Below are 225,998 nucleotides of genomic sequence, written 5' to 3' on the forward strand. Positions count from 1 at the left end.
CCGAGAGCTGAACCACCCCCACCCCGAACGCCTAGTTCGTTTTTTCTGAGAGGAAGCCATCATGGCGAAGCTGAGCACCGCCGAGCTGATCGACGCCTTCAAGGAGCTGACCCTCCTCGAGCTGTCCGAGTTCGTGAAGGAGTTCGAGGAGACCTTCGACGTCACCGCCGCCGCGCCGGTCGCCGTCGCCGCTGCCGCTCCGGGTGCCGCCCCGGCCGCCGCCGCCGAGGAGCAGGACGAGTTCGACGTCATCCTCGAGGGCGCCGGCGACAAGAAGATCCAGGTCATCAAGGTCGTCCGCGAGGTCGTCTCGGGCCTGGGCCTGAAGGAGGCCAAGGAGCTGGTCGAGGCCGCTCCCAAGGCCCTCCTGGAGAAGGTCGACAAGGAGGCCGCCGAGGCCGCCAAGGAGAAGCTCGAGGCCGCGGGCGCCAAGATCTCCATCAAGTGATTTCCGGCGCGCAAGCGCCTACGCTCCACCTCGCGAAAGGGCGGGCATCCACTGCGGATGCCCGCCCTTTCCGCGTCTACGACTTCCTGAGCTGGGGGCCTCCGGGAACCCCTAGGAGCGGTGTCCGGATCTCCCCGGGGTCCCTTAATCGTGGTTCCGGGGCCGCTCGGACCTGCGCAGTTGCCCCGAATGGGCTACCGTGCTGCCCGTTGGCGATCACGGCGGGGTGACGATGGGTCCGGGGCTGGCCAGAAAAGAAAACTGGTGAGTAACCTGTTCGCACTCAGCTCGTTGCACCTGGTTGACGCGGGTTCGTGGGCGCCACAGGCCCACACCCGCCGCCGGCGTGGGTGGCAGGGTGTGGCAGCGGGCGCAATGACGCGGAACAGCTCCTGGAGGTGCGATGGGTGCCGAGGTGGTCATCGAAGGTCTGACAAAGTCCTTCGGTAGGCAGACCATCTGGCGGGACGTCACGTTGACGCTCCCCCCGGGCGAAGTGTCGGCCATGCTCGGCCCGTCAGGGACCGGCAAGTCGGTTTTCCTCAAGTCGATGATCGGGCTGCTCAAGCCCGACCGCGGCCGCTGCGTGATCAACGGTGTCGACATCGTCACCTGCTCCGAGCACAAGCTCTACGAGATCCGGAAGCTCTTCGGCGTCCTCTTCCAGGACGGCGCCCTGTTCGGCTCGATGAACCTCTACGACAACGTCGCCTTCCCGTTGCGCGAGCACACGAAGAAATCCGAGACGGAAATCCGCCGGATCGTCCTCGAAAAGCTCGACATGACCGGTCTGAACGGCGCCGACAAGAAGCTGCCCGGTGAGATCTCCGGCGGTATGCGCAAGCGCGCCGGCCTGGCCCGCGCCCTGGTGCTCGACCCCGAGATCATCCTGGTCGACGAGCCGGACTCGGGCCTCGACCCGGTCCGCACCACCTACATCTCGCAGCTGTTCCTCGACGTCAACGCGCAGATCGACGCGACCTTCCTGATCGTCACGCACAACATCAACCTGGCCCGCACGGTGCCGGACAACCTGGGCATGCTCTTCCGCAAGGAACTGGTCATGTTCGGCCCGCGCGAGGTGCTGCTGACCAGCGAAGAGCCGGTCGTCAAGCAGTTCCTCAACGGCAAGATGCAGGGCCCGATCGGCATGTCCGAGGAGAAGGACTCCGCCCAGATGGCCGCCGAGCAGGCGATGTTCGACGCCGGCCACCACGCGGGCGGGGTCGAGGACATCAGCGGGGTGCCGCCGCAGATGCAGACCACGCCGGGCGTGGCCACCCGGATGGGTGCCATCCGCCGCAAGGACCGGGTCATGGAGATCATGCACCGGCTGCCGCCGGCCGCGCAGGAAAGCATCATCGAGTCGCTGAGCCCCGAGGAGCAGCGCCGCTACGGCGTGCGGCCGCACCGCGGGCAGCCGCAGCAGGTGGGCGCCCGCCCGCAGGGTGACGGCGTCCCGAACCAGCACCACGGGCAGCTGCCCGCCGACCAGGTGGCCCGGATCCCGGGCGGCGGCCAGCCGCCGAGAACCGGCACGCACCGGATGCCACCGACGAACAACGGGCCAGGTGGCCGGTGAGCTCTCCCGCAACACAGGCGAAGATCCCCGGGATCGGCATGCTCCGCGAGACCGGGAACCTGTTCGCTCTCGGCCTGGACATCGTCCGCGGCCTGTTCCAGCGCCCGTTCCAGCTGCGGGAGTTCATCCAGCAGTCGTGGTTCATCGCGAGCGTGACGATCCTGCCGACGGCCCTGGTGGCCATCCCCTTCGGCGCCGTCATCTCGCTGCAGTTCGGCTCGCTCGCCCGCCAGCTGGGCGCGCAGTCCTACACCGGCGCGGGCTCCGTGCTCGCCACCGTGCAGCAGGCCAGTCCGCTGGTCACCGCGCTGCTGGTGGCGGGCGCGGGCGGCTCGGCCGTCTGCGCCGACATCGGCGCCCGGACCATCCGCGAAGAGATCGCCGCGATGGAGGTGCTCGGCGTCTCCGCGGTCCAGCGGCTGATCGTGCCGCGCACCCTCGCGATGATGCTGGTCGCGCTCCTGCTCAACGGCATGGTCAGCGTCATCGGCGTGCTCGGCGGCTACTTCTTCAACGTCGTGCTCCAGGGCGGGACGCCGGGTGCCTACCTGGCGAGCTTCTCCGCCCTCGCGCAGCTTCCCGACCTGTGGGTCGGTGAGATCAAGGCGCTGATCTTCGGGTTCATCGCCGCCGTCGTCGCGTCCTACCGGGGCCTCAACCCCTCCGGCGGCCCGAAGGGCGTCGGGGACGCGGTGAACCAGTCGGTGGTCATCACGTTCCTGCTGCTGTTCGTCGTGAACTTCGTGATCACCCTGATCTACCTGCAGATCGTGCCCGGAAAGCTGGACTAGCGCCATGACGTTCCTCCAGGGCGCGAAACGCGTCGTCAATCGTCCGTTGCAGACGCTGGACACCCTCGGTGACCAGATGTCGTTCTACGGCCGCGCGCTGCTGTGGACCCCGCGGACCATCCGCCGCTACACCAAAGAGGTCCTCCGGCTGCTGGCCGAGGTGAGCTTCGGCTCCGGCTCCCTCGCCGTCATCGGCGGCACGGTCGGCGTGATGGTCGGCCTGACGCTGTTCACCGGTGTGCTCGTCGGCCTCCAGGGCTACTCGGCGCTGAACTCGATCGGGACGTCGGCCTTCACCGGCTTCCTGACCGCGTTCTTCAACACCCGCGAGATCGCCCCGCTGGTCGCCGGCCTCGCCCTGAGCGCCACCGTCGGGGCCGGCTTCACCGCGCAGCTGGGCGCGATGCGGATCTCCGAGGAGATCGACGCACTGGAAGTCATGGGCGTACCGAGCCTGCCGTACCTGGTGACGACGCGGATCATCGCCGGGTTCGTCGCGGTCATCCCGCTCTACATCATCGGCCTGCTCAGCTCCTACCTCGCGTCGAGACTGGTCGTCATCTACATCTACGGCCAGTCCGCGGGCACGTACGACCATTACTTCGACCTGTTCCTGCCACCGCAGGACGTGCTCTATTCGTTCATCAAGGTGCTGCTGTTCAGCGTCCTGATCATCCTGTCGCACTGCTACTTCGGGTACCGGGCGACCGGTGGCCCGGCCGGCGTCGGCGTCGCGGTCGGCAAGGCCGTCCGGCTGTCCATCGTCACGGTGTCGATCATGAACTTCTTCATCGGGTTCGCCATCTGGGGAACCGACGTCACGGTAAGGATCGCGGGATGAGGACGCTCCGACGCAGGCTGCTCGGCCTGCTGCTCATCGCCGTGATGGTCGGCGGGGTGGCGCTGTCCATCGCGCTCTACGACAAGGCGTTCACGCCGGTCGTCACGGTCAAGCTGCAGGCCGACAAGATCGGCAACCAGCTGATCAAGCAGTCCGACGTCAAGGTGCGCGGCCTGATCGTCGGGTCCGTCCAGGACATCGTCGCCACCGACAAGGGCGCCGAGCTCACGCTCGCGCTCAAGCCCGAGTCGGCGAAGCTGATCCCGGAGAACGTCTCGGCGCGGTTCCTGCCCAAGACGCTCTTCGGCGAGCGGTTCGTGTCGCTGGAGATCCCGAAGGACCCCTCGGCGAAGACCCTTTCCACCGGTGACGTCATCCCGCAGGACCGCACGTCGAACGCGGTCGAGCTGGAGCAGGCGTTCTCCCACCTGATGCCGGTGCTGCAGGCGGTCCAGCCGCAGAAGCTCTCGGCGACGCTCACCGCGATCTCGACGGCCCTGCAGGGCCGCGGCGACCAGCTCGGCGACACACTCTCGCAGCTGGGCACCTACATCGGCGAGCTGAACCCGCACGAGCCGGAACTGCAGCACAACCTCAAGGCGCTCGCGGAGTTCTCCGACCACCTGAAGGACGCCGCGCCGGACCTGGTGCAGAGCCTGGACAACCTGAGCACGACGACCCGGACCGTGGTCGACGAGCGGCAGCACCTGTCGGACCTCTACGGCAGCCTGACCCAGGCTTCGGTGGACCTGCAGACGTTCCTGCAGAACAACAAGGACAACATCATCTCCCTCGTCGACACCGCCCGGCCGACGGCCGAACTGCTGGCGAAGTACGCGCCGGAGTACCCCTGCGTGATCTCCCAGATGGCGCAGAACGTGCCGCTGATCGACCAGGCGCTGGGCAAGGGCACCAACCAGCCCGGCCTGCACGCGACGATCGAGATCATCGTGCCGCGCGCGCCCTACCAGGCCGGCAAGGAAGAGCCGCGGTTCGACGACAAGCGTGGTCCGCGCTGCTACGACATCAAGGACATCCCCAAGCCGTTCCCGTCCGAGCCGCCGGACGGCGCGTTCAAGGACGGCACGCTGCACCAGGCCGCGCCGAAGAGCGTCGGCGAGGGCCTCAACCCGGCCAAGTTCAAGGCCGACGCGGCCGGCAACGGCGGCAGCGGGGGTGACCTGGCGTACTCGACGGCGGAGCAGGGCTTCCTGGCCGATCTGCTCGGCCCGCAGTTGGGCATGACCGCCGCCGACGTCCCGGGCTGGAGCTCGCTGCTCGTCGGCCCGCTCTACCGGGGTGCGGAGGTGACGGTCAAGTGAGGGGCCTGCTCGCGCCGCTGATCAAGCTCGGCGTCTTCGTGGTCGTCACCGTGCTGTTCACGACGATCCTCGGGATCAGCATCGCCAACATCAACACCACCAGCACCAACGCCTACAAGGCGCGCTTCACCGACGCGACGCTGCTGCTGCCCAACGACGACGTCCGCATCGCCGGCGTCCGGGTCGGGCAGGTCAAGGACGTCAAGATCGTCGACAAGCGCCAGGCCGAGGTCGAGTTCGAAGTGGACGCCGGGCGGACGCTGCCCGCCGGGGTGACCGCGCAGATCAAGTTCCGCAACCTGGTCGGCCAGCGGTACGTCTCCCTCGGCGAGGGCGAGAACTCCGGCGGCAAGACCCTGGCTCCCGGCGGCACCATCCCGCTGGAGCGGACCACGCCGGCGCTCGACCTGACCGAGCTGTTCAACGGCTTCAAGCCGCTGTTCACCGCGCTCAACCCCGAGGACGTCAACAAGCTGTCCTACGAGGTCATCCAGGTCCTGCAGGGCGAGGGCGGCACCGTGGAGAGCCTGCTGTCGCACACGGCCTCGCTGGCCACCACGATCGCCGACAAGGACCAGGTGATCGGCGAGGTCATCGACAACCTCAACTCGGTGCTCGACACGGTCAACGCGCACACCCCGCAGCTCAACGACCTGATCGTGAAGCTGCAGCAGCTGGTGTCCGGGCTGGCCGCCGACCGCAAGCCGATCGGCGACGCGATCGAGAGCCTCGGCAACCTGGCCCAGACGACGTCCGGGCTGCTCGGCGAGGTGCGCGAGCCGCTGAAGAACGACATCAGCGCGCTGGGGACCCTCACCCAGTCCCTGAACAAGAACGAGCCGGAGCTGGAGCACTTCATCCAGTTCCTGCCGACCAAGGTGAGCACGCTGACCCGCACCGCGGACTACGGCTCCTGGTTCAACTTCTACGCCTGCGAGTTCTCCGGGAGTGTCAGCTTGCCGCCCCTGATCAATGACGTGGCCCTCCCGTTGATCCCGGCGAACCGGGCGAGGTGCTCGGGATGAAGTCGTTCCAGAAGCGCAACCCCGTGCCGATCGCGCTGGTCGGGATCGTCGTGCTGGCGCTGGCGTTCACCGCCGCGCTCAACTCCGACGACCTGCCGGTGATCGGCGGCGGCACCACCTACAGCGCCGAGTTCAGCGAGGCGTCCGGGCTGCAGAAGGACAACGACGTCCGGATCGCCGGCGTGAAGGTCGGCAAGGTCAGCGACATCGAGCTCGACGGCGCGTCGGTGAAGGTGTCGTTCAAGGTCAAGGACGCCTGGCTGGGCGACCGGACCAGCGCCGCGATCAAGATCAAGACGCTGCTCGGGCAGAAGTACCTGTCGCTCGACCCGCAGGGCGAGCACGCCCTGAACCCGGGCACCGGCATCCCGCGGGACCGCACGATGGCGCCCTACGACGTGCTCGACGCCTTCCGTGGGCTCTCCCAGACGGTCGACAACATCGACACGAAGCAGCTGGCGCAGAGCTTCGACACGATCTCGCAGACCTTCGCCAACACCCCGGAGGACGTGCGGGGCGCGCTGTCCGGCCTGTCGAAGCTGTCGGACACGATCGCCTCGCGCGATCAGCAGCTGTCGAACCTGCTGGCCAACACGCGCGAGGTGTCGCAGACACTGGTCGACCGCGACGCCGAGGTGCATAAGCTGCTGACCGACGGCAACGACCTGCTCGCCGAGCTGGCCAAGCGCGAGGACGCGATCACCGCGCTGCTCAACGGCTCCCGCGAGCTGGCCACCCAGCTGCAGGGCCTGATCGACGACAACGACAAGCAGCTGGACCCGGTGCTGACCCAGCTCGACCAGCTGACGTCGATGCTGCAGCGCAACCAGGACTCGCTCGCCGAGGGGCTCCAGAAGTTCGCGCCCTTCATCCGGGTCTTCACCAACACCATCGGCAACGGCCGCTGGTTCGACAACTACATCTGCGGCCTGCTGCTGCCGTCGTTCGGCCCGATCAACGAAGAGGGGTGCTACACGAAATGAGTGACACCCGCTTCGGGCAGGCCCTGACCCGCGGCTTCACCATCGCGATCGTCCTCGCGCTCGTCGTCGCCGGCGGGATCTGGTGGACCCTCAAGGACGCCGGCCGCAACCACCTGACCGCGTACTTCGCCGGCGCCGTCGGCCTGTACGAGGGCAACAGCGTGCGGATGCTCGGCGTCGACATGGGCACGGTCACCAAGATCACGCCGATGGGCAACCAGGTGAAGGTCGACTTCGAGTACGACCGCTCGGTCGCCGTCCCGGCCGACGCCAAGGCGCTCATCGTGGCGCCCTCGCTCGTGTCGGACCGGTACGTCCAGCTCGCCCCGGCCTACACCGGCGGCCCGCGCATCTCCGACGGCGCGGTCATCGGCCTCGACCGCACCGAGGTGCCCCTCGAAGTCGACCAGCTGGCCTCGAGCCTGGCCCGGGTCAGCGAGACCCTCGGCCCGAACGGCGCCAACAAGTCCGGGTCGCTGTCGAACCTGCTGAACACCGCGGCGGCCAACGTCGACGGCAACGGCCAGGCCCTGCACGACACGATCACCAAGCTCGGCCAGGCGGCCGGCACCCTGTCGGGCAACAAGGACGACCTGTTCTCCACGGTCGAGAACCTCGGCAAGTTCTCGCAGACGCTGGCCGACTCCGACAAGCAGGTGCGCACCTTCGAGAGCCGGCTGGCCGACGTCAGCGGCTACCTGGCCTCCGAAAAGGACAACCTGGCCGCGACCGTGCAGCAGCTGGGCACCACGCTGACCTCGGTGCAGGCGTTCATCGACCAGAACCACGACCGGCTGAAGTCCAACGTCGACAAGCTGGCCGGCATCACCAAGGTGCTCGTCGACCAGCGCAGCTCGCTCGCCGAGATCCTCGACGTCGCCCCGGTCGGCCTGAGCAACCTGGTCAACACCTACAACGGCGCGGCGGGCACGCTCGACGCCCGGCCGAACCTCAACGAGCTGACCCAGCCGCCGCTGGTGATGATCTGCCGTCTGCTCAAGCAGGTCGGCACCAACAGCATCCCGGACGTGCTCGGCAACGCCTGCGAGAGCATCGCCGGCGTGGTCGACAAGGTGATCCCGCTGCCGTCCGTGGCGCAGACCGTGCAGGCCCTGCAGTCGGGCCAGCTGCCGCCGCTGCCCCTGCCCATCGCCGGGCAGCTCTACGGAGGTGGCCAGTGAAGAAGCTCCTGACCGTCGGCGCACTGGCCACGGCGTCCGCGCTGGTGCTCTCCGGGTGCGCCTTCAAGGGCATCTACGACCTGCCGCTGCCCGGCGGCGCCGACCTCGGGGACCACCCCTACACGGTGAACGTCGAGTTCCGGGACGTGCTCGACCTGACCCCGCAGGCCGGGGTGAAGGTCGACGAGGTGCCGGTCGGCCGGGTGGAGAACGTCGGGCTCACCAAGGACGGCTGGCACGCGCTGGTCACGCTGCGCGTCAACGGCGACATCAAGCTGCCGGCCAACGCGATCGCCAACGTCAAGCAGTCCAGCCTGCTCGGGGAGAAGTACGTCGAGCTGGCTTCGCCGGGTGACGACCAGGCCCGGGGCAAGCTCGCCGACAACGCGACCATCCCGCTGGCCCGCACGAACCGCAGCGTCGAGGTCGAAGAGCTGCTCGGGGCGCTGTCCCTGCTGCTCAACGGCGGCGGGATCGACCAGCTCAACACCATCACCAAGGAGCTCAACAACGCCACCTCCGGCCGCGAACCGGACATCAAGGCGCTGCTGGACAACGCGAACCAGCTGGTGACGAACCTCGACAAGCAGTCGAAGAACATCACCCGGGCCATCGACGGGCTGAACCGGCTCTCCTCGACCCTCAACGACCAGAAGGACAAGCTGGTCGGCGCGGTCGACAACCTCGGGCCCGGGCTCGGCGTGCTGGAGCAGCAGCGCGGCCAGCTGGTCACCATGCTGCAGGCGCTGGACAACCTCTCCGGCGTCGCGACCGACACGGTGAACAAGTCGCAGAAGGACCTCGTCGCCGACCTGAAGGCGCTGACGCCGACGCTGCAGAAGCTCGGCGAGGCGGGCAACGACCTGCCGCAGGCCCTGCAGCTGCTGCTGACGTTCCCGTTCAGCGACCAGGCCGTCAACGGCGTCAAGGGCGACTACTTCAACCTGTTCGCGAAGGTGGACCTGAACCTGAAGACGATCGTCGACAACCTGGGCAACAGCCGGCAGAACGCGCTGGCCGGGCAGCTGCCGCTGGCCGGCCTGACCGGCGGGGTCCAGGGCACGCCGGCCAACCAGCCGCCGCCGCTGCCGATCCCCGGCGCCGGCCAGCAGTCCGCGCAGTCCAAGCCGGGCCTGGGCAACCTCTTCGGGCTCCTGTCGGGAGGTGCGGGCTGATGCTGATCCGCCGGACGAAGATCCAACTGATCGCCTTCGCGATCATTTCCGTCGTCGCGATCGTGTACGCGCTGATCCGGTTCGCCGGGCTCGGCAGCGTGTTCGGCAACGACGGCTACACGGTGAAACTGCAGCTCACCGAGTCGGGCGGCATCTTCACCAACGCCGAGGTCACCTACCGCGGCTACAACATCGGCCGGGTCGGCGAGATGCGGCTCACCCCGACCGGGCTCGAGGCCGACCTGAACATCGACCCGTCGGCGCCGAAGGTGCCGGCGGACCTCGACGCCGTCGTGGCCAACCGGTCGGCGGTCGGCGAGCAGTACGTCGACCTGCGGCCCAAGGCGGACCAGGGCCCGTACCTGGCGGCCGGCTCGGTGATCCCGGCGGCGAAGACGACCACCCCGGTCAGCACCGAGCGGCTGATCGGCGACCTCGACTCGCTCGCCGCGTCGGTCCCGGTCGACTCGCTGCGCACGGTCGTCGACGAGTCCTACGACGCCTTCCGCGGCACCGGCGGCGACCTGCAGAAGCTGCTGGACACCGCGCGCAGCTTCACCGCGACCGCGCAGGAGTACCTGCCGCAGACGATCCAGCTGCTGGACGCGGGCGGCCAGGTGCTGGACACGCAGAACGCCGAGGCGGCGAACTTCGCGTCGTTCAGCAAGAGCCTCAACGAGCTCACCGGCACGCTGAAGAACTCCGACGGCGACCTGCGCAAGCTGATCGGCATCACGCCGCAGGTGGCCGCCCAGGTCAGCCAGGTGCTGGCCGAGTCCGGACCCGGCCTGGGCGCGCTGACGGCGAACCTGCTCACCACGGCCAACCTGACCGTGACCCGCCTCGACGGGATCGAGCAGGGGCTCGTGACGTATCCGGCGCTGGCCGGCGCGGTCAGCAGCGTCGCGCCCGGCGACGGCACCGCGCACCTCGGCCTGGTGCTCAACCTGTTCAACCCGCCGTCCTGCACAAAGGGGTACATCCCGTACTCGCAGTTCCGCACCGGCAACGACCTGACCCCGAGGCCGGCGAAGGAAGACGCGTACTGTGCCGAACCGAAGGGCAGCCCGATCAACGTCCGCGGGGCGCAGAACGCGCCGTACGGCGGGGTGCCGGTCGCGCCGTCGGACAGCGACGTCGCGGCCAACGCGAACCGGCCGGCCGAAGAGCTGGCCGAGGAGCGGAACACCCGGGGCGTTCCGGGCATCGTCGGCAGCCCCGGCGTCAGCCTGAACAGCCTGGGCTCGCTGCTCGGCCTGTCCTGACGTGGATTTGATGACCGTTACCTACTCTGGAGTGTCATGAGCACGGAGGAGCCGGCCGCCACGGCGGTGGAGGACGAGGAGTCCGCGACGCCGTCGAAGGACCCCGCGCGGACCCTGGTGCTCGGCGCCGGCGCGCTGGCGCTCGCCGCCCTGATCGCCGCGGCGTTCTTCGGGATCCAGTGGTGGGCGGCCGCGGCCGACGACAACGCCGGGCTGGCGGCCTCGCGCGAGGCCGTGGTCAAGGCGGGCACCAACGCGCTGAAGGCCTACACCGAGGTCGACTACACCGACCTCGACGGCTTCTTCGCCCGGCAGAAGGCCGTGTCGGACGACAAGATGTCGCAGCAGATCGACCAGTCGGCGCCGACGTTCCGCAAGGCGCTCTCCGACGCCAAGACGAAGGTCACCACCGACGTCCAGGACATCGCCGTCGAGGAGCTGGACGACCACGAAGGCAAGGCGAGCTTCCTCGCCGCCATCGCCACGACCGTCACCCAGGGGGACAAGAGCAGCGCGAAGCCGTTGCGCCTCGAAGTCTCGATGACCCGGGTGGGCGAGGAGTGGAAGCTGTCCGGCATCGACAGCGTCCCGCTCGTCGCGGCCGGCCAGTAGTACAGAAGGAGCCTGTAGTGCCCCCCTCCCGCCGCCAGCCGCCGCGCAGCACCCCGACGCCGTCGCGGCGTCCCCGCGTGGCCGGGCTGCGCAAGCCCTCGGTGGACGAGTCCGCCGCCGAGCGGACCGGCCAGCAGCCCGCCGTCCCGCCCGCCGAGCCGCGCAAGCCGCGGCCGAGGCCGGCGCCGCGCCCGGTGCCCCGGCCCGCCCCCGAGCCAGTGGAGGCCACCAGCGGGCAGCTCGACACCGCGTCCGCCGAGGACACGCAGGTGTTCACGGCGGTCGAGACCGAGCCCCGGGTCGACGCGCTCACCGGGGAGCCGGAGGCCGCCGCCGAGGAGGTCACGGAGCGGCCGGCGCCGCGGCGGAAGAAGCGGGACACCGGGATCGCGAAGCCGACCGAGGAGTCCGAGGTCCCGGTCACCGAGGGCGAGCCCACCGCGGCTGCGGGCCCGAAGGTGCCGAAGCCGTACCTGGTGGCGGGCGCGCTGGTGCTGGTCGCGCTGGTACTGGGCGGGCTGGCGTTCTGGTTCAAGTCCGAGGAGGTCAAGGTCTCCTCGGCGACGAGCAACACGGCGCTGCTGGACGTGGCGAAGACGGCCCAGGTCAAGGACGCGGTGTCGAAGGCGGCCGAGGCGCTGTTCTCCTACGACTTCAACAACATCAAGAAGACCGAGGACGCGGCGAACGACCTGCTCGCCAACGACGACGTCAAGAACAAGTACAACTCGCTGATGGGCGAGGTGAAGCGGCTCGCGCCGCAGCAGAAGATGATCGTGACGTGCAAGGTGACGCGCGCGGCGGTGATCATGCTCAACGGCGACCTGGCGAAGGTGATGGTCTTCGTCGACCAGACCTCGACCCGCACGGACACGAAGAAGACGACCGCGGGCACGGCCCAGCTTCACCTGAACGCCCAGCTCCAGGGCGACAAGTGGAAGATCACCGACATGGACACCTACAACGCGCCGAAGGTCCCGGCGGCGTCGCAGGCCCCGTCGCAGGCGCCTTCCTCGGCGCCGGCTTCCCCCTCGCCGACCAAGTAGCTTCCCAAGACTCGGCGGGGGCTGTCGCCAGATGCAGTGAATGACTCATTCCTGGCGTCGGACGTCAGGAATGAGTCATTCCTGACGTCCGAACCTGCCGCCACTCCGGGGTGCGCGTGGCGGGAGGCGTGGTGGGCCGCCGGGCGGCTCTGAGCGGGCGGCGCCGCAGTCGTGGCGAGCGGCCGTCGCAAGCGGCCCGCAAGCGCTCTCTCGCGCCCGAACGAGCCCTCCCCGGACACGGGATCCGCAAAACCTGTTCTTCGACACGCCCGGCCCCACTCCGGCCCGGTGGCCTTCGCCATACCCTCACCGGCCCCGGGAAACCCCAGGTAGAGCCGCCAAGGTGGCGTTACCGGCCAGTAGCTGGAATGATATTGGGCCGCTCACGCTCCGCTGAACCTCTTCCACGCTGCGCCAACCGGCGGGACCCCCGTGTGGCATCTTGACTGGAAGCGCCGGTGGGTTCACGCTTACTCCCGACGGCGAAACCGGGGCCCTTGCGGGAGGGACCACCGGGACGCCCGGAGGCATACCTGAAGACGTTGCGAAGCAGGCTGGGCCCCATCGGGAGCGCCCCCTGGACAGGCCGCGACGTTCGGGCTAGACTGTCTCTTTGCGCTGCCCTCTTTCAGGCTGCCCGGAGCCGGTAGTTAGGATAGTGGGCACACGGCACCCTTGACAGTCGCTCATAGCTGTTGCTATGGCGGCCGTCACCGCTCATTGTCCCCGGAAGGACGCATCTTGGCAGTCTCTCCCGCGAACCAGGCCACTGCTGCGACCACCTCGGCTGAATCTCGCTCGGAGGCCACGGGAATCCCCGGCGCGCCCAAGCGGGTTTCCTTCGCAAAGATTCGCGAACCCCTGAACACCCCCAACCTGCTCGACGTCCAGATCCAGTCGTTCCAGTGGTTCACCGGGGACGAAGCGTGGTTCCAGCGCCGTGTCGAGGAAGGTGAAGAGAACCCGGTCGGCGGCCTCGAAGAGGTCCTCAACGAGATCTCCCCGATCGAAGACTTCTCCGGTTCGATGTCCCTGTCCTTCTCCGCCCCGCGCTTCGACGAGGTCAAGGCCTCGATCGAGGAGTGCAAGGACAAGGACATGACGTACGCGGCCCCGCTGTTCGTCACGGCGGAGTTCGTCAACAACAACACGGGTGAGATCAAGAGCCAGACGGTCTTCCTCGGCGACTTCCCGGTGATGACCGACAAGGGCACCTTCGTCATCAACGGCACCGAGCGTGTCGTGGTGTCCCAGCTGGTCCGCTCGCCGGGCGTCTACTACTCCAAGGACATCGACAAGACCTCCGACAAGGACGTCTTCAGCGTCCGGGTCATCCCGAGCCGGGGTGCCTGGCTGGAGTTCGACGTCGACAAGCGCGACACCGTCGGCGTCCGCATCGACCGCAAGCGCCGCCAGCCGGTCACCGTGCTGCTGAAGGCGCTCGGCTGGACCACCGAGGCGATCCGCGAGCGCTTCTCCTTCTCGGAGACGCTGCTGGCCACCCTCGAGAAGGACCACACCGCCGGCACCGACGAGGCGCTGCTCGACATCTACCGCAAGCTGCGCCCGGGCGAGCCGCCCACGAAGGAGAGCGCGCAGACCCTGCTGGAGAACCTGTTCTTCAAGGCGAAGCGCTACGACCTGGCCAAGGTCGGCCGGTACAAGGTCAACAAGAAGCTGGGCCTGTCGACCCCGATCGACAACGGCACGCTGACCGAAGAGGACATCGTCACGATCATCGAGTACCTGGTCCGGCTGCACGCCGGCGAGGACAAGATGACCGCCGCGAACGGGACCGAGATCCCGGTCGAGACCGACGACATCGACCACTTCGGCAACCGCCGCATCCGCACCGTCGGCGAGCTGATCCAGAACCAGATCCGGGTCGGCCTGTCGCGCACCGAGCGCGTCGTCCGCGAGCGGATGACCACGCAGGACGTCGAGGCGATCACCCCGCAGACCCTGATCAACATCCGCCCGATCGGCGCGGCGATCAAGGAGTTCTTCGGCACCTCGCAGCTGTCGCAGTTCATGCAGCAGACGAACCCGATCGACGGCCTGACCCACAAGCGCCGCCTCAACGCGCTGGGCCCGGGTGGTCTGTCGCGTGAGCGCGCCGGCATGGAGGTCCGCGACGTCCACCCGTCGCACTACGGCCGGATGTGCCCGATCGAGACGCCGGAAGGCCCGAACATCGGCCTGATCGGCTCGCTCTGCTCGTACGCGCGGGTCAACCCGTTCGGCTTCATCGAGACGCCGTACCGCAAGGTCGTCGAGGGCCGGGTCACCGACCAGATCGACTACCTGACGGCCGACGAGGAAGACCGCTACGTCAAGGCCCAGGCGAACGCGCCGATCGACGACGACGGCAACTTCGTCGAAGACCGGGTCATGGCCCGCCGCAAGGGCGGCGAGGTCGAGCTGATCGACCCGCTCGACATCGACTACATGGACGTGTCGCCGCGGCAGATGGTCTCGATCGCGACGGCGATGATCCCGTTCCTCGAGCACGACGACGCGAACCGCGCGCTGATGGGCGCGAACATGCAGCGTCAGGCCGTGCCGCTGCTCCGCAGCCAGGCGCCGTACGTCGGCACCGGCGTGGAGCTGCGCGCCGCGATCGACTCCGGCGACATGCTGGTCGCCGAGCAGTCGGGCGTGGTCGAGGAGCTGTCGGCCGACCTGATCACGGTCATGCACGACGACGGCACGCGCAAGAGCTACAGCCTCTACAAGTTCCGCCGCTCGAACCACGGCACCTGCTTCAACCACCGCCCGATCGTCAACGAGGGCGACCGGGTGGAAGCAGGCCAGGTCATCGCCGACGGCCCGTCCACCGAAAACGGTGAGGTGGCGCTGGGCAAGAACCTGCTGGTCGCGGTCATGCCGTGGGAAGGCCACAACTACGAGGACGCGATCATCCTCTCCGAGCGCCTGGTGCAGGACGACGTGCTGACGTCGATCCACATCGAGGAGCACGAGATCGACGCCCGCGACACGAAGCTGGGCGCCGAGGAGATCACCCGGGACATCCCGAACGTCTCCGAGGAGGTCCTGGCCGACCTCGACGAGCGCGGCATCATCCGGATCGGTGCCGAGGTCCGCGACGGCGACATCCTGGTCGGCAAGGTCACGCCGAAGGGCGAGACCGAGCTGACCCCGGAGGAGCGCCTGCTCCGCGCGATCTTCGGCGAGAAGGCCCGCGAAGTCCGCGACACCTCGCTGAAGGTGCCGCACGGCGAGACCGGCAAGGTCATCGGCATCCGGGTGTTCTCCCGCGAGGACGACGACGAGCTGCCCCCGGGCGTCAACGAGCTGGTCCGCGTCTACGTGGCCCAGAAGCGCAAGATCCAGCCGGGCGACAAGCTCGCCGGTCGGCACGGCAACAAGGGTGTCATCGGCAAGATCCTGCCGGTCGAGGACATGCCGTTCATGGAGGACGGCACCCCGGTCGACATCATCCTGAACACCCACGGTGTGCCGCGACGGATGAACATCGGCCAGATCCTCGAGCTGCACCTGGGCTGGCTGGCCTCGCAGGGCTGGACGATCGAGGGCGACCCGGACTGGGCGAAGAACCTTTCGCCCGAGCTGCGTGACGTCGCGCCCGGCACGAACACCGCCACCCCGGTGTTCGACGGCGCGAAGGAGGAGGAGCTCACCGGGCTGCTCGCCAGCACGAAGCCGAACCGCGACGGCGAGCGGATGGTCAAGGAGAACGGGAAGGCCAACCTGTTCGACGGCCGCTCCGGCGAGCCGTACCCGTACCCGGTGTCCGTCGGCTACATGTACATCCTGAAGCTGCACCACCTGGTCGACGACAAGATCCACGCCCGCTCCACCGGTCCGTACTCGATGATCACGCAGCAGCCGCTGGGTGGTAAGGCGCAGTTCGGTGGCCAGCGCTTCGGTGAGATGGAGTGCTGGGCGATGCAGGCGTACGGCGCCGCCTACACGCTGCAGGAGCTGCTGACGATCAAGTCGGACGACGTGGTCGGCCGCGTCAAGGTGTACGAGGCCATCGTCAAGGGCGAGAACATCCCCGAGCCGGGCATCCCGGAGTCGTTCAAGGTGCTCCTCAAGGAGCTCCAGTCGCTGTGCCTCAACGTCGAGGTGCTCTCCAGCGACGGTGCGGCGATCGAGATGCGCGACTCCGACGACGAGGACCTCGAGCGCGCCGCGGCGAACCTCGGCATCAACCTGTCCCGCAACGAGTCGCCCTCGGTGGACGACGTCGTGCACTGACCGCGAGCTGAGCGTCGGGACCGGCCTCCCGCAGGTCCCGACGCTCGCCCGCCGACCCCTCTTCTAGCCGAAACAACCCCAAGGGGACTTAGACGTGCTGGACGTCAACTTCTTCGATGAGCTCCGCATTGGTCTCGCCACGGCCGACGACATCCGTCAGTGGTCGTACGGCGAGGTCAAGAAGCCGGAGACCATCAACTACCGGACGCTCAAGCCCGAGAAGGACGGCCTCTTCTGCGAGAAGATCTTCGGCCCGACCCGGGACTGGGAGTGCTACTGCGGCAAGTACAAGCGCGTCCGCTTCAAGGGCATCATCTGTGAGCGCTGCGGCGTCGAGGTGACCCGCGCCAAGGTGCGCCGCGAGCGGATGGGCCACATCGAGCTGGCCGCCCCGGTCACCCACATCTGGTACTTCAAGGGTGTTCCGTCCCGCCTGGGCTACCTGCTGGACCTGGCGCCGAAGGACCTCGAGAAGATCATCTACTTCGCTGCTTACGTCATCACCGGCGTGAACACGGAGCTGCGCCACAACGACCTGCCGACCCTCGAGAACGAGATCGGCGTCGAGCGCAAGAACCTCGAGACCAAGCGCGACGCGGACATCGAAGCCCGCGCGCAGAAGCTCGAAGCCGACCTGGCCGCGCTGGAGGCGGAGGGCGCCAAGTCCGACGTCCGCCGCAAGGTCAAGGAGGGCGGCGAGCGCGAGATGCGCCAGCTGCGCGACCGCGCCGGCCGCGAGCTGGACCGCCTCGAGGAGGTCTGGACGACCTTCACGAAGCTCGACACCCGCCAGCTGATCGCCGACGAGCTGCTCTACCGCGAGCTCGTCGACCGCTACGGCGAGTACTTCACCGGCGGCATGGGCGCGGAGGCCATCCAGAAGCTGGCCACCGAGTTCGACGTCAACGCCGAGGCCGAGAGCCTGCGCGACACGATCCGCAACGGCAAGGGGCAGAAGAAGCTCCGCGCGCTGAAGCGGCTCAAGGTCGTCGCGGCCTTCCAGGCCACCGGCAACGACCCGCGCGGCATGGTGCTCGACGCCGTCCCGGTGATCCCGCCGGACCTGCGCCCGATGGTGCAGCTCGACGGTGGCCGCTTCGCGACGTCGGACCTGAACGACCTGTACCGCCGGGTCATCAACCGGAACAACCGCCTCAAGCGGCTGATCGACCTCGGCGCGCCCGAGATCATCGTCAACAACGAGAAGCGGATGCTCCAGGAGGCCGTCGACGCGCTGTTCGACAACGGCCGCCGCGGGCGTCCGGTCACCGGCCCGGGCAACCGGCCGCTGAAGTCGCTGTCCGACCTGCTCAAGGGCAAGCAGGGCCGGTTCCGCCAGAACCTGCTCGGCAAGCGCGTCGACTACTCGGGCCGTTCGGTCATCATCGTCGGCCCGCAGCTGAAGCTGCACCAGTGCGGTCTGCCGAAGGACATGGCGCTCGAGCTGTTCAAGCCGTTCGTCATGAAGCGGCTGGTCGACCTGAACCACGCGCAGAACATCAAGTCCGCCAAGCGGATGGTGGAGCGCTCGCGGCCGCAGGTGTGGGACGTGCTGGAAGAGGTCATCACCGGCCACCCGGTGATGCTGAACCGCGCGCCGACCCTGCACCGCCTCGGCATCCAGGCCTTCGAGCCGCAGCTGGTCGAGGGCAAGGCCATCCAGCTGCACCCGCTGGTCTGCGAGGCGTTCAACGCGGACTTCGACGGTGACCAGATGGCGGTGCACCTGCCGCTGTCGGCCGAGGCGCAGGCCGAGGCCCGGATCCTGATGCTGTCGGCGAACAACATCCTGTCGCCGGCGTCGGGCCGTCCGCTCGCCATGCCGCGGCTGGACATGGTCACGGGTCTGTTCCACCTGACCCGCCTGAGCGAGAACGCCGAGGGCGCGGGCAACGCGTACTCGTCGCCGGCCGAGGCCATCATGGCCTTCGACCGCAAGGCGCTCAGCCTGCACGCCCCGGTCAAGATCCGCATCACCGACCGGCAGCCGGCCAAGGCCGACGAGCCGGCGCTCGCGGAGAAGGGCTGGGAGCCGGGCAAGGCGTGGCTGGCCGAGACCACCCTGGGCCGCGTGCTGTTCAACGAGCTGCTGCCGGCGGACTACCCGTTCATCAACGAGCCGATGCCGAAGAAGCGGCAGGCCGCGATCGTGAACGACCTCGCCGAGCGGTACTCGATGACCCAGGTCGCGCAGACCCTGGACAAGCTGAAGGACGCCGGTTTCTACTGGGCGACCCGGTCGGGTGTCACGGTGGCGATCTCCGACGTCCTGGTGCCGGAAGGCAAGAAGGCCATCCTCGACGAGTACGAGGGCAAGGCCTCCCAGGTGGAGAAGCGCTACCAGCGCGGTCAGCTGTCGCACGCCGAGCGCAACAACGAGCTCGTCAAGGTGTGGACGCAGGCCACCGAAGAGGTCCACAAGATCATGGAGACGGCGCTGCCGGACGACAACCCGATCGCCATGATCGTGAAGTCGGGCGCCGCCGGTAACATGACGCAGGTCCGGTCGCTGGCCGGTATGCGTGGCCTGGTGTCGAACCCGAAGGGTGAGTACATCCCGCGTCCGATCAAGGCCAACTTCCGTGAAGGCCTGTCGGTGGCGGAGTACTTCATCGCGACGCACGGTGCCCGGAAGGGTCTGGCGGACACGGCGCTGCGGACCGCCGACTCGGGTTACCTGACCCGGCGTCTGGTGGACGTCTCGCAGGACGTCATCGTCCGCGAGATCGACTGCGGCACCACCCGCGGCATCATGATGCCGATCGGCGAGGACATCGGCGACGGCAAGGTCCTGCGCGACCAGCACGTCGAGACCTCCGTGTACGCGCGGAACCTCGCGACGGACGCGGTGGACGCCAAGGGCAACGTCGTGCTGAACGCCGGCGACGACCTGGGCGACCCGGCCATCGAGAAGCTGCTCGGCAGCGGCATCTCGAAGGTCAAGGTCCGCTCGGTGCTGACCTGTGAGTCGGCCGTCGGTATCTGCGCGACCTGCTACGGCCGCTCGATGGCGACCGGCCAGCTCGTCGACGTCGGCGAGGCGGTGGGTATCGTCGCCGCCCAGTCGATCGGTGAGCCGGGCACGCAGCTGACGATGCGTACGTTCCACCAGGGTGGTGTCGCCGGTGACGACATCACGACCGGTCTGCCCCGTGTCCAGGAGCTCTTCGAAGCTCGTGTCCCGAAGGGCAAGGCGCCGATCGCCGACGTCGATGGCCGCGTGCGCATCGAGGAGAGCGAGCGGTTCTGGAAGATCACCCTCATCCCGGACGACGGGGGCGAGGAGATCGTCTTCGACAAGCTGTCCAAGCGGCAGCGGCTCGCGAACACCCCGAACGGCCCGCTGGGCGACGGCGACCACGTGCACGTCGGCCAGCAGCTGCTCGAGGGCACGCCGGACCCGCACGAGGTCCTGCGGGTCATGGGGCCGCGCGAGGCGCAGATCCACCTGGTGGACGAGGTCCAGAAGGTGTACCGGGCGCAGGGTGTGTCGATCCACGACAAGCACATCGAGGTCATCGTCCGGCAGATGCTGCGCCGGGTGACGATCATCGACTCCGGGGCCACGGACTTCCTGCCGGGCGAGCTGCCCGAGCGGACCAAGTTCGAGGCGACGAACCGGGCCGCGGTCGCCGAAGGCGGCGAGCCGGCTTCGGGCCGTCCGGTGCTGATGGGCATCACGAAGGCGTCGCTCACCACGGACTCGTGGCTGTCGGCGGCGTCGTTCCAGGAGACCACGCGAGTCCTGACCGACGCGGCCATCAACGGCCGCTCGGACAAGCTCGTGGGCCTCAAGGAGAACGTGATCATCGGTAAGCTGATCCCGGCCGGTACGGGCATCAACAAGTACCGCAACATCCAGGTGCAGCCGACCGAGGAGGCCCGGGTCGCGGCGTACGCGATCCCGTCCTACGACGACGGCTACTACACCCCGGACGTGTTCGGGACGGGTACCGGTGCCGCGGTGCCGCTGGACGACTACGACTTCGGCCGCGACTTCCGCTGAAGCTGATTCGACGAAAGGCCCCCGCCGGGTTTCCGGCGGGGGCCTTTCGCTGTTTTGCAAAAGTCACCCAAACGGGTATTCAGGTGGCTTTCACATCGCTAGAGTTACCGGTGTTCACGCGGTTCGGGGGTTCACGCGTTTTCGACGGGTAATCAGGGGTGGCTGTTCGTGAACATATCCAGGACCGCGAGACCTTTCGCGCGCGGTTTTGCCGCGTTGACGGCCGCGGCTGTGCTGACCAGCGTGTTCGCCGGCCCGGCCGGAGCCGAGGAGCCGACGCCGGCCACGACCGCGCCGGCCGCGTCCGAAGCGCCGTCCACATCGGAAGCGCCGGCTCCCGAGCCGAGCGCGACCGAGCCGGAGGGCAAGCCCGCGGCGGCGCAGCCGCAGGCCGCGACCGACGAGCGCGCGAAGATCACCGCGACGGCGGAACTCGACAAGGACCTGTACCAGTCCGACGAGGACGTTCCCTTCACCTTCACGCTGACCAACACCGGATCCGTCCCCGCCAAGGGCCTCCGGGTCGGCCAGGACATCGGCAAGCCGGCCGCCCTGGTCGTCTACGCCGACGACAACGGCTGGGGCAAGCTCTCGTGGCCGGGCGTGGACCTCGACCCGGGGAAGACCTTCGTGCTGAAGACCACGGGCAAGATCCGGGACATCACCCAGGACGAGGTGGTCCTCGAGGGGAACGTGTTCGACAGCGACGGCCGCGGGGTCGCCGACTTCCGGGACACGGCGAAGGTAGAGCGGACGCTGGTGCCCACCAAGGGCACGGTGTACGGCGACCGGAACGGCAACGGCGTCTTCGACGACGGCGAGCAGCTGTCCGGCATCCCGCTCGCGCTGCAGTACGTCAACGGCCCGAACCGGTATGAAGCCACGAGTGGCCCCGGGGGCAAGATCGACTTCGGCGACGTCACGGCGGCCACCTACTACCTCGGCGGCGCGTCGGCCGGTGACTGGCTGATCCCGTTCCAGCGCATCCGGATCGGAACGGGCTCGAAGGACCTGCTGATCCGCGCGGTGCCGCCGCTGAACGGAGCGCTGAAGGCGTCGATGGCGTTCACTCAGGACAGCTACCAGCCCGGCGACCTCGCGCACCTCACCGTGACGCTGGCCAACTCCGGCCCGATCCCGCTCACCGGCATCGTGGCCTCGTGCGACCGGTACGGCTCCGACGCCGCGTTGAAGGCCGGCGCCGGGTGGGGAGACCTCGCCACCTTCGCCGACGGCGTGACCATCCCTCCCGGCCAGACGCGGACCTTCGACGTCGCCGAGCGGGTGCCGGACGCGGCCCGGAACGCCGGCGTCGTCACGGCGGACTGCGACTTCGGTTACCGCGAAGTCGGCATCGACGAGCACCCGGTCGCGAGCGCCGAGGCGGCGGTGCCCGGGGGCAAGGCGACCTTGGTCGGCGACGTCGCCGTCTACGACGACCGGGGGCAGGTGAAGCAGGGCATCGCCGGGGTCAAGGTCGTGCTGGCGTCCGACCGGCACTGCCCGGTCACCGCCGAGCAGACGACCGACGCGAAGGGGCACTTCGAGTTCCACGACGTGGTGCCCGGGCCGCAGTACCGGCTGTTCTTCCTCCCGCCGGCGGGGTGGCGGATCAAGGAAGAGAACCCTTGGTCGATCTTCGTCCACGGTCCGGCGGACCGCCCGGTCGAGCTCCGGGTGCAGGCCGAGCAGGGTGACGCTCCGCTGCCTTCGGTGCCCGTCAACCCGGCGGACTGCACGGCCAGTGCGCCGACCTCGACGGCACCCACCGCGGCGGGTGGCTCCGGCGGTGGCCAGAGCGGGGCCTCCGGGCTGGCCAGCACCGGTGTCGACGTCATCGGCCTCGGCGCGCTGGCGCTGCTGGCCCTCGCCCTCGGCGGCGGCCTCCTGTTCGGCGGCCGACGGCGCCGGCACACGTTCTGACGAGGAAGCGCACCCTTCGGTCCATTGTGGACCGAAGGGTGCTTCCAGTACGACTTCGATCTGATCAGGGGTGACTGTTCGTGAACCAATCCAGAAGCGTGAGACCTCTCGCGCGATGCTTCTCCGTCGTCGCGGCCGCGGCCCTGCTGGCCGGTGTGTTCGCCGGTCCGGCCGGGGCCGAGGAGCCGACGCCGACCGCCGCCGCGCCGTCGACGTCCGAAGCGCCGTCCACCGCGCCGTCCACAGTGCCGTCCCCATCGGAAGCGCCCGAGCCGAGCTCCGTGCCGAGCGCCACGCAGCCGGAGAACAAGCCCGCGGCGGCACAGCCGCAGGACGATCCCGGTCCGCAGCCGGACCTCGACGTTTCCATCGAGCACGCGGACTCGTACCCGACCAACGCGGACGTCCACTTCACCATCAAGATCCACAACCCGCGCAGCGTGCCGGCCGAGAAGCTGCGGGTCGCCCAGTGGATCGGCAAGCCGGACGACCTGGTGGTCCCGTTCGCCGACGGCTGGGGACCGCTCAGCAGCGACCGCGGGGTGACGCTGCAGCCGGGCGAGACCTTCACCCAGGCGGTGGTCGGGCAGATCCAGGACATCAGCCAGGACCACGCGAACCTGCGCGGCTTCGTCTACGACAAGGACGGCCACGGCGTGGCCCCCAGCTTCGACATCCCGTTCAAGCTCGAGAAGACGCCCGGGCACGCGTCCGGCGTCGTCTACGGCGATGCGAACGGCAACGGCACGCTCGACGCCGGCGAGGAGCTGACCGGCATCGAGCTCACCCTGCGGTACAGCACCCTCACCTACCGGGCCACCAGCGGCAAGGGCGGGCACTTCGACTTCGGCGAGATCCCGGCGGCCAGGTACTCCCTCGGTGGCGACGTCATCGGCGGCTGGCTGTTCGCCTTCCAGAACGTCCAGGTCGGACCGGACACGCATCTGGTTGTCCGCGGCGCGCCGCCGCTCGACGGCAAGCTCGCGGCCTCGATGGCCTTCACCCAGGACAGCTACCACGTCGGCGACCTCGCGCACGTCACCGTGAAGCTGACCAACTCCGGCCAGGTCCCGCTCACCGGCATCGTGGCCGAATGCGATCGCTTCGGGGCCTCGTACGCCCTGCAGGGCACCGGGCCCGGCTGGGGCGACCTCGCCGGTGACGGCGTGCGGGTCGGGCCCGGCGAGACGCGCACGATCGACGTCACCGAGCAGGTGCCGGCGGGGGCCGTCGACCGCGGGCTGGTCACGGCGAGCTGCGACTTCGGCTACCGCGGTGTCGACCTCGACAACCACGCGTTCGCCGGGGCCCAGGCGTCCGTCCCGGGCGGCAAGGCCGCCGTGGTGGGTGACGTGGCCGTCTACGACGACCGGGGCCAGGTGAAGCAGGGCGTCGCCGGCACCAAGGTCGTGCTGGTGGCCGAGGGGCACTGCCCGGTCACCGCCGAGCAGACGACCGACGCGAACGGGCACTTCGAGTTCCACGACGTGCTGCCCGGCCCCGACTACCAGCTGCTCCTCCTGCCGCCGAAGGGCTGGAAGGTCAAGTACGAGAACCCGGTCGACATCTACGTCCGCGGCCCCGCGGACCGGCCCGTCCGGGTGCGGATCGATGCCGAGGAAGGGGACGCGCCGCTCCCGGCGGTGCCCGTCAACCCGGCCGACTGCACGGCCGGTTCCCCGGCGGGCGGTGCGCCTGGTGCGGCCGGCGGGACCGGCGGTGGCCAGAGCGGCGGCTCCGGGCTGGCCAGCACCGGCGTCGACGCCATCGGCCTCGGCGCGCTCGCGCTGGCCGCCCTCGCCCTCGGCGGCGGCCTGGTGTTCGGCGCCCGCCGGCGCCGGCGCGCGGCCTGACGCAGCACCGAAAGCGCCCTCGGTCCACAGTGGACCGAGGGCGCTTTTCGGTTCAGCGCAGGCTTCCCCGGGACACCGGGAAGTCGAAGTAGGTGTCCGGGAACGGCTCGTCGTTCAGCGTGAAGTGCCACCACTCCTCGGGCAGGTTGCGGAAACCCGCCGCGCTCATCGTCGAGCGCAGCAGGTCGCGGTTCTGCCGCGCGGCACCGGTGATGGCCGGGTTGTCGGTGTGGGCGAGCGGGTCGAAGCAGTCGTAGCCGGTTCCCATGTCGACGGTGTTGTCGGGGAAGCGCTGGTCTCGCGGCGCGAAGCACGCCTTGAGCGGCTCGCCCGGGAAGTACGGCCGCTGGAACGCCGGCGGGAGGCGGACCAGCGTCAGGTCCATCGTGCTGCCGCGGCTGTGGCCGGACTTCTCGGCGATGTACCCGTCGGCGAAGAGCCGGTCCTTGGCGACGTTCGGGTAGAACTCCGCCTTCATCTTTTCGTCGGCGAGGTCCTTGGCCCACCGCACGAAGTGGTCGACCGCGCGCTGCGGCCGGTAGCAGTCGTAGACCTTGAGCGTGTAGCCCCGCCGGAGCAGCTGCGCCTGCGCCTTCCGCAGGCCGTCAGCGGCCTGGCGCGTCAGGAGGCACAGCGGCTGCCGGTACCCGTCGATGCGGCGGCCGACGAAGTTGTGCCGCGTGTCGTAGCGGATGTCCTGCAGGATCGACGGCGCGACGTCGGAGAGCGCGACGAAGGCCCCGGTCGTCGTCGCCTGCGCGGGCGCAGGTAGGGCGAGGCCGCCCAGAGCGGCGAGGGTGACGGCGAGAGCACGTACCCGGCGGGTGAAGATCGGCATCCCTCTCGTCTAGCAGCCCGGCCACGGACGCGCAGCCGCCGACCGAGTCACGACCAGCCTTCCGACGTCGTCGCGCGCAGGAAGTCGTCCGAGGGCGGCTGCACCGGGCGTCCCTCGAGCTGCGTGGACAGCACCACCGACGACCGCAGCTCGCCGTGCTTGCCCAGCCGCTCCAGCAGCCCCTCGAAGTGCTCGAGCGAGGCCGCCCGGATCTTCAGCATCGTGCAGTGGTCGCCGCTCAGCCGGTGGATCTCCACGACCTCGGGGTAGTCCTCGGACTTCGACGTCTTCAGCAGGCAGCTGCTCAGCGCGCACCGCATCTCGACGAACGCCTGCAGCGGCTGGCCCGCGCGCCGGGCGTCGACCTGGGCGCGGTAGCCGGTGATCACGCCGGTCTCCTCCAGCCGCCGCACCCGCTCGGCCACCGCCGGCGCCGACAGGTTGATCCGCCGCCCGAGCTCCTTGAAGGACAACCGCCCGTCGGTCTGCAGCAGGTCCAGCAACCGCCAGTCGACGTCGTCCAGCGGCTTTTCCGAACGGAAGGTCATGGGGCCCATTTTCCTTCCGTTGCGGGGCCGGGGCGAGCGAAATCCCGTGCTCCGGCCCTTCGAACCGCGGCCGGAAGTCCCTAACGTTGCCGGTCATGGGGACATTCACGGTGGCCGGCCGGACCCGGTCCATGGGGGTGCTGTTCGCCGGCGTCGCGTTGCTCAACACGGCCACGGTCGGTCTCGGCACCGCGGCCACGCTGATCGTCGCCGCGGGCAGCGGCGCGGTCTGGAGCGGGCTGCCGAGCGTGGCGAACGTGCTCGGCACCGCGGCGGGCGCGCTCGGCGCCGGGACGCTGCTGCCGGTCCACGGCCGCCGCCGCGTGCTGGTGGCCGGGTACGGCCTCGCGGTGCTCGGCGCGCTGGTGGCGTTGGCGGGCGCGCTGGCGACGGCGGTCCTGCCGCTGCTGCTCGGGATCCTGCTGGTCGGCCTGGGCAACGGCGGCGCGCAGCTTTCGCGGTACCTGGCCGCGGACCTGTACCCGGAGGACCGCCGGGGACGGGCGCTCTCGACCGTCGTGTGGGGCGGGACCGTCGGCGCGCTCGCCGGGCCGGCCCTGATGGCCCCGGCCGCCGGCGCCGCGGCCGGCTTCGGCTGGCCGTCGCTGTCCGGCCCGGCCGGGGTGGCGGTCCTGGCCACGGCGGGTGCGGCACTGGCGGCGGCGTTCCTCCCGCGGCACGTGCCCCCGCTGGGACAACCGGACCTTCGGCCCGCGCCCCGGCCGCCCGCCCCGGCCACCGGCGACGGCGGTCCGGTGCGGCAGGCCGGCGTCGCGCGGCCGCTGGTCGCGATGGTCACCGCGCAGCTGACGATGGGCGCGGTGATGACCATGACGCCGGTGCAGCTGCAGAGCCACGGGCACGGGCTCGACGCCGTCGGCTGGGTGCTGAGCGCCCACATGATCGGCATGTTCGCGCTGGCCCCGCTGTCCGGCCGGATCGCCGACCGCTGGGGGCCGTCGGTGACGGTCAACGCGGGACTCGGCGTGCTCGCGCTGGCGGCGGCCACCGCGCTCGCGGCGCCGACGGCGCACACCTCCGGCCTGCCGATCGCGCTGTTCCTGCTCGGCTACGGCTGGAACCTGGTGTTCGTCGGCGGCAGCGCGCAGCTGAGCCGCACCCTCGCCCCGGAGACGCGCAGCCGGGTGCAGGGCACCGTCGACGCGGTCGTCTGGTCGGCGTCCGCACTGGCCGGGCTGGGATCCGGGGCGCTGTTCGCGGGCGGCGGCTACGCGCTGGTCGCGGTGGTCGGCGGCGTGCTGGCCCTGCTCCCGCTCGCGTTCCTGGTGCCCCGTGACGGCCGGTAGCCGGGTCGTTGTCGGCAAATCTCTCGTCCTGCCCGGCGCGGCGGCCCGGCCAAGATGGGCCGTGGCTGACTCTGTGCCTTTCACGGACAACTTCTCGGACCTCTCCAACACGCAGGGGTATCAGTTCGAGTTCCGCTGCGAACGCTGCGGCAACGGGTTCCGTTCCGCCTTCCAGCGCGACAACATCGAGACGGGCCGAAGCGTGCTTCGCGCCGTGGGCTCGTTCTTCGGCGGGACGCTGCGCGACCTGAGCAACTCGGCCGACCAGTGGCGCTACGACCGCGCGACGAACTCGCCGGCCAAGGACAAGGCCCTGGCGGCCGCGGTCGAGGAGATCACCCCGAGCTTCCGCCAGTGCCGCGGCTGCGGCGACTGGATGTGCGAAACCCAGTGCTGGAACGAGGAAATCGGCCAGTGCCTGCGCTGCTCGCCGAGCGTCGCCGAGGAGATCTCGCGGGCGCAGGCCTCGGCCCAGCGCGACCAGATCTGGGAGCAGGCCCGCGAGAAGAACTGGACGGCGGACCTGGACATCGACACCCGCGCCAAGGTGACCTGCCCGGGCTGCGGCCTCAAGGCCGACGGCGGCAAGTTCTGTTCGTCCTGCGGCACGTCCCTGGCCCTCAAGGTCACCTGCGGCGGCTGCGGCAATCAGGGCAACAAGCCGGGCGCGCTGTTCTGCTCGGACTGCGGCACCAAACTCTGATCCGGCGCCCGGAGGAAACCGGCGTTTCCCTGTTCTCTCCCACGAATTCCGTCGAATTCCCCGGGCGCGGTCCGCGATGTGGGCCGCGCCCCTTGTCCGGCATCGACAAACCGTGTTCGTCGCGGGTATTTGTCTAGGGTGCGCGAGGGGGGCTCGCGGGCACGGAACCGGATCGGTGGTCGTTCCGGTACTCGTGGAAAAGGGGTGCGGCGTGGCTGCCGAGGATGCGGGCGGGAACAACGCGGAATGGCCCGGGGGCACGGTGATGTCCCGGTTGCCGGGTGCGCTGGCCGGTGAACTGCTGGCACTGGGCAACGCGAAACCGTGCCCCGCCGGCACCGTGCTGCTGCACCAGGGCGAACCGAGCACCCACGTTTTCCTGCTCGGGCACGGGAAACAGCCCCGGCTGGCCTGCGTCAAGGTCACCGCCGCGGACCGCAACGGCACCGAAAGCCTGCTGGGCATCCGGATCAGCGGCGATCTCGTCGGCGAGATGGGGGTGCTGCGGGAAGGGCCCCGCTCGGCCACGGTGACGGCGTGCCGGGCGATGACCGTGCACCGGATCCCGCTGGAGCACTTCCGGCTCTTCTTACGGCGCCGGGAGGAAGCCTGGCGGGTGGTCTGCCACATGCTCGCCGACCGCCTCGACTGGGCGAACCGCCGTCGCCTCGACTTCGCCGGGTACGACACGGCGGTGCGGCTCGCGCGGGTGCTAATCGAACTCGCCGAGCGCCACGGCACGCCCGGTGAGGCCGGGATCAGGCTGGGGATCCAGCTTTCGCAACCGGAATTCGGCAAGCTGATCGGGGCCGGCCGGGACGCGATCCAATTGGCTGTCCGCCAATTGAAGGACAAGAAGTACATCGCGTACCGATACCGGACAGTAACCATTCTTGACCTGAACGGGCTAGCGACATTCGCTGATCCTGGCTAACGAACCGGTGCAGATCACGGAATTTTCCGGAGTCTTGGTCACGGAGAGCAGGCAGACTCTGCGCTCACCTCCCACCGGCTCCGAAAAGGACAACGACATTGGTTCGCGGCAGCGATTTTTCCCGTCATCTGCTCGTTTCCATGGACGTACAAGGCTACGGCGGCCAGGACGACCGCCGGCACGCTTCGATCCAATCCGGCCTGCTGGCCGTGGCGGACACCGCCGCCGCCCGGTGCGGCCTGGACCGGACGACCTGGCACCGGCAGGGCGCCGGCGACGGCGAACTGGCGATCCTCCCGGCGGGCACCCCCGAACCGGCCGTCGCGGACGACTATGTCCGCGAGCTGGCCGCGGCGCTCGCCGACCACAACCACGACCTCGTGGCCGAAGCGCGGATGCGCCTGCGGATCGCGATCCACCACGGGGTCGCGATGCCCGGCGCGAACGGCTGGACCGGGCAGGGCGTCGTGAGCGTGAGCCGTCTCGTCGACAGCACACCGCTGCGCGGGGCCCTCCGCGCGTTCCCGGACGCCGGCCTGGCCGTGCTCGTGTCGCGGCAGATCTACACCGACGTCGTCGCCCAGCGGCACACCTCGCTGAAACCGGCCGAGTTCCGGGAAGTCGTGGTGCGGCACAAGGAATTCACCGATGTGGCCTGGCTCCGCGTCCCCGGGCACGACGTGCACGGCGCCGACCTGGCGGCCGATCCGCCCGAGGGCCCCGTGGACCCGCCGGGCACCCGGGTGACCGCCGCGACCGCGCCGCACTACCGCGCCGAGTCGATGACCGTGGTGAACGGCCGCATCGACGCCCCGAACGCCGTCTTCGGGATCAAGCACGGCTCATGAGCGACGAGGAAGAACCGGCGGAGAAGCCGGCCGAGGTGCCCGAGGCGGCCCCGGGCGACGACGACACCGAACGGCTCGCCTGCGTGGTGAACCAGTTCAACGCCCCGATCTACGCCGACGGCGCCCGGTTCGGCACCGGCCCGCAGCGGCCGGCGCGGATCAAGGCGGCCACCGGCAAGCTCGACGACGCCGACGTCCGCGCGGAGCTGAGCCACTACGTTTCGCCCCCGCGCTACGACCAGGCCCTCGCCGCGCTGCGCAAGGACCACGTCGTCGGCCTGCACGGCGGCCAGGGCACCGGCAAGCGGGCCGGGGCGGCGGCGCTGCTGCGCGAGGTCACGCACGGTCCGCTGTACCTGCTGTCCCCGATGATCGGGCTGAAGACGCTGGCCGAGCGCGAGTACACGGCCGGCAGCGGCTACATCGTCGCCGACCGCATCGCGGAGCGGAAAGCCGCCGACGTCGACTTCACATGGCGGACGATCCGCGACCGCGTCCGCGACCAGGGCGCCTACCTCGTCGTCACCACCACGGCCGAGCCCGGGGAAGTCGACGCCGTGGCCCAGGTGTGCTGGGAACCGCCCGACCTCGGGAAAGTGCTGCGCGCCAGGCTCACCGGCCGCGACGACGCGGACGCGGTCGCCGAGCAGGTGCTGCGGGCTTGGCCCGACGGCGGGCGGCTGACCGACCTCGTCGCCGTCGCGGCCGATCTCACCGGCGGGACGAGCGTCGGCGAAGCGCTGCCCAAACTGGACGCGTCCCTGCACGAGCGGGTCCGGGCCTGGTTCGACGAACAGCGGGACGAGCGGGACTACCTGGCCGTCACCGCACTGGCGTTCCTCGACGGCGCCCGGCAGCGCACCTTCGAGGCCGCGCTGGGCAAACTCGAGCTGAAGCTCGCCGAGACGGTGCTGGCGGGGGAGCCGGATCCGCTCGAACGGCCGAAGCCCGAGCTGATCCGGCAGCACCGGATGCAGCTGTACGCCGAGGACAGCCTCATCAAGGTCGAGCGCGTCGGCTCGGACGGGATCGCCCGGCACTGCCCCCGGTTCCGGGAGCCGCGGTACCGCCGGTTCGCGCTGGCCGAGCTGTGGGCCCGCGAAGAAGCCCCGTTCTGGGACGGCGTCTCCGCGTGGCTCGACGAAGTGATGCCCCAGGAGAGCCTGCGGGTCGCGGCCGGGCTCGCCGAACTCGCGAACTACGCGTTCGACGAGGTCGACGACATCCTGGCGCCGTGGGCCGAGGGGCAGAAGGGCTGGGCCGGGCAGGCCACCGCGACGCACGTCCTCTGGCTGCTCAGCTACGACGAAGCGCTCGCTCCGGAAGCGCTGCGGCTCGCCGCACGGTGGGCCGCCCGCGGCACACCCGCCGAACGGTGGACCGGAGCGATGGCGCTGAGCGGTGAGCTCGGCGCCCGCTACCCGCACGAGGCGGCGAACCGCCTGTGGCAGCTGGTCCTGCAGAGCCACACGGTGACCGGAGACGCCCACGTCGCCCTCGCCGGCCTGTTCGTCACCCTCACCCGGCGCAGCGAAGACGCCGCCCTCGTGCTGACCCTGCTCGACGGCAGGCTGAAGAAGCTGGCGAAGCCGGGTGCCACCCCGGCGTACGCCCGCGCCGCGATCCGGGCGATCCTCGCCGTTCTTTCGGCGCACGACCGGATCTCCGGCCGCCACGCCGCGACCGCGTACCTCTGCGGCGCGGGGGACCGGACCGCCGCCGTCCAGGGCCGGCTGTGGGCCGCGGTCCTGCGCAACCGGCCGACCCGCAAGCGGGCGCTGACCGTCCTGCGCTCCGCCCTCGACGACCTCAAGCACCTCGCCGACGACCCCGCCGCCGTCGCGACTTCGCTGGGGCTGGCCATCTCGGCGGCCCTGCCGCCCGGTGAAGCCGACCTCCTCCGCGCGGACTTCGCCGCGTTCGAAGCCCGCACCCGCAAAGACAGTTCCCCGCTGGTCGAGCACCTGCTCGCCGCGATCGCCCACCTGCACCGAGAGGCTGCCGCACTGCCATGACCGAGTCCTACCCGATCGTCGAGCAACGCTCCCTGGATCCCGCGCGGGTGAAGGGAAAGTTCTTCTGGCGCAAGGAATACCGCGAGCACGGCGAACTGCCGCGGCCGAACGCGCACCAGGTCTTCGTCTACCGCGTCGACGGCGAGTACGTCCTCGACAGCGCCCAGCGGCGCCTCGACGAGGAACAGGTCGTCAACGCCACGCACGTCAGCCTGGTGGACCTGACCCGCGACGCCGAGGTGATCGTCGAGCTGGCCATCCCGTGCGCCGAAGCCGAAGACTTCACCATGCGCGTCACGTTCGTGTGCACGGTGACCCACCCCGTCAGCGTCGTGCGCGAAGGCCGCGGCGACGCCCAGACCCTGCTGCGGGCCTACCTCAAGAGCCACCACCGGATCTTCGAGCTCGGCCTGAAGTACCGGCTCGACGAGATCAACGAAGTCCGCCGGGACGTCAACGCCCAGGTCAAGGCCTTCACCACGCTCAAGCCGCCGGTGATCTCCGGCATCGCCGTGGAGCTGCGCAGCGTCGAAGTGCTGACGCCGGACGAAGTGCGCCGGCTCATGGGCAACCGCCGCAGCCTCGAGTACCAGCACGAGCTCGACACGACGCAGCAGCGCCTGGACCACTCGCTGACCAAGGAGCGCCAGCACCAGGACCAGTACCTCGAGCGGGACCGCAGCGGGCACGACCGCCTGCTGAGCAGTGACCGGCAGGCGCACGAGCAGCGGCTGGAATGGGACCGCGTCCACCACTCCGGGGTCGTCGGGATCGAGCAGCAGCGGTACGAGCTCGAACGGCTGGCCGATCGGAGGGCGTTCGACCGCGAGCAGCGCGGGCACGACCGCACCGAGGTGACGGCGCTGGGCGAGATCCTCCGCGAGAACCCGGACGGCGTGCTGGCCAACGCCTACGTGGCCGGCTCGCTGGACCCGACGGACTTCGCCGAGCGGCTGCTGACCGAGAACCGCCACCGCGCCGAGATCGAGCGCACCGACCGGCAGGCTCGGTTCGACCGCGAACACGAGGAACGGCTCTACGAGATCGAACGCCGCAACGAGCAACGCCGCTGGGAGCGGGAGCAGTCCCGCGAGGAGCGCAAGTGGAGACGGGAGGACCACGGCCTGGCGCGCGCGGAGACCCGGCGCAAGGAAGAGATCACCCTGGAGGTGATCCGGGAGCTCGGCAAGCACGGCTACCTCGACATGACGAACCTCGACCCGAACATGCTGATCACCAAGCTGACCGGGGCCCCCTCGCGCGAGCAGCTCGAGCCGGGCTCCCCGGCCGCGCGGCAGGGCGCTCTCGACGACGGCGAGACCGACGACACCGGGGTGAGGGAAGAGGATGTCAGTTGACACCGAGGCGCCCACGCGGGGCGCCCTGCCCCCGGACGTCCCGCTGGGGACCTACCGGCCGGTGGACCCGCACCGCGGGCTCGGCAGGCGGCTGCGGGCGCTGGCCGGGATCCGCGAGGAGATCCTCGACTGGGTGCCGGAAGAGCGGCCGCGCTACACCCGGCTCGGCGCCATCATCTTCAACACCGGCCTGCTCGCCGGGGTGTCGCTGCTGGTGGCGCTCAGCGATCTGTCGACCGTGCCGTGGATCTTCCTGCTGCCGGCCGGCGCGCTGTGGGCCTACGTCATCATCAGCTTCGACGGCTGGCTGATCTCCAGCACGCACGGCATGCTCGGGGCGGGCAAGACCCGGGTGTTCGTGCCCCGGCTGGTGATCTCGCTGCTGATGGGGGCGGTGATCGCCGAACCGCTGCTGCTGTGGATCTTCCAGCCCGCCATCCACAAGGAGGTCCTCGACGGCAGGCAGCACGAGCTGTCGGCCTACGAGAGTCAGTACCGCACCTGCAACCCCGACGGCGCGCCGGCGCTCAAGACCCCCGAGTGCGCGAACTTCCAGCTCACCATCAAGGACTCGCCGGACGCGGCGCAGCAGGAGCTGGACAAGGCGGGCAAGAACCGGGACGCGGCGAAGGCGGAGTACGACGCTCTTCACGCGCAGTGGGACCAGCTGGAAAAGCTGGCGCGCGCGGAGTGCAGCGGCGCGCGGGGCGAGGGGCTCACCGGGGTGGCGGGCGACGGTCCCGAATGCGACCGGAACCGCCAGGTGGCGGACCGCTTCCGCACCGACAACCAGCTCGAGAAGCGGCAGGCCGACCTGACCGCGGCCAACGCGAACATCGATGCGCTGACCGCGAAGCTGGGCAGCGCCCGGCAGACCGCCGGCCAGCAGGTCAGCGAGGCCATCACCGCGAAGGTGACGTCGATGCGCGAGCACCAGGGCGCGATCGGCATCCTCGACGAGGACGAAGCGCTCGGCCGGCTGTCCGACCGCAGCGTGCTCGTGTTCGCGGCCCAGTGGCTCGTGCGGCTGCTGCTCATCGCGATCGACTGCATGCCGGTGCTGACGAAGCTGATGAGCGGTTCGACCGCCTACGACGTGCTCGTGTCCCGCCAGATCGAGGTCGCCCGCCGGCTGCACGACAAGCACGTCACGCTGCGGGAGCGGCAGGACACCGCGGACAACGACGTCTTCCTGCAGCGGACGGAGTACCACCTCCGGACGCGGATCGACAGCATCGAAGAGGCCGACCGCTCCGCCCGGGCGCGCCGGGAGTCCGACCTCGACGCCGAGATCGACCGGCTGGCGGCGAAGCTGCGCAACCAGCAGTGACCCGGTGCCCGGGGCCCCGTTGATCCGGCGGATCCGCGCGGTCCCGGGCACCATGAAGGCATGACGCCCGTCACGAAGCGCCTCACGGTGATCGCCGTCGTGTTGATCGCCGCGGGGGCGATCCTGCTGTCGGTGGGGGCGATCGGCTTCCGTGCGACGTCCGATCAGCCCGACGCCAACATCGGCGCGGGGTTCGCCCTGCTGGCCGGGCCGTACGTCGTCGGTCTCGGGCTGCTCTTCGCGCTGTCGGCGGGCTTGACCCACCTCACGACGCGCCGCCGCTGACGCGCCACAGCGACGGCGGCAGGTGATCGGCCAGGTCGGCGAGGTACTGCGCCTCGGCGGTGAGGTTCTGGCGCGTCGCGCAGCCCGGGCCCCAGGTCCGCGCGGAGCCGTTCTCGACGACCACCTCCCGCTGCCCGAACCGCGGGTTCGCCGCCAGCCAGCGGGCCACCTCGGCGTCGAGCGCCGAGTCCGGCGGCAGCGTCGGCATGGACACCGGCCGGCCCGGGACGATCCGCAGCTCCGGGCCCGGCGGCACGCGCACCTGGGTGACGTGCAGGTCGCGGAAGTACACGTGGTCGTCGAAGTGCCGGTAGGACTCCCGCGTGTCGATCCCGAGCACCGGCCGGTCGCCGAGGCGGAACTCGACCCACGGGTCGTCCGGCGCCCCGGTCAGCGGTCGCCCGGTCGGGTGAACCACGCCGAAGGAGGGCACTCCGCTGCCGGACGTGCCACCGCGTTCCGCCGCGAACGCCTTGAACCAGTGGTTTTCGCGGCTCGCGGCGGCCTTCCGCTGGGACCGCCACCAGATCGCGGCGGCCACCGCGGCCACGACCACGAGCACACCGACCGTGAAGAGCGTCTGCATCGTCAGAAGTCCAGGTCCTCGCGGGTTTCCTCGACGGACTGGTCGCGGCCGGTGCCGTCGTAGCCGCTCGCCTTCTTCGCGTTCTTGACGTGGCTGGTGAGCTTGCCGAGGTGGTCGTTCACCGTCTTGGCCGGGTTGTCGCCGGGGTTGGCCGGGTTGTAGCCGAGCACGCCCTTGACCGCCGCTTCGCCACCCTTCTTCAGCGCTTCGGTGGCGCCCGCCTTCAGCATCGTCTTCCGGTAGTCGACCTTGCCGGCGGCGTCGAGCACCGGGTTTTCGAACGCTTTCGCCCAGCGCTTGCCGATCAGGCCCTTCTCGCCGACGGCCTGCTGGAGGAGGTCCTTGCCCTCGTTCTCCTGCGCGATCTTCGTGAGCGACTTGCCCAGCGTCGTCGACGCGAACTTCTGCTGCAGCTTCCGGAGCCAGTCGAGCACCTTCTGCAGGAGCTCGCGCAGCTTGTTCACCTTCCCGGCGGTCTTCGCGGTCGTCTGCGCCGCCTTGACCTCGGTCACCGGCGCGGCGGCGGACAGCGACGCCCCGCAGGTCGGCACCGCGGCGGCCAGCGCGGGCACCCACAGCAGGATCAGCCAGGTCACGAACTCGGTGAGGATGGCCTTGATCAGGTCTTCGGCGAAGCTCATCAGCATGCTGTTGAGCTGCAGCATCCGGGCCAGGTCGCCGGACTTCCCGGCGACGCCCTCGATGCCGTGCGCGAACTCGCCCAGCGCCGTCTTCGCCGCGTTGCTCGCGTCGCCCTCCCAGTCCTTCAGTGACTCGTCCGCGACCTCGGCGAAGTTCTTGGCCAGCTGGTCCAGCCCGGTCGCGATCGCCCCGAAGTTCTCCGCCGCGACCCCGAGCGCCGGGCCGTCGCCGCTGACGAAGTGGATCGCGTCCTGGATCGGCTGGACGGCGTTGACCAGGAAGTTCAGTCCCTGCCCGACCAGCCAGCCGAGTGGGTCGGTCGCGATGTCGGTGATCGTGCTCGAACTCGACTGGATGAAGCTCGCGGTGTCCGTCGCGATCGTGCCGAGGGCGAGGGTGATGTCCGCGCCGTCGGGCTGCGGCGCGAAGACGGCCTTCGTCACCGAAACGGCGTCCTTGCCGACGGTGATCGCGCCGCCGGCGAACGGGGTCGCCTTGATCGCGTTGTCGACGTTGATTCCGAGCACGGTCTTCGGGTCGTCCGGCTTGACGGTGATCCCGCTCGCGACGTCTTCGACCTCGGCCACGGCGTCCCCCTCAGTGCTTTCCCGGGCCGTCGAGCAGGGTCTCGACCTGGCCGAAGAAGATCTTGTGGTCGTCCTCGACGCCCTGGTAGACGTTCGCCGCGTCGGTGAGCTTGGCCTGCGCCGAAGCCAGGCCGTCCGCGATGGACGCCAGCAGCGAGTGCAGCTCGCGGAGAGTGTCGTCGTAGCCGCTCTTGGTGAAGAGGCCGACCACGCCCCACGACTTGTCGCCGACGTCGGCCTGCGCGACCTTCTCGGTGATCTTCGCGCCCTGGTCGCGGTACTTGTCCAGGGCGCCGACGTACTCGTGCAGCGCGTCCACCCGGACCCGGTAGCCGTCGGGCATCAGTCCTCCTCGTCGAACAGGTTCCGCAGGAAGCGGTCGCCGGCACTCGGGCCCGCCGGGGGCGGCGCCGGCGGTGGGTCGGCCGGGCGGAGCACGCGTTGCTCCGAGAAGTCCTGCGGTGCTTCGGCCTCCACGGGAAGCTTCGACCGCAGTTCCTCGACGGTGGTTCCGAACGCCACGGCCTGAGTCTCCAGGACCTGGTCGACCAGGCCGAGGTCGTCGCCCATGTTCTCCTCGACGATCACCGCCTGCCGCCGCGCCGCTTCGCCGACGGCCTCCCGCAGCGTCGCCAGCAGCGCGGCCGACAGGGCCCGCGGACCCTTCGCGAGCGCGCCTTCGGTGAACTCGACGTCCAGGACGGCGCCGCCGGGCCCGGTGACGACGGTGACGCCGCCGTCCGGCGACACCGCGCTCGCCCGCAGCTCGGTCAGCTGCTGGCGCATGGTGCCCAGCCCGGCGAACCGGTCGTCGGCGTTGCGGATGCCCGCCTGGAACCGCTCGAACTCGGCCACCAGGTGCTCGAACTCGCCCGACATGCGCCCGCCCTTCCGTTTCGTGGTGCACCCATCGTGACCCTCCGGCCGCACTGTGACGCACGGAACGGCCGATCCGATCCCACTGCATCACCCGACCGGGTAATGGGTAGGTTTCGGCCGAGAGGGAAAGCAGGGGACGACGCGCGAGGAGTGTGTGATGACCAGCACCGAAGGGGCTCCGGGCCCGGCTGAGGAACCGAAGTCGACGGGCAGCCACGCGGCCCCGGAGGGCGCCGGCGTGCACCCGCTGATCGACCTGTCGCGCGACCCGAACCCGGGCAAGCCCGACCACGCCAAGCCGGACGAGGACTGAGCCCGACCCCGGGTCTTGAATGACTCATTCCTGGCGTCCGACGCCAGGAATGAGTCATTCAAGACGTATCGGGGGACCGGTGGCCGAGACCGCGCCGCCGGGGAACACCCCGCGGGCGCGTCGCGTTGGACTGCGAGGACCCGGACAGCCGGCGCCCCGCCACCCGAGGCGTGGGAATGTCCCGCAGCCCCGGGGCGTTGAGAGGTAGGCTGGAGGTTCGCCGACCTACACACCCCCCGCTGCGTTCCTCCCGGACCCGGGCGGGTATCTTTGGAGACCGTGCCCGGCATGCGTCGGGCCGCTCCGCGTGCCGTGCGCATGGGCGGGGTGCTCAGGCACCCGGTCACCGGCTTCGGCAGGTCGGGGTTCCGACGGAAATCCCTCCGGGAAGTTACCGGTCGCGAGACCGTGACGCGGGCCGACACGCCCGACCGCGGGGGCCGGTGAAGACACGAAGAAGCAGATCACGACAGGAAGCTGGTCCATTGCCCACGATCCAGCAGCTGGTCCGCAAGGGCCGCCAGGACAAGGCTGCCAAGCAGAAGACCGCGGCCCTCAAGGGGAGCCCGCAGCGGCGTGGCGTGTGCACCCGCGTGTACACCACGACCCCCAAGAAGCCGAACTCGGCGCTGCGCAAGGTCGCGCGTGTGAAGCTGACCAGCGGCATCGAGGTCACCGCCTACATCCCCGGTGAGGGCCACAACCTGCAGGAGCACTCGATGGTGCTCGTGCGTGGTGGTCGTGTGAAGGACCTTCCGGGTGTCCGTTACAAGATCATCCGCGGTTCGCTCGACACGCAGGGTGTCAAGAACCGCAAGCAGGCGCGCAGCCGGTACGGCGCGAAGAAGGAGAAGAGCTAATGCCCCGCAAGGGTCCGGCCCCCAAGCGGCCGCTGATCTCCGACCCCGTCTACGCCTCCCCGCTGGTCACCCAGCTGGTGAACAAGGTGCTGAAGGACGGGAAGCGGTCCCTGGCCGAGCGCATCGTGTACGGCGCGCTCGAAGGCGCTCGCGAGAAGACCGGCACCGACCCGGTCGTCACGCTGAAGCGCGCCCTCGACAACGTGAAGCCCACCATCGAGGTGAAGAGCCGCCGCGTCGGTGGTGCCACCTACCAGGTGCCGATCGAGGTCAAGCCGGGCCGCTCGACGACGCTGGCGCTGCGCTGGCTGGTCTCCTTCTCGCAGGCCCGCCGCGAGAAGACGATGATCGAGCGCCTGCAGAACGAACTGCTGGACGCTTCCAACGGCCTCGGTGCCTCGGTGAAGCGTCGCGAAGACACGCACAAGATGGCCGAGTCCAACCGGGCCTTCGCGCACTACCGCTGGTGATCACCGCCCGGCTGTCGACCAAGCCATGCCGGGCCCCAAGCTTGAGAACAGGGGAACACTCTCGTGGCACGTGAAGTGCTGACCGACCTGAACAAGGTCCGCAACATCGGCATCATGGCCCACATCGACGCCGGCAAGACGACCACCACCGAGCGGATCCTGTTCTACACCGGGGTCAACTACAAGATCGGTGAAGTCCACGACGGCGCCGCCACCATGGACTGGATGGAGGAGGAGCAGAAGCGGGGTATCACCATCACCTCGGCTGCCACCACCACCTTCTGGGACGACCACCAGATCAACCTGATCGACACCCCCGGGCACGTCGACTTCACCGTCGAGGTGGAGCGCAACCTGCGGGTGCTCGACGGCGCGGTCGCCGTCTTCGACGGCAAGGAAGGTGTCGAGCCGCAGTCCGAGCAGGTCTGGCGGCAGGCGGACAAGTACGACGTCCCGCGCATCTGCTTCGTCAACAAGATGGACAAGCTGGGTGCGGACTACTACTACACCCTGCGCACCATCGAGGAGCGCCTCGGCGTCAAGCCGCTGGCGATCCAGCTGCCCATCGGCGCCGAGAACGACTTCGAAGGCGTCGTCGACCTGGTCCGGATGAAGGCCCTGGTCTGGCGCGGCGAGGTGCAGAAGGGCGAGGACTACACCGTCGAGGAGATCCCGGCCGACCTGGCCGACCGGGCCGCGGAGTACCGCGAGAAGCTGGTCGAGACCGTCGCCGAGACCGACGACGCCCTGATGGAGAAGTTCCTCGAGGGCGAGGAGCTGACCGAGGCGGAGATCAAGGCGGGCATCCGCAAGATCGTCATCACCCGCTCGGCGTTCCCGGTCCTGGCCGGTTCCGCGTTCAAGAACAAGGGCGTGCAGCCCATGCTCGACGCGGTCATCGACTACCTGCCGTCGCCGCTGGACGTCCCGGCCGTCGAGGGCCTGCTGCCCGACGGCGAGACCCCGGCGACCCGCAAGGCGTCGGTCGACGAGCCGTTCGCGGCTCTCGCGTTCAAGATCGCGGCGCACCCGTTCTTCGGCAAGCTGACCTACATCCGGGTGTACTCGGGCAAGGTCGCTTCCGGCGCGCAGGTCATCAACGCGACCAAGGAGCGCAAGGAGCGCATCGGGAAGATCTTCCAGATGCACTCCAACAAGGAGAACCCGGTCGACGACGCCCAGGTCGGCCACATCTACGCGGTCATCGGGCTGAAGGACACCACCACGGGTGACACCCTGGCGGACCCGCAGAACCCGATCGTGCTGGAGTCGATGACGTTCCCCGAGCCGGTCATCCGGGTCGCGATCGAACCGAAGACGAAGGCCGACCAGGAGAAGCTGTCCCTGGCGATCCAGAAGCTGGCCGAAGAGGACCCGACGTTCCAGGTCAAGCTGGACGAGGACACCGGCCAGACGATCATCGCGGGCATGGGCGAGCTGCACCTCGAGGTGCTGGTGAACCGGATGAAGTCCGACTACAAGGTCGAGGCGAACATCGGCAAGCCGCAGGTCGCCTACCGTGAGACGATCAAGAAGACGGTCGACAAGCTCGACTACGTCCACAAGAAGCAGACCGGTGGTTCCGGCCAGTTCGCGAAGGTCATCGTGAAGCTGGAGCCGCTCGAGCGCACCGACGGCGCGCTCTACGAGTTCGACAACAAGGTGACCGGTGGTCGCGTGCCGCGGGAGTACATCCCGTCGGTGGACGCGGGCGCGCAGGACGCGATGCAGTACGGCGTCCTGGCCGGCTACCCGCTCGTCGGGTTGAAGTTCACCCTGTTGGATGGTGCGTACCACGAGGTCGACTCTTCGGAGATGGCGTTCAAGATCGCCGGTTCCATGGCGATGAAGGAAGCCGCGAAGAAGGCCGGCCCGGTGATCCTGGAGCCGATGATGGCGGTCGAGGTGACCACGCCCGAGGACTACATGGGCGACGTCATCGGTGACCTCAACTCCCGCCGTGGTCAGATCCAGGCCATGGAGGAGCGGTCCGGTACCCGTGTCGTGAAGGCGCTGGTCCCGCTGTCGGAGATGTTCGGCTACGTCGGCGACCTGCGGTCCCGCACCCAGGGCCGGGCGAACTACTCCATGGTGTTCGACTCCTACGCCGAGGTTCCCGCGAACGTCGCGAAGGAAATCATCGCGAAGGCGACGGGGGAGTAATACCCCCCAGCGCTCGCGGGCATTAAGGGACTCTCCTGAACGTCCGCAGCACCGACGAAGGAACAATCGTGGGGCGGCAGCCACGCCGCCCCACGAGCACAAAGCGAAATCAGTCCAGGAGGACATTCCAGTGGCGAAGGCGAAATTCGAGCGGACCAAGCCGCACGTCAACATCGGCACCATCGGTCACGTTGACCACGGCAAGACGACTCTGACCGCGGCCATCACCAAGGTGCTGCACGACAAGTACCCGGAGCTGAACGAGTCGCGGGCGTTCGACCAGATCGACAACGCGCCGGAAGAGAAGCAGCGCGGCATCACGATCAACATCTCGCACGTCGAGTACCAGACCGAGAAGCGTCACTACGCGCACGTCGACGCCCCCGGTCACGCGGACTACATCAAGAACATGATCACCGGTGCCGCCCAGATGGACGGCGCGATCCTGGTCGTGGCCGCCACCGACGGCCCGATGCCGCAGACCCGTGAGCACGTGCTGCTCGCCCGCCAGGTCGGCGTGCCCTACATCGTGGTCGCGCTGAACAAGGCCGACATGGTCGACGACGAGGAGATCCTCGAGCTCGTCGAGCTGGAGGTCCGCGAGCTGCTGTCCTCGCAGGAGTTCCCGGGCGACGACGCGCCGGTCGTGCGCGTTTCCGGCCTGAAGGCCCTCGAGGGCGACGAGAAGTGGTCCGAGGCCGTTCTCGAGCTGATGACCGCCGTCGACGACAACGTGCCGGACCCGGTGCGTGAGCTTGACAAGCCGTTCCTGATGCCGATCGAGGACGTCTTCACCATCACCGGTCGTGGCACCGTGGTGACCGGTCGCGTCGAGCGCGGCCAGATCAACGTCAACGAAGAGGTCGAGATCGTGGGTATCCGCGAGAAGTCGACCAAGACCACCGTCACCGGTGTCGAGATGTTCCGCAAGCTGCTCGACTCGGGCCAGGCGGGCGACAACGTCGGCCTGCTGGTCCGCGGTATCAAGCGCGAGGACGTCGAGCGCGGCCAGGTCGTCGTGAAGCCGGGCACCACCACCCCGCACACCGACTTCGAGGGCCGGGTCTACATCCTGTCGAAGGACGAGGGTGGCCGTCACACCCCGTTCTTCAACAACTACCGCCCGCAGTTCTACTTCCGCACCACCGACGTGACCGGCGTCGTGACCCTCCCCGAGGGCACCGAGATGGTCATGCCGGGCGACAACACCGACATCTCGGTCCAGCTGATCCAGCCGGTCGCGATGGACGAGGGTCTGCGCTTCGCCATCCGCGAGGGTGGCCGGACCGTCGGCGCGGGCCAGGTCACCAAGATCATCAAGTGACGTAGGCGCCCTGCGCCCGGGTAATACACCCCCGGGTGCAGGGCGTCAACTCACGTGTGCGACACTATTTTGGTTGCTCGTCCTGGGGCGGCCGATCCCTTCGGGGGTCCGGCCGCCTCGGTGCGAGTGGCCACGGTCCGCGGAGCTCTTTCCTTCGGGTGAGGCGAGCGGGCAAGGGCAGTGAGACGGTCCAGCCGGCTCATCGCCTCCTCACGTTGAGGAAGACCAGGCAAGACGACGATCCCGCGGGATCCGTCTGTGCGTCGGGCGCGACACGCCCGACCGCGTGGACCGGGGACAGGGCCGTTGAACTGCGGAAACCCGGCCAGGGTGGGAACACCCGGCGGGGTTTTGTGAGATAGCGGCACGAGACGACAAGGAACGAGCAGCCACCATGGCGGGACAGAAGATCCGCATCCGGCTCAAGGCCTACGACCACGAGGCGATCGACACCTCGGCGCGCAAGATCGTGGAGACGGTCACGCGCACCGGCGCCCGGGTTGTCGGGCCGGTGCCGCTGCCCACCGAGAAGAACGTTTACTGCGTCATCCGCTCGCCGCACAAGTACAAGGACTCGCGCGAGCACTTCGAGATGCGCACGCACAAGCGTCTGATCGACATCCTCGACCCGACGCCGAAGACGGTCGACGCGCTCATGCGCATCGACCTGCCGGCGAGCGTCGACGTCAACATCCAGTAAGCGTTGGGCGAGCGGCGGAGATAAGAGACTCATGTCTGACAGGCAGATGAAGGGCATCCTGGGCACCAAGCTCGGCATGACCCAGGTCTTCGACGAGCAGAACCGGGTTGTCCCGGTCACCGTCGTGAAGGCCGGTCCGAACGTGGTCACCCAGGTTCGGACCCAGGACAAGGACGGCTACGCGGCCGTGCAGCTGGCGTTCGGCGCGGTCGACCCGCGCAAGGTGAACAAGCCGCGCACCGGCCACTTCGACAAGGCGGGCGTGACCCCGCGCCGGTTCCTCGCCGAGCTGCGCACCACCGACGCCGAGACCTACGAGGTCGGCCAGGAGATCACCGCCGAGGTGTTCGCCGCCGGCGTCGAGGTCGACGTGACCGGGACCAGCAAGGGCAAGGGCTACGCGGGTGTCATGAAGCGCCACGGTTTCAAGGGCCAGGGCGCGAGCCACGGTGCCCAGGCCGTGCACCGCAAGCCGGGTTCGATCGGTGGCTGCGCCACCCCCGGCCGCGTCTTCAAGGGCCTGCGCATGGCGGGCCGGATGGGCAACGACCGGGTCACCACGCAGAACCTGACCGTGCACGCCGTGCGTGCCGAGGACGGCCTGCTGCTGATCAAGGGCGCCGTGCCCGGTCCCAAGGGCGGCCTGCTGTTCGTGCGCAGCGCCGCGAAGGGTGGTAACTCCGAATGACAAGCGTCGAGCTGAAGACCCCGGCCGGTAAAGCCGACGGCACCGTGGACCTCCCCGAGGAGATCTTCGACGTGCAGGCCAATGTCGCGCTGATGCACCAGGTCGTGGTGGCCCAGCAGGCCGCCGCGCGCCAGGGCACGCACGACACGAAGACCCGTGGCGAGGTTCGCGGTGGCGGCAAGAAGCCGTACCGCCAGAAGGGCACCGGCCGTGCCCGCCAGGGTTCGACCCGCGCGCCGCAGTTCGCCGGCGGTGGCGTCGTGCACGGCCCCACGCCGCGCGACTACACCCAGCGCACCCCGAAGAAGATGAAGGCCGCCGCCCTGCGTGGCGCTCTCTCCGACCGGGCCCGCGCCGGCCAGCTGCACGTCGTCACCGAGCTGGTGACCGGCGAGAAGCCGTCCACCAAGGCCGCCAAGACCGCCCTCGCCGCCGTCACGGCCGCGAAGCGCGTGCTCGTGGTGCTGCACCGGGACGACGAGCTGAGCTGGGTTTCCCTGCGGAACCTGCCCGAGGTGCACCTCCTCTGGGCCGACCAGCTCAACACCTACGACGTGCTGGTCAACGACGACGTCGTGTTCACCAAGGCCGCGTACGACGCGTTCGTCGCCGGCCCCGTCCGCGGCAAGGCCGTCAAGGCTTCCGCGCGGTCGGGCGAGGTCACGGAAGGGAGTGACGAGAAGTGAGTTCGGTCGCCATTCCGGACCCCCGCGACATCCTGCTCGCGCCGGTCATCTCCGAGAAGTCCTACGGGCTGCTCGAGGACCACAAGTACACGTTCATCGTCCGCCCGGACGCCAACAAGACCCAGATCAAGATCGCGGTCGAGAAGGTGTTCGGCGTCAAGGTGGTCAGCGTCAACACGGCCAACCGCCAGGGCAAGCGGAAGCGGACTCGCGCCGGCTTCGGCAAGCGCAAGGACACCAAGCGCGCCATCGTGACTCTTTCGCCCGAGAGCAAGGCGATCGAGATCTTCGGCGGACCCACCGCGTAAAGGACTGAGCTGACAATGGGCATCCGCAAGTACAAGCCGACGACCCCCGGTCGTCGCGGTTCGAGCGTCTCGGACTTCGCCGAGATCACCCGCTCCACCCCGGAGAAGTCGCTGCTTCGTCCGCTGAGCGGTTCGGGCGGTCGCAACTCGTCCGGCAAGATCACCACCCGGCACAAGGGTGGCGGCCACAAGCGCGCCTACCGCGTCATCGACTTCCGTCGCAATGACAAGGACGGCATCCCCGCCAAGGTCGCGCACATCGAGTACGACCCCAACCGGTCCGCTCGCATCGCGCTGCTGCACTACGCCGACGGCGAGAAGCGCTACATCATCGCGCCGGAGAAGCTGAAGCAGGGTGACACGGTCGAGAACGGCCCCCGGGCCGACATCAAGCCGGGCAACAACCTGCCGCTGCGCAACATCCCGGTCGGCACCGTGATCCACGCGATCGAGCTCCGCCCCGGCGGCGGCGCGAAGATGGCGCGGTCCGCGGGCGCGAAGGTGCAGCTTGTCGCCAAGGACGGTCCGTACGCCCAGCTGCGTCTCCCCTCGGGCGAGATCCGCAACGTGGACGTGCGCAACCGCGCCACGGTCGGCGAGGTCGGCAACTCCGAGCACGCCAACATCAACTGGGGCAAGGCCGGCCGCAACCGCTGGCGCGGCAAGCGCCCCACGGTCCGCGGTGTCGTCATGAACCCGGTCGACCACCCGCACGGTGGTGGTGAGGGCAAGACCTCCGGTGGTCGCCACCCGGTCAACCCGAACGGTAAGCCCGAGGGCCGCACGCGTCGCCGCAAGGCGTCCGACGCCCTCATCGTCCGCCGCCGTCGCACCGGCAAGAACAAGCGCTGAGCAGGGAGGTAGAAGCACATGCCACGCAGCCTTAAGAAGGGCCCGTTCGTGGACGACCACCTGCTCAAGAAGGTGGACGCGCTGAACGAATCGGGCAAGAAGACGGTCATCAAGACCTGGTCGCGCCGCTCGACGATCATCCCGGACTTCCTGGGTCACACGATCGCCGTGCACGACGGACGCAAGCACGTCCCGGTGTTCGTCACCGAGGCCATGGTGGGTCACAAGCTGGGCGAGTTCGCCCCGACGCGGACCTTCAAGGGCCACATCAAGGACGACCGCAAGTCGCGCCGCCGCTGAGCGGGCACGAGAAAAGACAAGGGAAGTAGCGATGAACGCCCAGAACGACGCGACGGTCGAGGCCCTGCCTACGGCTTACGCGCGGGCTCGCTTCGTCCGGGACTCGCCGACCAAGGTGCGCCGGGTGATCGAGCTCATCAAGGGACGTAGCGCCGCCGACGCCTTGGCCGTGCTCCGGTTCGCCCCCCAGGCGGCCAGCGAGCCGGTCGCGAAGGTGCTCGCCAGCGCCGTGGCCAACGCCGAGAACAACCTTCAGCTGGACCCGGAGACGCTCTGGGTCAAGAACGCGTACGCCGACGAGGGCCCCACCCTCAAGCGCATCCGCCCGCGGGCCCAGGGCCGCGCGTACCGGATCCGCAAGCGGACCAGCCACATCACCGTCGAGGTGGAGTCGCGTCCGGCCGTCGCGCAGAAGGCTCAGAGCAAGAAGAAGGCAGGTGGCCGGTAGTGGGCCAGAAGATCAACCCGCACGGTTTCCGCCTGGGTATCACCACGGACTGGAAGTCGCGCTGGTACGCCGACAAGCAGTACGCCGAGTACGTGGCCGAGGACGTCAAGATCCGCAAGCTCCTCGCCACCGGCATGGAGCGCGCGGGCATCTCCAAGGTCGAGATCGAGCGCACCCGTGACCGCGTCCGCGTGGACATCCACACCGCCCGGCCGGGCATCGTCATCGGCCGCCGCGGCGCGGAGGCCGACCGGATCCGCGGCGCGCTGGAGAAGCTGACCAAGAAGCAGGTCCAGCTGAACATCCTCGAGGTCAAGAACCCCGAGGCCGACGCCCAGCTGGTCGCCCAGGCGGTCGCGGAGCAGCTCTCCAACCGCGTGGCGTTCCGCCGCGCGATGCGGAAGGCGATCCAGACCTCCATGCGCTCGCCGCAGGTCAAGGGCATCCGCGTGCAGTGCGGCGGTCGTCTCGGCGGTGCCGAGATGTCCCGCTCCGAGCACTACCGCGACGGCCGCGTCCCGCTGCACACGCTGCGCGCCGACATCGACTACGGCTTCTTCGAGGCCAAGACGACGTTCGGTCGCATCGGCGTCAAGGTGTGGATCTACAAGGGTGAGCTCGTCGGTGGCCTGAAGGCCCGCGAGGCCCGTGACGCCGCCGAGCGTGCGCCGCGCGGCGGTCGCGACCGCAGCGACCGGCCGTCCCGCCCGCGTCGTTCCGGTGCCTCGGGCACGACCGCCACCTCGACCGAAGCCGGTCGTGCGGCCGCCGCCGCGACGACCGAGGCCCCGGCGGCTCCGGCCACCGAGACCGCAGAAAAGACGGAGGGCTGAGACGTGCTCATCCCGCGCAGGGTCAAGCACCGGAAGCAGCACTCCCCGAAGCGCCACGGCGCCGCCAAGGGTGGCACGAAGGTCAGCTTCGGCGAGTACGGCATCCAGGCGCTTGAGCACAGCTACGTGACGAACCGGCAGATCGAGTCCGCTCGTATCGCCATGACCCGTCACATCAAGCGTGGTGGCAAGGTGTGGACGACCATCTACCCGGACCGCCCGCTGACCAAGAAGCCGGCCGAGACCCGGATGGGTTCCGGTAAGGGTTCGCCCGAGTGGTGGATCGCCAACGTGAAGCCGGGTCGCGTGATGTTCGAGATCTCGTTCCCGAACGAGGAGACGGCTCGCGAGGCGCTGCGCCGCGCGATCCACAAGCTGCCCATGAAGTGCCGCATCGTGACCCGTGAAGGTGGTGAGTTCTGATGGCTAACGCAGGTGCCCAGGCATCGGAGCTGCGTGAGCTCACCGCGGAAGAGCTCGTCCTGCGTCTGAAGGAATACAAGGAGGAGCTGTTCAACCTCCGCTTCCAGATGGCGACCGGGCAGCTGGACAACAACCGCCGTCTGCGCACCGTCCGCACGGACATCGCGCGGATCTACACGGTCATGCGCGAGCGCGAACTCGGCCTGTCCGTGGCCCCCGACGCCGAGAGTGAAGGTGCCGCATGAGCGAGCCCACCACCGAGACGCCGGCCCGGAACGACCGCAAGGTCCGCGAGGGCTACGTCGTCTCGGACAAGATGAACAAGACGATCGTGGTCGAGCTCGAGGACCGCAAGAAGCACCCCCGTTACTCGAAGGTCGTCCGCACCACCTCCAAGGTGAAGGTGCACGACGAGAACAACGAGGCGGGCGTGGGCGACCGGGTCACCCTGATGGAGACCCGCCCGCTGTCGGCATCGAAGCGGTGGCGCCTGGTGCAGATCGTGGAGAAGGCCAAGTAAGCAGGGCTCTTCAAGAGTCCTTAGTTCCGCAAGGCTCGCGGGTTCCCCGCGAGAACCGGCGCGACATACAGGAGTAGACGTGATCCAGCAGGAGTCGCGGCTTCGGGTAGCCGACAACACGGGTGCGAAGGAAATCCTCTGCATCCGGGTTCTCGGTGGCTCCGGGCGGCGCTACGCCGGCATCGGCGACATCATCGTCGCCACCGTGAAGGACGCCATCCCGGCTGCCGGGGTGAAGAAGGGCGACGTCGTCAAGGCCGTCATCGTCCGCACGGTCAAGGAGCGCCGTCGTCCGGACGGTTCCTACATCCGGTTCGACGAGAACGCCGCCGTGCTCATCAAGAACGACAACGAGCCCCGCGGCACCCGCATCTTCGGTCCGGTGGGCCGCGAGCTGCGCGACCGAAAGTTCATGAAGATCATTTCGCTCGCGCCGGAGGTGCTGTGATGAAGGTGAAGAAGGGCGACACGGTCGTCGTCATCGCCGGCAAGGACAAGGGCGCCAAGGGCAAGGTCATCCAGGCTTACCCGGAGCGCGAGCGCGTGCTGGTCGAAGGCGTGAACCGGATCAAGAAGCACACGCGGATCAGCCAGACCCAGCGCGGCGCGCAGTCCGGCGGCATCGTCACGCAGGAGGCGCCCATCCACGTCTCGAACGTGATGGTCGTCGACTCGGACGGCAAGCCGGCCCGGGTGGGTTACCGCATCGGCGAGGACGGCAAGAAGGTCCGGATCTCGCGCCGGAACGGTAAGGACATCTGATGACCACCGCTGAGAAGACCTCTCCGCGCCTCAAGGTGCGGTACCGCGAGGAAATCAAGGGCCAGCTGCAGGCCGAGTTCTCCTTCGCCAACGTCCACCAGATCCCGGGCGTGACGAAGGTCGTCGTGAACATGGGCGTCGGCGACGCCGCCCGCGACAGCAAGCTGATCGAGGGCGCGGTCAAGGACCTCGCGCTGATCACCGGCCAGAAGCCGGAGGTCCGGAAGGCCCGCAAGTCCATCGCGCAGTTCAAGCTGCGTGAGGGCCAGCCGATCGGCGCGCGCGTCACGCTGCGCGGCGACCGGATGTGGGAGTTCCTCGACCGGCTGCTGACCATCGCGCTGCCGCGTATCCGCGACTTCCGCGGGCTTTCGCCGAAGCAGTTCGACGGCCACGGCAACTACACGTTCGGTCTCAACGAGCAGTCGATGTTCCACGAGATCGACCCCGACTCCATCGACCGCCCGCGCGGCATGGACGTCACCGTCGTCACGACCGCCACGAACGACGACGAGGGCCGGGCGCTGCTGCGCAAGCTCGGCTTCCCGTTCAAGGAGAACTGAGCCGATGGCCAAGAAAGCACTGGTCCACAAGGCCGCGAAGAAGCCGAAGTTCGCCGTGCGCGCCTACACCCGCTGCCAGCGGTGCGGCCGCCCGCACGCCGTGTTCCGCAAGTTCGGGCTCTGCCGGATCTGCCTTCGCGAGATGGCGCACGCGGGCGAGCTGCCCGGCGTCCGCAAGTCCAGCTGGTAAGAGCTTCTATTTAACTCCACTTCGCCACAGGCCCCGCCCTCTTCGGGGGGCGGGGAACCAGGCGAGAAAGGTTGACAGGTCACCATGACGATGACCGACCCCATCGCAGACTTCTTGACGCGTCTGCGCAATGCGAACTCGGCGTACCACGACGAGGTCAAGCTCCCGCACTCGAAGCTCAAGGCGAACATCGCCGAGATCCTCAAGCGCGAGGGCTACATCGCGGGTTACCACGACGAGCCGGGCGAGAAGCACAAGAACCTCGTCGTCGAGCTCAAGTACGGCCCCAACCGTGAGCGGAGCATCGCCGGCCTGCGCCGCGTCTCCAAGCCCGGTCTGCGGGTCTACGCAAAATCGACCGAACTGCCGTCGGTCCTCGGCGGCCTGGGCATCGCGATCATTTCGACGTCCGGTGGCCTGCAGACGGACCGGCAGGCCAAGCGCAACAGCGTGGGCGGCGAAGTCCTCGCCTACGTCTGGTAAGGGAAGGGGTACAGGCATGTCACGCATCGGAAAGCTGCCGGTCGCCGTCCCTTCCGGGGTCGAGGTGACCATCGACGGTCAGCACATCAAGGTCAAGGGGCCCAAGGGCACCCTCGAGCACACCGTCTCGGAGCCGATCACGGTCGAGCGCGACGAAGACGGCACGCTGCTGGTGAAGCGCCCGGACGACGAGCGCAACTCCAAGGCGCTGCACGGGCTCACCCGCACGCTGGTGAACAACCTCGTCGTCGGCGTCACCGCCGGCTACGAGAAGAAGATGGAAATCCACGGCGTGGGTTACCGCGTGCAGGCCAAGGGCGCGGACCTCGAGTTCGCCCTCGGCTACTCGCACCCGGTCAAGATCGAGGCCCCGGAGGGCATCACCTTCAAGGTGGAGACCCCCACCCGGTTCTCGGTCTCGGGCATCGACAAGCAGAAGGTCGGCCAGATCTCGGCCGTCATCCGCAGGCTGCGGCGCCCGGACCCGTACAAGGGCAAGGGCCTGCGCTACGAGGGTGAGAAGATCCGCCGCAAGGTCGGAAAGACGGGTAAGTGATCATGAGCGACACGACTACGAAGCGCAAGCCGGTGGGCAAGGACATCTCGACCCGCCGCCGCGTCGCGAAGGCCCGTCGGCACTTCCGGCTCCGCAAGAAGGTCTCGGGCACCGAGCAGCGTCCGCGCCTGGTCGTCAAGCGGTCCTCGCGGCACATCGCCGTGCAGGTGATCGACGACCTCGCCGGCCACACGCTGGTGTCGGCGTCCACCCTCGAGGCGGACGTCCGGGCGGCCGACGGCGACAAGAAGGCGAAGGCCGCCAAGGTCGGCGCCCTCGTCGCCGAGCGGGCCAAGAACGCCGGGATCTCGGCTGTGGTGTTCGACCGTGGCGGCAACGCCTACCACGGCCGCATCGCCGCGCTCGCCGACGCCGCCCGTGAGGCGGGGTTGGAGTTCTGACGATGCAGCAGTTCGTGAATGGAAGGAAAGCCTGATGCCGGGACGTACACGGCAATTCGGCGGCGGCCAGGGTGGACCCGGCGGGCAGGGCGGCAACGACCGCGGTGACCGTCGCGACCGCCGGGACCGGCGCGACAGCGGCCGTGGCGGGGCGGCCCAGGACAAGACCCCGCACCTCGAGAAGGTCGTGACGATCAACCGCGTCGCCAAGGTCGTCAAGGGTGGTCGTCGCTTCAGCTTCACCGCCCTGGTGGTCGTCGGCGACGGCGACGGTCAGGTCGGCGTCGGCTACGGCAAGGCCAAGGAAGTTCCCGCGGCCATCGCCAAGGGCGTCGAGGAAGCGAAGAAGAACTTCTTCCGCGTTCCGCGCGTCGGCGGCACCATTCCGCACCCGATCCAGGGTGAGGAAGCCGCCGGTGTGGTGCTGCTCCGCCCGGCTTCCGCCGGTACCGGCGTCATCGCCGGTGGCCCGGTGCGCGCCGTGCTGGAGTGCGCGGGTGTCCACGACGTGCTGTCGAAGTCGCTCGGCTCCGACAACGCGATCAACATCGTGCACGCGACCGTGGCGGCCCTGAAGGGTCTGCAGCGTCCCGAAGAGGTGGCGGCCCGCCGTGGCCTGCCGCTCGAGGACGTCGCTCCGGCCCGGATGCTGCGCCAGCGTGCCGGCCAGGGGGTCTGATCTCATGGCTCAGCTCAAGGTCACCCAGGTCAAGAGCAAGATCGGCACGAAGCACGCTCACCGCGAGTCGCTGCGCACCCTCGGGCTGCGCAAGATCCGCCAGAGCGTCGTGCGTGAAGACACCCCCCAGGTGCGCGGCCTGATCCACACCGTCCGCCACCTGGTGGAGGTCGAGGAGGTTCAGGCATGACGGCCATCAAGATCCACCACCTGCGTCCGGCTCCGGGCGCCAAGCGCGACAAGATCCGCGTGGGCCGTGGTGAGGGTTCGAAGGGCAAGACGGCCGGTCGCGGTACGAAGGGCACCAAGGCCCGGAAGAACGTGCCGGCCCGGTTCGAGGGTGGGCAGATGCCCATCCAGATGCGGCTCCCGAAGCTTCGCGGCTTCAAGAACCGCTTCCGCACCGAGTACCAGCCGGTGAACGTGGGCGACATCGCCCGCGTCTTCCCGGACGGCGGCACCATCGGTGCCGACGAGCTGGTCAAGGGCGGTCTGGTCCGCAAGGGCAAGCTGGTGAAGGTCCTCGGCAACGGCGACGTGAACGGCGTCAAGCTGAACGTCACCGCCGACGCGTTCTCCGGCTCGGCCAAGGAGAAGCTCGAGGCGGCCGGCGGTTCGGCCACCACCAACTGAGCTCGATTCTCGTTCGAAGGCCCGTCTGGCACCGCCAGGCGGGCCTTCGGCGTGCGGACGGTTCCTTGCCGCGGCGCGGATCCGGACGGAAGATCACAGGGTGGACAGACCGTCGCACGAGCCCGTACCCCCGCCCGACGACGCCGAGTCGCCGCTGAGCTTCCCGGTCGAAGCACCGCGCCCCACCGGCCCCGAGCCGGGAGCGGGGGCCCCGCAGGGCGAGCCACTGCGGTTCCCGGCGGAGGCTTCGCGGCCGGAGATGCCTGTTCCGCCCGCGGAGGTGCCGCAGGCGCCCCTCCCACCCGCTGCCGAGTCGCCGCACCCATTCCCCGGTGACGCGCAGCCGCCCACCGAGCTGCCCTACCCCGTCGCGCAACTCCCGGGCACCGAGACCGTCCCCAACGCCCTCCGACCCCCGGAAGCCGCCCAGGCCGCCTCTGCCGCCGCGGCACCTCCCTGGCCGCTTTTGCGGTTCGCCGCGCCCCTCCTCGCCGTCGTCGCCGCCGTCATGACCGCGCTCGGGGCCTTCCTGCCGCTCTTCCGCATCCGCGAGCACATCGGTTCCGGCCAGCGGTTCTTCGACACGCAGATGCTCATCACCGAGACCGCGTGGGGCCACACCTTCGAACTCCCGGACCACGAAGTCACCGACCAGCCCGGCGCACCGGTCGGCCTCCCGATCCTCTTCACCGTCGTCCTCCTCGTCGCCGCCGCGCTCTTCGCCCTCACGCGGCCGGAACAGCGGCTCGGCCGGTGGCTGATCGCCGCGGGGGCCGTCTTCGGCGCCGGGGTGGTCACCACCGTCGGCACGGAGGGGGTCGGGTGGGAAGCCATGTCCCGCGGCGACGAACTGACGGTCACCACCGCACCCGGCATGTGGCTGCTGATCGGCGGCACCGTCGTGGCCGTGGCCGCCGCCGTCGTGGCCCAGCTGCCCCGGCGGCAACCCGGCTGGGCCGATCCGGCGCTCGCCTACGCCGACACCCCGACACCGCCGTCCGGCGTCGCCATCACCGTGCTGCCACCCGGCGAACCGGACGAACCGCCGCAGCGGTGAACCCGGTCGGGGCATCCCGCTTACGCCAGGGGCGAACAACACGCCGCGGATAGCGCTACTCGGCGCGACCAGCGGCCCGGCCGGTGCGCCCGCGACGTCGGACGCCTGATCCACAATCTGTCAAGGAATACGACCAAGACGGCGATGTGGATCAACCCGCCGGAGCAACCTTGGTACGGAAAACGCACACGGACTGCGGACACGCCCTGTGAAGCTGTTAGAGTCGGCGACACGCTTCGGGACGAGTGTGCCCCGAAGCGTTCCTGGCTTGCGTGCCAGTAGTGCTGTGTGTTCCTGCCGGCCCCGCGCCGGCCAAGCCGATCGTCGGTTAGGACAGCCGACGACGCCGAGGAGGTCCCCCGCGTGCTCAGCGCCTTCCGCTCGGCTCTCGCGACGCCGGATCTACGCAAGAAGATCCTGTTCACGCTAGCCATCGTCGCGGTTTACCGAATCGGTGCGACCATTCCGGCGCCCGGCATCTCGTACGGTGCCGTACAGGCCTGTAGCTCCCAGGCGCAGCAGGAGGGCGTCTACCAGCTGCTGAACCTGTTCAGCGGCGGGGCGCTGCTGCAGCTGTCGCTCTTCTCGACCGGCATCATGCCGTACATCACGGCGAGCATCATCATCCAGCTGCTCACCGTGGTCATCCCGCGGTTCGAGGAGCTGAAGAAGGAAGGGCAGTCCGGCCAGGGCAAGCTGACCCAGTACACCCGGTACCTGACGATCGCGCTGGCGATCCTGCAGGCCACCGGCGTGGTCGCGCTCGCGGACCGCAAGCAGCTCTTCCCCGACTGCGACCAGCCGATCATCCCGGACAACAGCGTCTACTCGCTGGCGATCATCGTCATCACCATGACCGCGGGCACCGCCGTCATGATGTGGCTGGGCGAGCTGATCACCGAGCGCGGCGTCGGCAACGGCATGTCCGTCCTGATCTTCCTGAACATCGCCGCGCGCATCCCGGTCGAGGGCGGGAACATCCTGTCCAACGGCGGCGGCGTCGCGCTGACGATGATCTGCATCTTCGGCCTGGTGATCATCGCCAGCGTCATCTTCGTCGAGCAGGGGCAGCGCCGGATCCCGGTGCAGTACGCCAAGCGCATGATCGGCCGCCGGATGTACGGCGGCACGTCGACCTACCTGCCGATCAAGGTCAACCAGGCCGGTGTCATCCCCGTCATCTTCGCGTCGTCGCTGCTGTACCTGCCGGACCTGATCAGCCGCCTCGTCGGCGACCAGAACGCCAACTCCGGCTGGCAGGTGTTCATCAAGAACTACATCGTGAACCAGTCCAGCTGGGTGCACATCGCGCTGTACTTCGGCCTGATCATCTTCTTCACGTACTTCTACATCACGATCACGTTCAACGTGGACGAGCGTGCGGACGAGATGAAGAAGTTCGGTGGCTTCATCCCGGGCATCCGCCCCGGCCGCCCGACCGCCGAGTACCTGAGCTTCGTGCTGGGCCGGATCACCCTGCCCGGCTCGCTGTACCTGGGCATCATCGCGATCCTTCCGAACTTCTTCCTGTCGGTGACCGGTAGCGGGAACAACCAGAACTTCCCGTTCGGTGGCACGGCTGTGCTGATCATGGTCGGTGTCGGCCTCGACACCGTGAAGCAGATCGAAAGCCAGCTGATGCAGCGCAACTACGAAGGGTTCTTGAAGTGACGCGTCTGGTTCTCGTGGGTCCGCCAGGCGCGGGCAAGGGCACGCAGGCGGTGGCCCTGTCGGAGCAGCTGCGCGTCCCGCACATCTCCACGGGTGACCTGTTCCGCGCGCACGTCGGCCAGGAGACCCCGCTGGGCCAGGAGGCGAAGCGCTACCTGGACTCGGGCGAGCTCGTGCCCGACTCGGTGACCAACGAAATGGTCCGCGAGCGGCTCGCCGAGCCGGACGCCAAGGCCGGCTTCCTGCTCGACGGCTTCCCCCGCAACACCAAGCAGGCCGAGGTCCTCGGCGAGATCCTGGGCGACGCGGACGTCACGCTCGACGCGGTGATCCAGCTCCAGGTCCCGGAGGACGTCGTCGTCGCGCGGCTCATGTCGCGCGGCCGGGCGGACGACACCGAAGAGGTCATCCGCCGCCGTCAGCAGATCTACGTGTCGGACACCGCGCCGCTGCTGGAGTACTACGCCGACATCCTGGTGACCGTCGACGGTGTCGGCAGTGTCGAGGAGATCTCCGGCCGGGTGCTGAAAGCGCTGCGCGACCGCACGTGAACCTCGGAGGATTGCGTGTTCTGCAAGTGCTCCGCCGTGGGCGCATGATCGAAGTCAAGACCCCGGACGAGCTGCAGGCGATGCGGGCCGCGGGCCTGGTCGTCGCCCGCACGCTCGCGGCGGTCCGCGCCGCGGCGAAGCCCGGTGTCAGCACCGCCGAGCTCGACGAGCTGGCCGAGCAGACGATCCGGGACGCCGGCGCGGTGCCCTCGTTCAAGGGTTACCACGGCTTCCCGGCGTCGATCTGCGCGTCGGTCAACGAGCAGATCGTCCACGGCATCCCGGCGAAGACCCAGGTGCTGGCCGACGGCGACATCATCTCCGTCGACTGCGGCGCCATCCTCGACGGCTGGCACGGCGACTCCGCCGTCACGCTGGCCATCGGCAAGGTCTCCGACGCCGACCTGGCGCTGTCCGCGGCGACCGAGGCGGCGATGTGGGCGGGCATCGAGGCGGTCACCGCCGGCGGACGGCTCACCGACATCTCCTACGCCGTCCAGTCCGCCGCCGAGCGCGCGGGCCGCGACGACGGCATCGAGTACGGGATGATCGTCGAGTACGGCGGCCACGGCATCGGCCGCCAGATGCACATGGACCCGTTCCTGCCGAACGTCGGCAAGCCCGGCAAGGGCCCCCGGCTGAAGCCCGGCATGGCGCTGGCGATCGAGCCGATGCTCACCGGCGGCGGGGGCGAGACCCGCGAGCTGGACGACGGCTGGACCGTGGTCACGGCCGACGGCTCCCGCGCCGCCCACTGGGAGCACACCGTCGCGATCACCGAAGACGGCCCCTGGGTGCTCACCGCCCCAGAAGGCGCCTGACCTGCGCAAACACCCTCGTGAGTGGTAAGGCGGGTTAGAACCCGCTTTACCACTCACGACCGCTGTCGCCCGTTCGCTTACCATGGTCACCCCCGGTTTGGGGGTCGCGACACGACATGCGTACACTGTCAAGTCGGCGCACTTATCGCGCCCGGATCCTGCGCGCTCGTGAATTCACGGTCTTGGGAGCCGGGCACCAGTGTGCCACGCAACACCCCAACCCGGCACTAGTGCTCGAGTTGATCATGGTGTGGCGACAGACGCTGAAGACAACGGAAATGCGGAGGACATGGCGAAGAAAGACGGGGCCATCGAGGTCGAAGGCCGCGTAGTCGAGCCGCTCCCCAACGCGATGTTCCGCGTCGAGTTGGAGAACGGTCACAAGGTCCTGGCTCACATCAGCGGCAAGATGCGGCAGCACTACATCCGCATCCTGCCGGAGGACAGGGTTGTCGTGGAGCTCTCGCCCTACGACCTCTCTCGTGGTCGCATCGTCTACCGCTACAAGTGATCACGAAGAGCAGCTACTAGGAGAGCAGAAGACGTGAAGGTTCAGCCGAGCGTCAAGAAGATCTGCGACAAGTGCAAGGTGATCCGCCGTCACGGCCGGATCATGGTGATCTGCGAGAACCTGCGGCACAAGCAGCGGCAGGGCTGATCGCCAAGCACTCGAGCAGAGTGGATTGACGGCTACACAACCTCCCCGCACCTGCCGGTTCACGAGAGTGAACCGGTTCACCCCCGGGCTTCAGGCCGGGGCCGGGACACCCGAAGCGCAAGCCGAGGGCACGACAGGCGAGTCGGTCCCGGAACCGGACGGGGAGCAGACCTGAAGACGAAACCGAAGAAGGAGCATCAGCGCCAATGGCACGACTCGCTGGCGTGGACCTCCCCCGCGAGAAGCGGTTGGAGATCGCGCTTACCTACATCTACGGCATCGGCCGTACCCGCTCGAAGCAGCTCATCAAGGCTGCCGAGCTCAACGCGGACACCCGCGTCAAGGACCTCAGCGATGACGACCTCGCGAAGCTGCGTACGTACATCGAAGAGAACTTCAAGGTCGAGGGTGACCTTCGCCGTGAGGTGAACGCCGACATCCGTCGGAAGATCGAGATCGGGTGCTACGAGGGCCTTCGCTGGCGCCGCGGACTTCCCGTCCGTGGTCAGCGCACCAAGACGAACGCCCGCACCCGCAAGGGTCCGAAGAAGACGGTCGCCGGCAAGAAGAAGGCTGGCAAGAAGTGAGCGTCCAGGGCAAGAAGGTCGTGCAGATGGGTGGCGTGCACCGCCGCGGCTCCGCATGTGTCTCGCCCAAGGCGCTCTACGCCCGCCCGATGGCGCTCCGCAACCTGTACACCGACGCCGGTTCGATCATCCGGCGCGGCCAGGCCGAAGCGGTCGCCGCTCACCAAGAGAACGCGCGCTAACAGGAGAACCCTCAGAACATGCCACCGAAGTCTCGTACTGCGGCCGGGGCCAAGAAGGTCCGCCGCAAGGAAAAGAAGAATGTCGCGCACGGTCACGCGCACATCAAGAGCACCTTCAACAACACCATCGTCTCGATCACGGACCCGACCGGTGCCGTGATCGCGTGGGCGTCGAGTGGTCACGTGGGCTTCAAGGGCTCCCGTAAGTCCACCCCGTTCGCCGCGCAGATGGCCGCCGAGAACGCTGCCCGCAAGGCCGCCGAGCACGGCATGAAGAAGGTCGACGTCTTCGTGAAGGGCCCGGGCTCGGGCCGCGAGACGGCGATCCGCTCGCTGCAGGCGGCCGGCCTCGAGGTCGGCACCATCCAGGACGTGACCCCGCAGCCTCACAACGGCTGCCGCCCGCCCAAGCGGCGCCGGGTCTGAGGAACGGGGAGGAGTAAGAAGAAATGGCTCGTTACACCGGCCCCGCGACGCGTATTTCGCGTCGCCTCAAGGTTGACCTCATCGGCGGCGACCAGGCTTTCGAGCGTCGCCCCTACCCGCCGGGCCAGCACGGCCGCGGGCGCATCAAGGAGTCCGAGTACCTCCTGCAGTCGCAGGAGAAGCAGAAGGCTCGCTACACCTACGGCGTTCTCGAGCGTCAGTTCGTCCGGTACTACAAGGAAGCCGTCCGGCGTCCGGGCAAGACCGGTGAGAACCTGCTGCAGATCCTCGAGTCCCGCCTGGACAACGTGATCTACCGCGCCGGCATCGCCCGCACCCGCCGCCAGGCGCGTCAGCTGGTGAGCCACGGCCACTTCCTGGTCAACGGCCAGAAGGTGAACGTCCCGTCGTTCCAGGTCACCAAGTGGGACATCATCGACGTGCGGCCGAAGTCCATGGGCATGCTGCCGTTCGTGGCGGCGAAGGAGTCCTTCGGCGAGCGCCCCATCCCGGCGTGGCTGCAGGTCGTCCAGTCCAACCTCCGCGTGCTGGTCCACCAGCTCCCGGAGCGTGCGCAGATCGACGTTCCGGTTCAGGAACAGCTGATCGTCGAGCTTTACTCGAAGTAGTCCGGCCCCGGCTGGAGTACGGGCGGCGGCGCGACAGGTGCGCCGCCGCCTACGCCATCCCTTCGACGTCATATGGCGGGCGTCGTCTGGAAAGGAAAACAAGGAATGCTGATTTCCCAGCGGCCGGCTCTCGGCGAAGAGACGGTCAACGAGACCCGCTCCCGGTTCACCATCGAACCGCTGGAGCCCGGCTTCGGCTACACGCTCGGCAACTCGCTGCGTCGCACGCTGCTGTCGTCCATCCCGGGCGCGGCCGTGACGAGCATCCGCATCGACGGCGTGCTGCACGAATTCACCACCGTTCCCGGGGTGAAGGAAGACGTCACCGACATCATCCTGAACCTCAAGGAGCTCGTGGTGTCCTCGGAAGAGGACGAGCCGGTCACCATGTACCTGCGCAAGCAGGGCCCCGGTGAGGTCACGGCGGCCGACATCGTGCCGCCGGCGGGTGTCACCGTGCACAACCCGGATCTGCACATCGCGTCGCTGAACGGCAAGGGCAAGCTCGAGATCGAGCTCGTCGTCGAGCGCGGCCGCGGGTACGTTCCGGCCCTGCAGAACAAGCAGGCGGGCGCGGAGATCGGCCGGATCCCGGTCGACTCGATCTACTCGCCGGTGCTGAAGGTGACCTACAAGGTCGAGGCCACCCGTGTCGAGCAGCGCACCGACTTCGACAAGCTGATCCTGGACGTCGAGACCAAGCCGTCGATCACGCCGCGCGACGCGGTCGCGTCGGCCGGCAAGACGCTGGTGGAGCTGTTCGGTCTCGCCCGCGAGCTGAACGTCGACGCCGAGGGCATCGAGATCGGCCCGTCGCCGCAGGAGGCGGACACCATCGCCGCCTACGCGATGCCGATCGAGGACCTGGACCTCACCGTCCGGTCGTACAACTGCCTCAAGCGCGAGGGCATCCACACGGTGGGCGAGCTCGTCTCGCGCAGCGAGGCGGACCTGCTCGACATCCGCAACTTCGGCGCCAAGTCGATCGACGAGGTCAAGCTCAAGCTCGTCGGTCTCGGCCTCGCGCTGAAGGACAGCCCGCCCGGGTTCGACCCGACCGCCGCGGCCGCCAGCTACGACGGTGAAGGCTGGTCGGAGGGTGTCGGTGGCATCGCCGACGGGATTTCGGACGGCCACGACGATGGCCAGGACTACGCAGAGACCGAGCAGCTCTGAGGCTCTGTGCCCGGACGCTGTGAGCTGAACTAGGAGAACCAATGCCCACCCCTACCAAGGGAGCCCGGCTCGGCGGGTCGTCCGCGCACGAGCGGCTGATCCTGGCCAACTTGGCCACGCAGCTGTTCGAGCACGGCAAGATCACGACCACCGAGGCGAAGGCCCGCCGGGTCCGCCCGCTGGCCGAGAAGCTGATCACGAAGGCGAAGCGGGGCGACCTGCACAACCGTCGTCAGGTGCAGAAGGTCGTCCGTGACAAGGACGTCCTGCACAAGCTGTTCGCCGAGATCGGTCCGCACTTCGCGGAGCGTGCGGGTGGCTACACCCGGATCACCAAGACGATGCCGCGCAAGGGCGACAACGCCGCCATGGCCGTCATCGAGCTGGTGGCCGAGAAGACGGTGACTTCGGAAGCCGAGCGCGCTCGCAAGACGAAGTTCGCGAAGGACGAGAAGGCCGCCGCTCCGGCCGCCGAGGAGACCACCACCGAGGCGCCCGCCGCTTCGGAGGAGGCTCCGGCTGCCGAGGAGGCCAAGGCCGAGGAGACCACCGAGGCCCCGGCCTCGGAGGAGACCGACGCCGACGCCAAGAAGGACTGACGTCCTGACGGCCGATTCGACACCGGACGAGCCCGCCACTCCCGCTGGGGAGGGCGGGCTCGTTCGTCTGCGCCTGGACGTCTCCTACGACGGCACGGACTTCTCGGGCTGGGCCCGCCAGCCGGGCCGCCGGACCGTCCAGGGGCTCCTGGAAGAGGCGCTGCAGAAGCAGCCACCAGGGGCGTCGGTGCCCAAGTCCGTGGTGGTGGCGGGCCGCACGGACGCCGGGGTGCACGCGACCGGCCAGGTCGTGCACGTCGACGTGGTGCCCCTTTCCGGGCCCTCAGGCCGCGTTCCCGTGTCGCCGGAGGGCATTCCGGACCTGGACCGCATGGCGGGCCGCTGGAACCGCCTGCTGCCCGGTGACGTCCGCGTGCTGGGTGCCCGGATCGCTCCCGAGGGCTTCGACGCGCGGTTCTCGGCGATCCGCCGTCACTACCGCTACCGCGTCTCGGACGCGCCCTGGGGCGTGGACCCGTTGCGCCGCCACGACACGCTGGCCTGGAACCGTCCACTGTCGACGGACGCGATGAATGCGGCCGCCGCGGAACTGCTGGGCCTGCACGACTTCGCGGCGTACTGCAAGCAGCGCGACACGGGCACGACGATCCGCGAGCTGCAGCGCCTGGAGTGGGCGCGCGTGGACGACCACCTGCTGGAGGTCCGGGTTTCGGCGGACGCGTTCTGCCACTCGATGGTCCGCAGCCTGGTCGGCGTGCTCCTCCTGGTGGGCGACGGCCGCCGCACCGACGCCTGGCCGGGGAAGGTCCTGGCGAGCGGCATCCGCGACAGCGCGGTGGCGCCCGCCCACGGCCTCACCCTGCTCGGCGTGGACTACCCCCCGGACGCCGAACTCGCGGCGCGAGCGGAGCAGACCCGCAAAGTCCGCACCCCGATGCAGTGAATGACTCATTCCTGGCGTCGGACGCCAGGAATGAGTCATTCACTGCGCGGGTCAGTCGCCGCGGCGGACCGGGCCGAGGAGCTGCTGCTCCTTGCCCGTGGTGACCAGGCGCAGGGGGCGCCAGAGGTTGCGGCCCAGCGCCACCACCTGGTCGTCCTTCAACGTCGTCAGCTGGCGCATCATCTGGGGCGGCAGGCGCCAGATGCGGGCGGCCAGCTCGGCCTGGCCGGCCGGAAGGCGCTGCATCAGCACCAGGTCCGCCGCGTTGGCCGTCGCGCCCGCCTGCGGGTGCAGGTACGGGAGCACGTAGACCGTCGTCTGCCAGGGCGAGCGGGGCGGGAACAGGTCCTGCGGCGTCGGGCCGCCGTCGGTCACCACCAGCAGCGGCGCGTCTTCCGACGGCCGCGGCAGCTCGACCGGCGACAACCGGCGAATCTGGACCAGCGGCGACGGCCGCCCGTCGCGGCTGCCGGCCGCCCGGGAGAGCACCTGCCACTCGGTCGGGCGCCCGGTCGCGACCACCACCCACGCGCCGACCGCCATCGCCCGCATGGCCACCTGGCGGGCCAGGTACAGCCCGCCCACCAGCACGATCCGGGTGGGGGTCGAGCGCAGCGCCGAGATCGTCAGCGGCTCGCCCTTGAGGCCGGAGCCGAGGACGATGCCGCCGCGGTCACCCGAGGGACTGATCGCGTCGAGCAGCGCGGGGTCCACGGTGAACTCCGGTGCCACGCCACTGTTCTGCCCGGCGTCACGGACGCGGGAACTCATGCTGTGCCTCCGATCGGCAACGTCGCGGCGAACGCGGAGACCTGCAGCCCGCGCAGCGGCGTCAGGTCCACGCCCAGCCGCTCGGACAGCCCCTGCAGCCGCTGGTCGGCGGCGTCGAGCTCACGCGGGTTCCGCGCGCTCAGCCGGACCACGCCGCGCAGGCCGATCTTGCCCTCGTCCGACGCCGGGGAGATAGACATCGCGAGCGTCGCCGAAAGCGCGCGGACGCTCGTCAGCGCGTTCAGGCTGCTGGTGACCTTGCCCTTCGGCCAGCCGGTGATGGCGTAGCTGGCGTGCCCGATGCCGGCCGCGGTCACCCCGGACCAGCGTTCCTGCAACGTCACCTTGGTGGGCGACCCGGCCACCGACGTCAGCTCCGCGGCGGAGATGCCCGCCCGCAGCAGCTCGTCCGGGTCGAGCGGCCGTGTCGGCACGCCCTGGGACTCCAGCGCGTTGCGCACCCGCGACAGCGCCCCGATGAGTGCGCGGTGGGCGCCGACGACGCCGCCGCCGCGCTCCCGGATCGCCGCCGGGCAGCGCCGCGGGTCGAGCCGGATCGCCACCCACGTCGTCCGCCGCGCTGCCGCGGGCAGCGGGCCCAGCACCTCCATGTAGGAGCTCAGCGCCGGCGAGTCCGACGGCAGCGCCGCGCTGCCCGGGTAGCAGTGCCAGATCATCTGGATGGAGTCGAGGACCACGCCGCGGTCTTCGAGGCAGGGCGCCAGCGCCGACAGCGGCAGGCTCGGCGCGCCGTCGGCCTGGGTGATCAGCGCCGGGGCCGGCTCGACGAGCAGCACCGCCGTCCACGTGCCGTCGTTCCAGGCGAGCCCGACCTGCTGGCGTTCGTGGTCGACGCCGTGCGCGACGACGAGGTCCGGCACGGCGATCCGGAGCAGGTTGACGCGGGCGTCGTCGGGACCGGTGACCGAGGTTTCCTCGGCGGTCATGGCTTCGACGGTGCTGGGCGGCAGCGGGTTCGCGACCCGGTCGTGCGAGCGGAAGGTGTAGCGCAGCGTCAGGCCGACCCACTGGGTGAACCAGCGGCCGCGCCAGCGCAGCAGCGCGACGATGAGGGCGAAGCCGACGATGCCGACGGCGACCCACTTGAGCGACATGTCGATCGCGAGCAGGACCAGGCCGATCGCGAGGCCGACTTCGAGCACGACGAGGTTGGCCACGGGCAGCGGGCCGAGGGTGACGCCGGCGGACCGCCGTCGCGCCGGCGGGGCCACCCGGGCCGGGCCGGGCGGGGGAGTGGCGGGACCGCTGTCGTCGGGCCCCTGGGGACCGCCAGGACCACCCGGGCCACCGCCACCGGGACCACCGGGACCGCCAGGCCCGCCGCCACCGGGGCCGCCAGGACCACCCGGCCCGCCGCCACCGGGGCCACCAGGGCCACCAGGACCGCCGGGACGGCCACCAGGTCCACCGGGACCGGGGACACCAGGGCCGCCAGGACCGCGCGGGGGCATGCCGGGGCCACCGGGAGCGCCGGGACCGCCACCGGGCCCGCCGGGCACCCCACCGGGTCCGCCAGGGCCACCGGGAACGCCACCCGGAACCCCGCCCGGGCCGCCGGGACCACCGGGTCTGCCCGGCCGCGGCGGCGGGCCCGGCGGACGGCCACCGGGCGGCGGGGGCCCGGGCGGGCCAGGCGGACGTGGAGGAGTGGTGACGGACATCCGCGCTTTCTCTTCCCCTCGTGCTTGCTGCGTACCCGGAAGCCGGGTCCCGGGGTGCCCGACACTAGCTTGAGTTGGTAGAAACCCCACACCAGACGGTCCCCGTACGGCTATCCTGCGGAACCGTACCGCGACGGGGAGAGCTGTAGGTCGAGAATGCCATCAACACCCACGACTAAGTCTCAGGTCCAGGCGTATCAGTTCGTCCTACGGCGGATGCAGTCGGCGCTGGTCCGGCGGGACGCCGTGATGCTGCACGACCCGATGCGCACCCACACGCGGGCGACCATCGTGGGCGTGGTGCTGGGCGCGCTCGGCATGATCGTGTTCGTCGTCTGGGGGCTGCTCAGCCCGGCGCCGTCGGTGCCCGAGGCCGGGAACATCGTCATCGGCGAGCAGTCCGGCACGGTCTACGTCGTGGCGGCGGGCAACCCGAAGAAGCTGATCCCGACGTTCAACCTCGCGTCGGCCCGGCTTCTCCTGCTGGCCCAGCAGAAGCAGCCGAACGCCGGCGGCGCCACCGCGGCACCCGCTCCCGCCCCGGCGAGCCCGGCGAGTGTGAAGAATCCCACGGTCGTTTCCGACGATCAGCTGAAGGACATTCCGCGCGACAAACTCACCGGAATTCCGGACGGTCCGCAGCTGATCCCGACGGATTCCCAGCGAATCACCCCCAATTGGGCCGTCTGCGACCAGGTTCAGCTGGATCAATCACTGCCGAATCCCGACACCGGCCGCACGAACACCTACGTTTTCGGCGGTATCGCACCGAGCGGGCTGGGCACCGAGCTGCGGGACAACGAGGCGTTGCTGGCGAAGGCCGACAACGGGAAGACCTACCTCGTCTACCGGCTGCCGAGCTCCCGGAACCGGCCGAACGCGAACACCGTGCGCGCCGAGATCGACGTCGACAACCCGAACGACGCCGTCCGGGTGGCGCTGCAGCTGCCGCCGTCGCCGCGGAAGATCACGCAGGGGCTGCTCAACGCCATCCCCGAGGTCGCGAAGCTGACGCCGCCGAAGATCCAGGGCGGCCAGGCCCCCGGGGACTTCGACGGCCTCGCCGCGGGTGACGTCTTCGCCACGCAGCAGGCCGGCGAGACGACGCTGAACTACTGGGCGATCACCCGCACCGGCATCCAGCGGGTGTCCAACGCCGTCGCCGACATCATCCGCGTCGCGAAGAACGGCAGCTCCGGCAAGATCCAGACGCTCGGCCTCGACAAGCTCGCCGGGGTGCACACCCTGCAGCCGACCGACCCCGACTACATCCCGGTCGACGACTTCCCGCGCTCGGTGCCGACGGTCCTCGACGCGACGAAGAACTCGTCGGTCGCGTGCCTGGGCTGGTCGCTGGTCGGGTCCGGGCCCGACCAGGACGGGCACACCTCGGTGTACGTCGACACGCAGCTGCCCGGCCAGAAGAGCACGGGCGAGAAGTTCACCCCGATGACGGTGACCACGCCGGGCCCGAACCGCGTGCCGCTCAACGGTTTCTACCTCAAGCCCGGGTTCGCCGCGGTGGTCCAGTCCGCGACCGGCAAGGCCAGCTTCGGCAAGGGCCAGATCCAGCTGATCTCCGACCGGGGCGTCCGCTACAGCGTCCCGGACGCGCAGACGGCGGACTCGATCGGCCTGAACAACCGGCAGCCGGCTCCCGAGTCGATCATCGGGCTGCTGCCGACCGGGGCGTCGCTGAACACCCAGGACGTGCTGCGGCAGTTCGACGCGGTGCCGATCGACCCGAACGCCGGCTCGTACCCGACGCCGACCGCGCCGCCGGGGAACTGAGGGAACCGCAGGCCCGCGGCAGGCGTCCCACGCTCGAAGGTCTTTCTCGTGAGCGGAGGTGCCGTGGCCGGCTTGAGGATGGACGGCGTCGTCGTCGCCCGGTACGCCGAGACGGCCGAGGCCGCCGCGGCCGACCTGGACGCGGCGGCGGCCGAGGTCGGCGGGGACGTCACCGCGGAGTCCTACGGGACGCTGGGCGCGCAGATCGGCCTCGGCGAGTCGTACGGCCGCGCGTCCGGGGCGTTGCGGCGTCAGCTGGCCGACGGCGCCGAGGCGCTGCGCTCGGCCGCGGAGGCGCTGCGGCAGGTGGCGGTGCGCCACGGCGGCCAGGACGCGGACGCCGCGGAGCTGATCAAGCGGGCCGGGAGGCTCGACGGATGACGACTTCGGTGCCGGTACCGGCGGGCGAGGACATCACCGCGGCGGCCGAGCCGTACCTGGCCTACCTCACGGACCTCTCGCGGCAGCTGGGCGTGATCGACCCCGTCGAGACGTACTTCCGGCCGCTGATCGGCCGCTGGGCCGACCTCGGCGCGGAGGCGGACAGCCTGCGCCAGGCCGCCTCGGTCGCGGCCGAGGTTTCGGCGCGCCTGGACGACGAGCTCGGCCGGCTCGACGCGGGCTGGGAGGGCAAGGACGCCGACTCGTTCGTCGCGTACATCCGCGCGATCGGCGCGGCGGGCGGCGACCTGCGCGAGGCACTCGAAGCACTCGCCGGCGCGCTGGACGAGATGGTGACGACCCTGCGGCACGTCGCCGTCGACCTCGCCGAGGTGCTGGTGGACGCGGCGGAGCTGACGTCGGAGACGATGCTGCTTCCGAGCGGCGGCGCCAAGCGCGCCCGGGCGCAGCTGCAGGAGACGCAGGATTCGGCCAAGGCCTTGCACGAAACCGCCCGCGACGTGCTGGAGGCGTTCGACCGGCTGTGCAACGGCGTCGACGACCCGGACGCGGCGTCCCGCACGATCGAGATCCGGCACCGGTACCCGCCGGAGCGCTTCAAGCTGCACGACGACGCGCTGAACGAAGCGGCTTCAGCGGACGAGGTCATGACCCCGTCGTCGGCCGACGGCCCGGCGGAGGGCCGCCACACGGGTGCCGGAGCCCCCGAAACGCCGCAGCCCGCCGACCCACCGCCCGCCCCGCAGGCGGAGCCGGACCACAGCATGTCGGGCGGAGTCCCGATGATGCCGATGATGGGCTTCGGCGCCTTCGGCTCGGGCAGCCAGGCGCGCCGCCCGTCGAAGACCCGCCCGGTCACGAAGTCGTCGGACCTGCTGGGCGAGCCCGGTCTGGTCGCCCCACCGGTGATCGGCGAGGACGACAAGCCACCGGAGAAGAACCCGCCCGCGAAGTGACCAACCGGGCATCACACGTGATCCAGGGGGCATCACGCGTGATCCAGGGGGCATCACACGTGATCCAGGGGGCATCACGCCGATGCCCGCTCAATCACGCGTGATGCCCTCCCAGTCACGCGTGATGCCTCTCCAAGCACACGTGATGCCTCTCCAAGCACGGTGAGGCCCGTCAGCGGCGGGTGGTTTCGGGCTCGGCTGGGCGGTTGCGGCGGATCGTGTGCATCACGAACAGCGTGATCAGCAGGGCGAGCACGCCGCCCGCTGTTCCGGCCAAGGCGACGATCATCGGGGTTGAGCTGCGGTCGTTCGCCGGGGGGAGCTGGGCCATCTGCGGGGCGGGGATGGGTGCCTGGTTCCCGACCTCCGAGGGCAGGACCTGGGTCAGCGCCGCCACCGGGTCGATCACGCCGTAGCCGACGAAGTTGTCGCGGCCGCCCGGGGCCGCCGGGTGCTGGGCGGTCTCCTTGATCCGGTTGATGATGCCCTTGGCGTCGAGCTTCGGGTACTTCGCCTTGACCAGCGCCGCCAAGCCGGCCACGTACGGTGCCGCGAAGCTGGTGCCCTGGATTTCGCTGGCCTTGTCGCCGTTTTCGAACGTCAGGTTCGCCAGGCTGCCGGACCCCTCGGCGGGGTCGAGCGACACGATCTTCGTGCCGGGAGCCGCGACGCCGACCCACGGGCCGTGCACGCTGAACGGCGCGACACTGCCGAACTCGTCGATCGCCCCGACCGACAGCACGTCGTCGGCGAACCACGGCGGCGTCACGATCGTCTTGGGCTTCCGCGCGTCCGGCTGGTCGTTCTGCGGGCAGGTGTCCGTCGCGTTGCCGGCCGCGGCGACGATCACGATGCCGGCCTGCGCCGCGAAGCGCACGGCCGCCTGGACCTGCTGCTCGCCTTCGGTGATCGAGCCGGTGGCCGGGCGGCAGTTGTCGACCGACATGTTGATGATGTCGGCTTCCTTCCGCTCGGCGATGCCGCGGATGATCTCGGCCAGCGTCTTCAGCGTGCCCGCGGTGCCGGCCTTCTCCAGCTGACGTCCGCCGTTGGACTGCCCGGGGGACGTCCCGTCGCCTTCGGCGCCGCCACCGCCACCGCCGGGCGGCGGTTCGGTGGAGGATTCCGGCGGCGGGTTCGTGCTGGACGACGGAGGAGGGGCGCTCGAACCGGCCGTCGCGTTCTGCTTCGCGGGCTCGTAGTTCTCGCTGAGCTGGCGGTAGGACACGATCGTGGCGTCCGGGGCGACGCCGACGAAGCCGACCTCGGGGTTGTCCGGCTTCGCCCCGATGATCCCGGCGACCTCGGTGCCGTGGCCGTCGCAGTCCTCGAGACCCTGTGGCTGGCCCTTCGTCGGCGTGGCCACGTAGTCGCCGCCGGACTTGAGCCGGTCCTGGAACCACGGGTGCCGCGTCACGCCGGTGTCGATCACCGCGACGCGGACGCCGCCGCCGGCACTGCCGCCCGTGGCCGCCTTGACGATGTCCTGCGCCTTGGAGATCTGCAGGTACTCCTGGCCCCACGGGCGGTTCTTGATCTGGATGTCCTGGCCGAGGGTGCTGCGCTGCACGCAGCCCTTCGTCTGCGTGTACGTCTTGTCGGGCTGGCGCGAGTCCGGGATCAGCTTGCCCATGTCGACCGGCGGCGGGGTCGCGAAGTAGCCGTCGGCCGGTGCGGCCTGCCCCCACGCGGGCACCGCGAGCGTCAACGGCGACAGGAGGCCGATCGTGCCGGCCAGCAGGGCCGTCGTGGTCCTTCGGGTGGCGCCGGGATGCCGTGCTGCTGCCATCGGAGATTCACCCGATCCGGTCACTTGAAGTTCAGGTGCCGCAGGGTGGTGTAGAGGTCCATCACACCCAGGGCGAGGGGCAGCACGGAGGCGATGCAGATCGCTTCGATGATCTCCACCGTGCGGCGCAGCGGCGGCGAGAACCGCTGGTTCGGGAAGATCACGCCGACGACGAGCGCGCCCGCGGCCAGCAGGATCAGCACGCCGAAGACGTAGAGCAGCCGGTTCTGGGCGTTCGCCGAGATCAGCCAGCCGACGGCGATCCCGGTGGCCGAGACCAGGCCGGTGGTGAGCAGCGCGATCGCCTGGCTGCCGTTGGCGTACGCGCGGGCGCGCAGCAGCAGGACGAGCGTCGCGACGACGGCGAGGATGATCCCGAACGCCCCGGGCGCGCTCGCAGCGATGATCGCGGAGACGGCCACCGTGGCACCGCAACCGACCATCAGGCCGGTCATGTAGTTGTGCGCGATCGCCGTGCGGCGCTCGATCGCCCGGTAGTCGGGGAAGCCGGAGTCTTCCTTCAGCTCTTCGGCGTTGCTGGGGACGTGCGGCAGCGGCAGCTTCGCGAGCCAGATCGTGGCGCGCGGCAGGATCGAGATGCAGGCGAGGGCGACCGCGACGGTGCCGGCCGCGATGCCGGGCGCCGGGTGCGCGACGAGCGTGCCGAACAGGAAGGCCAGCGCGCCGAAGGTGCCCGCGGTGGCCGCGGCGATGAACGTCGTGATGCCGGCGCCGATGACCATGATGCAGACCGAGGCGACGATGATCACCAGCACCGCGCCGAGCAGCAGGTTCGCCCGCAGGGACAGCCCGGGCACGATGTAGAAGCCGCTGACGAAGGCCAGCGGCAGGCCGCCCGCCGCGGCGATCAGCACGCCGGTCGGCTCGGCCTGGTAGCCCTTGGCGAGGGTGGCGCCGATCGCGACGCAGGCGATCGCGCCGATGCCGCCGGCGATGGCCGCGCCCAGCGCGCTGCCGCCGTAGAACGAGCCGCTCATGAACAGCGCGACGGCGGCGGCGAACAGCGCCAGCCCGCCGGCCACGTGCCCGAACCGGTTCGCCGTCTCCTTCGTCCACGGCCGGAAGCTGTCCGGGGACGACTCGGCGATGGCGTCGACGACGTCGTCGTACAGCGGCGGCGGCGGGTTTTCGTTGCGCTTGCGCAGCTGGAGCAGTTCGCCGTCGACGACGCCGAGCGAGGCCAGCGTGCGGCTCGGGTCGAGCGGGGCGTCCCCGAGCTTGGCCAGCGCCCAGCCACCGTGGCGGGCCCCGCCGTCGGGCGAGGTCTCCTTGGCCATGTCCAGCAGCATCGGCAGCAGGTCGGCCACCGCGACGTCGGCGGGCAGCGCCACGTCGATCCGGGTGGACGGCGCGACGACCGTCACCCTGCTGAATACTGTCGTGCCCGTAGCCACTGCACTGCCCCCGCTCGGTCGATGCTGCTCCCGGGGGAACTTATACCGAACCCCGGTGCCGACATCATCGAACGTCCGAAAATCACCGGCAATGGCCGCTCGCACCCGCGAACCGCAGTTTACTGTCGGTGCCGGGCCGTACACTCGCCCGACGACGATCGGGCAGCGTTTCCGAGGGGTTCCGGCATCCGGCGGAATTCCCGGGGGGCGTTCGATAGGTTGGTCGCGCACACCTTGCGCGGTGGCCGCCATCGTCGCGTTTGAATGAGGGGTCCTTCGATGAGCACGCTGCAGTTCAAGAAGTCGCCGCGGCTGGCGGCACCGCGGCCGCCGGGCGGTGAGGTGCACCTGGAGCCACCGCCCGAGGTGCCCCGGGTCATCCCCGGCAACATCGTGATGAAGGCGCTTCCGGTCGTCATGATCGTCGCGTCGCTCGGGATGATGGTCTTCATGTTCCAGGCCAGCAACCGGAACCCGATGATGATGGCCATGGGCGGCATGATGGTCGTCGGGACGCTCGGGATGATGGCCGGCGGCGGTGGCAAGGGCGGCGGCGCCAAGCGCGCCGAGATGGACGAAGACCGCAAGGACTACCTGCGCTACCTGGGCCAGATGCGCGACCGCGCCCGCGAGGCCATGGTCGACCAGCGCGCGGCACTGGAGTGGGTGCACCCGGACCCCCAGTCGCTGTGGTCGCTGGCCGCGAGCCGCCGGATGTGGGAACGCCGCCAGAACGACCAGGACTTCCTGCACCTGCGCGTCGGGCGCAGCTCGCACCGGCTCGCGACGCGGCTGGTCCCGCCCCAGACCGGGCCCGTCGACGAGCTGGAGCCGATCGCCACCCTCGCGCTGCGCCGGTTCGTGCGCGCGCACTCGATCGTCCCCGACCTGCCGACCCAGATCACCCTCCGCGGGTTCGCCGCGGTCAGCATGCAGGGCGACCGCGCGCTGACCCGCGGCCTCACCCGCGCGATGCTCGCGCAGCTGGTCACCTTCCACAGCCCCGACGACGTGCTGATCGCGGTCGCCACCGCGGGCCGAGCCAAGGAGGAGTGGGAGTGGGCGAAGTGGCTGCCGCACGTCCAGCACCCCACGCTGTCCGACGGCATCGGCCAGCTCCGCATGATGGCCGGTTCGCTGGCCCAGATCGAAGACTGGCTCGACGAAGAACTGCGTGACCGCCAGCGCTTCTCCCGCAACGCCACGCCGGCCCCGGACCAACCGCACGTCGTCATCATCATCGACGACGCCGAAGTCACCCGCGAAGAGCAGATCGTCCTCGAAGAGGGCCTGGTCGGCGTCACGCTGATCGACCTGTCCGACTCCCTCGGCAACCTCGCCGCCCGCCGCGGCCTCCGGCTGGTCGTCGAGGCGGACCGGCTGGGTGCCCGCAGCGCCGGCGGCGTCGAGTGGTTCGGCCGCCCGGACACCCTCAGCCTGGTCGAAACCGAGTCGCTGGCCCGGCTCATCTCGCCGTACCGCGTCGGCGGCGCCGCGGGCCAGGACATCGGCGACGAAGAGCCGCTGCTGTCCAACCCGTCGCTGCTGGAGCTGCTCGGCATCCCCGGCGACCCGATGACCTTCGACGTCCAGCAGGCGTGGCGGCCGCGGCCGATCCGCGACCGCTACCGCGTCCCGTTCGGCGTCGGCGAGTACGGCCAGCCGGTCGAGCTGGACATCAAGGAAGCGGCCGCCGAGGGCATGGGCCCGCACGGCCTGTGCATCGGCGCCACCGGTTCCGGCAAGTCGGAGTTCCTCCGCACCCTGGTGCTGGGCCTGCTGGCCACGCATTCGTCGAGCACGCTGAACTTCGTCCTCGTCGACTTCAAGGGTGGCGCGACGTTCCTCGGCCTCGACAAGGCCCCGCACGTCTCCGCGGTCATCACCAACCTCGCGGACGAGGTCACCCTGGTCGACCGCATGAAGGACGCGCTGGCCGGCGAAATGAACCGGCGTCAGGAAGCGCTGAAGAACGGCGGCAACTTCAAGAACGTCTGGGAATACGAGAAAGCGCGCGAGAACGGTGCGGACCTCGACCCGCTGCCGGCGTTGTTCATCGTCTGCGACGAGTTTTCCGAGCTGCTGAGCGCGAAGCCGGACTTCATCGACCTGTTCGTCGCCATCGGCCGGCTGGGCCGGTCGCTGCAGATGCACATGCTGCTGGCCTCGCAGCGCCTCGAAGAGGGCAAGCTGCGCGGTCTCGACTCGCACCTGTCGTACCGGATCGGCCTCAAGACGTTCTCGGCGGCGGAATCCCGCGCCGCGATCGGCGTGCCGGACGCGTTCGAGCTGCCGTCGGTCCCCGGTGGCGGCTACCTGAAGTACGACACGTCGACGCTGGTGCGGTTCAAGGCGTCCTACGTCTCGGGTCCGTACCGCCCGGCCGGCCTCAAGGCGGCGGGCCCGGCGGCGACCGTGGTCCGCGCGGACAAGCGGCCGCAGCTGTTCGTCCCGGACTTCGTCGAGCTGCCGAAGGAGCCGGAGCCGCAGCAGATCGAGGCGCCGGTGCAGCAGCAGCCGCAGTCCGAGGAAGCGGTCGAACCCAGCGAGCTCGACGTCATCGTCTCGCGCCTGGTGGGCCAGGGCCCGCCGGCGCACGAGGTGTGGCTGCCGCCGCTGAAGGACCCGAACTCGCTCGACACGCTGCTGCCCAACCTGAACCCGACCGACGACCGCGGCCTGTCCCCGGTCGGCTACTTCGGCAACGGGCGGCTGCAGGTGCCGCTGGGCATCATCGACCGGCCGTACGAGCAGCGCCGCGACCCGCTGTGGGCCGACTTCTCCGGTGCGGCGGGCCACGGCGTGATCGTCGGCGGCCCGCAGACGGGCAAGTCGACCATGCTGCGGACGCTGATCATGTCGATGGCGCTGACGCACACGCCGGAGGAGGCGCAGTTCTACTGCCTCGACCTCGGTGGTGGCACCCTGGCCGGGCTCGCGGACCTGCCGCACGTCGGTGGCGTCGCGGTGGCCCGGCGCGAGCCGGACAAGGCCCGCCGGATCGTGGCCGAGCTGACCACCCTGCTCACCGAGCGCGAAGGCCGGTTCGGGGCGATGGGCATCGACTCGATGACCGAGTTCCGCAACCGCAAGCGCCGCGGCGAGATCCGGCCGGACCAGGACCCGTTCGGCGACGCGTTCTTGATCGTGGACAACTGGCGGGCCCTGCGCGACGACTTCGAAGAGCTCGAGACCACGATCACCCGGCTCGCCACCCAGGGTCTGTCCTACGGCGTGCACGTGATCATCTCCGCCAACCGGTGGGCCGACATCCGCCCGGCGATCAAGGACATGCTGGGCACCCGGTTCGAGCTGCGCCTCGGTGACCCGACCGAGTCGGACATCGACCGGCGCGTCGCGGTGAACGTCCCGGCCGGGCGGCCGGGCCGCGGCCTCACCCGGGAGAAGCTGCACATGCTCGGCGGCCTCCCGCGGATCGACGGCTCCAGCGACCCGGAGACGGTCGCGGCCGGCGTGGCCGACGCGGTGGCGAAGATCAAGGGCGCGTGGCGCGGCCGCGTCGCGCCGCAGGTCCGCCTGCTGCCCGAGCTGATCACCTACGAAGACGTGCTCAAGCTCGACACCGCGCGGGACTCGAAGCTCATCCCGATCGGCGTCAACGAAGAAGACCTGCAGCCGATCTACCTCGACTTCAACGCCGAGCCGCACTTCTACGCCTTCGCGGACGGCGAGTCGGGGAAGACCAACCTGCTGCGGCAGATCGCCCGGGGCATCTCGGAGCGCTACACCGCCAAGGAAGCGCTCATCCTGCTGGTCGACTACCGGCGCACGATGCTCGGGTTCATCCAGGGGGATTCGCTGCTCGGGTACGCGGTTTCGGCCGCGCAGCTGGAAAGCATGGTCGGCGACGTCTTCAACTCGATGACGCGGCGCCTGCCGGGTCCGGACGTCACGCAGGAGCAGCTGAAGACGCGGTCCTGGTGGAAGGGCCCGGAGCTGTTCATCCTGGTCGACGACTACGACCTGGTGGCCACGTCGACGAACAACCCGCTGCGGAAGATCTCCGACTTCCTCCCGCAGGCCAAGGACGTCGGCCTGCACCTGGTGACCGTGCGGCGCACCGGTGGCGCGAGCAAGGCGATGTACGACCCGATCATCGGCAAGCTCAAGGAGATCGCGGCGCCGGGCATGGTGATGAACGGTTCGCGCGACGAAGGGGCGCTGGTCGGCAACATCAAGCCGAGCGCGATGCCGCCGGGCCGGGGCAACCTGCTGACCCGGAAGAACGGCAAGCAGCTGATCCAGGTGTCGTGGATCCAGCCCGACTGACGACGGCGGCCGGACGCGCTCCCGGCGAGGTGGGTAGGTTCCTCCTCGGGGGCGCGTCCCGGCGGCGGGGCGCGGGGGATCGCGACGGAATGTGCGGGAGCTGCTGGTGACGGTCCGGGTTGCGGTGGACTTCGGGACATCGAGCACCTGTGTCGTCGCCTCGGTCAACGGGCGCGAGCCGCAGGTCGTGGTGATCGACGGCCAGCCGCTGATGTCCTCGGCGGTGTACGCGGCGGCGGACGGCACGCTGTTCGTCGGCCAGGAGGCCGAGCGGCAGGCGGCCGTCGACCCGTCGCGCTACGAACCGAACCCGAAGCGGCGGATCGACGAGGGCGAGCTGCTGCTCGGCGAGAACGTCCTGCGGGTGACCGACGTCGTCCACGCCGTGCTGGGGCGCGCGGTGTCCGAAGCGCGCCGCCTGGCCGGTGACGCCGAGGTCGACCTGCTCGTGCTGACCCACCCCGCCGACTGGGGCGCGATCCGCACCCGGCTGCTGCGGCAGGCGGCGGGCGGGCTGGCGCGCGAGGTCGCGCTGGTGCCCGAGCCGGTCGCGGCGGCGGTCTACCACGCGGCGACGTTCGCACCGCAGGACGTGACGAACGACCGCACGGTCGAGTTCAGCGGCCGCCCCGGCGACGCGCTCGCGGTGCTCGACCTCGGCGGCGGCACGGTCGACGTCAGCGTGGTGCGGCGGCTGCCGCCGGACACCGCGCGGGACCGCGCCGGCCGTCCGCAGCGCGGCGGCTTCCAGGTGCTCGCCACCCGGGGCGACCCCGGCTTCGGCGGCGCGGACATCGACCAGGCGCTGCTGGAGCACGTCGGTTCCCTGGTCTCCGCGGCCGATCCGGACGCCTGGCGCGAGCTCGTCGAAGGCCGCGAGCTGGCCGACCGGCGCCGTCGCCGCGTGCTGCGCCAGGACGTGCGGGGCGCGAAGGAGACGTTGTCCCGGCACGCCTACACCGACGTGCCGATGCCGCCGCCCTTCGCCGACGCGCACGTCACGCGCGAAGACCTCGAACGGCTGATCGCGGCCCCGCTCGGCCGGGCCGTCGAGCTGACGGTCGCCGCGATCGGCGACGCCGGCCTGCGGCCGAAGCAGCTCACGGCGATCTTCCTGGTCGGCGGCTCGAGCCGGATCCCGATGATCTCGCGGCTGGTGCACGAACGCACCGGCGTCGTGCCGACGAGCCTCGACCAGCCCGAAACGGTGGTCGCGCGCGGCGCGCTGCGGGCGGTGCTGGTGGACCCGGACCGCACCGGCGCGCTGCCCGGCGAAGCGATGGCGCGGCTGGGCGCGGTACCGGGCGGCGCCCTCAACCCGGCGGCGCAGCGCACGGAGGTCGTCCGCCCCGGCGACCTCGCCCCGCGCCCGGCTGAGGGGGGCCAGCGCCCGGCACCGCCGCGCGCTCCGGTGGCCGGGCCCGCCGGGTTCCCGAACCGTGCGGCCCCGCCGTCGCCGCCCCACGGGCAGCCGGCGGCCCGGCCGTGGACCCCGCCCGCCGGGCCGCCCACCCGGCCGAACCCGCCGGCCCCGGTCCAGCCGTCGCCCGCGGCCGGGAAGAGCCGGCGCCGGCTGTGGGGCCTGATCGCGGCGGCGGTGGTCGTCGTGGCCGTGCTCGTCGCCGGGTTCCTCGTGTTCAAGAGCTCCGGGGACCAGGCGGAGAGCGGCCGGACGCTTTCGCAGTACGACTTCAAGTTCGTCGCCCCGGAGGACTGGGTCCAGACCGACGACCGGGTCGCCGACAAGCAGGTCGTGATCCACCCGCAGGAGTCCCGGGACGGCAACGACCTCGTGGTCGCGCAGGAGTACGTCATGGACTACGACGCGACCGCGGACCCGCAGAAGCTCGTCGACGAGCTCAAGCAGCGCGCGGACACCGATCCCTACCACCGCTACAGCGCGTTCGATTCGAGCCTGTCGTACGCCGGCAAGACGGTGATCGGCTACCACGAGAGCAAGAAGGACCGGCCCGATCTCCAGGTCGACTGGTACGTCGTGGCGAAGGGCCGGATCCGCGTCCACGTCGGCTGCCAGTACGCCACGGCCCCGCTGCGCGACCGGGTCGCCGCCGCGTGCGCGCAAGCCGTGCGCACGGTCGAAATCCTCAACTGAGAGGAGGGCACGCGGTGCCGTCCGAAGAATTCGAGAGCGCCGCGGCGTCCTTCAGGCGCATCGGCCAGGACGCGATGACGCACGCGCGTCGCGTCGCCGGGAACGCGAAGGCGCGCAATCAGCGGCACCACAGCGAAAACGCCGACCTCCTGAAGCGGAGCGGACGCGGCGCGAAGTCCGGCGACCCGACCCCGGGAACGCTGCGCGCGGCCGCCGAACGGTTCCGCCGCGCCCGCGGGCTCGCGGTTCCCGATCCGGTTCCTTCGCGTTCGCAACCTTCGGCCCGAACCCCTCGATCGGGTGACGACGAAGAAGACTTTTCCCAGATGCGAATCATGCAGCGCGATCAGTGAAACCGGCGCGGCCGGTGCTGTGCGCGTGCTAATTCCGCTGGTGGAGAACACATTTTCGGGCGATGCGCCACCGGCTCGGGGAGTTCTCCGTACCCCCGCGGCGATCGGTTCCCGCGGCGGGCGTTAACGCAAGCAACTACTTCGGGGCAAAGCACGACAAGGGGGAACCGGACGTGGCAATGTCTGCGTCGTAGGGCCGTACGAACGAACAAGCTTGGTACGGACAACACACCACCACTCTTATGAAGGGGGTACCGGTATGAGCGCCGGACAGGGATTCCAAGGGACAGTCGCCCAGTTCACCGAGGCCGAAGGCCGCGTGACCGAGGTGCGGGCCCAGATGGACCAGAACCTTTCGACGCTGCGCGACCGCATCGAGGCCACCCGCGCCGGCTGGCAGGGTGAAGCGCAGAAGGCCTTCGACCACGTGATGATGCGCTTCGACGACGACGCCCGCGGCATGGCGCAGGCCCTGCAGCGCATCGGTGAGCTGCTCAAGGAAGCCGGCTCCAAGTACGAGCGTTCCGAGCAGCAGCAGCAGGAGATCCTCGGCGCCGTGAACCGCGGCTTCGACGCCCTCGGCTGAGCACCTTCCGGATCCTTTCCCACCACCCATCATCTTCAGCTCAAAAGGAGTAAGCCATGCCTGATGGCGCCGGCATTGTCGTCAATTACGCCACCATCCGCCAGGCCGCGGACGACTGCACGCAGACGGGCGGCGAGCTGCAGTCCGCCTTCGACCGCCTCAAGGACGACCTGCGTCCGCTGACCACCACCTGGACCGGTTCGGCGAAGGAGCAGTACGACGCCGCCCAGCGCACCTGGGACCAGAAGTTCGAGGACCTGAAGCAGGTTCTGGCGCAGATCGCCGCCGCCCTGCCGCAGATCGCCGACGGTTACCAGTCCACGGACAACGCCGTCGAAGGCCTGTTCTGAGCCGGTAGCCCCGGAAACCACGGCGGGCCCGCACTCCGGTGCGGGGCCCGCCGTTTTCTGTTGTCAGGGAAGCAGAGCCCTTTGCTGGGCAGGAAAACCTCAGTGCGGGGCGCCGACCTCGTACTCGGGCCGGTCGTTGAGCACCCGCACGGTCACCTTCTTCTGCTGCCCGCCGATGGTCACCGTGCAGTCGAACGTCGTGCCGTTCTGCGCGGCTTCGTTCGCCGGGCACTGCGCGTTCTTCACGTCCGGCTCGCCGTAGCTCTCGTTGAGGACCTTGACCACACCGTCCTGAAGGGACTGTTGCTCCAGGACGTCCCCGCGGAACGCCCCCAGCAGCCACGCGGCACCGCCGCCGACCGCGAGCACCAGGACCGCGGCGAGGGCGATCAGCACCGGCTTCTTCGACTTCGGCTTCTTCGCCGGCTCAACCGGGAACGCGCCCAGGCCGCCGTACTGCGCCGGCTGGAACCCGCCGCCGTACTGCGGCTGCCCGTGGCCCGGCGTCGGCGTCGGCTGCTGCGGCGCCGGCGGGGACGGCGGCGGCCACGGCCCGCTCTGCGGCCCCGGCTGCCACGGCCCGGAGAACGAGCCCGACGGCTGCCCCGGCTGCCACTGGCCGGTGTAGGAGCCCGACACCGCACCCGGGTCGGCGTGCTGCTGCCACTGCCCGGAGTGCGGGCCGGTCGCCTGCTGCTCGGGCTGCCACGCGCCCGGCTGCGGTGCGGCGCCGGACGCGGGCGGCTGCCACCACTGCTGCGGCTGCTGCGGGTCGGGCGGCTGGCTCATCGGAGATCACCTCGGGTCCTGGTCACGCCTCAGCTGCCCTGCGCTTCGCCGAGCCGGCGGTAGAAGTCGTCCATCGCCGCCCGGTCGGGCAGCACCGTGATCTGGCTCGCGTCCGGCAGCTTCGGCATGTCCTGCTGGCTCGCCTTGCCGGTGAACCGGAACTCGTACTTGAGCTCGAGCTGGTGGCCGTCGCCGGCGAACTTGGCCTCCATCACGAAGGAGACCAGGCTGCCGTCGGGGTTCAGCGTGATCGTGGCCGGGACGGCGGCCTTCTTCAGCTCGGGCCCGATCTTGCTCGTCAGGCTCGGCGGCAGGATCTCGACCTTCTTGTCGACGAAGATTCCGAACGGCACGTTCACCGTCAGCGCGGTCTTGCCGTCGCCGAGGCTCTTGGCGCCGCGGACCGCGCGCTTGTCGGCCTCGTACGCCGCCACGGTCGAGTCCGCCATCCGGCACGGCGTGAGCACCCCGCCCCAGACGCACGGCAGGACCAGGCCACCCTCCGGCTTCGGCATCGAGACCCACGCCGTCGGCGAGACGCCCTTCTGCACGTAGACCGGGCCGAGGTAGGTGTACTCGACCGGGCCGTCCGCGGGCGTGTACGTGTCGATGATCTCATCCGGGTTCTTCTGCGACCGGTGCCGCACCGCCCGGCTCTCCGGGTTGCCCGCCCGCGCCGACGTCACGGTGCTGTGGATCCACTTGTCGTCGAACTTGAAGTAGGCGTCCAGCGAGTTGGTGACGTCGCGCGAGTCGGTGATGGCGTCCGAGAGCTTGCCGATCACCTGCTCGAACTTGGCGCCGACGTAGTCCGCCGCGTCGTCGCCCTTCGGCAGCGCGGTGCCCGCCTTCGCCGTGCCGCAGGCGCTGACCAGGGCCAGTACGGCGCCCAGGACGAAGATCGCCGTCGGTCGTTTGCTCATGCCGTCCCCTGCTCAGCCGTGTCGCCCGGATGGCCCCATCCTCGCGTGTCGCGGTGGCGCGTGCAGGCGCTTCGGCGGGAAAAATCCGGTAGAGTCCCCGCTGCGCCCGGGCCGTTCGGAGCCTAGTATGGGCGCTTCCACCACCCCCGATGCGCGGGTGCGGTGACCGTGGGGGTATCTTCATATGTCGTTGTGCGCTGCGGCGCGTAAGCGCTAGGCCCGCACAGAACCCACACGCAATGTTGACGACGAGGTAGACCCTTGCCCACGTACAGCCCCAAGCCCGGCGACGTCACTCGTGCCTGGCACGTGATCGACGCCGAGGATGTCGTGCTCGGACGGCTGGCGACCGAGGTCGCCACGCTGCTGCGCGGCAAGCACAAGCCGACCTACGCCCCGCACGTGGACACCGGTGACTTCGTCATCATCGTCAACGCCGAGAAGGTCGCGCTCACCGGTAACAAGCGCGAGCAGAAGTTCGCCTACCGGCACAGCGGTTACCCGGGCGGTCTGCGGAAGCGCTCGTTCGGCGAGCTGCTGGACACCAAGCCCGAGCACCTTGTCGAGAAGGTCGTCAAGGGCATGCTGCCGAAGAACAAGCTCGGCCGCGCCCAGGCGAAGAAGCTGAAGGTGTACGCCGGCCCGCAGCACCCGCACGCCGCGCAGCAGCCGCAGGCGCGCGAGATCACCAAGATCGCGCAGGTCGCGCAGTGAGTGAGGAACAGTCTGTGACCAGCACCGAGACCGAGACCCCCGAGGTCGTCGAGGCCGCTGAAGTGTCCGAGGCGACCGAGACCGGCGCCGTCGCGACCAGCGAGAGCCCCGCCGCGCCGCGTCCGTCGCGTGCCGCCGGCGGCAACGCGCAGACCGTCGGCCGCCGCAAGGAAGCCGTCGTCCGCGTGCGAGTCGTCCCGGGCACCGGTGTGTTCAAGCTCAACGGCCGCACCCTCGAGGACTACTTCCCGAACAAGGTGCACCAGCAGCTCATCCGCGAGCCGCTGGTCACGGTCGAGAAGCCGGACTCCTTCGACATCTTCGCCAACCTCCACGGCGGCGGCGTCTCCGGCCAGGCCGGTGCGCTGCGCCTGGCGATCGCCCGTGCGCTCGTCGAGGTCGACGCCGATGACCGCCCGGCCCTCAAGAAGGCTGGCTTCCTGACCCGTGACGCGCGCGCCACGGAGCGGAAGAAGTACGGCCTCAAGAAGGCTCGCAAGGCCCCGCAGTACAGCAAGCGCTGATCGCGCCCCGGCGCGAACCACCGGAGCGCCCATCCGTCCATCGGATGGGCGCTCCGTTGTTTTCGGGATCGGGCGTTTTCGGGATCCGGCGTTTCGTCTCCGCGGTCCGGAGCGACACTCGGGGTGGGGGAGAGCGCTCCGCCAGGGTCGCTAGGTTGTCGTGGTCATTCCACAAGGAGGTCGATCGATGGCTCGCCTGTTCGGTACCGACGGGGTACGTGGCCTGGCCAACGCCGAGCTGACGCCGGAGCTGGCACTGGCGCTGGCGGCCAGCGCCGCCCGCGTGCTCGCCGCGCACGACCGCTCGCACCGGCCGGTCGCGGTCGTCGGCCGTGACCCGCGCGCCAGCGGCGAGATGCTCGAAGCCGCGGTCGTCGCCGGCCTCACCTCCGCGGGAGCCGACGTCCTGCGCGTCGGCGTGCTGCCGACGCCGGCCGTCGCCTACCTGGTCGGCTCGCTCGAGGCCGACCTGGGCGTGATGATCTCCGCGTCGCACAACCCGATGCCCGACAACGGCATCAAGCTCTTCGCCGCGGGCGGGCACAAGCTCCCCGACGGCATCGAGGACGAGATCGAAGCCGGCCTCGCGGACGGCAAGGTCCGCCCGACCGGCGCCGGTGTCGGCCGCGTCACCGACGTCGAGGACGCCCTCGACCGCTACGCCACCCACCTGGTCGACGCGACCCCCCACCCGCTGGCCGGGCTGAAGGTCGTCGTCGACTGCGCGAACGGGGCGTCGTCGGCCGCCGCGCCGGAGATCTACCGCCGGGCGGGCGCCGAGGTCGTCGCGCTGTTCGCCGAGCCGGACGGCGTCAACATCAACGAGCACTGCGGCTCGAACCACCCGGAGAAGCTGCGCAAGGCCGTCGTCGAGCACGGCGCGGACCTCGGCATCGCCCACGACGGCGACGCCGACCGCTGCGTGGCCGTCGACTCCGCGGGCGAGCTGGTCGACGGCGACCAGATCATGGCGGTCCTGGCGCTGGCGCTGGCCGAGAACGGCGAGCTGACCAAGGACACGCTGGTCGCGACCGTGATGAGCAACCTCGGCCTGCACCTGGCCATGAAGGCCCACAACATCACCGTCGTGACGACGGCGGTCGGCGACCGGTACGTCCTCGAGGAGCTGCGCGCGAGCGGCTTCGCCCTCGGTGGCGAGCAGTCCGGCCACGTCGTGCTGCCGGCCCACGCCACGACCGGTGACGGCCTGCTGACCGCGCTCCGCCTGATGAGCCGCATGGCCGAGACGGGCAAGTCCCTCGCCGACCTGGCGGCCGTGATGAACCGGCTGCCGCAGGTCCTGGTGAACGTCCCGGTCGCGGACAAGACGGCGGTCGCCCGCTCCGCCGAGGTCCGCGACGCGGTCGGTGCGGTCGAGGCCGAGCTGGGCGAGGAGGGCCGGGTGCTGCTGCGCCCGTCCGGCACCGAGCAGCTGGTCCGCGTGATGGTCGAGGCCCCGGCCCAGTCCACGGCCCAGGCCGCGGCCGACCGCCTGGCCGGCGTCGTCTCATCCGTCTCCTGACCTCCTCGTGAGTGAGAAACAGTGTTCTAACCCTGTTTCTCACTCACGACCACGTGCGCGGAGGCCAAGCCGTGGAAGATCGGGTGGGTTTTCCAGCGGACTTCGCCCACCCGGCACCCGCCGTCGAGGACCTTCGCGAGGGCGGTGACGGCGATCTCGCCCTCGGCCACCGCCACCCCGGAGCCCGGGCACGCGTGCCGGCCGAGGCCGAACGGCAGGCCGTCGGCCAGCGAGATCGCCACCGGGCCGTCCGGGCCGAAGCGCACGACGTACCGGGCCGGGCAGATCGCGGTCACCAGTTCCCGCACGGTCCGCGGTCCCGAAGTCGCGAGCTCGAGGCCCGCGCACGCCAGGAAGTTCAGCGAGTTCTCGTAGGCGGCGTGCGCCAGCACCACGGCGTTGATCATCAGCTCGTCTTCGTCGAGCCGTCCGGCCGCGTGGGCCTCCCGCAGCGCCGTCAGCCCGCCCGGCCCGGCCGGGGTCCGGCTCAGCTGCACCGCGAGCCGGAACGCCGCCGCCTGGCCGGCCCGGTCCCCACCGCCGAGGACGTCGAGGTTCGCCGTCGTGGCCTCCAGGCGGTCCAGGAAGCCGTCGTCCAGGTCGACGCCGAGGACCGCCGACGTCACCACCCCGGCCACCGGCCGCGCGAAGTCGTGCACCAGGTCGAACGACGTCCCCAGCCCCGCCACCACGTCCTCGATCGACGCGCGCACGGAAGCCGGGACCGGCTCCAGCCCGGCGATGATCTCCCGCAGCACCGCGCGCACGCGGGTGTGCCCGTCGCCGTCCCGCAGCAGCGCGCTGGGCGAACCGCCGCCCGGATCCGACGTCAGCGCGGGTGACCGCAGGGCTCGGGCGCACGCGTCGCGGCCGGAGACGACGCCGATGCCGTGCCGTTCGAACTCGTCCATCGCTTCGACACGGTAGGGCAGGATGGGGCCGTGCCGCCCGCAGAAGTCCCGGACGACGTCCTGGCCACGCCGTTCACCGACTACCTGCTCCGCAACGCCGGCACCGACCGCCCCGCGTTCACCTGCCGCACCTTCCCCGGGCCCACCGACCACACGCTGACCTGGCCGCAGGTGCTCGCCCGCGTCCGCGGGGTCGCCCGCGAGCTGCGGCGCGTGACCCGGCCGGGCGACCGGGTGGCGATCGTCGCCCGGCAGGACCTCGGGTACGTCACCGGCTTCCTCGGGACGCTCTACGCGGGCCGGGTCGCGGTGCCGTTGTCCGTCCCGACCGGCCGCACCGGCCGCGCCCGGGTCGAGTCGGCCTTCGCCGACGCCGCCCCGGCGGCCTGCCTGACCTCGAAGGACCTGCTGGACAAGGTCCCGCCGGTCACCGCGCTCGCCGTCGAGGACATCGAGTCCGCCGACGCCGAACCGCCCGCCCCGGTGGCGATGACCGATCCCGCGTACCTGCAGTACACGTCCGGCTCGACGCGCCGCCCGGCCGGCGCGGTGATCTCGCACCGCGCGCTGGTGGCCGCCTGCTGGCAGACCACGCGGTGCTACCGCGCCGGCGCGTCGACCCCGCTGGCCGGCTGGGTGCCGTTCTTCCACGACATGGGCCTGGTCCTGCTGATCGGCACGCCCGTCTTCCTCGGCTCGCGGTCGGTCTTCTTGACGCCGATGGAGTTCGTGCGCGACCCGCTGCGCTGGATCCGGCTGCTGGCCGAGCTCCCGGGCGTCGTCACCGCGGCGCCCAACTTCGCCTTCGACTTGGCCGCCGAGGCGGCGGGGGACCTCGAAGCCGTCGACCTCTCGCAGGTGAACTCGCTGCTCAACGGCAGCGAGCCGGTCCGCGCGGCCACCGTCGAGGCCTTCGAGCGGGCCTTCGCCCCCTTCGGGCTGCCGCGCGCCGCGCACAAGCCGTGTTACGGCCTGGCCGAGGCCACGGTGTTCGTCACGAGCGCGGGCGACGAGGGGCCCACGATCACGACGTTCGACGGCGAGCCGCGGGTGTCGGTGGGGCGGCCGTACGGGCAGCGGGTCCGCATTGTCGACAAAGAGATCCAGGTGTCCGGTCCCAACGTCGCCGACGGGTACTGGGGCCGGGACGACGTGCTCGCCCCCGGCGGCTGGCTGCGGACCGGCGACCTCGGCTTCGTCCACGACGGCGAGCTCTACGTCACCGGGCGGCTCAAGGACCTGATCGTCGTCGACGGCCGCAACCACCACCCGCAGGACATCGAGGCCACCGTCGAGGCCGCGCACCCGGGGGTCCGGCGGGCCGCCGCGTTCGCGGTGCGGGACGGCCACGGCGAAGGCGTCGCGGTCGTGGCCGGGTGCGTCACGCGGGACGAGTCGGTCGAGACGGCCGTGCGGCGGGCCGTCTCGGCGGCCCACGACCTCCCGCTGCGCGCCCTGTGGCTGGTGCGGCCGGGCGAGGTGCCGCGGACCTCCAGCGGCAAGGTGTCCCGCACCGCCGCCCGCGAGCGCTGGTGGGACGAGAATGAGCGGCATGGCTGACCCGGGCACCTACGTCGACGAAATCCGGCGGATCATCAGCTTCGCGCTGGAGATCCCGCCGGAGCGGCTCGCCGACACGACGCCGTTCGACGACCTCGGCATGACGTCCCGGCAGCGGATCCAGCTGCTGTCGCGGGTCGAGGTGGCCTACGGCGTCTCGGTCGACATCGACGAGCTCGACCGGCTGGTCGACATCCGCGGCGTCGCCGAGGTGATCTCCGAGGCGGTCGCGGCGCAGCGCCCCGGCGGGTAGGTCACGCGCGGGTGCACTTCGCGGAAGCCCAGGTGAGCCGCCCGGCCGGACGCTAGACTTCGTGTGCATCTGCGACGGCACCGATCGGTGTCCGGGCGCGTCACAGTCCCGGAACGACTGGGGACCTGTGGGATCGAAGGGGGCAGCGACCATGCCGAACGGCTACGAAGCGAGTTCGGAGGCGATGACGCGGGCGCAGATCCGCCTGGCGGACGTCGCCGACGACCCGGCGAACGAAGCGAAGAAGGTCGCGCCGACCGAAATCGTCGCGGGGGACTTCGGTCGCGTGCACCAGGAGAGCTTCGGCAAGTACAAGGCCGGGATGGACGAGATCGGCGCGGGGATGACGGGGCTGTCGAACGCCCTGCTGAACCTGGGCAGCGGGATCGGCACCGCCGGCTCGAAGTACACCACGCAGGAAGCGAACGCCGGCGCGCAGGCGAACCAGGCCGGGGGTAACCGCTGATGGCCGAATGGGCTGAGATCAAGAAGGTCCTCGACGACCCGAACGTCTCCATGGAGACGAAGACCAAGCTCATGGAGGAGTACGACCGCAACACCTTCAACTTCAACGACGAAGAAGAAGAGTACGCGAAGAAGTACATCGAAAACTATTCCGACGACGGCGGGAACTACGACCCGTTCGACCTGAACGACACCGACGAAATCGTCGCCGAGGCGAAGCAGCAGTCGGCGGCGAAGAACCAGGAACACCAGCGGCAGACCGCCGAGCGCGACCAGGCGAAGAAGAACCTCGACGGAATCGGCGCGCCGTCGCTGGGGGCCGGCGCGAAGAGCTCCGACGAACAGCTCGACCAGGGCAACGTCGCGGTCGACCTGCTCGCGAAGTGGACCGACGAGGTCTGGAACCAGATCAAGGGCGGCGAGGGCGAGAAGAAGAACTCCCAGACCGACCTCAAGGACAAGTTCCACGAGAACCGCGGGATCCAGTACCAGAAGTTCCTGGCCGACGCCGACGACCTGAGCAAGGCCCACAAGGTCGTCGAGGACGCGCTGACGAAGAGCGACACCGAGCTCCAGATCCTCTTCGACGCGTGGAAGGGCAAGGGCGCCAACGCGGCGGAGATCAAGTACGACGAGACGATCAAGCCGCACGCCAAGGAGCTGTCGCAGCAGATCGACGGCGCGGCGAAGCTGATCCCGCAGACCGTGACGCAGGTTTTCACCGCGGTCAAGAAGAAGGTCGACGAGGTCCTGCAGCTGCACCGCCCGGTGATCGCCGAGGCCGACATCCCGATGGCCAAGGACGTCCTCAAGGTCGCCAACGGCGAGACCGACGAGTTCGACGACTTCATGAAGGTCGCCGGCTGGGTCGACGCGGTCAACGCCAAGCACGGCAACAACTCGAACCTGGCCGAGCGGCTGCAGAACGACGACTGCGGCTTCAACGACGAGAACAAGGAATACGGCCGCAACGTCTGCCGGTACTGGCGCGACGGCGCGTTCTCGACCGAGTACAAGAGCCTGATCGCGGCGTTCGACGGGTCCTGCAAGGCGGCCAAGCAGACCATCGACCAGCAGTTCGGCGCGCTGGCGCGGTACATGGACGGCTACCGCAACCAGCTGACCGAGGCCAAGAACGAAGGCGGCGGGGACAAGACCGGGACCACCGGCAACACGGGGAACACCGGCAATACCGGGAACACGGGCAACACCGGGAGCACCGGGACCGGCAGCACCGGGAGCACGGGCAGCACCGGCAGCGGGTCCACGACGCCGTCGGCGGTCGAGCCCCCGAAGGCGGAAGAGCCCCCGAAGCCCGAAGAGGGCAAGAACCCGATCACCGGCAAGCCCCTGGAGGTCGACCCGTCGACCGGCGAGCCGTACCCGATCGACCCGAAGACCGGCGAAGCCATCAAGGACACCGACGACACGGACACGGTGTCGGTCAAGAAGGGCGACAACACGATCTCGATGTCCGAGCCCGACAAGGAGGGCAAGCAGGACATCTCCGTGGACGACGGCCACGGCAACAAGAAGGACTACCACCTCGACTGGGGTGACGACGACAAGGCCGAGGCGGGCAAGGACGCCGCGGGCAAGGACGGCGCCGGCGCGGACAAGGCGTCCTTCGGGCCGCAGGGCAGCCAGCAGGCGGTCAAGGAGGGTCAGCCCTCGGCCGACGGCACCTACAAGCCGGGCCCGGACGGCAAGATCCACATCCAGGACGGCAACCTCAAGATCACCGCGGAGCGGCCGGAGGGCCCGGACGGCCCGACGATCGTGACGGTCGACGACGGCAAGGGCGAGCCGACCACCTACACCCTGGACGAGAAGGACGGCCCCAAGGCCGGGGACCTCAAGGCGGACGACCTCAAGGCGGACGTCAAGCCGGTGGGCGCGGACATCCCGCACGACGCGAACGCCGAGTCCCCGCTGACGAGGGACCCCGCGCCGGCCAACCCGGACCCGGGCTTCACGCGCAGCGAAGCGGTCTCGGGCGGCGGCGGGTTCACCACGCCCGGCGGCTTCGAGGGTGACCTCGGCGGCGGGGGCAGTGTCGGCGCCGAGCCCGCGGTGGCGACGGCCGACGCGGGCGCCGGTGCCGGTGCCGGTTCGGCTGGGGACGCGACCACGACGGCCGGCGCGAGCGACTTCGGTTCGGCCATCACCGGCGGCGCGACGCCGGACTTCGCCGGCGCCGTCTCGCTCGACCCGGGTGCCCAGACTGGCAGCGACGCGTCGCTGCCGATGTCCGACGGCGGCGGCGGGCTCGGCGCGACCCCGGTCGATCCGGGCGCGCACCAGGCCGCGGCGAGCTCGTCGAGCATGAGCGGCATGTCCGGGATGGGCGGCATGGGCATGATGGGCGGCATGGGCGGGGCGCCCGGCGGTGGCGGCGGCGACCAGCAGCGCGGGGCCAGCCAGTACCGCATCGAGGGCGGCGTGTTCGAGACGAGCGGGGCGAAGGGCCGCATCAGCGGCTCGCTCGACGACGAGGGTGACCGTTCGATCCGGTACGACCGGTGACGAGGGCCGAGGAGAGCCGATGAGTGAGCTGAGCGTCAGCGAGGTAGGCGCATGAGCAGCGCCGAAGACCGGTACCGCGCGGCGATTTCGACGATGGAAGCGGCGGCGCGGGAGCAGGACGAGCAGCGCGGGCTGCGCGAACGCCGGCTCGCCGAGGCCCAGCAGCAGGTCCGCGAGGGCATGCGGCAGGAGCTGGCCGCCGCGCAGAAGTACGCCGAGCACATGGACGAGCTCACCAAGCGCAAGCAGAGCGCGGGCGGCTGGGCGACGGAGAAGACGCTGGCTGACAAGTCCCGCGAGTCGCTGATGGAGTTCGGCGTCCACGACGAAGAGGCGGACACCGGCTACACGAACTACCCGACGCCGAGCTACGGAACCCCGGCCGCGACGGTCCCGCCGCGCCCGGAACCGGCCCCGGAACCGCCGCCGGCGCCCGAGCCGCAGCGGCGGGGGCGGCACGCGCGTCAGCCCGACGACGAGGACGACTTCTCCAGCACGAGCTGGCTGGTCTGATCCGAGGGCCCGCCTGCGTCAGTGGGCGGGCTCTTCCTCGCGCTCGATGGGGGCGCGCTTGACGTCCGCCTCGAGCAGCGGCCGGTACTTGTCGGTGCCGGTGAGGTGGGTCAGGAAGAACGCCGTGAACAGCGCGCGGGTGAGCTGCTGGGTCTTGCGGTGCGGCTTGCCGTGCAGGAACAGCTGGGACCAGTGCTTGCCCTCGGTGACGCCCAGGTGGGACGCCTTGCCGAGGAACCGCAGCTGGACGTCGTCACCGCCCCAGGCGCCGGCGATCGCTTCGGCGTGCGCGACGGCGGGGGCGACCAGGTCGTCCTCGGCGGCGAGGTGCAGGCCGGGAACGGTGATCGCCTTCGCCGACTCGGTGGCCGACGGGAGCGTCTGGGCCGCGGTGATCGTGGCGACGGCCTTGATCCGCGGGTTGTCGGCTTCGGCGTCCTGCGCCGCGGCCAGGACGGCGGAGCCACCGCCGCTCGAGTGGCCGGCGAGGCCGAGCTTGGCCGGGTCGACGCTGATGCCGTCCGGACCGAGCCGCACGGTGGTGACGACGTCGAGGGTGGTCAGCAGATCGGCGGCGAGCAGCCGGTGCGAGGGCAGCGGCCCCCGCTGGGTGGCCGGCGCGGCGGCGACGATGCCCCAGCTGGCGAGGTGGCGCAGCAGCTCCCGGTACCGATCGGGCGGCTGCAGCCACCCGTGCCCGAAGGCCACGGCCGGCAACCCGAGCCCGGCGCGCGGCGTGAACACCACGCCGGGCAGCCCGACCAGGGCGAGGTTGCCCCGCAGGACCTCGTGCGGACCCGGGTGCGTCAACTCCGCGAGCAGCTGCTTGGGCTTGCTGGCCATGGTCGGAACCCTACTGTGCGAGCCCACCCACGGCTCGCCCGCCGCCCCGGCGCGCCGCACTCGGGGCAGTCGGCCCGCGCACCCGGACAGTCGGCTTGCGTGCCTGGGCGGTCGGCTTGCGTACCCGGACGGTCGGTTGCCCAGCTGCACAGTCGGCCCGCGGGGGCGCCCCCCCGTTTTCCACTTTACCGGCCAGCACCGACGGTTTCGGTCGCACGAGCGGCCTGGGGCGACCTGCCGGAGTGCATTGGTTCGAACCATATCGCGTGGATTTCCGCAGGTCGGCGGAGGATCTCGGACCCCGTCAGCCCGCTGAATGTCCCTCGTTAGGCTGGTGAGCGTGTGTGGAATCGTGGGATATGTCGGGCACCGCCCGGCTCTGGACGTCGTCCTCGGCGGGCTCCGGCGCATGGAGTACCGCGGTTACGACTCCGCCGGTGTCGCGGTCCTCGACGGCGCCGGCGCGCTGACCGTCGAGCGCAAGGCGGGCCGGCTGGCCAACCTGGAAGGCCGGCTCGACGAGGTCGGCCGCGAGCACTTCGGCGGCACCGCCGGCATGGGGCACACCCGCTGGGCCACCCACGGCGCCCCGGTCGACCGCAACTCCCACCCGCACCGCGACGCCTCGCAGCGCGTCGCCGTCGTGCACAACGGGATCATCGAGAACTTCGCCGCCCTCCGCGCCGAGCTGGAGGCCGACGGCGTCGAGATGGCCAGCGACACCGACACCGAGACCGCCGCCCACCTGGTGGCCCGCGCGTACACCGAAGGCGACACCAAGGGCGACCTCACGGCCAGCGTCGCCGCCGTCTGCCGACGGCTCGAAGGCGCGTTCACCCTGGTCGTGACGCACGCCGATCACCCGGACACGATCGTGGCCGCGCGCCGGTCGTCGCCGCTGGTCGTCGGGGTGGGGGACGGCGAGCACTTCGTCGCCTCCGATGTCGCCGCCTTCATCGAGCACACCCGCGAGGCCGTCGAGCTCGGGCAGGACCAGCTCGTCGTCATCACCCGCGAGGGCTACGAGGTCCTGGACTTCCACGGCGACGCCGCCCAGGCGAAGCCGTTCACCGTCGACTGGGACCTCTCCGCCGCCGAAAAGGGCGGCCACGAGTACTTCATGCTCAAGGAGATCGAGGAGCAGCCCGAAGCGCTGGCCAACACGCTGCGCGGCCACTTCGAGTCCGGCCGGATCATCCTCGACGAGCAGCGCATCTCCGACCAGGACCTCCGCGACGTCGACAAGGTCTTCGTCGTCGCCTGCGGGTCGGCCTACCACTCCGGCCTGGTCGCCAAGTACGCCATCGAGCACTGGACCCGCCTGCCGGTCGAGGTCGAGCTGGCCAGCGAGTTCCGCTACCGCGACCCGGTCCTCGACCGCGACACGCTGGTCGTCGCCGTGTCCCAGTCCGGCGAGACGGCGGACACGCTCGAAGCCGTCCGGCACGCGCGCGAGCAGAAGGCCCGCGTCCTCGCCGTCTGCAACACCAACGGCGCGCAGATCCCGCGCGAGTCCGACGCCGTCCTCTACACCCACGCCGGCCCCGAGATCGGCGTCGCCTCGACCAAGGCGTTCCTCGCCCAGATCGCGGCCAACTACCTGGTCGGCCTGGCGCTGGCGCAGGCCCGCGGCACGAAGTACCCGGACGAGGTCGCCCGCGAGTTCGCCGAGCTGGAGGCCATGCCCGCGGCCGTCCAAAAGGTACTGTCCACTGTGGATCAGGTCCGTGCCCTCGGCCGCCGGATCGCGGACTCGAAGGCCGTCCTCTTCCTCGGCCGCCACGTCGGCTTCCCGGTCGCCCTCGAGGGCGCGCTGAAGCTCAAGGAACTCGCGTACATGCACGCCGAGGGCTTCGCCGCCGGCGAGCTCAAGCACGGCCCGATCGCGCTGATCGAGGACGGCCTGCCGGTCGTCGTCGTGATGCCGTCGCCCAAGGGCCGCGCGGTGCTGCACTCGAAGCTCGTGTCGAACATCAGCGAGATCCAGGCCCGCGGCGCGCGCACGATCGTGATCGCCGAGGAGGGTGACGAGACCGTCCGGCCGTTCGCCGACGAGCTCATCGAGGTCCCCGCGGTGCCGACGCTGCTGCAGCCGCTCGTGTCCACCGTGCCGCTGCAGGTGCTGGCCGCGGAGATCGCCCGCGCCCGCGGGTACGACGTCGACAAGCCGCGTAACCTGGCGAAGTCCGTCACAGTCGAGTAAGCGGAGGCCCCGCCGTGCAAGGAATCTGGACCACGGAACGGATTCGCGAGGCGGAGGGGCGGGCGTTCGCCGTCACGCCCGAAGGGGAGCTGATGCGGCGGGCGTCCTTCGGGCTCGCGGTGCAGATCGCGGACCTCCTGGAGGACCACACCGGCGGTGTGTCCGGCCGCCGGGTCGTGCTCCTGGCCGGTTCGGGCGACAACGGCGGCGACGCGCTCTGGGCAGGGGCGTTCCTGCGCCGTCGCGGAGTCGCCGTCACGGCGATCCTGCTCAAGCCGGAGAAAGCCCACGCCAAAGGGCTCGCGGCGCTGAAGCGGGCCGGGGGCCGGGCGGTGTCCGTCGCGGACGGTCCACAGTGGATCGCGCAGGCCGACGTCGTGGTCGACGGGATCGTCGGCATCTCCGGCCGCGGCTCCCTCCGGCCCGACGCGGCCCGGCTGGTCGAGCTGGTCGAAGCCCCGATCGTCGCGGTCGACCTGCCCAGCGGTGTCGACCCGGACACCGGCGCCGTCGACGGCCCGGCCGTCACAGCGGCCCGCACGGTGACGTTCGGCGCGCTCAAGCCGGTCCACGTGCTCGCGCCCGCCCACTGCGGCGAGGTCGTGCTGGTCGACATCGGCCTCGAGCTGGCCGACCCCGATCTCCAGCGCCTCGACGTCGTCGACGTCGCCGCGGCCTGGCCGGTGCCCGGCCCGGACGACGACAAGTACAGCCAGGGCGTCGTCGGCATCGCGGCGGGCTCGGCGACGTACCCGGGCGCCGCGGTGCTGGCGTCCGGCTCGGCGGTCCGGGCGACCTCGGGCCTGGTGCGCTACGCGGGCCACGCGGCCGACGTCGTCCGCGCGCAGTGGCCGGAGATCATCGCGACGGGCACGGTCGCGGACGCCGGGCGGGTCCAGGCATGGGTGGTCGGGCCGGGCATCGGCACCGGCGCCGAAGGGCGGGACGTGCTGCGGTACGTCCTGGGCCAGGGCGTCCCGGTCTGCGCGGACGCCGACGCGACGACGATCATCGCGAAGTCCCCGGACGTCCTCGACGCTCGCGACCCGGACACCCCGCTGGTCCTGACCCCGCACGCGGGCGAGTACGAGCGCCTGATGGGCCGCAAGCCGGGCGCGGACCGCGTGACGGCGGCGCGCGAAGCGGCGAAGAAGTACGACGCGGTGGTGCTGCTGAAGGGCCACTGCACGGTGATCGCGGCTCCGGACGGCCGGGTCGCCGTGAACAAGCCCCGAGGCGCCTGGCTGGCGACGGCCGGTTCGGGTGACGTGCTCTCGGGCCTGGTGGGCGCCCTTCTCGCCGCGGGCCTGGACCCTTGGCTGGCCGCGGCGGCCGCCGCCGACGTGCACTCGCTCGCCGGGGCGATTGCCGCCCAGAACGCCCCGACCTCGGCGTCCGGCCTGGTCCACGCGATCCCGGAGGCCATCCGGGCGATCCGCTCGCTAACGTCCTGAGAAGACTTATCGAGTTCTCTGTTAACTTCGCGCGCCAAATCTGGTAAGAAGTGCGTGTGAGCGGCGGCACAGCAGCACCCGGAGACCGGAAGACCCGGCCGTCCGATGCCGTCGTCGAGCAGCGCCGGCAGGACATCCTCGACCACGTTATCGAGCAGGGCGAGGTCCGGATCGACGACCTGACCGCGCGCTTCAAGGTCAGCTTGATGACCATGCACCGCGACCTCGACGACCTGGCCGAACGCCGGCTCCTGCGCAAGCTGCGCGGCAAGGTTGAGGCCTACCCGGCGCTCACCATCGAGTCCGCCGCCCGCTTCCGCGACACGCTGCACCACGGCGAGAAGGAAGCCCTCGGCCAGGCCGCCGCGAACCACGTGCAGCCCGGCCAGACCGTCTTCGTCGACGACTCCACGACCCTCCTCCCGCTGGTCAAGCGGCTCGCCGAGATCGACGCGCTCACCGTCGTCACCAACTCGCTGCACGCCGCCCGCCTGCTCGGCCCCAAGGTCGAGGTCGTCCTCGCCGGCGGCCGCTACAGCCACGAGTACGACTCCTGCGCCGGACCCGAGGTGCTCAACCTGCTCGACTCGATCCGCGCCGACGTCTCGTTCGTCTCGGTCACCGCGGTCGCCGTCGGCCGCCTGTTCCACCCGGATCGCGACTACGCCGAGCTCAAGAAGGCCGCGCTGAAGGTCGCGAACCACACCGTCCTCGTCGTCGACCACTCGAAGTTCGGCCGCACCGCCACCTACGCGCACGGCGACGTCGGCGACTACGACCTGCTGATCACGGGCCAGGCCACGCCCACCGAGGAGATCGAGGCCGCGCTGAACGCGGGGACCGCGATCGAGATCGTCGAACACGTCGCAGAGGGGCAGCCCTATGACAGCTGAACTGGTCGCCGGCATCGACTCGTCCACGCAGTCGACCAAGGTCGTCGTGTGTGACGCGAGGACCGGCGAGATCGTCCGCACCGGCCGCGCGCCGCACCCCGACGGCACCGAGGTCGCCCCCGCCGCCTGGTGGGACGCCTTCCAGGAGGCCACCGGGGGCCTGCTCGACGGCGTCCGGGCCATCGGCGTCGGCGGGCAGCAGCACGGCATGGTCACGCTGGACGAAAACAACGACGTCGTCCGGCCGGCGCTGCTCTGGAACGACACCCGCTCCGCGCAGGCGGCGCTCGACCTCGTCGAAGAGCTCGGCGGCCCGTCGGCCTGGGCGAAGTCCGTCGGCTCGGTGCCGGTCGCCAGCTTCACCGTGACGAAGCTGCGCTGGCTGGCCGAAAACGAGCCGAAGCTCGCCGACCGCGTCGCGCGCGTGCTGCTCCCGCACGACTGGCTGACCTGGAAGCTCACCGGCGGCGACCCGGTCACCGACCGCGGTGACGCCTCCGGCACCGGCTACTTCTCGCCGACCGACAACGCCTACCGCCTCGACGTCCTCAGCCACGCCTTCGGCGGCCGGACGCCGGAGCTGCCCACCGTGCTCGGCCCGGCCGACGCCGCCGGCTACACCCCCGACGGCGTGCTCGTCTCCGCCGGCACCGGCGACAACATGGCCGCCGCGCTCGGGCTGGAGCTCAAGCCCGGTGACGCCGTCGTCTCGCTCGGCACCAGCGGCACCGTGTTCGGCGTCGCCGAGACCGGCGCGGCCGACGTCAGCGGTGAGGTCGCCGGGTTCGCCGACGCCACCGGCCGCTTCCTCCCGCTCGCCTGCACCCTCAACGCCGCCCGCGTCCTCACCGCGACGGCCGCGATGCTCGGCGCGACGCTGAGCGAGTTCGACCGCCTCGCCCTGGCCGCCGAGCCCGGCGCCGGCGGCCTGACCTTCCTGCCGTACCTGGACGGCGAGCGCACCCCGAACCTGCCCGGCGCCACCGGCTCCCTGTCCGGGCTGACCAGGGACAACATGACCCCGGAGAACCTCGCGCGCAGCGCCGTCGAAGGCATGCTCTGCGGCCTGGCCGCCGGTCTCGACGCGGTGCGCGCGCACGGCCTCGACGTCCAGCGCGTGCTGCTCATCGGCGGGGGCGCGCAGTCGCGGGCCGTCCGGGCGGTCGCGCCGCTGGTGTTCGGCGTGCCGGTGCAGCTGCCCGAAGTCGCCGAGTACGTCGCGCTGGGCGCGGCGCGGCAGGCGGCGTGGGCCCTTGCGTCCAGTGCGGAACCCCCGTCCTGGCAGGAGAACCAGAAGCTCCGGCTCGAGCTGGACGAGCCGACCGAGGCGCAGCGCGCCGAGGGCCACCGGATCCAGCAGCGCCACCTCGAAGCCCGCGAAGCGGCGTACGGGGTCCGGCGGAATCTCGGAGAGGACTGACCGATGGCTTCCATCACCTACGACAAGGCGACCCGCCGCTACCCCGGCGCCGAGCGGCCCGCGGTCGACGCGCTGGACCTGGAGATCGCCGACGGCGAGTTCCTCGTGCTGGTCGGCCCGTCCGGCTGTGGCAAGTCGACCAGCCTGCGGATGCTCGCGGGCCTCGAGGACATCGACGAAGGCGCCGTCTGGATCGGCGACCGCGACGTCACCCAGCTGCCGCCGCGTTCGCGCGACATCGCGATGGTGTTCCAGAACTACGCGCTGTACCCGCACATGACGGTCGCCCAGAACATGGGCTTCGCGCTGAAGATCGCCGGCCGCCCCGCGTCCGAGATCAAGCAGAAGGTGCTCGAGGCGGCGAAGCTGCTCGACATCGAGCAGTACCTCGACCGCAAGCCGAAGGCGCTCTCCGGTGGTCAGCGCCAGCGCGTCGCGATGGGCCGCGCGATCGTCCGCGAGCCGCAGGTCTTCCTGATGGACGAGCCGCTGTCGAACCTCGACGCCAAGCTGCGGGTCTCGACGCGTACGCAGATCGCCGCGCTCCAGCGCCGCCTCGGCGTCACGACCGTGTACGTCACGCACGACCAGGTCGAGGCCATGACGATGGGTGACCGCGTCGCCGTGCTGTCGGACGGCCTGCTGCAGCAGTGCGACACCCCGCGCGCGCTGTACGACAAGCCCGCAAACGCTTTCGTCGCGGGCTTCATCGGCTCGCCGGCGATGAACCTGGTCACCGCCAAGCTGACCGCGGACGGCGCCGAGCTGGGCGGCGGCAGCGTGCGGCTGACCCGCGAGGTCATCCAGGCCGCCGACGGCGACACGGTAACCCTCGGCTTCCGGCCGGAGTCTCTGGAGGTGACCACCGAGGGCCCCGACTCGGTGCCGATCAAGGTCGACCTGGTCGAGGAGCTCGGCTCGGACGCGTACGTCTACGGCAAGCTGGCCGAGACGGACGCCGAGGGCACGAAGTCCAACATCGTCGCCCGCGTCGACCCGCGCACCCCGCCGGCCATGGGCGACACCGTCCACCTGCGGATCCGGCCGGACGAGCTGCACGTGTTCTCCGCCACGTCCGGGGCGCGCCTGCCCTGACCGGCAGCGGTCGGCAACCCACCACCCCGAAGCCGGATTGTGACTACGGCCGGTAGCACCGCGTCAAGGCGGGAAAGCGTGCCTTGACCCGGCACTACCGGCCGTGTTCTGGCTTCGTATCGGGGTGCAGGGAGGGGTCTGGGTGGTGCGCGGGTCGGGCCTCAGCGTGCGGTTCGCGCGCCCGGGTGGGCACGCTCACCCGGGGCGCGCGCCTGTCCTGACCTCGGGTCATGGGAAACTGGAGGGCGCCATGACCTCCAGTTTCCCTCGGGCGCAGGTCGACATCGACCTCGACGCCATCCGCCACAACCTCACCCTGCTGGGCGCCCGCGCGCCCGGCGCCGAGGTGATGGCCGTGGTGAAGGCCGACGCCTACGGCCACGGCGCGCTGCCGGTGGCGCGCGCCGCGGTCGAGGCCGGAGCGTCCTGGCTGGGCACCTGCTCGCTCGGCGAAGCCCTCGCCCTCCGCGAAGCCGGTATCAAGACCCGCTTGTTCAGGTGGCTGGACACCCCGGACGTCGACTTCGCGGCGGGCATCGAAAACGACGTCGACCTGGCCGCGAGCTCGCTGGGTGAGCTGCGCCGCATCGCGGCCGCGGCGAAACCGGGTACCCGAGCGCGTGTGCACCTCAAAATCGACACCGGGCTGTCGCGCAACGGCTGCCCGCCCGCCGCGTGGGCCGAACTGGTCGAAGCGGCGGCCGCCGAACCGCGGGTCGAGGTCGTCGCGATCTGGTCCCACCTCGCGTGCGCCGACGAGCCGGAGCACCCGGCCACCGACCTGCAGGCCAAGCGCTTCGCCGAGGCCTACGACGTCGCCCGCGCCGCCGGGCTCGACCCGATGCGGCACCTGGCCAACTCCGCGGCCCTGCTCACCCGGCCCGACCTGCACTTCGACGTCGTCCGGCCCGGTATCGCGATGTACGGGCTGAACCCGGTGCCGCAGCCGGAAGACCTGCGCCCGGCCATGACGTTCCGGTCCGCGGTCGCGCTGGTCAAGCGCATCGCAGCCGGGGAATCGGTGTCCTACGGGCACACCTGGACGGCGTCGCGGGACACGAACCTGGCGCTCGTCCCGGCCGGGTACGCCGACGGCGTCCCGCGGTCGCTGTCCGGCCGGATGGACGTCTGGCTCGGCGGACAGCGGCGCCCGGTCGCCGGGCGGGTCTGCATGGACCAGGTCGTGGTCGACTGCGGTGACTTCGCACCGGCCGTCGGCGACGAGGTCGTCCTGTTCGGCGCGGGAACGCACGGGGAGCCGACCGCCCGGGAATGGGCCGACAAGCTGGGCACCATCGACTACGAGATCGTGACCTCGATGTACCGACCGCGGGTGCGGCGACGGTATTTGGGGACGAGCGAGTGACACCTTCACGACGACTGCTGGCCATCGCCGGCGGGGTCGGGGCCTTGGCCACCGGGACCGCCGCCGTCATCGCCGTCGCCGCGCAGCAGCGGCGATACAGTGAGGATCCGTACGTGGACGAGCCGCTGGGGGAGCTGAAGCCCGACCGCACTTCGACGGTCGCGGCCGAAGACGGCACGCCGCTGTCGGTCGAGGAGATCGACCCGGAGGACGGCGGCGAACCGGAACTGACCGTCGTGGGAGTGCACGGCTTCGCGCTTTCGCGCCGCTGCTGGCATTTCCAGCGTCGCGACCTCGCGTCGCTGCGGCTGCCGCGCGTGCGTCAGGTCTACTACGACCACCGCAGCCACGGCCTGTCCGGCGCGGCTTCCGCGGAGACGTCGACCATCGAACAGCTGGCGCGGGATCTGGACTGCGTGCTGCGGTCCGTGGTGCCGGACGGGCCCATCGTGCTCATGGGGCACTCGATGGGTGGCATGGTCATCATGGAGCTGGCCGCCGAATTCCCTGAGCTGTTCGAAGACCGCGTGAGCGGGGTTGCGTTCATCGCGACGGCGGCGGGCGAAGTCGGCGCACGCGGGTTGCCGCGTTCGCTGCTCTCGAAGTACAACCCGCTGACGCGTGCGGCCGGCGGTCTCGCGGGGTGGCAGCCCGGGCTGGTCGAGTTCGTCCGCGCGGCCGGTGGGCAGCTGACCCGCCAAGCCGTGCGCCGGCTGGCGTTCGGCAGCCGGGACGTCGCACCGCGGCTCGTCGACTTCATGCTCGAGATGCTGGAAGTGACGCCGGTGCGCGGGCTCGTCAACTTCGTCGACACGCTCGGCAGCCACAACCGCTACGCGGCGCTCGCCGGGTTGAAGCACGCGGAAGTGCTGGTCATCGGCGGCGATTCGGACCGGTTCACGCCGTTCGCGCACGCCGAGCGGATCGCGGCCGAGCTGCCCGACGCGGAGCTGGTGCGCGTCCGCGGCGCCGGCCACATGGTCCAGCTCGAGCAGCCCGAGCTGGTGAACAGCCATCTGATCGATCTCCTGCAACGCTGTTCCGGTGTGGACGGCGTGACCTCGTCCCGGCGAACCTGGTGGTGGCAGCGTTGAGTTTCGTGTTCCCGACCCCCGAAGAGACCATGGACTTCGGGCGCGCCCTCGGCCGCGTCCTGCGGGCGGGTGACCTGGTCCTGCTGGCCGGGCCGCTCGGCGCGGGCAAGACGACGCTGACCCGCGGCATCGCGGACGGCCTCGGCGTCGGCGGCCGCGTGAGCAGCCCGACGTTCGTGTTGGCCCGCGTCCACCCGGCCGGCGTTGCGGGCGTTCCGCTGGTGCACGTGGACGCGTACCGCCTGGGCGGCGATCTGTCCGAATTGGACGATCTCGACCTCGACACGGACCTGGAGCGCTCGGCCATCGTGGTCGAGTGGGGCGAGGGTTCGGCCGAGCGGCTGTCGGAGGACTACCTGGTGGTCCGCCTGGACCGCCGCGAGGACGACGTCCGCGAGGTCACCCTGGAGCCGCACGGCACCTGGGCCGACCGCGTCCCGGAGCTCACCCCGACGCAGTGAATGACTCATTCCTGGCGTCCGACGCCAGGAATGAGTCATTCACTGCACTGCGCTCAGCCGCCGTTGTACTGCTGGTAGGCCGGCGCCCGGAACGTCCTGGTGCCGGCGCCCGCGATCCTGTCGACCGCGCACAGGAACTTCGGCCCCATCTTCGCGGTGGCCTGCCGGACCGGGTGCGTGGCGCCGAAGTCCTCCGGGTTCGCCTGGCCGTGCGCGAACATCGAGTAGATCAGCACCGGCTTGCCCGCCGTGTCGAACATGATCCCGGCCTCGTTGCGGCCGTCGTTCAGCCAGCCCGCCTTCGTGGCGATCCTCGCCCGGTCGGCGGACGACATCTCCCGGCGGATGCCGTCGGTGAACGCCACCGGCGATCGCAGGATGGACAGCAGGTACTCCGTCGACGCCGGGCTCAGCAGGGTGCCCGCGACCAGCGCCTTCAGCAGGTCGTGGGTCTCGCGCGGAGTGGTCTGGCCGAGGAAGTACCGGTTCGGGTTGGCCACCGGCGTGACCTGGGTCTTGGGGAAGCCCTTGGCCACCAGGATCTGGTTGATCTCGGCCGCCGGCACCACGAGCCCCACCAGCCGGACGCACGTGTCGTCCGAAACCGTGAGGAACAACGACAGGACGTGACCCAGCGTGAACGCGCTCGGGTACGCCTTGTCCAGGATGACGATGCCGTCACCACCCGGCACGACGATGCTCGCCGGCACCTGGACCTGCTGGTCCAGGGTGAGCAGGCCGCGGTCGATCTTGTCCATCAAGGTGACCGCGACGGCCACCTTGTTGACGCTGTAGGCCTCGACGACCTCGTCGGCCGCCACGTCGACGGCCACCTGGTCGGCCACGCTGATGCAGGAGTTCCAGGTGCCGCCCGCCTCGGCGGCCGCGTCGTCGTAGACGCGCTTCACTTTCTGCCTGGCCCGGTCCGGGGTGGCCGGGCTGGCCTCGATGTCTGCTTCCTGCGCGGACGCGGGAGAGCCGGCCAGAATGCTTCCGGCGGCGACGGCGGTCCCCAAACCGAACGCCGCGCGCCTGTTGAGTTGATACCCCATCGCAAGATCCAACCAGACCTCGTGAGTGAGAAACAGTGTTCTAACCCTGTTTCTCACTCACGACCGCGCGGGCGACGCCGAGGTCCACCAGGTCCTGGGGGCGCAGGTGGAGCTGGTTGGCGATGTCCGGGACCTCCGACGCCGGGCGCTTGAGGATCGCCGCCGCGGCTTCCGGGGACGTCACCGAGAAGTACGCGTCCGGCGCCACCCACGTCGACCCGGCCGCGGCGAAGGCCAGCGCTCCGCCCGAGCCGCCTTCGCCGATCACCAGGGACGTCACCGGGACCGACGCCGTCGCCACCGCCGCGAACATCTCCGCGATCGCGCCACCCGCGCCCGCCTGCTCCGCCGCCGCGTCGTTCGCCGCGCCCGGGGTGTCGACCAGGGTCAGCACCGGGATGCCCAGGCGGGACGCCAGCCGCACCAGCCGGGCCGCCGTCCGGAAGCCCGACGGCAGCGTCGGCGTGCCGCACTGCGCCGCGTACGCGATCGTCCGCCCGTCACGCCAGCCGAAGCCGCACGCGACGCCGGGATCCGCGCCGCCCACGCGGTCGCCGCTGATGTCCTCCCGCCAGTCGAAGTACGCGTCGAGGTACTCCGCCGCCCGGGCCCGCCCCGGTGAACGCGCCGCCTGAACCGCCTCCCAGCCCGTCGCAGGCAGGGAAGTGGCCCGCAGCGCGGAAGGCGGCGGTGCGGCCGCCGACGAACGCGCGGTCAGCAGCCGCAGCCACCGTTCCAGCGCCCCGCCGAGGTCCTCCGGCGCCACGACGGCGTCGACCTGACCCCACTCGTGGTGCGCTTCCGCGGTGTACGCCTCGGGCGAATCCGGCGGGCGAACCCGCGAGCCGGCGAACCCGACCTGCGCCTCCGGCAGCGCGAGGACGATGTCGGCGCCCGCGCCGAGCGTGGCCCAGCCGCCGCCGGTCGTCGGGTCGCGCAGCACCGAGATCCGGGGGATGCCCATCGACCGCGTCAGCGCCGACGCCCGGGCCACCCGCTGCAGCTGCATCAACGCGCGCATGCCCTGCTGCATGCGGCTGCCGCCGGTCGCGATCAGCGACACGACCGGCAGCCGCGCGTCGCGGGCGTGCGCGAACGCCGCCTCGATCCGGTCGCCGGTGCGCTGCCCGAGCGAGCCGCCGAGGAACCCGAACTCGAAGGCGATCAGCACGGCTTCGGCGTCACCGATCTTCGCCGTCCCGCAGACGACCGACTCCTTCTCGCCGGTGCGTTCTTCCGCGGCGGAACGCGCTTCCCGGTAGCCCGGCCAGCCGATCGGGCCGTCGGCGGGCTCCTCGCGCAGCGGGGTCGGGAACTCCGTGAAGCCGCTCGCGATCGCGCCGACGACCTCGCGCGCCGGCAGCCTAGGCACCGAGCGCCCGCTTCATGACCTTGCCCATGTCGTTGCGGGGCAACGCATCCAGGTACCGGACGACCCTTGGACGCTTGTGCGGCGCGAGCAGTTTCGCGACGTGGTCGGCGAGCTCGTCGGCGGCCGGTGGCTCCCCGGACGGCACGATCCACGCGACGATCCGCTCGCCGAGGTCGTCGTCCGGCTCGCCGGTGACGGCCGCTTCGGCGACGCCGGGGTGTTCGAGCAGCGCGTTCTCGATCTCGCCCGCGCCGATCTTGTAGCCGCCGCTCTTGATCAGGTCGGTGGCCTTGCGCCCGACGATCTTGACGTACCCGTCGGCGTCGCGCGTGGCCATGTCGCCGGTGCGGAACCAGCCGCCGTCGAACGCGGCCGCGGTCGCGTCCGGCCGGTTGAGGTACTCGGTGAACAGGTTCGGGCCGCGGACCTGGATCTCGCCGACGCTCTCGACGTCGTCGATCACCTCACCGGCGTCGCCGACCAGCCGCAGCTCGACACCCCGCAGCGGGACGCCGACCGTGCCGGGCTTGCGCTCGCCGTCGGCGCGCACGCTGGTGTTCATCAGCGTCTCGGTCATCCCGTAGCGCTCGACGACCTGCTGGCCGGTCGCCGCGGTGATCCGCTGGTGGTCGTGCACCGGCAGCGCCGCGGACCCGGAAACCAGCAGCCGGGCGTGGCGAAGCGCGTCCGCCAGCGCCTGGTCGGTGCCGACTTCACCGGCGATCCGGTGGTACATCGTCGGGACGCCGAACAGCATCGTGGCGCCGTTCGCGAGTTCCCGGGCGACGCCTTCGGTCGAGAACCGGCCGAGGTGGCGCACCGAACCGCCGCGGCGCAGCGGGCCGAGGATGCCGAGGATCAGCCCGTGCACGTGGAACAGCGGAAGCGCGTGCACGAGGACGTCGTCGGCCGTCCAGCCCCAGGCGTCCTCCAGGGCGTCCAGCGTGGTCGCGAGGGCGCGCCGGGGGAGCACGACACCCTTCGGCGGGCCGGTGGTGCCCGAGGTGTAGACGATCAGCGCGGGGGACTCGGGGCCGGGTTCGTCCGCGAGTGGCGCTTTCCCGCCGGTCAGGGGGATGTCCCGGCGGGGTAGGGCGGCGAGACCGGCGGGCAGCTCGGCCCCGGATTCGGCCAGAACCAGCGCCGGTTCGCTGTCGGCGAGGATGTGGGTGAGCTCCCGCTCGCCGATCTTCGGGTTGAGCGGCACCGCCGGCACCCCGGCGAGCAGCGCGGCGACGACCGCGACGCTCGTGTGCACGGTCGGCGTCGCCCACACCGCGACCCGGCCGGGCGGCAGCTCGCGGGCGAGACCGCCGGCGACGGCGGCGAGGTCGTCGTAGGTCAGGGCGTGGTCGCCGAAGCGCAGGGCTTCCTTTGCGGCACCGGCGACGAGCGTGGGGAACAACGGGTCGGGCACCGCGGGGACCTCCCAGTGTCGGACTCGATCAGCACGTTACCGCGCGGATCGGTCCCCTGCAGCAACCAGGCGAAGACGCTGGTCGTAGGCTGGGACACCGTGTTGGTACTGGCGATCGATACCTCGACCCCGGCGGTGACCGCGGGCGTCGTCGCGCTGGACGGCGGCTTGGTCGAGACGCGCGGTGAGCGCGTCACCGTCGACCCCCGCGCCCACGGAGAGCTGATCACGCCGCACGCGCTGGCCGCCGCCGAAGCCGCGGGCGTGACCCTCAAGGACCTCGACGCGATCGTCGCCGGCGTCGGCCCCGGGCCGTTCACCGGCCTGCGCGCCGGGATGGCCACCGCCGCCGCGCTCGGCCACGCCCTGGGCATTCCGGTGTACCCCGTCTGCAGCCTCGACGCACTGGCCGCCGACGTCCCGCCGGGGGACAACGCTTTCCTCGTGCTCACGGACGCGCGTCGCCGCGAGGTCTACTGGGCCGCCTACGACGCCGCGGGGCAGCGCACCGACGGGCCGCACGTCCAGCGCCCCGCCGACGTGGAAAGTGATCTCGAAGTGGCGGCAGGCGACGGCGCCCTGCTGTACGCGGACGCGCTCGGCGTCCGGCCGGTCGAGCCGCGCTTCCCGTCGCCCGCGGGCCTGGTGAAGGTCGCGCAGGCCGCGTTGCTGGCGAAGGAACCGCCCGGGCCGCTGACGCCGTTGTACCTGCGACGTCCGGACGCCGCCGAGCCCGCGGCGCCGAAACGGGTGACCGCTCCGTGAGACTCGAGCCGCTGCGCCGCATGGACATCGCCCGGTGCGTGGAGATCGAGAAGATCCTGTTCCCCGGCGACGACCCGTGGAGCGCCCGCGCCTTCCACTCGGAGCTGGACGCGGGCAACTTCTACCTCGCCGCGCGCCCGGACGAGGGCGACGAGCTGCTCGGCTACGCCGGGCTGGCCGTCGTCGGGCGCCGGCGCGGCGAGTACGAGGCGACCGTGCACACGATCGGCGTCGCGCCCGAACACCAGGGCCAGGGCATCGGCAAGGCGCTGCTGCAGGCGCTGCTGGCGCGGGCCGACGAGTTCGAGGCGCCGGTGTTCCTCGAGGTCCGCACGGACAACACGACCGCGCTCGCCCTGTACGAGCGCCATGGCTTCGAACGGCTCGGCATCCGGAAGCGCTACTACCAGCCTTCCGGCGCCGACGCGTACACGATGGTCCGCCCGGCGCGGACGCGAGACGGGGTGGCGGGCTGATGGCACGCATCATCATGGGTATCGAGAGCTCGTGCGACGAGACCGGCGTCGGCCTGGTCCGGCTGCACGACGACGGCACGGTCGAGCTGCTGGCGGACGAGGTGGCTTCGAGCGTCGAGCAGCACGCCCGCTTCGGCGGCGTGGTGCCCGAGGTCGCCAGCCGCGCGCACCTGGAGGCGATGGTCCCGACGACGTCGCGGGCGTTCGAGACGGCCGGGCTGTCGATGTCCGATGTGGACGCGATCGCCGTGACGGCGGGACCGGGCCTGGCGGGTGCGCTGCTGGTGGGCGTCTCGGCGGCGAAGGCGTACGCGACGGCGCTGGACGTGCCGCTGTACGGGGTCAACCACCTGGCCGGGCACATCGCGGTGGACACGCTGCAGCACGGGCCGTTGCCGACGCCGTGCCTGGCGCTGCTGGTTTCCGGTGGGCACACGCAGTTGCTGCGGGTGGACGACATCGCTTCGTCGATCACCGAGCTGGGGTCCACTGTGGATGACGCGGCCGGTGAGGCCTACGACAAGGTGGCGCGGGTGCTCGGGTTGCCGTACCCGGGCGGGCCGCCGATCGATAAGGCGGCGAAGAACGGGAATCCTTCGGCGATCGCGTTTCCGCGGGGGATGACTGGTCCGCGCGATGCTGCGTTCGACTTTTCGTTCTCCGGTTTGAAGACTGCGGTGGCGCGGTGGGTCGAGGGGGCTGCTCGGCGCGGCGAGGAGATCCCGGTGGACGACGTCGCGGCTTCGTTCCAGGAGGCGGTGGCGGATGTCTTGACGGCCAAGGCGGTGCGCGCGGCCAAGGAGCAGGGGATCGACACCATGGTGATTTCCGGTGGGGTGGCGGCGAACTCGCGGTTGAAGGAGCTGGCGGCGGAGCGTTGCGCGGCTGCGGGGATCGAGTTGCGGGTGCCTCGGCCTCGGCTGTGCACGGACAACGGCGCGATGATTGCTGCTTTGGGTGCGCACGTGGTGGCGGCGAAGCTCCCGACGACCCCCCTGGACTTCAGCGCGAACCCGGCCCTGCCGGTGAACGTCGTCTCGCTTTAGCGGTCTGCCGCGGCTCTCGTGAGTGGTAAGGCGGGTTAGAACCCGCCTTACCACTCACGAGGGGTCTGGGGCTCAGGAAGCCGTTGCCGGGGTTGCGGTTCGTACGGCCAGTAGTTCCTCGATCGCCGCGATTGCGCGGGCTGCCGCGTTCCCTTCGCCGTACGGGTTGCCCACCTGGGCCGGGCGCAATTCGCCGCTCAGGAGCCGCGCTGCCAGGTCCACGATTCGCGCCGTGTCGGTGCCCGCCAGCCAGGCGCAGCCCGCCTCTACCACTTCCGCGCGCTCGGTCACGTCTCGGAGGACCACCACCGGGGTGCCGAACGTCGGGGCCTCCTCCTGGATGCCGCCCGAATCCGTCAGGACCAGGGACGCCAGGCGCAACGCGCGGACCAGGTCCGGGTACTCCAGCGGGTCCGTCACCGTCACTCGCGGAAGGCCGGCCAGTGCCGTCTCCACCTGAGTGCGGACCTGCGGGTTGGGGTGGGCCGGGAACAGCACCTGGACGTCCGGGTGCTCGGCCACGATCAGCTGCACCGCGGCGAGGGTGCGCTCCAGCGGCTCGCCCCAGGACTCGCGGCGGTGGGACGTGACCAGCACCAGCCGCTCGCCGGCCTCTGCGAGCTCCATCTCCAGCAACGCCAGTGCCGTGTCGCGGGCCGGGAGGTCGCGGGCCGCGATCTCCAGCACCGCGTCGACCACCGTGTTGCCCGTGACCGCGATCTGTTGCCGCGCAACGCCTTCCGCGCGCAACGCCGCCGCCGCGCCGAGTGTGGGGGCCAGGTGCAGGGCCGCGATGCGGGACACCATCTGCCGCGCGCCCTCCTCCGGGAACGGTGCCGCGAGGTCGTGGGTGCGCAGCCCGGCCTCCAGGTGCACCACCGGGATGCCCAGCCAGAACGCCGCCAGCGCGCCGGCGAGGGTCGTCGTCGTGTCGCCCTGGACGACCAGGGCCGCCGGGGCGTGGCGGCGCAGGGCGTCGTCGAGGGCCGGCAGCAGGCCCGCCACCAGCTCGGCCTGGCCGCCGGTCACCCGCGGTGGCACGTCGAGCCAGGCGTCGACGACCAGGCCGAAGGGCTCCAGAGCCTGCTCGACCATGCCCGGGTGCTGGCCGCTGTGCACCACCACCGGGTGCAGCACCGGGTGCTCCGCCAGCGCCAGCGCCAGCGGCGCGAGCTTGACGGCTTCCGGCCGCGTTCCGGCCAGCAACATCACGTCCACCCCGTGCCGCCCCTTCTCCACATCATCGAGTGTCCAGCAAATTCCCGCCAAGAGGGCCGCCGGCGTGCGAGGGGCACACGCCGGCGGCCCGCTTTCTCAATCCCGCGCCCGGGAGAGACGGCGGTTGCGGCGGTGGACGGCGATCAGCGCGCCGGTCCCGAGCAGGACCAGGAGCACGCCGAGGGCCAGCCACCACCCGATGTCGGCGCCGGTGGCGGCGAGGGTGCCGACCCCGCCCCCGGCCACGCCGACGCCCGCGCCCGGCATCTTGTACATCTCCGACCTCGCTCAGGCCTGCGTGGAACGGCGGCGGACGATGCGGGTGCCGACCGGCACCGCGACGGCGCCGAGCAGGCCGAGCCCGATCCAGAGCCCGGCGCCGGACGCCAGCGGCATCGGCGGCGCGGCCGGGCCGCAGGTCGCCGACGACACGATCACGTCACCGTCGCCGAGCGCCTTGAGCCCTCCGCCGAGCAGCTTCACGTGGACGGCGTTCACCGTGAGGCTGCCGTCGGGGTTCTTGACCTGCTCGTTCAGGATGATCGTCGCGACGTTGAGCGTGCCGAGGCCGACCTTGATCTGCGTGTTCGCGGCCGGGGCGGCGTCGACCGCGCCGACGCTGCCGAGGTTCGCGCCGACCAGTTTCGCGCTGCCTTCGACGCCCTTCTGCGTCGCGGTGCAGACGGCCTCGACGAGCTTGATGCCGACGTCGCCGAGAGCCGCCTTCAGCAGCGGCAGCGTGACGTCGGCGGTGCTCGCCTTCGCGGTCACCGCACCGGAATTCTCGTCACGCTTCGCTTCGGCGTTGATCACGCCGGCGGTGAGGATGCCGGGAACGTCGGCCTTCGCCAGACTGCTGTTCGTCGGGCCCGCGGTGTTCGCGGCCGCGAACGGGCCCGCCTTCACCGCGTTCTGGCCGAGCAGCTTGACGTCGACCTTGACGCCGTACGCGGACCCGTCGCCGGGGGCCGCCGAAGCGGGGGCCGCGCCGGCGAGCACGACGCTCGCCACGACCGCGGCGAGCAGTCCGCCGCGGCGCACGAGGGAGCTCTTCATCAAGTGGTCCTCCGAATTCGCTGGATTTATCGGGGGTGCGTGACGGCGGCGCGGATCGAACCGGCTTGCCTCGAACTCGGCACGCGGATCGACTATCGCGAAGACCGGCCCGAATAGCACACAAAATTTCCCGAATCACCGGATCGGGTAAGGCTGGGCGTCGTTTCCGCTGGTCGCGGTCGATATCACTCGAATGGCGTAACAAGTTCGACTGAAGACCAACCGATTGGGGCGGCTTTTCCACCCCTCCGAGTGGAAACGGGGTGCACACATGTCCTACGCTCGCCCGTGCCCGCAACTTGATCGGGAATTCCGACACCGAGAGGAACGTCGTGGCGGTAGCGAGCGCTCCGAACTCAGGAATGACACGGTTTCCGCTGGTCGCGGCGCTCAGTGCGCTGGCCGCGGCGGGGGTCGTGGTGGTGCTGGCCGAGCGGTTCTACCGCGAGCTGGAGGTGCGGCTCGCCGGCGCGATCCTCAACCTGTTCACTACATCGGGTGTTTATGTGGCACCCGATCGGGAGTCTGTTTACTTTGGGTTGACCAGCGCTACTCCGTTCGGGTTGAGAATGACGCCGGAATGTTCTTCGGCGTTCCTTTTGCTTCCGCTGCTCGTTGTGACGATGGCCATGTTGTACTTCCGGCCGTCGAATGCGCGGCGGCTCTTCTTTTCGCTCGGCATTTCCGCGCTCGTCGTCGTACTGGTGAACCAGTTGCGCATTCTGACGATCGTCGGGCTCGTGCACGGGTTCGGCACCGACGAGGGCTACTACTGGGGCCACACGCTGCTCGGCTCGATGGTGAGCGTGTTCGGCGGCGCCGTCTCGATCGTCCTGTTCGTCTGGCTGGCCACCCGGAAGAAGAAGGCATGAGCGTCAAGGTCCTGCTGGCGATCACCCAGGCGTTCGCGCTGACCATGAGCGTGGCGTTCCTCGTCTACGTCGTGGTGATCGTGGTGCCGTACCTGCGCCGCAAGCCCGGCCCGGTGGGCGACCCGGCGGACTTCACGTGGCACTTCTTCGTGCCGTGCCGCGACGAGCAGACGGTCATCCGCGAGACGATCCGCTACCTGCGCACCACGTTCCGCAGGGCGCACGTCTGGGTCGTCGACGACGACTCGGAGGACCGCACCGCCCGCGTCGTCCGGATGCTGTGGCGGCGCCACGGCGGCTACGACCCGTACCTGCACCTGGTGCCGCGCGTGCGGCCCGAAGCCCGGACCGGCAAGGGTGACGCGCTGAACGCGGCCTACCGCGCCCTGAACGACTGGATGGGTCAGGACGCGAGCCGCGACGACGTCGTCGTGGTGGTCGTCGACGCCGACGGCCGCCCGGCACCGAACTGCCTGGAGGTCTGCGCCGCGGACCACCTCTTCGGCGATCCGGAGGTCGGCGCGGTCCAGCTCGACGTGTGGATGGGCAACACCGACACCCCGCCGCCGGGCCGCAACCCGGTCGGCCGCTGGTTCGGCCTCAAGCTCGCGCAGCTGCAGGACCTCGAGTTCCGCACGGCGATCGCGGCGATCCAGACGTCCCGCGGGTTCACCGGCACGATCTCCATGGGCGGCAACGGCCAGTTCACCCGGCTCACCGCGCTCGACTCGATCGCGGGCGACGCCGGGCAGCCGTGGCGCGGCTCGTTGCTGGAGGACTTCGAACTCGGTGTCCACCTGCTCACCGCGGGCTGGCGCACCGGGTTCACCCCGGATTCTCATGTGTCGCAAGAGGGTCTGTACAGCCTGCGGCGGTTCCTCGTGCAGCGCACGCGGTGGGGCCAGGGCACCATGCAGTGCGCCCGGTACCTGCGCCGGATCTGGGATTCCCCGCACGTCAGCACCCTCGGCGCGGCGGAGATGATGTACTACCTGGCCCAGCCGTGGCTGCAGCTGCTGGGCTCCCTGTTGTACCCAATCCCCTTCGTGCTGCTGGTGATCGGCACGGCGGGCGATCCGGCGCAGATGTGGACGTGGTTCACCGGCGGCGCCTGGATCCTGTTCGCCATCTACGGCTCGTTCGGGCTGCTGCCGTTCCTCGTGTGGGGCCCGATCTACCAGCTGAAGTGCTTGCGCAGCAGGAACATCCTGCGCGGGCTGGGGATGGGCCTCGCGTACGCCGCGTACATCTACACGTTCTACGTGACGTCGTGGCGCGCGCTGTTCCGGCTCGTCCGCGGGCGCAACGGCTGGGCGAAGACGCGCCGCAACACCGAGCAGGCGGCGGGGGTGAAGGTCGCGCTCGACGCGTGAGCGCGACCTCCACCGCGCCGGGTCAGAACGCCGGGACGATCCGGACGTCGTCGGCCTTGACGAAGGCGATCCGGTGCCCGAACTGGATCTGGACGTACTTGAGCTTGCCCTTCACCACCACGTGGTTCGCCGGGTCGAAGGTGGTCGCCCAGTAGTACTCGGAGCCGACGGTCCCGCCCGAGGAGTACTTCTGGCCGGCGGAAAGCGAGTACGGCAGCGGCGTGATGGCCTGCACGGTCACGCCGGCCGGGTAGGCCTCCGGCTCGGGGTAGGCGCGGCCGTACACCGGCACCGTGGCGAGGCCGGGCTTCGGCGTCACGACCCAGCCGATCGCGGGCTTCGCCACCCGGGCGCCGCGCGGGTTGGGGAACCAGCCCTTCTGGCCGAGGTACCAGATCGCCGTCCAGTCGCCGCGGACCTCGGCGACGGCGTACCGCTGCCCGGTCGCGACGCGGCTGCCGACGTCGGCAACGTCCATGGTCGAGGGCGTCCCGTTCGGGTGCAGGCCGATGTCGACCAGCAGCGGCGACGACTCACTCGGCTCCGAGTGCAGCACGACCGCCTCCGAGCCCCGCGGCGCGCAGGGCGTGCCGCTGCCGGACTTGTCGCAGCCGGTGAACGCGGGCTGGTTCTTCGCGAAGTCCGGGTCGATGGTGACCAGCGACGAGCCGGGCAGGCCGAACCCGCCGAGCGGGGCGCCGAGCAGGTCGAAGTAGTGCGACCAGTCCCAGTACGGGCCCGGGTCCCAGTGCATGCCGGGGATGGTGATCGGCGTCGTGCCCGGCACGTTGTCGTGGCCGATGATGTGCGCGCGGTCGAGCGGGATGCCGTACTTGCGCGAGAGGTAGCCGACGAGCTTCGCGCTCGAGCGGTACATGGCCTCGGTATACCAGGTGCCCTTCGCGGCGAAGCCCTCGTGCTCGATGCCGATCGACTTCGCGTTGACGTACCAGTTGCCGGCGTGCCAGGCGACGTCCTTGGTCGGCACGTGCTGCGCGATCAGGCCGTCGGCCGAGCGGATCGTGTAGTGCCAGCTCACGTACGTCGGGTCCTGGACGAGGTCGAGGACGTTGGCCCAGTAGCCCTCGGTGTCGTGGATGACGATGTGGTCGATCTTCTGGCTCTCGGGCCGGTTCGCGAGGTCGTGGTTGCCGTAGTCGTCCTTCGGCAGCTCCTGGTACGGCGCGGGGACGGACTCGCAGGTCACCCTGCGCGGGCATTCGACGCCGGCCGGTGTCCGGTCGGCGTGCTGCGGGACGGCCAGGTCCGGCGTCGGGGCCAGCGCGACCTGCTGGCCGTCGTCGGTCGTCCGGGCGGTGCCGGTCTTGATGGTGTCGAAGACTTCGTCGGCGAAGGTCTGCGCGGCGTCTCCGGTGGATCCGCTGTACCTCGCGACGGCGTTGTACCAGTTGCCGTCGGTGTTGTACTTCGCGAGCAGGGCCGCGCCGCCGCGGATGTTCTCGGCGGGGTCGGTGCGCAGCGTTTTCGCGTCGGTTCGGAGGAGCTGGGCGGCCTCGTCGACGGTCTGCAGCGTGGGCGGTGGCGCGGCGGGCCCGGCCTGCGGGTGGACGGCCGGGCGGGCGTCGTCGCCTCGGGGGTCTTCGGTGCCTTCGTCGTGGTGGGTGCCCGCGACACCGGCTTCGCGCAGGTCGGTGAGGTGCATCGGGCCGTAGCCCGCTGCCGTGCTGGGCGTGCCGGCGTTGGCGTCCCAGCGGGACTCCAGGTAGGAGACGCCGAGGAGGACGTTCTCCGGGACGTTGAACTCCTTCGCGGCGGCGGCGAAGTCGCGTTGGCGCTGGGACGCGGGGTCGGCCTGGGCTCGGGCCGGCGCGGCGGCCAGGCCGGTGAGGAGGGCGACGGTGGCTGCTACGGCTGCTGTTCTCGGGACGGGCATGGGCATGAACCCCCAGGGTGCAGGTGCCAGAGGTGAGAACCTAACCAGAAACTCACGCTGGGGGTAAGAGCCACGCGCGTCGGTGCAGTGAATGACTCATTCCTGACCTCCGACGCCAGGAATGAGTCATTCACTGCGTCAGGCGCGGCCGAGTCGTCGGCCGGGTCCGCGCATAACCACCGGTCAGGGCCGCTGTCCCACGTCGGGTGGACCCTCCTTGCACGACTGGCACTCACGTGGCTAGAGTGCTAATCGCACGGCCCGAACAGCCCCGGCACCCGCGACGGCGGGGGTGGTAGAGCCGTAACCACATCCTGCCAACGCTTTCGACGACCGTGGAGGTCAACCCGGTGAGCGTGAACATCAAGCCGCTCGAGGACAAGATCGTCGTCCAGACGAGCGAGGCCGAGGAGACGACCGCTTCCGGCCTCGTCATCCCCGACACCGCCAAGGAGAAGCCCCAGGAGGGCAAGGTTCTGGCCGTGGGCCCGGGCCGGATCGACGACAAGGGCAACCGCGTCCCGCTGGACGTCAACGTCGGCGACGTCGTCATCTACTCGAAGTACGGCGGCACCGAGGTCAAGTACAACGGCGAGGACTACCTCATCCTGTCCGCCCGCGACGTGCTGGCCGTCATCAACTGACGTCCGCTCGCAGCGCAATGACGCCCCGGGCCCCGCAGCAAGCCGGGGAGCGGGGCGTTCTTGCGTTCAGAGAAAGGTAAGCGGAACACGCTATGCCCAAGCAGATCAACTTCGACGAGGACGCTCGTCGCGCGCTGGAGCGCGGGGTGAACAAGCTCGCCGACGCGGTCAAGGTCACCCTCGGCCCGCGCGGCCGCCACGTCGTGCTCGACAAGAAGTTCGGCGGCCCGACCATCACCCTCGACGGCGTGACCGTCGCCCGTGAGGTCGAGCTCGACGACCCGTTCGAGAACCTCGGCGCGCAGCTCGCCAAGAGCGTCGCCACCAAGACCAACGACGTCGCCGGTGACGGCACCACCACCGCGACCGTGCTCGCGCAGTCGCTGGTGAAGGTCGGCCTGCGCAACGTCGCGGCCGGCGCCAACCCGACCTCGATCGGCCGCGGCATCGAGGCCGCCGCGGAGAAGGTCATCGAGGTCCTCAAGGCCAAGGCCACCCCGGTCAAGGGCCGCGAGAACATCGCCCAGGTCGGCACCGTGACCTCCCGTGACGCCAACATCGGCGCCCTGCTCGGCGAAGCCGTCGAGAAGGTCGGCGAGGACGGCGTCATCACCATCGAGGAGTCGTCGACCCTGGCGACCGAGCTGGTGATCACCGAGGGCGTCCAGTTCGACAAGGGCTTCCTCTCGGCGCACTTCGCGACCAACCCGGAGGAGCAGAAGGCGATCCTCGAGGACGCCTACGTCCTGCTGCACCGCGAGAAGATCTCGGCGCTCGCCGACCTGCTGCCGGTGCTGGAGAAGGTCGTCGAGGCCAAGAAGCCGCTGCTGATCATCGCCGAGGACGTCGACGGCGAGGCGCTGTCCACCCTCGTGGTGAACTCGCTGCGCAAGACGATCACCGCCGTCGCGGTCAAGGCGCCGTTCTTCGGCGACCGCCGCAAGGCGTTCCTGGACGACCTCGCGGTGGTCACCGGCGGCGAGGTGATCTCCGCGGAGATCGGCCGCAAGCTGTCGGACGTCGACCTCGGCGCACTGGGCAAGGCCCGCCGGATCGTCGTCACCAAGGACGACACCACGATCGTCGACGGCGCCGGCTCCAAGGACGCCATCGCCGGGCGGGTCGCGCAGATCCGCAAGGAGATCGAGACGACCGACTCCGACTGGGACCGCGAGAAGCTGCAGGAGCGGCTCGCGAAGCTCGGCGGCGGCGTCGCGGTCATCAAGGTCGGCGCGGCCACCGAGACCGAGCTGAACGAGCGCAAGCACCGCATCGAGGACGCCGTGGCTTCGACCAAGGCGGCCGTCGAGGAGGGCATCCTGCCCGGCGGCGGTTCGGCGCTGGTCCACGCGGTCAAGGAGCTCGAGGGCGGCCTGGGCCTTTCCGGCGACGAAGCCACCGGCGTGCGCATCGTCAAGGACGCGCTGACGGCCCCGCTGTTCTGGATCGCGACCAACGCGGGCCACGAGGGCGCGGTCATCGTCAACAAGGTGCAGGAGCAGGGCTGGGGCCAGGGCTTCAACGCCGCCACCGGCGAGCTCACCGACCTGCTGGCCGCCGGCATCGTCGACCCGGTCAAGGTGACCCGGTCCGCGGTGGCGAACGCCGCCTCCATCGCCCGGCTGGTGCTGACGACGGAGAGCTCCGTCGTCGAGAAGCCGGCCGCGGAGGAGCCCGCCGCGGCGGGCCACGGCCACGCGCACTGACGCAGTTCCACGAAGACGGGGCGGTACCTCTCGCGAGGTGCCGCCCCGTTCTCGTCTCGCCCGCGGGCACTTCCACGTGAAAGGTACCTGGAGTTGCCGCTCCGGATCACTTTCATAGGGAAAGTGACGCGGTTTTGAACGGCACGGAGGGCGGCACCCCACCCGGTGCCGCCCTCCGATGTTCGTGGCGTGCTCAGCCGCCGGACATGCTGAGCGCGCGTTTGTCCGACTTGATGATGTGTTCCCGCTCGGACTCCGAGAGCCCGCCCCAGATGCCGTACGGCTCGTGCACCGCCAGCGCGTGGCTGCGGCACATCTCCAAGACCGGGCAGCTCAGGCAGACGGCTTTCGCTCTGGCCTCCCGCCGTGCCCGCGCCGGGCCGCGCTCGCCGTCCGGGTGAAAGAAGGACGCGCTGTCCATTCCCCGGCACGACCCTTCGAGCTGCCAGTCCCACATGTCGGCGTTGGGTCCTGGGAGCCTGCGCGTGTCTGCCATCCTGACCGCCTCCGTCATTCGGTCGATGCCGCTAGCTGCTCTGCTGTGGTGCCGATACTCCATTCGGTGCAACGGCGGTAACGTTAGAAGCGCGCCAATAGTTGTTCAAGCGATCCGGCCCGATTCAGCCGTTAGGCATCCCCCGTAGGTGTGAGCAGGGCGTTCGCCTCCGGTTGCCGACCGCGCTGGGTGCCTGGATATTGAGCCTCGTGGGAGCTGGGTCGGGCACCGAAGAACCCACCCTGCCGGTGGCCTCGGTCGCCCGCCGGCTCGGGGTCGCGCCGTCCACCCTCCGAACCTGGGACCGCCGCTACGGACTGGGCCCCAGCCGGCACACCGACGGCCGTCACCGCCGCTACGGGACTTCCGACATCGGCCGCCTCGAACTGATGCAGCGCGCGCTGCTGAGCGGCGCGTCGACGGCGGAGGCGGCGCGCTACGCCCTCGAACAGATCCCGCGGTCCGGGCCACCGCAGCCGGAGGAGCCTTCCGAACCGGCCGACGTGTCGGCGGCCGACGACGCCCTCGAGGTCCGCTCCCGCCTGGCCCGCCGCCTGAGCACGGCGGCACTGGCCATGGACGTCGGCGCGGTCCAGCGCATGCTCGCGGACACGATCGCCGAGCTCGGCGTGCTCCCGGCGTGGACGGGGGTGATCGAGCCGGTGCTGTCGGCGCTCGGCGCCCGGTGGCGCGGCGCGAGCGCGGGTGCCGAGGTCGAGTACCTGCTGGCGGAGTGCGTGTTCGCGGCGCTGGTCCGGGCGACGCCGGTGCTCGACGAGCCCCGCAACACGCGCCCGGTCCTCTTGGGCTGCGTCCCGGACGAGCGAGACTCGATGCCGATGTACGCACTGGCGGCATCCCTGGCCGGCCGCCGGATCGGCGCGCAGCTGTTCGGAGTGCCGCTGCCGGCGGAGGTGCTGGCGGTGGCGGTCCGCCGCAGCGCACCGGCGGCGGTGGTGCTGTGGGCCCACGGCCGCGGGGTGGCGGACGCCCGGCTGTTCGCTCGGGTCTCCCGCGGGCGGCAGCGGAGCAGGCTGTTCGCGTGCGGCCCGGGCTGGGACCCGGCGGGGCTGCCGGACAAGGTGGAGCTCTTGACGGACCTGCCGAGCGCGGCGGACCGCATCGAGCACGTCCTGGTCGGCGCGCGCCGGTAGCGGTTGTCCACAACCGGCGAGGGCTGGGGACAGTAGAGCCGCCCGGCCCCGGATCCGGCCGGTTCGTCGGTGGGCGCCGATAGACTGGACCGGGGTCAGCCCCCAGGGATCGGGTGGGGCTTGTCTGGTCGCGAGGGGGCCGCCTTTCGCAAGGGCTTTACCGGCGTGAACGGGAACGTTGACGCCCAACCCGCACCCCACCCAGACCCCTCCCTGCACCCCGATACGAAGCCAGAACACGGCCGGTGGCGCCGGGTCAAGGCACGCTTTCCCGCCTTGACGCGGTGCTACCGGCCGTCGTCACAATCGCGGCTTCGGGGTGGTGGGCACCAAGCTGCCGGTCGGCCAAGGGCGCCCCGGCCCCGCTCACCTCAGCCGCACCTCCGCGCCGACCCCGACCGACAGACCCCGACTTCCGCCACGCAACAACCCACCGACCGGCCGAACCTGCCAAGGACGGGCGTAACGGCACAGCCCCTGGCGGTACTTCGATCATGTTTTGTCGGACCCACCCGCTAAAAAGGACCCGTGCACGAACCCGCCCTCAGAGCCGCCGCGTTCGGGAGTGACCCACTACCCGATCCCGCCGTCGTGCGCGGCTCCGGCAGCCCGCGGGCGCGGCTGCTCGCCGCCGTCGTGCTCGGTGCGCAGGGGCGGTACGCCTCCGCCGCCGCCCTCCTCACCGCCCTCCGGCACGTCGGGGACCCGGTCGTCGCCTCGCTCGCCGCCAGCACCCTCGCCTCCCACCGGCGGCAGCTGGGCGGCCACCGCCACGCCCGCTCGCTCGACGGTGAGGCCTACGCCAAAGCGGCTTCCCTCGAAACCGAACGTGACCCCGACGGCCTCGACGCGGCCGGCGCAAGAGCCGACGCCCTGCTCGGCCTGGCCGCCGACAACCTTGCCCTGGGCCGGCTCACCGCCGCCCGCCGGCTCGCCGAGCGGGCGCGAGGCGAGGATGCCGGGTGGCGAGCCGAGGTCCGCGGTGGGTGGGTGGGCGCCGAAATCGAACTCGCCGCAGGTCAGGGCGTCGATGCCGTGCCGCACGCCGAGCGGGCTCGGGAAACCGCGCGAGCGCGGGGCGCGCGGCGGCACACCGTGAAATCCGAGATAGTGCTGGCCGTGGCCCTCCTCGCCGCCGGGGATCCCGATCACCGGAAGATTTCGGACGACCTTGTCGGAAAGGCAATGGCGACGGCGGAGGAATGCGAACTCCTTTCACTTTTGTGGCCGGTGGCGCTCGTCGCGGCCGACCTGCGCCCAGGACACGCCGAGGAGTATCGATTCAGAGTGGCGCAGGTGTTGCACGCAGTGTTACGAAGCGCAGATCCTTGCGGGAGGAGGGTTGCGGGGGAATCACCATGGGTGCCCGTCCCGGGTGGTTGAGCCGTCGGAATGGGGTGTTCCGGCATCCGGGCTAAGAAAGTTCAAAAAAAGCCACCGGATCGTGTCAAGGTTCGGGCTAAAGCGTCCGATAGGGGAAGAGGAATGTCACCCGGCTGCAGGAAGGAAACCCCGTGACGACGGTCTTGATCTGCGACGACCGACGCAGTGTCCGTGAAGGGCTCACCCGAGTGATGTCCGCGGTCCCTGGGGTCAGTCGCATTGACTGCGTAGCGCACGGTGACGAGCTGCTGGCCCGGTACTCCCGTCAGCCCGTCGACGTCGTGCTGGTCGGGACGCAACGCGCGGTCCCGACGGGTGTCGAAGCCACCCGGCGGCTCGTCTCGGCCAACCCCCAGGCGAACGTCATCGTCTTCGGCGCCCCGGACGACGCGGGCAGCATCGCCGCCGCGATCGCCGGCGGTGCCCGCGGCTACCTCCGCTGGGACGCGTCCCGGCCGGAGCTGGTCGCCGCGCTGGCCCACACCCTGGCGAGCACCTCGGTGCCCGCGCCCCGTCAGCCGTCCGACCCGGGCGTCCAGCTGACCGAGCGCGAGCTTCAGGTGCTCCGCGGGATGAGCCAGGGCAAGAGCAACGGCCAGATCGGCCGCGAGCTCTACCTGTCCGAGGACACGGTCAAGACGCACGCCCGGCGGCTGTTCCGCAAGCTCGGCGTGCGCGACCGCGCGCAGGCCGTCGCCCACGGCTTCCGCCGCGGCCTGGTCAGCTGACCTTCCGCTCTCCCCGTTCCTGACACGGCCGGTTCCCAGGTGACGACGGGCCAGGGCGCATCGCCCTGGCCCGCACCTGTGTGGTCCCCATCACGCACCGGCGTTCGATGCGGCGGATTCCCACCCGCCACCCCGCCGCCCCGGCGGATCTCGTACCCGCAACCGGGCTCGCTCGTTGAATCGGCGACCTCGACCGCGAGTTCAGCACGACGAACCGTGTTTTTGCGGCTCCAGCTCCTGCGGCACGCCCGGGCACACCGCGCGCGCCGGTCCGGAGCAAGCCGACGGTACGGTAGCGGTCACCGGTGCGCGGTGGAGGCGACCACGGGCCGGGTTCTTTGCACACCTACACGTAACACTGGGACTGTTGTCTGCGATGGCCAATGTGGGGGATGGACTGGATGAGCCGGTCGCCGCTGCTGTCGAGGGAGATCCCCAGGCAGTGGAGCGGCTGCTGGCTGCTATCCGTCCACTGGTAGTGCGGTATTGCCGCGCCCGGGTTGGCAGGCAGGAGCGATCGTTCGCTTCGGCGGACGACGTTGCGCAGGAGGTGTGTCTCGCGGTGCTAACGGCATTGCCCTCGTACCGCGATCAAGGCCGCCCGTTTTTGGCCTTCGTCTACGGGATCGCCCAGCACAAGGTGGCCGACGCGCACCGCGCGGCGGCGCGCAACCGGGCCGAACCGGTGGCCGAGATCCCCGACGAGGTCGAGGGTGGGGTCGGCCCCGAGCAGCGGGCGCTGCAAGGTGAGCTGAACGAGCGGATGTCCCAGTTGTTGCAGGTGCTGCCGGACAAGCAGCGGGAGATCGTGGTGCTGCGCGTGGTCGTCGGCCTGTCGGCGGAGGAGACCGCGGATGCGGTCGGTTCCACCCCCGGCGCCGTCCGCGTCGCCCAGCACCGCGCCCTCGCGCGGCTGAGAAAGGTCCTGGCCGCGGAGGAGGTGATCTGAGTGACCGGTCACGAGAAGAGATTCGAGCCGGATGACGTCTGGGGCAGTGGCCTCACGGCGTCGGAGGCGGAGTTCGCCGCCGACCTGTCGGCGGTCCAAGCCGACGACGCCCTGCTCGACGCGCTCGGCGGGTCCGACCCGGCGCTGGCCGACGGTCTCGGCGACCAGGAGCTCAACGCGTTGCTGGTGGCGTGGCGAAGAGACATCGACAGCGAGCCGCTGGCCGAGCTCGTCGACGTCGACACCGCCGTGCGCACCGTCAGTACCGCCGCCCTCGCGAAGCGGCACGCTTCGAGCGGACGCCGCCGCAGGCTGCTCGTCCCGGTCGCCGTCGCCGCCGCCGTGCTGGCGATCGCGTTCACCGGCACCGGGCTGGCCGCGCGCTCCGCGCAGCCCGGAGACACGCTGTGGGGCCTCGCCAAGGTCCTGTACTCCGACCACACCCGTTCGGTCGAGGCGGCCGCGACCGCGAAGCTCGACCTCGAGAAGGCCAACCTCGCCATCGCCGGCGGCAACCTCGACGCCGCCCGCCAGGCCCTCCAGGACGCCCAAGCCGCCTTGTCGCAGGTCACCGACGAGGAGAACCGCGACCAGCTGATGGAGCAGCACCGGCAGCTCGCCGCCCAGCTCCAGAACCCCGAAGCCCCGGTGCAGGGCCCGATCCAGACCTCGGTCCCGCCGGTTTCGCCCGGCGCGCCGACGAGCCAGGCGGCGCCGGCCGGGTCGGCGTCGTCCCTCCCGGGCAGCGGCAGCGGCACCACGAGCCTGCCGGGCAGCGCGACCCCGACGCCGACGCCCCCGCCGCCGACCACGACCCCGCCGCCGACCACCACGCCGCCGCCGCCGACCACCACCGGCGCCACCGGCAACGACCCGGGCACGCCGCGCAGCGAGTCCGCCGGCGGTCAGTCGCAGGGCGTCAGCGAAACGCCGTAGAACGGACATGGAAAAGCCCTGGTGAGGAAACTCACCAGGGCTTTTCCATGTCGGGAGGAAGCGCGCTCAGTAGGCGCTCTCGTTGGCCGTGACGCCGTCGGCGAAGCCGCGGCAGTAGTCCCAGCTCACGTAGTCGCCGGGGTTCGGGTCGTAGGCCGGCTCGTGCGGGCGCATCCGCCCGTCGGCCAGCAGCTGTTCGAGGCTGGCCCGCAGCAGGTGCCAGTCGTGGTAGTGGGGTTCGTCGCATTCACCGCAGTCCACGACGATCCCGCGCACCCCGCGGGGTTCGAGGAGGGCCTGGTAGACGGCCAGATCCGAGAGATCGGCCAGCAGTTCGGTGCGTTCGGAGTCGCTGATCGGCTCGTCCAGCCGGTCCTCGGGGTCTCCGAAAGCGCGGGCCGGGTCGTCCGGGTCGTCCGCGAACGGGTCTGGAGGCAGGACATCGTGCGCCACGGCCTGCACGGTACCGGGCCGCCTCGGCGGCGCGCCCACCGCCCGGGGCGGGCGGGAGCGGCGGATATCATGAGGGGAAGGCTCCGCGTCGCCAGTTGATCTTGATCGACCACAGCGACCTGCTCATCCCGCGCCAGGAAGGCCCTTCACCCGCATGACCAGCGACGGCATCACCGCCCCCGTTCCGGCCAAGTTCGCGATGCTCGGCCTGACCTTCGACGACGTGCTGCTGCTGCCGGCCGAATCGGACGTCGTGCCGAGCACCGTCGACACGAGCACCCGGCTGACCCGGAACATCACCCTCGGTGTCCCGCTGGTGTCCGCGGCGATGGACACCGTCACCGAGGCGCGGATGGCCATCGCCATGGCCCGCCAGGGCGGCATCGGCGTGCTCCAGCGCAACCTGCCGATCGACGAGCAGGCCGCCGCGGTCGAGGTCGTCAAGCGGTCCGAGGCCGGCATGGTCACCGACCCGGTCACCTGCGCGCCCGACGCGACGCTGGCGGAGGTCGACGCCCTGTGCGCGAAGTTCCGCATCTCCGGCGTGCCGGTGACCGACGCGGCGGGGACGCTGGTGGGCATCATCACCAACCGAGACATGCGGTTCGAGGTCGACCACAGCCGCCCGGTGTCCGAGGTGATGACGAAGGCGCCGCTGGTCACCGCCCAGGTCGGGGTGTCGGCGGACGCCGCGCTCGGCCTGCTGCGCCGGCACAAGATCGAGAAGCTGCCGATCGTCGACGGCGCGGGCAAGCTCCGCGGCCTGATCACGGTCAAGGACTTCGTGAAGACCGAGCAGTACCCGAAGGCGACGAAGGACCCGGACGGCCGGCTCATCGTCGGCGCCGCGGTCGGCGTGGGCGTCGACGGGCACAAGCGCGCGATGACGCTCGCCGAGGCCGGCGTCGACGTGCTGATGGTCGACACCGCGCACGGGCACTCCCGCGCGGTCGTCGACACGGTCTCGCTCCTGAAGAAGGAGCTGGGCGAGTCGGTCGACATCGTCGGCGGCAACGTCGCGACCCGGGCGGGCGCGCAGGCGCTGGTCGACGCGGGCGCGGACGGCATCAAGGTCGGCGTCGGCCCGGGCTCCATCTGCACCACCCGGATCGTGGCCGGGGTCGGCGTGCCGCAGATCTCGGCGATCTACGAGGCCGACCAGGCGGCGCGGCCGGCGGGCATCCCGGTGATCGGCGACGGCGGCATCCAGTACTCCGGCGACATCGCGAAGGCCATCGCGGCCGGCGCGTCCACGGTGATGCTGGGCAGCCTGCTCGCCGGCACCGCCGAGTCCCCGGGCGACCTGATCCTGGTCAACGGCAAGCAGTTCAAGGTCTACCGCGGCATGGGCTCGCTGGGCGCGATGCAGTCCCGCGGCCAGGGCAAGTCCTACTCGAAGGACCGCTACGCCCAGGACGACGTGCTCAACGAGGACAAGCTGGTCCCCGAGGGCATCGAGGGCCGGATCCCGTTCCGCGGCCCGCTCGCGAACGTCGTGCACCAGCTGGTCGGCGGCCTGCGCGCCGGCATGGGCTACGCCGGTGCCGAGACGATCGCGCAGCTGCAGGAGGCGCAGTTGGTGCGGATCACCGCGGCCGGGCTCAAGGAAAGCCACCCGCACGACATCACAATGACGGTGGAAGCCCCGAACTACACGACCCGCTGAGTCACCGCCGGCGGCGCGGCCCGCACTCGGAACCGATCCGAAGTGCGGGCTTCTCGCTGTGTCACCGTGACCTAGCGTGCTTACCGTAATCGGCCTATCGCCTTGCGTGGCCGCCGTGGTGTGCACTAGGACACATGACGGTCCTGCTGCGCAGGGTGTTCTTCACGGCCGTCGCCCTGGTCTCCCTGTTCCTCGGCGGCGTGGTGTGCCTGATGTGCCAGGTCCTGGCCGGCCGGGACGCGCCGACGTACCGCGTCGAGGGCCAGGTGGTGTCCCACACGCGGGGCGCGTTCCCGGTCGCCGGTGACGAGGGCGTGGAGAGCCAGTCGGTCTCGATCGACGCGAGCGGTCGCCGCTACGACATCACGGCGGTCGACCCGGGCCTCGACCTCCCGGCGGGCCAGCCGGTCGTGCTCGACATCTCGAAGGCGGACGGCAGTGTGGCGTACCTCGGTGCCGGCGGCGGCGTGGTCGACCTGCGTCCCGGAGTGGTGCGGCCGGTGCTGCTGATCTTCGCGGCGCTCCTGGCCCTGGGCGCGGTGTACATCGGCGCGGTCCGGCTCAACCTGTACCCGCCGGTGGCGACCTGGCTGGCCCTGGCGCTGGGGGCGCTGCTGGCGCCGGTCGCGGTCTTCGTGCGGGTGTAGACCCCCGTGCGCAGGTCACCCACGCGGCCTAGCGACAATGGGGCACGGCAGATTGTCGTCGGCGGAGGAGGCTTCACGTGCGGGACCTGGTCGAGATCGGGATGGGCCGCACCGCGCGGCGGGCGTATGACCTCGACGACGTCGAGATCGTGCCGTCGCGGCGGACGCGCTCGTCCTCGGTGGTGTCCACCTCGTGGCAGATCGACGCCTACCGCTTCGACCTGCCGCTCGTCACGCACCCGACCGACGCGATCGTCTCGCCCGGCACCGCCGTCGCCGTCGGCGAGCTCGGCGGGCTGGGCGTGCTCAACGCCGAAGGGCTCTGGGCGCGGCACGCCAACGTCGAGGACGCCATCTTCCAGCTCGTCCGCGCGGCCGAGGACCTCGAGGACCCGACCGCGGTCGGCCGCGTGCTCCAGGAGCTGCACAGCGCGCCGATCCGGCTCGACCTGCTGACCGAGGCGATCAAGACGGTCCGCGAATCCGGCGTCACGGTGGCCGCGCGGGTCAGCCCGCAGCACGCCGCCGAGCTGACCCCGGACCTGATCGCGGCCGGCGTCGAGATCCTCGTCGTCCAGGGCACGATCATCTCCGCCGAGCACGTCCAGCGCGACGCCGAGCCGCTGAACCTCAAGGAGTTCATCGGCCGGCTCGACGTGCCCGTCATCGCCGGCGGCGTCAGCGACTACCGCACCGCGATGCACCTCATGCGCACCGGCGCGGCCGGGGTCATCGTCGGGCACGGCTACACGCCGGGCGTCACGAGCACCGACCGCGTGCTCGGCATCGGTGTCCCGATGGCCACCGCCATCATCGACGCCGCGGCCGCCCGCCGCGACTACCTCGACGAGACCGGCGGCCGGTACGTGCACGTGCTCGCCGACGGCGGCATGACGGTGTCGGGCGACATCGCCAAGGCCATCGCGTGCGGCGCGGACGCCGTCATGCTGGGCTCGCCGCTGGCCGCCGCCTCGGACGCGCCCGGTCAGGGCCTGTACTGGACGGCGGCCGCGGCGCACCCGTCGCTGCCGCGCTCACGCGTGGCGGCCGGCCCCGACTACGCCGTGGACCTCAAGACCCTGCTGTTCGGGCCGTCGTCCGATGCGGAAGGCGTGGTGAACCTGTTCGGGGCGCTCCGCCGCGCGATGGCGAAGACGGGTTACTCGGACCTCAAGGAGTTCCAGCGGGTGGGCCTCACCGTCCGGCGGTGAGGTGCCCGAGGAACGCGGCGAAGGCGGTCGCCGAGTAGAGGAGCACCGGCCGGGGCACCGCTTGCTTGGTGTCCCGGACCCCGACCACGCCGGGGCCGGTGCCGATCTCGACGCAGGCGTTCTCTTCGAAGTGGCTGTGGCTCGACTTGCGCCAACCGGTGAGCGTTCGTGGGCTCATCGTGGTGTCTCCCGCCCTTGTGTCCCGACCGGCGGTGATTCGCCGACGTGGACATCGACCACTGTTGAGATTACCCACTGTTGTCGTCGGACAACCATAACCGGCCAGTAACTTACCTCTGGTCAGAACGCGGAGCCGGAGTTACGCTCCAGGTGTGACTGCCAGTAACACCACCACCAGCGCGGGTGGCCCCGACTACGACGTCGTCGTGGTGGGGTCGGGGTTCGGGGGCAGCGTCGCGGCGCTGCGGCTCACCGAGAAGGGCTACCGGGTAGCCGTCGTCGAAGCGGGCCGCCGGTTCGCCGACGACGAGTTCGCGAAGACGTCGTGGGACCTCAAGCGCTACCTGTGGGCGCCGCAGGTCGGCTGCTACGGCATCCAGCGCATCCACATGCTCAACGACGTCATGGTGCTGGCGGGCGCCGGTGTCGGCGGCGGTTCGCTCGTCTACGCGAACACGCTGTACCGGCCGCTCAAGCCGTTCTACCGCGACCGGCAGTGGGCGCACATCACCGACTGGGAGGCCGAGCTCGCCCCGCACTACGACCAGGCGAGCCGGATGCTCGGCGTCGTCACGAACCCGACCATGACCCCGTCGGACGTCGTGATGCGGGACGTCGCGAAGGACATGGGAGTCGCCGATTCGTTCCACCCGACGCCGGTCGGGGTCTACTTCGGCAAGCCGGGGGAGCGGGCGAAGGACCCCTACTTCGGCGGCGCGGGCCCCGAGCGCGTCGGCTGCACCGAGTGCGGCTCGTGCATGACCGGCTGCCGCGTCGGGGCGAAGAACACGCTGGTCAAGAACTACCTCTACCTCGCCGAGCAGGACGGCGCGCAGGTCATCCCGCTGACGACCGTGACGTCGGTGAAGCCGATCGACGGCGGCTACGCAGTCAGCCTCAAGAAGACCGGGACGACCTCGAAGAAGTTCCGGACCACGATCACCGCCGAGAAGGTCGTCTTCGCCGCCGGCACCTGGGGCACGCAGAACCTGCTGCACCGGATGAGGGACACCGGCACGCTGCCGAAGCTGTCGCGCCGGCTGGGCGAGCTGACCCGGACGAACTCCGAGGCCATCATCGGCGCGGCCCGGACCGAGGTCGACGAGAGCCGGAACTTCAGCCGCGGCGTCGCGATCACCTCGTCCATCCACCCGGACGAGAACACCCACATCGAGCCGGTCCGCTACGGCAAGGGCAGCAACGCGATGAGCCTGCTGCAGACGATCGCGACGGACGGCGCTTCGCCGGTGCCGCGCTGGCGGCAGGCCGTCACGTTCATGCTCAAGCACCCGGTCCAGGCGGCGAAGCTGCTCAACGGCTACCGCTGGAGCGAGCGCACGGTGATCCTGCTGGTGATGCAGAGCCTGGACAACTCGATCACGACGTACACGAAGCGCGGGCTGTTCGGCCGCCGCAAGTACACGTCCAAGCAGGGCCACGGCGAGCCGAACCCGAGCTTCATCCCGGCCGGCCACGACGCCAACGAGCGCACGGCCGAGCGCATCGGCGGCATCGCGGGCGGCACCTGGGGCGAGATCTTCGACATCCCGCTGACCGCGCACTTCATCGGCGGCGTCCCGATCGGTGCCACGGCCGACGAGGGCGTCATCGACCCGTACCACCGCGTGTTCGGCTACCCGGGCCTGTCGGTGGTGGACGGCGCGGCGATCACCGCCAACCTGGGCGTGAACCCGTCACTGACGATCACCGCGCAGGCCGAGCGCGCGTTCTCCCTCTGGCCGAACAAGGGCGAGCAGGACCTGCGGCCGGCCCAGGAGGCGCCCTACGTGCGGCTGGAGCCGATCGCGCCGAAGAACCCGGCCGTCCCCGCCGAAGCCCCCGCCGCGCTGCGTCGAACCTCCTAGACTCGGGGCCGTGACGGCATCCGAGAAGGCACACGCACTGCTCGACGGCATCCGGAAGCTCGACGACGAATGGGCGCGGGCCATCGGTGGCCTCGGCGAGCCCGAGCTGCGCGCCCCCAGCGCGTTGCCCGGCTGGTCGCGCGCCCACGTCCTCGCGCACGTCGCCCGCAACGCCGACGGCCTGCAGAACCTGCTGGTCTGGGCGAACACCGGCGTCGAAACCCCGATGTACCCCAGCGCCGAGGCCCGGGAGCGCGACATCGAGACCGGCTCGCAGCAGGGGGCCGCCGACCTGCTCGCGGACTTCGTCGCGTCGGCCGGGCGGTTCGAGCAGTACGCCGCCGCGATGCCGGACGACGCCTGGGCGCGCGAAGCCCGCAACCGGCAGGGCGCGCCGGTCACCGGGGCCGTCGTGGCGCGGATGCGGCTGTCCGAGCTGGCCATCCACCTCGCCGACCTCGACCGCGGCTACGACCTCGACCGCGTGCTCGCGCTGCTCGGCCCGCTCACGGAAGACGTCGTCGAGCACGCCATCACCTCGCGCGCGGCCCACCTCCCGGCGCTGCGCCTGGCCGCCGACGGGTTCGAGTGGACGATGGGGACCGCTCCGAAGACGACCGTCCGCGGGTCGGCCGGGGCGCTGCTGGCCTGGCTCACCGGGCGTTCCGACGGCGCCGCACTCGACGGTGCCGTGCCCGCGCTCCCCGCCTGGGCGTGACCGGCCCGCGCCACCCGGTGACCGGCTTGCGCCCGCTCTACACTGGGCGTCCCGGCACCGAGGAGTCCGCTGTGGACAGTGAGCACGACCAGGGGCGGCCCGGCGTCCGCCGCCGGACGTTCCTGCGGATCGCGGGCGTCTCGGCCGCCGGTGCGGTCGCCGCCGCGTGCGGGCCGGAGAAGCCCGCGGCCCCGGTCGCCTCGACCGCCCCGGCGCCGTCCACGTCCGCGCCGTCCGGCACCGGGCTGCCCACCGGCCCCCCGAACTGGGACGACCTGCGCAGCAAGCTGACCGGCAGCCTGCTGCGCCCGGGCACCGACGGCTACGACACCGCCCGGCACGGCTTCAACCAGCTGTTCGACGGCAACAACCCGGTCGCCGTGGCGACCGTGTCCAACGTCGCGGACGTCCAGGCCTGCGTCCGGGCGACCGCCGGGCGCGTCACCATCGCCGCGCGCAGCGGTGGCCACAGCTACGCGGGGTACTCGGTGCCGGTGGGCGGGCTGGTCATCGACGTGGCCGCGCTGAACAAGGTCGACGTCCAGGGCGGCAAGGCCGTGATCGGCGCCGGTGCGAAGCTGAAGGACGTCTACGCCGGGCTCGCCCGGGCCGGGCGCGCGCTGCCCGCCGGGTCCTGCCCGACGGTCGGGATCGCCGGGCTGACCCTCGGCGGCGGCATCGGCGTGCTCGCCCGCAAGTACGGCCTGACCTGCGACCACCTGAGCTCCGCGCAGGTCGTCACCGCCGACGGCCGGGCGCTCACCGCGTCCGCGAACTCCGAACCGGACCTCTTCTGGGCGCTGCGCGGCGGGGGCGGCGGCAACTTCGGCGTCGTCACCGAGTTCACCTTCGACACCGATCCGGCGCCGCCGGAGCTGACGGTGTTCTCGCTGCACTTCCCGGCCGGGTCGGGCGCCGGCGTGCTCGCGGCGTGGCAGCAGTGGATCGCCGCGATGCCGCCGGAGCTCTGGGCGAACCTGGTGCTCTCGGGCGGGTCGCCGGTGCAGTGCCGGGTCGGCGGCTGCTACGTCGGGGGTGCCGCCGGGCTCACCACGCTGCTGAACAACCTGACCACCAACGCCGGTGCCCGGCCGACCCAGCGCGTCGTGAAGACCCTGGACTACCTGGGCGCCATGAAGTACTTCGAGGGCAGCTCGAACCGCCAGTCGTTCATCGCGTCCTCGCGGATGATCACCGCCCCGGTCGACGCGGCGAAGGTCGTCGCGGTCGCCGACGGCAGGCAGGGCATGGACCTGCTCATCGACGGCCTCGGCGGCGCGGTCGCCGGGCCGGCCAAGGACGCCACCGCGTTCTGGCACCGCGACGCGCTGGCCAGCGTCCAGGTCTACGCGCCCGCGACGGCCAAGACCCGGACGAAGGTCACGCAGGCGGTCGGCGACGTCGTCGCAGGCCTCGCCGCGGCCGGCGCGGGCGGCGGGTACGTCAACTACATCGACCCGGCCCTGCCCGACTGGAAGACCGCCTACTACGGCGACAACGCCAAGCGGCTTCAGGACGTCGCGAAGAAGTACGACCCCTACAACGTCTTCCGGTTCGGGCAGGGCGTGGTCAGCTAGAGGTCGATGCCGGTGAAGACGGTGACGCGTTCCTCGGTCAGGTCGTGCATCGCGGCCAGGACACCTTCGCGGCCGACGCCGGAGCCCTTCACGCCGCCGTAGGGCATCTGGTCGGCGCGGTAGGACGGGACGTCCCCGATGATCACGCCGCCGACCTCCAGCTCGGCCGACGCGTGGAACGCCAGCTGGACGTCGGTGGTGAATACCCCCGCCTGCAGGCCGTAGGCGGAGGCGTTGACCGACCGGAACGCCTCGTCCACACCGTCCACAATGGACACGGCGAGGACCGGGCCGAAGATCTCCTCGTTCCAGGCCTTCGTGTCCGGCGGGACGTCGGTGAGCAGCGTCGGGGCGACGGTCGCGCCGTCGCGGGTGCCGCCGGTGAGCACCTTCGCGCCGGCCTCGACGGCTTCGTCGATCCACGCGACGATCCGCTCGGCGGCGGCTTCGTCGACCACCGGGCCGACGTCGGTGTTGCGGTCGTACGGGTCGCCGGTCCGCTGCGCCTCGACGGCTTCCACCAGGGCGGGCACGAACTCCTCGGCCACGGCGGCGTCGACGATCACCCGCTGCACCGCGATGCAGGACTGGCCGGCCTGGTAGTTGCCGAAGGTGGCGATCCGGTGGGCCGCGCCTTCGGGGTCGGGCCAGTCGCGCAGCACGACGGCCGCCGCGTTGCCGCCGAGCTCGAGCACGACGTGCTTGCGCGGCGCGGCGTCCTTGAGCGACCAGCCGACCGGGCCCGAGCCGGTGAACGACACGACCGGCAGCCGCGGGTCGGCGACGAGCGCCTGAGTTTCCTCGTTCCCCAGCGGCAGCACGGAGAACGCGCCTTCCGGCAGGTCCGTCTCGGCCAGGATCTCGCCGAGGATCAGGGCCGACAACGGCGTCCGCGGCGCGGGCTTGACGACGATCGGCGCGCCGATCGCCAGTGAGGGCGCGACCTTGTGCGCCACCAGGTTGAGCGGGAAGTTGAACGGCGCGATGCCGAGCACCGGCCCGCGCGGGACGCGGCGGGTCAGCGCCAGCCGCGCCTCGCCGGCGGGGTCGGTGTCGAGGCGCTGGACGTCACCGGTGAAGCGGCGGGCCTCCTCGGCGGCGATGCGGAACACCGACACCGCGCGCTTGACCTCGGCTTCGGCCCACTTGAGCGGTTTGCCGTTTTCGGCGGTGATCACCTCGGCGATTTCCTCGGCGCGCGCGGCGAGCACGCGGGAGACGTGGTCGAGCGCGCCCGCGCGCAGGTGCGCGGGGCTGCGCCGGAACTCCTTGGCGACCGAGGCCGCGGCGGCCACCGCGCGTTCGATCTGGTCCGGCCCGGGCACGGCGACCGTGGCGACCTCGCTGCCGTCGTACGGGTGGTGCACGACGAGGGTGGTGGCGCCCGGCTCCGGGCGGCCGGCGATCCAGGCGGGGCGCGGCTCGGGGGTGATCATGTCCATGCGTACCAACGTAATGCGGGTGGAGCCGCGTCCGGGTGACCCCCACCCGGACGGGTCACGGCTTGATGAGCACCTTCAGCGCTTCGCGGTCCGCCATCGCGCGGTAGCCGTCCGGCACGCCTTCGACGTCGATGGTCCGGTCGAAGACGCGACCCGGCTGGTACTTGCCGTCGAGGACGTCCGGGAGCAGCTCGGGGATGTAGTGCCGGGCCGGGGCGACGCCGCCGGTGACGGTGACGTTCCGCCGGAACAGCGCCGGGCCGATCGGGCCCTCTTCGTACTGGGGGACGCCGACGCGGCTGACCGCACCGCCCGCGCGCACAGCGCCGACGGCCATCTCGAAGGCGGGCTTGGTGCCGACGCATTCGAGAACGGCGTGCGTGCCCTCGCCGTTCGTCAGCTCGCGCACCTTCGCGATGCCCTCCTCGCCGCGCTCGGCGACGACGTCGGTCGCCCCGAACTCGCGGCCGAGGTCGGTCCGCGCGCGGTGGCGTCCCATGAGGACGATCCGCTCGGCACCGAGGCGCTTCGCGGCCAAGACCGCGGAGAGGCCGACCGCGCCGTCGCCGATCACGGTGACGTTCTGGCCCGCGCTCACGCGTGCCTTCGTGGCGGCGTGGTGGCCGGTCGGGAAGACGTCGGACAGCGTGAGCAGTGACGCCAGCAGGTCGTCGTCCTCGGTGTGCGGCACCTTGACGAGGGTGCCGTCGGCCTGCGGCACCCGCACGGCTTCGCCCTGACCGCCGTCGACGCCCTTCGCACCCCAGAAGCCGCCGTGCACGCACGACGTCTGCAGGCCTTCGCGGCAGAACTGGCAGGTGTTGTCCGAGTAGACGAAGGGCGCGATGACGAGGTCGCCCTTGGCGACGGTGGCGACGTCCGCGCCGGTTTCTTCGACGATCCCGAGGAACTCGTGCCCGATGCGGCGGCCGTGCTCGCTCGGCGCCATGTCGGCGTACGGCCAGAGGTCGCTGCCGCAGATGCAGGACCGCACGACCCGCAGGATGACGTCGGTCGGCTCCACCAGCTTCGGGTCGGGGACCGTTTCCACCCGCACGTCACCGGCGCCGTAGATGACTGTCGCTCGCATGCATGTGCCTTTCCCTGGGCGGAACGTGACAAACGGACGGGGTGCGGCCGCGGTGACGCGCCTAGATTTTCGTCCATGACCACGCGCCCCGCATCCCGCAACCCGTTCGCGGCCCTCGCCCCGGTGCACCGCCGCCCGTACCTGACCGCGGCGGTCTTCGCGGTGACGTTGGCCTGCGGGATCGCGCAGCTGGTGCACCCGCCGCTGTACGACGCGGTGCACCGCGATGCCGCACGCATCGACAACGGCGAGTGGTACCGCCTGGTGACGGGCATGTTCTTCCAGGACGGCCGGGCACTCGGCCTGGTGTTCAACCTGGTCACCCTGGCTGTGGTCGGCGCGTTCGCCGAGCGGGTGTTCGGCCGCGCGCGGTGGCTGCTGCTGTACTTCGGGTGCGGGCTGTTCGGCCAGTTCGTCAGTTATGTCTGGCTCAACCCGGTCGGCGCGGGCAACTCGATGTGCGTGGCGGGCCTGCTCGGCGCACTGACGGCGGTGGTCATGATGGCTTCGCGCCGCTACGGCGTGGTGCCGCCGGTGCAGCTCCGCGTGCTGGCCTTCGCGTTGCCCGTGCTGGCCGTCGTCGACACGGCCCTGCACGACAACCACGGCCTGCCCGCCCTGCTCGGCATGGCCCTCGGCTTCTGCCTTCTGCCGCGGCTTGTCGTGAGTGAGAAACAGGGTTAGAACACTGTTTCTCACTCACGACCGGCTGCGGTAGAGGTCGCGCAGGAGGAGGATCTCGGCGCAGTGGTGAATCATTTCGCGGTGAATGTGCAGCACGAGCGTGGCCATCGGGTACTTCGCGTACGGGCCCTCCGCCGGGCTGCACGGCCGCGCGAGGGCCTCTTCGTCGAGTGACTGCACCCCGGCGACCCACTGCGCGTAGAGCTTGTCGAGCTCCGACAGCGCTTCGGCGGCCGTCCCGGGGTACGGGTAGGTGTCGTAGCCGATCGGCTTGCCGCCGAAGTGGGACCCGATCCGCGCGCCCAGCACCCCGACCAGGAGGTGGCCGAGCCGCCAGGCGATCGTCGTGACCGGCGGTGGTGTCGGCTCGAGGTAGGCCCAGTCGATGGTGAACGGGCCCGTGCCCGGTTCGTCGTCGGACTTCCGCGGCCGCACGGTCCAGCAGCCCGCGACCGGCTCCCAGAAGTACTCGTCGTCGGTGAGCCCCTCGAGCTTCGGACGCGTGTGCACCTCCCAGTGGAAGCCCAGCTGATCGGTCAGTTCCTTCGTCCAGTTCACCGCCATACCGGGCACCGTAGGCCCGATCGAGGACAGCGACGGCCCTGAATCCCGGGTGACCGGGCTCACCTGGGACGATGGTGGGGAATCCCGCTTCTCGCCAGGAGGTCGCCAGGTGCCCAACCCCACCGGTCCGGTTCTCGTCGTGGACTTCGGGGCGCAGTACGCGCAGCTGATCGCCCGGCGCGTCCGCGAGGCACAGATCTACTCGGAGGTCGTGCCGCACAGCGCGTCCACCGAAGAGATCCTCGCGAAGAACCCCTCGGCCATCATCCTTTCCGGTGGTCCTTCCAGCGTGTACGCCGAAGGCGCGCCGGGCATGGACCCGAAGCTCACCGAAGCCGGCGTGCCGATGTTCGGCATCTGCTACGGCCACCAGCTGCTGGCCAGCACGCTCGGCGGGGTCGTCGAGCCGACCGGCGTCCGCGAGTTCGGCCGCACCGAGGTCCGCGTGACCGGTGACGGCGGTGTCCTGCACGCCGGCCTGCCCGCGCACCAGCCCGCGTGGATGAGCCACAACGACAGCGTCACCAAGGCCCCCGAAGGCGCGGTCGTCACCGCCTCTTCGGACGGCGCCGCGGTGGCCGGCTTCGAGGACGTCCAGCGCCGCTTCGCCGGCGTCCAGTACCACCCGGAGGTCGCGCACTCGCCGCACGGCCAGGAGGTGCTGCGCCGGTTCCTGCGTGACATCGCCGGCATCGAGCCGCAGTGGACGACGTCGTCGATCGTCGAAGAGCAGGTCAAGCGGATCAGCGACCAGATCGGCGACGGCCGGGCGATCTGCGGCCTCTCCGGCGGCGTCGACTCCGCCGTGGCGGCCGCGCTGGTCCAGCGCGCCATCGGGGACAGGCTGACCTGCGTGTTCGTCGACCACGGGCTGCTGCGCGCGGGCGAGCGCACCCAGGTCGAGCAGGACTTCGTCTCCGCCACCGGGGTCAACCTGGTCACCATCGACGCGCGCGAGCGGTTCCTCGACGCGCTCGCCGGCGTCACCGACCCGGAGCAGAAGCGCAAGATCATCGGCCGCGAGTTCATCCGCGTCTTCGAGCAGGCCGAGCGCGACCTCAAGGCCCAGGGCGACTACAAGTTCCTGGTCCAGGGCACGCTGTACCCGGACGTCGTCGAATCCGGCGGCGGCGAGGGCACGGCCAACATCAAGAGCCACCACAACGTCGGCGGCCTGCCGGAGGACCTGCAGTTCGAGCTGGTCGAGCCGCTGCGGCTGCTGTTCAAGGACGAGGTCCGCCGGGTCGGCCTGGAGCTGGGCCTGCCCGAGACGATCGTGCAGCGCCAGCCGTTCCCCGGCCCCGGCCTGGGCATCCGGATCATCGGCGCGGTCGACCAGGAGCGTCTCGACACCCTCCGCGCGGCGGACCTGATCGCCCGCGAGGAGCTGACGGCGGCCGGGCTGGACCGCAGTATCTGGCAGTGCCCGGTGGTGCTGCTGGCCGACGTCCGCAGCGTCGGCGTCCAGGGCGACGGCCGGACGTACGGGCACCCGGTGGTGCTGCGGCCGGTGTCGTCGGAGGACGCGATGACCGCGGACTGGACGCGCCTGCCCTACGAGGTCCTGGAGCGGATTTCCACGCGCATCACCAACGAGGTGGCGGAGGTCAACCGGGTGGTGCTGGACGTGACGTCCAAGCCGCCGGGCACCATCGAGTGGGAATGAGTCCTCTGTAGACAAGGCTCGAGGCCCCGGCGTGGGATCCGGGGCCTCGAGGGCCTTCGGGTGGTCAGCGCCGCCGCTTGCTGCCGAACGACGCGCCGAGCAGCATGAGCCCCACGAACACCGCGCCGCCGGCGATCACCCAGCGGAAGTCGAACGAGGGCAGCCAGCTCGCGCCGTCCGAGAGCACGTAGGCCGACACCAGGAGCGTCGCGACACCCATGATCAGGGTGAAGACGTCCAGGCCGCCGCGCTTGGCGGGCTGGGTGTCGGCCGGGTTGTCGTAGGCGTAGGGGTTCTGGTCAGCCACGCCGCACCTCCACGTTGCCCACGTTGTTCGAAACCTTCAGGGTGATCTTCTGGCCGCCGACGCCGTCGGGGCCGTTGTCCGTGCCGGTCACCGCGGGCTGGCCGATGCCTTCCGCGGAGCGGCCGAAGCACGACGCCTCACCCGCGCCGGTGTGGCAGTCGAAGGTGACGTCGGCGTCCGCGGGCACGATCACCGTGGTGTCGCCGGCGCCGTTGGACACGGCCGTCGCGTACGGCGCCCCGGCCGGCAGCCGGGTCAGGTCGAGCCGGATGTCGCCGGCCGCGTGCTGGTAGAGCGGCTGGAGCTCGGCCGCCGACTGCGGCGTCGGGTCGAGGTCGCCGAGGCCGCCGCGGACGTCGAAGTCCTTGAACGGGGAGGACGTCAGCACCAGCCCGGCGATGGCGAGCGGGATGGCCAGCCCGATCAGGCCGCGGCCGCCGCGGGCGAACGCGCCGGCGACCAGCCCGATCCCGACCACGCCGAGCACCAGGCCGACGATGTGCTGCGCGTCGAACCAGGTGGCGCCGTTGAGGCCGGCCAGCACCCCGCCGCCGGCGGTCAGCACGGCCAGCGCGAACGTCGCGGACCCGACCTTCGACCGGGGCCGCCGCGGCGGCGCCTCGACCGAGAGCGGCGGCGTGGGCCGCGGCTCCGGCGCGGACGGGGCGTCGGGGAGGTCCCAGCCGGCCGGGTCGGCGGCGAGAGGGTCCCAGCCGCGCGCCGGTGAGGGCGCCTCGGCGGTGTCGGTCATGGTGAAGGCTCCGTTTCCGGTGAAGGCCGGGTACGACGACCGCGCGGCAACCGGCGCGGGGCGGTTCTCGTGGCCGCGGCTGCGGTGCAGCAGGTAGAGCGCGGCGGCGATGAGGGCGCAGCTGATCAGCCCGCCGCCGTCGAACCAGGAGCCGCTGATCGAGCCGCCGGCGCTGAGGACGGTGAGGACCATGAGCACGACGGCGAACGCGGGCGACACCGACGACCGGCCGCGCCCGATGAGGCTTTCGAAGCCGGAGACCTCGTCGCTCTCGCCGGGCAGGAACAGCCACCCCAGCAGGTAGAAGGGAACGCCGAAGCCGCCGAAGATCGTCGCGACCACCAGCCCGATCCGCACGACGACGGGATCGATCCCGTACCGCCGTCCGATGGCGGCGGCCACCCCGGCCAGCTTCCGCCCGGAGTGCGGCCGCCGGGGCCGGCTGACCCAGAAGTCCTTGACGGTCTCCTCGAAGCCGTTCAGGGCACCCGGCTTCGGCGACCGGGTTTCGCTCGCACCACTCATACCGAGAAGCATGCGGCACCCGCCGCGGCCGGACATCCGGGATGGTCCCTGAGGTTTCCCCTGGGCCGATGGATCAGGGGTTTCCCCGATGGAACCGCCTGCCGGTGCGTGTGACCATGGACGGCGTGCAGGAGTCCCTCGACCACGTCACCGCCGAGCAGGCGATCACGCCCACCACGACGGAGTCGGCTGCGCCCAAGATGTTCCGGCGCCGCTCCGGGCGGGCCATCGCCGGGGTCGCCGGGGGGCTCGCCGACCACCTCGGCGTGCCGGTCCTGTGGGTGCGGACGGCGTTCGCGCTGCTCGCCGCGCTCAACGGCGCCGGGCTGCTCGCCTACGGCCTGCTCTGGGTGTTCGTCCAGCAGCAGTCCGAGGAAACCGCGGAAGCGCCGAAGCCGAAGGAGCGCCAGCAGGCGTTCGGCCTGATCGCGCTGGGTGTCGGCCTCGCCGTCGCCAGCGGGACGCTCACCGGGTTCATCAGTGGCTGGGTCGCGGTGCCGCTCGCCGTCGCCATGATCGGTCTCGCGGTCGTCTGGCGGGAGGCCGACGAGTCGCAGCGGCGTCGCTGGCGGGTCGGCGCCAAGGACGGCTTCGCCGGGGCGTTCCTCGGCGGGGGCGGCTGGTCGGCCGCGATCCGGATCGTCGCCGGCGTCGCGCTGGTGATCACCGGCATCACCGTCGTCGTGCTGCGCAGCGGCACCCTCGACCAGGTCCAGTTCGCGCTCATCGCCGTCATCGCCACCCTCATCGGGGTCGCCGTGCTGACCGTGCCGTTCTGGCTGCGGCTGGTCCGGGACCTCTCCGACGAGCGCAAGGCCCGCATCCGCACCGACGAGCGCGCCGAGATCGCCGCCCACCTGCACGACTCCGTGCTGCAGACGCTCGCGCTGATCCAGAAGCAGAGCGAGTCGCCGCGCGAGGTCGCGCGGCTGGCCCGCAGCCAGGAGCGCGAGCTGCGCGGCTGGCTCTACGGCCCGAACGGCTACGGCAAGCCCGCCGAGAAGGTCGAGGAAGCGACCGGCCAGCTGTCCGAAGCGCTCGCGACGGCGTGCGGCGAGGTCGAGGACACCTTCGCGATCTCGGTCGGCCAGGTCGTCGTCGGCGACGCCGAGCTGGACGAATCGCTGGTCGCACTGGTCCAGGCCGCCCGCGAGGCCATCGTGAACGCCGCGAAGCACGCCGGCGTCGACGAAGTCAGCGTCTACGCCGAGGTCGAGCCGACGTCGGTGACGGTGTTCGTGCGCGACCGCGGCAAGGGCTTCGACCCCGACCTCGTCCCGGACGACCGCCACGGCCTCGCCGACTCGATCCGCGGCCGGATGACCCGCCACGGCGGCACCTGCAAGGTCCGCACGGCGCCGGGCGAGGGCACCGAAGTGCAGCTCGCCATGCCGGTGAAAGCGGGCAAGGGAGCGGCGTGAGGCGGCTATGCTCGACGACGTGACGGACAACCAGCGTGAACCGGTCAAGGTGTTCCTCGTCGACGACCACGCGCTGTTCCGCGCCGGGGTGCGCACCGAGCTCGACTCGATCACCGACGAGGTCCGCGTGGTCGGCGAGGCCGGTTCGGTCGCCGAAGCCGTGGCCGGCATCGCGCGCACGAAGCCGCAGGTGGTGCTCCTCGACGTCCACATGCCCGACGGCGGCGGCGCCGAAGTCCTGCGTCGCGTCCGCCCGGAGCTGCCGGACGTGGTGTTCCTGGCCCTCTCGGTGTCCGACGCGGCGGAGGACGTCATCGCGGTCATCCGCGCGGGCGCCCGCGGCTACGTGACGAAGACGATCTCGTCGAAGGAACTGGTCCGCGCGGTGGTCCGCGTGTCGGACGGCGACGCGGTGTTTTCCCCGCGGCTGGCGGGCTTCGTCCTGGACGCGTTCGCCGACCGCCCGGGTTCGGCGCCGATCAACGACCCGGAGCTGGACCTGCTGACGCCGCGCGAGCGCGACGTCCTGCGGCTGCTGGCGCGCGGGTACGCGTACAAGGAGATCGCGTCGGAGCTGTTCATCTCGGTGAAGACGGTGGAGACGCACGTGTCGAGCGTCCTGCGGAAGACCCAGCTGTCGAACCGCTACGAGCTCTCCCGCTGGGCCTCCGACCGCCGCCTCGTCTAGACGCGTTCCATCGCCGGCTCCGCCGACGGCACCCGCTGGGAAATCCGCGTCAGCGCCACCCCGCCGAGCACGACCACCATCCCGGCGATCACCCGCAGGTGCAGCTGCTCACCCAGGAACACCGCCCCCAGCAGCACCGACACGACCGGCAGCAGATACCCGACCACCGACGCCGCCACCGCGCCCTCGCTGGCCAGCAGCTGGTAGTTGAGCGCGAACGCGATCCCCGTCGAGCCGATGCCCAGCACCAGCACGGCCAGCAGCGGCCCCGTCGACACGTGCACCGGCGTGAACCCGCCGACCGGCAGCGCGAGGACGAGCATCCCGCTGGCCAGCAGCATCTGCCCGGCCGAAATCGCGTACGGCGAAGACTCCGAGGAAGACAGGTACTTGCCTTCGTAGACGAACGCGAAGCCGTAGCTCGCCGCGGCCGCGAGGCACGCCAGGGCGCCCCAGCTCAGCAGGCCCGACGCCTGCCACGGCGCGAAGATCAGCAGGATCCCGCCGAGCCCGACGACCAGCCCGGTCAGCCTCGCCGCGGTCATCCGCGACGACGTCCCCATCAGCGGCGCAGCGAGCAGCACCCACAGCGGCGTCGTCGAGTTCAGCACGCCGGTGATGCCGGAATCGACCGTCGTCTCGCCGATCGCGAACAGCAGGAACGGCAGCGCGTTGTGGAAGAACGCCGCGACCGCCAGGTGACCCCACATCCGGCGGTCACGCGGCAGCCGCGCCCGCTGCAGCCGGCACAGCACCAGCAGCATCGCCGCGCCCAGCACCAGCCGCGCCAGGACCAGCTGGACCGGCGAAAACATCCCCAGCCCCAGCTTGATCCAGAAGAAGCTCGAGCCCCACATCAGCGCCAGCGCACCGATCCTGAGCAGGGTCTTCGTCTCGCCCACCCCAGTCCTCCTTCGACAGCCGAGGTCAGCTTCGCCCGGACCAGACGTAAGGACAAGCGAAATTAACTGCACGAACACTTAAGCTGAGCTGTACGATCGGGGCCATGCTCGACGTCCGCCGCATGCAGGTCCTCCGCGCCGTCATCACCAGCGGGTCGATCACCGCCGCGGCCCGCAACCTCGGCTACACGCCGTCCGCGATCAGCCAGCAGCTGTCCGCGCTGGAACGCGAGGCCGGCACCGAACTGCTCGAGCGCGTCGGCCGCGGCGTCCGGCCGACGGCGGCGGGGGCGCTGCTGTCCGAGCACGCCGAGACGCTCAGCACCGAGCTCGCCAAGGCCGAAGCGGCGTTGACCGAGCTCAAGGAGGGCCGCACCGGCCGCGTGGCGATCCGCTACTTCGCGACGGCCGGCGCGTCGCTCGTCCCGCCCGCCATCGCCGCCGTCCGCCGCGAGCACCCCGGCGTGCGCCTGGACCTCAAGCTGGTCGAGCTCGACGACCCGATCCTGGACGTCGAATCGGGTGACGCGGACGTGGCGATCACCGTCTTCCCGCGCCAGACCCCGCCCGCCAAGGGCATCGAGCTGGTGCACCTGCTCGACGATCCGTACCGGGCCGTGCTCCCGAAGGCGCACCCGCTGGCCCGCAAGCGCGTGCTGGACCTCACGGAGTTCGCCGAGGAGCCCTGGGTCGGCGTCGACGGCCTGCCCGGCATCTGCCGCGACATCCTGCAGGGCGCCTGCGCGTCCGCCGGCTTCGCGCCGAACATCGTGGTCGAGTCCGAGGACTACCAGACGGCGCAGGGGTTCGTCGCCGCCGGCATCGGCGTCGGCCTGATCCCCGAGCTCGGGCTCGGCGCGCAGCACCCGGGCGTGGTCGTCCGCCGCATCCGCCACCCGGAGCCGGTCCGCGCGATCCACGCCGCGGTCGCGTCGCGGGCCTCGGACCACCCGGCCGTCCGCACGCTGCTGGCCGCCATGCGCGCGGCGACCGCCAAGGTCGCCTAGACGAAGAACAGCTCCGTCACAAGGATGCCGACCAGCACCGCGGCGAGGATCGCGGCCACGGTGACCAGCGTCTTCTTCGACACCGGCAGGTTCCACTGCTCGGCGGGCTGCGGCGCGGCGGCGGGCGGCGGTGCGTACTGCGTGGCCTGGGGTGCGGGCGGGACCGGCGGGATCTGCTGCGTCGCCCCCTGCGCGTAGCCCGGCGGCGGCGTCATCGGGTACTGCGGCTGGAACTGCGGGCCCGAGGGCATCGGCGCGCCCGGGGGCGGCATCGGGGGGCCGCCCGGCCCCGCCGGCCAGCCGACCGGCATGGTCGGCATCGCCGGCGCGGTCGGCGGGATGAACGCGGTTTCCCGGCCTTCGGTGATCGCCTTCAGCGAGTGGACGGTGTCCGCCATCGTCGGCCGCGTGTTCGGGTCCGCGCGCAGCATCTTGCGCAGCGCCTCGGTCAGCACGCCCGAGTTCTGCGGCGGGCGCTCGGACGACTGGCCGTCGTCCCCGAACGGCGGCACGCCCTCCACGGAGGTGTAGAGCGTCGCGCCGAGGGAGAAGACGTCCGCCGCCGGCGTGCCCGGCAGGCCGCGCGCGACTTCGGGAGCCACGTACGCCGGGCTCGGCCCGCCGCCGCTGATCCCGATGTCGGTGAGCTTGACGCCGCCGTCGTCGGCCAGCAGCACCGTGCCCGGCTCGAGGGTGCGGTGCACGAACCCGGCCGCGTGGATGGCCGCCAGCGCGTTGCCGAGCTGGATGCCCAGCTGCGCCGCCTGGTCGGGGGTGAGCCGGCCGTGCTCGGCGAGGAACGTCGCCATGCTGCGCGACGGGATGTACTCCATCACCAGCCAGACGTCCTGGCCGTCCGGCAGCACGTCGAACACCTTGATCGCGCACGGGTGCTCGATCCGGGCCGCGTCCTTGCCCTCCTGCATGGCGGCGGCGCGCGCCTGCTCGGCACGCTCACCCGCACCGACCGGCAGGTACATCCGCTTCATCGCGACGGTGCGGAACAGCCGCGTGTCGAACGCCAGCCACACGATGCCCGCGCGGCCGCGGCCGATCGGCTGGTCCAGCCGGAACCGGCCGCCGACGATGGTGCCTTCAGAACTCAAGACAAACCTCGGGTCACGACGTGGGGGGAGGGGTCTGCGTCACCGGCGTGGTGGGCGTCGTTTCCGGCGTCGACTCCGTAGGCGGCGTCGTCTTCGGAGTCGACTTCGACGGCGTGGTCGTCGGCGTCTCGCTGGCCCTCGACGTGGTCGCGCGCTTCGACGACGACGTCGTCTCGCTCACCGGAGGCGGCACCTCCGCCGTGCTGAACGGCGTCTCCGACAACGACGGCTCCGGCTCCGACCCTGACGTGGCGACGGGCGACGGCTTGGTGCTGGGCACCGGCGCGGCCGGTGCCTCCGGGTTGTTCGGGCTCAGCAGCCAGACGACCAGCGCGACCAGGCCCACGACCACGACGCCGCCGATGATCGCCGGGCGCTTCCACGCGCCGGGCTTGTCGTCTTCGTCGACCGGGCTCAGCTGGGGCCGCGACCGCGCCGGGGGCGGCTCCGGGTCGTCGTAATCGTCGTAGTCGTCCTCGTACCCGTCGTGCTCGTGCGGCGGGACCGGCACGGCACGGGTGGCGGCCAACCCGGGCGGCACGCCGCCGGCCGCGTGCTGGTCGTCGTGGTACTGGTCGTACCCGTCGTAGTCGTTCTCCGGGTAGCCGGTGGCCTCGGGGTAGTCGTCCTCGTCGTAGAACGGCACGGCCTGCGTCGGGGCGCCGCCGCCGTTGAGCAGCGTGCCCGAGTGACCCGCGGGGATCTCGTCGAACATCTGCGTCGCGTTCGGGTCGGCGACGGCGGCCGCGCCGAGGACGCCGGCGGACGGCGCCATCATGGTCTCGTCGGCCGGGCCACCCAGCGGGGTCTCGCCGCGGGCGACAGCCGCGAGCAGCTCTTCGCACTCCTCGGCGGTCGGCCGGTGTTCGACGTCCGGGTGCAGCAGCACGGCCAGCACGCTGGCCAGCGGCCCGGACTGGCGCGGCGGGTTGATCTGCCCGGCCGCGACCGCGTGCAGCAGGCTCAGCGTGTTCTCGGACAGCCCGAACGGCGGCTGGCCCTCGCACGCCGCGTAGAGCGTGGAGCCGAGGGAGAAGACGTCGGACTCCGGGCCGGGCTCGCCGCCGATGGCGACCTCGGGGGCCAGGTAGGCGGGGGTGCCGGCGATCATCCCGGTCTTGGTGACCGTGACGTCGTCCTTGGCGCGGGAGATGCCGAAGTCGGTGATCTTCACGACGCCGTTGCCGCCGAGCAGGATGTTGCCCGGCTTGATGTCGCGGTGCACGATGCCGACCGCGTGCGCCTCGCGCAGCGCCGCGGCGACCTGGGCACCGATGCGCGCCACCTCGGTCGGCGGCAGCGTGCGGCGCTCCTGCAGCACGGCGGCCAGGCTGGTGGAGTTGAGGTACTCCATGATCAGGCACGGCTGGCCGTTGTCGTCGGTGACGACGTCGAAGACGGAGATCGCGTTGGGGTGGTGCAGCCGGGCCGCGATCCGGCCCTCGCGCATCGTCCGCTGGCGGGCGTCCTCGGCGTCGTGCTGGTCCAGGTGCGGCTGGAGCAGGAGCTGCTTGATGGCCACGGTGCGGCCCAGGACCTCGTCGTGCGCCTGCCAGACGGCCCCCATCGCGCCCGTGCCGATCCGGCCGACGATGCGGTACCGATCGGCGACCAGACGACCCTCGTCGCTCACGCGACCTCCCTTTGGGCTCCGGCTTCACCAGGGCGTGCGGTTCGATGCCTGGTGACGCGGCCGCGAACACGCCGCTTCGCTGGAGCGTATGCACATGTCGTGGGCTCTGAGCCGGTTTTTCCGAGACCGGCCCGTGACAAGGCTAGGCGCTCACTCTGCGCACACGAATCCGGCACGGGCACTTGAACCTGGGGTGAAGGGGTGGTCGCCGTGGGCTACATGTATTGGGCGGAGACGAGCTGGGCTTCGGTGATCAGCCCACCGGCGTCGGCGACCCGGAACAGCTGGGTGACGCGCACCAGCGCGCCGTCCGGCCGGTGCAGGGTCGCGACCGCGAGGATCGAGCCGTCCGGGTTGATCTGCGTGTCCGCCTCCTGGACGTCGATGGCGTCCATCGAGCTCCAGGTGCGGACCAGCTCGCCTGCCGTGCCGTCGACCAGCGCCGGGCTCAGCAGCGCCAGCGCGCCCGCCGAGTCGCGGGCGATCTTGGCGTAGAACTCCTTGACGGCCTGGATCTTGCGGCTCGCGCTGCGGGCGTCGGCCGCCTTGTCCGGGACCGGGGTGGTGGCGGCCGGGGCCGGCTGGGACCGCGGGGTGCCGTTCGCCGGCTGGCTGGACGGCGGGTCCTCGGCGCGCGTCCCCGGCGTCACCGGGCTGTGCCGCTCCGGCGCGCTGCCACCGGCCTGGTGCTGCGGGACGGCGAGGCCGCCGAGCTCCGCCGCGCCGGTGAACCCGGCGGGCGTGGACTGGCCGCCGGAGGAGGTGGCGGCGCGGTGCGAGCTGGTCAGCATCGGCGCGGCGACCACGGCGCCGGCGACGAGCGCGCCCGCGGCGACCAGCCCGGTCAGCTTCGCGCGGCGCGCGAACCGGCTTTCCGGCTCGCCGTCGTCTTCGGCCTGCTCCGGCTCGCGGACCGGCTCGGGCCGCGACGGCAGGAACCGCTGTGGGTCGCGGAAGACCTGCTCGAGGTGGTCGCGGTCGGCGTCGGCGACGCCGTCCAGGATCTCGGCCGGGATGACGTCCTCGACGCGGACGGCGTGGGGTGACTCACGCCGTGTGCGCTGCCGATCAAGCACGAAAGTCCTCGCTCTGGGTTCCGGGGACGGTCACTCGGCCGTTCGGCCGGGCTCCCGTTGGTCCGGCCGGCCGACTCGTGGCCGGTCTCCGGATTCGTTGTCGTCAGGTAACCCTGTGCGGACGGCGACCACCAGGCTCTGTCGCCGGAATGCCGTCGCCACACGACGAGCGGCAGCTTATGTCACCCACCCGGACCAGGCATAACCGCTCGGCGCACCGCACGTGCATCAGAACGGGCGAACCGCACGTGCAGGTGCGGCTACTGGCCGTCAGCGGTGATCTTGTCGCCGTCGCCGAACGTCAGGGTGCGCTCCTCGACGGTCTTGGTCCCGTCGGTGTGGGTCACTTCGACGGTGTTGACCGTGACGCCGCGCTGCTGGTCGATGCTGACCTTCTTGACTTCGAAGTAGGCGATGCCGGCGTAGCGGTCGGCGAGCGCCTGCGGCCCCTCGTCGTGCAGCCGGCCGGTGGTCACCGCCGACGCCGCGGACGGGTCGGTGGTGACGGTGTTGAAGAACTTCTCCGAGTTGTCCCCCATGGTCTGGGCGTCGGGCGGGAAGGAGTACCACCACGGTGGCTTGACCGGGGTTTCGCGCTGGGCGGGCGTGACCGGCGGCTTCCGCGGCGTCGCGCTCGGCCGGGCGGGGCCGGTCGTCGTCGTGTCGGGCGCGGTGTGGGTGCCGGCGTGGGGCGGGGGAGTCACGCTGTCGACCGGCCCGGCGCCACTGCCACGCTCGCCGGCGGCGGCATCGTCTTCCGGCCGGGACGGGCTCTCCGGCCCGGGCGCGGAGCCGCCCTGCGTGGGCGGCCGGTGCTCGCCGGTGGGATCGGCGATGGTGGGCGCGCCCTGGTAGCCCGGCCAGGCGCCTTGCACGGCCTGGTCCACCGGCGGCTTCCCGACGAGGAAGGAGCCGGCGCAGAGCAGCCCGACGACTACGGCTCCGGAGGCCCCGGTGGCGAACCAGGCGGCCTTCTTCCAGGTCTTCGGCGGCGTCACCGACGCGGGGACGGACCCGATGGCGAACCCGCCGAGCCCGCCGAGCTCATCGAGCTCGTCGAGCGGCGGCGCGGAGTAGATGCGGACGTCGTCTTCGTCGAGGTCGACGTTCCGTGGCGCAGGAGCGGCCAGCGAGACGCGGGTGCGCCGGGCGGCCTGCTCGGCGTGGCTTTCGGTGACGGGGGCCTCGTCCTGGTCCTCTTCGTCTTCGTCCTGGTCGAAGGCGTCGAGGGGGAGGCTGCCGTGTGCGGCGGGGAACAGGGGAGCGGAGGGCCGCCGGTTCCGGGGCTGCGGCAGCAACGGCGGATCGAGCGGCAGCAGTCCGCGCACCGGCGGATCGGCCGGCTCGGGAGCGGCGGAGCAGGGCCGGAAAGGGCGGTCGGCGGCCTCCGGGGGGTGGTGCGCCCACGGAAGCGAACCGGGCACCGGAGGTTCGCCCGGACGGGAATCGGAGGCTCGGAGCCGGAAAGGGCGAGCGCCACCCTCCGGCGGCTCGGCGGTTCCGCGGAACCGTGCCGGGTAGCCGGGTTCCTGGCCCGGCGCCCGCCGCCGCAACGGGGGCGAGCCGACCTCGGCCGTTCCGCGGTACCGCACCGGAAACCCGGGCTCGGGCGGCTCGTACCTCGGCAAGGGCGGCGAACCGGGCTCGGGCGCGACGCCCGCGGCGTGGTGCCGCACGGGGCGGTGCTGGGGCAGCGGTGGCGTCCAGGTTTCCGCGCCGCCACGCCGGTGCCGCCCCGGGTGGGCGGGCATCGCGGCGTGTCCGTGGAACTCCGTGCCTTGGCTCATGTGGGCTCGACCACCCGGCCGTGCGGTCCTGACGCCGTCCGGCGGCGGGACGACCCGATCGGAGCATCCTCACGCGCGGAATCCCGTTCGGAATACTGCGCAAAGGACTGCGCAAATGCACGCGCACGCGACGGCAGGCGCGCGGGGCCAGTGCCCCCGCGCGTCCCCCGGGCATCGCCCGACCCAGACGCAAGGGTCCTCACAACGTCAACCCTAGGAGCATCCGGTGGAGAAAGTCGCCCCCAAACCTGCAAGTTGCAGAGGTTTCACTCGGTCGGGCGCGACCGAACGGGCGATGGTGACGCTGCGAAGTTTCACGCAGGGCCATCGCCCCTGATCAGGGGTTTCAGCCTCCCGTGCGGTAACGATCGCGCGTGGATTGCAGCGCCTTCGTCGCCACCACGCCGCTACCGGCGGCGACGATGATCGCGAAGACGTCCAGCGTCGGTCCCCCGGCCGTGAGCAACCAGGCGAACAGGGAAGCCGCGGTGGTACCGCCGGCAACGGCCCACCTGCTCTTGACGTACTGCGCGACCGGAGCGCCGCCGGCCCGCTTACCCGCCGCGTTGTTGAGCAGCGCCAGATACCCCACATGGCCCAGCGCGGCCAGCACGCTCGCGAGCGCGACGATGACGGCGATGAGGTTCACGAGCCAATCCATGACCCCAGTCTGCCCGCATCCCGCCCGCCGGTGCCTCGGGGAAGACCCCGAAATTCGCCGCAACCGTTACCGGCCGAGCCGCCCGCGGCCCAGGTTCAGCAGCGCCATGGCCAGCTGCCGGCCGTCCGGGCCGAGTTCGCGGTAGCGCGCGAGCACGTCCATCTCGCGGTTGTAGACGATGCGCGTGCCGCCGGCGGCCATCCGCGCGGCCCCGATCGTCTTGGACACCTCGACCCGGCGTTTGACGAGCCGGAGGATCTCCTTGTCCAGGTGGTCGATCTCCTCGCGGAGCGCAGCGATGTCGTCGCCCGCGGGGGTGTGCTCGGCGGGCTGTCCGTCGGCGTTCGTCGCGTGTGCGTTCATCGGGACCTCTTCCTCGAGACCCGGATCCGGCCCCAGGGACGGCGACAGCCCCGGGTCCGTGGACTCCGGGGCTGGCGTGATGGCGGTTCGGGCACTACGCGATCACGGGAGCCGGAGTCCGGGTCCCGTAAAAAAATCGCTTCGCGTGGTGCCGCATGCGGTCAGTATGGCACAGCGGGGCGGACGCGCTCCCGGACCGAGCGCACCCGAGCATGAACAAAGAGGCTCACGCCGAGCCAGAACACCGGGAACACCGGCCAGAAGAACCCGGCGCCCAGCACGGCCCAGCGGGCGATCACCAGCACGGCGATCGCGACCACCACGGCGAGGTGGACGCGCAGCGCGGGATGGCGCCGCAGCGCCTCCCGGCTCAGCGGGAAGCCGGGCGAGGGCGGCGCGGGCCGCGGCAGGTCGGCGGTGAGCGCGGCGAGTTCGTCGGTGAACCGCGCGGCGTAGACGCGGCCGAGGCGTTCTTCGACCTCGTCGAGGGTGAGCCGGCCTTCGGAACCGGCGGTCTGGACGGCGGTGGCGACGCGGTCACGATCGGCGTCGGCGGCCCGGATGCGGGCGGAGCTGGTGTCTTCCATGTCCGCCGATGTTCCGCGCGCCGGGGCCGCCGCGCGTCAGGTGCCGGGCGACACCTGCGGCTACGCCCTCCGCGGTACCCGGCGCCGGGCCGGACGTCAGGAATGAGTCATTCACTGCGTCCCACGCCAGGAATGAGTCATTCACTGCGTCTAAAGCCAGGAATGGGTCATTCCTGGCGCTCCCCGCCGAAGCACCGCCCCGCGGACCCGGCGCGGTTTACCGGGCCCCGGGCCGCCCGGGGTAGCGTGGACGCACGATGGACACCCTCTTCGATCTCCCCGCCGCGACCCCTGTGCGCAAGCCCGCCGCCGGCGGGCAGGCCGAGCTGCTCGACGACCTCAACCCCGCCCAGCGCGAAGCCGTCACCCACGCCGGTGGCCCGCTGCTGGTGGTGGCGGGCGCGGGATCGGGCAAGACCCGGGTGCTGACCCGCCGGATCGCCTACCTGCTCGGGCAACGCCGCGTGCACCCCGGCGAAATCATGGCCATCACGTTCACCAACAAGGCCGCCGCCGAAATGCGCGAGCGCGTCGCCGCGCTCGTCGGGCGCCGCGCGAACGCGATGTGGGTGTCGACGTTCCACTCGATGTGCGTGCGGATCCTGCGCCGTGAAGCCAAAACCCTGGACATGTCGTCGAGCTTCTCGATCTACGACTCCGACGACACCAAGCGGCTGATCACCTTGGTGGCGCGCGATCTCGACATCGACCCGAAGCGCTACGCCGCCCGCACGCTCGCCGTGCACATCTCGAACCTGAAGAACGAGCTCACCGACCCGGAGACCGCGGCGGCGAACGCGGGCAACGACCTCGAGCGCCGCGTCGCCGAGGTCTACGGCGAGTACCAGCGGCGGCTCAACCAGGCCAACGCCTTCGACTTCGACGACCTCATCATGCGCACGGTCTCGCTGCTGCAGGCGTTCCCGGACGTCGCCGAGTACTACCGGCGGCGCTTCCGCCACGTGCTGGTCGACGAGTACCAGGACACGAACCACGCGCAGTACACCCTGGTCCGCGAGCTGGCCGGGACGGCGCCGAACGAGGCGGGTGTCGAGCCGGCCGAGCTGGTCGTCGTCGGTGACGCGGACCAGTCGATCTACGCCTTCCGCGGCGCGACGATCCGCAACATCGAGGAGTTCGAGCGGGACTTCCCGAACGCGCACACGATCCTGCTGGAGCAGAACTACCGCTCCACGCAGACGATCCTGTCCGCGGCCAACGCCGTCATCGAGCGGAACCCGAACCGCCGGGCGAAGCGGCTGTGGACGGATTCGGGCGACGGCGAGAAGATCGTCGGCTACGTCGCGGACAACGACCACGACGAAGCCGCGTTCGTCGCGGGCGAGATCGACGCGCTGGCGGAGAAGGGCGAAGCCGACTACTCCGACGTCGCCGTCTTCTACCGCACCAACAACCAGTCCCGCGTCTTCGAAGAGATCTTCATCCGGCTCGGCCTGCCGTACAAGGTCGTCGGCGGCGTGCGGTTCTACGAGCGCCGCGAAGTCCGCGACATGATCGCCTATCTGCGCGTGCTGGCGAACCCGGAGGACACGGTCAGCCTGCGGCGCGTGCTGAACGTCCCCAAGCGCGGCATCGGCGACCGCGCCGAAGCCGTCGTGGCGACGCACGCCGAGCGCGAGCGCATCTCCTTCGCGCAGGCACTGCGGGACGCCGTCGAAGGCAAGGTGCCCCTGCTGAACCCGCGCTCGGTCAAGGCGATCGGCGGGTTCGTGGCGCTGCTCGACGAGCTGGGCGCGCTGGTCTCGGACGGCGCCGAGGTGCACGACGTCCTGGAAGCGGTGCTGGACCAGACCGGCTACCGCGTCGAGCTCGAGGAGTCGGAAGACCCGCAGGACCACACGCGCGTGGAGAACCTGGACGAGCTCGTCACGGTCGCGCGGGAGTTCACCGAGATCACCGCCGAGGTCGTCGCGGACGAGAACGCCGAGCTGGTCGTGGAGGAGGGCGTCCCGGCGCCGGGCTCGCTGCCGGCGTTCCTCGAGCGCGTTTCGCTGGTCGCGGACGCCGACTCGGTGCCGTCGCCCGACGGCGGCGAGGAAGGCGACGGCGGCGCGGGCGTGGTCACGCTGATGACCGTGCACACCGCGAAGGGCCTGGAGTACCCGGTGGTCTTCTGCACCGGCTGGGAGGACGGCGTCTTCCCGCACATGCGGGCGCTCGGCGATCCGACCGAGCTGGCGGAGGAGCGGCGGCTGGCGTACGTCGCGATCACGCGCGCGCGGAAGCGGTTGTACGTCTCGCGCGCGATCACGCGCTCGGCGTGGGGCCAGCCGTCGATGAACCCGGCTTCGCGGTTCCTCGACGAGCTGCCGCCGGACCTGGTCGACTGGCGGCGGCTGGAGCCCTCCAGCAGCGGCTTCGGCTCGTTCGGTTCCGGTTCGCGCGGCACCCCGCGGGCGGCGACCACGTGGGGCGGCCGCCGGTCCTCTTCGCCGTCTTCGTCGGGCACGCCCTCGTTCGGCAAGGGCTGGAAGGACACGGTGGCGCTGAAGCTGGACGTCGGCGACCGCGTCAGCCACGACAAGTACGGCCTGGGCACGGTGATTTCGTGCGACGGCGTCGGCCCGCGCGCGACGGCCACGATCGACTTCGGCCAGGCGGGCAAGGTCCGCCTGATGCTGATCGGCAGCGTGCCGATGGTGAAGCTCTAGCCACTCGTCCGAGTGAATCCGGCGGCGATCTTCCCGATCGCCGCCGGAATCGTCGTACCCACCCGGTACAACTGACCCTGCGATCGAACAAAGGTTCGACGGAGGGGGTAGTGTGGTGTGGACGCGGTGCTGTTTGGCCTGTTGGCCGAAGGGGTACAGAAATATCTGCGAGGAGTCCTGGGGACGAGGGTTCCGGATCGGGGTCGGGAGCCTTCGGGGGCTTCGGGAAGCTCTTCGCGTGCGGGAGCGGAGGCGTGCCGGCTGGCCGCCGCCTGGCGAGCGTTGCTCAGGCAGCACGAGCTCGGTGCGGACGGGCGTTGTGTCACCTGCGGCCGGGGACGCCGCTGGACGACCAGAGCCCGCAGTGCCGCGCGTGTCCGCTCCGCGGGGGGCGCAGGGGGAGCTGTGCCGTGGGGCTGGCTGCCGGTCCGGCGGCCGGCGGAGCTGTGCACGGTGTGGCAGGTCGCGGTGGCGTACTTCATCCGGCGGTTACCGGGCGGACAGCGATAGGCGGTTGCGGCCGCTGAGCCGCCTGTGGGCGCTTTTTCCGGGCTCCGGAGTGGTCTCTGTCCTCCGGCGGGTCTCGGCTCGGCCTGAAGCGCTCCTCGCGTCGTCGCCGAGTCGCGGTGCCCCATCTCGCCGGGATGCCGGGGGTGTCTCGCGTCCGGAATGCCGTGAGCCCGGCACGTGCTTCCGCCGAGGAGCGGCGAACTCGCCGGACCTGCGTGGTGTCGTGCGGCCCGTTTCGTCGGGCGCCGGGGAAGACGTACCCGATCCGGTTGTTTGTGTTTGGCCCCTGGCGGTGAACCTTGATCTTGTGACCGGTTCCAGCACCCGAGCGGCTCGGCGGAGCGCGTGCCTTCAGCGCCCTTCGCCGGTGGCGGCTGCCCGCGCTGTCCCGGCCGGAGCAGGAGGATGCTCTACGGCCGGGCTTCCGCTGTCGGGCGTGCTGGTGGTGCCTGGTCCCGTGCCGGGAGCGAACGGATCAGAGAACGATGCCGCGCGCGGCCAGCCAGGGCCGGGGGTCGATCTTCTTGGTGCCGTTCTGCCACACCTCGAAGTGCAGGTGCGGGCCGGTGCTCTGGCCGCGGTTGCCGATCTCGGCGATCTGCTGGCCGCACTTGACCTTCTGCCCCTCCTTGACGGAGAAGCTGTTCATGTGGCCGTAGACCTGGATCGTGCCGTCGTCGAGCTGGATCCGCACCCAGAGGCCGAAACCGCTGGCCGGGCCGGCCTCGATCACGGTGCCGTCGGAGGCGGCGTAGATCGGCGTGCCGATGGCGTTGGCGATGTCGATGCCGAGGTGACTGGTGCCCCACCGGGCACCGAAGCCCGAGGTGAAGGTGCCGTGCGCGGGCAGGCAGGTCTTGGGGCGGGAGGCTTCTTCGGCGGCCCTCTTGGCGGCGTCGGCTTCGCGCTGCTCGCGGGCCTGCGTGACGGAGGCGCTGTCGGCGAGCTTGGCGGCTTCGGCGGAGGCGTCGACGGCGTGGCCGGTCGGCAGGAGCTCGGGGGCGCCCCCGGAGCCCGCACCTCCCGCGGTCAGCGAAGCGCTGGCGTCCTGGCTGTTGGCCAGGGGGGTGACGGCGGTGTTGGAGTCGGTGACCGTCTTGAGGGTCGAGCCCGCAGCAGCGGCGGCGAACGCACCAGCCGCAACAGCGGCAACCACGACACGGCCGCGAAGGGCCGAAGAGGGCGGGGCGATGCGGTGCGCACCCCGGACACGGACGACCGCGCCTTCGAGCGCGTCCTTCAGTGCCGGGGAAGGAGCTTGGCCGCCGGGGGAGCGGTGTGAAGCCAAGACAGGGCCTTCCATCGTCGGGGAGCCGGGTCGAGGACTGCGGGCGGGGGAACCCGGTGAGCCAACCTCGGGGGTGGTTTGCTCGGCGTCCTACTTCGTGACCTGACTGTAATGGGGACCCCGGGACAGTAACGAAGGGGTACCGCTGTCGGCAAGACGTGCCCCCGCTGTGGGCCGTTCGAGTGGAACCGGCGGCCCTCTCACCTGTGTAAATCACCCAAAGTTAGAGGGGGTTTACGGCGTTCGGTGTGACTTGCCTTACAGGCCGAAGGGGTGGTGAAGGCCCGCCAAAAGGCCCAACGGGGCCTCTGGAGGGGTCACGAGCCGGAATAACGAATTGCCGAAGAGGGTTTAAGCGCATCCGACGACTCGCGCCCCGCCGAGAGCTCCCGCGCGACCCGAACTTGCTAGCGTCGCGGGCAATATGCCCCCACGCGCAGAACCCCCCACCGGAAGCACCCCCGGCCCCCGCGAAGAACCCGAGGCCCGTGGTCCCGGCCAGGCAGCCCCGACCCCGCCCACGGCAAGCCAGGGCGACCTCAGGCGGGAATCCACCGGCCCGAGTGGGAGCGAACCGACCGCCGCCGACCCGACCCAGCCGGTGCCTGCTGCGGGCGGCGGACAGGCCGAAAACCCGGCCGGGTCTGCGGCAGCTAGCCAGTCCGGCGGTGCCTCGGGACCCACGCCTGCGCCGGCGAGCGGGCGGAGCGAGCTCGAAAGCTCCACTACCTCCGGAGCCGCCGCGACGGGCGCTGCCGAGCCCGACCCGCCAACGCGGCCCGTGCCTGCCGCCGCCGGCGGCGGGCAGGCCAAGTCCGAAAGCCCGGCCGGCTCCGGGGAAGCTGCTCGGTCCGGCGGTGCCTCGCGGCCCACGCCGGCGGCGCGAGGTGGGGGGAGCGAGCCCGAAAGCTCCACTAACTCCGGGGCCGGGGCGACGGGCGCTGCCGAGCCCGACCCGCCAACGCGGCCCGTGCCTGCCGCCGCCGACGGCGGGCAGGCCAAGTCCGAAAACTCCGCCTCCACCGGTGATGCCGCCGCCGAGCCGGATCCGCCCACGCGACCGGTGCCCGCCGCCGGCGGGGTGCCGGAAAACTCCGCCACCCCCGCGGGCGGTGCCTCGAGCGCCCGGCAGCCCGCCTCCAGAAACTCCGCCACCTCTGCGGCCCGGGCCTCGAGCGCCGGGCAGCCCGCCTCCGGGAACTCCGCCGAATCCGAGCCACCGACAAGCCCGGTCCCCGCAGCGGCACGTGTACCCGGCGTGCCCGAAAACGCCACCACCTCCCAGCGTGACTCAGCCAAGTCCGGCAAACCGCAACCCACCCAGCAAAAACCCCGAACCACAGCCACCGAGCCCACCGAACCCTGGGCCGACGACACCGACACCCGCCCCACCAGCGCCCTCAAAACCGCCCTCGCCCTGGCCGCCCTCGGCGCCGTTGCCCTCACCGCCGCCGCGGTCGTTCCCGTCTCGCCCGCCGCCGGTCCCGGGTTCACCAGCTGGCCGTGGCTCGCCCTTCTCGCGCTCGCTCCCGCCGTTGCCGCCGTCTGGCTGGCCTTCACCGGAAAGCCCGGCCTCGGTGGCGGCCTGGTCCTCGGCCTGGCCGCCCTCGCGCCCGGGCGCCTGGTCCTCGACCTGCAGTTCGCCGTCAACGGCCCGCTCACCATCCGGCCCGAGCTCTACCTGCCTGACCGGTTCCTCGGCAGCTCGGCCGTCGGCGGCGGGTTCTGGCTGCTCGTCGCCGGGGACGTCCTGACCGGGGCTGCCGGAGTTGTCGCCTGGCGGGCCCTCCGGAGCCACGACGAGCCCGAACGACGGCGCTGGCGGCTGCTCGTCCCGCTGCTCGCCGTCGTCGCCGGGGCCGGGCTGCTCACCGCGCCCGTCCACTCCGACAACGGCTTCCTGCTCGCCCGCGCCGCCTTCGAAGGGCCGTGGCCGGCCCTCGGCGGCTACCTCCTGCTCGCCGCCGCCCTGCCGCTCGCCGCCGCGGTCGCTCTCGCCGCTCCGGCCGAGCGCGTTGCCCGGGGGGCGCTCGCCGGGCTGGCCGCGGGTGCCTTCGCCGTCGCCGCGCCGCCCGTTCTCGCCGGTCTCTTCCGGGCCGACCTGCACGTCACCTGGGGCCCCGCCCTCGCACTCGTCGCGATGGCGATCGTCGGCGGCCTCGCGGGCACGCGGCTCACCGAAAGCACCCAGAAGGCCGAGACCGGCGCCGCGAACCTCCCCGGCCTCTTCTGGTGGCGGCTCACCACCGGCCTGCTCGGCCTCGCCACCGCGATCGCCGCGCTCATCGGCGCCTTCGCGCCGCAGGTCGCCGTCACCGCGCTGAACCCGGGGGCCAGCGCGCCGGTCAGCGCCGCCGCCGACAGTCCCGCGCGCTGGTTCCTGCTCGCCGCCGCGCTCGTGCTCGCCGTTCCCGCCGCCGGGGTGCTCGTCCCGACGACCGCCGTCGTCGCGCGGCCGGTGCTCGGGGTGGCCTGGGCCGGGATCGTGCTGGCCGGCACGGCCGTCCTCAACACCGCACTGACCGCCACCCAGGCCGGCAACCTCGCCGGCTTCGGGGGCGCGGCCGCGCCCGTCTTCACCTACGACCTCGGCGCCGGCGCCGCCTGGACGTTCGCCGCGCTCGTGCTCGCCGCGCTGGCCGCGCTCGCCGCCGCCGGCACCGGTGTCGTCGAACGCGAGGACGCCGGGGACGGCACCGAGCCGGACGGCAAGAACCTCACCTTCGTCGTGGCCGGCGCCGTCCTGGCCGTCGCCGCGTTCGGGCTGCCGGTCTTCGCCGTCCCCGGCTACGTCGCCGCGGGCCTCTGGTCCCATCTCGACACCCCGTCCTGGGGCCTGCTGACCGCCGCCGTGGTCGTCGTCGGCGCCGCCGCGCTCGCCACGCGCTCCCGGCCCAAGCCGGCGGCCGGCCTGCTCGCCGGCGCCGCCCTGCTCACCGCGCTGCACGCCGCGGAGCTGCCGCTCGTCGGCGGCTCGCTGGGCGGCGCGAGCCCGGCCACCGGGTTCTGGGTCGCGCTCGCCGCCACGGCCGCGTTGCTGCTCGCCGCCGGACTCTCGGCTGCCGGGGCCCGCCGTGCGCCGTGAGCGTCTGCGGGTGCTGCTCGTGGAGTTCGAGAAGCCCGATCCGGCCGCCGTCGCGCTGGGCCGCGTCCTGCGTGACGACGGCGTGGAGGTCGTCCACGCCGGTCGGCTGGACACGCTCGAACAGCTCCGGAGCACCGCCGAACAGGAGGACCCGGACGCGGTCGGCGTGCTCGGCGCCGCGCCGCCCGAAGGCCTCGAAGCCGCGCTCGGCGACGTCCCGGTCTTCACCGCCGCGACGGCCCCGGAAGTGGTGAAACGGCTCGCCGGTGGGCGGTCTCACACCGGTGAAGCACCGTCTGACCGCGCACGGTGACCGACTTCACCAGGTGCGGAGTCCCCTGCGTCTGCGCAGGTCGCTAACCTCGACTGGTCCGACAGCGCGGTCCGGTCATGCGGACCACCACAGTGGCGTGTCGTCAGGAGACTGGAGTAGTGGACCTCTACGAGTACCAGGCGAGGGATCTCTTCGCCGCCCACGGAGTACCGGTTCTGCCGGGCTCGGTGGCTAGCACCCCCGAAGAAGCCAAGACCGCCGCGGAGCAGATCGGCAACCAGGTCGTCGTCAAGGCGCAGGTGAAGGTCGGCGGCCGTGGCAAGGCGGGCGGCGTCAAGCTGGCCCAGACGCCGGACGAGGCGAAGGAGAAGGCGGAAGCCATCCTCGGCCTCGACATCAAGGGCCACATCACGCGTCGCGTGCTCGTGGCCGAAGCCTCGGACATCGCGTCCGAGTACTACTTCTCCTTCCTGCTGGACCGCGCGAACCGCACGTTCCTGGCGATGGCGTCCTCCGAGGGCGGCATGGAGATCGAGCAGCTCGCGGTCGAGCGCCCGGAAGCGCTCGCGAAGATCCCGGTCGACGCGATCGCCGGGGTCGACAAGGCGAAGGCGCTCGAGATCCTGAAGGCCGGCCACTTCCCGGCCGACATCATCGACGAAGCCGCCGACGTCGTGGTGAAGCTCTGGGAGACCTTCGTCTCCGAGGACGCCACCCTGGTCGAGGTCAACCCGCTGGTCCGCGACCCGCAGGACAAGATCATCGCCCTCGACGGCAAGGTCACCCTCGACGAGAACGCGGACTTCCGCCAGCCGGGCCACGAGGCCCTGGTCGACAAGGACGCGGAGAACCCCCTCGAGGCGAAGGCCAAGGCCAAGAACCTCAACTACGTCAAGCTCGACGGCCAGGTCGGCATCATCGGCAACGGCGCGGGCCTGGTCATGTCCACTTTGGACGTCGTGGCGTACGCGGGCGAGAAGCACGGCGGCGTGAAGCCGGCGAACTTCCTCGACATCGGCGGCGGCGCGTCGGCCGAGGTCATGGCGGCCGGGCTGGACGTCATCCTCAACGACACCGACGTGAAGAGCGTCTTCGTCAACGTCTTCGGCGGCATCACCGCCTGCGACGCGGTGGCGAACGGCATCGTCGAGGCCCTGAAGATCCTGGGCGACGAGGCCACCAAGCCGCTGGTCGTCCGCCTGGACGGCAACAACGTCGTCGAGGGTCGCCAGATCCTGGCCGACGCGAACCACCCGCTGGTCACCGTGGTGGACACAATGGACAACGCGGCCGACAAGGCTGCCGAGCTCGCCGCGGCAGGTGCGTGAGATGTCGATCTTCCTGAACGAGAACAGCAAGGTCATCGTCCAGGGGCTCACCGGCTCCGAGGGCATGAAGCACGCCACCAAGATGCTGAAGTCCGGCACGAACATCGTGGGCGGCGTCAACGCCCGCAAGGCCGGCCAGACCGTCACCATCGAGGGCAAGGACCTCAAGGTCTTCGGCACCGTCGAAGAGGCGATCAAGGAGACCGGCGCCGACGTGTCGGTCATCTTCGTGCCGCCGAAGTTCGCCAAGGACGCGGTCATCGAGGCGATCGACGCCGAGATCCCGCTCGCCGTGGTGATCACCGAGGGCATCCCGGTGCACGACTCGGCCTACTTCTGGGCCCACGCCGTCGCCAAGGGCAACAAGACCCGCATCATCGGCCCGAACTGCCCCGGCGTGATCAGCCCGGGCAAGTCGAACGCCGGCATCATCCCGGCCGACATCACCGGCCCCGGCTCCATCGGCCTCGTGTCGAAGTCCGGCACGCTGACCTACCAGATGATGTACGAGCTGCGGGACATCGGCTTCTCGACCGCGGTCGGCATCGGCGGTGACCCGATCATCGGCACCACGCACATCGACGCCCTCGAGGCGTTCGAGGCCGACCCCGAGACCAAGGTCATCGTGATGATCGGCGAGATCGGCGGCGACGCCGAAGAGCGCGCCGCGGCCTACATCAAGGAGAACGTGACGAAGCCGGTCGTCGGTTACGTCGCCGGCTTCACCGCGCCCGAGGGCAAGACCATGGGCCACGCCGGCGCCATCGTGTCGGGCTCCTCCGGCACGGCCGCCGCGAAGAAGGAGGCCCTCGAGGCCGCCGGCGTCAAGGTCGGCAAGACCCCGAGCGAGACCGCCGTCCTCGCGCGTGAGCTGTACAACAACCTCGGCTGAGGTCGGGAAGTAACTCCTGGTCGGGCCGGGCACCCCAACGGGTGCCCGGCCTTTCTCGTTTCGGCATGAAACCGGGCGAGGTATTCACACGTCTGGTGGGCTGGCGGCCGTGGAGTGCGCTAGCGTTCTGCGCACACCAGCCGCCTCGTCTTCTTCCGGGCGCCCGTGCGCCCGGAGTGCCGGTCGAACCGACAGGAGTGCATCCGATGACCTTCCCCAGCGGTGGGCCCGGCTACCCCCAGCAGGGTGGCGGCCAGCAGCCCCCCGGACCGCCGTCCAGCAGCTTCCCGGCGCAGCAGCAGCCGCATTCGCACCAGGCGTCCTCCGGTGGGGCCGGCCTGCCGCAGAACCTGCCGCTGCTGCTCGCCCTGGTCGTCGCCGGCCTCGGCCTCGTGCAGTACTTCCTCGGCTTCTCCGACAACGGCGAAGTCGGCCTCGGCGGGACGTTCCTGCTGGGTGGTGGCCTGCTCGCCGCGATGACCGCGCTGCCCAAGGGTCCGAAGACGCTGCCGTTCGCGGCGCTGTTCAGCGTCCTGGGCGCGCTCGAGGTGCTCGACACCCTGGTCGGGCTGCAGACCTCGCCCGGCATCGTCACCGTCATCCTGATCCTGGGGATCCTGCAGATGCTCGCCGCGGTCGCCGCGCTGCTGATCGCGCACGACGTCATCAAGCCGCCGTCGCCGAAGCCGGCCACGCCGTCCTACAGCGGCCAGTACGGCCAGCCGGGCCAGCAGCAGTACGGCCAGCAGGGGCAGCAGGGCCAGCAGTTCGGCCAGGCGGGGCACGGGCCGGTCGCTCCCGGTGAGCCGTCGGCGCCGTTCTCGCAGCCGGGCCAGTACGGCTCGCCGAACCCGCCGTCGACCACCCCGCCGCCGGGCCAGCAGGCCACGACGTACGCGCCCCAGCAGGGCCAGTTCTTCCAGCAGCCGCCGCCGGAGAACCCGGGCACGCCGCCCGGTGGCTTCGGCAAGTCGAACTGACGCACCTCCCCTTCGAACACCCGCTGTGACGCTCCGTGTCACAGCGGGTGTTTCGCGTCCGGGGCGACCCGACCGGGTGAGCTCCCGCGTCCGGCGGCGGCGTGGCTCACCCGGACGGAGCAGCCCGGATGTCAGGGTGCGGATCATGGACGTGCTCACCGAAGAACCCCACCCGCCGGGTGACGAGGTGGGCGAAGCCGAACCCGTCCGGGCGTCCCGGGTGCGGGTGCTGACGGCGGCCGCCCTCGGCCCGCTGGTCACCGGCTACACCGCCGTGGCGACCGTGCTGGTGCTGGCCGCCCTCACCGCGGGCCGCGCCGCCTTCTCCGACACCGGGGTGCTGCTGGCCGCCGGCCCCGGCTGGCTCGCCGCGCACCAGGTGCGCCTCGGCATCGGCGGCCACCCGCTCGGGATGCTGCCGCTGCTGCCGACGCTGGGCGCGGTCGCGCTCGCCGCGCGGACGGCGTCCGGCGCCGCCCGCCGCCTCGGCTGCCGCTCGTTCCGCGAAGCCCGGCCGGTGCTGATCACGATCACCGGTGCGCACGCGGTGTTCGGGCTCGTCGTCGCGCTCCGGGCGCACGGCTCGGCGGTGACGGCGAACCCGGTGACCGCCTTCGTCGTCCCCGGCCTGCTCGCCGCCGCGGCGGCCACCGCCGGCGTCGTCCGGTCGTGCGGGCTGCCGGACGCCGTCGCGGAGCGCCTCGACCCGCTCGCGCTGCGCGGGCTGCGCGTCGGGGCGATGAGCCTGGCGGTGCTGGTGGCCTGCGGTGCGGCCGTGTTCACCGTCGCCACCGCGGTGTCGTGGGCGACGGTGACCGACACCTACGAACCCGGGCTCGGCACCAGTTCCGGGCTCTTCCTGCTCTCCCTGCTGTACCTGCCGAACGCCGTGACCGCCGCGCTGTCCTTCATCGCCGGCCCCGGGTTCTCGATCGGGCCGCTCAGCGTCGGCATGTTCGGCTACCGCGGCGGTCCCGTGCCCGCCGTCCCGCTGCTCGGCGGCCTTCCCGAACACCACGCGGCCTGGTGGCCGGCGCTGCTGGTGCTGCCCGCGGCGGCCGGCGCGCTGGCCGGCTGGTCGCTGCGCAAGGTGGACGCCGAACCGGCGCAGCGCATCCGCGCGGTCGCCGTCGCCGGTGCCGTCGTCGCGTTCGGCTGCGTGGTGCTGGGCACCCTCTCCGGCGGGCGGCTCGGCGACGGCCCGTTCGACCCGGTGAGCGTCCCCGTCGGCGTCGCCTCCGTCGTCGCGTTCTGCTGGATCCTGATCCCGGGCTCGTTCGTCGCGTTCTTCGCGGGCGAGCACGAGCCGCCCGCTCCGCCGCCCGAAGCGCTCGAAGACAACGAAGCCTTCCAGAACGCCGAGGACGTCGACCCCGCAGAAGCGGCCGAAGCCGTCGAGGAGCTCGAAGCCGCCGGAGAGGACGAGGGGATCGCCGAGGAGGACGCGGCGTTCGAAGCCGAGGCCGACGCCGAACTCGGCCTCGACGACGGGGCACTTTCACGTGAAAGTGCCCTCGAAACCGGTGACGCTGTGACCGGCGGCACCGAGACCTGCGGCGACGTCGAGCCGGACGAGGGCGACCGTTAGGGTTTACGTGACCTGGTGAAGCGCCGTGCGCCCGGCTGCGCACCGCCCGCGGCAAGGAGCCCGCTCTGTCTCAACGGTTGGAGCTGCCCACTCCGGTGAAGCTCGTCGTGCTCGCGTCGGGCTCCGGCACCCTCCTGCAGGCGGTGCTGGACGCCACCGGGCGGTCCGGGTTCCCGGCGAAGGTCGTCGCCGTCGGCGCCGACCGCACCGGCATCGAAGCCCTCGCCCGCGCCGAGCGCCTGAGCATCCCGTCGTTCACCGTCCGCGTCGCCGACCACCCCGACCGCGCCGCGTGGGACAAGGCGCTGACCGAGGCGGTCGCGGCGTACCGGCCCGACCTGGTCGTCTCGGCGGGGTTCATGAAGATCCTCGGCGAGCAGTTCCTCGGCCGCTTCACGGTGATCAACACGCACCCGGCGCTGCTCCCGTCCTTCCCGGGGATGCACGCGGTCCGCGACGCGCTCGAGGCCGGCGTCAAGGTCACCGGCTCGACCGTGCACTTCGCGGACGCCGGGGTCGACACCGGGCCGATCATCGCCCAGGAGGCGGTCGTCGTGGAGAGCGACGACGACGAAAACGTCCTGCACGAACGGATCAAGGCCGTCGAACGCAGGCTGCTGGTGGAAACGATCGAGCGACTCGGCCGCGGTGGCTGCACCGTGGACGGACGAAAGGTGACATTTCGTGAGCACTGACCTGGGACGGCGCCCGGTCCGCCGGGCGCTGATCGGCGTCTCGGACAAGGCGGGCCTCCTGGACCTCGCGACCGGCCTGCACGCGGCCGGCGTCGAGATCGTCTCCACCGGCGGGACGGCGAAGGCCATCGCCGACGCCGGTGTCCCGGTCACGCCGGTCGAGCAGGTCACCGGCTTCCCGGAGTCGCTGGACGGCCGGGTGAAGACGCTGCACCCGCACGTGCACGCCGGGCTGCTGGCCGACCAGGGCAACCCCGACCACGTCGAGCAGCTGCGGAAGCTGGACATCGCGGCGTTCGACCTGCTCGTGGTGAACCTGTACCCGTTCGCGCAGACCGTCGCGTCCGGCGCGAGCTTCGAGGACTGCGTCGAGAACATCGACATCGGCGGCCCGGCGATGGTCCGCGCGGCGGCGAAGAACCACGGCAGCGTCGCGGTGGTCGTCGACCCGGCCCGCTACGGCTGGGTGCTCGAGCGCGTCGCCGACGGCGGTTTCGAGTTCGAGGACCGCAAGCGCCTCGCGGCCCAGGCGTACGCGCACACGGCGGCGTACGACACGGCTGTCGCTTCGTGGTTCGCCAGCGCGTACGCGCCCGCGGATGACGCCGGCTTCCCGGACTTCCTCGGCGCCACCTGGGAACGCGCCGACGTCCTGCGCTACGGCGAGAACCCGCACCAGAAGGCCGCGCTGTACAAGAGCCAGAACCCGGGCCTGGCGCACGCCGAGCAGCTGCACGGCAAGGCCATGTCGTACAACAACTACGTCGACACCGACGCCGCCCGCCGCGCCGCGTACGACTTCGCCGAGCCGGCCGTCGCGATCATCAAGCACGCCAACCCGTGCGGTCTCGCGATCGGCGTCGACGTCGCCGAAGCGCACCGCAAGGCGCACGCGTGCGACCCGGTTTCGGCCTACGGCGGTGTCATCGCGACGAACCGGCCGGTCAGCCGCGAGGCCGCCGAGCAGATCGCCGAGGTCTTCACCGAGGTCGTGCTGGCGCCGGACTTCGACGCCGAGGCCCTGGAGATCCTGCAGCGCAAGAAGAACATCCGCCTGCTGAAGCTGCCGGCCGCTCCGGCGTCACCGATCGAGTTCCGCCCGATCTCCGGTGGCGTCCTGCTGCAGACGGCCGACGCGATCGACGCCGACGGCGACGACCCGGCCAACTGGAAGCTTGCCACCGGCGCTCCGGCCGACGAGCAGACCCTGCGCGACCTCGAGTTCGCGTGGCGTTCGCTGCGCGCGGTCAAGTCGAACGCCATCCTGCTGGCCAGCGGCGGCGCGACCGTCGGCGTCGGCATGGGCCAGGTCAACCGCGTCGACTCGTCGCGGCTGGCGGTCTCGCGGGCGGGTGACCGGGCCAAGGGCGCGGTCGGTGCGTCGGACGCGTTCTTCCCGTTCCCGGACGGCCTGGAGGTACTGACCGAGGCGGGGGTGCGGGCGATCGTGCAGCCCGGCGGCTCGGTCCACGACCCCGAGGTCATCGCGGCCGCGGAAAAGGCGGGCGTCACCATGTACCTGACGGGGACGCGCCACTTCGCGCACTGATCCGCCGCGCTTCGAGAGGGAGGGCTCGATGCAGCAACCGCCGTACGGCCAAGGTCAGCAGGGGTACCCGGGCTATCCGCAGCAGCAGCCCGGGTACCCGCCGCAGCAGGGCTATCCGCAGCAGCCCGGGTATCCGCCGCAGCAGGGCTACCCACAGCCGGGATATCCGCCGCAGCACGGTTTCCCGCCGCCCGGGTACCCGCCGGTGGGCTACGGCGCGCCGGTGCCGCCGCCGAAGAAGAAGCGGACCGGGCTGATCCTCGGCATCGTCGGCGCCGTCGTCGTGCTGCTCGGCGCGGGCATCCCGCTGGGCATCTTCGCGGGCGACTACTACGCGAGCACCGGCGCGGCGCCGTCGTCGTCGCCGGTGCCCGCCGAGTGCCAGGTCCCGGCGCCGGTGCTGGAGAAGGCGGGCTTCCCGAGCTTCGTCCTGGCCGGCCAGGGCACCGAGGACCTGCCGGGCATCAAGCAGCAGGGCTGCAGCTGGAAGCCGGGACCGGACGAGAACGTCCGTGACGCCACCATGCACGTCCAGATCACCCGGTACTCCGGGGCGAGTGCGCGCGAGCAGGCGAACGACCTGTTCACGCCGAAGGCGCCGCCGATCCCGCCGACGGAGGTGCGCGGCATCGGCGACAAGGCGGTCCTGGTCCGGCTCGCCACCGACAGCGCGTTCAGCGGGTCCGAGCTGCACGTTCTGAAGGGCACGACCGTCGTCATCCTCGAGGTGTCCGGCTGGGACAAGGGGTTCTTCTCGAACTCGCCGATGCCGCAGGAGGAGACCGACGCCGCCGTGCAGGCGGTCGGCGCGGAAATCGTCAAAAAGCTGGCGCGCTAAGCGGGTGCGGGCAGCGCCCGGCACAGCGCGACCGGGAACTTCGGCTCGGCCGCCAGGATCTCCGCGCAGCCGGCGGACCCGGCCTGCGCGAACGACGTCCACCCCGTGTCGCTCCACCGGAAAGCGGTGCGGGACGGCGGCTCGGTGTGGTGCTTGAGGACGTCGACGATCAGCCAGCCCGGCACGCACGCGCGGGTCGTGCCCGGGCTTTCGGCGCCGGCGGCGGACACCGCGGCGCCGATCCACGCGGGATCGCAGTGGTCGGCGGGCGGGGTGCAGGCGCCCTGGCGGTCGCAGTGGCCCCAGCCCGCGCCGAGCCGGTGCCAGGCGTTGCCGGTGTCGGCGTTGAGGATGACCGTCCGGTCCGCGATCGGCTCCGCCGTCGTCAGCCGCAGTTCCGCGGGCACCTTGTCCTGGCAGCCGCCCGCCGCCGGGCGCGTCGAGTAGACGACGTCGGCGCGGATGTCGGTCTTCGCCTCCACGACCTGCTCGATCCGCGGCTCGCGGACGCAGCCGGGATCCTTGCCGGGCAGCGCGACCTGCACGAAGAGGCTGCGGTCGTCGGAACCGGGGCGGATGCCGGTGACGTCGGCGCGGAACGAGCGCCACTGGGCGCCGATGGTCGTCGGCGCCGTGGCCGCGACGGAGGCGCCGGGCACCCCGCAGCCGGCGGCCACCGCTCCCACCGCCACCAGCGTGCCGGCGACCGCCAGGATCGGCCGTTTCCGCGGTCCCGTCATCGTCACCCCCGAAGTCCACCGGGGAATCTAGCCGACGCCGCAGCGTCAGGCGGCCGGACCGGGTTTTTCGCGCAGCGTGACGTCCTTCTCCAGGTGGACCGCCCCGGCGATGTGGCCTTCGGGCGCCGCTGCGTCGGTGAGCCGGTAGCCGGCCCGCTGGTACAGCGCGATGTTGCGGGCGCTGCGCGCGCCGGTGAAGAGCGCGAACCGGCGGGCTTCCGCCGGTGCCTGCGCTTCGGCGTGGGCCAGCAGCCGACGGCCCAGCCCGCGTCCGGCGAGGTCCGGCGCGACCATCAGCCTGCCGAGTTCCCAGCGGTCCCCGTCCAGGCGGGCGCGCACGGCGCCGACCAGCCGGTGGTCCTGCCGTAGCACCCACACGGACCACGTCTTGGTCCAGTCGCGCACGTCTTCGAGGGTTTCGTGCAGGGCGGGGATGGCGAGGGTGTCGTTGAGGACGGCCTCCTGGACCCAGCAGCACCGCTGGAGGACCAGCAGTTCCGGGGCGTCTTCGGGGCGGGCGTCGGTGAGCTCCACGCCGTCTGTCTAATGATCGGCCGCGGTGCGGGCAACTTCATTACCTTGGCGGAGTGCTGAGTGCTGCTCTCGACGCCCCCGGGTTCGCTCCGCTGCCGCCCCGGGCCCGGACCTTGCTGGAAACGCTGGGGGCGCCGCCGCGGCTCGGCGCGCACCTGCGGGTGGTGCACGACGTCGCGGTCACGCTGACCGGGTGGGTGGGGCCGCGAGTGGACGTCCCGGCCGTGTTGTTCGGCGCGGCCACGCACGACATCGGGAAGATCCTGCACCCCGAGGAGCTGTCCGGGCCGGGGTCGGCGCACGAGCTCGCCGGGTATTCGCTGCTGCTTTCGCAGGGGGTGGACGAGTCCTTGGCGCGGTTCGCGCGGACGCACGGGTCTTGGGACGCCGCGGACGTCACGTTCGAGGACCTGCTCGTCACCTTGGCGGACAAGGTGTGGAAGGGAAAGCGGGTGCCGGAGCTGGAGCAGCGGGTCGCCGCGCGGCTCGGAGGGGCGCCGTGGGAGACGTTCCTGGCCCTCGACGACGAGCTCGAGCGGATTGCCGCCGGGGCTGACGAGCGGCTGGCGTTCCAGGCCGCATACCCCACCAGTGGGTGACTTGACACCTCCGGTGGTTCGCGGTTGACTTGTCTACGTCGAACAGATGTTCGACGTAGAACCGCCGCCTTCCCCGCGGCGAACCAGTGCCGTCGGTCGTGTTTTTGGGAGAGGCCCGACCGCCGGCTCTAGTCCGTGGTGGGGAGGTGCGTGCGGTGACTGCTGTGGTGGAGCCGCCGGCGGCCCGGCTGGCGGCCCTGCCCGGGGTCACCACGGCGAGCCGGGTGGCGGCCCAGGCCGAGCGGGCCAGTGCGACGGGAAGGGTGCTCCCGGTCGTCCCGGCGCTGGCCGGGCTGCTGCCCGACACCGGGCTCCGGCGCGGGAGCACGGTGGCGGTCCACGGGGGCACCTCGCTGCTGCTCGCCCTCCTCGCCGCGGCCACGACCGCGGGTTCCTGGGCGGCGGCGGTCGGCATGCCCTCTCTGGGGATCGCGGCGGCGGCCGAGTACGGCGTCGACGTCGCCCGCCTGGCCCTGGTCCCTCACCCGGGACCGGAGTCCCCGGCGGTGATCGCGGCGTTGCTGGACGGCGTCGACTTGGTGGCGGTCCAGCCGGAGACGGTCCGGCCCGCAGTGGCGCGGCGGCTGTCGGCCCGGGCTCGTCACCGCGGTGCGGTGCTGCTGTCGGCCGGGGCGTGGCCCGGGGCCGATGTGGAGCTTTCCTGCCGCCGTTCGCCTTGGTCAGGCCCGTCTTCGGGATACGGCCACCTCCAGTGGCGGCGCGTCCAGGTCCGCGCCCACGGCCGCGGCGCGGCCGCCCGCCCCCTCACGGCCGACCTCCACCTCCCGGCGCCGGACGGCTCGGTCACCTCGGCCGCCCCGGCCCCCGCCCTCCGCGAGGCAACAGCATGACCCACCCCGCCCAGCCCCAACCCACGCGCCGACCCCCCAACCCCGCGAGTTACGCGCCCGATCACGCGAGTCACGCCTCCAACCCCGCGAGTCCCGTCTCCAATCACGCGAGTCCCGTCTCCAATCACGCGAAATCGGGTCCGGATCACGCGGGATCGGGGCTTGGTCACGCAGGCCGACCCTCCAGGTACGTAAGCCGACCGTCCAGGTGCGCAAGCCGACCCTCCGGGTACGCAAACCGGCTGTCTGGGTGCGCGGGCCGACCCGTCCGGCGCTCCAGCGGGCACGGGAACCGGCCACTGCACCACCTCCACCCCCGCCGGGGTGGCGGTCGGGTCCGGGAGGCCGCATGACCGTCCCCGCCCAGCGCAGCGCCTCCGACGCTCCTGCCCGCATGCTCGTCCTGTGGTGCCCCGACTGGCCCGCCGTCGCCGCCGCAGCTGTCGGTGGGGTTGCCGCCGACCTGCCCGTTGGCGTCTTCCACAGCAACCGCGTCGTCGCCTGCAACGCCGTCGCGCGGCGGAGTGGCGTGCGGCGGGGGATGCGGCGGCGGGACGCCCAATCGAACTGTCCGGAACTCGCCGTCTTCCCCGCCGATGACGGGCGGGATGCGCGGCTGTTCGAAGCCGTCGCGCGGGCTGTCGAAGGGCTTGTCGTCGGGGTCGAGGTTGTGCGGCCCGGCCTGGCCGCCGTTCCCGTCGACGGGGCCGCCGGCTACTTCGGCGGCGAACACGCGCTCGTCGAGCGGCTTCTCGACGAGGTCGCCGCCGCGGCCGGGGTCGAGTGCCAGGTCGGTGTCTCCGAAGGGCTCTTCGCCGCGACGCTCGCCGCGCGGTGTGGGGAGTTCGTCGCGCCCGGGCGGGCCGCCGACTTCCTCGCGCCGCTTCCGGTCACCGAGCTCGATCAGGCCGGGGCCGACCGCGCGGAGCTGGTCGATCTGCTGCGGCGCCTGGGGCTGAAGACGCTCGGCGCGTTCGCCGCCCTGCCGGAACGCGACGTCGCCAACCGCTTCGGTGCGGCCGGGCTGCTCGCCCACCGGCTGGCGCGCGGCCGTTCCGAACGGCCGCCGTTGCGACGCCGTCCGGCACCCGAACTGACCCTGGCCGAGGAGTTCGACCCCGTCGTCGAGCGGGTCGACGTCGCGGCGTTCCTCGCCAAAGGGCTCGCGACGCGGTTTTGCGCGGGCCTCGCCGGGCACGGCCTCGCGTGCACGCGGCTCGGCATCTACGCCGTCACCGAAGAAGGCGAACACCTCGGCCGGGCGTGGCGGTGCGCCGAGCCGCTGACGCCCGCCGGCGTCGCCGATCGCGTGCGCTGGCAATTCGAAGGCTGGCTGCGCGCCGCGCCCGGGGAGCGCCCGACGTCCGGCGTCGTGCGGCTGCGGCTGGAACCCGAGGAGGTCGTCGAAGGGCGGTCGCTGCAGCTCGATCTGTGGCGCAACGGCGGCTCGGACGAGGACGACGAGCGTGCGGCCCGCGCGTTCGTGCGGGTCCAGGGCCTGCTCGGGCCCGAAGGCGTGCTCACCCCGGTGCTCGACGGCGGCCGCGACCCCGCGGGCCGGGTCCGGCTGGTGCCCTGGGGCGACCCGCGCGAGCGCACGACACCACTGGACGCGACTTGGCCGGGACGGCTGCCGTCCCCGTCCCCGGCGACGGTCCTCGCCCGCCCGGTCCCGGCGCAGGTCTTCGACGACGGCGGGCGCGCCGTCGGCCTCACGGCCCGCGACCAGCTGACGTCGCCCCCGCGGCGGCTCACCATCGCGGGCGGCGCGGGGCGGGAGGTCGTGGGCTGGGCGGGCCCGTGGCCCCTGACGGGCGATCGCCGGCGGCCGGGTCCCCGACGGGCGCGGCTGCAACTGGTGCTGGCCGGCGAAGGCGACGAGCCGCCCGAAGCGGTGCTGGTGCACTGCGCGGGCACGGAAAATCCACTGTGGACGGTCGAGGGAGTGTACGACTGAGCATGGACGAGGACTACGCACGAAAGCTGCGGAACTGGCTGCGAGCCGAGCCCGGGGCCACGCCCAGCGGGGCATCGGAGGAACGCGAGTGGCTGCGCGGGATTCCCGAGCCGGCATCGGAGGAGCAGGCGGACACGCCCGACAGGTGGACGGTCCGCGGGCAGCTCCCGCAGACACCCGCCGACGACGACTGGGTCTGCCCGGTGATCGCGCTCCCGGTCCCGCGCCCGTCCCGGGAGAACGGCTGCCGCATGAGCGGGGTCGAGGTCCGCGTGCGGTGGGACCGCCCGGCGAACGCGGGCCGGATGAGCGACGCCGAGGCCCGCAGCCGCTGGAACCACCCGACGAACGCGGATCGCCGCGCTCAGGCCCCGGACGCCGCGACCGATGCCGAGGCCCGCAGCCGCTGGAACCACCCGACCAACGCCAGCCACCGCGCCCAGACCCCGGACGCCGCGGCCGATGCCGGGGCTCGCTCGCGCTGGGCGCATCCGACGAACGCGAACCCCATGACCGAGGCCGAGGCGCGCAGCCGCTGGAACCACCCGACGAACGCGGATCGCCGCGCCCAGGCCCCCGGTCCGAGCCCGACCACCGAAACCGAGGCTCTCCCCGCAAACCACCGCGCCCAGGCCCCCAGCCCGAGCCCGACCACCGAAACCGAGGCCCTCCCCGCAAACCACCCCACCGAGGCCCCGGCCCCCATGACCGAAGCCGAAGCCCGATCCCGCTGGAACCACCCCACCAACTGGCACCGTCGCCGCCGAGCCGCCGCCGCCGAAGACCGACGGCGTGATCAGCCCGGGAGCCGCTGAATGGGCTGGAACAACCCACCCGTCCGCTGGAAGGACCTCGCCCGCACCCTCGCCGGCGGGGTCCCTCCCGGCGATCACGGCGACAGCCCCGCCTGGGGGCGTCGCCGCGAGAGCTACCAACGACCCGGCGACCTCCCCGCCCGCCGCAACGACGATGGCGCCGAGGCCGTCCGCGTCCCCTACGCCGAGCTGCACTGCCACTCCAACTTCAGCTTCCTCGACGGGGCCAGCCACCCCGAAGAACTCGTCGAAGAGGCCGCGCGCCTCGAACTCGACGCCATCGCCCTCACCGATCACGACGGCATGTACGGCGTCGTGCGCTTCGCCGAGGCCGCGAGGGAACTCGGCGTCGACACCGTCTTCGGCACCGAACTCAGCTTCGGCCTCCACGGCCCGCAGAACGGCGTTCCCGACCCCGACGGCGAGCACCTCCTCCTGCTCGCCCGCGGCGACCAGGGCTACCGCGCCCTCTGCCGCGCCATCACCGCCGGTCAGATCCACCACCGGGCGGAAAAGGGACGCCCGATCTACGACCTCGGCGCGGTCGCCGAGGAGGTCGCCGGGCAGTGCGTGGTGCTGACGGGCTGCCGCAAAGGCGCGGTGCGCTCGGCCCTCGTCGCGCACGGTCCGGCGGCCGCCGCGGAGCAGCTCGAGATCCTCATCGACCGCTTCGGCCGCGACAACGTCTACGTCGAGCTCACCGACCACCGCCAGCCGCTCGACAGCACCCACAACGACCTCCTGACGCAGCTCGCGGACGAACTGAAGCTCCCGACCGTCGCCACCACCGCCGCCCACTACGCGCGGCCCGAACGCGCTCCGCTCGCCGACGCCCTCGCCGCGATCCGGGCCCGGCGGGGCATCGACGAACTCGAAGGCTGGCTGCCCGCCGCCGGCACGGCCTTCCTGCGCAGCGGGGCCGAAATGGACGTCCTGTTCCGGCGCTACCCCGGCGCCGTCCGCCGCGCGGCCCTGCTGGGCATGGAATGCGCGTTCCCGCTGAAGCTGATCGCCCCCGAGCTGCCGCCCTTCGACGTCCCCGAGGGCCACACCGAAACGACCTACCTGCGTCACCTGACGGCGGAAGGCGCGAAGGAGCGCTTCAAAGGAAAGCCACACGAAGAAAAAGCGAACGAACAGATCGAGCACGAGCTCGCCATCATCGAAGAGCTCGGCTTCCCCGGCTACTTCCTGATCGTCTGGGACATCGTCCGGTTCTGCAACGAAAACAACATCCTGTGCCAGGGCCGCGGCTCGGCGGCGAACTCGGCCGTCTGCTACGCGCTCGGCATCACCAAGGTCGACTCCGTCGCCTACGAACTGCTCTTCGAGCGCTTCCTCGCCCCGGACCGCGACGGCTACCCCGACATCGACCTCGACATCGAGTCCGACCGCCGCGAGGAGGCCATCCAGTACGTCTTCCGGAAACACGGCAGGCTCAGAACCGCCCAGGTCGCGAACGTGATCACCTACCGCGCCCGGTCCGCCGTCCGCGACGCCGCCCGCGCCCTGGGCTACTCGCCGGGCCAGCAGGACGCCTGGAGCAAGCAGATCGACCGCTGGGGTTCGCTGCAGCACACCGAAAAGGACCACGACCACGACATCCCGGACGAGGTCCTGCAGCTCGCCTTCGCCCTCGAGGACTTCCCGCGGCACCTGGGCATCCACTCCGGCGGGATGGTCATGTGCGCCGAGCCGGTGAGCCAGGTCGTCCCGGTCGAATGGGCGCGGATGGCCGACCGCAGCGTGATCCAGTGGGAAAAAGAAGACTGCGCCGCCGCCGGGCTGGTCAAGTTCGACCTGCTCGGCCTGGGCATGCTGTCCGCGCTGCACTACATGATCGACCTGGTCGAGGAGTACAAGGGCGAGAAGGTCGACCTCGCCGAGCTGGACCTGGCCGACGAAAAGATCTACGACATGCTGTGCCGCGCCGACGCGATCGGCGTCTTCCAGGTGGAGAGCCGCGCCCAGCTGGCGACGCTGCCCCGGCTGCAGCCCCGCGAGTTCTACGACCTCGCCGTCGAGGTCGCCCTCATCCGGCCGGGCCCGATCCAGGGCGGCTCGGTGCACCCGTACATCCGCCGCAAGCAGGGCCGCGAGGAGTGGAGCTACGACCACCCGCTGCTCGAGAAGGCCCTGCACAAGACCAAGGGCGTGCCGCTGTTCCAGGAACAGATGATGCAGATCGCGCTCGACGTCGCGAACTTCACCGCGGCCGAAGCCGATCAGCTACGCCACGCGATGGGCTCGAAGCGGTCGGACCGGAAGATGGACCGGCTGCGGCAGCGGTTCCTCGAGGGCGCCGCGGCGAACGGCGTCGACGACGAGCTCGCGCAGAAGATCTTCCTGAAACTCAAGGCCTTCGCGAACTTCGGCTTCCCGGAAAGCCACGCGCTGAGCTTCGCGCACCTGGTCTTTTCCAGCGCCTACTTCAAGTTCTACCACCCGGACGCGTTCCTGGCGGGCCTGCTGCGCGCGCAGCCGATGGGTTTCTACTCACCGCAGTCCCTGGTCGCCGACGCGCGGCGCCACGGCGTCACCGTGCACGGCCCGGACATCAACCGCAGCCTGCCGCACGCCACCCTGGAGGCGGGCGGCGGGGAGTTCCACGACGTGCGCACCGGGCTGAGCACCGTGCGCAAGATCGGCGAGGACCTCGCGAAGCGGATCGTCGTCGAGCGGGTGGAAAACGGCGAGTACCGCGACATGGCCGACGTCGCCCGCCGCGTGCGGCTGACCACGCCGCAGATCGAAGCGCTGGCCACGGCCGGTGCGTTCGCCGGCTTCGGCGGGGATCGGCGTCAGGCGCTGTGGACCGCGGGTGCCGTCGCCGGGGAACGCCCGGACCGGCTGCCCGGCCTGGTCGGCGCCTCGGCTCCGGTGCTGCCGGGGATGGACGGGCTCGACGTCGCGGCGGCGGACGTCTGGGCCACCGGGGTGTCGCCGGACAGCTACCCGACGGAATTCATCCGCGACCGCCTCGACGAGCTCGGCGTCGTCCCGGCGAGCGGGCTGGCGGACCTCGACGACGGCGCGCGCGTGCTGATCGGCGGCGCGGTCACCCACCGGCAGCGCCCGGCGACCGCCGCCGGCGTCACCTTCCTCAACATCGAGGACGAAACGGGGATGGTCAACGTGATCTGCACGCTTGGCCTCTGGCAGCGCTACCACCGCGTCGCGCGCAGCAGCCCGGCGCTGCTGATCCGCGGGGTGGTGGAGAAGGCCGACGGCGTGGTCAGCGTCCTCGCCCACCGCGTCGAGCCGCTGCCGATGCGGATCAAGGCGAAGTCACGGGACTTCAGGTGAGGGGACGCCGGACGATCGTGATGATCTCGGGGCTCGTGTCGGTCACCGGCGAGCGGTCCCAGTAGCCGTACTGCTCGTCGACGACCAGCCCGGCTTCCTCGATGAACCGCGAAAGCGTTGCCACGTCGAGGAAGCGCAACGTGCTCTGGCTGAACCTCGGCGCGTCCCAGTCCGGGCTTTCGTAGGTGGTCTTGAAGCTGACCAAGCCGTTCTCGAACGGCCCGGCGTCGTTCCACGAGCGGACGTTCCCGGCGGCCCAGACGTTCGAAGGCATCCAGCGCTCCCAGGCGCGGGCGGCCGGGTTGCGCGTCTCGAAGCCGAACCGGCCGCCGGGACGCAGTGCGCGGCGAACGGCCGAGAACGCCGTCCGCAGTTCGTCGTCGGTCAGCAGCACCTGGAACGCGTGCCCGGTCATCACGGCGAAGTCGAACTCGCCGTCCCAGGACGCGGTCGACAAATCGCCGTGTACCCACTCGACGTCGTCCCGGCGGCGGGCCTGGACGAGCATGCCCTCGGCGGGATCGAGCCCGACGAGCCGTCCGCGGTGGCCGGACTCGCGCGCCCAGTGCAGCAGGGAACCGGTGCCACAGCCGACGTCCAGCACGGACTCCGCGGCCATGATCATCGGCAGGTAGAACAGGTAGTCGCCGCCGCTCTCCCGCGGGTTCAGCGCGTCGTAGAGTGCGGCGAGGGCGGGGTCGTCGTAATGCTCGTCGGGCATGGGGTCACGGTAGTGATCGACTTCGGGAACCTCATCCGGTTTTCGGGCCCAAACCGAGGAGTTCGGGCCGCGCGGCCAGCTCCCGCCAGTACGCGCCGGGGTCGGGCAGCAGCCGCCGCCGGTCCAGGTCGAGCAGGCCGGACACGCTCGCGACCTCGGCGACCAGCGTGCCGTCCGGCGCGTGGAACTCCTGCGTCACGCGCGAGGTTTTGCCGGTGCTCCAATGGAAATCGCAGCTGACGTCGACTTCGCCGTACGGTGGCAGTTCGCGGTGGAAGCGCAGGGTCGTCTCCAGGTTCACCGGGCCGATCCGGCGCGTGGTCAGCTCCGCCGGATCGATCCCCGCGGCTTGCACGCACGCCCAGCGCGCGTGGTCGGCGTAGGCGAGGTAGGCCGGGCCGCGGACGTGGCCGTTCGAGTCGATGTCGTCACAGCGCACCGGGATCGTGACGTGGAAGGTCATGCCGGCGATCGTGGCGGCGGCCCCCGGGTGCCGTCTGGAACTTTTCGGCCACGCGCACCAGCGCGGCGGGGGAAGAACCCGAAAGCCGGCGGCACTCGCGGCCGAGGTGGGACTGGTCGGCGTACCCGAGATCGGCGGCGACGCGAGCCAGCGACGTCCGGCGCTCGGCGAGCGCGTCGAGCCGGCGCAGGAACCGCTGGAACCGCCGGACACGGTGCAGTTGCTTCGGCCCGGCGCCGACGGCATGGACGAAGTGGCGCCGCAACGCGCGTTCGCTGACCCCGACGGCGACCTCGGACGTCCGCGTGGCGGTGCCGAGGGCGCGGACGGCCGCCAGCACCCGCCGGTCCGGCGTCCCGCCGCGCCGGGCGACGAGCCCTTCGAGAACCCCGCGCTGCACCCGGAGATCTTCCGACGCGGCCAGCATTTCTTCGGCACGGCGGGCCTCCGCACCCCAAAGATCGCTCAGGGGGGTCACGGCGGGCAGCTCGGAGATGGCGGTCCGCAGCACGGCGGCCGCGGCGCCGCACCGCAACCGGACACCGACGCGCGACGACGACGCCGGGACCCACAGCCGCAGCGGAGCCCCGACGGTGACGACCACGGTCAGGGCGGCACCGTCCCAGACGAGGTCCGCGCAGCCGTCGGGGAGCACGCGCAGCGGCCGCGCCCAGCCGGTCTGCCCGTGCCAGCCGCAGGCGAGGACGTCCGCGAGCGCGGGCGGCGGCGCGACTTCGCGGTACACCGACCGCGCCGCCACCGGCCGCAGCGGAATTCCCATGGAACCCAGTATGCAGCGGTCAGGAGTCCGCGTGCCCGAGCTTCCCGTCGGCTGGAGGACCTGCAGGTGCGAGGCCCTGATCGGGGGTATGGCAACCTGGGGCCGTGCTGGAGACCGGGGAGGACTACCGCGAAGCGGTGTTGTCGGGGCAGTGGTGGGAAAAGCGGCGGTTCACCGGCTGCGACTTCACCGGCGCGGACCTGAGCGGGCTGCGGACGCGCGGCTGCACCTTCGACGACTGCGTGTTCACCCGGGCCGACCTCTCCCGTTCCCGGCACGACGCGTCGGCGTTCCGCTCGTGCACCTTCGACCGGACGGTTCTCGCCGAGTCCCGCTGGACGGCGTGCTCGCTGCTGGGCTCGTCGTTCGACGAGTGCGGGTTCGGCGGGATCGCGCTCACCGAGTGCGACCTGTCCCTCGCGTCGCTGGCGAAGGCGCGGCTGCGCCGGCTCGGGCTGTCGGGTCTGCGGCTGCGGGAAGCCAACCTGATGGAAGCCGACCTCACCGGCGCCGACCTGCGCGGCAGTGACCTCACCGGTGCCCGTCTGCAGGGCGCGAAGTTCGAGGGCGCCGACCTGCGCGGCGCGCGGCTCGACGCGAACGCCCTGGTCCAGGCCGCCTTGCGGGGCGCGGAGGTCGACGTCGAAACCGCCATCGCCTTCGCCGCCGCGCAGGGGCTGGTCATCCGCTGAAACGACGAAGGCCCCGGCAGCGCGCTGCCGGGACCTTCGAGCGTCTTCAGTCGATCGGGGGTTCGCCCGGGTCCAGCTCGATCAAGTCACCCTCGGCGAGCAGCTCCTCGATCGACGCCGGCAGCAGGTACGCCGACCCGCCGCCCGGCTGGTTGAACCACGGGATCGCGACGCCGGCCAGTGTCTCCAGCGGCCGCTGCACGCGGTAGACGTGGTACGGCCGGTTCACCCACTCGGGCACCAGCGACCGCTCGGCGAACGGCGTGCCCGCCGCGTACGTCAGGTTGCCGTTCGGGCCGCCGAAGCGGTCGAGCTCGCTGCCGGCGGGCAGCTCGCGCAGCTCCTTGCCGCGGAACAGCGTCAGCGGCGGCTCGCCGGCCAGCGGCCCGATCGGCCACTGCTGCTGGCCACCGCTCCCGCCGCCGTTGACGGGCGGACGGGCGGGCTCGTCCCGGCGCGGCGGCGCGGGCGGGGCCGCCGGAGCGGGCGGTGGCACCGGCAGGACACCCTGCGGCATCGGGGCCAGGACCGTCGGCGCGGACGGCGGCTCGCGCCGGGGCGGCGCGGGCGGCGGACCCGCCTGCTGGGCCAGCGGCGGCGGCCCGGCCGGAACCGGCGCGGGCTGGCGCGGCGGGGCCGGCGGCTCGTCGTCCTCGAGGTCGCCGAAGAGCTCCTCGGCGCTGGTGAAGGCCGTCTGCTCCTGCGGCGGCACCGGCGGCTCGGGCTTGCGGACCGGGTACGAGCCGGTCGCGACCTCGGGCGACAGCGTCGCGACGACCCGCTGCGGCGCCGGTTCCGGCTCGGGCTCCGGCGCCGGGGCGGGCGGCTCCTCGGCGGGCAGGTGACCCTCCGGGTTGAGCAGCAGCTTGCCGAGCATGAACGCGGCCGCGTCCTCGGCGTCGCCGAACACCGCGGGGTTGCTGAGCTTGCCGTCGTACCAGCCGACCCGCCAGCCGTCGTCGACCTCTTCGACGCTCCACCCGTGCTCGGCCGGCTCGCCCAGCTTGTAGCTGCTTTCGGGCACGTCGAGCTCGTCGAGCTTGGCCTGCAGGCCGGCGAGCACCGGGTGGTCCGGGGTCTCGCGGCGCAGCGCCCGGCGGCCCGGACGCGGGGGAGCGGGCGGCTCGGCCTGGGCGGCGGGCTGCGGCGCCGCCGGCTCCGGCACCGGCAGCACGCCGGGCACCTCGGGCTGGGTGATCATGGTCGGCGGCCCGGGGTCGAACGCGGGTTCCCGCCGCGGCGGCTGGAACGGGGCCGCGTCTTCCTCCGGGGCCGGCCGGCCCGGGGCCTGGAAGGCTTGCTCGTCCTCACGCCGCGGCGGCTGGCCGGGCTGGAAGGCGTGTTCTTCGTCGTGCCGCGGCTGGAAGGCCGCGTGGGACGGGTCGTCGTCGTGGTGCGGCTGCTGGCCGGGCTGGAAGGCGTGTGCCGGCTCGTCGTCCTGGCCCGGGGCTTGGAAGGCGTGTTCTTCGTCGTGCCGCGGCTGGAAGGCCGCGTGGGACGGGTCGTCGTCGTGGTGCGGCTGCTGGCCCGGCTGGAAGGCGTGTGCCGGTTCGTCGTCCTGGCCCGGGGCTTGGAAGGCCGCGTGGGACGGGTCGTCGTCGTGGTGCGACGGCTGGCCGGGCTGGAACGCGTCCGCTTCCCCGGTGTCGAAGGCGTGCCCCGCCTCGTCGTCCTGGCCGGCCGGATCGGAGCCGAACGTGTGCGACGGCTCGTCTTCCCGGTGGCCGGCCGGTTCCTCGGCGGCGTGCTCGTCTTCGCGCCGGGGGAACGGCTCACCGTCCCGCGGCGGCTGCTGTTCCTGGCCGATCGGCTGGTCGGGGACGTATTCCGCGGTCTCCTCGAGGTCGGGCACCCGGCCCGGCTCCGGCGACGAGCCGTTCGCCGCGCCCGCGTGCTCGGCCTGCTGCGGGTACTCCTCTTCGCCGTACTGGTGCTCCTCTTCGGCGAAGCGGTCGTCGAACTCCTGCGCGTCGTAGCCCTCTTCGGCGTACTCGTGCTCTTCGGCCGGAGCCTCCGGTTCGGCCGGGGCGTGCGCCGCATGCGGGGCCTCCACCGGCGCGGGCGGCTCCTGGGGCGGCGGCGCGACGGGCGGGGGCGCGACCGGCGGCGGACCGGCGGGTGCCTGCTGCTGGGGCGGTCCCTGGGGCGGCGGGCCCTGCGGGGGCGGCCCCTGGGGCGGCGGCCCGGCCGGGCGCTGCTGCTGCGGCGGCGGCTGGTTGCCCCGGGTCAGGTACGCGGCCGCGGCCTGCAGCGTCGGCTCGTCGACCGGCGGCAGCGTGAAGCCGACCGAGCGGACGTGCTCGACCAGGTCCGGTTCGGGCGAAACGCCGTACTTGTGGAGGTAGAAGTTGACGGCGGCGGGCCAGATCCACTGGCCGTCGCTGTGGAAGGCGACCGGGACGGTCGCTTCCGGCGTCGCGGCCAGCCGGTCGATGTCGTAGCCGCGCTCGGGCACCACCAGCGGCGCGTGCTCCAGGTACTCCAGGAGCCGGTCCTGCTCGTCGACCTCGAGGTCGGGGCGGTTGATCACCGGGCGGCCCGCCGGGCCGACGGTGTCGAAGATCCGGGCGATCCGGAAGTGCGGCCCCGGCTGCTCCGGGCCGAGCCCGGACATCCGGCGAATCAGCCATTCGGGGACGTTCTCCTCGGTGCGCGGGAACATCCGCAGCTCGTCGGAGTAGGCCTGCGGCGGCGGCGCGAGGTTCCACACCGGCTCGTCGCGGTTGTACTCGAGGTTGTAGCTGGACGGGTGGTCCAGCTGGTAGCGCGCGTTGAACCACGTTCCGCGGCCGTCGCGGTACATGCCGCCGCGGAGCCTGCCGAACAGGGTCGCGATGTCGTGGGTGGCGAGCCACTCGTGCACCGTGCCGTCCTCGGTCACGATCTCGCCGGTCAGCTCGTGGTACCTGCCGACGGCTCGGTACTCCGCGGTGACCTTGCGCCAGTCGCGCGGGGCGGCACGGAGCAGGGCAAGGCCGATCTGCTTGACCAGGGTGTCCTGCTCGGTCGCGTTCAGCTGCGTCGTCGGTTGTGCCACCCGCACATTTTGACTGCTCGCGCGCGCGAGTGCACCCCGCATGTGGGTTTTGCCGCTCGGTCACCCGGTGGCACCCGGCCTGACCTCGGGTGATGCGACGTGCGGTAGATCACAGCTTGATCGCGGGCAGCGTCGCGATTGGACCGTGTGGGGTAGCGGCCAGTCTACGGGCTGCGACCACCCGCGCCTGGAAGCGACGCGCGGGGGTCGCTTTGCCAGAATGGGGCGCGTGACGGCGAAGATTCTCGACGGCAAGGCCACCAAGAACGCCATTTTCGCGGAGCTCGAGCCCCGCGTCGCGGCCCTCGCCGCGAAGGGGGTGACGCCCGGCCTCGGCACCGTCCTGGTCGGCGACGACCCGGGGTCGCACTCGTACGTGCGGATGAAGCACGCCGACAGCGGCAAGATCGGGGTCAACTCGATCCGCCGCGACCTGCCGGCCGACATCACCCAGGAGAAGCTCGAAGCCGTCATCGACGAGCTGAACGCCGACCCGGCCTGCCACGGCTACATCGTGCAGCTGCCGCTGCCGAAGCACCTCGACGCCAACCGCGTCCTCGAGCGAATCGACCCGGAGAAGGACGCCGACGGCCTCGCGCCGGTCAGCCTCGGCCGGCTCGTGCTGGGCCAGCAGGGCGCGCTGCCGTGCACGCCGTACGGGATCATCGAGCTGCTCAAGCGCCACGGCGTCGAGCTGAACGGCGCGCGCGTCACGGTGGTCGGCCGCGGCATCACCGTCGGCCGCACCCTGGGCCTGCTGCTGACGCGCCGCAGCGAGAACGCCACCGTCACCCTCTGCCACACCGGCACCCGCGACCTCGCCGCCGAGGTCCGCCGGGCCGACATCGTCGTGGCCGCGGCCGGGGTGCCCGGGATCATCACGCCGGACATGGTCGCTCCGGGCGCCGCGGTGCTCGACGTCGGCGTGTCCCATGTGGACGGCAAGCTCACCGGTGACGTGCACCCGGGGGTCGCCGAGGTCGCCGGCTGGATCTCGCCGAACCCGGGCGGGGTCGGTCCGATGACCCGGGCGATGCTCGTCAGCAACGTGGTCGAGGCGGCGGAACGCTCGGTCCAGGGCCGATGACGGTGACCGACGACCGGCGGGACGTCCGCGACCGCCGGAGCGGACGGGACCGGTTCAGCCAGCTGCCGTTCGCGGTGGTGCTGCTCGTGGTGGCCGTCGCGGCCCTGCGGATCTTCCAGTACCACTGGCGGGAGGGCGCGGCGCTGATCGGCGCCGCGCTCCTGCTCGCCGCGGTCCTGCGGGCGGCGCTGCCGACGGCCAAGGCGGGACTGCTGGCCATCCGCGGCAAGCTCGTGGACGTCGTGACGTTCACGTCGCTGGCGGCGGCGGTGCTGTACGTCGCCCTGACGATCATCGGCGGCCCCCTCGGCTCCTGATTGCCGATAACCGCACTTTCCCTATGAAAGTGCGGTTATTGGCAATGATTGTCAGGAGGCTAGGGCGAGTTCCCGGCGTTCGGCCTTCGCTTCACGGCGGTCGAGGGTGCCCGAGACGACGGCCAGCGTGAGACCGAAGACCGCGAGCAGCGCGCCGACCCAGTTGGGGGCGACCAGGCCGAGGCCGCCGGCGATCACCAGCCCGCCGAGGTAGGCCCCGATCGAGTTGGCGATGTTGAACGCGGACTGGACGGCGGCCGACACCAGGGACGGAGTGCCGCCCGCCTTTTCCATGATCCGCGCCTGCATCATCGGGCCGATCATGAACCCGGCGACGCCGACGAAGAAGATCGTGATCGCCGCGCCGATCTTGCCCTGCGCGGTGATCGTGAAGATGCCCAGCACCGACGCCAGCGCCAGCAGCGCGATGTACAGGCTCGGCATCAGCGCGCGGTCGGCCAGGCGGCCGCCGAGCAGGTTGCCGATCGTCATGCCGACGCCGGCCAGCGACAGCAGCAACGTGACGTCCGACGGCGAATAGCCGGCGACGTCGGTCAGCATCGGCGTGATGTAGGACAGGCAGGCGAACACGCCGCCCAGCCCGAACGTGACGATCGCCAGCGCGAGGTGCACCTGCGGCCGCTTGAACGCGCCGATCTCGTTGCGCAGCGACGCCTCGGCGGCGGGCTTGCCCTGGTGCGGGACGAGCTTGGCGATGGCCGCGATGGCGACCAGCCCGATCACCGCGACGACGCCGAAAGTGGCGCGCCAGCCGACCTGCTGGCCGAGCAGCGTGCCCAGCGGCACGCCGATGACGTTCGCCAGGGTCAGGCCGAGGAACATCAGCGACACGGCCTTGGCGCGTTCGCCGTGGCCGACGAGGCTGGAGGCGACCACCGCCCCGGCGCCGAAGAACGCGCCGTGGGGCAGGCCGGCGAGGAACCGGAACGCGACGCCGAACTCCTGGTTCGGGGACAGCGCGAACAGCGCGTTGCCCAGCGTGAACAGGCCCATCATGGCCAGCAGCATGGTCTTGCGCGGCAGCCGGACGGCGACCGCGGTGAGCAGGGGGGCGCCGACGACGACGCCGAGGGCGTAGGCGGAGATGAGGTGGCCGGCGGTCGGGATGTCGACGCCGAAGTCGGCGGCCGCCTGGGGCAGCACGCCCATCATGACGAACTCGGTGGTCCCGATGCCGAAAGCTCCGATGGCGAGCGCGAGCAGCGCGACGGGCACGGCACTCCTTCCAGGGTGGGTAAACGATTACTGAGCCTAGGTTTCTGGATCGGTTCAGTAGGTGGTCAAAAAGAAAGACAGCCGATCGGCCCCAGCGCCGTGAGCTGCCTGCGTCCTAGTCCAACAAGCGAGGGGGCCCGTTGTCATCCCGATATCGGGTGACGATCCACACCGTAACGCCGTGATCAGCGCTCGGCGGCCAGAACGCCGTTCAGCAGGCCCGGGAACAGGGCGTCGAGATCGTTGCGGCGCAACGAGTTGAACCTCGTGGTGCCCTCCTGGCGGCCGGCCACGACCCCGGCCTGCCGCAGGATGCTCAGGTGGTGGGTGAGTGTGGACTTGGTCACCGGCACGGTGAGCCCGCCGCACGCGATTTCCTGATCGGTGCTCGCGAGCTGGCGGACGATGGCCAGCCGCACCGGGTCGGCGAGGGCGCGGAGCACGCCTTCGACGGTGATCTCCGCTCGGGCCGGGTGGGCGATCGGCGGCAGGGTGTCGGTCTTGGCCATGAGCCCATTGTACGACGCCGGTCGAAATTGGGAGGCGAGTCGTAGTACGGTGACTGTCGAACTACGACGTTCGTCGAACCAATCCCTGTTTCGCTTGGGGGCTCAGCCCATGTCCGCACCTGCTCCGTCCCGGATCTCCGTCCTCGCCTTCGGCGCCTTCGGCGTCGGCACCAGCGGTTACATCGTCGCCGGGCTGCTGCCTGCGCTGACCGGCGAGCTGCACGTCTCGGCCACGGCCGCGGCGCAGCTCGTGACCGCTTTCGCCATCGCGTACGCGATCGGCTCGCCGCTGTTCGCCGCGGCCACCGGCACCTGGGAACGCCGCACGCTGCTGGTCGCCGCGCTCGCCGTCACCGGGGCAGGCAACCTGTTCGCCGCGCTCGCGCCCGGCTACGGCTCCCTGCTGGTCGCCCGGGTGGTGACCGCGGTCGGCGCCGCGGTGTTCACGCCCGCGGCGAGTGCCGTGGCGGCCGAGCTGACCGTCCCCGAGCGTCGGGGCCGCGCGGTCGCGCTGGTCTTCGGCGGCCTGACGGTGGCGCTCATCTTCGGCGTCCCGCTCGGCAGCCTCATCTCGCAGCACCTCGGCTACCGGGCGGCGTTCGCGCTGGTCGCCGCATTTTCGCTGGTGAGCGCGCTGGCGGTGCGGCTCGCGCTGCCCACGGTCGCCGCGCCGCCGCGGGTGGGCCTCGCCGAGCGGTTCGCCGCGGGCCGCGACCCGCGGGTGCTCGTCATGCTGGCCACGACGGTGCTCGCGTGCTTGGCCGCGTTCATGGTCTACACGTTCGTGTCACCGCTGCTGGCCGCGACCGCGGGCGTGCACGGCACGACCGTGACGGTGCTGCTCTTCTGCTACGGCGTCGGCGGCGCGATCGGCAACTTCGCCGGCGGCCGGGCGACCGACCGCTGGGGTTCGCGCCGGCCGCTGATCGTGGTGACCGTGGCCATCACCGCCGTGATGGCGCTGCTGCCGCTGACGACGGTGACGCCGGTCGCGGCCGGGATCTCGCTGTTCGTGTGGGGGCTGGCGACCTGGTCGTTCAACCCGCCGGTGCAGCACCGCCTGATCGAGCTGTCGCCGGGCCACGCCGGGCTGGTGCTTTCGCTCAACGCGTCCGCGATCTACCTCGGCGTCGGCCTGTCCGGCGTGGTCGGGGGAGCGGTGCTCGCGTCGGGTGGCCCGCTGTTGCTGCCCGAGGTCGCGGCCGCGCTGACCCTCGCCGCCCTGCTGCTGGTGGGCTCGGCGTGGGGGCGGGTCCGCGAGCCTCGGGAACAGGTCGCCGTCGGTTAGTCGGCGTGCGCCTGGACCTCGCAGTCGGGCCCGGGGTACACGAGCCCTTCGTGCCCGTCGGCGAACCGCACCAGATAGGGCGGTGCGCCGTCGGGGCCCCGGACTTCGAGGATCTCGCCGCGCTGCTCGGCCGCTCCGACCGTCCGGCCGTGCACCTGGATTTCGTCGCCTACTCCTGCGTGCATGGGCTTCACCTCCAGGTCCAGGGTAGGAGCGGAAACCCGTCCCGTGGACCCCGCGAACGGGTTAGACTCCGGGGCATGATCAGCGAATTCGGAGGCGCCGCGCCTCGGCGCCGGTGAGCCCTTCGGTCCGGGTCCGCACGCCCCGAGAGCTGCGGAAGTCCCGGCGCAGCAAGGCACATTCCTGTTGGGGCCACCTGGTGGCCGCCCCGCTGTGGCCGTTGCACGGCGTGAACCTCGGCACCCTCCTGCGCACCTGCGACGCCGTCGGAGCGTGCCTCGCCGTGCCGCGGTTCCCGTGGGTGCCTGAGGCGTTGCGGAGGGGGAACACGTTGCGGCGTCCGGCTTGTGTGCACTGGGTCCACGACCCACCGGCCTGGCTGGCGCGCGAACGCGCGGCGGGCACCCGGGTGGTCGGCGTCGAACTGGCCGAGGAGGCCGTCCGGCTGGCCGACCTGCCCGCCGCCCGCGGCCGCACGATCGCCGTGCTCGGCCACGAGCAGACCGGCATCCCGCCCGAGGCCCTCGATCTGCTCGACAGCGTCGTCGAAATCCCGATGGTCGGCACCGGCGCCAGCCTGAACGTCGCGGTGGCCGGGAGTCTCGTGCTCTACAAGCTGGCGGGCCTGCTGTGACGAGTCTGAAGTGGACGGTGGCGGAAAACGCGGCGTGGTGCGCTCTGGTGTGCGGCGGGCAGTTCGGCCCGCGGGCGTGGACTTCGCCTTCCCGCACTCGGGAGTACTACCCGGACGCGGTGACCCTGACGCCGGACGCCACCGCCGCCGACGTCCTCCCGTTCGTCGACGGCTCGGCCGGGTGTTCGGTGAAGGACAGCTTCGCGACCCTGGACCTGCCGGGGTTCTCGATCTTGTTCGAGGCGACCTGGATCGCGTGTGGACCGGGCGTCCCCGAGCCGGGCTGGGGGCCGGTGATCGAGCACGGCTTCCCGGTGGACGACTCGGTGGCGGTGCTGTCCCGCGGCCTGGCGGAGGTCGTCGCCCATCGCGGCGACGGCGTGGTGGGGTTGTCCAACTTCTCGGGCCCGGCCTCGGCGTGGCCCGGCGCGGTGGCGGCGGTGGCCTCGGCGTTCCCGGGGGTCCCGGTGGTCGGCTACGAACACGGCGACGCGCTGCGGACCGCGTTGGACCACGGCGCTTCGGCGCTCGGCCCGCTGCGCGTCTGGGTGAGTTAGCCGGTTTTCGCGGCGGCCTTGGCGGCCTTCTTGAACGCGCGCACCTCGGCGAGGGTTTCGGCGCTCGTGACGTCGGCGATCGACCGGCGTGAGCCGCGGTCGCCGTACGCGCCTGCCGCCTCCCGCCAGCCCTTCGGCTGCACGCCACGCTGCTTTCCCAGCAGGGCCAGGAAGATCTTGGCCTTCTGCTCCCCGAAGCCGGGCAGCGCCTTCAGCCGTTTCAGGACTTCGGGACCATCCGGCTTCGGGCGGCCGTCGAGCCAGATGCCTTCGGTGCGGCCGTCGTAGTTCTCGACGATGTGCTGGGCGAGCGCGTGGACGCGGCGGGCCATCGAACCGCCGTAGCGGTGGATGGCCGGCGGAACCACGCAGAGCTCGACGAACTCCTCGACATCGGTCGCCGCGATCTTCGCCAGCGAGAAGCCGTCCATCCGGTCGGCGATCTTCCGCGGGCCCATGAAGGCGTGCTCCATCGGGAACTGCTGGTCCAGGAGCATGCCGACGAGGAGGGCGAACGGGTCGTCGTTCAGCAGCTTGTCGCCCGCCGGGTCGCCGGTCAGGTGCAGTTCGCGCAGCATGCCGTCATCTTGACACAGCCTGCCGCTCCGGCAGCTTCTCCGGCAGGTGGGTTTTGACCGGTTCGGCATGGCCGGAGAAGTTCATGACCCCGGCGGCGTGACCTCCAGGCCGCGAACCAGCTCTCAGTTGCCGGCGGCGCGTCCCTCCTGACCCGTCGCTTGCCGCTCAGGCAGGTGCGCGACGACCAGCGCCACCGTCGCGATCAGGAAGTTCTGCAGCGCCGGCTGCAGCCCGTTCCACTTCTCCGACTGCCACATCTGGAACCACTCACCGCCGATGGCGAGGAAGCCGACGCCGAACAGCAGGACCCACATCACCCAGCCGAGGGACGACAGGCGCCGGGCCGTCGCGGCGCGGGCGCGGATCCACTGGACCAGGGCCGCGATCAGGACCAGCGCCGTCAGCGTCTCCCAAGCGATGATCACCACGTACGCCGCGTTCTGGAGGCCGGGGCTGCTGATCGCGCGCCACATCATGTCCGGTGAGCGGAACGTCGTGTCCATCGCCAGCACGTGCTGGACGAACGCCTGGTTCGTGCCGAAGTCGGTGATGTTGCCGAACGCGATGAGCGTCATCTGGAGCGCGGTCATGGCGGTGAGGACGACGACCGCGAACCGCAGGCCGCCGAGTCTCGCGAGGAACCCCATGTCCGGATGGTAACGACGCCGTCACCGGGTTTTCGCGTAGCGCGACGGCGTCGTGCCCAGGTACCGCTTGAAGTGCCGCGTCAGGTGCGCCTGGTCGGTGAACCCCGCCGCCGTCGCGACGTCCGCGGCCGGTGTGCCGTCGAGCAGGAGCCGGCGGGCCCGGTCGACCCGGCGGCCCGTGAGGTACCGGTGCGGCGGCAGGCCGAACCGCGCCCCGAAGCAGCGGACGAGGTACGCCGGGTGCGCGCCGAGAGTCTCGCCCGCTTCCGCCAGCGTCAGCGCCTCCGGCAGGCGCGCGTCCAGGAGGTCTCGCAGGTCGTCGGCCAGGCCGCGCTTCGGCTCGTGGGAAACCGGGCGACCCAGGTGGGTGCGCAGGCGGTCGGCGACCAGGACCAGGCGGCTCTCGGCTTCGAGAGCGTCGCCGTGCGAGGCGAGGGACTCGTGGAGCTGGTGGATACGGGTGCGCAGGAGGCCGTCGGCGAGGCTCGGCCGGTCGACCGCCGCGCCGATCAGGTCTTCGCCCAGCACCGGCGTGTCGAGGTAGAGCACGCGCTTGCGGAAGCCGTGGCTGGTCGCGGCGCGGCCGTCGTGGGCGACGTTCGGCGGCAGCAGCGTCACCGCCGGGCCGAGCGCGCCGTGGTGGTGGCGGTCGAGGTCGTAGCGGATGACGCCGTCGTCGACGATCAGCAGCGTCCACGTGTCGTGCGTGTGCAGCGGGTAGGCGTGCGTGGTGAAGCGCGCGTGGAAGACCTCGGCGATCCCCGGGACCGCCGGCCGCCATGCCGCGACGTCCGCCATGTCAAGAACGTACAAGACGCGGCCGTGGCGCCCGGGCGATCGTGACCGGCATGAGTTCCTTCGACACGAAGATCGCCGTCCTGCTCCGCGACGACCTGGCGTCCTGGCAGCGGCTGAACGTCACGGCGTTCCTGGTGAGCGGGATCGCGCACGTGACCCCCGAGCTGATGGGCGAGCCGTACGCCGACGCCGACGACACGCAGTACCTGCCGATGTTCGGCCAGCCGGTGCTGGTCTTTTCGGGCACGGCGGACGTCCTCGCCGCGGCGCACCGCCGGGCACTGGGCCGCGGCCTGCGGTTCTCGATCTTCACCGACGAGCTGTTCCACACCGGCAACGACGCCGACAACCGGGCGGCGGTCCGCGCGGTGCCGGGGGAGAAGCTGGCGCTGGCCGGAATGGCGGTGCACGGGCCGAAGAACGCCGTCGACAAGATCCTCAAAGGTGCGTCGCTGCACCGCTGAGCAAAATTGCTCTATCACTCGGCCGGGTGCTGCTGGGAGCATGATCGGCAGTGCCGCGGAGGGCGGCTCGGGATGGGGAGGTTCCGTGAATTCACTTCGTCGTGCGTGCGTGGTCCTGACGGCGGCGGCCGGGCTGGGCGTGGCCCTCGTGCCGGTCGCCTCGGCGGACCCGGTGCAGACGGTGAGCTACACCTCGGAAGACGGCTCTTGGCCGATGCAGGGCAGCACCCACTACACCTCGCCGGGTGACGAGATCGCCGTGTGGGAGCATGACGGCCGGCTGACGATCGACGTCGACGCGGGCTTCGACTACCTCCGCATCGAGCTGAGCGCACCGGCGGGGGAAACCCTGCACACCGGGACGTACACGGGTGCGCGCTACCGCGGTCCGGGCGACCCGGCGCTCGGCACACCGGGGATCTCGGTGGTCACCCGCGGCTTCGGCTGCGGCGACGACTACGCGGACTTCATGATCGATCGCCTCGACGCGACGGGGGTCGACCTGACGTTCGTCCAGCGCTGCGGCAGCCCCGACGGCCCGGCGACCCGCGGCGAGGTCCACTTCACGGCCTGAGCCGCTCGACCGGCGGCAGCGTCCCCGCGGTCACCCAGGCCACCCAGTCCGCGGGGGCGAACACGCAGTTGCCGGACCGCACCCGGCTCGCGTGCCGTCCGAGCAGCCGCACCGCCCGCCAGAGCTCGTCGTCGGCGTCGTGGCGCTCGAACGTGACCGGATCCGTCGCCCGGCAGAAGACCCCGGTCAGTGAGCTCGCCAGCCGGTCCCGGCGCTGGAGGAACCAGCCGCCGGGATCGGCAGGCGTGCCCGCTTCACCGCCGTAGGTGCGCCACACCACGTCCGGGTCCAGCAGCGTCGCCAGTTCCAGCGCGTCGGTGGACTCGAAGGCACACCGGCTCGCGTACGGCGAGGGCGGCACCGGCCGCGGTTCGACGCCCAGCGATCGCAGGTCGAAGTCGGCAGCCGTCACCCGGATCCGGAGCGGGGCGAGGATCTCGACCGTCACCAGCCCGTCGTGCTCCCCACTCCACGGTTCCTCCAGCGAGTGGTCCGGCGACGGCGGCCCGTCCATCTCCAGCTCGGCCGCGTCGGCGCTCAGCTCGAAGACCTCGACGACGGAGATCTCGCCCGGCACGAGCCGGTACTCCACGTACGCCTCCAGCCGCAGCGACACCCGGCCGCCGTCCGTGGTGACCGCCGTCAGGTGGCCGTCGGCGAACCGCTCCAGGTTCACGGGGCCGTCGCGTGCACCAGGAACACGCTGCGCACGCGGTTCCCGGCGTCGACGGTGAAGGTCTGCGCCGACACGTCCACGAAGTCCTTCGCCAGCGCGGCGGCCCCGGCCTCGTCGAGCGGGAACGACAGATCGCCGGGCACGAACTCGGCGAACGGCCCGGACGGCTTGAACCGCGCGCCCGACACGACCGAGAACGCCAGCCGCCCGCCCGGCTTCAGCACCCGCAGCCAGTCGGCGAACGCCACCGCGCCCAGGAAGTGCAGCGAGGACGCGCACAGCACGACGTCGGCCGAGTGGTCCTCGGCCGGCATCGGCACCGCGGGCCCGACGCGCCACTCGATCCGCCCGTCCGGGTCCTGCGCAGCCGCCTTCGCTTCGGCCCGCGCGACCATCGCCGGCGACAGGTCGACAGCCAGCACGCGCGCGGGCTTCAGCTGCAACGCCGCGTACGCCGCGAAGCCGGTTCCCGTGGCGACGTCCAGCACGAGTTCCGGGCCGGACGGGAGCGGCTCGACCAGGGCTTCCGCCACGGAGACGTGGAACGTGTCGTCGTCGTAGTGCTCGGCTGTGCCGTCGAAGAACGCGGCCCGGGATTCGTCGCTCACGAGCCCCAACCTAGCCGTCGCCACCAGCGATTTTCAGCGGACGGCGCCCGGCGAAACCGAGGTCGGTGCGGTGGTACCAGCTCAGCTCGCGGTCGCCTTCGAGCCAGCACAGGAGCACGTCGGTGCCGTCCAGCTCGGCGGGGAAGTCGACCAGCAGCGGCGCGAACCCCTTGAGCTCGGCGCCGGTGTGCTGCACCGTCGTCATCAGGTCGTCGAGGCGCGCCTGGGCGGCCTTCCACTCGGGCAGCCCGCCCAGCTCGGTGGCCCGGCCACCCGGCCGCAGCGACGCCGCGAGCTCGGCGGCGTCGGCGCGGACGCGCACGAGTTCGTCGAGGACCGGCCTCAGGCGCGCCAGTTCGTCGCGGGCCTCGGCCACGGTGAACAGTCCCATCCGGCGATGATGCCACCGGCGTGCGTCAGCCTTCGCGCCGCCGCCGGACCAGCGCGTTGGCCAGGCCGCTGCCGACCAGGAGGAAGCCCACGCCGAGCAGGCCGCCGATGAAGAGCAAGTCCATGACGCCGTACGCGATGTCGCTCTTCGGCATCAGGTTGACCAGCCGGAAGCCCCACTCGGGCACGGCCATCGCGGCGACGCCGGGCAGCACGCCGTAGATCAGGCCGCCGAGGATCGGGCCGACCGCCGACAGCGCGCCGAGCGCGGCGACGACCAGCAACAGGATCGCCCCGCCGGCCAGCAGCGCGATGCCCAGCGGGTCGCGGTTGGTGCTCAGCGTGGCCTGGATCAGCTGCTGCTGGCGCAGTCCGCCCCAGCTCAGCAGGCCCAGGGCGACCGGCGTGAGCACCAGGCCGCCGAGCGCGCTGACCACGTGCGCGGCGCCCCGGCGCGGCCGCTCGTCGAGCGCGTCGGTGGGGTCGTCCTGCTCCTCGTAGTCGTTCTCGTAGTCGACTTCGTAGTCGGCGTACCGATGGGTCGACATGGCCGTCACCTCCCACTTGGAGTCACGGGTGGCATCGTGCCCCGGTTCACCCCCGAATGCGACGACCGCTCGGCGAACGGTCGAATCGGTGGTCCGGCGGCCGTCCTGCCCGGTGATCCGTGCCACAACGGCCGGGTGGAGACTTGATGCCGACCACTACTTGAACCATCCAGGTGCGTCAAGCAGTACGCTTGTACCGCTACCGGCGAGACGTATCGAAGAACGCGAAGATCCGCGGAAGGAGCACCGCTGCTCATGGCCAAGATCAAGGTCCAGGGCACCGTCGTCGAGCTCGACGGCGATGAGATGACCCGCATCATCTGGCAGTTCATCAAGGACAAGCTGATCCACCCGTACCTGGACGTGAACCTGGACTACTACGACCTGGGTATCGAGGAGCGGGACCGCACCGACGACCAGGTCACGGTCGACTCCGCGAACGCGATCAAGAAGCACGGCGTCGGCGTCAAGTGCGCCACGATCACCCCGGACGAGGCGCGCGTCGAAGAGTTCGGCCTCAAGAAGATGTGGCTGTCCCCGAACGGGACGATCCGCAACATCCTCGGCGGCGTGATCTTCCGCGAGCCGATCGTCATCCAGAACATCCCGCGGCTGGTGCCGACGTGGACGAAGCCGATCATCATCGGCCGCCACGCGCACGGCGACCAGTACAAGGCGACCAACTTCAAGGTCCCCGGCCCGGGCAAGCTGACCGTGACCTACACCCCGGACGACGGCTCCGAGCCGATGGAGTTCCAGGTCGCGCAGTTCCCCGAGGGCGGCGGCGTCGCGATGGGGATGTACAACTTCAAGAAGTCGATCGAGGACTTCGCGCGCGCGTCCCTGCAGTACGGCCTGGACCGCGGCCTGCCGGTCTACCTCTCCACCAAGAACACCATCCTCAAGGCCTACGACGGCCAGTTCAAGGACGTGTTCGAGGAGATCTTCCAGAACGAGTTCAAGGCCGACTTCGACGCCAAGGGCATCTCCTACGAGCACCGCCTGATCGACGACATGGTCGCCGCGGCGATGAAGTGGGAGGGCGGCTACGTCTGGGCGTGCAAGAACTACGACGGTGACGTCCAGTCCGACACGGTCGCGCAGGGCTTCGGCTCGCTGGGCCTGATGACGTCGGTGCTGCGCACGCCGGACGGCCGGACCGTCGAGGCCGAGGCCGCGCACGGCACGGTCACCCGGCACTACCGCCAGCACCAGCAGGGCAAGCCGACGTCGACCAACCCGATCGCGTCGATCTACGCCTGGACCCGCGGCCTCGAGCACCGCGGCAAGCTGGACGGCAACCAGGAGCTGATCGGCTTCGCGAACAAGCTGGAGCAGGTCGTCGTCGAGACCGTCGAGAGCGGCCAGATGACGAAGGACCTCGCCTTGCTCATCAGCAAGGACCAGCCGTGGCAGACGACCGAGGAGTTCCTCGCGACGCTGGACGACAACCTGGCGAAGAAGATCGCCCAGGGCTGAGTTCGCTGCTCGGAGAGCCCCCTTCCCGGTCCGCCGGGGAGGGGGCTCTCGCTTGATCACGCGTTGTCACCTCGCGCGTGTTCCGCTGGCGCCTCCGGGTGGTTGCGACGTCCGGCACTGCCGTCCGGGTAAAGGATTGCCTACCCTTGGCGGGGGACGGGGCACGCGGGTAGGAGGAAGGCATGTCGAAGAAGACTCTGCTCATCTTGGGCGCGCTCGTCCTGGTCGTCATCGTGTACGCCATGAACACGGGCAAGCAGGCGTCGGGGGCTTCGGCGACCGGCTGCAAGGTCACCGTGACCGCGGACGTCCTGAACGCCCGCGAGGCCGCCGACGGCAACGCGAAGATTGTCGGCAAGTACCTGCGCGACGCGCAGTTCGACGCCGTGCCGGGGGTGCAGAACGGCTTCCGCAAGGTGGCCGACGCCAAGTGGGTGGCGGCCGAGTTCACCCAGCCCGTCGCCGGTTCCGCCTGTTAGACGCCCAGCAGATCGGCCGCGAGCGTCACGACGCCGAAAGCCGCGGCCGAGAGGCCCAGCGTCCGTGCGCGTTTCGGATCCCGTTTCGCGGCGGCGCGCCAGTAGAGGCCGATGCCGATTGCCAGCATGAGCAGTTCGACGACGGCCGAGACGGCGGGCAGCCGCCAGAGCCCGAAGCCGAACACGGGCAGGTCACCGGCGTTGCCGGGCAGGATCGGCAGGTCGGCGCGGTGCACGACGAGGTCGAGCAGCCAGTGCGAGAACACGACACCGCCGAGGACGAGCCCGGCTTCGCGCCCGAGCCACTTGCTCGCGACCGCCCCGAAGAGCGCGGCGAGCACGAGCGCGCCGACGAGTGAGTGGGTGTAGTCGGCGTGGATGACGCCGCCGCCGTAGCCCGCGCCGTCGACCGTTTCGACGCCGCTCAGGTAGAGCGGGACGAAGACGACGTCGAGCCAGGCGGTGGCGAGCATGAGCGTCCAGACGGGAATCGCGGGGCGGCCCGCCTTGACGGCGGCGGCCAGCCCGAAGTGCCCGGCGATCATCTGCGGACCTCCGTCCAGGGGAAGCGGGCGTCGAGCACACCGAGCCCGACGGTGAAGAGCAGGACGGCGAGGATGAAGCTCATGGTTTCTCCATAAGATTGTCGGTGTTCAGGACGGGATGTCCTGGATGCCCAGGGCGATGGGGTGTGGCTGATGGTTTCTTGCCTTCGAGGTGGCTTCCGAGGAGTGGCCGCTCCGTCGTTCTGGACGCCCTGGCCGCTGATTGAGATCTGCGCTCGGTCGCTGTTTATGGAGATGCTGGCGGGTCGTCCACGGGGTTGAGCTGCGATGACAGGAGGCAGGCTGGGTGGCCGCAGGGAAGGTGTGGGTCGGTATTGATGTCGGCAAGAGGTTCCATCACGCCTGTGCGGTGGATCAGTCCGGCAAGACCGTGTTCTCGCGGAAGGTGGCCAACGGTCAGGCCGCGATCGAGCAGTTGATCGCCCGGACCACCGCGAAAGCCGCGGAGGTGGTGTGGGCGGTGGACATGACCTCCGGCCCCGCCGGGCTGTTGATCGCGTTGCTGCGCGCGACCGGGCAGCCGGTGCTGTATGTGCCGGGCCGGCTGGTCAACCGGATGGCCGGCGCGTTCGCCGGTGAAGGCAAAACCGACGCCAAGGACTCCCGCACGATCGCCGAAACCGCCCGGCTGCGCGGTGATCTGACCCCAGTGCCCGACCCGGACGAAGTCGTGACCGATCTGCAGGTGCTCACCGCGCGCCGCGAGGACCTGATGGCCGACTGGGTGCGCGGAGTCAACCGGATCCGTGAGCTGCTCGCATCGATTTTTCCCGCGCTGGAGCGGGCGTTCGACTACTCGACCCGCTCGGCGCTGGTGCTGCTGACCGGGTTCCAGACGCCGGACGGCATCCGCGCGGCAGGTGCGGCCGGCCTGTCGGCCTATCTGGCAGAGCAGGGTGCCTGGGCTCCAGGTATTCCGTCCATGGTGGACAAGGCCCTGGCTGCCGCGGCGGAGCAGACCGTGGCCTTGCCGGGGGAAGCGGTGACCGCACCGTTGATCGCGAGGCTGGCCCGGCAGCTGCTGGACTCCGACCGGGAGATCAAGGACCTGGACAAGCAGCTCGCCGACCGGTTCGCCGAACACCCCGACGCCGGGCCCATCACCAGCCTCGACGGGTTCGGCCCGATCCTCGGGGCCCAGCTGCTCGCCGGGACCGGCGGCGACCTGCAAACGGCGTTCCGCAGCTCCGGGCATCTGGCCGCTTATGCCGGTCTGGCGCCGGTGCCCCGCGACTCGGGGCGGATACGCGGCAACCTGCACCGTCCCAAGCGCTACCACCGCGGCCTGCGCCGGGTGTTCTACCTGGCCGCCCTGTCGGCCATCAAACGCCCCGACGGCCCATCCCGAACCTTCTACCTGCGCAAACGCAGCGAAGGGAAGCGACACACCCAGGCCCTGATCGCCCTGGCCCGCCGCCTGGTCGACGTCATCTGGGCGCTCCTGCGCGACCACCGCGAGTTCCATCTCTCACCACCAGCCGCCGCTGCTTGACACGGTCATTGAGACTCCGCGTAGTTCGTGAGGCCTTGGACGAGCATTTTCTTGAGCACTTCGAAGCTCTCGCCGACGTCTTCGGGCCGTCCGAAGCCGCCGGAGGCCTCGAGCCCCGCAAACCCGTGGACGGCGGCGCGGAGGCACCGCGTGGCATGGACGGACTGGGCGTGATCGAAGCCGAACGGCCGCAGAACGGCGAAGACGACTTCGGCAACGGCGTGGGTCGCGGCGCTGAGTTCGGTATCCCCCCGATCGGGGGCGGCGGTCAGGGCGTGGGTCCGGTGCGGGTGGGCTTGCAGGTAGTGGCGATAGGCATCGGCGACCGCGGCGACGGCATCCCCGCCTTCGCGCCCGGTGGCGGCGGCGCGGAGGGTTTCGGCCATTTCCTTGACGACGCGGAGGTCGATCAGCCGCCGAAGGTCGGCGAGGTTCTTGACGTGCTTGTAGAGCGAGGGCGCGGCAACGCCGGCGCGGTCGGCGATCTTGGCGAGGGTGAGTTCTTCGGGGCCCAGGTCATCGACGACCGCGACAGCGAGATCGACCACGGCGTCGGTGGTCAGGCCGGCTCTAGGCGACATGGTGGCTACTTGACATAGCTTTAAAGCTAATGGTCATAGCTTTGAGGGTCAAGGGCCGGTTTTTGTCGGTGGTGGGTGCTAGAACTGATCATCGGGAAAACCGCAGGTGGCGGCGTGGGCCGCCGGGGAAGGAGGAAGCGTCCGGGGGCGGGCGACAACTGAATCGCGGCACGAGCCGGTGTGTCCGCGGGGTCTCCAGGGGGAGTCTCGCGGGCTTGGACGGTGTTGGAGCGGCGTGCAGGTGCGGCGGTGGGGTTCGGACCCCTGGGGACCGCGCTCGGACGGGGGTCGGGGCGCGAGGGGTACTCGGCGCTGCGCCTGATCGCTGGCGAGCGGCAGCTTGACCAGCGCAGCCAAGGGCGGGCGCGAAGCCGAGTCCTAGCTCCCGCACGGCGCGACGGACCCGTGGTCCTGCTGCGGCGGCCGGGTGCCCATGGCCAGGCGGCCGCGTTCCTCGGGGCGCGAGGAGGTGCTCGGTGCTGCGCCTCACCGCTGGTGAGCGGCGGCTAGACCAGCGTGGGCCAGGTGCCGTGGCGAGGTATCCGCGTTTCCTCGGGGTGCGAGGGGTGCTCGGTGCTGCGCCTGATCGCTGGCGAGTGGCAGCTCGACCAGCGTGGGGTCTGCTGAGCCAGCCGGAAGCCGTGGCGAGGTATCCGCGTTCCGAAGGCCAGCGGGCCGCGTAGCGGGCCTCCTGGCGCTCGGCGGCCGTCAGAGCGCGATCGCGAGGTCCTCCTCCGCGACCACCACCTCGCCACCGAACTCGGCGCGGGCCTCCTCGGCGGCCGCCGCGCGGTCGGTGCCGGGCCAGAAGTGGGTGAGCAGGAGCCGGCGGGCGCCGGCTTGCTCCGCCCAGTGGCCCGCCTCCGCGGCCGTCATCAGGTAGCGGGGCTCTCCCTCCGGCGGCGGGGTGCGGAGGGTGGCGTCGCAGATGAACAGGTCGGCGTCGCGGCCCAGCTCGGCCAGCGCGGGCGACGGTCCCGTGTCGCCGGTGTACGCCACCGTCAGCCCGGGCGCCGTGAGGCGCACACCGAAGTTCGGCTGGTGGTGCGGCAGCGAGTACGGCGTCAAACGGAACGGCCCGACCTCGGCCGGCTCGCCGAGCTCCCGCACGTCGAACAGCGTCTCCGGGTGCGGCCGGGGCTCCATCGCCTCGAGCCGCCGGACGGTGCCGGGCGTGCAGTGCAGCGGCAGCCGGGCCGAGGGCGCGCCGGCCTGGACGGTGTAGTGCCACGCTCGCCCCAGCGCGCTCACGTCGGCGCAGTGGTCCGGGTGCTCGTGCGTCACGACGACGGCGTCGGGCAGCCCGTCGGGGCAGTGCGTGAACAGGCGCGGCGCAGCGCCGTACCCGAGGTCGAGAACCACGCGGAAGCCGTTGTGCGTCAACAGAAAACCGGCGCAGGACCGGCCGGGCTCCGGCCACGCACCACAACTGCCCAGCACGACCAACCGGCTCCCGGGTTCGCCCATGCGCGGCAGTCTGGCACAGCGACCCCGGCTCTTCGCACCCGTTTTCCTCGCGCCGCGACCGGCCCCGATACCCCGGCCGGTAGCGTGCACCGCGTGCTGACCGTCTCCACCGTGAATGTCAACGGCCTCCGCGCCGCCGCCAAAAAGGGCTTCGTCGAGTGGCTTGCCGCCACCAAGGCCGATGTCGTCGCCTGCCAGGAGGTGCGGGCGGAAGCCAGTCAGCTGCCCGCTTCCGTCGTCGAACCCGATGGGTGGTTCTCGGTGCACGCGCCGTCGGTTGTCAAGGGGCGCAACGGCGTTGCCATCTACAGCCGCGTCGAGCCCGATGAGGTTCGCGTCGGCTTCGGTGAACCGGAATTCGAAGACAGCGGGCGGTACCTCGAAGTTCACCTGCCGAACGTGGTCGTCGCCAGTCTCTACCTGCCCAGCGGGGATGTCGGCACCGAACGGCAGGACGAGAAGGAACGCTTCATGGCCGCGTTCCTGCCGTACCTCGTCGAGCTGCGCGCGAAGGCCGCCGCGGACGGGCGGGAGGCCGTGGTCGTCGGGGACTGGAACATCGCCTACGACACCGTCGACCTCAAGAACTGGCGCGGCAACCGCAAGAACTCCGGCTTCCTGCCCGAAGAACGCGCCTGGCTCGGCCGCGTCTACACCGAGGCCGGCTTCACCGACGTCCAGCGGCGGCTCGACCCCGAAGGCCCCGGCCCGTACACCTGGTGGTCCTACCGCGGCCAGGCCTTCGACAACGACTCCGGCTGGCGCATCGACTGCCAGCTCGCGACGCCCGGGCTCGCCGAGAAGGTCGTCGACGTCGTGGTCGAGCGGGCCGCCGCCTACGACCAGCGGTGGTCCGACCACGCGCCGGTCACCGCGACCTACGACATCGACTTCCCCGGTCGGTAAGACCACGATCGGGTGAAACGAACGAACCGGATCGAATGGGTGACACCTGATCGTGCACTCCCCGGGCACGCTCCATCTCCGGCGGTAACTGATTCCCCCGATCGGGTGGCGAAAGTGAACCCTGGGGGCGCCCGCGGCGTATTACGGATTGAGCGCTACCCTCGAAATCCGAGTTGATCAGAACCGGCAGGTCTTGACACGCTCGGTAGTTTTCTGACCAGTAGCACGCAACGTCTCACTCGGATGGGTGAGCGTTACTCGCGGGAGGCACTCCGGTGCGCAACCCAGGTCGAACCCTGTTGCGGTCCACCCTGCGCGGATTCCGCGTGGTCGTGGTGCTCGCGCTCGTCCCGGCCGGCCTGTTCGTGGCCGGCGGCAGCGCGTTCGCCGCCGTCACGACGACAGCGCAGGCCGACACCAACGTGGAGGCCTTCGGCGTGCTCGGCCCCGTCGGGCTGGTCGCGGTCGCGCTCGGCATCGTCGGCATGACGCTGGGTGTGCTGCGGCAGCGACGCAAGACCCGCCTGGCCGAGGCCGCCCCCGCCGTGCCGGAGGTCCCCGACCCGGTCACGGCGATGGCCGAAGCCGTCCTCGGTGAGCCCGACGCGACGCCGACCCGCCCGTTCCTCACCCAGCGCCCGAACGCCTGAGGGCCCTCGGCGCCCGCCGGTCGCCCCGGCCTGGAAGAATCCTGACGTGTCCGAAGAGCAGACCGTCGCAGCAGAGCGCCGCCCGCGGGTCCTGTCCGGGATCCAGCCCACCGCCGACTCCTTCCACCTCGGCAACTACCTCGGCGCGCTGCGCCAGTGGGTGAAGCTGCAGGACACGCACGAAACCTTCTACAGCGTGGTCGACCTGCACGCGATCACCGTCGAGCAGGACCCGAAGGTGCTGCGGCAGCGCACCCGCGTCTCGGCCGCGCAGCTGCTCGCCATCGGCATCGACCCGCAGCGCAGCGCCCTGTTCGTGCAGAGCCACGTGCCGGAGCACGCCCAGCTGAGCTGGGTCCTCGAATGCCAGACCGGCTTCGGCGAGGCCGGCCGGATGACGCAGTTCAAGGACAAGTCCGCGAAGCAGGGTTCCGACCGCTCCAGCGTCGGCCTGTTCACCTACCCGATCCTGCAGGCGGCGGACATCCTGCTGTACCGGGCGGACGCCGTCCCGGTCGGTGAGGACCAGCGCCAGCACCTGGAGCTGACGCGCGACCTCGCGCAGCGCTTCAACAACCGGCTGGGCAAGACGTTCGTGGTACCGGAGCCGTACATCATCAAGGACACGGCGAAGATCTACGACCTGCAGGAACCGACGGCGAAGATGAGCAAGTCGGCGTCGAACGTCAACGGGATCATCGAGCTGCTCGAGGACCCGAAGCGCTCGGCGAAGAAGATCCGCTCGGCGGTCACCGACACGGGCCGCGAGGTCAAATTCGACACCGAGAACAAGGCGGGCGTGTCGAACCTCCTGACGATCTACTCGGCGCTGACCGACCGCACGATCCCGGACCTCGAAGCGGCGTACGAGGGCAAGGGCTACGGCGACTTGAAGAAAGACCTCGGCGAGGTCTTCATCGAGTGGGTCACGCCCATCCAGGAACGCGCGAAGTCCTATTTGGACGACGTGGCGGAGCTGGACAAGGTCCTCGCCGCCGGTGCCGAACGCGCACGCGAGGTCGCGTCGAAGACGCTGGCCAAGACGTACCAGCGGATCGGGTTCCTGCCGCCGGTGCGGTGAAGCTGATCCTGCTCAACGGCCCGCCGGGCAGCGGGAAGTCGACGCTCGCCCGGCGCTACGCCGACCACCACCCGCCGGCGTTGGCCCTGGACGTCGACCAGGTCCGCGCCATGCTCGGCGGCTGGCGATCATCGCCGGGCGAAGCCGGTCTGCTGGCCCGGGAGATCGCCTTGGCGGCGGCCCGCACCCACCTCCGCGCGGGCCACGACGTGGTGGTGCCGCAGCTGCTGGCCCGCCCGGCCTTCGCCGAGCGGCTCGAAGCGCTGGCCGGCGAGACGGGCGCGAGCTTCCACGAGATCGTGCTCCTGCCGGGGCTCGAGGAGACGCTTCGGCGCTTCGCCGCTCGCGGTTCTTCGGAGGTCGAGGTCGCGGCTCCGCTGACCGAGGCGGAGCTGAGCCAGGCTTACCAAGCGGTCGCCGCATTCGCCGCGAGCCGGAGGGCGCGAGTGCTCACCGCGGCGGACGCATACCCAGCGTTGCTGGCTGCCGTCACCTGAGCTGTTCCCGGTGAGGTTGGGGGCGCCCGGACCGGGCCTGGATGTAGAGGGCTTGGTAGATGGTTTCGCAGCTCACCTGCCACTCCGGCCGGTCAGGGTGGTCGCGGCGTAGCCGACGGGTGATCTGCTGCGGGCTCCGCCGCACGTCCAGCCCATCCTGAACGATGGCCCGCAACCGGCGGATCCGCGGCCAGCTTGCCGATCTTGGGCCGGACTCGCCGGCCGGCGGTCAGTTCATGCGCGGCGTGGGGCTGGTAGCTGCTGTCGGCGTGCTGGTTGCGCGGGCCAGCTGCCGGTTGACGGTGGACACCGGCTGGCCAGCTCGACCGCGATGGCCCGCAGCGAGATCCCCGGCTGACGGACCAGCACCGCGGCGAGGACGCCGAGGATCGCGGCGAACAGCCGGAAGACGGCGCCCGGATCGGCCCTGGAAACTCCCCCGCCCTTCCCTGGGGGGCGTCCCCAAGTCCAGTCTATCGGCGCCCACCGACAAATCCGGCTCTCGCGAACCAAACGAGCCACCTGTCCACAGCCGGCCGGCTTTGTGGACAAGACCCCGAGGAGGCGCGCACTCGCCTCGGTGCGCGGCAAACGTGGTGGTGCGCGCGCGGCACCTCCCTCACCTGAGCCGCTCGCGTTGCGGGGTGCACCCACCGTGGTTAGCGTTTCACGGTGACGAACGAAGAAGAGAAGGAAAAGCTGCTTCCGCGGCTGCGGCGGAAGTACCCGTGGCTCGATCACCTCATCCGGGCCAACGACGCCTTCACCGAGCGGTACGGCAACCACTACGCCGCCGCCATCACCTACTTCAGCGTTCTCTCCGTCTTCCCGCTGTTCATGGTCGCCTTCGCGGTGGTCGGGCTGGTCGTCAACCACGACCAGACGATCATCCACAAGATCACCGACGGCATCAACAACTCCGTCCCCGAAGGCCTCAAGGACCTCGTCAACGGCATCGTCAAGGGCGCGCTCGACTCCGGCGGCGGGATCGGGATCTTCGGCCTGCTCATCGCGCTCTACTCCGGCATCGGCTGGATGTCGAACCTGCGGGACGCCCTCACCGCGCAGTGGGGCCAGGAAAAACAACCGCAGCCGATCGTCAAGCAGACGCTCAAGGACCTCGTCGCGCTGATCGGGCTCGGGGTTGCGCTCGTCGTCTCCTTCGCGCTGACCGCCGTCGGCGGCGGGGTCGGGCAGTTCCTGCTCGAGCTCGTCGGGCTCGAACACGCCACCTGGGCGATCGTCCTGCTCCGCGGGGCCACCATCATCCTCGGCCTGGCCGCCAACACCCTCGTCTTCGTCTGGGTGATCGCCCGCCTGCCGCGGGAGCAGGTCGAGCTCCGCAGTGCCGTCAAGGGCGCCGTGGTCGCCGCCATCGGGTTCGTGATCCTGCAGCAGGTCGGCTCGATCTACCTGGCCAGCGTCACGAAGTCGCCGTCGGCCGCGCTGTTCGGGCCGGTCATCGGGTTGCTCGTGTTCGCGAACCTCGTCTCGCGCTTCCTCCTGCTCATCACGGCGTGGACCGCGACCGCCAAGGAGAACGAGCGGAAGGTCATCGCGCCGCCACCGCCGGTGCTGCTCGAGCAGAACGTCACGGTGCAGCGCGGTCCGGGCCTCGGTGCCGTGGCCGGGGCCTTCAGCGCGGGTGCGCTGCTCGCGTGGCTGGGCGGCCGTCGCAAGTCTTGACACCGCTCGTGCCAGTAAAGAAACTGAACCGGTAAGAAAACTGAACCGGAGGAGTTTCTGTGCTGCTGGACGCCGCCCGCGAGTGCGCCGACCTCGCCAGGACCCTCGCGCCCGTCACCGAGCGGCAGCGCGCGCTCCCGCCGGAGCTGGTCGCGAAGCTGACCGACGCCCAGCTGTTCCGCACCGGCGTCCCCGGTCACCTCGGCGGCCCCGAAGCGCCGCCCGCCGTCAGCCTCGAAACCGCCGAGACGGTCGCACGCGGGGACGCCTCCGCCGGGTGGTGCGTCTCGATCGCCGTCACGAGCAGCCTGCTCTCGGCCTACGCCCCGCGGAAGTGCGCCGAGGAGGTCTTCGGCGACCCGCGCACGGTCGCCGCCGGGGTCTGGGCGCCGCGCGGCACCGGCCGGAAGGTCGACGGCGGGTACGTCGTGACCGGCCGGTGGGCGTTCTGCAGCGGCATTCCGCACGCCGGCTGGCTCTTCGCCGGGTTCGTGCACGAGAAAGCGCTCTACGTCGCCGCGTTGCCGAAGGCCGACCTCGAAGTGCTCGACACCTGGCACACCACCGGCCTGCGCGGCACCGGCAGCCACGACTGCGTTGCCGATGAGCTGTTCGTCCCGGACCACCGCGTGTTCTCCGTGATGGCCGGCCCGCCGCCGGAAGCCGTGGCGCTGCACCGGTTTCCGCTCTTCGGCTTCTTCGCGCTGTCGGTCGCGGCCGCCGCGCTGGGCAACGCGCGCGGCACGATCGACGATCTCGTCGAGCTCGCCTCGACGCGCAAGCCGCTCGGCTCCAGCCGGTCGCTGGCCGAGCGGCCGGCGACCCAGGCCGCCGTCGCGGAGGCCGAAGCGGACCTGCGGGCGGCGCGGCTGCTGTTCTACCGCAGCATCGACGACGCCTGGCAGGCCGCGCAGGGCACCGAACCGGTGCCGGACGCGCTCAAGCTGGGCCTCCGCCTGGCCGCCACGCACGTGACGCGCACCGCCGCGAAGGTCGCCGGAAGCATGTACGACCTGGGCGGCGGCGCGGCGATCTACGAGACTTCGCCGCTGCAGCGCCGGTTCCGCGACGCGCACACCGCGACCGCTCACTTCCAGGTCAACCCGGCCAGCTACGAACTGTCCGGCAAGCTCCTGCTGGGCGTCCCGGCGCGGACGGACCAGCTGTGACCGGCCTCGAGCACCGGTTCAGAGCGGACTCGGTCGGCCGCGCGCTCGACCTGGTCGGCGAGCGGTGGAGCCTGCTCATCCTGCGCGAAACCTTCTTCGGTGTGCGCCGCTACGGCGAGTTCGCGCGCAACCTGGCCATCCCGCGCCCGACGTTGTCCGCCCGGCTGAAGACCCTCGTCGACGCCGGGGTGCTCGAACGCGTCGACCCGGTGCCCGAGTACGTGCTGACCGCCGCCGGGCGGGACCTCTTCGGCGCCGTCGTCACGCTCATGCAGTGGGGCGACAAGCACCTCGCCGGACCGGAGGGGCCGCCGATCCTCCTGCGGCACCACGACTGCGGCGAGGTCGGCGGGACGTACGTCGCTTGTGGACACTGCGGGGGCGCGATCACCACCGATCGGGTGACCCCCGAACCGGGACCCGGCTTCCGCTAGCCCGCGGCCTTCTTGCGCTGGTGCCCGACCACGAACCCGCCGACGATGATCAGGAACACCACCAGCGTGATGATCCAGCCGGTGACGCCGAACGGGTCTTCCTTCGCCGACGGCGCGGCCGCGGACGTGCCGCCGTGGCCGGTGCCGCCGTCGGCGAGCACGGACGGGTCACCGCCGTTCGCCGTCGTCGGGGCCGGCGCCTGGTAGCTGATCTGGCCGACCGGCACGGCGCGGTCGTCCTCCAGCGCGAAGCCGTAGTCGAGCAGCTTCGCCGCCTGGTCGACCACCTTGGTCGGCTTCTGCTCGGCGCGCAGCATGACGACCGCGAGGCGCTTGCCCTTGCGCTGCGCCGCGCCGACGTAGGTGTGGCGCGCGTCGTCGGTGAAGCCGGTCTTGCCGCCGAGGAAGCCGGGGTAGACGCCGAGCAGCTTGTTGTCGTTGTAGATCGGGATGGCCGGCTTCCCGCCGGCCGGCGGGAACTCGAAGTTCTTCGTCGCGACGACCTTCGCGAACTCCGGCTGCTTCATCGCGTAGTTGAAGATCAGGCTGAGGTCGTAGGCCGAGGTCGACATGCCCGGCCCGTCCAGGCCCGAGGGGGTCGCCGCGCGCGTGTCGAGCGCACCGATCTTCGCGGCCAGCGCGTTCATCTTCGCCACCGCGGAGTCGACCCCGCCGAGCGCCGTGGCCAGCGTGTGCGCGACGTCGTTGCCCGAGTGCATCAGCAGGCCGTGCAGCAGCTGGTCGACGGTGTACTGGCCGCCGGCGACGAGGCCGACGCAGGTGCACTCCTGCTCGGCGTCCTCCTTCGTCGCGACGATCGGCTGCTGCGGGTTCAGCTGGGTGACCACGACCAGCGCGAGCAGCGTCTTGATCAGCGACGCGGGCCGCTGCCGGGCGTGCGGGTCCTTGGCCGCGATGACCGCGCCGGTGTCGAGGTCCTGCACCAGCCACGACGCCGCGGTGTTGCCGTCCGGCGGGTTGAGCGCGCCGTCCGGGGTGATCAGGCCGCACTCGGCCATCCGGGCGCCGCCGACCGGGACCGGGGGCACGGGCAGCGGCGCCGGGACCTGCTTGCCCGGCGCGGGCTTTTCCGACGTGTCGACCGGCGGCGGGGGCGCCTGGCGGTTCGCGCACTGGCCCTGCTGAACCGCGGCCGCCAGCGCCGGCGTGCTCAGGGCCAGGAGGGCGGCGGCGAGCGTCGTCGTGAAGACCTTGAGCGACCGGGAGACAACGGAGTGCACCCACGCAATCTAGCGCCGCGACCGCCGCCGCATACTCTGGGGCATGCGCATTTCACGCGGCACCTCGCTGTTCCTGCTGGCCTTCGGTGTGTGGTCGTGGATCATCTGGATCACCTTCGCCAAGAACCTGTGGGACAGCGACCGCGCCTGGACCCCCGACGGCTCGCCGACCGCCTACTTCGTGGTGCACGCCGTGCTGACCGTCGTGTCGTTCGTGCTCGGCACGGTCATCGGCGTGCTCGGCTGGCGCGGGGTGCGGGCCACTTCGCGCGTCTCCTCCTGACTTTGGTCGGTGGCGCGGCCTCCGGGGCCGGTTTAGGTTGGCGCCACAGACTCTGGAGGTGGAATGTCCCGTTTACGTCGAATGGCGGCCCCGCTCGTGCTGGCCGTCGGAGGCGGCCTGTTCGCGGCGGCCCCGGCCGCGGAGGCCGCGCCGGTCGCCTGCGACACGACGAGCACGCCGTATACCTACGTCGTGACGTACCAGCCGGGCACCCGCGCGTCGGCCGTCGACCAGGAGCTGGCGGCCAAGTGCGGCACGAAGGTCGCGTACTACGCCCCGATCGGCGTCGCCGTCGCCAGCTCGCGCAATGCGGACTTCCAGGAGAAGATCGGCGTCTACCGGGCCTATTCGGGCGCCAAGGACGTGGCCTCCCAGGGCGCCGCGGCCTCGGCCCGGTCGCTCGGTGCGGTGCGGACGCTGGAGGACACGCGGTCGGTCGCCGCCGCCGATGACCTGTCCGCCCAGCAGTGGGACATGAAGGCGATCCACGCGCCGGAAGCGAACAAGATCTACCAGGGCAGCCGCGCGGTGACGGTCGGCGTGCTCGACTCGGGCATCGAGGCGACGCACCCAGCGCTCCGCAACGCCATCGACGCTCGCTCGTCGGCGGGCTGCGTCACCGGGGCGCCGGACCTGACACCGGCCTCGTGGCAGCCGACGACGTCGGACCACGGAACGCACGTGGCGGGCACGATCGCGGGCAAGGACCCGGCGGCGGGTTTCACGGGTGTCGCGCCGGGCGTGCGCCTGGCCTCGGTGAAGGTGGTCAACGACGCCGGCTACATCTTCCCGGAGTCGGCGGTCTGCGGCTTCGTCTGGGCGGCCGAGCACGGCTTCGCGGTGACGAACAACAGCTACTACATCGACCCGGGCATGTTCTACTGCCCGAAGCAGCCGGGCGACGCGGCGGCGTTCGAAGCGGTCCGCCGCGCGGTCCAGTACTCGACGCACCGAGGCGTGCTCAACGTGGCGGCGGCGGGCAACTCCGGCTTCGACACGACGGCGCAGACCACCGACCCCAACCGCCCCCACCCGGTCGATTCGTCGTGCGGCATCCTCCCGAAGGCGATCGACGGAGTCGTGAAGGTCTCGTCGGTGGGGTACCAGGGCACGAAGTCCTCGTTCAGCAACTACGGCGAGATCGACGTGACGGCCCCGGGAGGCGACTTCGGCCAGACACCCCCGGCGGGTGAAGGCCCGTCGTGCCCGCTGTCCTCGGTGGTCGGCGGCGGCTACGGCTCGAAGTGCGGAACATCGATGGCGTCCCCGCACGCGGCCGGCGTCGCGGCCCTGATCGCCTCCCGCTTCCGCGGAATCCCACCCCAGCTGCTGGCCCGAGTTCTGGAGGGCGAAGCGGACGCGGTGAAGTGCGCAGCAACGGAAACGGAGTGCACGGGCCCGGCCAAGAACAATTCGTATTACGGCCACGGCCTGGTAGACGCCCTGGACGCGGTGCGCTGACAACAACAACAAAGGAGCAGGGTGGTCATCCCGTCGCCTGAGGCCGTCAAATCACTTTGAGCCGGGCCCGCAACCACAAGGCCAGCGTGAGGTGGCAGCGCAAGCTTGCGGGCCCGGCTCAAAGTGATAGGCCTCGGTCAGGCGACGGGATGACCACCCAGCGGCCCATCTCGGGAACGTGAGGGGGCAGCGGGGAGGAGGGTCATCCCGGAGCCTGCCCGTCCGGCGAGGACAGGTCTTTTGCTTTTCTGCCGCGGCAGATTCATTTCTGCCGCGGCTGGGCGGGGGAGGCCTGGTGACGTCGCTGGTCCGGTTGCGCTCCCGGCCGCCGGTTCCGTACTCGTGCTGCTGCCAAAAGAAAGGGCCCTCCGGCGACCTGCGCCGGAGGGCCCCTTCTTCGCTGAATCAAACGCGCTTGAACAGCAGGGCGCGCTTCACTTCCTGGATGGCCTTGGTCACCTGGATTCCTCGGGGGCAGGCGTCCGTGCAGTTGAACGTCGTGCGGCAGCGCCAGACACCCTCGGCGTCGTTGAGGATGTCCAGGCGTTCCTCCGAGCCCTCGTCGCGGGAATCGAAGATGAACCGGTGGGCGTTGACGATCGCCGCCGGGCCGAAGTACGAGCCGTCGTTCCAGTACACCGGGCAGGACGATGTGCAGCAGGCGCACAGGATGCACTTCGTCGTGTCGTCGAAACGGTCCCGGTCGGCCTGGGACTGGATGCGCTCGCGGGTCGGCTCGTTGCCGTACGTGATCAGGTACGGCTTGATCGCGCGGTATGCCTCGAAGAACGGGTCCATGTCGACGTAGAGGTCCTTCAACGTCGTCAGGCCCTTGATCGGGGCGATCGTGATCGTGGTCTTCTTGCCGCCGGACTCGAGCAGGTCCTTCATCAGGACCTTGCACGCCAGGCGGTTGATGCCGTTGATCTGCATCGCGTCGGACCCGCAGACGCCGTGGGCGCAGGAGCGGCGGAACGCGAACGTCCCGTCGATGTAGTCCTTGACGTAGAACAGCAGGTTCAGCAGCCGGTCGGTGCGCTGGGCCGGGACGTCGTAGGACTCCCAGTGCGGCTCCGAATCGACCTCCGGGTTGAAGCGGAGGATCTTCAGCGTGACCGTGATCGGGGTGTGCTCGTCCGAGGCGGCGGTGGCCGAGTCGGCAGTAGCCGTAGTCATCAGTACTTCCGCTCCATCGGTTCGTAGCGGGTGAAGGTCACGGGCTTGTAGTCGAGCCGGATGTCCGCGGACAGCTCCGTGCCCTCCTTGTAGGCCATGGTGTGGCGCATGAAGTTCGTGTCGTCGCGGTTCGGGTAGTCCTCGCGAGCGTGGCCGCCGCGGGACTCCTTGCGGGCCAGCGCGCCCACGACCAGGACCTCGGCCAGCTCCAGCAGGAAGCCCAGCTCGACGGCTTCGAGCAGGTCGGTGTTGTACCGCTTGCCCTTGTCCGCCACGGTGATCCGCTGGTACCGCTCCTTGAGCGCCTGGACGTCGGTCAGCGCCTGCTTCAGCGTGTCCTCGGTCCGGTACACCGACGCGTGCGAGTCCATCGTCTGCTGCATTTCCTTGCGGATGTCGGCGACACGCTCGTCGCCGTGCTCCGACAGCAGGCCCGCCAGCTGCTCTTCCACCAGCTTGGTCGGGTTCTCCGGCAGCTCGACGTGCTCGTGCGACAGCGCGTACTCCGCGGCCGCGATGCCGGCGCGGCGGCCGAACACGTTGATGTCGAGCAGCGAGTTCGTGCCCAGCCGGTTCGAGCCGTGCACGGACACGCACGCGACCTCGCCCGCGGCGTACAAGCCGGGGATGACGTTCTCGTTGTCCCGCAGCGCTTCGCCGTGGACGTTGGTCGGGATGCCGCCCATCACGTAGTGGCAGGTCGGGAAGACCGGCACCGGCTCCTTGACCGGGTCGACGCCCAGGTAGGTCCGGGAGAACTCCATGATGTCCGGGAGCTTCGCGTTCAGCGTCTCCTCGGGGATGTGCGTGACGTCGAGGACGACGTAGTCCTTGTTCGGGCCGCAACCCCGGCCCTGCAGCACTTCCTGCACCATCGAGCGCGCCACGATGTCGCGCGGCGCGAGGTCCTTGATGGTGGGGGCGTAGCGCTCCATGAACCGCTCGCCGGAGGCGTTGCGCAGGATCCCGCCCTCGCCGCGGACGGCTTCGGAGATCAGGATGCCCAGGCCCGCGAGGCCGGTCGGGTGGAACTGGAAGAACTCCATGTCCTCCAGCGGCAGGCCCTTGCGGAAGATGATGCCGAGGCCGTCACCGGTGAGGGTGTGCGCGTTCGACGTCGTCTTGAAGATCTTGCCCGCGCCGCCGGTGGCGAACACGATCGACTTCGCCTGGAAGACGTGCAGCTCGCCGGTGGCCAGCTCGTAGGCGACGACGCCGGAGGCGACCGGGTTGCCGTTCTCGTCCGGGGTGGTGACCAGGTCGAGCACGTAGAACTCGTTGAAGAACTCCGTGCCGTACTTGACGCAGTTCTGGTACAGCGTCTGCAGGATCATGTGGCCGGTGCGGTCCGCGGCGTAGCAGGCGCGGCGGACCGCGGCCTTGCCGTGGTCACGCGTGTGCCCGCCGAAGCGGCGCTGGTCGATCTTGCCCTCGGGCGTGCGGTTGAACGGCAGGCCCATCTTCTCGAGGTCGAGGACGGCGTCGATGGCCTCCTTCGCCATGATCTCGGCGGCGTCCTGGTCGACCAGGTAGTCGCCGCCCTTGATCGTGTCGAAGGTGTGCCATTCCCAGTTGTCCTCTTCGACGTTCGCCAGCGCGGCGCACATGCCGCCCTGGGCCGCGCCGGTGTGGGACCGGGTCGGGTAGAGCTTGGTGAGGACCGCGGTGCGGGCGCGCTGGCCGGACTCGATGGCCGCGCGCATGCCGGCGCCGCCGGCGCCGACGATCACCACGTCGTACTTGTGGAACTGCATGGTGGGAGGTCTCCGGGGCTTCAGTTCGCGGGCATGTTCGGGTCGAAGGTGAAGATCACCATCGTGCCGACGGCCAGGATCAGCACCATCGAGACGTAGAGCACGATCTTCAGCCAGAACCGCGTGCTGTCCTTGCGGGCGTAGTCGTCGATGATGACGCGCAGGCCGTTGCCGCCGTGGATCTCGGCGAGCCACAGCATCAGCAGGTCCCAGAACTGCCAGAACGGCGAGGCCCAGCGGCCGGCGACGAAGCCCCAGTTGATCCGGTGCACGCCGCCGTCGAGGATGTTCATGATCAGCAGGTGGCCGAGCACCAGGATGATCAGCGCCATCCCGGAGATCCGCATGAACAGCCAGCTGTAGAGCTCGAAGTTGCTCCGGCGGGCGGCCGGGCGCTTCGGCGAGCGCGGCTTGTCGAGGGTGAGCGACTCGGCCATGTCAGTTACCCCCGAAGAGCATTTCGGCGGTGCGCTTCAGCATGAAGAACGCACCCGGAACCATCACCACGACCCAGACCACGCCGATCACCCAGAGCATCGTCTTCTGGAACTTCGGCCCCTTCGACCAGAAGTCGACCAGCATGACGCGGATGCCGTTCAGCGCGTGGAACAGCACCGCGCCGACCAGGCCGACCTCCAGGAGGTTGACGATCGGCGTCTTGTAGGTCTCGATGACCTGGTCGTAGGTGTTCGGCGACACGCGCACCAGCGCGGTGTCGAGCACGTGCACGAACAGGAAGAAGAATGTGAGCACGCCGGTGATGCGGTGCAGCACCCAGGACCACATGCCGGGGTCGCCCCGGTAGAAGGTCCCCTGCCGGCGTGAGGCACCCGCCCGATCGCTCGCCGCCGCCTCAGGGGCGGTGCTCGCCGTGGTGGACATCGGTGAACGGCCTCCAACGTCTGACTGTGCGCCCGGTGGCCGTGAGGTCCGCTGTCGCCGCGGGAACGGCGGCTGTGCCGAAGTCAACGTCATCGAGCCTGGATGAATCGGATGCTAGACCCGCACCCGGAACGCGGCTCACCTCCGGGTTCCTCTCTGTGATGGACCAGACACCGGCACTCCCGCACCGCCACCCGGCGGTGTGGTGCAGCGCACTCGGCGGCGGGGTACTCGATGCCGTCCCAGTAAGCGGAGATCGGACCTCTAGGAGAGCCTGTGACCAACCGAGGCCGCATCGACGGCGTCGCTCGGACAAACGTCGGATCTCTCACGATGGGGTGACGTTCTGATGCGACGACTCGGCCTCGTGATCGCCGTCGCGGCCCTGCTGCCCGTGGTGTCGGTCACGCCCGCGCACGCACTTCCCGGCGGACTGGCATTGACGCCACCGATGGGCTTCAACAACTGGAACACCACCGGCTGCGCCGTCGACGAGCGGCTCATCCGCGACACCGCCGACATCTTCGTCGACAAAGGACTCAAGGCCGCCGGCTACGAGTACGTCAACGTCGACGACTGCTGGGCCGAGCCCGCGCGCGACGCCGGCGGTCGCCTGCAGGCGAACAAGGCCCGGTTCCCCGGCGGCATCAAGGCACTGGCCGACTACGTCCACGCGAAAGGGCTGAAGTTCGGCATCTACACCAGCGCGGGCACGCTGACCTGCGCGAAGACCATGCCCGGCGCGCTCGACCATGAAGACGTCGACGCGCAGACGTTCGCGGACTGGGGCGTCGACTACCTCAAGTACGACAACTGCGAAAACCAGGGCCGGCCGGCGCTGGAGCGCTACACGAAGATGCGCGACGCGCTGAAGAAGACGCGTCGCCCGATCGTGTACTCGATCTGCGAGTGGGGCGAGAACCAGCCGTGGACGTGGGGCGCCGACGTCGGGCACCTGTGGCGGACCACCGGCGACATCAGGGACGACTGGGCCAGCATGCTCCAGATCCTCAAGGTGAACGCGCCGCTGGCGCCGTACGCCGGGCCGGGGCACTGGAACGATCCCGACATGCTCGAGGTGGGCAACGGCGGGATGACCACCGAGGAGTACCGCTCGCACTTCTCGCTGTGGGCGATGATGGCCGCGCCGCTGCTCATCGGCGCCGACCTGCGCAAGGTGTCGGCCGAGAACTTCGACGTCCTGCGCAACCGCGAGGTCATCGCGCTCGACCAGGACCGCCGCGGCGTCCAGGCGCGGGTGCTGTCCAACCAGGACGGACACTGGGTGTTCGCCAAGCCCCTGGACGGCGGTGACGTGGCGATCGCGCTGTTCAACGAGACGACGTCCGCTGCCGCGATCGGCACCACCGCGGCCGCCGCCGGACTACCGAGCTCTGGGGGCTACACCGTCCGCGACGTCTGGGCGCACCGCGACCTCCGGACGGCGGACCGGATCTCCGCGGACGTCCCGCCGCACGCGACGGTCGTCTACCGCGTCCACGCGAGCGGCTCCTGGTAGAGCCTCGATGCCGGTGGTGTGCCCGCCGCACCGCCGCCCGCTCACCTGCGCCTGACCGGCTCGTGAGTGTGAAACAGGGTTAGAACACTGTTTCTCACTCACGAGGCGTCATCTCAGAGAGTGATCGGGGTGGTCCATTCCTTGGTCCGACTGGCACACTGAGTGACGCGAAAGCGCCTTTCGAGTGGTTGTGAGCGCCGCTGAATCAGCGAAAGCTGCGCTGGGTCGCCGTGTTGATCACGGTCGGTGTCCAGTTCGTCGCGCGCGCGGCTCGTGAGTAAACGTTTGTGTTACGTAGCGTGCCTTTCCTATGGCGCCTTCCGGTCCGGCGGGTACGGTCTGGCGGTCGACCCGGCAGTAGGGCCGGGCCGTGCCCTTGACCATCCGCTGGATCAGCGGGGAGGGAGACACACGTTGCGTCGCATGCGTGGAACCGCGCTGGCCGCCGCGGCCATGGCCGGGGTGCTCACCCTGGCCGGGTGCGCCAAGGATTCCGGTGGTGGTAACAGCTCGAACAACACCGCGGCCTCGACGGGCGGTTCCGACTGCGTCACCGCGCAGAAGCCGCCGGCCGCGCCCGCCGCCGCGAGCAGCTCGACCGCCGCCGGGGCGAAGGTCGACGGCAGCCAGCTGAAGATCGGCCTGGCCTTCGACGTCGGCGGCCGGGGTGACGCGTCGTTCAACGACGCCGCCGCCGCGGGCACCGACAAGGCGAAGAGCGAGCTCGGCGTCACGACGGTCAGCGAGAGCACCGCCAGCGCCAGCGAGGCCGAGTCGGCCAAGCAGCAGCGCCTCGACCAGATGGCTTCGCAGGGCCTGAACCCGATCGTCGCGGTCGGTTTCGCCTACGCGGACTCGGTCAAGGCCGTCGCCGCCAAGTACCCGAACACGAAGTTCGCGATCGTCGACGACGACTCGATCCAGCTGCCGAACGTGACGCCGCTGGTCTTCGCCGAGGAGCAGGGCTCGTTCCTGGCCGGCGTCGCCGCCGCGTACAAGAGCAAGAACTGCCACGTCGGCTTCGTCGGCGGTGTCAACACCCCGCTGATCCAGAAGTTCGAGGCCGGCTTCCTGCAGGGCGCGAAGACGGTTTCGTCCAAGATCAAGATCGAGGACGAGTACCTGACCCCGGCCGGTGACTTCTCCGGGTTCCAGGACCCGCCGAAGGGCAACGCGAAGGCCGCGGCCGAGATCGCCAAGGGCGCGGACGTGATCTACCACGCCGCCGGCGCCTCCGGCAAGGGTGTCTTCGACGCGGCGAAGGCGGGCAACGCGCTGGCCATCGGCGTCGACTCCGACCAGTACAACCAGAAGACCGTCGAGGCCGACAAGGACGTCATCATCACGTCCATGCTCAAGCGGGTCGACGTCGCGGTGTTCGACTACATCCAGGCCGTCGCCAAGGGCGACCTGAGCGGCCTGCCGAAGCGGTTCGACCTCAAGGTCGACGGCGTCGGCTACGCCACCTCCGGCGGCAAGGTCGACGACATCAAGGACGTCCTGGACGGCTACAAGGCCCAGATCATCTCGGGCGCGATCACCGTTTCGGACAAGCCGCAGAAGTGAGGCTTATTCTGGCTAGCCCGGCGCGACTAGCTGCAGGTAACTGCCTAAGCTGGCTTGCGCCGGGCGACGGTGGAATAAGCCTCACCTAGCTCAACGCGTGCCGGGGCTCGGAGGGATTTCCCTCCGGGCCCCTCACGCGTTCCAGAGATATGGAATCCTCCCGCCCATGAGCACTGCCGAGGCCCCGGCCGAGGCCGTCCCCGACCGGGGCGTCCCCGCCGTCCAGCTGACCGGGATCACCAAACGGTTCCCGGGTGTGGTGGCCAACTCCGACGTCAACCTCACCGTCGCCGCCGGCGAGGTGCACGCCATCTGTGGCGAGAACGGCGCCGGCAAGTCCACCCTGATGAAGATCCTCTACGGCATGCAGCCGCCGGACGAGGGCACGATCGCGATCAACGGCGAAGAGGTGAAGCTGCGCAACCCGCAGGACGCCATCCGCGCCGGCATCGGCATGGTGCACCAGCACTTCATGCTCGCCGACAACCTCACGGTCGGCGAGAACGTGTTCCTCGGCGCCGAGGCCCTGCACGGCATCGGCCGGGCCGCCCGCGCGCGGCTGGCCGAGCTCGCCGAGCGGACCGGCCTGCACGCCAAGCCGGAGACGCTGCTGGAGGAGCTCGGCGTCGCCGACCGCCAGCGCGTCGAGATCGTCAAGGTGCTCTACCGCGGGGCGAAGATCATCATCCTGGACGAGCCGACCGCGGTCCTCGTGCCGCAGGAGGTCGACGCGCTCTTCGAGACCGTGCGGGAGATGAAGGCCGGCGGCTACACCTTCCTCTTCATCTCGCACAAGCTCGACGAGGTCCGCGCGATCGCCGACACCGTCACGGTGATCCGGCGCGGCACCACCGTCGGCACCGCCGACCCGAAGACCATCACCTCCCGCCAGCTCGCGGAGATGATGGTCGGCTCCGAGCTGCCCAGCCCGGAGACCCGCGAGTCCACCGTCACCGACCGCGCCGTGCTGCGCCTGTCCGGGCTGACGCTGGGCGCCGAGGGCTCGGACCGCAACGCGCTCGACGACGTCTCCTTCACCGTGCACGCGGGTGAGGTGCTCGGCGTCGCCGGTGTCGAGGGCAACGGCCAGACCGAGCTCGTCGAGACCATCATGGGCATGCGGAAGCCGACCGGCGGCACGATCGAGCTGGTCGACGCCGACGGCAAGGCCCGCGACCTGACCAAGGCGGGCACGCTGGCCCGGCGCGAGGCCGGCATCGGCTACATCGCCGAAGACCGCACGCGGCACAGCCTGCTGCTCACGCAACCGTTGTGGGTCAACCGGATGCTCGGGTACCAGACCCGCGAACCGGTCTCCAAAGGACAGTTGCTCGACATCGCGGGCGCCCGCGCGGACACCGAGCGGATCGTTCGCGACTACGACGTCCGCACCCCGGGCATCGACGTCCCGGCCGCGGCGCTCTCGGGCGGCAACCAGCAGAAGCTGATCGTCGGGCGCGAGCTCTCGGGCAACCCGGTGCTGCTCATCGCGTCGCACCCCACGCGCGGTGTCGACGTCGGCGCCCAGGCGCTGATCTGGGAGAACATCCGCCAGGCCCGGGCCGACGGCCTGGCCGTGCTGCTGATCTCCGCCGACCTGGACGAGCTGATCGGCCTGTCCGACACGATCCGCGTCATGCTGCGCGGGCGGCTCGTCAGCGAGGCCGACCCCGCCACCGTGACGCCGCAGGAACTGGGCTCGGCGATGACCGGCGCAGGAGAAGGTGACGAAGAATGACCTCCTGGCGCACGAAACTGCTGCCGCCGCTGCTGGCGATCGTCTTCGCCGTGCTGCTGTCGGCGATCGCGCTGATCATCTCCGGGGCCGATCCGCTGCAGGCGTACGGCACGATGATCGGCCAGATGTTCAAGGGCTCGACCGCGGTCGACACCGTGAACCTCGCGACCGTGTACTACCTGTCCGGGCTCGCGGTCGCCATCGGCTTCCAGATGAACCTGTTCAACATCGGGGTCGAGGGCCAGTACCGCTTCGCCGCCGTCGTCGCCGCCATCGCCGGCGGCGCGATGAAGCTGCCGCCGGTCATCCACGTCGTCGCGATCCTGCTGGTCGCGATCGTGGCGGGCATGGCCTACGCGGCGATCCCGGCGATCCTCAAGGTGACCCGCGGGGTCAGCGAGGTCATCTCGACGATCATGCTCAACGCGATCGTCGCCGGGATCATCGCGTTCCTCATCAACGCCGACCAGTTCGGCGTGCAGCGGGGCAACAACATCGGCACCCGGGTGATCGAGCCGTCCGGCCGGATCCCCGGCATCCCGCTCGGCCCGGGCACCCTCTTCGGGTTCGTCTTCATCGCCGCCATCGTCGGCGGGGCCTACTGGTTCATGCTCAACCGCACGCGGTTCGGCTTCGAGCTGAAGGCGTCCGGCGAGTCCACCACCGCGGCCGCCGCGGGCGGCGTCAACGCCAAGAAGATGACGCTGATCGCGATGCTGCTCTCCGGTGGTGTCGCCGGCCTGGTCGCGATGCCGGAACTGCTCGGCCGCGACTACAGCTACGGCATCACCGCGACGCAGATGTACGGCTTCACCGGCATCGCGGTCGCGCTGCTCGGCCGCAACCACCCCGGCGGCATCGCGCTCGGCGCGCTGCTGTGGGCGTTCCTCGACACCTCCGCGGTGTCGCTGGAGCAGATCAACGTGTCCAAGGAGATCGCGACGATCATGCAGGGCATCATCGTGCTGTCGGTCGTCGTGGCGTACGAGATCGTGCGCCGGGCCGACCTCGCGGCCGAACAACGGAGGGTGGGCCGCGCGCTCGCCGGCCGCAAGGGTTCCTCGGTCGCCGAAGGGGGTGCGGTGTGATCACCGACGTCGCTCCCGAATCCGGCTCGACCATGCCGGTGCAGCAGCGCCGCCGGGGCCGGATCCCCGGCTGGCTGCGCGGGGTCATCTGGGCCGTGGTCGCCATCGCCGTCATCTCGACGGCGTCCTACTCCACCGGCGTCGCCGCGCTGACGTCGTCGAACACCGCTTCGACGGCGTTGCGCCTGGCGTTGCCGATCCTGCTCTGTGCGCTGGGCGGCCTCTGGGCCGAACGCGCGGGCGTGGTCAACATCGGGCTCGAGGGCATGATGATCCTCGGGACCTGGGGCGCGGCCTGGGGTTCGTACAACGGTGGCGTGTGGGCCGGGCTGATCGCCGCGATCGTCTTCGGTGCCCTCGGCGGGCTGCTGCACGCGGTGGCGACGGTGACGTTCAACGTCAACCACATCGTCTCCGGTGTCGCGATCAACCTGCTCGGACTCGGTGTCACGAAGTACCTGGCCAACCTGATCTTCGCGCCGATCTCCGGCAACCCGCGGCAGTCGCCGGTGGTGCCGAAGTTCGACACCTACTCGGCGACGTTCCTCTCGGACTGGCTGGGTGACCTGGAGAAGCAGCAGCGCGTCGGCATCTCCGACGTCGCCGGCATCCTGCGCGGGCTGGTCACCGAGGTCGCGCCGCTGACGATGCTCGCGATCATCCTGGTCCCGGTGAGCTTCTGGATCCTCTGGAAGACCCGGTTCGGCCTGCGGCTGCGCTCGTGCGGCGAGAACCCGGTGGCCGCCGAGTCCCTCGGCGTCAACGTCTACCTGCACAAGTACGTGGCCGTGATCATTTCGGGCGCGTTCGCCGGCATGGGTGGCGCTTCGCTGGTGCTGCTGCGCGGCGGCGCGGACTACCTGGAGAACCAGACGAACGGCCGCGGGTACATCGGCCTCGCCGCGATGATCTTCGGCAACTGGCGGCCGGGCGGCCTGCTCGGCGGGGCGGCGCTGTTCGGCTACGCGGACGGCCTCCAGCTCGCCGGCGGCGGGGAAGCGGTGCTCGCGCTGCTGTACGGCGCGGTGATCCTGGTCGCCGTGATCGTCGTCGTGCAGCTGTTCCGGCGGCAGTGGATCGCGGCCGGTCTCGGTGTCGTCGGCGCGGGCGTGCTGTACGCGATCTACTGGGCCAACGACACGCTGCCGTCGGACCTGATCCCGTACACCGCGCACTTCGTGACGCTGATCGTGCTGGCCGTGGCTTCGCAGCGGCTGCGGCCGCCGAAGGCCGACGGGCAGCCGTACCGACGGGGTGAAGACTGATGTCCACAGTGGACTGGGACGCGCTGCGTTCTCAGGCGATCGAAGCGGCTTCCCATGCGTACGCGCCTTATTCGGGCCTGCACGTGGGGGTGGCGGGGATCGCCGACGACGGCCGGGTCGTGACCGGGTGCAACGTCGAAAACGCTTCCTACGGGCTCGGGCTGTGCGCCGAGTGCACGATGGCCGGGCAGCTGCGGCTGTCCGGCGGCGGTCGCCTGGTCGCGGTCGCTTGTCGTTCCGGTGCCGGTGACCTGCTGATGCCGTGCGGGCGCTGCCGGCAGATCCTGTTCGAGCTCGGCGGGTCTTCGTGCCTGGTGGACACTCCGCGCGGGGTGCTGCCGATGTCGGAAGTCCTGCCGGACGCGTTCGGCCCGGACGACCTGCCGTGAGCGCGTTCGCGGCGGTCGACGTCATCCGGACGAAGCGGGACGGTGGCACGCTTTCCGACGAGCAGATCGACTGGGTCATCGACGCCTACACCCGCGGTGACGTCGCCGAAGAGCAGATGTCGGCGCTGGCCATGGCGATCTTCCTGCGGGGGATGTCCTCGGGGGAGATCTCGCGGTGGACGCACGCGATGATCGCGTCGGGGGAGCGGCTGTCGCTTTCGGTGTCCCGCCCGACGGTGGACAAGCACTCGACGGGCGGGGTCGGCGACAAGATCACGCTGCCGCTCGCGCCGCTCGTGGCCGCGTGCGGGGCGGCGGTGCCGCAGCTGTCCGGGCGCGGGCTCGGCCACACGGGCGGCACGCTCGACAAGCTGGAGTCGATCCCCGGCTGGCGGGCGGCATTGTCCACTTCGGAGATTGCTCGCCAGTTGGAGGACGTCGGCGCGGTGGTCTGCGCGGCGACGTCCGGGCTGGCCCCGGCGGACAAGAAGCTGTACGCGCTGCGGGACGTCACCTCGACGGTGGAGTCGATCCCGCTGATCGCGAGCTCGATCATGAGCAAGAAGATCGCCGAGGGCGCGTCCGGGCTGGTCCTGGACGTGAAGTTCGGGTCGGGCGCGTTCATGAAGTCCCTCGAGCAAGCCCGCTCGCTGGCTGCTGCGCTGACGTCGATCGGCGCCGACCACGGCGTCCCGACGACGGCGCTGCTGACCGACATGAACGTCCCGCTGGGGCGGGCGGTCGGCAACGCGGTGGAGGTCGCGGAGTCGGTCGACGTGCTCCAGGGCGGCGGGCCGGCGGACGTGGTGGCGCTGACTCTCGCCTTGGCGCGGGAGATGCTGGCCCTCGCCGGTCTCGACGTGGACCCGGAGCCGGTGCTGGCGTCGGGGGAGGCGTACGAGGTCTGGTGCCGCATGATCTCGGCCCAGGGCGGCGACCCTTCGGCGGCGCTGCCGGCACCTGCGCACGTCCACGTCGTCGAGGCGCCTTCGTCGGGCGTGCTGGCTTCGCTGGACGCGTACGCGGTGGGCGTCGCGGCGTGGCGGCTGGGCGCGGGCCGGGCCCGCAAGGAGGACCCGGTCCAGGCGGCGGCGGGCATCCTCTGCCTGGCCAAGCCGGGCGACCGGGTCTCGGCCGGTGACCCGCTCCTGGAGCTGCACACGGACACCCCGGACGCGGTCCCCGCGGCCCTGGCCGCGCTCGAAGGAGGCTTCTCGATCGCCGACTCGGCCCCCGAGCCGGGCCCGATCGTCGTGGAGACGATCCGCGCCGAGATGTGATGAGCGTCGCGGAGATGATCACCCGATCGAGTGGTGACCACTGTCGCTGAGGGGGCCTGAGCCACCCGAAACTGTCAGTGGTGCTCGCTAGGCTGGAAGACGGGGGGGCGGAGGCCCGCCCTCCCCTCCGAGCATGAAAAAGGCCCCCACCGGCGAACCGGCGGGAGCCTCTTCGTGGGGCTGGGTTACTCCGCGGCTTCTTCCGCGCCTTCGCCCGTCTTCGCCTTCGCGTCGGCCGGCTTCGGCGCGCGGCCGTTGCGCGAACTGCGGCGCGGCTGGCGCGGGGCCGGCGGGGGCGGGGCGATCTGCTGGACCGCCGGGCCGCCGCCGAGCATCAGCTCCGCGAACGTCGCCATCGCCTCGTCGAGCTGGCCGCCGATGCGGCGGACGCTCTCGTCGTTGCTCTTGCGGACCAGCGAGTCCACCGAGTCGGTGTCCGGCTGCTTCGACAGCGTGCCCTCGACCTTGGCCAGGCCGCTCTTGAGCGCGCCGTCGAGGTCGCCGATGCCGGAGAGGAAGCCGTCCTCCACCTTGTCGAGGCGGGAGGCCAGGTCGTCGAGGCGGGTGGTGACCGTCTCGAGCCGGTTGCCCAGGTTCTCCAGCCGGTCGGACGCGTCGATCATCTCGCCGGTCTCGGTCAGCGCGACCTTGAGCGCCTCGGTGTTGGCGTCGATCCGCTCGTGCGTCGTGCGGCCCAGCTCGCCGACCCGCTCCTGCGTGACGCGGCTCAGCTCGTCGACCTTGCTCCGCAGCTCGTGGTCCGTGGCGTCGATGCGCTCGCGCAGCGTGGCCTCGGCCTGCTCGATCCGCTCGCGGACCGGGCCGTGCACCGACTGCGGGAGCGACTCGAGCTTCGCGTCCTGCTTGTCGAGGTGGCCGCCCAGCTCGTCGAGCCGGCGGTGGATGTTCTGGAGCTTGTCCTCGAGCCCGTCCATCCGGCCGGCGACACCCTCGAAGCGCGCGGCGACGCCGTCGAGGCGGCCGTCGAGCTGCGCGAAGGGCTTGGCGAGCTTGTCGACGATGCTCTCGACCGCGCGGGTCAGGGCGGCGATCGCCGCGTCCTGGGCCTCGAGGCGCGACATCGTCTCGTCGAGGCGCTCGGCGAGGACGCTGACCTCGGTGCGGTCGGGCATCTCGGACAGCCGCTTGCGGACCGCGCCGAGCGAGTCCACCGGCGCGAGGCGGGCGTAGATGTCGTCGAGCGCGTCGAAGATCTGCTGCTGCTCGCTCTCACGCACTTCGGCCGCGCGCACCAGCATGTTGCGCATCCGGTCGAAGGACGGGGCGGCAATGTGGTTGTCAGTGGTCACTGCTGTGTGTCCTTCGTCGGCGGGGAAATGGAGGGACGTGCCACGAAGCTTATCGATTGCAAAAATTGCTGTCTGTATGGCCCCCGTGAAGAGGCTATTGCGGAGGCTGCCCCCGGATGGCCGATTCGGGACATGATCCTCGACGCTGAGGGTTAGCCCGAGCCTGAGAGTTACGGCCATGTAGGGGAATGACAACGAGGTTACCGTTGGGGGATGCCTGACGAAAGCCCTGTTCTGCCCACCGAGACACTCCGCCGCGCACCCAAGGTGCTGCTGCACGACCACCTCGACGGCGGCCTGCGCCCGGCGACCGTCGCCGAGCTCGCCGACGCGACCGGGTATGCCGGTCTGCCCACTTCCGACCCGGCCGAGCTGGGCAGCTGGTTCCGCCGGGCGGCCGACTCCGGCTCACTCGTCTCCTACCTCGAGACGTTCGCCCACACCTGCGGGGTGATGCAGACGGAGGAAGCGCTGGTCAGGGTCGCCGCGGAGGCGGTGGAGGACCTGGCCGCCGACGGTGTCGTCTACGCCGAGGTGCGCTACGCACCGGAGTTGTTCGTCGAACGCGGTCTGTCACTCGATGCGGTGGTCGAGGCCGTCCAGGCGGGGTTCACGGAGGGCACTCGCCGGGTTGCCGCGAACGGCGGCACCATCCGCGTCGCGACGTTGCTCTGCGCGATGCGCCAGCACGCCCGGGCGCTCGAGATCGCGAACCTGGCCGTCCGCTACCGCGACGCCGGCGTGGCCGGGTTCGACATCGCCGGGCCCGAGGACGGATTCCCGCCGACCCGCAATCTCGACGCGTTCGAATATCTGCGTCAGAACAATGCGCACTTCACCATTCATGCGGGTGAAGCTTTCGGTTTACCTTCCATTTGGGAAGCGATTCAGCACTGCGGCGCCGAGCGGCTCGGGCACGGCGTGCGCATCGCCGAGGACATCAAGACCGACGCGGACGGCACGGTCCACCTTGGACGGTTGGCCGCGTACGTCCGCGACCGCCGCATCCCCCTGGAGATCTGCCCGACGTCGAACGTCCAAACAGGCACGGTCCGGTCGATCGCCGAGCACCCCATCGGCCTGCTCGCCAAGCTGCGCTTCCGGGTGACCGTGAACACGGACAACCGGCTGATGAGCGGATGCACGATGACCAGCGAATTCGCCGCGCTGCACGAGACGTTCGGCTATGGTATCGACGACTTCCGCTGGTTCACCATCAACGCGATGAAATCCGCGTTCATCGATTTCGACGCCCGGCTCGCGCTGATCGACGACGTCATCAAGCCCGGCTACGCCGCGCTCGCCTGACCCTCCCGCTTCGGACCGCAACGTGGTTGCGATCCTTAGCCATGCCAACTATCGTTCACCATGTAGGAACAACTTCTCATTATTTGAGACGGTGGCGAAGATGGCGCAGGTCACGGGCGGTACGGTTCACGCGAATCCGCGGCGTTGGCTCATTCTCGCGCTCGGTCTCGCCGCGCAGACCGCGAGCTGCTCGTTCCTGTACGGGCTCCCGTTCCTGGTCCCGGCCATGCGCGCGGCGGAGGGGCTGACGCTGGCCGAGGCCGGCACGGTCGTCGCGGCGCCGAGCATCGGGTTGTTGTTCACCCTGATCGTGTGGGGCGCGGCTGCGGACCGTTACGGAGAGCGCCTCATCATGGCCTTGGGCCTGGGCATCTCGGGGTTACTCCTGGTGTACGCCGGGATAGGAAGTCACCCCGTCGGGCTTCTCTTTGGGGTGTTTTTGGCGGCCGGTGCCTGTACGGCTTCGGTGAACGCGGCGAGCGGTCGCGTCGTGATGGGCTGGTTCGCGAAGTCCGAGCGCGGCGTGGCGATGGGGATCCGCCAGACGGCCCAGCCGCTCGGCGTCGGCGTCGCCGCGCTGGGCCTGCCGCCGCTGGCCGAGCACTTCGGCTTCCGGGCGGCGGTCCTGCTGCCGGCCGGGCTGGCGATCCTGGTGGCGCTGCTGGTGGCCTGGCTGGTGACGGACCCGCCGCGGCCGCCGCGCGCGCCGCACTCGGCGGGCGCTTCTCCGTACCGGCACGCGGCGCTGTGGCGGGTGCACGGGGCGAGCGCGCTGCTGGTGGTGCCGCAGTTCGCGGTGTCGGCGTTCGCGCCGGTGTACCTGGTGGCGGTGCAGCACTGGAGCCCGTTGGCGGCGGGCTGGTACCTGGCGGTGGTCCAGGTGCTCGGCGCCGGGGGCCGCCTGGGGTCGGGCTGGTGGTCGGACCGGGTGGGCAGCCGCCTGCGCCCGATGCGGATCTTGGCGGTCGCGAGCTGCCTGGTCATGCTGCTGGTGGCGCTCGGCGACGCGTCCTGGCCGTGGCTGGTGCTGCTGGCGTTGGCGCTGGCGGGGGTGATCACGGTGGCGGACAACGGCCTGGGCTTTACGGCCTCGGCCGAGCTGGCGGGCTTGGCGTGGTCCGGGCGGGCGATGGGAACGCAGAACACGGCCCAGAACATCGCGGCCTCCCTGACCCCGCCCCTCCTGGGCCTGGTGATCGGCGACCGCAGCTACGCACTGGCGTTCTGCGTGGCGGCGGTGTTCCCGGCCCTGGCGGTGCTGGTGGTCCCGGTCCGCGCAGAACACCCGGAGCCCTGATGCCGTGTCGTCCCGCCAATCACGCGAGTCGACCCCAAGATCACGCGAGTCGACCCCAGGATCACGCGAGTCGACTCCGGGATCACACGTGATGCCCCTCCAATCACGCGAGATGCCCGCCGGATCACGTGAGATGCCTGGCTGAGCACGCGAGCCGGGGGTTCGGATGCGCGGCCGACCGCCGGCTCGCGTACCCAGGTGGACGGTTCGCGTGCCTGGAGGGACGACACGCGTGATTGAGGGGTCGACACGCGTGATTGGGGGGACGACACGCCGAAGGCCGCCTCCCCAACCGCGGGAGGCGGCCTTCGAACGTGAAACTCAGGCGACCGTCAGGCGGTTCTCGAAAGTTTCGACGAGCTTCCGCCACGCGCTCTGCTCCGCGTCGAACGGCGCCGACGGCTCGAGGCGCGTCGGGTCCGGGCGCAGCACGAAGGACACCAACCAGCCCAGGCTTTCGTTGCCCGCCAGTGCCGTCTCGGCCGAGTCGTCGCCCGCCCAGTCCGCCGCGTCCGTGATCAGCTCGACCGCCAGCTCCAGCTGGGTCGGGTCGATCGCGTCCGGGCCCTCCGCGATGTCCGCGTCCAGGCCCGTCAGGACGTACGTGTTCTCCGGGTCGACCTCGATCTCGAGCTCGCCCGCCGTCGCCTTGGCCAGTACCTCGTCCCACGTGGACACGTCCGCGAGGTCCGTGTCGGCCAGGTCCTTGCCGTCCGCGAGGGCGCGGGCGAGCGCGCCCGGCGAGGTGAACACGTCGATCTCGCCCTCGCTGCCGAGGAACACCGGCTCGTCCTCGAGGTAGCAGCGCAGCGTGTAGTACTCCGCGCCGGACGTGATGATCTTGATCGGGTCGATGCCGACCTCGGCCCAGAAGCCGACCGGGCCCTCTTCCTCTTCCTCGTCGTCCGCGTCATCCGCGGAGTCGAGGGAATCGATGACCTCGAGGTCCTCTTCGCCCTCGGCGCCGGCTTCGGCCTCCGCGGACTCCTCGTGGAACGCGGCCAGCTCCTCGGCCGTCTGCTCCAGCACCTTCTCGTCGACCTCCGGCTGGGTTACCAGGCCGTCGATCGCGTCGAGCACGGTGTCCCACTTCTGCGACACCGTCTCGGACAGGTCGTTCCACACCTGGACGCCGACGCTCCCGGTGAACGGCAGCGTGCCCTGGTCGAGCAGCGAGAAGCCCTCGGTCGAGTCGAGGATCTCGTGGACCTCCTCGAGGTCGCAGACGTCGGCGAGCGACCGCACGATGCCGACGATCTCCGCCAGCTCCGCGATGTGCCAGACGTCCGGCTCCTCGGCGACCAGTTCCGGCACGCCCACGAGGTCGTACGTGTGGTCCTCGTCCGGGATCAGCTCCGGCACGTTCAGCGACGGCACCGCGTCCCACGCCGGGTGGTCGAGCAGGTCGTGCCGCTCGGACGTGCGGACGAAGGCGGCCAGGTGAGCTGCGTCGGCGAAGGCGTACAGGTCGTCCTCGTCGCCGAGGAAAGCTTCCCACTCCTCGCCGTCTTCCCGCCAGCGCGGCGCCCACAGGGTGACGACGTCGCCCTGCGGCAGGCCGAGTTCGATCGGGATGATGTCCTGTGCCATTCCTAAGCCCTCCGGAGTACCGCCCGTGTGCGCGCGGGACCGGAAGTATCACCCGGTCGACGCGCGGTACCGCGAAGCCTACGGGTTTCGCACTCGCGATGCGATCGCCCCTGCCGACTTTGCGACGAGCGGATGGCACGATAGGTGCCTGATGACTCTCACCGACCTCCTGCCTGCGGATCCCGACCCCGACGCCCTCTTCGAAGCCTTCACCACCTGGACGGCCGAACGGGGCATCGAGCTGTACCCGGCGCAGGAGGAGGCGGTGATGGAGGTCGTCTCCGGATCGAACGTCATCCTTTCGACGCCGACCGGCTCCGGGAAGAGCCTCGTCGCCGTCGGCGCGCACTTCACCGCGCTCGCCCAAGGCCGCCGCAGCTACTACACCGCGCCCATCAAGGCCCTCGTCTCGGAGAAGTTCTTCCAGCTCATCGACATCTTCGGCGCGGACAACGTCGGGATGATGACCGGCGACTCGAGCGTCAACCCGGACGCGCCGATCATCTGCTGCACAGCCGAAATCCTGGCGAACATCGCGTTGCGGTTCGGGGCCGACGCGCCCGTCGGGCAGGTCGTGGCCGACGAGTTCCACTTCTACTCCGAGCCCGACCGCGGCTGGGCCTGGCAGGTGCCGCTGCTCGAGCTGCCCAGGGCCCAGTTCGTCCTGATGTCGGCGACCCTGGGCGACGTCTCCTTCTTCGAAAAGGACCTCACCCGCCGCACCGGCAAGCCGACCGCCGTCGTCACGTCGGCGCAGCGCCCGGTCCCGCTCACCTTCCGGTACGCGCTGACGCCGTTGCACGAGACGATGTCCGAGCTCTTGAACGGTGGTCAAGCGCCGGTCTACGTCGTGCACTTCTCGCAGGCCGCGGCCATCGAGCGGGCGCAGACGCTGATGAGCATCAACGTGACGTCGAAGGCCGAGAAGGAGGCCATCGCCGAGCTGATCGGCGACTTCCGGTTCGCCGCCGGCTTCGGCAAGACGCTCTCGCGGCTGGTCCGCCACGGCATCGGCGTCCACCACGCCGGGATGCTGCCGAAGTACCGCCGGTTGGTCGAGACCCTGGCCCAGTCCGGGCTGCTCAAGGTGATCTGCGGGACGGACACGCTCGGCGTCGGCATCAACGTGCCGATCCGGACGGTCGTCTTCTCGGCGCTCACGAAGTACGACGGTGTCCGCCAGCGGCACCTCAAGGCCCGCGAGTTCCACCAGATCGCCGGCCGGGCCGGGCGCGCGGGGTACGACACCGACGGCTACGTCGTCGTGCAGGCGCCCGACCACGTCGTCGAGAACGCCAAGGCCCTCGAGAAGGCCGGCGACGACCCGAAGAAGAAAAAGAAGATCGTCCGGAAGAAGGCGCCCGAGGGGTTCGTCAACTGGACCGAGAGCACGTTCGACCGGCTCATCGCGGCCGACCCCGAGCCGCTGACGTCCAGCTTCAAGGTCACGCACTCGATGCTGCTGAACGTGATCTCGCGGCCGGGCAACGCCTTCGACTCGATGCGGCACCTGCTCGAGGACAACCACGAGGACCGCGCGTCGCAGCGCAAGCTGATCCTGCGCGCCATCGCGATCTACCGCGCGCTGCTCGCCGCCGGCGTCGTGGAACGACTGTCCGAACCGGACGAACAGGGCCGGATCATCCGGCTCACCGTCGACCTGCAGTTCGACTTCGCGCTCAACCAGCCGCTTTCGCCGTTCGCGCTGGCCGCGATCGAGCTGTTCGACCTCGAGTCGCCGAGCTACGCGCTCGACGTCGTGTCCGTTGTGGAATCCACAGTGGACAACCCGCGGCCGGTGCTTTCGCAGCAGCAGTTCAAGGCCCGCGGCGAGGCCGTGAACGCCATGAAGGCCGAGGGCATCGAGTACGACGAGCGGATGGAGCTGCTCGAGAACATCACGTACCCGAAGCCCCTCGAAGAGCTGCTGCAGGGCGCGTTCCACAGCTACCGGCAGGGCCACCCGTGGGTCGCCGACTACGAGCTGTCGCCGAAGTCGGTCGTGCGGGACATGTACGAGCGCGCGATGAACTTCGTCGAGTACATCGGCTTCTACCAGCTGGCCCGGTCCGAAGGGCTGGTGCTGCGCTACCTCGCCGACGTCTACGACGCGCTGCGCCACACGGTCCCGGACGAGGCCAAGACCGAAGCGCTGCAGGACCTCATCGAGTGGCTCGGCGAGCTGGTCCGCCAGGTCGACTCGAGCCTCCTGGACGAGTGGGAGGCGCTGCGCCACCCGACGGAGGAAGGCCCGGTGTCGCACCGGCCGCCGGAGCCGCCGCCGGCCGTCACCCGCAACGAGCGCGCGTTCCGCGTTCTGGTGCGCAACGAGCTGTTCCGCCGGGTCGAGCTGTTCGCGCGGCGGGCCTGGTTCCCGCTCGGCGAACTCGACGGCGCGAGCGGCTGGGACGCGGACGCGTGGCAGGAAGCGATCGAGGACTACTTCGAGGAGTACGAGACGCTCGGCACCGGCCCGGACGCGCGCGGCCCGCAGCTGCTGATGATCGAGCAGCAGCCGGACGTCTGGAAGGTGCGCCAGATCTTCGACGACCCGGCGGGCGACCACGACTGGGGCATCAGCGCCGAGGTCGACCTGGCCGCGTCGGACGAAGCCGGAATGGCGGTCGTCCGGGTGACCGAGGTGGGCGCGCACTAGCGGTTCTCTCAACCCAGCGGGGTGAGGATCGCCTGGGCGTCTTCGCCCGCGAACCACAGCCCGATGACGAACGCCGCGGTCGCTTCCAGCAGGGCCGCGCGGTCGAGGCCGCCCGCGTGGACCGGATGCGCGCCGACGTCGCGGACCAGCGTGCTCACCGCCTCGATCGCCGCCCGGTCGTCGCCGCACAACGGGACCGACAGCGGGCGGCCGCCGAAGACCGGTGGTGTCATCCGCCAGACGTCGACGTGGGCCAGGTTGAACGCCTTCACGACGTGGGCGTCGGTGACGATCCGCGACGCCACCGGTGTACCGGTGAGGCCGGGATCGTTGGTGCAGTCCACCAGCACCTTCCCGGCGAGCGGGCCCGCCTCGGCGAGCACCTCGCCGATCGCGGCCGCGGGGACGGCCAGGAGCAGCACGTCGGCGAACGCGGCCGTCTCGCGCCAGGTTCCGGTCGCGGCGCCGAGCCGCCCGGCCAGCGGGCCGGGGTCGGACCGGCCGCTCACCATGAGGTCGTGGCGTGCCCACTGCGTGCCGAGCGCGTCCGCCATCCCGCCCGTGCCGAAGATCCCGATCCGCATGCGTCCTCCTTGTGCTTGGCTGTACCAGCACGACGGTAGGAACCCCGGAAGGAACCGAACGGTAACCATGGACTTCCTCGCGGACTGCCGCACGCGGCTCGCCTTCGACCTGGTCGCCAACACGTGGAACCCGGTGGTGCTGTGGGCGTTGCGCGACGGCCCGCAGCGGCACGTCGACCTGCGGCGCACGATCGGCGGCATCAGCGCGAAGGTGCTCACGGAAACCGTGCGGCGCCTGGAGTTCGACGGTCTCGTCGAGCGGCGCGAAGGCGCGTACGCGCTTACGCCGTTGGGCTCGACGCTGCTGGAGCCGATCGAGGGCTTCGGGCGTTGGGCCGCTGAGCACGGCGACGACGTCCTCGCCGCTCAAAGCCGAGCAGAACGATCAGCATGACCAGCTCCGCCAGGGGCGACGGGAAGCCGAGGGCGAGCCCGGCGGCGACGTCGGCGACCGGCGCGGCGACGCCCGCCACGAACACCCAGGTCGGCGCGGTCGGCGGTTTCGCCGCGGGGGACCACGGCGTCTTGCGGCCCGGTTTCGCGACGGACAGCCAGGCTTGGAACGCCAGCGCGCTCGCCATCAGCGACGCTCCGGCGATCTGCGGCCAGGCGACGGTGCCGGTGTCGGCGGAGTCGCGCAGCGCGGGGGAGAGCAGGAAGATCCCGGCGTAGAGCTGGATCAGCGTCAGGGCGAACTTCGTCAGCACCCACCAATGCCGGAAGAAGCCCCACGCCGTGGCGCCGGCGAGCAGGAGGCCGGTGAAGGCGGAGACGTTCGCCATCGGGGCGAGCAGGACGGAGTCGAGCCGGTCGGCCCACGCGGGTGCGCCCGACGACATCAGGACGACGAGGGCGAGCGCCTGGCTCATCCAGGCCACCGAGGACATGACGTGCAACCAGACGACGGCCTGGCGCCAGCGGGGGGAAGTCTTCATGGGTTCCAGGCTCGCGAAGACAACCCGCGCGCACATCGGGCGCGACCCGGGCTTCGTCCCGGAGCCGGCGAGGCCGCGCCTATCCCCAGCGGAGTACGCGACCACAACTGCCGTACGCCCCGGGTTGTCGTGAGTGAGAAACAGTGTTCTAACCCTGTTTCTCACTCACGACGGGGTTCTTGGC

General features: G+C 70.9%; 225 protein-coding genes and 1 pseudogene (2 of these 226 running past the window's edge). 158 read left to right on the top strand and 68 right to left on the bottom strand.

Going from position 1 to position 225,998, the window contains the following annotated elements:
* The 17 genes from rplJ to ACFPLC_RS17835 form a co-directional block, all read left to right on the top strand.
* Positions 1-11, top strand: the 3' portion of a protein-coding gene (gene rplJ / locus ACFPLC_RS17755; protein WP_191311624.1) for a 50S ribosomal protein L10. 544 nt of this gene lie to the left of the window's left edge; the window shows 11 of its 555 coding nt (coding positions 545-555); its start codon lies beyond the left edge, outside the window; the stop codon is at positions 9-11.
* 50 nt (positions 12-61) lie between these two features.
* On the top strand, positions 62-448 hold the full coding sequence (gene rplL / locus ACFPLC_RS17760; RefSeq protein WP_191311627.1) for a 50S ribosomal protein L7/L12: 387 nt from the start codon (positions 62-64) through the stop codon (positions 446-448).
* A 403-nt stretch (positions 449-851) separates the two neighbouring features.
* Complete coding sequence (locus ACFPLC_RS17765; RefSeq protein WP_191311629.1) at positions 852-2,030, top strand: ABC transporter ATP-binding protein; 1,179 nt, start codon at positions 852-854, stop codon at positions 2,028-2,030.
* 38 nt (positions 2,031-2,068) lie between these two features.
* Positions 2,069-2,821 carry an MlaE family ABC transporter permease gene (locus ACFPLC_RS17770; RefSeq protein ID WP_003060268.1) on the top strand — a complete coding sequence of 251 codons (753 nt, stop codon included), beginning with the start codon at positions 2,069-2,071 and terminating at the stop codon, positions 2,819-2,821.
* 4 nt (positions 2,822-2,825) lie between these two features.
* The gene (locus ACFPLC_RS17775) at positions 2,826-3,662 is read left to right on the top strand and encodes an MlaE family ABC transporter permease (protein WP_191311632.1); all 837 of its coding nucleotides are present in this window, start codon (positions 2,826-2,828) and stop codon (positions 3,660-3,662) included.
* Complete coding sequence (locus ACFPLC_RS17780; RefSeq protein ID WP_378189264.1) at positions 3,659-4,984, top strand: MCE family protein; 1,326 nt, start codon at positions 3,659-3,661, stop codon at positions 4,982-4,984. The genes ACFPLC_RS17775 and ACFPLC_RS17780 overlap by 4 nt, the downstream gene beginning before the upstream one ends.
* Positions 4,981-6,009 carry an MCE family protein gene (locus ACFPLC_RS17785; protein ID WP_378189263.1) on the top strand — a complete coding sequence of 343 codons (1,029 nt, stop codon included), beginning with the start codon at positions 4,981-4,983 and terminating at the stop codon, positions 6,007-6,009. Before ACFPLC_RS17780 ends, ACFPLC_RS17785 begins: the two co-directional genes overlap by 4 nt.
* The gene (locus ACFPLC_RS17790) at positions 6,006-6,992 is read left to right on the top strand and encodes an MCE family protein (RefSeq protein WP_378189262.1); all 987 of its coding nucleotides are present in this window, start codon (positions 6,006-6,008) and stop codon (positions 6,990-6,992) included. Before ACFPLC_RS17785 ends, ACFPLC_RS17790 begins: the two co-directional genes overlap by 4 nt.
* Positions 6,989-8,173 (top strand): MCE family protein, encoded by a 1,185-nt coding sequence (locus ACFPLC_RS17795; RefSeq protein ID WP_378189261.1) that lies wholly within the window; start codon positions 6,989-6,991, stop codon positions 8,171-8,173. The genes ACFPLC_RS17790 and ACFPLC_RS17795 overlap by 4 nt, the downstream gene beginning before the upstream one ends.
* Positions 8,170-9,348, top strand: coding sequence for an MCE family protein (locus ACFPLC_RS17800; protein WP_191311645.1), 1,179 nt, complete (start codon positions 8,170-8,172; stop codon positions 9,346-9,348). Before ACFPLC_RS17795 ends, ACFPLC_RS17800 begins: the two co-directional genes overlap by 4 nt.
* On the top strand, positions 9,348-10,613 hold the full coding sequence (locus ACFPLC_RS17805; protein WP_378189260.1) for an MCE family protein: 1,266 nt from the start codon (positions 9,348-9,350) through the stop codon (positions 10,611-10,613). The genes ACFPLC_RS17800 and ACFPLC_RS17805 overlap by 1 nt, the downstream gene beginning before the upstream one ends.
* A gap of 36 nt (positions 10,614-10,649) precedes the next feature.
* Entirely contained in the window at positions 10,650-11,225 is a 576-nt protein-coding gene (locus ACFPLC_RS17810) for a hypothetical protein (protein WP_191311650.1), read from the top strand.
* A 77-nt stretch (positions 11,226-11,302) separates the two neighbouring features.
* Complete coding sequence (locus ACFPLC_RS17815; RefSeq protein WP_378189594.1) at positions 11,303-12,271, top strand: hypothetical protein; 969 nt, start codon at positions 11,303-11,305, stop codon at positions 12,269-12,271.
* Between the two features lie 741 nt (positions 12,272-13,012).
* On the top strand, positions 13,013-16,516 hold the full coding sequence (gene rpoB / locus ACFPLC_RS17820) for a DNA-directed RNA polymerase subunit beta (protein ID WP_378189259.1): 3,504 nt from the start codon (positions 13,013-13,015) through the stop codon (positions 16,514-16,516).
* 94 nt (positions 16,517-16,610) lie between these two features.
* The gene (locus tag ACFPLC_RS17825; protein ID WP_378189258.1) at positions 16,611-20,522 is read left to right on the top strand and encodes a DNA-directed RNA polymerase subunit beta'; all 3,912 of its coding nucleotides are present in this window, start codon (positions 16,611-16,613) and stop codon (positions 20,520-20,522) included.
* Between the two features lie 168 nt (positions 20,523-20,690).
* Positions 20,691-22,445, top strand: coding sequence for a hypothetical protein (locus tag ACFPLC_RS17830; RefSeq protein ID WP_378235864.1), 1,755 nt, complete (start codon positions 20,691-20,693; stop codon positions 22,443-22,445).
* 80 nt (positions 22,446-22,525) lie between these two features.
* Positions 22,526-24,298 (top strand): hypothetical protein, encoded by a 1,773-nt coding sequence (locus tag ACFPLC_RS17835; RefSeq protein WP_378235865.1) that lies wholly within the window; start codon positions 22,526-22,528, stop codon positions 24,296-24,298.
* A gap of 52 nt (positions 24,299-24,350) precedes the next feature.
* Here the strand turns inward: ACFPLC_RS17835 and ACFPLC_RS17840 are convergent, their stop codons facing one another.
* Positions 24,351-25,136 carry a M15 family metallopeptidase gene (locus ACFPLC_RS17840; protein ID WP_378189255.1) on the bottom strand — a complete coding sequence of 262 codons (786 nt, stop codon included), beginning with the start codon at positions 25,134-25,136 and terminating at the stop codon, positions 24,351-24,353.
* Between the two features lie 47 nt (positions 25,137-25,183).
* On the bottom strand, positions 25,184-25,684 hold the full coding sequence (locus tag ACFPLC_RS17845) for an Lrp/AsnC family transcriptional regulator (protein ID WP_378189254.1): 501 nt from the start codon (positions 25,682-25,684) through the stop codon (positions 25,184-25,186).
* 95 nt (positions 25,685-25,779) lie between these two features.
* On the opposite strand from ACFPLC_RS17845, the gene ACFPLC_RS17850 reads away from it, so the two are divergent.
* From ACFPLC_RS17850 to ACFPLC_RS17885, 8 genes are all read left to right on the top strand, one after another.
* Complete coding sequence (locus ACFPLC_RS17850; RefSeq protein WP_378189253.1) at positions 25,780-26,991, top strand: MFS transporter; 1,212 nt, start codon at positions 25,780-25,782, stop codon at positions 26,989-26,991.
* Positions 26,992-27,052: 61 nt separating this feature from the next.
* The gene (locus tag ACFPLC_RS17855) at positions 27,053-27,694 is read left to right on the top strand and encodes a zinc ribbon domain-containing protein (RefSeq protein WP_378189252.1); all 642 of its coding nucleotides are present in this window, start codon (positions 27,053-27,055) and stop codon (positions 27,692-27,694) included.
* 211 nt (positions 27,695-27,905) lie between these two features.
* Positions 27,906-28,628: a Crp/Fnr family transcriptional regulator gene (locus ACFPLC_RS17860; protein ID WP_378189251.1), complete on the top strand. Its 723-nt coding sequence runs from the start codon at positions 27,906-27,908 to the stop codon at positions 28,626-28,628.
* Between the two features lie 140 nt (positions 28,629-28,768).
* A complete protein-coding gene (locus tag ACFPLC_RS17865) occupies positions 28,769-29,476 on the top strand; it encodes a hypothetical protein (RefSeq protein WP_378189249.1) in 708 nt (235 codons plus the stop codon).
* Positions 29,473-31,491, top strand: coding sequence for a hypothetical protein (locus ACFPLC_RS17870; protein WP_378189248.1), 2,019 nt, complete (start codon positions 29,473-29,475; stop codon positions 31,489-31,491). Before ACFPLC_RS17865 ends, ACFPLC_RS17870 begins: the two co-directional genes overlap by 4 nt.
* Positions 31,488-32,849, top strand: coding sequence for a hypothetical protein (locus ACFPLC_RS17875; RefSeq protein ID WP_378189247.1), 1,362 nt, complete (start codon positions 31,488-31,490; stop codon positions 32,847-32,849). Before ACFPLC_RS17870 ends, ACFPLC_RS17875 begins: the two co-directional genes overlap by 4 nt.
* On the top strand, positions 32,839-34,179 hold the full coding sequence (locus tag ACFPLC_RS17880; protein WP_378189246.1) for a DUF4407 domain-containing protein: 1,341 nt from the start codon (positions 32,839-32,841) through the stop codon (positions 34,177-34,179). Before ACFPLC_RS17875 ends, ACFPLC_RS17880 begins: the two co-directional genes overlap by 11 nt.
* A 60-nt stretch (positions 34,180-34,239) precedes the next feature.
* Positions 34,240-34,464, top strand: coding sequence for a hypothetical protein (locus ACFPLC_RS17885; RefSeq protein WP_378189245.1), 225 nt, complete (start codon positions 34,240-34,242; stop codon positions 34,462-34,464).
* Here ACFPLC_RS17885 and ACFPLC_RS17890 read toward each other — a convergent pair.
* The 4 genes from ACFPLC_RS17890 to ACFPLC_RS17905 are packed head-to-tail and all read right to left on the bottom strand — an operon-like array spanning position 34,445 to position 37,158.
* Positions 34,445-35,050 (bottom strand): regulatory protein RecX, encoded by a 606-nt coding sequence (locus tag ACFPLC_RS17890; protein WP_378189244.1) that lies wholly within the window; start codon positions 35,048-35,050, stop codon positions 34,445-34,447. The genes ACFPLC_RS17885 and ACFPLC_RS17890 overlap by 20 nt on opposite strands.
* Positions 35,051-35,052: 2 nt before the next feature.
* Positions 35,053-36,279, bottom strand: a complete 1,227-nt coding sequence (locus tag ACFPLC_RS17895; RefSeq protein WP_378189243.1) for a hypothetical protein — start codon at positions 36,277-36,279, stop codon at positions 35,053-35,055.
* A 10-nt stretch (positions 36,280-36,289) separates the two neighbouring features.
* A complete protein-coding gene (locus ACFPLC_RS17900) occupies positions 36,290-36,622 on the bottom strand; it encodes a hypothetical protein (RefSeq protein ID WP_378189242.1) in 333 nt (110 codons plus the stop codon).
* The gene (locus ACFPLC_RS17905) at positions 36,622-37,158 is read right to left on the bottom strand and encodes a YbaB/EbfC family nucleoid-associated protein (protein WP_378189241.1); all 537 of its coding nucleotides are present in this window, start codon (positions 37,156-37,158) and stop codon (positions 36,622-36,624) included. The genes ACFPLC_RS17900 and ACFPLC_RS17905 overlap by 1 nt, the downstream gene beginning before the upstream one ends.
* 157 nt (positions 37,159-37,315) lie before the next feature.
* Between ACFPLC_RS17905 and ACFPLC_RS17910 the strand changes: the two genes are divergently transcribed.
* From ACFPLC_RS17910 to truA, 39 genes are all read left to right on the top strand, one after another.
* A complete protein-coding gene (locus ACFPLC_RS17910; protein WP_191316673.1) occupies positions 37,316-37,471 on the top strand; it encodes a hypothetical protein in 156 nt (51 codons plus the stop codon).
* Between the two features lie 485 nt (positions 37,472-37,956).
* Positions 37,957-38,331 carry a 30S ribosomal protein S12 gene (gene rpsL, locus ACFPLC_RS17915; protein WP_003102113.1) on the top strand — a complete coding sequence of 125 codons (375 nt, stop codon included), beginning with the start codon at positions 37,957-37,959 and terminating at the stop codon, positions 38,329-38,331.
* The gene (rpsG, locus tag ACFPLC_RS17920) at positions 38,331-38,801 is read left to right on the top strand and encodes a 30S ribosomal protein S7 (protein WP_003102106.1); all 471 of its coding nucleotides are present in this window, start codon (positions 38,331-38,333) and stop codon (positions 38,799-38,801) included. The genes rpsL and rpsG overlap by 1 nt, the downstream gene beginning before the upstream one ends.
* Before the next feature lie 63 nt (positions 38,802-38,864).
* The gene (gene fusA, locus ACFPLC_RS17925; protein ID WP_378189240.1) at positions 38,865-40,964 is read left to right on the top strand and encodes an elongation factor G; all 2,100 of its coding nucleotides are present in this window, start codon (positions 38,865-38,867) and stop codon (positions 40,962-40,964) included.
* 130 nt (positions 40,965-41,094) lie between these two features.
* Complete coding sequence (gene tuf / locus ACFPLC_RS17930; protein ID WP_091304691.1) at positions 41,095-42,288, top strand: elongation factor Tu; 1,194 nt, start codon at positions 41,095-41,097, stop codon at positions 42,286-42,288.
* Between the two features lie 394 nt (positions 42,289-42,682).
* Positions 42,683-42,988 (top strand): 30S ribosomal protein S10, encoded by a 306-nt coding sequence (rpsJ, locus tag ACFPLC_RS17935; RefSeq protein WP_003102098.1) that lies wholly within the window; start codon positions 42,683-42,685, stop codon positions 42,986-42,988.
* A gap of 31 nt (positions 42,989-43,019) precedes the next feature.
* On the top strand, positions 43,020-43,676 hold the full coding sequence (gene rplC / locus ACFPLC_RS17940) for a 50S ribosomal protein L3 (protein ID WP_003102093.1): 657 nt from the start codon (positions 43,020-43,022) through the stop codon (positions 43,674-43,676).
* Entirely contained in the window at positions 43,673-44,362 is a 690-nt protein-coding gene (rplD, locus tag ACFPLC_RS17945; RefSeq protein WP_378189239.1) for a 50S ribosomal protein L4, read from the top strand. Before rplC ends, rplD begins: the two co-directional genes overlap by 4 nt.
* The gene (gene rplW / locus ACFPLC_RS17950; protein ID WP_003102087.1) at positions 44,359-44,670 is read left to right on the top strand and encodes a 50S ribosomal protein L23; all 312 of its coding nucleotides are present in this window, start codon (positions 44,359-44,361) and stop codon (positions 44,668-44,670) included. Before rplD ends, rplW begins: the two co-directional genes overlap by 4 nt.
* Positions 44,671-44,685: 15 nt before the next feature.
* The gene (rplB, locus tag ACFPLC_RS17955; RefSeq protein ID WP_003102084.1) at positions 44,686-45,522 is read left to right on the top strand and encodes a 50S ribosomal protein L2; all 837 of its coding nucleotides are present in this window, start codon (positions 44,686-44,688) and stop codon (positions 45,520-45,522) included.
* An 18-nt stretch (positions 45,523-45,540) separates the two neighbouring features.
* Positions 45,541-45,822: a 30S ribosomal protein S19 gene (gene rpsS, locus ACFPLC_RS17960; protein WP_003102083.1), complete on the top strand. Its 282-nt coding sequence runs from the start codon at positions 45,541-45,543 to the stop codon at positions 45,820-45,822.
* A gap of 31 nt (positions 45,823-45,853) precedes the next feature.
* Positions 45,854-46,270 (top strand): 50S ribosomal protein L22, encoded by a 417-nt coding sequence (gene rplV, locus ACFPLC_RS17965; RefSeq protein WP_125306112.1) that lies wholly within the window; start codon positions 45,854-45,856, stop codon positions 46,268-46,270.
* Positions 46,270-47,103, top strand: a complete 834-nt coding sequence (gene rpsC / locus ACFPLC_RS17970; RefSeq protein ID WP_176173271.1) for a 30S ribosomal protein S3 — start codon at positions 46,270-46,272, stop codon at positions 47,101-47,103. The genes rplV and rpsC overlap by 1 nt, the downstream gene beginning before the upstream one ends.
* Positions 47,104-47,106: 3 nt before the next feature.
* The gene (gene rplP / locus ACFPLC_RS17975; protein WP_004558864.1) at positions 47,107-47,526 is read left to right on the top strand and encodes a 50S ribosomal protein L16; all 420 of its coding nucleotides are present in this window, start codon (positions 47,107-47,109) and stop codon (positions 47,524-47,526) included.
* A complete protein-coding gene (rpmC, locus tag ACFPLC_RS17980) occupies positions 47,526-47,771 on the top strand; it encodes a 50S ribosomal protein L29 (RefSeq protein WP_191316653.1) in 246 nt (81 codons plus the stop codon). Before rplP ends, rpmC begins: the two co-directional genes overlap by 1 nt.
* Positions 47,768-48,046 (top strand): 30S ribosomal protein S17, encoded by a 279-nt coding sequence (rpsQ, locus tag ACFPLC_RS17985; RefSeq protein WP_004558866.1) that lies wholly within the window; start codon positions 47,768-47,770, stop codon positions 48,044-48,046. The genes rpmC and rpsQ overlap by 4 nt, the downstream gene beginning before the upstream one ends.
* Before the next feature lie 79 nt (positions 48,047-48,125).
* Positions 48,126-48,494 (top strand): 50S ribosomal protein L14, encoded by a 369-nt coding sequence (gene rplN / locus ACFPLC_RS17990; RefSeq protein WP_004558867.1) that lies wholly within the window; start codon positions 48,126-48,128, stop codon positions 48,492-48,494.
* Positions 48,494-48,808 (top strand): 50S ribosomal protein L24, encoded by a 315-nt coding sequence (gene rplX / locus ACFPLC_RS17995; protein ID WP_013222610.1) that lies wholly within the window; start codon positions 48,494-48,496, stop codon positions 48,806-48,808. Before rplN ends, rplX begins: the two co-directional genes overlap by 1 nt.
* Positions 48,808-49,371 (top strand): 50S ribosomal protein L5, encoded by a 564-nt coding sequence (gene rplE, locus ACFPLC_RS18000; protein WP_013222611.1) that lies wholly within the window; start codon positions 48,808-48,810, stop codon positions 49,369-49,371. The genes rplX and rplE overlap by 1 nt, the downstream gene beginning before the upstream one ends.
* A gap of 4 nt (positions 49,372-49,375) precedes the next feature.
* Positions 49,376-49,561: a type Z 30S ribosomal protein S14 gene (locus ACFPLC_RS18005; protein ID WP_004558870.1), complete on the top strand. Its 186-nt coding sequence runs from the start codon at positions 49,376-49,378 to the stop codon at positions 49,559-49,561.
* An 84-nt stretch (positions 49,562-49,645) separates the two neighbouring features.
* The gene (rpsH, locus tag ACFPLC_RS18010; RefSeq protein ID WP_004558871.1) at positions 49,646-50,044 is read left to right on the top strand and encodes a 30S ribosomal protein S8; all 399 of its coding nucleotides are present in this window, start codon (positions 49,646-49,648) and stop codon (positions 50,042-50,044) included.
* A 16-nt stretch (positions 50,045-50,060) separates the two neighbouring features.
* Positions 50,061-50,600, top strand: coding sequence for a 50S ribosomal protein L6 (gene rplF, locus ACFPLC_RS18015; RefSeq protein WP_191316654.1), 540 nt, complete (start codon positions 50,061-50,063; stop codon positions 50,598-50,600).
* A 2-nt stretch (positions 50,601-50,602) separates the two neighbouring features.
* Positions 50,603-51,001 carry a 50S ribosomal protein L18 gene (gene rplR / locus ACFPLC_RS18020; protein WP_354809383.1) on the top strand — a complete coding sequence of 133 codons (399 nt, stop codon included), beginning with the start codon at positions 50,603-50,605 and terminating at the stop codon, positions 50,999-51,001.
* 34 nt (positions 51,002-51,035) lie between these two features.
* The gene (rpsE, locus tag ACFPLC_RS18025) at positions 51,036-51,680 is read left to right on the top strand and encodes a 30S ribosomal protein S5 (RefSeq protein ID WP_004558874.1); all 645 of its coding nucleotides are present in this window, start codon (positions 51,036-51,038) and stop codon (positions 51,678-51,680) included.
* A gap of 4 nt (positions 51,681-51,684) precedes the next feature.
* Positions 51,685-51,870 carry a 50S ribosomal protein L30 gene (gene rpmD / locus ACFPLC_RS18030; RefSeq protein ID WP_004558875.1) on the top strand — a complete coding sequence of 62 codons (186 nt, stop codon included), beginning with the start codon at positions 51,685-51,687 and terminating at the stop codon, positions 51,868-51,870.
* The gene (rplO, locus tag ACFPLC_RS18035; protein ID WP_086842934.1) at positions 51,867-52,313 is read left to right on the top strand and encodes a 50S ribosomal protein L15; all 447 of its coding nucleotides are present in this window, start codon (positions 51,867-51,869) and stop codon (positions 52,311-52,313) included. The genes rpmD and rplO overlap by 4 nt, the downstream gene beginning before the upstream one ends.
* Before the next feature lie 100 nt (positions 52,314-52,413).
* Positions 52,414-53,370 (top strand): superantigen-like protein SSL4, encoded by a 957-nt coding sequence (locus tag ACFPLC_RS18040; RefSeq protein ID WP_378189237.1) that lies wholly within the window; start codon positions 52,414-52,416, stop codon positions 53,368-53,370.
* Positions 53,371-53,733: 363 nt separating this feature from the next.
* A complete protein-coding gene (secY, locus tag ACFPLC_RS18045; protein WP_191316656.1) occupies positions 53,734-55,041 on the top strand; it encodes a preprotein translocase subunit SecY in 1,308 nt (435 codons plus the stop codon).
* Positions 55,038-55,592: an adenylate kinase gene (locus tag ACFPLC_RS18050; RefSeq protein ID WP_191316657.1), complete on the top strand. Its 555-nt coding sequence runs from the start codon at positions 55,038-55,040 to the stop codon at positions 55,590-55,592. Before secY ends, ACFPLC_RS18050 begins: the two co-directional genes overlap by 4 nt.
* Positions 55,593-55,636: 44 nt before the next feature.
* Positions 55,637-56,413, top strand: coding sequence for a type I methionyl aminopeptidase (gene map, locus ACFPLC_RS18055; RefSeq protein WP_378189236.1), 777 nt, complete (start codon positions 55,637-55,639; stop codon positions 56,411-56,413).
* Positions 56,414-56,702: 289 nt separating this feature from the next.
* Positions 56,703-56,924 carry a translation initiation factor IF-1 gene (gene infA, locus ACFPLC_RS18060; protein ID WP_004558881.1) on the top strand — a complete coding sequence of 74 codons (222 nt, stop codon included), beginning with the start codon at positions 56,703-56,705 and terminating at the stop codon, positions 56,922-56,924.
* A 33-nt stretch (positions 56,925-56,957) separates the two neighbouring features.
* The gene (gene rpmJ, locus ACFPLC_RS18065) at positions 56,958-57,071 is read left to right on the top strand and encodes a 50S ribosomal protein L36 (RefSeq protein WP_004558882.1); all 114 of its coding nucleotides are present in this window, start codon (positions 56,958-56,960) and stop codon (positions 57,069-57,071) included.
* A gap of 206 nt (positions 57,072-57,277) precedes the next feature.
* Positions 57,278-57,658 carry a 30S ribosomal protein S13 gene (gene rpsM, locus ACFPLC_RS18070; protein ID WP_004558883.1) on the top strand — a complete coding sequence of 127 codons (381 nt, stop codon included), beginning with the start codon at positions 57,278-57,280 and terminating at the stop codon, positions 57,656-57,658.
* Complete coding sequence (locus tag ACFPLC_RS18075) at positions 57,655-57,840, top strand: hypothetical protein (protein WP_004558884.1); 186 nt, start codon at positions 57,655-57,657, stop codon at positions 57,838-57,840. Before rpsM ends, ACFPLC_RS18075 begins: the two co-directional genes overlap by 4 nt.
* A gap of 18 nt (positions 57,841-57,858) precedes the next feature.
* Entirely contained in the window at positions 57,859-58,266 is a 408-nt protein-coding gene (rpsK, locus tag ACFPLC_RS18080; protein ID WP_004558885.1) for a 30S ribosomal protein S11, read from the top strand.
* A 23-nt stretch (positions 58,267-58,289) separates the two neighbouring features.
* Positions 58,290-58,895 (top strand): 30S ribosomal protein S4, encoded by a 606-nt coding sequence (rpsD, locus tag ACFPLC_RS18085; RefSeq protein WP_125306120.1) that lies wholly within the window; start codon positions 58,290-58,292, stop codon positions 58,893-58,895.
* A 105-nt stretch (positions 58,896-59,000) separates the two neighbouring features.
* The gene (locus tag ACFPLC_RS18090; RefSeq protein ID WP_004558887.1) at positions 59,001-60,071 is read left to right on the top strand and encodes a DNA-directed RNA polymerase subunit alpha; all 1,071 of its coding nucleotides are present in this window, start codon (positions 59,001-59,003) and stop codon (positions 60,069-60,071) included.
* A gap of 41 nt (positions 60,072-60,112) precedes the next feature.
* Positions 60,113-60,670, top strand: a complete 558-nt coding sequence (gene rplQ, locus ACFPLC_RS18095) for a 50S ribosomal protein L17 (RefSeq protein WP_378189234.1) — start codon at positions 60,113-60,115, stop codon at positions 60,668-60,670.
* A 73-nt stretch (positions 60,671-60,743) separates the two neighbouring features.
* Positions 60,744-61,574 (top strand): tRNA pseudouridine(38-40) synthase TruA, encoded by an 831-nt coding sequence (gene truA / locus ACFPLC_RS18100; protein ID WP_378189592.1) that lies wholly within the window; start codon positions 60,744-60,746, stop codon positions 61,572-61,574.
* Positions 61,575-61,625: 51 nt separating this feature from the next.
* On the opposite strand, the gene ACFPLC_RS18105 is transcribed toward truA, so the two are convergent.
* The 3 genes from ACFPLC_RS18105 to ACFPLC_RS18115 are packed head-to-tail and all read right to left on the bottom strand — an operon-like array spanning position 61,626 to position 63,972.
* Positions 61,626-62,345: a hypothetical protein gene (locus ACFPLC_RS18105; RefSeq protein WP_086853099.1), complete on the bottom strand. Its 720-nt coding sequence runs from the start codon at positions 62,343-62,345 to the stop codon at positions 61,626-61,628.
* A complete protein-coding gene (eccE, locus tag ACFPLC_RS18110) occupies positions 62,342-63,475 on the bottom strand; it encodes a type VII secretion protein EccE (protein ID WP_378236274.1) in 1,134 nt (377 codons plus the stop codon). The genes ACFPLC_RS18105 and eccE overlap by 4 nt, the downstream gene beginning before the upstream one ends.
* Positions 63,361-63,972: a hypothetical protein gene (locus ACFPLC_RS18115; RefSeq protein ID WP_378235866.1), complete on the bottom strand. Its 612-nt coding sequence runs from the start codon at positions 63,970-63,972 to the stop codon at positions 63,361-63,363. Before ACFPLC_RS18115 ends, eccE begins: the two co-directional genes overlap by 115 nt.
* A gap of 271 nt (positions 63,973-64,243) precedes the next feature.
* On the opposite strand from ACFPLC_RS18115, the gene eccB reads away from it, so the two are divergent.
* The 3 genes from eccB to ACFPLC_RS18130 are packed head-to-tail and all read left to right on the top strand — an operon-like array spanning position 64,244 to position 67,176.
* Positions 64,244-65,818, top strand: a complete 1,575-nt coding sequence (gene eccB, locus ACFPLC_RS18120) for a type VII secretion protein EccB (RefSeq protein ID WP_378189233.1) — start codon at positions 64,244-64,246, stop codon at positions 65,816-65,818.
* 48 nt (positions 65,819-65,866) lie between these two features.
* Positions 65,867-66,199, top strand: a complete 333-nt coding sequence (locus ACFPLC_RS18125; protein ID WP_378235867.1) for a hypothetical protein — start codon at positions 65,867-65,869, stop codon at positions 66,197-66,199.
* Complete coding sequence (locus tag ACFPLC_RS18130; protein WP_378189231.1) at positions 66,196-67,176, top strand: WXG100 family type VII secretion target; 981 nt, start codon at positions 66,196-66,198, stop codon at positions 67,174-67,176. Before ACFPLC_RS18125 ends, ACFPLC_RS18130 begins: the two co-directional genes overlap by 4 nt.
* A gap of 172 nt (positions 67,177-67,348) precedes the next feature.
* On the opposite strand, the gene ACFPLC_RS18135 is transcribed toward ACFPLC_RS18130, so the two are convergent.
* Both ACFPLC_RS18135 and eccD read right to left on the bottom strand, forming a co-directional pair.
* Complete coding sequence (locus ACFPLC_RS18135) at positions 67,349-68,965, bottom strand: S8 family serine peptidase (protein WP_378189230.1); 1,617 nt, start codon at positions 68,963-68,965, stop codon at positions 67,349-67,351.
* A 20-nt stretch (positions 68,966-68,985) separates the two neighbouring features.
* On the bottom strand, positions 68,986-70,350 hold the full coding sequence (gene eccD / locus ACFPLC_RS18140) for a type VII secretion integral membrane protein EccD (protein WP_191316665.1): 1,365 nt from the start codon (positions 70,348-70,350) through the stop codon (positions 68,986-68,988).
* Positions 70,351-70,659: 309 nt separating this feature from the next.
* On the opposite strand from eccD, the gene eccCa reads away from it, so the two are divergent.
* From eccCa to ACFPLC_RS18165, 5 genes are all read left to right on the top strand, one after another.
* Positions 70,660-74,670, top strand: a complete 4,011-nt coding sequence (gene eccCa, locus ACFPLC_RS18145) for a type VII secretion protein EccCa (protein WP_378189229.1) — start codon at positions 70,660-70,662, stop codon at positions 74,668-74,670.
* A gap of 106 nt (positions 74,671-74,776) precedes the next feature.
* Positions 74,777-76,783: a type VII secretion-associated protein gene (locus ACFPLC_RS18150; RefSeq protein WP_378189228.1), complete on the top strand. Its 2,007-nt coding sequence runs from the start codon at positions 74,777-74,779 to the stop codon at positions 76,781-76,783.
* 14 nt (positions 76,784-76,797) lie between these two features.
* A complete protein-coding gene (locus tag ACFPLC_RS18155; protein WP_378189227.1) occupies positions 76,798-77,136 on the top strand; it encodes a hypothetical protein in 339 nt (112 codons plus the stop codon).
* Between the two features lie 259 nt (positions 77,137-77,395).
* Positions 77,396-77,722: a WXG100 family type VII secretion target gene (locus tag ACFPLC_RS18160; protein ID WP_378189226.1), complete on the top strand. Its 327-nt coding sequence runs from the start codon at positions 77,396-77,398 to the stop codon at positions 77,720-77,722.
* A gap of 56 nt (positions 77,723-77,778) precedes the next feature.
* Entirely contained in the window at positions 77,779-78,072 is a 294-nt protein-coding gene (locus ACFPLC_RS18165) for a WXG100 family type VII secretion target (RefSeq protein WP_191315681.1), read from the top strand.
* A 99-nt stretch (positions 78,073-78,171) separates the two neighbouring features.
* Here ACFPLC_RS18165 and ACFPLC_RS18170 read toward each other — a convergent pair whose 3' ends face one another.
* Together ACFPLC_RS18170 and ACFPLC_RS18175 are read right to left on the bottom strand one after the other, a co-directional pair.
* Entirely contained in the window at positions 78,172-78,861 is a 690-nt protein-coding gene (locus tag ACFPLC_RS18170) for a DUF4333 domain-containing protein (protein ID WP_378189225.1), read from the bottom strand.
* Positions 78,862-78,890: 29 nt separating this feature from the next.
* On the bottom strand, positions 78,891-79,784 hold the full coding sequence (locus ACFPLC_RS18175; protein ID WP_191315679.1) for a hypothetical protein: 894 nt from the start codon (positions 79,782-79,784) through the stop codon (positions 78,891-78,893).
* A gap of 261 nt (positions 79,785-80,045) precedes the next feature.
* On the opposite strand from ACFPLC_RS18175, the gene rplM reads away from it, so the two are divergent.
* The 3 genes from rplM to glmM all read left to right on the top strand — a co-directional run bounded on the left by rplM (position 80,046) and on the right by glmM (position 82,544).
* Positions 80,046-80,498: a 50S ribosomal protein L13 gene (gene rplM, locus ACFPLC_RS18180; protein ID WP_004560141.1), complete on the top strand. Its 453-nt coding sequence runs from the start codon at positions 80,046-80,048 to the stop codon at positions 80,496-80,498.
* 14 nt (positions 80,499-80,512) lie between these two features.
* Positions 80,513-81,022, top strand: a complete 510-nt coding sequence (gene rpsI, locus ACFPLC_RS18185) for a 30S ribosomal protein S9 (RefSeq protein WP_191315678.1) — start codon at positions 80,513-80,515, stop codon at positions 81,020-81,022.
* A gap of 187 nt (positions 81,023-81,209) precedes the next feature.
* Positions 81,210-82,544 carry a phosphoglucosamine mutase gene (gene glmM / locus ACFPLC_RS18190; RefSeq protein ID WP_378189224.1) on the top strand — a complete coding sequence of 445 codons (1,335 nt, stop codon included), beginning with the start codon at positions 81,210-81,212 and terminating at the stop codon, positions 82,542-82,544.
* 26 nt (positions 82,545-82,570) lie between these two features.
* Here glmM and ACFPLC_RS18195 read toward each other — a convergent pair whose 3' ends face one another.
* Positions 82,571-83,455 (bottom strand): cytochrome P450, encoded by an 885-nt coding sequence (locus ACFPLC_RS18195; RefSeq protein ID WP_378189223.1) that lies wholly within the window; start codon positions 83,453-83,455, stop codon positions 82,571-82,573.
* A gap of 30 nt (positions 83,456-83,485) precedes the next feature.
* Here ACFPLC_RS18195 and ACFPLC_RS18200 point away from each other — a divergent pair, with 30 nt between their 5' ends.
* The 5 genes from ACFPLC_RS18200 (at position 83,486) to ACFPLC_RS18220 (ending at position 88,772) form a co-directional block, all read left to right on the top strand.
* Positions 83,486-85,015, top strand: a complete 1,530-nt coding sequence (locus ACFPLC_RS18200) for a fatty acyl-AMP ligase (RefSeq protein ID WP_378189222.1) — start codon at positions 83,486-83,488, stop codon at positions 85,013-85,015.
* Complete coding sequence (locus ACFPLC_RS18205) at positions 85,008-85,268, top strand: acyl carrier protein (RefSeq protein WP_378189221.1); 261 nt, start codon at positions 85,008-85,010, stop codon at positions 85,266-85,268. Before ACFPLC_RS18200 ends, ACFPLC_RS18205 begins: the two co-directional genes overlap by 8 nt.
* Before the next feature lie 151 nt (positions 85,269-85,419).
* Positions 85,420-85,734: a hypothetical protein gene (locus ACFPLC_RS18210; protein WP_378189219.1), complete on the top strand. Its 315-nt coding sequence runs from the start codon at positions 85,420-85,422 to the stop codon at positions 85,732-85,734.
* Positions 85,734-88,259, top strand: a complete 2,526-nt coding sequence (locus ACFPLC_RS18215) for a WXG100 family type VII secretion target (RefSeq protein ID WP_378189218.1) — start codon at positions 85,734-85,736, stop codon at positions 88,257-88,259. The genes ACFPLC_RS18210 and ACFPLC_RS18215 overlap by 1 nt, the downstream gene beginning before the upstream one ends.
* Positions 88,260-88,310: 51 nt before the next feature.
* Entirely contained in the window at positions 88,311-88,772 is a 462-nt protein-coding gene (locus ACFPLC_RS18220; protein ID WP_191315672.1) for a hypothetical protein, read from the top strand.
* Between the two features lie 18 nt (positions 88,773-88,790).
* Here ACFPLC_RS18220 and ACFPLC_RS18225 read toward each other — a convergent pair whose 3' ends face one another.
* Positions 88,791-89,615 (bottom strand): dienelactone hydrolase family protein, encoded by an 825-nt coding sequence (locus tag ACFPLC_RS18225; protein ID WP_378189216.1) that lies wholly within the window; start codon positions 89,613-89,615, stop codon positions 88,791-88,793.
* 340 nt (positions 89,616-89,955) lie between these two features.
* On the opposite strand from ACFPLC_RS18225, the gene glmS reads away from it, so the two are divergent.
* From glmS to tsaE, 8 genes are all read left to right on the top strand, one after another.
* Positions 89,956-91,818, top strand: coding sequence for a glutamine--fructose-6-phosphate transaminase (isomerizing) (glmS, locus tag ACFPLC_RS18230; protein WP_378189215.1), 1,863 nt, complete (start codon positions 89,956-89,958; stop codon positions 91,816-91,818).
* A gap of 14 nt (positions 91,819-91,832) precedes the next feature.
* Positions 91,833-93,272 carry an NAD(P)H-hydrate dehydratase gene (locus ACFPLC_RS18235; protein WP_378189214.1) on the top strand — a complete coding sequence of 480 codons (1,440 nt, stop codon included), beginning with the start codon at positions 91,833-91,835 and terminating at the stop codon, positions 93,270-93,272.
* A 56-nt stretch (positions 93,273-93,328) separates the two neighbouring features.
* Entirely contained in the window at positions 93,329-94,165 is an 837-nt protein-coding gene (locus tag ACFPLC_RS18240) for a DeoR/GlpR family DNA-binding transcription regulator (RefSeq protein WP_378189213.1), read from the top strand.
* Entirely contained in the window at positions 94,155-95,585 is a 1,431-nt protein-coding gene (gene xylB, locus ACFPLC_RS18245) for a xylulokinase (RefSeq protein WP_378189212.1), read from the top strand. Before ACFPLC_RS18240 ends, xylB begins: the two co-directional genes overlap by 11 nt.
* 3 nt (positions 95,586-95,588) lie before the next feature.
* Complete coding sequence (locus ACFPLC_RS18250; protein WP_378189211.1) at positions 95,589-96,680, top strand: ABC transporter ATP-binding protein; 1,092 nt, start codon at positions 95,589-95,591, stop codon at positions 96,678-96,680.
* Between the two features lie 250 nt (positions 96,681-96,930).
* Positions 96,931-98,046, top strand: a complete 1,116-nt coding sequence (alr, locus tag ACFPLC_RS18255; RefSeq protein ID WP_378189210.1) for an alanine racemase — start codon at positions 96,931-96,933, stop codon at positions 98,044-98,046.
* Complete coding sequence (locus tag ACFPLC_RS18260; protein WP_378189209.1) at positions 98,043-99,140, top strand: alpha/beta fold hydrolase; 1,098 nt, start codon at positions 98,043-98,045, stop codon at positions 99,138-99,140. The genes alr and ACFPLC_RS18260 overlap by 4 nt, the downstream gene beginning before the upstream one ends.
* Positions 99,137-99,601 carry a tRNA (adenosine(37)-N6)-threonylcarbamoyltransferase complex ATPase subunit type 1 TsaE gene (tsaE, locus tag ACFPLC_RS18265; protein WP_378189208.1) on the top strand — a complete coding sequence of 155 codons (465 nt, stop codon included), beginning with the start codon at positions 99,137-99,139 and terminating at the stop codon, positions 99,599-99,601. The genes ACFPLC_RS18260 and tsaE overlap by 4 nt, the downstream gene beginning before the upstream one ends.
* A 53-nt stretch (positions 99,602-99,654) precedes the next feature.
* Here tsaE and ACFPLC_RS18270 read toward each other — a convergent pair whose 3' ends face one another.
* The 3 genes from ACFPLC_RS18270 to ACFPLC_RS18280 form a co-directional block, all read right to left on the bottom strand.
* Complete coding sequence (locus ACFPLC_RS18270) at positions 99,655-100,617, bottom strand: serine hydrolase (protein WP_378189590.1); 963 nt, start codon at positions 100,615-100,617, stop codon at positions 99,655-99,657.
* 76 nt (positions 100,618-100,693) lie between these two features.
* A complete protein-coding gene (locus ACFPLC_RS18275; protein ID WP_378189207.1) occupies positions 100,694-102,025 on the bottom strand; it encodes a carboxyl transferase domain-containing protein in 1,332 nt (443 codons plus the stop codon).
* Positions 102,018-103,442, bottom strand: coding sequence for an acyl-CoA synthetase (locus ACFPLC_RS18280; RefSeq protein WP_378189206.1), 1,425 nt, complete (start codon positions 103,440-103,442; stop codon positions 102,018-102,020). The genes ACFPLC_RS18275 and ACFPLC_RS18280 overlap by 8 nt, the downstream gene beginning before the upstream one ends.
* 99 nt (positions 103,443-103,541) lie before the next feature.
* Between ACFPLC_RS18280 and tsaB the strand changes: the two genes are divergently transcribed.
* From tsaB to tsaD, 3 genes are read left to right on the top strand one after another with little or no spacing between them, the layout of a single operon-like run.
* Entirely contained in the window at positions 103,542-104,207 is a 666-nt protein-coding gene (tsaB, locus tag ACFPLC_RS18285; protein WP_378189588.1) for a tRNA (adenosine(37)-N6)-threonylcarbamoyltransferase complex dimerization subunit type 1 TsaB, read from the top strand.
* Positions 104,204-104,683 carry a ribosomal protein S18-alanine N-acetyltransferase gene (gene rimI, locus ACFPLC_RS18290; RefSeq protein ID WP_378189205.1) on the top strand — a complete coding sequence of 160 codons (480 nt, stop codon included), beginning with the start codon at positions 104,204-104,206 and terminating at the stop codon, positions 104,681-104,683. The genes tsaB and rimI overlap by 4 nt, the downstream gene beginning before the upstream one ends.
* The gene (tsaD, locus tag ACFPLC_RS18295; RefSeq protein WP_378189204.1) at positions 104,683-105,729 is read left to right on the top strand and encodes a tRNA (adenosine(37)-N6)-threonylcarbamoyltransferase complex transferase subunit TsaD; all 1,047 of its coding nucleotides are present in this window, start codon (positions 104,683-104,685) and stop codon (positions 105,727-105,729) included. Before rimI ends, tsaD begins: the two co-directional genes overlap by 1 nt.
* Positions 105,730-105,801: 72 nt before the next feature.
* On the opposite strand, the gene wecB is transcribed toward tsaD, so the two are convergent.
* From wecB to ACFPLC_RS18310, 3 genes are all read right to left on the bottom strand, one after another.
* Entirely contained in the window at positions 105,802-106,947 is a 1,146-nt protein-coding gene (wecB, locus tag ACFPLC_RS18300; protein ID WP_378189586.1) for a non-hydrolyzing UDP-N-acetylglucosamine 2-epimerase, read from the bottom strand.
* 96 nt (positions 106,948-107,043) lie between these two features.
* Positions 107,044-107,223 (bottom strand): LPXTG cell wall anchor domain-containing protein, encoded by a 180-nt coding sequence (locus ACFPLC_RS18305; protein ID WP_360172224.1) that lies wholly within the window; start codon positions 107,221-107,223, stop codon positions 107,044-107,046.
* A 12-nt stretch (positions 107,224-107,235) separates the two neighbouring features.
* The gene (locus ACFPLC_RS18310) at positions 107,236-108,003 is read right to left on the bottom strand and encodes a choice-of-anchor P family protein (protein ID WP_378189203.1); all 768 of its coding nucleotides are present in this window, start codon (positions 108,001-108,003) and stop codon (positions 107,236-107,238) included.
* Positions 108,004-108,365: 362 nt separating this feature from the next.
* Between ACFPLC_RS18310 and xrtP the strand changes: the two genes are divergently transcribed.
* Positions 108,366-108,875 carry an exosortase P gene (gene xrtP, locus ACFPLC_RS18315; RefSeq protein WP_378189584.1) on the top strand — a complete coding sequence of 170 codons (510 nt, stop codon included), beginning with the start codon at positions 108,366-108,368 and terminating at the stop codon, positions 108,873-108,875.
* Positions 108,872-110,248 carry a glycosyltransferase family 2 protein gene (locus ACFPLC_RS18320; protein ID WP_378189202.1) on the top strand — a complete coding sequence of 459 codons (1,377 nt, stop codon included), beginning with the start codon at positions 108,872-108,874 and terminating at the stop codon, positions 110,246-110,248. Before xrtP ends, ACFPLC_RS18320 begins: the two co-directional genes overlap by 4 nt.
* Before the next feature lie 22 nt (positions 110,249-110,270).
* On the opposite strand, the gene ACFPLC_RS18325 is transcribed toward ACFPLC_RS18320, so the two are convergent.
* Positions 110,271-112,148 (bottom strand): N-acetylmuramoyl-L-alanine amidase, encoded by a 1,878-nt coding sequence (locus ACFPLC_RS18325; RefSeq protein ID WP_378189201.1) that lies wholly within the window; start codon positions 112,146-112,148, stop codon positions 110,271-110,273.
* A 344-nt stretch (positions 112,149-112,492) separates the two neighbouring features.
* Between ACFPLC_RS18325 and groES the strand changes: the two genes are divergently transcribed.
* Positions 112,493-112,786: a co-chaperone GroES gene (groES, locus tag ACFPLC_RS18330; protein ID WP_004559922.1), complete on the top strand. Its 294-nt coding sequence runs from the start codon at positions 112,493-112,495 to the stop codon at positions 112,784-112,786.
* A 92-nt stretch (positions 112,787-112,878) separates the two neighbouring features.
* Positions 112,879-114,492: a chaperonin GroEL gene (gene groL, locus ACFPLC_RS18335; protein WP_378189199.1), complete on the top strand. Its 1,614-nt coding sequence runs from the start codon at positions 112,879-112,881 to the stop codon at positions 114,490-114,492.
* Positions 114,493-114,685: 193 nt separating this feature from the next.
* Here groL and ACFPLC_RS18340 read toward each other — a convergent pair whose 3' ends face one another.
* Positions 114,686-114,988 carry a WhiB family transcriptional regulator gene (locus ACFPLC_RS18340; protein WP_033261506.1) on the bottom strand — a complete coding sequence of 101 codons (303 nt, stop codon included), beginning with the start codon at positions 114,986-114,988 and terminating at the stop codon, positions 114,686-114,688.
* A gap of 248 nt (positions 114,989-115,236) precedes the next feature.
* Here ACFPLC_RS18340 and ACFPLC_RS18345 point away from each other — a divergent pair, with 248 nt between their 5' ends.
* From ACFPLC_RS18345 to ACFPLC_RS18365, 5 genes are all read left to right on the top strand, one after another.
* Entirely contained in the window at positions 115,237-116,142 is a 906-nt protein-coding gene (locus ACFPLC_RS18345; protein ID WP_191315687.1) for a MerR family transcriptional regulator, read from the top strand.
* Positions 116,143-116,670: 528 nt separating this feature from the next.
* Positions 116,671-117,525, top strand: a complete 855-nt coding sequence (locus ACFPLC_RS18350) for a hypothetical protein (protein WP_378189198.1) — start codon at positions 116,671-116,673, stop codon at positions 117,523-117,525.
* A gap of 131 nt (positions 117,526-117,656) precedes the next feature.
* Positions 117,657-118,253, top strand: coding sequence for a response regulator transcription factor (locus ACFPLC_RS18355; protein ID WP_003073605.1), 597 nt, complete (start codon positions 117,657-117,659; stop codon positions 118,251-118,253).
* A 376-nt stretch (positions 118,254-118,629) separates the two neighbouring features.
* The gene (locus ACFPLC_RS18360) at positions 118,630-119,202 is read left to right on the top strand and encodes a sigma-70 family RNA polymerase sigma factor (RefSeq protein WP_026468912.1); all 573 of its coding nucleotides are present in this window, start codon (positions 118,630-118,632) and stop codon (positions 119,200-119,202) included.
* Positions 119,203-120,138, top strand: coding sequence for an anti-sigma-D factor RsdA (locus ACFPLC_RS18365; protein ID WP_191315651.1), 936 nt, complete (start codon positions 119,203-119,205; stop codon positions 120,136-120,138).
* A gap of 66 nt (positions 120,139-120,204) precedes the next feature.
* Here the strand turns inward: ACFPLC_RS18365 and ACFPLC_RS18370 are convergent, their stop codons facing one another.
* Positions 120,205-120,600 (bottom strand): DUF5319 domain-containing protein, encoded by a 396-nt coding sequence (locus ACFPLC_RS18370; RefSeq protein ID WP_003073549.1) that lies wholly within the window; start codon positions 120,598-120,600, stop codon positions 120,205-120,207.
* 145 nt (positions 120,601-120,745) lie between these two features.
* Here ACFPLC_RS18370 and guaB point away from each other — a divergent pair, with 145 nt between their 5' ends.
* The 3 genes from guaB (at position 120,746) to ACFPLC_RS18385 (ending at position 124,115) form a co-directional block, all read left to right on the top strand.
* Positions 120,746-122,257, top strand: a complete 1,512-nt coding sequence (gene guaB / locus ACFPLC_RS18375) for an IMP dehydrogenase (RefSeq protein WP_191315650.1) — start codon at positions 120,746-120,748, stop codon at positions 122,255-122,257.
* Between the two features lie 134 nt (positions 122,258-122,391).
* Positions 122,392-122,904 carry a hypothetical protein gene (locus ACFPLC_RS18380; RefSeq protein ID WP_378189197.1) on the top strand — a complete coding sequence of 171 codons (513 nt, stop codon included), beginning with the start codon at positions 122,392-122,394 and terminating at the stop codon, positions 122,902-122,904.
* 77 nt (positions 122,905-122,981) lie between these two features.
* A complete protein-coding gene (locus ACFPLC_RS18385; protein ID WP_191315648.1) occupies positions 122,982-124,115 on the top strand; it encodes a GuaB3 family IMP dehydrogenase-related protein in 1,134 nt (377 codons plus the stop codon).
* On the opposite strand, the gene ACFPLC_RS18390 is transcribed toward ACFPLC_RS18385, so the two are convergent.
* On the bottom strand, positions 124,099-124,293 hold the full coding sequence (locus ACFPLC_RS18390) for a DUF397 domain-containing protein (protein ID WP_378189196.1): 195 nt from the start codon (positions 124,291-124,293) through the stop codon (positions 124,099-124,101). The genes ACFPLC_RS18385 and ACFPLC_RS18390 overlap by 17 nt on opposite strands.
* A gap of 154 nt (positions 124,294-124,447) precedes the next feature.
* Between ACFPLC_RS18390 and ACFPLC_RS18395 the strand changes: the two genes are divergently transcribed.
* From ACFPLC_RS18395 to ACFPLC_RS18405, 3 genes are all read left to right on the top strand, one after another.
* Complete coding sequence (locus ACFPLC_RS18395) at positions 124,448-126,160, top strand: FAD-dependent oxidoreductase (protein ID WP_378189195.1); 1,713 nt, start codon at positions 124,448-124,450, stop codon at positions 126,158-126,160.
* A gap of 10 nt (positions 126,161-126,170) precedes the next feature.
* Positions 126,171-126,878, top strand: a complete 708-nt coding sequence (locus ACFPLC_RS18400) for a maleylpyruvate isomerase family mycothiol-dependent enzyme (RefSeq protein WP_378189194.1) — start codon at positions 126,171-126,173, stop codon at positions 126,876-126,878.
* A gap of 71 nt (positions 126,879-126,949) precedes the next feature.
* Positions 126,950-128,455 (top strand): FAD-binding oxidoreductase, encoded by a 1,506-nt coding sequence (locus tag ACFPLC_RS18405; RefSeq protein WP_378189193.1) that lies wholly within the window; start codon positions 126,950-126,952, stop codon positions 128,453-128,455.
* Here ACFPLC_RS18405 and ACFPLC_RS18410 read toward each other — a convergent pair.
* Positions 128,452-129,897, bottom strand: coding sequence for an aldehyde dehydrogenase family protein (locus ACFPLC_RS18410; RefSeq protein WP_378189192.1), 1,446 nt, complete (start codon positions 129,895-129,897; stop codon positions 128,452-128,454). The genes ACFPLC_RS18405 and ACFPLC_RS18410 overlap by 4 nt on opposite strands.
* Positions 129,898-129,952: 55 nt before the next feature.
* On the bottom strand, positions 129,953-130,987 hold the full coding sequence (locus tag ACFPLC_RS18415) for a zinc-dependent alcohol dehydrogenase family protein (RefSeq protein WP_378189191.1): 1,035 nt from the start codon (positions 130,985-130,987) through the stop codon (positions 129,953-129,955).
* Between the two features lie 75 nt (positions 130,988-131,062).
* Between ACFPLC_RS18415 and ACFPLC_RS18420 the strand changes: the two genes are divergently transcribed.
* Complete coding sequence (locus tag ACFPLC_RS18420) at positions 131,063-131,671, top strand: rhomboid family intramembrane serine protease (protein WP_378189190.1); 609 nt, start codon at positions 131,063-131,065, stop codon at positions 131,669-131,671.
* 15 nt (positions 131,672-131,686) lie between these two features.
* Here the strand turns inward: ACFPLC_RS18420 and ACFPLC_RS18425 are convergent, their stop codons facing one another.
* On the bottom strand, positions 131,687-132,235 hold the full coding sequence (locus ACFPLC_RS18425) for a DinB family protein (RefSeq protein ID WP_378189189.1): 549 nt from the start codon (positions 132,233-132,235) through the stop codon (positions 131,687-131,689).
* A gap of 109 nt (positions 132,236-132,344) precedes the next feature.
* On the opposite strand from ACFPLC_RS18425, the gene guaA reads away from it, so the two are divergent.
* Complete coding sequence (gene guaA, locus ACFPLC_RS18430; RefSeq protein WP_378189187.1) at positions 132,345-133,901, top strand: glutamine-hydrolyzing GMP synthase; 1,557 nt, start codon at positions 132,345-132,347, stop codon at positions 133,899-133,901.
* Positions 133,902-133,965: 64 nt separating this feature from the next.
* Here the strand turns inward: guaA and ACFPLC_RS18435 are convergent, their stop codons facing one another.
* Together ACFPLC_RS18435 and ACFPLC_RS18440 are read right to left on the bottom strand one after the other, a co-directional pair.
* On the bottom strand, positions 133,966-134,208 hold the full coding sequence (locus ACFPLC_RS18435) for a hypothetical protein (protein ID WP_378189186.1): 243 nt from the start codon (positions 134,206-134,208) through the stop codon (positions 133,966-133,968).
* Complete coding sequence (locus tag ACFPLC_RS18440) at positions 134,201-135,484, bottom strand: PspC domain-containing protein (protein ID WP_378189185.1); 1,284 nt, start codon at positions 135,482-135,484, stop codon at positions 134,201-134,203. Before ACFPLC_RS18440 ends, ACFPLC_RS18435 begins: the two co-directional genes overlap by 8 nt.
* Positions 135,485-135,594: 110 nt before the next feature.
* Here ACFPLC_RS18440 and ACFPLC_RS18445 point away from each other — a divergent pair, with 110 nt between their 5' ends.
* Together ACFPLC_RS18445 and ACFPLC_RS18450 are read left to right on the top strand one after the other, a co-directional pair.
* Positions 135,595-136,905 (top strand): PspC domain-containing protein, encoded by a 1,311-nt coding sequence (locus ACFPLC_RS18445; protein ID WP_378189582.1) that lies wholly within the window; start codon positions 135,595-135,597, stop codon positions 136,903-136,905.
* 7 nt (positions 136,906-136,912) lie between these two features.
* Entirely contained in the window at positions 136,913-137,593 is a 681-nt protein-coding gene (locus ACFPLC_RS18450; protein WP_013222701.1) for a response regulator, read from the top strand.
* Here the strand turns inward: ACFPLC_RS18450 and ACFPLC_RS18455 are convergent.
* On the bottom strand, positions 137,590-138,495 hold the full coding sequence (locus ACFPLC_RS18455; protein ID WP_378189184.1) for a DMT family transporter: 906 nt from the start codon (positions 138,493-138,495) through the stop codon (positions 137,590-137,592). The genes ACFPLC_RS18450 and ACFPLC_RS18455 overlap by 4 nt on opposite strands.
* Positions 138,496-138,599: 104 nt before the next feature.
* Here ACFPLC_RS18455 and ACFPLC_RS18460 point away from each other — a divergent pair, with 104 nt between their 5' ends.
* Positions 138,600-139,502, top strand: a complete 903-nt coding sequence (locus ACFPLC_RS18460; RefSeq protein WP_378189183.1) for a LysR family transcriptional regulator — start codon at positions 138,600-138,602, stop codon at positions 139,500-139,502.
* Here ACFPLC_RS18460 and ACFPLC_RS18465 read toward each other — a convergent pair.
* From ACFPLC_RS18465 to ACFPLC_RS18495, 7 genes are all read right to left on the bottom strand, one after another.
* Complete coding sequence (locus ACFPLC_RS18465) at positions 139,499-140,608, bottom strand: serine/threonine-protein kinase (protein ID WP_378189182.1); 1,110 nt, start codon at positions 140,606-140,608, stop codon at positions 139,499-139,501. The two genes, ACFPLC_RS18460 and ACFPLC_RS18465, sit on opposite strands and share 4 nt — an antisense overlap.
* A 13-nt stretch (positions 140,609-140,621) precedes the next feature.
* On the bottom strand, positions 140,622-142,241 hold the full coding sequence (locus ACFPLC_RS18470; protein WP_378189180.1) for a serine/threonine-protein kinase: 1,620 nt from the start codon (positions 142,239-142,241) through the stop codon (positions 140,622-140,624).
* A 215-nt stretch (positions 142,242-142,456) separates the two neighbouring features.
* On the bottom strand, positions 142,457-143,317 hold the full coding sequence (locus ACFPLC_RS18475; protein ID WP_378189179.1) for a hypothetical protein: 861 nt from the start codon (positions 143,315-143,317) through the stop codon (positions 142,457-142,459).
* Positions 143,318-143,577: 260 nt separating this feature from the next.
* On the bottom strand, positions 143,578-145,104 hold the full coding sequence (locus tag ACFPLC_RS18480) for a hypothetical protein (protein WP_378235868.1): 1,527 nt from the start codon (positions 145,102-145,104) through the stop codon (positions 143,578-143,580).
* 346 nt (positions 145,105-145,450) lie between these two features.
* A complete protein-coding gene (locus ACFPLC_RS18485; RefSeq protein WP_086844131.1) occupies positions 145,451-145,765 on the bottom strand; it encodes a hypothetical protein in 315 nt (104 codons plus the stop codon).
* A 66-nt stretch (positions 145,766-145,831) separates the two neighbouring features.
* Positions 145,832-146,128, bottom strand: coding sequence for a chorismate mutase (locus ACFPLC_RS18490; RefSeq protein WP_176173200.1), 297 nt, complete (start codon positions 146,126-146,128; stop codon positions 145,832-145,834).
* A 161-nt stretch (positions 146,129-146,289) separates the two neighbouring features.
* Positions 146,290-146,715, bottom strand: coding sequence for a DUF1707 SHOCT-like domain-containing protein (locus ACFPLC_RS18495; RefSeq protein ID WP_378189177.1), 426 nt, complete (start codon positions 146,713-146,715; stop codon positions 146,290-146,292).
* 257 nt (positions 146,716-146,972) lie between these two features.
* Between ACFPLC_RS18495 and pcrA the strand changes: the two genes are divergently transcribed.
* Positions 146,973-149,387: a DNA helicase PcrA gene (gene pcrA / locus ACFPLC_RS18500; protein ID WP_378189176.1), complete on the top strand. Its 2,415-nt coding sequence runs from the start codon at positions 146,973-146,975 to the stop codon at positions 149,385-149,387.
* A gap of 985 nt (positions 149,388-150,372) precedes the next feature.
* On the opposite strand, the gene ACFPLC_RS18505 is transcribed toward pcrA, so the two are convergent.
* The gene (locus ACFPLC_RS18505; protein ID WP_378189175.1) at positions 150,373-151,053 is read right to left on the bottom strand and encodes a M23 family metallopeptidase; all 681 of its coding nucleotides are present in this window, start codon (positions 151,051-151,053) and stop codon (positions 150,373-150,375) included.
* 1,213 nt (positions 151,054-152,266) lie between these two features.
* Here ACFPLC_RS18505 and ACFPLC_RS18510 point away from each other — a divergent pair.
* The 9 genes from ACFPLC_RS18510 (at position 152,267) to ACFPLC_RS18550 (ending at position 162,414) form a co-directional block, all read left to right on the top strand.
* Entirely contained in the window at positions 152,267-154,270 is a 2,004-nt protein-coding gene (locus tag ACFPLC_RS18510) for a hypothetical protein (protein ID WP_378236275.1), read from the top strand.
* Positions 154,260-154,583 carry a hypothetical protein gene (locus tag ACFPLC_RS18515; RefSeq protein ID WP_378189173.1) on the top strand — a complete coding sequence of 108 codons (324 nt, stop codon included), beginning with the start codon at positions 154,260-154,262 and terminating at the stop codon, positions 154,581-154,583. The genes ACFPLC_RS18510 and ACFPLC_RS18515 overlap by 11 nt, the downstream gene beginning before the upstream one ends.
* 119 nt (positions 154,584-154,702) lie before the next feature.
* On the top strand, positions 154,703-155,872 hold the full coding sequence (gene sucC / locus ACFPLC_RS18520) for an ADP-forming succinate--CoA ligase subunit beta (RefSeq protein ID WP_191317056.1): 1,170 nt from the start codon (positions 154,703-154,705) through the stop codon (positions 155,870-155,872).
* Between the two features lies 1 nt (position 155,873).
* Positions 155,874-156,764, top strand: a complete 891-nt coding sequence (gene sucD, locus ACFPLC_RS18525; protein WP_191317057.1) for a succinate--CoA ligase subunit alpha — start codon at positions 155,874-155,876, stop codon at positions 156,762-156,764.
* A 206-nt stretch (positions 156,765-156,970) separates the two neighbouring features.
* On the top strand, positions 156,971-157,744 hold the full coding sequence (locus ACFPLC_RS18530; RefSeq protein WP_378189171.1) for a DUF5336 domain-containing protein: 774 nt from the start codon (positions 156,971-156,973) through the stop codon (positions 157,742-157,744).
* Between the two features lie 145 nt (positions 157,745-157,889).
* The gene (locus ACFPLC_RS18535) at positions 157,890-159,332 is read left to right on the top strand and encodes a cell division protein PerM (protein ID WP_378189170.1); all 1,443 of its coding nucleotides are present in this window, start codon (positions 157,890-157,892) and stop codon (positions 159,330-159,332) included.
* A 77-nt stretch (positions 159,333-159,409) separates the two neighbouring features.
* The gene (purN, locus tag ACFPLC_RS18540) at positions 159,410-160,027 is read left to right on the top strand and encodes a phosphoribosylglycinamide formyltransferase (RefSeq protein ID WP_378189169.1); all 618 of its coding nucleotides are present in this window, start codon (positions 159,410-159,412) and stop codon (positions 160,025-160,027) included.
* The gene (gene purH / locus ACFPLC_RS18545; RefSeq protein WP_378189168.1) at positions 160,017-161,576 is read left to right on the top strand and encodes a bifunctional phosphoribosylaminoimidazolecarboxamide formyltransferase/IMP cyclohydrolase; all 1,560 of its coding nucleotides are present in this window, start codon (positions 160,017-160,019) and stop codon (positions 161,574-161,576) included. Before purN ends, purH begins: the two co-directional genes overlap by 11 nt.
* A gap of 28 nt (positions 161,577-161,604) precedes the next feature.
* Complete coding sequence (locus ACFPLC_RS18550) at positions 161,605-162,414, top strand: hypothetical protein (protein WP_378235869.1); 810 nt, start codon at positions 161,605-161,607, stop codon at positions 162,412-162,414.
* On the opposite strand, the gene ACFPLC_RS18555 is transcribed toward ACFPLC_RS18550, so the two are convergent.
* Both ACFPLC_RS18555 and ACFPLC_RS18560 read right to left on the bottom strand, forming a co-directional pair.
* On the bottom strand, positions 162,411-163,154 hold the full coding sequence (locus ACFPLC_RS18555) for a hypothetical protein (protein ID WP_378189580.1): 744 nt from the start codon (positions 163,152-163,154) through the stop codon (positions 162,411-162,413). The two genes, ACFPLC_RS18550 and ACFPLC_RS18555, sit on opposite strands and share 4 nt — an antisense overlap.
* Positions 163,155-163,199: 45 nt before the next feature.
* Positions 163,200-163,688, bottom strand: a complete 489-nt coding sequence (locus ACFPLC_RS18560) for a GNAT family N-acetyltransferase (RefSeq protein ID WP_378189166.1) — start codon at positions 163,686-163,688, stop codon at positions 163,200-163,202.
* 53 nt (positions 163,689-163,741) lie between these two features.
* On the opposite strand from ACFPLC_RS18560, the gene ACFPLC_RS18565 reads away from it, so the two are divergent.
* The 5 genes from ACFPLC_RS18565 to ACFPLC_RS18585 all read left to right on the top strand — a co-directional run bounded on the left by ACFPLC_RS18565 (position 163,742) and on the right by ACFPLC_RS18585 (position 171,216).
* Positions 163,742-164,287, top strand: coding sequence for an HD domain-containing protein (locus ACFPLC_RS18565; RefSeq protein WP_378189165.1), 546 nt, complete (start codon positions 163,742-163,744; stop codon positions 164,285-164,287).
* Between the two features lie 155 nt (positions 164,288-164,442).
* On the top strand, positions 164,443-165,138 hold the full coding sequence (locus tag ACFPLC_RS18570) for a hypothetical protein (protein ID WP_378189164.1): 696 nt from the start codon (positions 164,443-164,445) through the stop codon (positions 165,136-165,138).
* A 349-nt stretch (positions 165,139-165,487) separates the two neighbouring features.
* Entirely contained in the window at positions 165,488-167,095 is a 1,608-nt protein-coding gene (locus ACFPLC_RS18575) for a DNA polymerase Y family protein (RefSeq protein WP_446681627.1), read from the top strand.
* A 2-nt stretch (positions 167,096-167,097) separates the two neighbouring features.
* The gene (locus ACFPLC_RS18580) at positions 167,098-167,910 is read left to right on the top strand and encodes a YML083C domain-containing protein (RefSeq protein ID WP_378189163.1); all 813 of its coding nucleotides are present in this window, start codon (positions 167,098-167,100) and stop codon (positions 167,908-167,910) included.
* A complete protein-coding gene (locus ACFPLC_RS18585) occupies positions 167,911-171,216 on the top strand; it encodes an error-prone DNA polymerase (RefSeq protein WP_378189162.1) in 3,306 nt (1,101 codons plus the stop codon).
* On the opposite strand, the gene ACFPLC_RS18590 is transcribed toward ACFPLC_RS18585, so the two are convergent.
* Genes ACFPLC_RS18590 through ACFPLC_RS18600 form a run of 3 tightly spaced genes read right to left on the bottom strand, consistent with a single transcriptional unit; the run spans position 171,209 to position 173,181 of the window.
* Complete coding sequence (locus ACFPLC_RS18590) at positions 171,209-171,937, bottom strand: class I SAM-dependent methyltransferase (RefSeq protein ID WP_378189161.1); 729 nt, start codon at positions 171,935-171,937, stop codon at positions 171,209-171,211. The two genes, ACFPLC_RS18585 and ACFPLC_RS18590, sit on opposite strands and share 8 nt — an antisense overlap.
* Positions 171,938-171,968: 31 nt before the next feature.
* Complete coding sequence (locus tag ACFPLC_RS18595) at positions 171,969-172,400, bottom strand: acyl-CoA thioesterase (RefSeq protein WP_378189160.1); 432 nt, start codon at positions 172,398-172,400, stop codon at positions 171,969-171,971.
* A complete protein-coding gene (locus ACFPLC_RS18600) occupies positions 172,366-173,181 on the bottom strand; it encodes a helix-turn-helix domain-containing protein (RefSeq protein WP_378189159.1) in 816 nt (271 codons plus the stop codon). Before ACFPLC_RS18600 ends, ACFPLC_RS18595 begins: the two co-directional genes overlap by 35 nt.
* Before the next feature lie 104 nt (positions 173,182-173,285).
* Here ACFPLC_RS18600 and ACFPLC_RS18605 point away from each other — a divergent pair, with 104 nt between their 5' ends.
* Entirely contained in the window at positions 173,286-173,873 is a 588-nt protein-coding gene (locus ACFPLC_RS18605) for a pentapeptide repeat-containing protein (RefSeq protein ID WP_378189158.1), read from the top strand.
* A 46-nt stretch (positions 173,874-173,919) separates the two neighbouring features.
* On the opposite strand, the gene ACFPLC_RS18610 is transcribed toward ACFPLC_RS18605, so the two are convergent.
* Positions 173,920-176,916 carry a glycohydrolase toxin TNT-related protein gene (locus ACFPLC_RS18610; RefSeq protein ID WP_378235870.1) on the bottom strand — a complete coding sequence of 999 codons (2,997 nt, stop codon included), beginning with the start codon at positions 176,914-176,916 and terminating at the stop codon, positions 173,920-173,922.
* Between the two features lie 223 nt (positions 176,917-177,139).
* On the opposite strand from ACFPLC_RS18610, the gene ACFPLC_RS18615 reads away from it, so the two are divergent.
* Positions 177,140-177,997, top strand: coding sequence for a bifunctional methylenetetrahydrofolate dehydrogenase/methenyltetrahydrofolate cyclohydrolase (locus tag ACFPLC_RS18615; RefSeq protein ID WP_378189156.1), 858 nt, complete (start codon positions 177,140-177,142; stop codon positions 177,995-177,997).
* Entirely contained in the window at positions 177,994-178,314 is a 321-nt protein-coding gene (locus ACFPLC_RS18620; protein WP_378235871.1) for a DUF3017 domain-containing protein, read from the top strand. The genes ACFPLC_RS18615 and ACFPLC_RS18620 overlap by 4 nt, the downstream gene beginning before the upstream one ends.
* A gap of 51 nt (positions 178,315-178,365) precedes the next feature.
* Here ACFPLC_RS18620 and ACFPLC_RS18625 read toward each other — a convergent pair whose 3' ends face one another.
* Both ACFPLC_RS18625 and ACFPLC_RS18630 read right to left on the bottom strand, forming a co-directional pair.
* Positions 178,366-179,550: an MFS transporter gene (locus ACFPLC_RS18625; RefSeq protein ID WP_191312271.1), complete on the bottom strand. Its 1,185-nt coding sequence runs from the start codon at positions 179,548-179,550 to the stop codon at positions 178,366-178,368.
* A gap of 185 nt (positions 179,551-179,735) precedes the next feature.
* Entirely contained in the window at positions 179,736-180,059 is a 324-nt protein-coding gene (locus ACFPLC_RS18630) for an ArsR/SmtB family transcription factor (protein ID WP_378189154.1), read from the bottom strand.
* A gap of 109 nt (positions 180,060-180,168) precedes the next feature.
* Here ACFPLC_RS18630 and ACFPLC_RS18635 point away from each other — a divergent pair, with 109 nt between their 5' ends.
* Positions 180,169-181,347, top strand: a complete 1,179-nt coding sequence (locus ACFPLC_RS18635; RefSeq protein WP_378189152.1) for an MFS transporter — start codon at positions 180,169-180,171, stop codon at positions 181,345-181,347.
* Here ACFPLC_RS18635 and ACFPLC_RS18640 read toward each other — a convergent pair.
* Complete coding sequence (locus tag ACFPLC_RS18640) at positions 181,344-181,532, bottom strand: DUF1918 domain-containing protein (RefSeq protein WP_191312265.1); 189 nt, start codon at positions 181,530-181,532, stop codon at positions 181,344-181,346. The two genes, ACFPLC_RS18635 and ACFPLC_RS18640, sit on opposite strands and share 4 nt — an antisense overlap.
* A gap of 113 nt (positions 181,533-181,645) precedes the next feature.
* Here ACFPLC_RS18640 and ACFPLC_RS18645 point away from each other — a divergent pair, with 113 nt between their 5' ends.
* Both ACFPLC_RS18645 and ACFPLC_RS18650 read left to right on the top strand, forming a co-directional pair.
* Positions 181,646-182,164: a TrmH family RNA methyltransferase gene (locus tag ACFPLC_RS18645; protein ID WP_378189151.1), complete on the top strand. Its 519-nt coding sequence runs from the start codon at positions 181,646-181,648 to the stop codon at positions 182,162-182,164.
* Entirely contained in the window at positions 182,161-182,721 is a 561-nt protein-coding gene (locus tag ACFPLC_RS18650) for a hypothetical protein (protein ID WP_378189150.1), read from the top strand. Before ACFPLC_RS18645 ends, ACFPLC_RS18650 begins: the two co-directional genes overlap by 4 nt.
* Here the strand turns inward: ACFPLC_RS18650 and ACFPLC_RS18655 are convergent.
* The 3 genes from ACFPLC_RS18655 to ACFPLC_RS18665 form a co-directional block, all read right to left on the bottom strand.
* Positions 182,718-183,299: an HhH-GPD-type base excision DNA repair protein gene (locus tag ACFPLC_RS18655; protein ID WP_378189149.1), complete on the bottom strand. Its 582-nt coding sequence runs from the start codon at positions 183,297-183,299 to the stop codon at positions 182,718-182,720. The two genes, ACFPLC_RS18650 and ACFPLC_RS18655, sit on opposite strands and share 4 nt — an antisense overlap.
* Before the next feature lie 123 nt (positions 183,300-183,422).
* Positions 183,423-183,947, bottom strand: a complete 525-nt coding sequence (locus tag ACFPLC_RS18660; protein WP_378189148.1) for a DUF2165 domain-containing protein — start codon at positions 183,945-183,947, stop codon at positions 183,423-183,425.
* A gap of 21 nt (positions 183,948-183,968) precedes the next feature.
* On the bottom strand, positions 183,969-184,745 hold the full coding sequence (locus ACFPLC_RS18665; protein WP_378189147.1) for a helix-turn-helix transcriptional regulator: 777 nt from the start codon (positions 184,743-184,745) through the stop codon (positions 183,969-183,971).
* A gap of 50 nt (positions 184,746-184,795) precedes the next feature.
* On the opposite strand from ACFPLC_RS18665, the gene ACFPLC_RS18670 reads away from it, so the two are divergent.
* Positions 184,796-185,209 (top strand): DUF2000 family protein, encoded by a 414-nt coding sequence (locus tag ACFPLC_RS18670; protein WP_378189146.1) that lies wholly within the window; start codon positions 184,796-184,798, stop codon positions 185,207-185,209.
* An 85-nt stretch (positions 185,210-185,294) separates the two neighbouring features.
* Complete coding sequence (locus ACFPLC_RS18675) at positions 185,295-185,783, top strand: hypothetical protein (RefSeq protein WP_378189145.1); 489 nt, start codon at positions 185,295-185,297, stop codon at positions 185,781-185,783.
* Here ACFPLC_RS18675 and ACFPLC_RS18680 read toward each other — a convergent pair.
* From ACFPLC_RS18680 to ACFPLC_RS18695, 4 genes are read right to left on the bottom strand one after another with little or no spacing between them, the layout of a single operon-like run.
* Positions 185,773-186,459 carry a hypothetical protein gene (locus ACFPLC_RS18680; RefSeq protein ID WP_378189144.1) on the bottom strand — a complete coding sequence of 229 codons (687 nt, stop codon included), beginning with the start codon at positions 186,457-186,459 and terminating at the stop codon, positions 185,773-185,775. The genes ACFPLC_RS18675 and ACFPLC_RS18680 overlap by 11 nt on opposite strands.
* Positions 186,456-187,067 carry a class I SAM-dependent methyltransferase gene (locus tag ACFPLC_RS18685; RefSeq protein ID WP_378189143.1) on the bottom strand — a complete coding sequence of 204 codons (612 nt, stop codon included), beginning with the start codon at positions 187,065-187,067 and terminating at the stop codon, positions 186,456-186,458. The genes ACFPLC_RS18680 and ACFPLC_RS18685 overlap by 4 nt, the downstream gene beginning before the upstream one ends.
* Before the next feature lie 10 nt (positions 187,068-187,077).
* Positions 187,078-187,458: a DUF2203 domain-containing protein gene (locus ACFPLC_RS18690; protein WP_378189142.1), complete on the bottom strand. Its 381-nt coding sequence runs from the start codon at positions 187,456-187,458 to the stop codon at positions 187,078-187,080.
* A 25-nt stretch (positions 187,459-187,483) separates the two neighbouring features.
* Positions 187,484-188,005: a hypothetical protein gene (locus ACFPLC_RS18695; RefSeq protein WP_378189141.1), complete on the bottom strand. Its 522-nt coding sequence runs from the start codon at positions 188,003-188,005 to the stop codon at positions 187,484-187,486.
* A gap of 255 nt (positions 188,006-188,260) precedes the next feature.
* On the opposite strand from ACFPLC_RS18695, the gene ACFPLC_RS18700 reads away from it, so the two are divergent.
* Positions 188,261-189,484 (top strand): NADP-dependent isocitrate dehydrogenase, encoded by a 1,224-nt coding sequence (locus tag ACFPLC_RS18700; RefSeq protein ID WP_191312247.1) that lies wholly within the window; start codon positions 188,261-188,263, stop codon positions 189,482-189,484.
* A 182-nt stretch (positions 189,485-189,666) separates the two neighbouring features.
* Entirely contained in the window at positions 189,667-189,963 is a 297-nt protein-coding gene (locus tag ACFPLC_RS18705; protein WP_378189140.1) for an SH3 domain-containing protein, read from the top strand.
* Here ACFPLC_RS18705 and ACFPLC_RS18710 read toward each other — a convergent pair.
* Complete coding sequence (locus tag ACFPLC_RS18710; RefSeq protein WP_191312243.1) at positions 189,960-190,508, bottom strand: permease; 549 nt, start codon at positions 190,506-190,508, stop codon at positions 189,960-189,962. The genes ACFPLC_RS18705 and ACFPLC_RS18710 overlap by 4 nt on opposite strands.
* Positions 190,509-190,815: 307 nt before the next feature.
* On the opposite strand from ACFPLC_RS18710, the gene ACFPLC_RS18715 reads away from it, so the two are divergent.
* A complete protein-coding gene (locus ACFPLC_RS18715; RefSeq protein ID WP_378189139.1) occupies positions 190,816-192,021 on the top strand; it encodes an IS110 family RNA-guided transposase in 1,206 nt (401 codons plus the stop codon).
* 5 nt (positions 192,022-192,026) lie between these two features.
* Here the strand turns inward: ACFPLC_RS18715 and ACFPLC_RS18720 are convergent, their stop codons facing one another.
* Positions 192,027-192,602, bottom strand: a complete 576-nt coding sequence (locus ACFPLC_RS18720) for a TetR/AcrR family transcriptional regulator (protein WP_378235872.1) — start codon at positions 192,600-192,602, stop codon at positions 192,027-192,029.
* A 249-nt stretch (positions 192,603-192,851) separates the two neighbouring features.
* On the opposite strand from ACFPLC_RS18720, the gene ACFPLC_RS18725 reads away from it, so the two are divergent.
* Positions 192,852-193,112, top strand: coding sequence for a hypothetical protein (locus tag ACFPLC_RS18725; protein WP_378235873.1), 261 nt, complete (start codon positions 192,852-192,854; stop codon positions 193,110-193,112).
* Between the two features lie 198 nt (positions 193,113-193,310).
* On the opposite strand, the gene ACFPLC_RS18730 is transcribed toward ACFPLC_RS18725, so the two are convergent.
* On the bottom strand, positions 193,311-194,069 hold the full coding sequence (locus tag ACFPLC_RS18730) for an MBL fold metallo-hydrolase (RefSeq protein ID WP_378189137.1): 759 nt from the start codon (positions 194,067-194,069) through the stop codon (positions 193,311-193,313).
* Positions 194,070-194,153: 84 nt separating this feature from the next.
* Between ACFPLC_RS18730 and ACFPLC_RS18735 the strand changes: the two genes are divergently transcribed.
* From ACFPLC_RS18735 to ACFPLC_RS18765, 7 genes are all read left to right on the top strand, one after another.
* Positions 194,154-194,975 (top strand): exodeoxyribonuclease III, encoded by an 822-nt coding sequence (locus ACFPLC_RS18735; protein WP_378189136.1) that lies wholly within the window; start codon positions 194,154-194,156, stop codon positions 194,973-194,975.
* A gap of 275 nt (positions 194,976-195,250) precedes the next feature.
* Positions 195,251-195,625 (top strand): hypothetical protein, encoded by a 375-nt coding sequence (locus ACFPLC_RS18740; RefSeq protein ID WP_378189134.1) that lies wholly within the window; start codon positions 195,251-195,253, stop codon positions 195,623-195,625.
* 46 nt (positions 195,626-195,671) lie between these two features.
* Positions 195,672-196,706: a tryptophan--tRNA ligase gene (gene trpS / locus ACFPLC_RS18745; RefSeq protein ID WP_378189133.1), complete on the top strand. Its 1,035-nt coding sequence runs from the start codon at positions 195,672-195,674 to the stop codon at positions 196,704-196,706.
* Positions 196,703-197,203 carry an AAA family ATPase gene (locus ACFPLC_RS18750; RefSeq protein ID WP_378189132.1) on the top strand — a complete coding sequence of 167 codons (501 nt, stop codon included), beginning with the start codon at positions 196,703-196,705 and terminating at the stop codon, positions 197,201-197,203. Before trpS ends, ACFPLC_RS18750 begins: the two co-directional genes overlap by 4 nt.
* A 672-nt stretch (positions 197,204-197,875) precedes the next feature.
* Positions 197,876-198,889 carry an inner membrane protein YhjD gene (gene yhjD / locus ACFPLC_RS18755; RefSeq protein ID WP_378189131.1) on the top strand — a complete coding sequence of 338 codons (1,014 nt, stop codon included), beginning with the start codon at positions 197,876-197,878 and terminating at the stop codon, positions 198,887-198,889.
* A 59-nt stretch (positions 198,890-198,948) separates the two neighbouring features.
* Positions 198,949-200,058 carry an acyl-CoA dehydrogenase family protein gene (locus ACFPLC_RS18760; protein ID WP_378189130.1) on the top strand — a complete coding sequence of 370 codons (1,110 nt, stop codon included), beginning with the start codon at positions 198,949-198,951 and terminating at the stop codon, positions 200,056-200,058.
* Positions 200,055-200,492, top strand: coding sequence for a winged helix-turn-helix transcriptional regulator (locus ACFPLC_RS18765; RefSeq protein WP_378189129.1), 438 nt, complete (start codon positions 200,055-200,057; stop codon positions 200,490-200,492). Before ACFPLC_RS18760 ends, ACFPLC_RS18765 begins: the two co-directional genes overlap by 4 nt.
* Here the strand turns inward: ACFPLC_RS18765 and ACFPLC_RS18770 are convergent.
* Entirely contained in the window at positions 200,489-201,733 is a 1,245-nt protein-coding gene (locus tag ACFPLC_RS18770) for a D-alanyl-D-alanine carboxypeptidase family protein (RefSeq protein ID WP_378189128.1), read from the bottom strand. The genes ACFPLC_RS18765 and ACFPLC_RS18770 overlap by 4 nt on opposite strands.
* A gap of 43 nt (positions 201,734-201,776) precedes the next feature.
* On the opposite strand from ACFPLC_RS18770, the gene ACFPLC_RS18775 reads away from it, so the two are divergent.
* Together ACFPLC_RS18775 and ACFPLC_RS18780 are read left to right on the top strand one after the other, a co-directional pair.
* Complete coding sequence (locus ACFPLC_RS18775) at positions 201,777-202,016, top strand: SCO4848 family membrane protein (protein WP_378189127.1); 240 nt, start codon at positions 201,777-201,779, stop codon at positions 202,014-202,016.
* 63 nt (positions 202,017-202,079) lie between these two features.
* Positions 202,080-203,477: a S8 family peptidase gene (locus ACFPLC_RS18780; protein WP_378189126.1), complete on the top strand. Its 1,398-nt coding sequence runs from the start codon at positions 202,080-202,082 to the stop codon at positions 203,475-203,477.
* Between the two features lie 405 nt (positions 203,478-203,882).
* Here the strand turns inward: ACFPLC_RS18780 and ACFPLC_RS18785 are convergent, their stop codons facing one another.
* Genes ACFPLC_RS18785 through sdhC form a run of 4 tightly spaced genes read right to left on the bottom strand, consistent with a single transcriptional unit; the run spans position 203,883 to position 207,289 of the window.
* Positions 203,883-204,653 carry a succinate dehydrogenase iron-sulfur subunit gene (locus ACFPLC_RS18785; protein ID WP_378189124.1) on the bottom strand — a complete coding sequence of 257 codons (771 nt, stop codon included), beginning with the start codon at positions 204,651-204,653 and terminating at the stop codon, positions 203,883-203,885.
* Entirely contained in the window at positions 204,653-206,407 is a 1,755-nt protein-coding gene (gene sdhA, locus ACFPLC_RS18790; RefSeq protein WP_378189123.1) for a succinate dehydrogenase flavoprotein subunit, read from the bottom strand. The genes ACFPLC_RS18785 and sdhA overlap by 1 nt, the downstream gene beginning before the upstream one ends.
* 20 nt (positions 206,408-206,427) lie before the next feature.
* Complete coding sequence (locus tag ACFPLC_RS18795; RefSeq protein ID WP_191312215.1) at positions 206,428-206,844, bottom strand: succinate dehydrogenase hydrophobic membrane anchor subunit; 417 nt, start codon at positions 206,842-206,844, stop codon at positions 206,428-206,430.
* A gap of 1 nt (position 206,845) precedes the next feature.
* A complete protein-coding gene (gene sdhC, locus ACFPLC_RS18800; protein WP_378189122.1) occupies positions 206,846-207,289 on the bottom strand; it encodes a succinate dehydrogenase, cytochrome b556 subunit in 444 nt (147 codons plus the stop codon).
* A gap of 349 nt (positions 207,290-207,638) precedes the next feature.
* On the opposite strand from sdhC, the pseudogene ACFPLC_RS18805 reads away from it, so the two are divergent.
* The 7 genes and pseudogenes from ACFPLC_RS18805 to ACFPLC_RS18835 all read left to right on the top strand — a co-directional run.
* Positions 207,639-208,805, top strand: a pseudogene (locus ACFPLC_RS18805) (alpha-galactosidase); the annotation flags it as partial.
* Between the two features lie 426 nt (positions 208,806-209,231).
* Positions 209,232-210,374 (top strand): BMP family lipoprotein, encoded by a 1,143-nt coding sequence (locus ACFPLC_RS18810; protein ID WP_378189121.1) that lies wholly within the window; start codon positions 209,232-209,234, stop codon positions 210,372-210,374.
* Positions 210,375-210,540: 166 nt separating this feature from the next.
* On the top strand, positions 210,541-212,112 hold the full coding sequence (locus ACFPLC_RS18815) for an ABC transporter ATP-binding protein (RefSeq protein ID WP_378189119.1): 1,572 nt from the start codon (positions 210,541-210,543) through the stop codon (positions 212,110-212,112).
* On the top strand, positions 212,109-213,200 hold the full coding sequence (locus tag ACFPLC_RS18820; RefSeq protein ID WP_378189118.1) for an ABC transporter permease: 1,092 nt from the start codon (positions 212,109-212,111) through the stop codon (positions 213,198-213,200). The genes ACFPLC_RS18815 and ACFPLC_RS18820 overlap by 4 nt, the downstream gene beginning before the upstream one ends.
* Before the next feature lie 32 nt (positions 213,201-213,232).
* Entirely contained in the window at positions 213,233-214,465 is a 1,233-nt protein-coding gene (locus tag ACFPLC_RS18825) for an ABC transporter permease (protein WP_191312296.1), read from the top strand.
* Positions 214,465-214,854, top strand: a complete 390-nt coding sequence (locus ACFPLC_RS18830) for a cytidine deaminase (protein WP_378189117.1) — start codon at positions 214,465-214,467, stop codon at positions 214,852-214,854. Before ACFPLC_RS18825 ends, ACFPLC_RS18830 begins: the two co-directional genes overlap by 1 nt.
* Positions 214,851-216,134, top strand: a complete 1,284-nt coding sequence (locus ACFPLC_RS18835; protein ID WP_378189116.1) for a thymidine phosphorylase — start codon at positions 214,851-214,853, stop codon at positions 216,132-216,134. The genes ACFPLC_RS18830 and ACFPLC_RS18835 overlap by 4 nt, the downstream gene beginning before the upstream one ends.
* Before the next feature lie 185 nt (positions 216,135-216,319).
* Here ACFPLC_RS18835 and ACFPLC_RS18840 read toward each other — a convergent pair whose 3' ends face one another.
* A complete protein-coding gene (locus tag ACFPLC_RS18840; protein WP_191312201.1) occupies positions 216,320-217,444 on the bottom strand; it encodes a PA containing protein in 1,125 nt (374 codons plus the stop codon).
* A gap of 213 nt (positions 217,445-217,657) precedes the next feature.
* Here ACFPLC_RS18840 and ACFPLC_RS18845 point away from each other — a divergent pair, with 213 nt between their 5' ends.
* Together ACFPLC_RS18845 and ACFPLC_RS18850 are read left to right on the top strand one after the other, a co-directional pair.
* Entirely contained in the window at positions 217,658-218,752 is a 1,095-nt protein-coding gene (locus ACFPLC_RS18845) for an adenosine deaminase (RefSeq protein WP_378189115.1), read from the top strand.
* Positions 218,753-218,852: 100 nt separating this feature from the next.
* Positions 218,853-220,049 carry an MFS transporter gene (locus tag ACFPLC_RS18850; protein ID WP_378189114.1) on the top strand — a complete coding sequence of 399 codons (1,197 nt, stop codon included), beginning with the start codon at positions 218,853-218,855 and terminating at the stop codon, positions 220,047-220,049.
* A gap of 321 nt (positions 220,050-220,370) precedes the next feature.
* On the opposite strand, the gene ACFPLC_RS18855 is transcribed toward ACFPLC_RS18850, so the two are convergent.
* Positions 220,371-221,639 (bottom strand): primosomal protein, encoded by a 1,269-nt coding sequence (locus ACFPLC_RS18855; protein ID WP_378189113.1) that lies wholly within the window; start codon positions 221,637-221,639, stop codon positions 220,371-220,373.
* 151 nt (positions 221,640-221,790) lie between these two features.
* Between ACFPLC_RS18855 and ACFPLC_RS18860 the strand changes: the two genes are divergently transcribed.
* Positions 221,791-224,295, top strand: a complete 2,505-nt coding sequence (locus ACFPLC_RS18860) for a DEAD/DEAH box helicase (RefSeq protein WP_378189112.1) — start codon at positions 221,791-221,793, stop codon at positions 224,293-224,295.
* A gap of 8 nt (positions 224,296-224,303) precedes the next feature.
* Here ACFPLC_RS18860 and ACFPLC_RS18865 read toward each other — a convergent pair whose 3' ends face one another.
* Entirely contained in the window at positions 224,304-224,879 is a 576-nt protein-coding gene (locus ACFPLC_RS18865) for an NADPH-dependent F420 reductase (RefSeq protein ID WP_378189111.1), read from the bottom strand.
* A gap of 67 nt (positions 224,880-224,946) precedes the next feature.
* Here ACFPLC_RS18865 and ACFPLC_RS18870 point away from each other — a divergent pair, with 67 nt between their 5' ends.
* Positions 224,947-225,273: a winged helix-turn-helix transcriptional regulator gene (locus ACFPLC_RS18870; protein WP_378189110.1), complete on the top strand. Its 327-nt coding sequence runs from the start codon at positions 224,947-224,949 to the stop codon at positions 225,271-225,273.
* Here ACFPLC_RS18870 and ACFPLC_RS18875 read toward each other — a convergent pair.
* Positions 225,161-225,814: a hypothetical protein gene (locus ACFPLC_RS18875; protein WP_378189108.1), complete on the bottom strand. Its 654-nt coding sequence runs from the start codon at positions 225,812-225,814 to the stop codon at positions 225,161-225,163. The two genes, ACFPLC_RS18870 and ACFPLC_RS18875, sit on opposite strands and share 113 nt — an antisense overlap.
* 148 nt (positions 225,815-225,962) lie before the next feature.
* On the bottom strand, positions 225,963-225,998 hold the end of the coding sequence (locus ACFPLC_RS18880; protein ID WP_378189107.1) for a sugar-binding transcriptional regulator. Its footprint extends 960 nt past the window's final position; the window shows 36 of its 996 coding nt (coding positions 961-996); the start codon falls outside the window, past its right edge — the gene reads right to left on this strand; the stop codon is at positions 225,963-225,965.

The organism is Amycolatopsis plumensis (genome assembly GCF_042652605.1).
GTDB lineage: Bacteria > Actinomycetota > Actinomycetes > Mycobacteriales > Pseudonocardiaceae > Amycolatopsis > Amycolatopsis plumensis.

Coding starts and splice junctions, on each gene's coding strand:
- rplL (WP_191311627.1), top strand. CDS start 62: ATGGCGAAGCTGAGCACCGCCGAGCTGATCGACGCCTTCAAGGAGCTG.
- ACFPLC_RS17765 (WP_191311629.1), top strand. CDS start 852: ATGGGTGCCGAGGTGGTCATCGAAGGTCTGACAAAGTCCTTCGGTAGG.
- ACFPLC_RS17770 (WP_003060268.1), top strand. CDS start 2,069: ATGCTCCGCGAGACCGGGAACCTGTTCGCTCTCGGCCTGGACATCGTC.
- ACFPLC_RS17775 (WP_191311632.1), top strand. CDS start 2,826: ATGACGTTCCTCCAGGGCGCGAAACGCGTCGTCAATCGTCCGTTGCAG.
- ACFPLC_RS17780 (WP_378189264.1), top strand. CDS start 3,659: ATGAGGACGCTCCGACGCAGGCTGCTCGGCCTGCTGCTCATCGCCGTG.
- ACFPLC_RS17790 (WP_378189262.1), top strand. CDS start 6,006: ATGAAGTCGTTCCAGAAGCGCAACCCCGTGCCGATCGCGCTGGTCGGG.
- ACFPLC_RS17795 (WP_378189261.1), top strand. CDS start 6,989: ATGAGTGACACCCGCTTCGGGCAGGCCCTGACCCGCGGCTTCACCATC.
- ACFPLC_RS17805 (WP_378189260.1), top strand. CDS start 9,348: ATGCTGATCCGCCGGACGAAGATCCAACTGATCGCCTTCGCGATCATT.
- ACFPLC_RS17810 (WP_191311650.1), top strand. CDS start 10,650: ATGAGCACGGAGGAGCCGGCCGCCACGGCGGTGGAGGACGAGGAGTCC.
- ACFPLC_RS17840 (WP_378189255.1), bottom strand. CDS start 25,136: ATGCCGATCTTCACCCGCCGGGTACGTGCTCTCGCCGTCACCCTCGCC.
- ACFPLC_RS17845 (WP_378189254.1), bottom strand. CDS start 25,684: ATGACCTTCCGTTCGGAAAAGCCGCTGGACGACGTCGACTGGCGGTTG.
- ACFPLC_RS17850 (WP_378189253.1), top strand. CDS start 25,780: ATGGGGACATTCACGGTGGCCGGCCGGACCCGGTCCATGGGGGTGCTG.
- ACFPLC_RS17865 (WP_378189249.1), top strand. CDS start 28,769: ATGGACGTACAAGGCTACGGCGGCCAGGACGACCGCCGGCACGCTTCG.
- ACFPLC_RS17870 (WP_378189248.1), top strand. CDS start 29,473: ATGAGCGACGAGGAAGAACCGGCGGAGAAGCCGGCCGAGGTGCCCGAG.
- ACFPLC_RS17875 (WP_378189247.1), top strand. CDS start 31,488: ATGACCGAGTCCTACCCGATCGTCGAGCAACGCTCCCTGGATCCCGCG.
- ACFPLC_RS17880 (WP_378189246.1), top strand. CDS start 32,839: ATGTCAGTTGACACCGAGGCGCCCACGCGGGGCGCCCTGCCCCCGGAC.
- ACFPLC_RS17885 (WP_378189245.1), top strand. CDS start 34,240: ATGACGCCCGTCACGAAGCGCCTCACGGTGATCGCCGTCGTGTTGATC.
- ACFPLC_RS17890 (WP_378189244.1), bottom strand. CDS start 35,050: ATGCAGACGCTCTTCACGGTCGGTGTGCTCGTGGTCGTGGCCGCGGTG.
- ACFPLC_RS17900 (WP_378189242.1), bottom strand. CDS start 36,622: ATGCCCGACGGCTACCGGGTCCGGGTGGACGCGCTGCACGAGTACGTC.
- ACFPLC_RS17905 (WP_378189241.1), bottom strand. CDS start 37,158: ATGTCGGGCGAGTTCGAGCACCTGGTGGCCGAGTTCGAGCGGTTCCAG.
- ACFPLC_RS17910 (WP_191316673.1), top strand. CDS start 37,316: ATGACCAGCACCGAAGGGGCTCCGGGCCCGGCTGAGGAACCGAAGTCG.
- rpsG (WP_003102106.1), top strand. CDS start 38,331: ATGCCCCGCAAGGGTCCGGCCCCCAAGCGGCCGCTGATCTCCGACCCC.
- rpsJ (WP_003102098.1), top strand. CDS start 42,683: ATGGCGGGACAGAAGATCCGCATCCGGCTCAAGGCCTACGACCACGAG.
- rplC (WP_003102093.1), top strand. CDS start 43,020: ATGTCTGACAGGCAGATGAAGGGCATCCTGGGCACCAAGCTCGGCATG.
- rplD (WP_378189239.1), top strand. CDS start 43,673: ATGACAAGCGTCGAGCTGAAGACCCCGGCCGGTAAAGCCGACGGCACC.
- rplB (WP_003102084.1), top strand. CDS start 44,686: ATGGGCATCCGCAAGTACAAGCCGACGACCCCCGGTCGTCGCGGTTCG.
- rpsS (WP_003102083.1), top strand. CDS start 45,541: ATGCCACGCAGCCTTAAGAAGGGCCCGTTCGTGGACGACCACCTGCTC.
- rplV (WP_125306112.1), top strand. CDS start 45,854: ATGAACGCCCAGAACGACGCGACGGTCGAGGCCCTGCCTACGGCTTAC.
- rpmC (WP_191316653.1), top strand. CDS start 47,526: ATGGCTAACGCAGGTGCCCAGGCATCGGAGCTGCGTGAGCTCACCGCG.
- rpsQ (WP_004558866.1), top strand. CDS start 47,768: ATGAGCGAGCCCACCACCGAGACGCCGGCCCGGAACGACCGCAAGGTC.
- rplX (WP_013222610.1), top strand. CDS start 48,494: ATGAAGGTGAAGAAGGGCGACACGGTCGTCGTCATCGCCGGCAAGGAC.
- rplE (WP_013222611.1), top strand. CDS start 48,808: ATGACCACCGCTGAGAAGACCTCTCCGCGCCTCAAGGTGCGGTACCGC.
- ACFPLC_RS18005 (WP_004558870.1), top strand. CDS start 49,376: ATGGCCAAGAAAGCACTGGTCCACAAGGCCGCGAAGAAGCCGAAGTTC.
- rpsH (WP_004558871.1), top strand. CDS start 49,646: ATGACGATGACCGACCCCATCGCAGACTTCTTGACGCGTCTGCGCAAT.
- rplF (WP_191316654.1), top strand. CDS start 50,061: ATGTCACGCATCGGAAAGCTGCCGGTCGCCGTCCCTTCCGGGGTCGAG.
- rplR (WP_354809383.1), top strand. CDS start 50,603: ATGAGCGACACGACTACGAAGCGCAAGCCGGTGGGCAAGGACATCTCG.
- rpsE (WP_004558874.1), top strand. CDS start 51,036: ATGCCGGGACGTACACGGCAATTCGGCGGCGGCCAGGGTGGACCCGGC.
- rpmD (WP_004558875.1), top strand. CDS start 51,685: ATGGCTCAGCTCAAGGTCACCCAGGTCAAGAGCAAGATCGGCACGAAG.
- rplO (WP_086842934.1), top strand. CDS start 51,867: ATGACGGCCATCAAGATCCACCACCTGCGTCCGGCTCCGGGCGCCAAG.
- map (WP_378189236.1), top strand. CDS start 55,637: ATGATCGAAGTCAAGACCCCGGACGAGCTGCAGGCGATGCGGGCCGCG.
- infA (WP_004558881.1), top strand. CDS start 56,703: ATGGCGAAGAAAGACGGGGCCATCGAGGTCGAAGGCCGCGTAGTCGAG.
- rpsM (WP_004558883.1), top strand. CDS start 57,278: ATGGCACGACTCGCTGGCGTGGACCTCCCCCGCGAGAAGCGGTTGGAG.
- rpsK (WP_004558885.1), top strand. CDS start 57,859: ATGCCACCGAAGTCTCGTACTGCGGCCGGGGCCAAGAAGGTCCGCCGC.
- rpsD (WP_125306120.1), top strand. CDS start 58,290: ATGGCTCGTTACACCGGCCCCGCGACGCGTATTTCGCGTCGCCTCAAG.
- ACFPLC_RS18090 (WP_004558887.1), top strand. CDS start 59,001: ATGCTGATTTCCCAGCGGCCGGCTCTCGGCGAAGAGACGGTCAACGAG.
- rplQ (WP_378189234.1), top strand. CDS start 60,113: ATGCCCACCCCTACCAAGGGAGCCCGGCTCGGCGGGTCGTCCGCGCAC.
- ACFPLC_RS18105 (WP_086853099.1), bottom strand. CDS start 62,345: ATGAGTTCCCGCGTCCGTGACGCCGGGCAGAACAGTGGCGTGGCACCG.
- eccB (WP_378189233.1), top strand. CDS start 64,244: ATGCAGTCGGCGCTGGTCCGGCGGGACGCCGTGATGCTGCACGACCCG.
- ACFPLC_RS18130 (WP_378189231.1), top strand. CDS start 66,196: ATGACGACTTCGGTGCCGGTACCGGCGGGCGAGGACATCACCGCGGCG.
- ACFPLC_RS18135 (WP_378189230.1), bottom strand. CDS start 68,965: ATGGCAGCAGCACGGCATCCCGGCGCCACCCGAAGGACCACGACGGCC.
- eccCa (WP_378189229.1), top strand. CDS start 70,660: ATGAGCACGCTGCAGTTCAAGAAGTCGCCGCGGCTGGCGGCACCGCGG.
- ACFPLC_RS18160 (WP_378189226.1), top strand. CDS start 77,396: ATGAGCGCCGGACAGGGATTCCAAGGGACAGTCGCCCAGTTCACCGAG.
- ACFPLC_RS18165 (WP_191315681.1), top strand. CDS start 77,779: ATGCCTGATGGCGCCGGCATTGTCGTCAATTACGCCACCATCCGCCAG.
- ACFPLC_RS18170 (WP_378189225.1), bottom strand. CDS start 78,861: ATGAGCCAGCCGCCCGACCCGCAGCAGCCGCAGCAGTGGTGGCAGCCG.
- ACFPLC_RS18175 (WP_191315679.1), bottom strand. CDS start 79,784: ATGAGCAAACGACCGACGGCGATCTTCGTCCTGGGCGCCGTACTGGCC.
- glmM (WP_378189224.1), top strand. CDS start 81,210: ATGGCTCGCCTGTTCGGTACCGACGGGGTACGTGGCCTGGCCAACGCC.
- ACFPLC_RS18195 (WP_378189223.1), bottom strand. CDS start 83,455: ATGGACGAGTTCGAACGGCACGGCATCGGCGTCGTCTCCGGCCGCGAC.
- ACFPLC_RS18205 (WP_378189221.1), top strand. CDS start 85,008: ATGGCTGACCCGGGCACCTACGTCGACGAAATCCGGCGGATCATCAGC.
- ACFPLC_RS18210 (WP_378189219.1), top strand. CDS start 85,420: ATGCCGAACGGCTACGAAGCGAGTTCGGAGGCGATGACGCGGGCGCAG.
- ACFPLC_RS18215 (WP_378189218.1), top strand. CDS start 85,734: ATGGCCGAATGGGCTGAGATCAAGAAGGTCCTCGACGACCCGAACGTC.
- ACFPLC_RS18220 (WP_191315672.1), top strand. CDS start 88,311: ATGAGCAGCGCCGAAGACCGGTACCGCGCGGCGATTTCGACGATGGAA.
- ACFPLC_RS18225 (WP_378189216.1), bottom strand. CDS start 89,615: ATGGCCAGCAAGCCCAAGCAGCTGCTCGCGGAGTTGACGCACCCGGGT.
- xylB (WP_378189212.1), top strand. CDS start 94,155: ATGACAGCTGAACTGGTCGCCGGCATCGACTCGTCCACGCAGTCGACC.
- ACFPLC_RS18250 (WP_378189211.1), top strand. CDS start 95,589: ATGGCTTCCATCACCTACGACAAGGCGACCCGCCGCTACCCCGGCGCC.
- alr (WP_378189210.1), top strand. CDS start 96,931: ATGACCTCCAGTTTCCCTCGGGCGCAGGTCGACATCGACCTCGACGCC.
- tsaD (WP_378189204.1), top strand. CDS start 104,683: ATGGCACGCATCATCATGGGTATCGAGAGCTCGTGCGACGAGACCGGC.
- ACFPLC_RS18305 (WP_360172224.1), bottom strand. CDS start 107,223: ATGTACAAGATGCCGGGCGCGGGCGTCGGCGTGGCCGGGGGCGGGGTC.
- ACFPLC_RS18310 (WP_378189203.1), bottom strand. CDS start 108,003: ATGAAGAGCTCCCTCGTGCGCCGCGGCGGACTGCTCGCCGCGGTCGTG.
- xrtP (WP_378189584.1), top strand. CDS start 108,366: ATGACACGGTTTCCGCTGGTCGCGGCGCTCAGTGCGCTGGCCGCGGCG.
- ACFPLC_RS18320 (WP_378189202.1), top strand. CDS start 108,872: ATGAGCGTCAAGGTCCTGCTGGCGATCACCCAGGCGTTCGCGCTGACC.
- ACFPLC_RS18325 (WP_378189201.1), bottom strand. CDS start 112,148: ATGCCCATGCCCGTCCCGAGAACAGCAGCCGTAGCAGCCACCGTCGCC.
- groL (WP_378189199.1), top strand. CDS start 112,879: ATGCCCAAGCAGATCAACTTCGACGAGGACGCTCGTCGCGCGCTGGAG.
- ACFPLC_RS18340 (WP_033261506.1), bottom strand. CDS start 114,988: ATGGCAGACACGCGCAGGCTCCCAGGACCCAACGCCGACATGTGGGAC.
- ACFPLC_RS18360 (WP_026468912.1), top strand. CDS start 118,630: ATGGCCAATGTGGGGGATGGACTGGATGAGCCGGTCGCCGCTGCTGTC.
- guaB (WP_191315650.1), top strand. CDS start 120,746: ATGACCAGCGACGGCATCACCGCCCCCGTTCCGGCCAAGTTCGCGATG.
- ACFPLC_RS18380 (WP_378189197.1), top strand. CDS start 122,392: ATGACGGTCCTGCTGCGCAGGGTGTTCTTCACGGCCGTCGCCCTGGTC.
- ACFPLC_RS18390 (WP_378189196.1), bottom strand. CDS start 124,293: ATGAGCCCACGAACGCTCACCGGTTGGCGCAAGTCGAGCCACAGCCAC.
- ACFPLC_RS18410 (WP_378189192.1), bottom strand. CDS start 129,897: ATGGACATGATCACCCCCGAGCCGCGCCCCGCCTGGATCGCCGGCCGC.
- ACFPLC_RS18415 (WP_378189191.1), bottom strand. CDS start 130,987: ATGCGAGCGACAGTCATCTACGGCGCCGGTGACGTGCGGGTGGAAACG.
- ACFPLC_RS18420 (WP_378189190.1), top strand. CDS start 131,063: ATGACCACGCGCCCCGCATCCCGCAACCCGTTCGCGGCCCTCGCCCCG.
- ACFPLC_RS18425 (WP_378189189.1), bottom strand. CDS start 132,235: ATGGCGGTGAACTGGACGAAGGAACTGACCGATCAGCTGGGCTTCCAC.
- ACFPLC_RS18440 (WP_378189185.1), bottom strand. CDS start 135,484: ATGAGTGGTGCGAGCGAAACCCGGTCGCCGAAGCCGGGTGCCCTGAAC.
- ACFPLC_RS18450 (WP_013222701.1), top strand. CDS start 136,913: ATGCTCGACGACGTGACGGACAACCAGCGTGAACCGGTCAAGGTGTTC.
- ACFPLC_RS18460 (WP_378189183.1), top strand. CDS start 138,600: ATGCTCGACGTCCGCCGCATGCAGGTCCTCCGCGCCGTCATCACCAGC.
- ACFPLC_RS18480 (WP_378235868.1), bottom strand. CDS start 145,104: ATGAGCCAAGGCACGGAGTTCCACGGACACGCCGCGATGCCCGCCCAC.
- ACFPLC_RS18485 (WP_086844131.1), bottom strand. CDS start 145,765: ATGGATTGGCTCGTGAACCTCATCGCCGTCATCGTCGCGCTCGCGAGC.
- ACFPLC_RS18490 (WP_176173200.1), bottom strand. CDS start 146,128: ATGAACGCACACGCGACGAACGCCGACGGACAGCCCGCCGAGCACACC.
- ACFPLC_RS18495 (WP_378189177.1), bottom strand. CDS start 146,715: ATGGAAGACACCAGCTCCGCCCGCATCCGGGCCGCCGACGCCGATCGT.
- pcrA (WP_378189176.1), top strand. CDS start 146,973: ATGGACACCCTCTTCGATCTCCCCGCCGCGACCCCTGTGCGCAAGCCC.
- sucD (WP_191317057.1), top strand. CDS start 155,874: ATGTCGATCTTCCTGAACGAGAACAGCAAGGTCATCGTCCAGGGGCTC.
- ACFPLC_RS18530 (WP_378189171.1), top strand. CDS start 156,971: ATGACCTTCCCCAGCGGTGGGCCCGGCTACCCCCAGCAGGGTGGCGGC.
- ACFPLC_RS18535 (WP_378189170.1), top strand. CDS start 157,890: ATGGACGTGCTCACCGAAGAACCCCACCCGCCGGGTGACGAGGTGGGC.
- ACFPLC_RS18550 (WP_378235869.1), top strand. CDS start 161,605: ATGCAGCAACCGCCGTACGGCCAAGGTCAGCAGGGGTACCCGGGCTAT.
- ACFPLC_RS18555 (WP_378189580.1), bottom strand. CDS start 163,154: ATGACGGGACCGCGGAAACGGCCGATCCTGGCGGTCGCCGGCACGCTG.
- ACFPLC_RS18575 (WP_446681627.1), top strand. CDS start 165,488: ATGACCGTCCCCGCCCAGCGCAGCGCCTCCGACGCTCCTGCCCGCATG.
- ACFPLC_RS18580 (WP_378189163.1), top strand. CDS start 167,098: ATGGACGAGGACTACGCACGAAAGCTGCGGAACTGGCTGCGAGCCGAG.
- ACFPLC_RS18585 (WP_378189162.1), top strand. CDS start 167,911: ATGGGCTGGAACAACCCACCCGTCCGCTGGAAGGACCTCGCCCGCACC.
- ACFPLC_RS18590 (WP_378189161.1), bottom strand. CDS start 171,937: ATGCCCGACGAGCATTACGACGACCCCGCCCTCGCCGCACTCTACGAC.
- ACFPLC_RS18595 (WP_378189160.1), bottom strand. CDS start 172,400: ATGACCTTCCACGTCACGATCCCGGTGCGCTGTGACGACATCGACTCG.
- ACFPLC_RS18600 (WP_378189159.1), bottom strand. CDS start 173,181: ATGGGAATTCCGCTGCGGCCGGTGGCGGCGCGGTCGGTGTACCGCGAA.
- ACFPLC_RS18620 (WP_378235871.1), top strand. CDS start 177,994: ATGACGGTGACCGACGACCGGCGGGACGTCCGCGACCGCCGGAGCGGA.
- ACFPLC_RS18630 (WP_378189154.1), bottom strand. CDS start 180,059: ATGGCCAAGACCGACACCCTGCCGCCGATCGCCCACCCGGCCCGAGCG.
- ACFPLC_RS18635 (WP_378189152.1), top strand. CDS start 180,169: ATGTCCGCACCTGCTCCGTCCCGGATCTCCGTCCTCGCCTTCGGCGCC.
- ACFPLC_RS18640 (WP_191312265.1), bottom strand. CDS start 181,532: ATGCACGCAGGAGTAGGCGACGAAATCCAGGTGCACGGCCGGACGGTC.
- ACFPLC_RS18655 (WP_378189149.1), bottom strand. CDS start 183,299: ATGCTGCGCGAACTGCACCTGACCGGCGACCCGGCGGGCGACAAGCTG.
- ACFPLC_RS18660 (WP_378189148.1), bottom strand. CDS start 183,947: ATGGGGTTCCTCGCGAGACTCGGCGGCCTGCGGTTCGCGGTCGTCGTC.
- ACFPLC_RS18665 (WP_378189147.1), bottom strand. CDS start 184,745: ATGGCGGACGTCGCGGCATGGCGGCCGGCGGTCCCGGGGATCGCCGAG.
- ACFPLC_RS18670 (WP_378189146.1), top strand. CDS start 184,796: ATGAGTTCCTTCGACACGAAGATCGCCGTCCTGCTCCGCGACGACCTG.
- ACFPLC_RS18690 (WP_378189142.1), bottom strand. CDS start 187,458: ATGGGACTGTTCACCGTGGCCGAGGCCCGCGACGAACTGGCGCGCCTG.
- ACFPLC_RS18695 (WP_378189141.1), bottom strand. CDS start 188,005: ATGTCGACCCATCGGTACGCCGACTACGAAGTCGACTACGAGAACGAC.
- ACFPLC_RS18700 (WP_191312247.1), top strand. CDS start 188,261: ATGGCCAAGATCAAGGTCCAGGGCACCGTCGTCGAGCTCGACGGCGAT.
- ACFPLC_RS18705 (WP_378189140.1), top strand. CDS start 189,667: ATGTCGAAGAAGACTCTGCTCATCTTGGGCGCGCTCGTCCTGGTCGTC.
- ACFPLC_RS18710 (WP_191312243.1), bottom strand. CDS start 190,508: ATGATCGCCGGGCACTTCGGGCTGGCCGCCGCCGTCAAGGCGGGCCGC.
- ACFPLC_RS18720 (WP_378235872.1), bottom strand. CDS start 192,602: ATGTCGCCTAGAGCCGGCCTGACCACCGACGCCGTGGTCGATCTCGCT.
- ACFPLC_RS18730 (WP_378189137.1), bottom strand. CDS start 194,069: ATGGGCGAACCCGGGAGCCGGTTGGTCGTGCTGGGCAGTTGTGGTGCG.
- ACFPLC_RS18775 (WP_378189127.1), top strand. CDS start 201,777: ATGCGCATTTCACGCGGCACCTCGCTGTTCCTGCTGGCCTTCGGTGTG.
- ACFPLC_RS18780 (WP_378189126.1), top strand. CDS start 202,080: ATGTCCCGTTTACGTCGAATGGCGGCCCCGCTCGTGCTGGCCGTCGGA.
- ACFPLC_RS18785 (WP_378189124.1), bottom strand. CDS start 204,653: ATGACTACGGCTACTGCCGACTCGGCCACCGCCGCCTCGGACGAGCAC.
- sdhA (WP_378189123.1), bottom strand. CDS start 206,407: ATGCAGTTCCACAAGTACGACGTGGTGATCGTCGGCGCCGGCGGCGCC.
- ACFPLC_RS18795 (WP_191312215.1), bottom strand. CDS start 206,844: ATGGCCGAGTCGCTCACCCTCGACAAGCCGCGCTCGCCGAAGCGCCCG.
- sdhC (WP_378189122.1), bottom strand. CDS start 207,289: ATGTCCACCACGGCGAGCACCGCCCCTGAGGCGGCGGCGAGCGATCGG.
- ACFPLC_RS18810 (WP_378189121.1), top strand. CDS start 209,232: ATGCGTGGAACCGCGCTGGCCGCCGCGGCCATGGCCGGGGTGCTCACC.
- ACFPLC_RS18815 (WP_378189119.1), top strand. CDS start 210,541: ATGAGCACTGCCGAGGCCCCGGCCGAGGCCGTCCCCGACCGGGGCGTC.
- ACFPLC_RS18820 (WP_378189118.1), top strand. CDS start 212,109: ATGACCTCCTGGCGCACGAAACTGCTGCCGCCGCTGCTGGCGATCGTC.
- ACFPLC_RS18825 (WP_191312296.1), top strand. CDS start 213,233: ATGCCGGTGCAGCAGCGCCGCCGGGGCCGGATCCCCGGCTGGCTGCGC.
- ACFPLC_RS18830 (WP_378189117.1), top strand. CDS start 214,465: ATGTCCACAGTGGACTGGGACGCGCTGCGTTCTCAGGCGATCGAAGCG.
- ACFPLC_RS18845 (WP_378189115.1), top strand. CDS start 217,658: ATGCCTGACGAAAGCCCTGTTCTGCCCACCGAGACACTCCGCCGCGCA.
- ACFPLC_RS18850 (WP_378189114.1), top strand. CDS start 218,853: ATGGCGCAGGTCACGGGCGGTACGGTTCACGCGAATCCGCGGCGTTGG.
- ACFPLC_RS18855 (WP_378189113.1), bottom strand. CDS start 221,639: ATGGCACAGGACATCATCCCGATCGAACTCGGCCTGCCGCAGGGCGAC.
- ACFPLC_RS18860 (WP_378189112.1), top strand. CDS start 221,791: ATGACTCTCACCGACCTCCTGCCTGCGGATCCCGACCCCGACGCCCTC.
- ACFPLC_RS18865 (WP_378189111.1), bottom strand. CDS start 224,879: ATGCGGATCGGGATCTTCGGCACGGGCGGGATGGCGGACGCGCTCGGC.
- ACFPLC_RS18870 (WP_378189110.1), top strand. CDS start 224,947: ATGGACTTCCTCGCGGACTGCCGCACGCGGCTCGCCTTCGACCTGGTC.
- ACFPLC_RS18875 (WP_378189108.1), bottom strand. CDS start 225,814: ATGAAGACTTCCCCCCGCTGGCGCCAGGCCGTCGTCTGGTTGCACGTC.